The sequence below is a fragment of the Nannocystis sp. genome, from assembly GCF_016714285.1.
Classification (GTDB): Bacteria; Myxococcota_A; Polyangia; order Nannocystales; family Nannocystaceae; genus Nannocystis.
This window is the reverse complement of record NZ_JADJNN010000008.1, coordinates 230687-418025: the sequence shown is the minus strand read 5'-3', so window position 1 is coordinate 418025 and position 187339 is coordinate 230687. Positions and strand designations below refer to the sequence as shown.

Here is a 187339-nt window from a genome sequence, read left to right as displayed (position 1 = left end):
AAACCGCCGCAACACCTGTCCCCAAGGACAGCAACCCCGCCGCGACACCTGTCCCCAAGGACAGCAACCCCACCACCGCGACACCTGTCCCCAAGGACAGCAACCCCACCACCGCGACACCTGTCCCCAAGGACAGCAAGCCCGCCACCACCGCCGCGACCCCGGTCCTCAGCACCCGCAGCAGCGCGGGCGCCCAGGCCCCGGCCGACCTCTTCGAGCTCCCGCCCGCCCGCCGCATGGACGCCTACGGTCCGCGCCCCGACGGCGTCCCTCAGCTCAGCCGGGCCCAGATCGTCGAGTTCGGCCTGCAGAACCCGCTGATCCGCGCCGCCGACGCCCAGGTCGAGCAGCTCGAGGCCGTCCTGCTCAAGGCCCGCTTCGCCTGGGTCCCGGTGATCAAGACCACCACCGCGCTCGCGCCTGGCTTCCAGACCCGCTGCGACGACCTCACCCTCCCGGCCAGCGACGCGCTCGGCACAACGACGCCGATCGACTTCCAGTTCTGCCGCCCGCCCGGCGGCGTCGACATCGACACCGTCGGCGGCTACTTCAAGCAGCTCGCCGGCGCCGGCGTCACCGTCCGCTTCAACGCCGACTTCGTCGTCCCCCTCTACACCTTCGGCAAGATCAAGAACGGCAAGGCCATGGCCCGCGCCGGCGTCGCCCTGGCCCAGCTCGCCAAGGAGCGCGCCCGCCAGGAGACCATCCTCCGCGTCTATCAGGCCCACACCGCCCTCCTGCTCGCGCGCGGCAGCATCGGCATCCTGCACGAGGCCTGGTCGGTCCTGCAGGACGCAAAGCGGCAGATCGCGAAGGAGCTCGGCGAGGGCGACGACGCCGACCCCGACGAGGCCAACCCCGACCGCGACCCCGCCGACCTCATCCGCGTCGAGCTCGGCGAGCTCACCCTGCAGGAGCGCATGAACGCGGCCCGCAAGATCGAGGCCGTCGCCCTCGCGACCCTGTGGACGATCGCCGGCGAGGCCGCCCCGCCCGGCTTCGATGTCAGCGAGCGCGACCTGCTCACGGACCGCGTCGCGGGCGGCCTCAAACCGGTCGACCATTACCGTGATCTCGGTCTCAAGGCCCGCCCCGAGGCCAAGATGGCCGCCGGTCTGGTCGATCTCCGCAAGGCCGGCGAGAAGTTCGCCCGCTCGATGTTCCTCCCCGACCTCGGCGTCGTCGCCTCGGTGCAGATCGCCTTCTCGAACAAGGCCGACCGCGACATGCGCGCCCTGTATTATCAGGACCGCTTCAACTACAGCCGCCTGGTCCTCGCCCTCGCCCTCAACTGGACCCTCGACTTCCACAACCAGGCCTTCAACCTGAAGAAGGCCCGCGCCGAGCGCCGCGAGGCCGAGGCCCAGCGTGAGGCAGCGAACCTGCTGCTCGCCCTCGAGGTCGAGAAGGCCTACCGCGACCTGCTCGAAGCCGAACAAGCGGTCAAGCTCACTGCCAGCGCCATCCGCAAGGCCAAACAGCTGGTCATCGACCAACAGCTCAAGCAGACCGTCGGTGGCGGCAACTTCACCGACCTCGAGAGGGCGCTCACCCGCTGGGCCGAGTGGCGCTTCAAGCACTTCGAGTCCATCCATGCCCAGAACGTCGCGCTGGCCTCGCTCTCGCGTACCGTGGGAGTGTCGCTTCAGGACCCCGCAGGCGCGACACCACCCACTCCGTGAATCGCACTGTAACGCAAGGCGTCTGAGCGCCACTCAAAGAGGCACCAATGCTGAATTCCGCACGAAACTTCATCACCGGGCTCGCCCTCTCCTCTGTGTGCCTGCTGGGCCTGGCCCGCCCCGCCGCCGCCGCCGAGGGCGCGATGGACACCTTCAAGGCCCGCCACGGGAAGGTCGTCGAGCTGGTGAAGAAGCGTGCCGATATCGCCACGCTGCAGAAGGAAGTCGACGCGCTGCTCGACTACAAGGCGCTCGCCGAGACCTCGCTCGGCGGCCCCGCCCGCTACGCCGCCAAGTGCGAGCCGCGCTGCGCCGAGTTCGAGGCGCTGCTGACCCGCCTCATCCGCGAGAACTACCTCAAGCGCATCCGGACCGACAAGAAGTACGAATTGGCCTACGTCGGCGAGGAGACGAAGCCCCGCGGCACCCACGTCATCACCAACGTCTCGCTCAGCCGCGACGGCAAGCCCGAGGTCGTCGAAGTCGTCTACGTGATGCACCAAGTCAACGGCGTCTGGCTCACCGAGGACATCATCACCGACGGCATCAGCCTGGCGAAGAACTACAAGTTCGAGTTCAACAAGATCCTCAAGGACAAGGGCATCAACGAGCTGATCGCCCGCCTCGAGGCCAAGCTGACCGAGCTGGCCTCCAACGCGGCCGCCAAGTAGCCGGCTGCCAGCTGTGCTAGAACCCGGCAGGGTGGCAACCAGCGCAGAGAGACCACGAGACGCGACGCGAGGCCCACAGGCGCCTCGCCCGCGTCTCGCGGCAATTTCCGGGCTCCACTGCGCACCGCTCGCGCTGGCCCTCACGAATGGCCTCACGAATGGCCTCACGATCGGCCTCACGACGGCCCTCACGCTGGCCTGCAACTTCGACTCGGTCGAGGCCGAGGGTGAGTTCGGACGCCCGGTCGCTCTCGGCTCCGGCGACGCCTCGCCCCTGCCGCGCCTCGCCTACCTCCCGGAGCCCTGCCCCGGCACCCAGGGCGGCTGCAGCGAGGTCTGCCTCGGCCCGCCTGACACCTGCGACCCGGGTGCATGCATGCCGGTGCTGATCGACAGCGCCACCGCGATCACCATGCTGGCCGACGACACCACCGTCGCCGTCCCCGAGCGCACCTGCTTCGAGCTGCGCTCAGCGGCGCAGATCCTCGATCCGCAGGCCGAGGCGACCGTCCTCGGCGACTCGCTCAGCCGCTTCCGCTTCAGCAACACCCCGGTCGTCCGCCTGCCGCGCGACCCGTCGACGCTCGCCCAACCATTCAGCTGGCGCACTGGCACCGCGGGCGCACCGGCCTACGTCGGCGGCGTCATCGGCGGCAACCTGCTCCGCGAATTCGCGGTCCGCTTCGCCCACCACCGCGAGCCAGACGGCACTCGCTTCGAGGTCACCTTCTACCGCGAGTTTCCCGGCTCCGAGGCCGTGCTCGCCGACCAGGGTCGCGCCGCGATCCCGCTGCAGTTCCCCGGACTCCTGCTCGGCAAGGACATCACCGACGTGTGCCTCGCCGGCGGCCAGAGCTGCGACTACCTCAGCACCTTCGATCGCGAGCGAGTCGCCAGCGCATTGCGACCGAGCCGCATGGTCCTCGACGCCTGCGTCGCCCCGCCGCCCGCGACCGTCGAGTGGGTCCCGGATCGCGGCCGCTGTCGCCTCGCCGCTGGACCCGCGAGCGCCGCGGGCAGCTATCACTCCGCCACCGGCGCGTCGGGTACGCGCGCCGAGGAAGACCGCGGCTGCGTCGTCACCCCGGCCCCGCTCGACACCACCGACCTCGACCGCGGCCGCGAGGCCAGCCTCGTCGTCGCCACCGGCATCGCCGGCCTCGTGCTCTTCGAGGACAGCGCCCGTCGCCTGCTCAACGAGCTCAAGCTCCCGCCCTGCGCGGGCGACGGCGGCGACATCGGCAGCAGCCACCTCGGCGCACCCGCCTGCATCGACGGCACGATCGGCGCGCTCGAGCTGCCCGGCTGGCCCCCCGCTGGCAGCAAGGAGCAGCCGCTCCTGCAGGTGCGCGTCCGCAGCGTCGGCCTCGTGCCGGGCCTCGCCAGCTCGAGCGGCCCATCCGCGTGCCAGCGGCTCGAGCGGCGCCAGAAGGCGCTCAAGGCCCAGTGTGACAGCGCCGCCGCGGGCAACAGCCCGCGCCTCGGCAGCGGCAACAGCTGCGCCGACGCGGCCCTCGATACGGCCGCCGTGCTCGGCGAGGCCTTCGTGATCGACAACTCGAGCGGCAGCCCCGGGCCGAACCCCGAGCGCTGGATCACCACCGTCATCATCCCCGCCGATCACCCGATGGTCACGGCGATGCGGCGCGACACCAACCCCGAGGCCCTCCAGCCCGACGGTCTGATCGGCACCGCGCTGTTCTCCGACTCCGAGGTCGTGCTCGACTACACCGATGGCACCCCCGGCGTGCGCATCTCGTGCTACGAGCCAGACGACGGCACCTGCGTCGCGCTCCCCCGGTGCAGCGCGACCTCCGACGGCGGCGCCACCACGCCGGCGTGCTGCTTCGGCTTGCCCGAGGATCTCCTGATCTCGCTGATCAACGACAACAGCGAGTACGCCTGCTGCGCCGCGCTTTCGCCCGCCACCGCGGCCGAGCTGAACCTCCAGGCCGTGAGCCTCGGCCGCGAGCCGCCCTGCAGGGACCTGTGAGCGCGGGCGCGTGCCTTCCCCCGCTGCTTGACCGCTGCTTGACCCGCGTGGGACCGTGCGCCGATGCAGCCCCTCCGTCTCGCCCTCGGCGCGCTCACCCTCGGCCTCGCCTGCGGCGACGACGGCGGCCGCGATGACAGCGGCACCAGCAACGGCCCTGGCCCGACCACGCCGACGGGCGTCAGCGTGAGCACCAGCGACCCGCTCCCGACCACGAGCATCACCACCGGCGCCACCACCGACAGCGGCGTGAGCGAGTCACACAGCAGCGGCGGCGACGCGAGCAGCGGCGCACTCACCCTCACCGGCACCACCGGCGATCCGGGCAGCACCAGCACCACGGGTACGCCCGACAGCACCGGCGACCCCAGCACCAGCAGCACCACCGGCCCGCCCGTCGACCTGTGCAAGGTGCAGGACGACATGAACGCGATCGGCGAGTGCGACGACGAGGCCCCCGCCGACAGCTTCGAGCCCGAAGTGCAATGGAGCTGGCCGGGCGCCAACGGCGAGATCTATTCGGTGGTCACGCCGCTGGTCGCCAACCTCACGGACGACAACGCCGACGGCGCGATCGACCTCTGCGACATCCCCGACATCGTCGTCGTCGCCGCCACCGGGATCGGCGGCCCCGGCCACATCTACGTGCTCGACGGCGCCACCGGCACCGCCCACTTCCAGCTCGCCGCGCCGGTCGACTCCACCGTCACACCGGCCCTCGGCGACATCGACGGCGACGGCATCGCCGAGATCGTCAGCGCCGGCTCCGACGGCCGCCTGATCGCGTGGGAGCACGACGGCACCCAGAAGTGGCAGAGCCAGGCCCCGTGGGCCAACTCCTACATCGCCGCGCTCGGCCTCGCCGACCTCGACAACGACGGCGACATCGAGATCTTCGGCGGCAACCAGCTCTTCGATCACAACGGCGCCCTGCTGTGGACCGCCGCCGCCGCCGCGCCCAACTACTCGGCCACCGCGGCCGCCGACCTCGACGGCGACGGCGACCTCGAGGTCGTCATCGGCCACGCCGCCGTGCACCACGACGGCACCATCTACTACAACACCAACCTGCTCCCCGGCTTCCCGCAGGTCGCCAACCTCGACGGCGACCCCGAGCCCGAGGTGCTGCTCACCAACGTCAACGGCATCTCGCTGCTCGATCACACCGGCGCGATCAAGTATCAGGACAAGCGGCCGACCGGCGACCCGCCGAACGGCCTCGTCTGGTACCGCCCCGCCACCATCCAGGACTTCAACGGCGACGACATCAGCGACTACGCCGTCAGCTCGGGCAACAACTACGCCAGCTACCGCGCCGATGCCACGATCATCTGGAAGGCCACCGTCTCGGATCAGTCGGGCATCGCCGCCGGTACGGCCTTCGACTTCCTCGGCGACGGCATCGCCGAGGCGATGTACGCCGACGAGCAATTCATGTTCGTCTTCGACGGCGCCGGCACGCCGCTGCTGAAGACCCCGCGCAGCAGCGCCACCGGCACCGAGTACCCGATCGTCGCCGACGTCGACAACGACGGCTCCGCCGAGATCGTCGTCGTCTCCAACCTATACGGCGGCATGAGCTCGCCGACCGTGCAGGTCATCCGCGACAAGGGTGACCGGTGGATCCAGGCGCGTCGGATCTGGAATCAACACACCTATCACGTGACCAACGTCCGCGAGGACGGCACCATCCCGCAGTTCGAGCCGCCCTCGTGGAAGGCGCTCAACACCTTCCGCACCAACGCCCAGATCGAGTCGGGCGGGCTGTGCGAGCCGCCGATCCCCGGGTGACGACCCCCGCCTGGCCAAATTCCGTATTCCCGGGCCCGCGCGTGGCCTAACTCCGATCGCCACCCGCAACACGGCGGGTCAGACTCCGGGCCGACGGCGTATGGTTAGGCGCTGGCCATGACGACACTCCTCGCCTCCCTCCTCGCGCCCGACGGCCTCCAGGCGGCCACTCTCGGCACCTACGCCTGGGCCTTCGGTCAGGGCGTCCTGGTCGACCTCACCCCCTGCGTGTACCCGCTGATCCCGATCACCGTCGCCGTGTTCGGGGCCCAGGGCGTGTCACGCGGGCGCGCGCTGTTCCTCGCCAGCGCCTACGTGCTCGGCATGGCCTCGCTCTACACGACCCTCGGCATCGTCGTCGCGTTGACCGGCGGCCAGTTCGGGGCCTGGCTCGGCGAGCCCGTCGTGGTGCTGCCGATCGTCGGCCTCCTGCTCGCCCTCGCGGCCAGCATGTTCGGCGCCTTCGACCTCCAGCTGCCGAGCTCCCTGCAGACGCGGCTCAACTCGGTCGGCGGCGCCGGTCCGCTCGGCGCCTTCGGCATGGGCCTCGTCAGCGGCTTCATCTCGGCGCCCTGCACCGGCCCGGTGCTGCTCTCGCTGCTCGCGTACATCGCCGCGTCCTCGGCCGACGGCGGCGGCGTGTTCCACGGCGGCTCGCTCCTCTTCACCTACGCGCTCGGCATGGGCAGCCTGTTCTTCGCCGTCGCGCTCGGGGCCAGCCTGTTTCGCCCCGGCCGCTGGATGGAGTACGTCAAGAGCTTCTTCGGCATCGCCCTCGTGGTCATGGCCCTGTGGTTCGTCGCCCCGCTGTCGCCGGCGCTGCGCCGCTTCATGACCGACCCGACCTGGGGCCTCTACCTCGGCGTCGCGCTCGCCCTCGCCGGCCTGCTCGGCGGCGCGATCCACCGCAGCTTCTACGGCGGCCTCGGCGAGAAGCTCGGCAAGGGCGTCGCCGTCGCGCTCACCGTGCTGGGCGCCCAGATAGCGATCAACAACATGATCTACGTCCCGAGCGGCGCCTGGCGGACGGTCGAGGACAGCGCCGGCCTCGAGGCCGCGCTGCGCTCCGCCGAGGAGCGCCACCTCCCGGTCGTGATCGACTTCGGCGCGACCTGGTGCGCCCCCTGCCTCGAGATGGACAAGCTCACCTTCCACGACCCCAGCGTCGAGCCGCTCCTCAATGCCCGCTTCGAGCTGATCAAGATCGACGTCACCAGCGCCGACGACGGCAAGCTCGCCATGCAGCGGGCCTTCCACAGCAAGACCCTGCCGAGCGTCGTCATCTACCCGTCAGACACCCGCTGGAGCGACCACCTCGGCAAGCTGCGCGGCGGCGAGGCGATGCCGCGGCCCGCCGTGCAGCTGCAAGAGATGACCCACGCGCCGAAGTTCAAGGAGCTGATCGCCACCGTCGAGTGAGTCACGCACAGCTGCCGCAGCCCAGCCCCTCGACCTCCGAGACGCAGATATCGTCCCAGAAGTCCGTGCAGCAGAAGCTGTCCTGGGCGCACACGCAGTCGTTCACGGCTGGCTCCTCGCAGCCGGGGTCCCCGTGCGCCACGCAGCAGTTGCTCGGGCACATCGCGCAGCCGAGCGGCTCGACCATCGCCGCGCACTCGGCCGTCCACTCGCTGTCGCAGCAGCTCGGCATCGCCGCGCACACGCAGGCGGTGATGCCCGGGTCCTCGCAGCCGAGCCCGCCGCTGCCCTCACAGCAGGGCCCGACCGGCACCGGGCACATCGCGCAGCCGAGGCTGTCGACCTCACCGACGCAGATATCGTCCCACGCCGACTCGCAGCAGAACGCGTCGACCACACACACGCAGTCCTCGATCTGCGGGCTCGGGCAGCCCGGGGTCTGCTGCACCTCGCAGCACGCCTCGGGGCCCGGACCACAGCTGCCGCACATCAGGCCCTCGATCCCCGCCGCGCACTCGGCCGTCCAGACGTCCGAGCAGCACTCCGGCATCTGCTCGCACACACAGACCTCGATCGCGGGATCGCTGCAGCCGGGCACCACGCCGACCTCGCAGCACTCGCCCTTCGGCGGCGGCCCGCCGCAGTCGCCGCAGCCGAGCAGGTCGACCTTGGCCACGCAGCCCAGGCTCCAAGCGTCGGCGCAGCACTCCGGCGCCGCCGCGCACACGCATGCCTCGGCCTTCACGTCGTCGCAGCCGGGCGCGTCGCTGGCGACGCAGCAGCTGTTGCCGCCAGTGTCGCCTCCGCTCGATCCGCTGCTGCTCGCGCCGCCGCTGCTGCTGCCGCCGGTCTCGACCGTGCCCGTAGTGCCAGTGCTGGTATCGCCGCTGCTGCTGCTGGTGCTGGTGTCGCTCTCGCTGGTCGGGTCCCCGCTGGTCAGCGACGTGGTCGGCGTGACCGTGGTGGTCGGCGGCATGGTCGTGGGCGCGCCCGTCGTCGTCACGTCGTCGGTGCTGCCGCCGCTGCTCGATCCGCTCTCGGTCACCGCGAGCTCCCCGCGCCCGCAGGCCCCGATCACGAGGAAGGACAGCGCGAGGGACCAGGGACGCGGCGCGGCGGACATCCTCACCGTTATCCGCGCACTCGCCCGGCGCGGTCAACCTTCGCTGCCGCAGTAGCGCAGGGCGCAGGTCGGCACTGGCATCAGCTTGAACATCACGAAGGGCCCGCAGTTGCGCACCGAGATCGGGACCTTCCAGTTGCAGGTGTTGCCCTCCCAGTGGAAACACACGTCTCGCGCGACGATGCCGTCGGCCAGCACGGGGATCGCACCATTGAGCCAGCCCGGGGCGTGCGTCCCGCAGGCGAACTCCGGCGGCGCGACCGTCGGCATGGTCGTGCCCGCGGGGCCCGAGAAGCGCGACCACTGGCCCTCGACGGGGAGCTCGAGATCGCACTCGACCTCGTCCGTGCCGGCGCTGACGTTGCGCGAGGCCTCCTGCAGCACCGCGATGCCCTGACACTCCGGCGGCAGGGCGTCGCTGATGCAGTTGTCGCAGCCGTCGCCCGGCGTCTGGTTGCCGTCGTCGCACTGCTCCGTGCCGGCCTGCACGAAGCCGTCGCCGCAGCTCGCCGCCACGCAGCCCTGCACGCACGCGTCGGTGTCGCTGGCGTTGCCGTCGTCGCAGGCCTCGACGCCGGCGCGCACGAAGCCGTCGCCGCAGCTCGCGTTCAGACAGGTGGCCAGGCAATCGTCGGCGTTGTCGCCGTTGCCGTCGTCGCACTGCTCGCCGCCCTGGACCACGCCGTCGCCACACTCGCCGAGGGTGCAGTCGGGCTCGCAGCCGTCGCCGCCGTTCTGGTTGCCGTCGTCGCAGGCCTCGACGCCCGCGTGCACGAAGCCGTCGCCGCAGCTCGCGACTTCGCAGCTCGCCAGGCACTCGTCGCTGTTGTCCGCGTCACCGTCGTCGCAGGCCTCACCGACCCCGACCTGCCCGTCGCCGCACACCCCCGGCGTGGTGTCCGTGTCCGTGTCCGTGTCCGTCACGCTGGTCGGATCGCCGGTCGGATCGCCGGTCGGCAGGGTGTCGGTCGGGCTCGAGGTCAGGGTGAAGCTGTCGGTCAGCGTGTCGCTGAGCGACAGGTCGGTCAGCGAGTCGCTGGTGTCGATCTTCACGACGAGGCAGCCAGCGGCCCCCGCGATCGCAACCAGCCCGGCTACCAGACCAAGGACCCCACGCATGCGGCCTTCAGACTACGCGCCGCCTGCTCACCGCTCAAGGCCCGCGTGGCCGCAGGCATGGCTCAAAACACCGCCACAAGGCGACCGCGCCCGCGCCCTCAAGGCCCGCAAAACCCGCGCGAAACGACGCTCTGGGGGCCCGGGGCGACCGTTGACAGCCCCGGAGGCGGCCTCGATAACCGTGCGTGATGGCTTCCCTGCACCACCGCAACATCCTCTGTCGATCGGACCTCGCCGCGCTCGGCGGCGCGACGTGGGGCCTCGCGCTGTTCGTCGCCGTGAGCGGCTGCGGCGACTCGAGTCAGGGCAGCGCGAGCGAGGCGACCGGCGCCGCCACCGAGCCCGGCTCCGCGACAGACACGCCGCCGACCACCTCGGTCGGCGACGACACCACGGCCACCGACACCGCCGAGAGCGGCGGCGAGGCCGACGACCCCGGCCGCGTCACGATCCACCGCCTCAACCGCAACGAGTACAACAACACCGTCCGCGACCTGCTCGGCACCAGCCAGACCCCGGCCGACGCGTTCCCTGCCGACGACTTCGGCCTCGGCTTCGACAACATCGCCGACGTGCTCAGCACCTCGCCGCTGCAGGCCGAGCTGTATGAGCGCGCCGCCGACGGCCTCATCGCCGAGGCGATGGCGATCCCGATCACCGACCCGACCAAGTTCCAGATCGAGGCGGAGACCGCCCTCGCCTCGGTCGGTCAGCAGTCGGGCGACGCCTGGAACCTCTACTCCAACGGCGAGGTGTACCAGACCATCGAGCTGCCCTACGCCGGCAAGTACCTGTTTCGCGCCCGCGTCTGGGGTCAGCAGGCCGGACCCGACCTCCCCCACGTCAACCTCACCGTCGACCAGGTGCCGGTCTTCATGGTCGACACCGACGCGGTCGAGAACGCCGCCGCGATCTACGAGGTCGAGATCGAGGCCACCGCCGGCCTGCACAAGTTCGCGGTCGAGTTCACCAACGACTACTACGACGAGATGCTGATGGCCGACCGCAACCTGCTGGTCGACTGGTTCAGCGTCGAGGGCCCGCAGGACCTGGTGATGGGGGAGAACGAGCAGCGCAAGCGCATCATGATCTGCGACCCCGTGGTCGACGGCGAGGACAGCTGCGGCCGCGAGATCCTCCGCGCCTTCGCCCGTCGGGCCTGGCGCCGCCCGATCAGCGACGCCGAGGTCGAGCGCCTCTACCAGTTCATCAGCGAGGCCAAGGCCGCCGGTCAGGACTTCGAGGCCGGCCTGCGCGTCGCCCTCCAGGCGGTGCTCGTCTCGCCGCACTTCGTGTTCCGCGTCGAGCTCGACCCGACCCCGACCGACCTCACGCCGCACCCGCTCGCCGACCACGAGCTCGCCTCGCGCCTGTCCTACTTCCTGTGGAGCAGCATGCCCGACGACGAGCTGCTGCTGGCCGCCGACCAGGGCAACTTGCAGGACCCGAAGCAGGTCGAGCTGCAGGCCCGGCGCATGCTCGAGGACCCGCGGGCCGTCGCCCTCATCGACAACTTCGCCGGCCAGTGGTGGCTGATCCGCAACGTCAACCTCGCCTTCAAGGACGTCCTGCTCTACCCGCAGTGGGACGACGGCATGAAGGCCTCGATGCGCACCGAGATGCGGCTGTTCGCGGCCAGCTTCTTCGCCGGTGAGCGCAGCATGCTCGAGCTCCTGACCAGCAAGAAGACCTTCGTCGACCAGCGCCTGGCGGCCCACTACGGCCTGCAGGGCGCGTTCGGGCCCGACTTCGTCGAGGCCGATCTCGGTGAGCTGCCGTTCCAGGGCATCCTCAACAAGGCCGGCCTGATGACCGTGCTCTCGCACGCCGATCACACCTCGCCGGTCAAGCGCGGCAAGTGGGTGCTGGAGAACCTGCTGTGTCAGGTCCCGCCGCCGCCGCCGCCCGGCGTCGACACCAAGCTCGACCCGGTGGAGGGCAAGACGCAGCGCGAGATCCTCGAGGCCCACCGCGCCGACCCCAAGTGCGCCGGCTGCCACGTCGCCATGGACCCGCTCGGCTTCGGCCTCGAGCACTACGACCCGCTCGGCGCCTGGCGAGCCGACGAGAAGGGGCTGACGATCGACCCGAGCGGCACCCTCCCGGACGGCAAGCCCTTCGTCGACGGCCTCGAGATGCAGACGCTGATCAGCAGCGAGCCCGACTTCACCCGCTGCGTCGCCCGCAAGACCTTCATCTACGCGCTCGGCCGGGCGACCGCGCTGGCCGACATCCCCTACCTCGACGAGGTCGTCGCGGGCTTCGAGACCGGCGAGTACCGCTTCGCCGACCTCGTCGTCAGCCTCGTCACCTCCGACGCCTTCCGCCAGCGCCGCGGCGACCCCTCGATGTGAACCGCGCCCGCGAGCCCAGGAGAACCACCACCATGACGCGCAGCTCCACCCCTCCTCGCCGCACTCTGTCTCGCCGGGCCATGCTCGGAGGCGCCGGCGCCCTGATCGCCCTGCCCTGGCTCGAGGCGCTCGCGCCCAAAGTCGGAGGACGCGCCAGCGCAGCGCCGATGCCCTCGCCGCTGCGCGCCCTGTTCTATTACCTGCCCTGCGGCATCCACATGCCCTCGTGGACCCCGGCCAGCGAGGGCCCCGACTACGCGCTCACCAAGATCCTGGCGCCGCTGGTCGACGCCAACGCGATGGTCGACCTCAAGGGCGACGTGCTGGTCCTGAGCGGCCTGGCCAACCTGCCGGCCAAGCCGGAGGGCCCCGGCGACCACGCCGGCGGCACCTCGGCCTTCCTCACCTGCACGCACGTGCTCAAGTCCGAGGTCGACTTCGTCAACAACATCTCGATCGACCAGCTGATCGCCAACCAGATCGGCGACGCGACGCCGCACCGCTCGCTGCAGTTCGGCACCGCCAGCGGCGGCACCATGGGCAACTGCGACAGCGGCTACTCGTGCGCCTACACCAGCAACATCTCGTGGGCCGACCCGAAGACGCCGCTGCCCAAGCTGTCCGACCCGCAGGTGATCTTCGACCTGCTGTTCTCCGGCTTCGACCCCGACGCGACCGCCGAGCAGCTGGCGATCCGCCACGCCAACCGCCTCAGCGTCATCGACTACGCCAACGACCAGGTGCTCGATCTGCAGAAGAAGCTCGGCAAGACCGACCGCGACAAGTTAGAGCAGTACCTCACCGGCCTGCGCGACCTCGAGAAGCGGGTCAGCAACGAGAAGACCGAGGCCGTCTGCGAGCTGCCGGCGATGTTCTCCGGCGCCTACCAGGACCACGCGACCCACGTCGACCTCATGACCGAGCTGATGGTGCTGTCGCTGCAGTGCGACCAGACCCGCGTCATCTCCTTCATGCTCGAGAACGCCGGCAGCGGCCGCGACCACGCGTTCATCGGCGCCCCGGGGGCCCACCACGAGATCAGCCACCACCAGGACCTGCCCGAGAACTTCGCCAAGCTCGAGATCATCGACACCTGGGAGGTCGCGCAGTTCGCCAAACTGCTGCAGAAGCTCAAGGACAGCCCCGACGGCGACGGCACCCTGCTCGACAACACCGTGGTCTATCTGAGCTCGGAGATCGCGGACGGCAACGCCCACAACCACGATGACCTGCCCGTGCTGGTCGCCGGCAAGCTCGGCGGCGCGATCACGCCGGGCCGCCACCTCAAGGTCCCGGACAAGACCCCGCTCGCCAACCTCTTCATCTCGATCGCCGAGGCCTTCGAGGTGCCGACGCCGAGCTTCGGCGACGACAGCACCGGACCGCTCGCGGGCCTCAAGGTCTAGGCCCGCACCTGTCCCCAGGGACAGGCGATTGGTGCCTGTCTCCAGGGACAGGTGAGCCGTGATCGCGGGATCTGGGGCGGACCACCGCGGCGTGCTAGCCTGCGGTCGTGCTCGCCTCCCGCCACGCGCACCCGGCCCTGCACGCCCTCCTCGAGCGCCCGCCCTCGCTGCGCGGGCTGCTGCTCGGCGCCGCGTTCGCGGCCGCGGCGGGGCTCGCCCTGGCCAACCTGTGGATCCGCCACCGCCGCAGCCTGGCCCGCGACCGGGCCCACTGGGCCGCGCTCGCCAAGCGCCGCGGCTGGCACCTGGTCGAGCGCAGCGGCGGCTTCGCGGTGATCGGCGCCGTCGCGGGCGCCAGCTTCCACCTCAGCCAGGGCGCGGTCGCCCACGGCGAGATCGGGGTGTTCCTCGAGACCCGCCTGCCGCGCAGCCCATGGCTCGTCTGCGAGCTGTTCGCCCACAGCTCGCCGGTCGCCCAGACGGCCCGCCACCCCGGCCAGCGCGTCGACAGCGAGCCCGGCCTGCAGCTGTGGAGCAACCACCGCGCCCGGGCGCCGCAGCTGTGCGACGAGGCCGTGCGCAAGGCGCTGATGCAGCTGCCGCGGCCCTACCTGCTGCACCAAAACGGCATCGTCCTGCTCATCTGGCCGTGCGCCGCGCTGCCGAGCGACGCCCAGCTCGACGCGGCGCTGGCCTGCGTGTCGGCGCTGGCGCGGGCCGGCCAGGCGCTCGCTGGCTGAGCCCTGCGGCCACGGCTTCTACGACGTCTACGGAATTTGCGCCGCCTCGAAGGCGTCCCACAGCGCATTGAGCTTGCCGAAGCCCGACGCGTCGCCGAGGTCGATCGGCCCGAGTCGCACCCACACCGAATCGGTGGTGGGATCGACGACCACGAACTGACCGAAGGCGCCGATCGCCGCGAACACCTCGTCGGGCGCCGCGGGGATCAGCTTGCCGTCGCCCTCGGTGCGCAGCGGCACCGAGGGCAAGATCCAGTGGCCCGGGCGATTGAGCCACCACATGTACCCGTAGGCGCTGTTGAAGGCGGTGCTCGGCGTGATCGTGGCGCTGACCCACGCGGCGGGGACGACCTGGACGTCATCGGCCCAGGTGCCGCCGCGCAGGTAGAGGTAGCCGAAGCGCGCCAGATCGCGGCACGACGCCGAGACGCCCTGGTAGGTCAGCGCGTTGCCCTCGCCGTCCTTGCCCATGTCGGCGCTCATGTGGATCGCGTCGAACAGTCGACTCTGGGCGTAGTCCCCGAGCGGCCCGGCGGTGGCCGTCTTGAGCGCGCGCTCCAGGGTCTGGATCGCGGCGTTGTTGTACTCCCAGAAGGTGCCCACCGGCTTGTCCTGGCCGAGGTCGAGGGCGAACTGGGTCTGGTCGGGGGCGACGCCCATGGCGATGTAGTCGCTGTTGAAGCTCCACTCGCGCCCCGAGTTGTTGCTGATGAGGTTGCGGATCGTCACCGCCTCGCTGTCGCTGCCGGCCCACTCGGTGAAGCCGACCGGAGCCTCGATGTCGAGCAGGCCCTCTTCGGCGGCGATGCCGACGAGAGCGCTGGTGACCGACTTGGTGACCGAGTAGACGTTGTCCTGCTTCTTGGCCGCGTCGAAGCCGTTCCAGTACCACTCGCCGATCAAGGCGCCGCCCTGGGTGACGACCAGGCAGTTCGAGTCGCTCGACTCGGCGAGCGCGGCCATGCCGGCGAGGCCCGCGGGGTCGAAGCCGTGCGCCATCGGATCGCCGGGCTGCCAGTCGGGCTCGGGGTAGACGATGCCCGGATCACCGGTGTCGCTGGTCTCGCCGGTGTCGCCGGTGTCACTGGTGGCGAGTGAGCCGCTGCTGCTCGCGTCGCTGCCTGCGCTGCTCGTGCTGTCGTCGCTGCCGGTCGCGGCCTCGCCGGTGGTCGGTGTGACGGGCTCGCCGCTGCTGCTCTCGCCGCTGCTGCTGCTCACGTCGCCGGTGGTCGAGGCTTCCGACGACGATCCGCAGGCGCCCGCGTGGGCGAGGAGGAGGACCAGGGGGACGCGGGGAGACATCGGGGCATCGTCGCCCGTCCGCGCGACTGCGGCAACGCCTCAGCGGGCGCGGATGACCTGGTCCTCGGCGGCCTTGACCCGGCGGGTCAGGCTGGCGAGCGCGGGGTAGACCTCGGGGCCGAACACGCCGGTGCCGAGAGTCGCACGCGTGCGCACGGTCAGGCCCTCCGCGCCGACCTCGACGCTGCGGTGGTAGCTGCCCTGCGGCGTGTCGATCGTCTCGGCGCTGGGCGTGCCGGTGAACTTGGCCCCGGCGATCTGGATCGTCACCTCGGCATCGAGCAACGGCGCGTAGGGGATCGCGTAGCCGGTCTTGCGCTCGGGCAGCGCCGTGTAGCCGAGGCCGACGTTGAGCGGCACGGTCGCGGCGCGCATCAGCAGCTCGCCGCCCTGGGCCACCACGGCGCCGCGGATGCCGCCCTGGAAGATCAGGCGCAGCGGGGCGTCCAGCTGCTTCTCCTGCTCGATCTGCAGGTCCGCGAGCTCGACCGTGGCGCCGGGGAACAGCACCGACAGCTCGGCCCGCTCGAAGCCGTCGTTGATGCGGTCGCGGTCGAGGTTTCGCAGCACGTCGCGCCAGGCCGCGGCCTCCATGCCCTGCAGCTCGATGCTGCCCTCGACGCGGCCGCTGCCGTCGCGGCCGAGCTCGAGGCGGACGCGGTAGCTGCGGCGGTCGGCGAGCGCGGCCGGCCGGACCGGGAAGCGAACGGCGCCGGGCGCCGTGTCGCTCTCACTGAGCGGGATGCGAAAGCCGGCCGCGCCCGAGAGGCCGGGCACGAGGTAGCCGAGCGGCAGCACCTTGGAGCCGGTGATGACCATCGTCGGGGTCTCGCCCTCACCTGTCCAAACGGCCAGGTAGGGCGAATCGTAGGACTCGAACAGCGGGTTGCCGCCGGGCTTGATGTCGGCGCCGAAGTTGTCGCGGGCGATCCACAGCTCCGCGCGCAGGCCGGCCTCGCGCAGCATGGTCTTGAGCAGGATCATGCCGCTGCCCTTGCGCGCCGAGAGCGTGAGCGTGGCCGGCACGGTGAGCTCGCCGACCTCCTCGACGTTCTCGACGACCCAGCGGTGCAGCGCCTCCAGGCGGGCGCGCGGCGAGGTCTTGCCGGCGATCAGCTTGCGGGTCAGCTGGCGCAGCTCGAGGTTGCTGCGCTGGCCGGTGTAGATGCGCAGGCCCAGCGCCGACAGCCACGCGGCGGTGTCGACGTCGCTGTACACGCGCACGTTCGGGACCTCGAACAGGCTGTTGCGCATCTGCGGCTCGACGCCGAGGCGCGGCGAACGGTCGACGCGCCAGTGCTGCACGGTGAGCTCGCCCTGGCCAGCGCCCGCAGCGAGGCCAGCGACCGCAGCGAGACGGGTGACCACGGCCTGCGGCGCGCCGGCCCGGAGCTCGGCCTTGAGCGGCATGTCGCTCGGGTAGGCGACGATCATCTCCGAGATGTGGAACGGGGTCTCGGGCGACTGGAAGCGGAAGGTCGAGAGGTCGACGTAGCCCGGGAGCAGGCCGAGCTCCTCGCGCTCGAACATGAATTCGTACTCGACGAAGTCGCCGATCTGCAGGCCGCGCAGGCTGAGGCCGTCCTTCTCGGGGATCGACTCCGGCTCGAACACGCGGCCGTCGGCCTTGATGCTGTGCAGCGTGAGCGTGCGGGTCCCCTCGCGCGGCTCGATCTCCCCGTAGCGGTCGATCGCCTCCTTGGAGCGCAGCTCGGTGATCGTGTGGATGATGTGGCGCTGGCTGCCGTCGGGGTACACGCGGGTGACGCTGCGGTCGAGCACCAGCACCTCGCCGACGCCGGCGTGGTCGTGCTTGCCGGCGCGGTAGGCCGCGACGATCGGCAGGCCGTCGACGCGCAGCGCCTCGAGGTCGTCCGGGATGCCGATGTTCTGCGCGACCTGCCACATCGCCATGCTCTGCGGGACCCGGACCAGCGCCTCGCCGACGCTGGCGCGCGCGGCCGCGGGGTCGCCCATGCGCGCCTGGAGGTCGGCGATGGCGACGTGCATGCTGGTCGCGTAGGGGTTCAGGCCGAGGATCTTGCGCCGGTAGCCGAGGGCCTCGTCGAGCTTGTCCTCGCTGATCGCCAGCTCGGCGAGCTCGGCCATCACGTCGACGTCGTCGGGGGTGCGCTCGAGCAGCTTCTTGTAGAGCGCGCGGGCCTCGTCGCGGCGACCGCGGCGGGCGGCCAGGCGGGCGCGCGTGCCGGTGGTGCCGGGGCAGGTCTCGACCTTCGCGGAGAGCGCGTCCTCGGCCGCGACGTCGCCGCGGCGCTGGGCCACCACGCGCTGGGCCTTGAGCACCGCGCAGTGCTCCGGGTGGATCGCGGCGGCGCGGGCCAGGGCCGCGTCGGACTGGAACTCGTTGCCGCGGGCGAGGTAGGCCTGGTAGCGCAGCAGCTCGCCCGGGACGTTGCGCAGGGCCTTGTCGCCGAGCGCGGTGACGGCGTCGAGGACCTCGCTGGTCTCGCCGCGCTCGAGGCCCATCTCGAGCAGGCGGATCCTCGCGCGGGCGAGGCCCGGGTCGATCGCCAGGGCCCGCTCGATCGCCGCCCGCTGGCGCGCCGTCGAGGTGCTGCGGTCACGCGTGGGGTCGCCGGTCTCGAAGGCCGCGACCAGCAGCTCGCCCTCGGCGAAGTTCGGGCCCGCGTGGCGCAGCGCCTTGATGAAGCCCTCGGCGTCGTCGCTGTTGGCGTCGGCCATCGCGTCGGAGGCGGCCAGCAGCATGCGCAGCGGCGCGTAACTCGGGCCGGCGATCGGGCCCTGTGCATATGGGAAGAACGGCGAACGCGGGCGCACGGGCTGACCTGTGAAGGCCGGGGCCAGCGGGCCCTTCGCCTCGACGCTGGCCGGCACGGCCTGACCGCGGTGGTCGGTGGCGCGGACCAGGACCCAGACCTTCTCGCGCGGCACGGCGGTGTGGACGTCGAGGCGGTGGATGCCAGGCTGTAGTTTGAGCTCGAGGGTGTTGTCGCCGCGGGGCCAGCGGTCGCTGCGGTCGCTGCGGTGGATCGGCGCGCCGTCGAGGTAGACGCGGACCGCCTCCTGACTGCTGATGTTGAGGGTGAGCTGCTCGCCAGGGACGTCGAGGTAGCTTCGCATGCGCCGCATGCCGGCGCGCGGGGTCGGGTTCCAGGTGCGGACGACGCAGGACAGCGGCGTGAGCACGGCCTGCGGGTCGAGCTCGAACGCGGCGGGGTCGGCCGCGGCGCGGCGCAGCTCGAAGGCCTCGAGGTGGCCCTCGACCTTGCCGACCTGCCAGGCGCGCACGCAGCCCTGAGCCTCGTAGTAGGCCAGGTAGGGCTGATCGAGGCGGCGAGCGATGCTGGCGCGCTGGCTCAGCAGCGGCTGGGTGACGGCGACCGGGAGCGGCAGGCGCTCCACCTCCGCGAAGAAGCGCGTGAAGTCGAGGTCGTCGTCGGGCAGCTCGCCGTGGTTCTCGCCGATGTAGCGGGCGCCGAGCTCGGCCAGCGCGGCCCGCTCGGCGACATCGGCAGGGGCGAGGCCCGGCGCCGCGGCGGCGCCCTTGATCAGCGCGTGGGCCATGCTGCGCACGGTGACGAGGTCGAGGCGCGCGTCGGCGATGATCATGCGCGCGACCTGGGCGTAGGGGTTGCCCCGCGCGGCCAGGCGATCGAAGGTGGGGAGCGCCTTCGCGGTGGCCCGCAGGTGCAACCACTGCAGGTTGGCCAGCTCGAGCGCGGCGACGTCGTCCTGCGGCTGCTTGACGAGCTGACGCTCGAGCTCCGCGGCGCGCTGGCGGGCGGCGTCGGCGGTGAACGGCGCCTGCGTGGTCTCGGCCTTGTGCTTGCACGCCGGCAGCGAGATCGGGGCCGCGATCGCGGCGAAGGACAACATGGCCCGAAGGACAGGTGCGGACGGGAATGACATGGGTTGCCTAGCGCTCCGGACGGATCTCGAACACCTGATCGAGGCTGCCGTCGACCTGGCTGAGGAAGTCGCGCAGGGCCCGGTACTCGGCGGGCGTGAAGCGGGACTTGCGGTACTCGATGTGGGTGCTGACCTGGGCCGTGTCGCCCTTCTGCTCGACGCGCAGGCGAAAGCTCGCCAGCGGCGTGTCGATCTGCTTGTCGGCGGGGGCCTGGACGATCTTCCAGCCCCGGGGCAGCTGGTACGCGAGCTGGCTGTCCTCGATCGACGGCGCGGCCATCACGAGGTCGTGCTCGCGCTTGGCCTGACCGGCGAGCTGGCGCGTGAGGCCGGTGCGGTAGCCGAGCGCCGGGAAGCGCAGGCCGTCGCCCTGGGTCTGGGCCCAGCTCGGCACCTGCCAGCTGCTGCGCAGCTTGACCGGCAGCAGCACGTCGCCGAGCGTCGGCGCCTCGATGTCGGCGACGACCACGCCCGGGAACTGGCCGCCCCAGGCGTGGGTGAGCCGCTCCTTGCGGTTGTCGGCGCTCTGCAAGATGCTGCGCCAGCCGGCCGCGCCGGCGCCGGTGACGGTGAGCTCGTGCTGCACGCGGGCGCTGCCGTCGGCCGCGAGGGCGATGGTCTGGCGGATCGTCTGGGCGTTGTCACCGGGCTTGCTGGTCGGGATCGTGCGCAGCTCGGCGCCGGCGCCGTCGCGGACGATCAACACGGTCGCGCCCTGATCGCCGGTCGGCAGCTCCTCCGGGCCGGAGAACTCGGCGGTGCCGTCGAGGTAGAGATCGAGGCTCGGGACGTAGGTGATGGCGTGGTTGAACGCGGACAGCGAGGCCGGCGTGGCGCCGATCGTGCCCTGATCGCGGGTGCGCACCAGCACGAGGTTCGACGCGATGCCGGCCTCGGCGAGCATCACCTTGAGCAGGCTCGCCTTGTCCTTGCAGTCGCCGAAGCGGCGGTCGTAGACGTCGGTGGTGCGGTAGGGCTTGAAGCCGTGGATGCCGAACTCGAGGCCGACGTAGCGGGTGCTGGTGATCACGTGCTTGTAGAGCGCGCGCACCTTGGCTCGCTCGTCGGCGCCCTCGGGCAGGCCGAGCAGGACCTCGTTGACGGCGGCGCGGATCTTGGCGTCGACGACCAGCTGCTCCTTGACGAGGCTCCAGTACCAGCGACCGACGGCGTCCCAGTCGGCGAAGGTGCTGACGTGGAGGTACTTCGCGATCTCGGTCCACCCCGGCATGTTGCCCTCGGGGCGGATGCCCTTGCGCTCGCCGACCACCAGCTTGTAGAGCGTCGTGCCGGGCTCCTTGCCGGGGCTGGCCTCGACCGGCTGGTTGAAGAACAGCTTGCGCCCCGCCGGCGCCTCGAGGATGTACTCGCGGCGGCGCTGCGGCAGCACGTCCTCGAGGGCCGCGATCTCGCCGAAGTAGTCGTCGAACTTGTTGCGCGCCGCGGTGTCCCGGCGGACAAACGCGACCTCGAGGGTGTCACCCACGCGCAGGCCGTTGAAGGTGACCCGCTGCTGGCGCTGGTCGTAGAACATGCGGTAACCGGCGTCGGTGAGGGCGACGACGCTGGCGTCGCCGATCTCCTCGACCCCGCCCTCGGCCCGGCGCACGCGGGCGCGGCGGACCTCGACGTAGGCCTCGGCCGGGTCGAAGACGACGCCCTGCATCGCCTGCGAGCGGATGCCGCGGTCGTCGAGCACGCGGATGACGCGGTGATCGAGGCGCTCGCTGAGGCCGTTGGGGAGCACGCGCACGGCCGTGCGCGCGAGCAGGATGCCGGCGTCCTTGCCCTTCCACGCCGCCGGCGTCGCGATCGCCGCGAGCTCCTCGAGGTCGACGGGGTAGCGGGCGAGCAGGTCGTCGCGGGCGCCCTGGTCGAGGGTCGCCAGGAAGTCGCGGAGGTCGGGCTGCTGCGGGCGCAGCTCGAGCGAGCGGCGCACGCTCTGGATCGCGGCCGAGACGTCGCCCGCGCGCGCGGCGAGGCGGCCGATCTGGGCGTGGATGTCGGCGTCATGCGGGGGCCAGATCGGCGGCCCGCTGCATCGCCGCGCGGGCGGCCGCGAGGTCGCCGCGGGCCTCCTCGAAGCGGGCCAGGGCGCGGTGGCTCTCGGGCAGGCCGGGGACCAGACGCACGCGCTCGCGGGCGATCGCCACCGCCTCGTCGGCGCGGCCGAGCCGGAGCAGGCCGTCCTGCATCTCCGCGGCGACGCCGAGGTCGGTCGGCTGGGCGCCCTGCAGGGTGCCGAGGATCTGCAGCGCCTCCTCGGTGCGGCCGAGGTTCATGCGCCGCTCGGCCTGCTGACGGGCCAGGATCGCCGAGTCCGGGTAGCGCCGCTGCATGTCGCCGACCCAGGCCAGCGCGGCCAGCGGGAAGCCGTCCTCCGAGAGTCGCTCGGCCAGCGCGAGCTCGACGATGACGTCGTCGGGCGCGGTGCGGAAGGCCTCGTCGAGCAGCGCCCGCGCCCGCGACTCGAGGCCGAGGTAACGGTCGCGCAGCGAGAGCTCGACCAGGAGCGTGGCCAGCAGCGGGGCGCCGCCCTCCCGGGAGCCGGACCCTTCAGCGCGGGCGCGTTCGACGGCGCGCTGCAGGGCGACGCGGCTGTTGTTCTGGTCGGGGTCGAGGGTCGCCAGCAGGTACGCGCTGCGAGCGGTGCCCAGCGCGCTGTCGGCCTCGCGGGCGCGGTCGACGGCGCTGCGGTCCTCGCGGGCAAACGGCAAGGTCCAGCGGTAGAACTCGACCAGCGCGAGGCGGTCGGCCGGGCGCGCGCGCGGCCCCTGCCCCTTCGCCTCGAGCGCGGCCCGCAGGCTGCGCACGCCGGGGCGGCCGACGCCGACCGGGCTGCTGGCGACGCCGCCCGCACCGGGGCGGCCGACGCCGACCGGGCTGCTGGCGACGCCGCCCGCGCCGGGGCTGGCCTTTGCGACCTGTCCCTTCGGACCTGTGCTAACGGACCTGTCCTTCGCGCCAGGCGACACGGGCGTCGACTGCGGCTCGAGGGTGCTCACCAGACCGGCGAGCGGGCGGCCGTCGGGGGCGCTGAGCCGGGCGTAGAAGCCCCACATGCCGTCGTCGGTGGCCAGCTTGATGAGGATGCGGTTCCAGCCCGCGCGCAGCTCGAGCGCGTGGCTGGCCTGCAGCGGCGTCGGCGTACGGTAGGTGTCGTCGCTGCCGACCAGGACGCCGTCGTGCCAGACCTTGTAGGCGCCGCTGGTGCCGAGGTGCAGCGCGGCGCGACCAGGCCGATCGACCTTGACCCACACGGTCGCGTAGCCGACGGCCTGCTCGGGCGGGTCGAGCAGGTCGGCGAGGTTGATGAAGGCGCCGCGCGGGGCCTGCTCGTGGACGAAGCGGCGCCACACCAGCGGCTCGCCGGGCAGCTTGCCGACGAAGCTCTGACCGGCGGAGAAGGGATCGGTCTCGGGGGCGTAGACGGCTGCGTGACCGGCTCGCCCGGTGTTCTCGAAGGGGCCGACGATCTGCCAGTCGAGCACGAAGCCCTCGGCGCGGTACATCGCGGTGGCCCGCGCCTGATCGCCGCGGGCCTCCTCGAGCTGCGCGCGCAGGTAGCCGGCGTGGCTGGCGACCAGCGGCTCGCGGTGCTTGCGGGCGCCGTCGAGGAAGGCCGCCATCTCGAGGCCGGGGATCTCGCCCTGCAGCTCGACCATCGCGCCGAGCAGTGCCAGCACCGCCTCGGGACCGGGGGCGCGCAGCAGGGCCTTGCGCCGGGCGAACTCGCGGACGAAGCGGCCCGGGTGGGCGGCGTCGCGGATGCCAGGCGTCCACAGCGTCGCGGCGCCAGGCGTGGCCGCAGAAGGCGGCGCGACGCCAGAGCCCGACACGGGTGCCGACACGGGTGCCGACGCGGGCCCAGCTGCGGGCGCGGCCTCGGCTGTCCCGAAGGCCAGGAGGCTCAGGCCGAGGCCGAAGGTGGCGGTTGCACGGAGCGCCGCGCGGCGGAGCCTCGCGGCCTTACGGGGTGCAGGACGTCGCATGGACCGCCGCATGATGCTGGATCCGCGCGCGGCTTACCACGGTGATCCTCCGCGGCCGAGGGCAACGAGGCGGGTGGGCAACGAGGCCGGTGGCCCTGGGGGCGGCCATGACCGCGGCCGTGCGGATCAACGGGGCCGCGGCGGGCCCCGCGAGGCCTTGCCCTCACCCGGCGCGCGCAGCCGTCCGCTGCCGCGCGCCGCCTCCTTGAGGATGAACTCGATCTGACCGTTGACGCTGCGCAGCTCGTCGGCGGCCCAGCGCTCGAGCGCGGCGTAGAGATCCGGCTCGAGGCGCAGGAGGAAGCGCTTCTTGTCGCTCATGACGGCACCGGCGTCAGTAGAGGGTTCCGGTGTTGATCACCGGCTGGGCCTCGCGGTCGGCGACCAGCGCGACCAGGAGGTTGTTGACCATCCCGGCCTTGCGCTCCTCGTCGAGCTGAACGACGCCCGTCTCCTGCAGGCGGCGCAGCGCCATCTCCACCATGCCGACCGCGCCCTCGACGATCTGCCGGCGAGCCGCGACGATCGCCTCGGCCTGCTGGCGGCGCAGCATGGTCTGGGCGATCTCGGCGGCGTAGGCGAGGTGCGACAGCCGGGCCTCGATGATCTCGAGGCCGGCGACGTCGAGGCGGGCCTGCACCTCGGTCTTGAGCGCGGCGCTCACCTCGTCGGGGTTGCTGCGCAGCGAATCCTCGCCGTCGTGGCTGTCATAAGGGAAGCGAGTCGCGACCGCGCGGATCGCCGTCTCGCACTGCACCGCGACGAAGCCCTTGTAGTTCTCGACGTCGAGCAGCGCCCGGGCGGTATCCGTGACGCGCCAGACGATCACCGCGGCGATCTCGATCGGGTTGCCGCGGGCGTCGTTGACCTTGAGCTTCTCGCTGTTGAAGTTGTGCACCCGCAGGCTGATGGTGTGCCGCCCGGCCAGCGGGTTGGCGAAGAAGAAGCCCGCGTCGGCGACGCTGCCGGCGTAGCGGCCGAAGAACACCAGCACGCGGGCCTCGTTGGGCTGGACGACGAAGAAGCCGCCGAGGCAGATCAGCAGCAGCAGGCCGATGGCGCCGACCTGCCACAGCGGGATGAAGTCCTGCGGGCGCGGGTTGCCATGCAGCGCGGCGGCCGTGCTGACCTCGTAGACCACGCTGCCGGCGTAGGCGACGAGCCCGAAGAACAGCGCCAGCGCGAGGAAGCCGTTGAGGGTGAAGCCCCGATGTTCGCGGATCGATGCCATGAAAACCTCCTGATGGCAGGATGATATCACCGTGATAGGCGCGCAAGCCTCGTCGTCGCGGGCTCGTCAAGCGACCGCAACCACAGATCAGGGCCCGGATGCCCGCAGCCGCAGCCGCGGCCGCAGCCGCAGGTGTCTGTGCCCGTGCCGCGGAGCGCTCATTCGTGCGCCTGCACGAACGCCGGCGACGGCCACGACCGCTCGCTGTCACATGCAGCGTCGGCCAGACCAGCACGCTTGTGTGGATCGCGGCCGCGTGTCAGGCTCGCCCGATGGTACTGACATGGGGTGGATGGAATGGGGTGGTCGTGCGTGTCTCGCTCGGCCTGACAGTCGCGCAGCTCACCGCGTGCGGTGACGCCACGGGCACGACGGACACCTTCGGGATGACCGGTGGCCTCACCGACGGGACCAGCGCGGGCAGCAGCGGCACATCGCCGACCGGCCCCGGACCCACAGAGGCGAGCGGGACGGTCAGCGACTCAGCCACGGGCACGGGCTCGGCCTCCCAGGGCTCGATGAGCGAGCCCACGACGGGGCCGACCTCGGCCGGACCGACCAGCGGCCCGACCACCGACTCCGCCACCACGCTGCCCGACACCGACCCCGGCACGAGCAACGTCAGCGACACCAACAGCAGCACCGGCGGGGCCCAGAGCGACACGATGGTGTCGACCGGCAGCAGCGGCGGCGTGGTCTCCGACACCTCGGGGAGCACAGGCGGCCAGGGTTGTGCGCCCGACAAGCAATGCAACGACGAGTGCTGCGCCCCGGACCAGCTCTGCATCGAGGCGCAATGTCAAAAGGACTGCGGCGGTCCCCCACCCTGCGGCCAGCAGCAGGACTGCTGCAACGGTCAGGAGATCTGTTACCTCGGCGAATGCGTGGTGCCGGGCGACGCCTGCGACACCCAGCAATGCGCGACCAAGGTCGCCAATGACTGCGGTATCGGCAATGTCTGCGACTCCGAGCTCAAGCTCTGCCTGCCGTCGAAGGCCGACCTCAACTGCATCTACAAGCCGCCGGCCCAGACCTTCAAGCCGGTCCCCACATTCACGTGGGGCAAGCGCAAGGTCGTGGCTTGCACAATGGACAGCCAGTGCCAGACCGCCGAGTCCTGCGTCAAGAAGGTGTGTACGCCGGGCTGGCCGCACCTCGACATCGGCGTCAACGACCGACCAACGTTCAACCAATCGTCATCGACGGCCGCGGTGGTGGACCTCGATCAGGACTGCGTCCCGGAGATCATCTTCAACAGCTACACCGCCGGCCAGCCCGACACCAACGGGGTGCTCCGCATCATCCGCGGCGACAACGGCGCCAAGATCTTCACCAACACCGACACCAACTACGACACCAACAGCACCGCCAGCCCGGCGGTCGGCGACCTCGACTACGACGGTAAGCCCGAGATCCTGGTCCCAGGTGAAGGCAAGAACATCCTGGCGTTTAGCAGCACCGGTGCGCCGCTGTGGAAGTCCGACGTGTTCACGGCCGCCAACGTCAGCAGCGCCGTGGCGATCGCCAACCTCGACAACGACGGCGACGCCGAGGTCATCTACGCCGACGCGATCTTCAACTCGAAGGGCAAGAAGCTGTTCGAGGGCACACAGGGCGAGGGCAAGAACGGTCAGGGCCCGATCAGCTGCGTCGCTGACCTCGACGGCGACGGCTACCAGGAGCTCATCGCCGGTAAGACCGCGTTCGGCTTCTCGGGCAAGGTCGCGCTCAACACCTTCACCGTCAAGCAGCTGTGGAACAGCGCGGTGGTCGACGGCTTCTGCGGGGTCGCCGACTTCAACGGCGACAAGAAGCCGGAGGTGATCATCGTCGGCAGCGCCAAGATCTACGCCCTAAACCCCCTGACCGGCGCCAAGCTGGCCGAGGCGCCGATCCCCAACGGCGGCTCCGGCGGCCCGCCCAACATCGCCGACTTCGACGGCGACGGTAAGCCCGAGGTCGCGGCGGCCGGATCGAGCCAGTACATCGTCTACAAGTACGACGGCGCGGCGACCTTCACCAAGCTGTGGAGCGCCCCGACCGATGACACCTCCTCCCAGGTCACGGGCAGCTCCGTCTTCGACTTCGACGGCGACGGCCGTAACGAGGTCGTCTACAACGATGAGGTCTATCTGCGCATCTACCCCGGCGTCGAGCCCGACTGCCTCAAGAACCCCAAGGGCCCCGCGTGCGACGGCAACATGACCGACGCCGAGGTGCTGTTCCGCGACAAGAACGGCTCGCGCACCCGCACCGAATACCCAGTCATCGCCGACGTCGACGGCGATTTCAAGGCCGAGATCATCTTCCCGACCAACAACGACGGCGGCTCTGGCGTGCTCGACAGCGGCCTGGAGGTCTGGGGCGACTCACTCGATAATTGGGTCTCCACCCGGCCCGTGTGGAACCAACATACGTACCACATCACGAATGTGGGCCTTGTCGGCGAGATCCCGCTCGCCGAGCCGCCGAGCTGGGCCACGCCGGCGATGAATCCATACAACAGCTACCGCCGCAACGCCCAGGGCGCCAAGGCCTTCTGCGCCCCCGACTTGCAGGTCTACGACCTCGACGTCGACTACGTCAAATGCCCCGACCTTGCGATGAGCGTGTGGGTCGCCAATCTCGGCTGCCTCGGCGTCGGGCCGGGCGTGCCCGTGTCCTTCTACGAGCAGAACAAGGGCTACCTGGGCACCGCGTTCACCAAGGGCCCGCTGGCGGCCGGCGCCGCCGAGCAGGTCACGCTCAGCGTCCCGAACGTCACCGAGTCCGTCACCATCCACGCGGTCGTCGACGACGACGGCAAGGGCATGGGCGGCCTCAACGAATGCAAGGAGAGCAACAACGAGACCGAGCCCCTGCTGGTCTGCGTCGTCCCGAAGTGACCCGATCCCGGCCCCGCCTCACCCGCGGGGCCGATGCAACCACGACGGCCTCGCGCCACCGACGATCCCGCCGCCGCCGCCGACGACAACGACGGAGAGGACTGATCGCATGCCCGCGTGTCGAGGGCCACGGCGAGCTCGAGGCGACCCACAACCTGATCGTCCGCCCATGCCAGCGAGCGCGGCGGCCTTGTGTACGCGTCGCACGAGCGCTGGCGCGTCCGTCCTGACCTCCGGTCTCCGATTCACGGCTCGCCGTCGGCTGCTCGCTCATCGTCTCCTCAGCCCCGAGCGAGGCGCGCAGGCTCTCGAGCGCGCGCTTGAGGTACCTCGCGCGCGCTCGGCCCGGCCGACGTGAGCGCCTGCGCCTGCGAGCGGGTGGCGACGAGCGTGCGAGCTTGGTCCCTGGTTCAAGCGCTTGCTTGGGCCGATACTCGATGTCGGCGATGGTTGGATTGGTGGGGCCGCTGGACGAGACGACGCGGGTGCCGAACGGGGCGACTCATCGCGCGGCACCACGACGGCGCGTGCTGCTGACGCTGGCAGGACACCCGTCGCTGCGGCGGATCGGCGAGCGGGTCGAGCTCGTGGGGCTCGCAGGGGGCGTGGAGCTCTCGCGGCGCACGCCGGAGCTGCGGACCACAGATGGGCGGGTGACCGGGCCGCTCCTCGACCCGTACATCAGCCGCTCACCCCTGATGTTGCGGGCCAGCGAGGCGGGCGATGTGGTGATCGACCCGATGGGCGCGGGCTCTGGGGTGACCGTGGACGCCATGCAGCTGACAGGACCGTTGACCGTGACCGCCGAGCGGCTCGCTCGCGGCGTCGTGCTCGAGCTCGGCGGGCGGGTGGTGTTGCTATTGCACGCCGTTGTCGGGGGCGAAGAGCCGGCGCCGAAGTACGGCCTGGTCGGCGAGAGCGCGGGGATCCAGCAGGTGCGCCGCGAGATCACACAGGCGGCCGGACTGCCCGTGCCGGTGCTCATCCGCGGGCCCTCGGGGGCAGGCAAGGAATTGGTCGCACGGGCGCTGCACGCGGCGTCGCCTCGCGCCGCCAGGAGCTACGTGGCGATCAACCTGGCGGCCCTGAACCCCGGCACCGCGATCGCCGAGCTGTTTGGTCATGTCCGGGGTTCGTTCACGGGGGCGCTGCAGTCGAGGCCGGGCTACTTCCGCGAGGCGGACGGCGGGACGCTCTTCCTCGACGAGATCGGGGAGGCGTCGATCGAGGTGCAGGCGATGCTGCTGCGGGTGCTCGAGAGCGGCGAGGTCCAGCCGATCGGCGGGGCGCCGGCGCGGCGCGTGGACGTGCGGGTGATCGCGGCGACCGACGCGAACCTCGACGCAGCGATCGAATCTGGCGCGTTCCGACCGTCGTTGCTGCACCGCCTCGCCGGGCACGAGCTGGTGGTGCCACCGCTGCGAGACCGACTCGACGACGTGCCGCGCCTGCTCGTGCACTTCCTCGAGCACGAGCTGCGCCGCGCCGGCCAGTCCGAGCTGTTCGAGGCGATGACACGCGACTGCTCGCGGGAGCTGCCGACGGCGGTGATGACCCGGCTGCTGCGCTACGCGTGGCCAGGTAACGTGCGTCAGCTGAGCAACGTGGTGCGGCGGATGGTCGGTGCGCTGCTGGCCGGGGGCGACGTGCTCGGCGTCGTGGAGGCGCTCGCGGCCGGGACTGTCGGACGCGCACATCCGGCCGCGCCCACGTCGATGCCCACGTCGACGGGCGAGCCGGAGCCGGGGACGCAGGTCTCGGACGCGGAGCTGACGGCGGCGATGCGGGCCAACGACTGGCAGATCGCGGCGACCGCCCGGCAGCTCGGCGTCTCGCGCAACACGCTGTACGCCCGGATGAAGCGCACGGGAAAGGTCCGCAAGGCCCGCGACCTGCCACGCGACGAGCTCGCGGGGCTCTATGCCCAGCAGGGCGGCGATCTGGCGGCGATGGCGGGACTGCTCGGGGTGTCGCTGCGGGCCTTGCAGCTGCGCCTGCGTGAGCTCGAGCTGGTGCCGTGATCACGAGCGCGGCTGCTCCGTCCCCGCCGCGCCCCCCCCCCCCCCCCCCCCGCGCCCGGCCGGGCCCCGCCCCCCCCCCCCCCCCGCCTGGCGGCGCGGCTGCTTCAGTCGCTGTAGCCGCCGAGGCGGGCGCGCAGGAAGCGACGCGCCTGCTCGATGCGCTTGCGGGCGTTGGCCGGGGTGATGACCAGCCGGCGCGAGATCTCGTCGTAGCCGAGGTCGTCGACGAAGCGGAGGCAGAAGGCGGACTTGAGGCGCGGCGGAAGGGTGCCCACGGCTTCCGCCACGGCGCTGCCGAGCTGGCCGCGGAAGAACATCCGCTCGGGTGTGACGACGCCGGCGTGGACGCACGCGAGCTCCTCGCTGACGTCGTCGTCGCAGATGCACCGCGCGTGGCGCTGGGCCCCGCGCAGCCGGTCGATGCACAGGTTCTGGAGGATCCGCATGGCCCACGGCTGGAAGCGTTCGACGCTGCCGGGGCTGCGGCGCAGGAACTCGAGCGCCTTGAGGGCCCGCGGCTCACGACGTCGTCGGCGTCGGATCGGTTGCCTCGCAGCCAGCGCAGACAGCTGCGCAGGAAATAGTCGCGGTCGCGCAGCCACAGACCCCAGAACTGTTCGGCGGTCACGACAGCGGGAGAGCACGCGTGGAGTGTCACGATGGGCCGGATTTGCAAGCTGCCTGCCACGGCGGGGCGGGCCGCTGCGGGCCGCTGCGGGCCGCCAGGGGCCGCTGCGAACGGTTCACGACGGTTTGCAACCGTCCCGCCGTCACCGGCGGCGAGCGGCGGCGCGCCGCCGTTCACAGACCACGCGGGCGGGCGTCAAGCACGAGAGCGGCGACCCTTCATGAGCGCAGATGACACCGACCTTCGACTGCTGCGCCGCGACGCGGACCGACAGGCCCCCGTGCTCGCCGGCGGCCGCGATGAGGCCCACGCCCGATGGGGCGGCATCCGGTGGATCGTGGGGCTCTTGGTCATGGTCACGCCCATGGCGACACTCGCGGCCCCGCCTGCGACCGCCGAACCATCTGCCGCCACACCGACGCCCGACCGGTCGTCCACGTCATCGACCCCCCCCCTGCCGGCGACTGGCAACGCGTCCCGACTTGCGACCCCGGAGCGATGGATCACCCGGCTGCGACCGGGGCGCAACGTCGTCGAGCTCGGCGTCGGCGTCGGCGCCCTCCTCCCGAGCGCCGACCACGAGCTCTATCAGTACGACACCACGTGGCGCCGCTATGCCCCGGCCGCAACGAGCCTCGCCGTGCGCGCCGGCTTTTATCCGCTCGCGCTGCTCGGCGTCGAGGCCGAGGCCGGGCTCGCCCCGACGCGCACCGACGCCGGCGCCGCGGCCCGGATCTTCGGCGCGCGCGGACAGCTCGTCGCCCAGCTCCCGCTCTACAGCGTCGTGCCCTTCGTCCTGGTCGGCGGCGGCCTCCTCGGCACCGGCGGCGCGCTCGGCCGTGACATCGACCCCTCGCTCCACTTCGGCGGCGGCCTCAAGGTCTTCGCCACCCGCTGGATCGGCGGCAGGATCGACGCCCGCACCCACCTCGGGCTCGCCCATACCGTCGAGGCCTCCCGCACCTTTCACACCGAGGTCCTCGCCAGCCTCGTCGTCACCCTCCATCGACCCTACCTCGACACCGACCGCGACGGCGTGCCCGACCCAGGCCAGCGCGCCCGCAGCGAGGACGCGTGCCCCCGCGAGCACGGCGTCAGGAGCCTGCGCGGCTGCCCGGACGACGACCGCGACGGCATCCGCAACCTCGACGATCGCTGCCCGAAGCAGTCCGGCCTGGCCGCGCGCGACGGTTGCCCCCCCCTGGTCGACGAGGACGGCGACGGCTTCTACGACGCCGGGCAATACAACATCCCCGAGGACCGCAAGGACACCTGCCCCGACGTCGTCGGGGTCGCGGAGTACAACGGCTGCCCGGCCCCCGACTCGGACGGCGACGGCCTGCTCGACCTGATCGACAGGTGCCCAAAGGACCCCGAGACCGTCAACGGCTTCGAGGACGAGAACGGCTGCCCCGACGTGATCCCGCCCGACATCGCCGCGATCCTGGGCACCCTCCGCGGTATCACCTTCGGCTTCCTCAGCGATCGTCTGAGCGAGAGCTCCAAGCCGATCCTCGCCAGGGCCGCCGAGGTGCTCCGGCGGCACCCGCACATCAAGATCGAGATCCAGGGCCACACCGACGCGGACGGCGACCCGGCCGTCAACAAGGCGCTCTCGCTGCGCCGGGCGATGTCCGTGCGCCGCGAGCTGGTCGATCAGGGCATCGTCGAGTGCCGCCTGCGCGCGGCCGGATACGGCGGCGAGCAGCCGCTCGACGGCAGCGACGGCAACACCGCCCGCGCCGCCAATCGCCGGATCGAGTTCCGCCTGGTCGGCCTCAACGAGGATCTGATCGAGCTCGATACGAACCCGGGGCCTTCACCATGAGCGACGAAACGCGACGGGTGGCACGCATATGTCGTGGATAGAGATCGACGTCGAGCGCGACAATCAGGTGATCCGCGTGTCGGCGCGCGGCTCTCGCGGCGAGCGTATCGCCGCCTTCGACCTCGCGCCGATCAACCTCGGGCGCCTGACGGGCCTGGCGAGCGGCGTGCGGCGGGCCGTCTCCGCCAGCTCGGCGCTCCCCGAGCACGTGATCACCGGCGCCCGCGAGCTGCATGCCGCGTTCTTCCGCGACCAGCTCCGCGACCTCCTCGTGCGCCTCGGCGAGGTCGCCCGCGCGCAGGACCGCAAGCTCCTGCTGCGCCTGATGATCCGCGACCCCGAGCTGCAGCGCTTCCCGTGGGAGGTCATGTGTCGCCCGGAGACCGCCCGCGACTTCATCGGCTGCCTGCCTGAGCTGCTCGTCACCCGCGGCGTCAACTCGACCGAGCCCTACGAGAACCGCGAGATCCGCCGCGCCGTCCGTCTGCTCGCCATCTCGCCGCTCGGCGAGGAGGACAAGCTGACCAGCCTCAAGGCCGCGTTGCACGAGTCGATCGCCGAGGGCTCGCTGCAATGGCTCGACCCGATCGTCGGCGACCAGGCCGCGGGCCCGCGCCTGTTCGAGCGCCTGCGCCGCAGCGACGCGCCGCACATCATCCACTGGATCGGCCACGGCGGCACCGACGAGCGGCAAAACCCTTGCCTCTACCTCGTCGAGGATGGCGCTGGCGAGTCGGGCTTCCTGCTCGCCGAGACCCTCGCCCAGGAGCTGCGCACCAACCTCGGCGCCGAGCTGCGCCTGGTCGTGCTCGAGGCCTGCAGCGGGGCCCGGCCCGGCGCCTTCGCCAGCGCCGCCGAGATCCTCGCCCGCGACGGCGCCGACGCGGTGCTCGCCCACCTGTGGCCCGTCAAGGCCGAGGTCGCCCGCGACATCTCCACGGTCTTCTATCGCACGCTCACCGGCACCAGGGACGGCATGGGCGACGTCGCCGCCAGCCTGCAGGCGACCCGCCGCACCTTCATCGAGCGCGGCGCCGAGGTGTTCTCGCCGGTGCTCTACCTGCGCGGCCCGGACTCGCGGATCCTCGACTTCAGGAAGCGCCGCCTGGTCGCGCCGGTCGCGGGCCTCACCGGCGGGGCGCTTGGCGAGGTCGACCCCGCCCTCGGCAACCTGCTGCGTGAGCGCTTCTCGCTGGTGCTCGGGGGCAGCGGCGCCGCCATCCCCGGGCACGCGGAGCTGCTGCGGGACCTCGTCGCCGAGCTCGGCAAGGACGGAGAGAAGGACGCCGAGCGGCTCGGCCTCAGCGCCGTCGCCCAGCGCTTCTCCCTCCGCCACGGCAAGGGGAAGCTGAGCCGCCTGTTCCAGAAGACCATCGGCACCACCGTCGAGCTCGAGGCGCCGCCCTTCATCCGCGCGATCGCCAGGGCCCTGCGGCCCGGCGCGCATACCACCCTGTTGTGGCTGCCCTTCCTCGAGCAGACGATCGCCGACCTCCACCCGGGCCGCACGATCCACGTCATTCAGCCGGCGGCGCCCGGCAGCGGCGAGGCGCGCCTGATCCTGACGCGCGCCGCGGGCAAGCCCGAGTGGGAGGAGAACGACGATCCTCCGCCCGACGTCGACCTGGACCGCGACTTCATGATCTTCCGCCTCTACGGCGGCTACTCGCCCGAGACGCAGCCGGTGCTCACCACCCCGCAGCTCACCGAGGACGACCATATCCAGGGCCTCATCGATCTCCGCGACATCTTCCCGCCCGACTGGGAGTGTCAGTTCGTCGGCTGGCTGCGCGCGCACCCGATGCTCTGCGTCGGCATCTCCGTGCTCGAGTGGCGCCACCGCATGCTCCTGCGCTGGCTGCTCGACCAGCGGCCGCCCTCCCGCGTCAGCGTCGCCGTCGTCGCCCCCGAGAACAACGAGAAGGACATCTGGGACCGCGGCGCCGGCGGCCTGTTCGGCCAGGGCACCGTGCGCGCCGTGGCGATGGCCCTGCCCGACCTGACGCAGATCATCGAGGAGGTGAAGCCATGAGCAAGGCCGAGCTCCGCGTCGATCGCCGGGCGATGCGCCGCAGCGACCCCGCCGCGCTGGCCACGATCCTGGTCGGCCAGCTGATGGCGTACCGCTGCTCGACGATCTACGCCCCCACCGCCACCAAGCTCGACGCCTTCGTGGTCGAGGAGGTGCTGCCGCGCCTGCGCGAGCAGGTCGACGTCCGCAGCGTCATCGTCGATCGCTGGGACAAGAAGCAGGGCCCGACCGTCCAGCAGCTCGTCGATCACATCAACCGCCAGCTCGAGCTCGAGGCCGGCCCCCCGGACCAAAAGCCGCTCGCGGCGCTCGAGGCGGCCCTGCAACGCGCCGAGCGTCGCTCCGATCGACCGCTGCTGATCGCCCTCTACCGCCTCGAGCAGCTCCTCGACAACAAGCGCGACCCCGCCGAGGTCACCCGCTTCGTCGAGGCGCTCACGCGCATGGCCGCGATGCCGCTCGGCGGCCTGCACCTCGTGCTCGGCGTCAAGGAGGAGGACCTCGGGGCCTTCCGCGACCTCCTGCGCGGGCGCTGGCGCCTGCTGGCGAACGACATCAGGATCCGCCCCGGCGGCAAGAAATGGCTGCTCTCCTTCCCCCTCGTCGCTATCGCGTATGTCAGCACCAAGACGGCCGAGGTCGCCGTGGTCGCCACCGCCTGCGCCGGCACGGGCGCGCTCGCCGGCGCCGCCGCCAGCGTCCAGCTCTGCGACGAGAGCCCGGCGCTGACCGAATGCAAGCAGGAGAACGGCCGCCTCCGCGCCCCCGCCGGGCCCAGGGCCAGCAAGCCGCCCACCGGCGATTCGCCGCTGGCGGAGCCCACCGTCGAGCCGGCCAGCACCGGCACCCAGGACACCGCCGATCTCACGACCTCCGGCAGCACCGATGATCCGACGAACGACACCGATTCCGATTCCGATTCCGACACCGATTCCGACACCGATACCGACACCGATACCGGCACGCCGCCACCGACCCCGCTCCCCACCGTGGCCCCGCTCCCGCCGCCGCTCAAGTACTGCATCCCGGCGCCGAAGAACCCGGTCTGTGGGAAGTGCGTGCGCAAGCAGTGCGCCGTCGATCTGAAGGCCTGCGCGGTGCCCAGGTGGCGCAGCTGCGTCGTGAAGGGCCTGATCGGCCAGGACGACTGCACGCCCGAGGCGGTCGAGGCCGACTGCCGCGACCTCGCCCTGTGCGCCCTCGAATACAAGTGCCGCGCCGACTGCTTCAACAACTGAAGCCCACCGACCATGAGCAACGCCGACGCCCAGACCGACCTCCAGCTCCTGATCACCGACGCGGAGGAGCTTGTCCCCGTGCTCGAGGGCGGCCTCCCGGAGTCGACCCTGACCGACGTGCCAGCGCCCGAGAAGGGCCCGCGCGGCCGGGATTCGATGGAGCTCGCGGCCCCCGACCGCGACCCGAACGACCTCCCGGCGCAGCGCTGGGCGGTGATCGCCCCGCGCGGCGAGGACGGCGATCGCATGCTCGCGGCGATCCGGGCGCTGATCGACCACCGCCACGCGCAGCAGGGCGCTGTGCCGACGATCTACCGCGTCGACCCCGGCATGGACAGCGCCGCCGCGATCCGCTGGCGCAACGACGTCCACCGCGACGAGGATGTGCCCGAGGAGGAGCGCCCGCACTATCTGCTGATCCTCGGCGACCTCGACGGCGTCTCGCTCGAGCTGCAACACACGCTCGCCAACGGCGCCCTCGTCGGCCGCCTCCACTGCCCGACCCTCACGGGCTTTCGCAACTACGCCGAGAAGGTCGTCGCTCGCGAGCGGGCCGAGCCCGCCGACCGCGGGCGGTCGCTGTTCTACACCGTGCAGGACGGCACCTCGGCGATCCAGACCGGCTACAGCCGCCTCGTCGAGCCCTGCATGCAAATGGCGGAGGCGTGGTCGGCGGCCAGCAAGCTCGACCGCCCGGGCGTCGCCGAGATCCCGTACAGCGACTGGAGCCCCGACGAGATGCTCGCCACCGTCGGCAGCGACGTGCCCTCGGTGCTGCTCTCGCTCAGCCACGGCCTCGGCGCGCCGCGCAAGGGCTGGCGCTCCCCCGACCAGCAGCGCGCGCTCCAGGGCGCCCTCTCGCTGGGCCTCGATTCGCCGCTCACCGCCGACGCCGTCCGCGAGGCGCCCTTCCTCCCCGGCGGCGTCTGGATGTGCATCGCCTGCTTCGCGGCCGGCACGCCCGACGCCAGCGCGTTCTACCCCTGGCTCGCGCAGCTCGCCGACCACGGCGGCAGCCGCCAGCCCGCCGCCGAGGTCCTGCGCAGCCTGCCCAGGTCCGGCGACCGCCCCTTCGTCGCCGCCCTGCCGCAGGCCCTGCTCGCCAACCCGCGGGGCCCGCTCGCCGTGATCGGCCACATGGACCTCGCGTGGACCTTCAGCTTCACCGCCCCCGGCAACAACAAGAGCCGCGCCTCGCGGATGTTCTCCACCCTGCGCAGCCTGCTCGCCGGCAGCCGCGTCGGCGTCGGCCTCGACGCCCTGATGAGCGTCTATCGCGAGACCAACAACGACCTCACCGCCTCCTATCAGATCCAGCGTGACGCCCTGGTCCGCGGCCAGCCCGACCCGATCCAGCCGCAGGTCCTCGGCCGCATGTGGATGCAGCGCAACGACCTCCGCGGCTACGTGCTGCTCGGCGACCCGGCCGCGCGGCTCCCGGTCATGAGCGACCAACCTGCCCTTCAGGACAGACCCCGCCCGCCGCCGCCGACTCGCGCGCCCGAGCTGATCACCACGGCAGCAGCACCGCCCGAGACAGCACCAGCACCGCCACCACCACCCGAGTCACCACCACCACCCCCAGCACCAGCACCAACACCAGCGCCAGCGCCAGCACCGGCAGCAGCGCCACCAGCACCGACGCCGGCGCCAGCACCGGCAGCACCACCGCCGCCGCCGCCGCCACCACCACGACCCGAGGCATTCATGAGCACCACGCCCACCGCTCCACCCGACGCCGCCCCCGCGGCCCCGGCGTACATCGCCCATGCCCCGGCACCCTGGCGCCGCGCCGCTCGGGGCGATGGTCCGCCCGCGCACCCTCGAGAACCCAGAGATCGCCCTGCGCGAGCGCGCGGTGCTGGCGATGATCCGCGGCGACGAGGCCCCGCGATCGATCTCCATGCGATTCGGCCTCCCGCTCGAGGAGATATTTTACTGGCTCGATATGTACCGTGAAGCCGGACGCAAGGCGCTCGGTGGTTGATCGACGGGACATTGTCAGCGACCTCGTCGGGCCTTCGCTGGCCCGCGGGGCGCTGCTGCTCGCGGCGCTGCTCGCGGGCGAGGCCCTCGCCGACGCCCGGTCGCAGGCGTCCCAGGCGTCGCAGGCGCAGTGGCTGCTCGAGCCGCTCGACGAGCCTGTCCCGGAGGCCAGGGCCCACTATCTCATCAGCAACGAGGCCCGCCACGACCTGTTCGCCGCGGCGATCGCCGATCGCGGCGGCGCCTACCTCGGCGTCGGCGCCGACCAGAACTACACGCTCCTCGCCGTCAGCCGGGCCGAGCGCGCCTATATCATCGATCACGATCACAAGATCCTCGATCTGCACCGCGAGCTCGGCCGCCGGATCGTCGCGGCCGCGAGCCCGGAGGCGCTGCTGGGCGGCCTCCTCGATCCGACCGACCGACCCCCCGCCTCGCTCGCCGACGTCTGGCCCATGCTCGCGCAGCACCTGGGCCGCGTCGCCGCACGCCAGCACGATGGCCGCGCGAGCACCTGGCTCGGCGACCCGGCGCTGTACACATTCGTCCGCGATCGCTGGCGATATGGTGAGATCCACCTGGTGCTCGGCGACCTCGTGGGCGACACCTCCATGCCCTCGATCGCCGCCGCCGCCAGCGCCCGCAATCTGCGCTTCTCGGTCGTCTATGTCAGCAACGCCGAGGACACGCTCTCCGCGCCCGAGCGCCTCGCCGCGCGCCTGCGGGCCCTGCCACGCGCCGCCGACGCCGTGCTCCTGCGCACCGTCGGCGGCGGTGCCGAGCCCGCCGCCGCCGGCGATCTCTGGAGCTATCAGATCCAGCGCATCGGCGGACCGGGAGGAGAAGTCCGATGATTACAGGATTTATGGATCGCGATTGTATGTTGGGTCGGATGTCGCGGCGACATTGGTATGCGCTGGCCCTCGGCGCCTTGGCCCCCTCGCTGGGATGCGCGGTGCCCTGCGTCGACGACGGCTTCCTCGGAATGCAGCATGACGCAGCCTGCAAGGCGAGCACCACCGACGCGACGACTGGCTTAGCCACCACCAGCGGAGCCACCACCACCAGCGGAGCCACCACCACCAGCGGAGCCACGACCACCAGCGGAGCCACGACCACCAACGACACGACCACGAACGACGCGTCGACGGAGACCAGCGCGGGCACCACCTCGACCACCGGCGGGGGCGTCTGCGGCGACGGCGTCGTCGAGCCCGGGGAGCAATGCGACGACGGGGCGGGCAACGGCGACGACAAGGGCTGCAAGCTCGACTGCAGCCTTCAGGTGTGCGGCGACGGGGCGCTGGGCCCGGGCGAGGGCTGCGACGACGGCAACGTGCAGGACGGCGACGGCTGCGACGCGAGCTGCGTGCTCGAGAGCTGCGGTGACAACAAGCAAGACGGCGGCGAGGCCTGCGACGACGGCCAAGACGGCGATCAGGACGACGGCTGCACCGACCTCTGCACGCTCCCGATCTGCGGCGACGGCTTCACCCAGGCGAGCCTCGGCGAGACCTGCGACGACGGGGCGGACAACGGCGACGACAAGGCCTGCAAGCTCGACTGCAGCCTGCAGGTGTGCGGCGACGGGGCGCTGGGCCCGGGCGAGGGCTGCGACGACGGCAACGTGCAGAACGGCGACGGCTGCGACGCGAGCTGCGTACTCGAGAGCTGCGGCGACAACAAGGTCGACGTCGGCGAGGCGTGCGACGACGGTCAGAACGGCGACCCGGACGACGGCTGCACCGACCTGTGCACCCTGCCGGCGTGCGGCGACGGCTTCGTCCAGCCGAGCCTCGGCGAGGCCTGTGACGACGGCGTGAACAACAAGGACGACGGCGCGTGCACCCTCGCCTGCAAGGCGGCGGCGTGCGGCGACGGGCTCGTGCAGATGGGCGTGGAGGAGTGCGACGACGGCAACATGGTCCAGACCGACGCCTGCCCGAACACCTGCCAGGACGCGCAATGTGGGGACAGCTTCGTGCACGCCGGCGTCGAGGCCTGCGACGACGGCAACATGATCGACGGCGACGGCTGCCCCGCGGATTGCCTCGTCGACTTCCGCGTGGCGAACGGCGGGGGCCACACCTGCGCCCTCCTCCCCAGCGGCGTGGTGCACTGCTGGGGCCTGGGTAGCAAGGGGCAGCTCGCCATCGGCAACACCCTGACCCTGGGCGACACCGCGAACGAGCTACCGACCCCGGCCGCCACTTTCGGCGGGCTCGTCGTCGACATCGCCATCGCCAGCAGTTCGACCTGCGCCCTGCTCGCGGACGGGGCGGTCCGCTGCGCCGGCGACAACACGCAGGGCGAGCTCGGGATCAACAGTGTCGTCGTCATCGGCGACGTGATGGGTGAGTTGCCGCCGGCGAACTCCGCCGTCGGCAAGCCGGCGAAGGCGCTGTTCGGCGCGAGCGGGACCTTCTGCGTCATCACCACGGACAGCGCCCTGCGCTGCTGGGGTGACAACAGCGACGGTCAGCTCGGCCTCGGCAACACGGGCAACGTCGGGGATCAGCCCGGCGAGCTGCCCAAGTTGGATGTCCCGGTCGGCTTTGTGCCCGTGCAGGTCGCCTTCGGCAACAACTTCACCTGCGCGCGCTCGGCCGCCGGGAAGGTCCGCTGCTGGGGCCAGAACGACCAGGGGCAGCTCGGCTATGGCAACGCGATCCCGCTCGGGGACAACCCGGGCGAGCTCCCGACGGCCGACGTCAACATCGGTGGCACGGTGATCGACATCAGCTCCGGTGTTCACCACACCTGCGTCGTCCTCGACGGCGGCGCCGTGCGTTGTTGGGGACGCAGCAACAAGGGACAGCTCGGCCTCGGCAACACGGCGACGATCGGCGACGGGCCGGGCGAGATGCCGCCCTCCAGCGTCAACCTGGGTGGGCTCGCCACCCGGGTCTCCTGCGGGAACGACCACAGCTGCGCCCTGCTGGATGACGGCAAGGTCCGTTGCTGGGGCGAGAACAACGTCGGCCAGCTCGGCCTCGGCAACACGACGACGATCGGCGACGGTCCGGGCGAGATGCCCCCCGCCGACGCGAAGCTCGGCGCCGCCGCGCTCGCCATCTATGGCAGCACCGGCGCCGACACCCACTGCGCGCTGTTCGCGGGCGAGCAACTGCGCTGCTGGGGCGCCAACGTCAGCGGTCAGCTCGGCCTCGGCAACACCAACGCGATCGGGGACAACGAGCTCCCCTCGTCGGTGCCCTTCGTGCCCTACAAGTGAGCGGGGCGACGCCCCCCGGCACAGGACGATTCATCGCACATTGATGAGGTGTTTCAGTGAGATTGCGGTATCGTGATTCAATGTTGGAAGGTCTGTCGTGGCGACATTGGTGCTCGCTGGCTCTCGGGCTCGTGGCCCCCTCGCTCGCGTGCGCGGTGCCCTGCGTCGACGACGGCTTCCTCGGGATGCAGCATGACGCGGCCTGCAAGGCGAGCAGCACCGACGCGACGACGACGACGACCACGACGAGCGGAGCCACCACCAGCGCTGGCCCGACGAGCAGCGCGACGAGCGCTGGCACGATGAGCGAGACGACGAGCACGGACAGCTCGACCAGCACGAGCACGACCAGCGGCGGATCGACGACGGATAGCAGCGCCGACGGGTCGTCGACCGGCGCGGGGATCTGCGGCGACGCGGTCGTCGATCCCGGCGAAGGCTGCGATGACGGCAACCAGGTGGACGACGACGCGTGCACCAACGCGTGCTCGCTCCCCGCGTGCGGAGACGGGGTCGTACAGGCGGGAGAGCAGTGCGACGACGCGAACGCCGTCGAGGTCGACGCCTGCAATTTTGCGTGCAAGACGACGCCGATGGCGCTCGTGGCGTTATCTCTCGACGTGACGGAGACGGCCATCCAGGGCGGTCCGAACGGCTCGGATTTCGCGCAAGCGTGCGCCGAGTCGGCGGTGCTCATCGGCCTGGTCGGTCACCTCGATGATCAGGGGCGGATCGGCACGATCCAGGGGGTGTGCGCGCTGCTGGAGCTCGGCGATGACGGGCAAGAGTTCGTGCCGATGCACGGGATGGAGTCGCCTCTCCTGATGCAGGGGATGAACCAGCTCGGCGGGCCGTGGACGGCGATGTGCCCAGGTGCGTCGGCGGTGGTCGGCTTCCGCGGTCGCAAGAGCATGTGGATCGATCAATTGGTCGTGCGCTGCGCGTCGATCGCGGTCGACGTGTCCCCGCAGGGCGACTACTCGGTCGGCCTCGGGGTCGCCGAGGAGCTCGCGGTCGTCGGCACGGCGATGGGAGGGGCGATCTTCGGCGCAGAGGACTGTCCGATGGGTCAGGTCGCTGTGAAGAAGATCGGCCGCGCCGGCGACGTGATCGACGCGTTCGGGCTCGGCTGCGCGAAGCTGGCGCTGGAGCCGTGAGCCGCGGATCGGGTGGATCACAGGGCGGCGCCGACGTCGAGAGCCCTTCGTGCCCGGCAAGTGAGCGGGGCCCTGGGGCCCCGCTCGGCCGCTTGGGTCAGTCCACCTTCTGGCCGATGACGACGCCGAGAGCTGCCACCTTGCAGCCGACGTTGAGCGCGTTGCCGCCGATGATGCAGCCGACGCGGATCGTCTTGGAGAGGCCGTCCTTGGCCGCCTCCTTCGGCACCATGCCGGCAAAGCCGGCGACGCTGCCGCCGACGGTCCCGCTGAGATCGAGGGACGAGATCCAGACATCACCCGCGCTGGACTCGTCGTCGCTGGCCGTGAAGCAGACATCCATGATGCCGGAGATGAGCCCCAGGCCCTCGCTCACCCCGCCGAAGATGTTGCCGACCTTGTTGGCGGTCTTCTTGGTGGCTTCTTCCTTCGCGAAGAGGTTGATGCCGGCGGCGATGAAGCTGACCAGGCTGAGCACCCAGGAGGTCGCGTCGAAGCCGAACTTCCACCGGTCCCCGCGCTCCCAGTCGTCGTTGTCGGCGAGGTCGACGCCCATCGCCACGCCACCGTTGAACATGTTGATCCCGTCGGCGATGTACTTCACCACCAGGACGGGCATGGGAGGGTCCTTGTCGATGAGCGAGTCCCAGATGTCGACGAGCCCCCCGTACACGGTCGCTACGAGGTCGATGCTACGGGTCGAGATGTCCCACCAGGTGGGGCCACTGGGCGCATCGTCCGCGCCGAAGCTCATGGGGCCGCTGCGCAGCGCCGCGGGGCCGTCCTTGCTGCCGGTGATGGTCTTGTAGAGCACGGTGGTCGGGATCGCCGCGACGAGGCAGAAGAGCATGCCGACGGTCAGCTTGGCGCCCCCGAGCACGTGCTTCTCGACGAACTCGGTGAGGACGGGGATCTGGAGGTGGAGGTTGAGCAGGCGCTCGAAGGAGTCGATGAACGCCACGGTGAGATCGCCGACGAAGTCGACGGCGAGGTCCGTGCAGTTGGCGACGATGAGGACCAGCATCTGCGCGAGGCTGAGCCAGTCGCTGGGGTCGCCGTCGAGGAACTTGCGCGGGTCCTTGAGGGACGCCTGGAGCTTGGGGTCGTTCCACACCGCGCCGAGGCCGTCGCCGATGTGGGCGAGGCGGCCGATCGCGGAGCTGATCTGGTCCTTGATGGGATCGAAGATCGCCATGGCGTCCTCGATCATCTGCACGAAGGGCGTGTCGGGGAGCAGGGAGAGGAGGAAGTCGAGCAGGCTCGGGATCTCCGGGAACGGCGTGTTCTTGCCCTCGCTGCGAGCCTCGACGGCGCTCGCGGGGAGCTGCGCCTGGCCACCGAGGGCCACCAGCGCGAGGTTCTGGATCGTGCGGATCTTCGCCCTGATCGTCGCGAAGACGACGTTGACCCCGCCCTTGACCGTGGCGACCGAGCCCTTGGCGTCGCTGAGCATCTGATTCGCGGTGTCGAGGATGTCGCTCCAGTCGAACAGCTCGGCGAGGTAGTCGAGGACGTCGCCGAGGGTCTTGCCGATCTTCTTGAACAGGTCGACGAGGGCGACGGCGATGTCCTCGACGGTCTTGACGACCCAGTTGGCGGCGACCTTGAAGCCGCCGATCGTGGCGTTCACCGCGAAGGTGAGGCTATCGACGATCGCCGACGAGATCGGGTTGCCGAGGTTCTCCACGGTCTCCATCCCGAGCTCGACCACCTTCGTCGCCACGGCCTCGGCCGTGTCGCCGACCTCCTCAATGATCTTGCGGGTGATGCTCAGGACGGTGTCGACGAGGCCGAAGGAGACGGGCCCCTCGTCGCTGTCGATGGGCGTCACCGCGGCGATCGGCCGGCCGAGGCGGCGGACGAGCACCGCGTCCTCGGCGACCGGGATGACCTGAGTCTGGGCGCCGTCTCCGACCGGCGTGAGCAGGACGGGCGCGGGCTGGTCCTCGAGGTCACCGAAGGCGAGGCCGGCGGTGCTCTCGGCTTCAAAGGAGAAGGCCGCGGCGGCGCCGAGCATGCCGCGGAGGATCGCCACCAGCTCCTCGGCGCCGTCGGTGCAGAGCCCCCGGGCGCCGCCCTTGCTGGTGGCAGTGGCGCGGCGACCTTGCTTGACCTCCGAGACGGTCAAGGACGCGAGCGCCTCGTGCAAGACCTGATCAGGGGTGACCAGGGCCCACTCACCCTCGCTCATGCCGTCGTGGCGCACCTTGAGGATCGGCGCCGAGAGTGCGGCTGGCTGCAAGGCCAGGCGGGCGACGCCGCGGGCGTCGGTGTCGATCTCAAAGCACTTCGGGTCGGTGATCCGGTTCTCGGGGCGGACCGTGTTGCGGTAGAGCGCGACGCTGGAGCTGCTGACGACCGTGATCTTGGTGAGCGGCAGCGGCTGGCCCCTGGCGTCGAGCGCGCTGAGGTTGACGCAGAGCTGGGGCGCCTGCTTGGCGCCGGTCTGATCGGCGAGGAAGCTGGCGCGCGCCTTGATGGTCGCCTGCAGCTCCGCCGACGGGCGCTTGAACGCGAGCCCGGGGGCCTCGCGCCAGATCACCGTGCCCTTGGCCTCGGAGGGTCCGCCAGACAGGTCCGCCGCGAACGGCCAGCGCCCGACGAGGCCGGCGCCGGCGCCTTCGCGTTGCTGCCAGTTGCCCTCGATCTCGTCGCGGGTCAGGGCGCGCGACCACAGGCGCAGCTCGGCGATCGACCCGACGAAGGGGCCGACGACCGGCGCGAGGGTGCGGGCGGGCAAGGGGGCCACATCGAGGCGGCGGACGAGACGGCCGTCGGCGTAGACGCAGAGGAGGCCGTCGGCGCTGTGGGTGATCGAGACGTGGGTCCAGCGGCGCGGGGTCAGGGAGACGCCGAGATCGAGGCCGTTGTAGGTGCTGAACACGAGACCGCCGAGCGAGAGCGTGAAGCTGTCGCCGATCTTCGTCGCCAGGATCTCGATCACGGGCAGGCTCTCGACGATGATCGACGAGGCTTGATCGTTGGCGTCGCGCACGCTCGGCGCGTCGCTGACGTACTTCCATGAGTCGCCCTTGAAGCCGCCGTGCTGCCACAGCTCGGCGCGCAGACCCAGGGGGACCTTGATCGAGGAGACCTGGTCGTTGCCGATCGTCAGGCTGCTGACGTCGTGTTTGCCGACCCCGAGCGCCTGCGAGGCGCCGCCGAAGTTCTCGTGCTGGTAGACCGTGACCGCGCCGGCGCCGTGCAGGGTCAGCACCGAACAAGACGGGAGGGCCGCGTCGAGGTTGACCCATAGCTGCACGGAGTAGCCGCCGGTGCCGACCGCCGGCAGGTCCGGCAGGGTGAGGGCGCTGCCGAGGCCGGCGACCCGCGGCGGGATGACGAGCGGCGCCGAGGCGAGGGTCAGCCCGTCACGCGCGGCCGGCTGAGCGTCGGTCACGTACGCGATACACGACCCCGCGAGGCTCGCGTCGACGATCCCGCGGCGGCCCTCGACGACGATCGACGAGGCGGTGTCGTTGTCGGCGACCTGGGGGGTGTCGCGGGTGTAGCTGGTGCTCTTGCCGGTGAAATTGCCGTCCGCGTAGACGGTGACCTGGAGGCCGAGGTAGGCCGCGGGCACCGAGATCGAGGAGAGCGCGTCGTTGCCGATCCCGAGCTGATTCCAGTTGTAGCGACCAGGCAGCAGGACCACCTTGTTGCCCAGGAAATTGCGGTCCGAGCAGATGGTGACCGCGCTGTTGGGAGGCGCAGCCTGAGGCAGCAGGACCTCGTCGTCCATCCGCCAACAGGTGACGAGGCCGGGGGCCCAGGCGTGGATCCGCCGCCGGGAGGTGTCGGCGATCTCGGCGCTGGACAGGGCACGCGACCAGAAGCGGACCTCGGCCATCTGACCGTCGAGGCCGGGGCCGAGGCGCGTCGACCTCACTTCGAGCTTCGAGACCGCGACGGCGCCGACGATGGCGTCGTTGACGAAGAGCGTGAGAGCGCCGTCGTCGCCGAGCCGCAGGGCGACGCTCGTCCAGGTGTTGGCGGCGATCGCCTGGGTGCTGCTGCACTGCACGGTGCCCGACTTGTCGGCGACGGAGGCCTTGAGCACGCCCTTCGCGAGGGTCACGCGCAGCCCCAGGTTGTCCCGCGTGGCGTCGAGCAGGGTGGCCTCGCGGGCGAGGTCGCGGACGCGGACCAGCGCCTGCCAGGTGAAGGCCCGGCGCAGCCGCGGGATCACGAGGTCGACGACGCCGACACCTGCCCCGAAGTCGAGGCAGCGATCGAGGGTCGGCTGGACGGCGAAGCTCGAGGCCCCGGCCTTGAAGGCGCCGCCGACGAGCACGCCGTGGCGGCCGAAGGGCGAGCGGTCCGCGACGCCGCCGGCGCCCTCGAGGGTCCACCAGCCGACGAGGCCGGGCTCGTCGCCGCGGAGGTCACGGGCGCCGCGATCGAGGATCACGTCGAGGCCGCTGCTGCGGTTCCACAGGCGGACCTCGCCGATCGCCCCGACGAAGCCCTTGCCGCCGCCCGCCTGGGCGCCGATGGCGTTGCCGTCGCGGGCGGTCTCGCGGGGCAGCAGGGCGGCCCCCGGGACCGCGATCGCGGTGGCCCCGTGGAAGAAGGTGACGCCGCCCGGGCCGAGGGCGACGGCGACCCGGGACCACGCGCCGACCGGCAGCGCGACCTGGACTTTCACGGCGTGCGGCGCGCCCTGGGTGTCGATCCACTCAAGCGCGAGCGCATCCTTCATGAGGTACAGGACGATCTTCGCGCCCTCGCCCCCGAGCCAGACGATCGCGGCTGTCTGTTGCGCATCCGGCCGCACCCAGGCCTGGATCACCAGCCCGCGGGCGAATGAGACCGCCATCTCCGGCAGACGCACGTAAACCTGACCGCCGAGGACGGTGCCCTCGCGCTGGGTCGGATGATCTTTTGTAATGCTCTGTTCGATTCCCATGCTCCCACTCCCTTGATATCCGTGGGTGCCGCGGTCGATCGACGATCGACACGCGAGGGCCCCCGCCAACGAGAGCTCGACGGAGCCGTCGCTGGCTTGTGAACCCAGCCGGGCGGGGGCTCTCAGACGCCGGGCAACTCGCGCCAGCGGGGGTCGCTCTGCAGCGCGAGCAGGCCGGGCTCGGCGCTCACGAGGTCGGCGAAGACCTCCGGGCTGCACACCTGCGCCAGCATGTGGAGGTGCGCGAAGGCGGCTTCTGGGTGGCCGCCGGCGAGCTCCAGCGCCGCGAGGCGGGGCAAGGAGGCGCGCAGCGGGGCCCGGGTCTCGCGCGTGGCGGCGGCCTGCGTCAGGTCGATCTCGGCGAGCTCGCGGGCGGCGCGGGCCGGCTGTCCGAGCTGGGCGAAGGCGGCGACCCGGGCGACCCGCAGTTCCAGGATCGCCTCGGAGAGCGGCGCCTCGGTCGGGAGGTCCAGGCGCGGCGGGTGCTCGAGCAGGGCGTGCAGGGTGGTCGGGCGGCGCAGGTCATTGGCCAGCCGCGGCGCCCAGGCGGCCATGTACAGCGGCAGATAGCCGGGCCCGAGGGCGTCCTGCAGCAGCGGCGCGAGCTCCGGTCGCCCGCGCAGGAGTCGGATGGCGGCGCGCTGGAGGGGCGCGTCCAGTGCGTCGATGTCGATGCGCTCGCGCAGCAAGGCGACCGCCTCGCCGCCGCGACCGGCGGTGGCCAGGGCGAGCGCCCGCCACACCGGCAGCTCGGGCGGCGCTGGCTCGCCGGCGGCCTCGGCGACGGCCAGGGCCGCGAGCGCGGCCGCACCGTCGCCCGCGATGAGGTGCGCGCCGGCCTGCGCCCACGGGTCGGGCGGGGGCGCGAGCAGGGTGAGCCCGCGGGTGGTGACGCGGTGCAGCTCGACACGCGACCACGGGGCCGCGATCCCGCCGGGCTTTTGGGTGCGCTTGATGGCGAGGCAACCCGGGCGCTGCGGGTCGGCGAGCGGACGGCCTCGGGTGCCGACCACGACGTCGTCGACGGAGAGGCTCAGGCGCTGCTCGCCGAGGCTGCCGAGCTGGACCAGCTCGATCGCGAGGCGTTGGTCCGGGGTCGGCAGCGGGATGTCGGCGGCGACCTCGGCGGCGCGGAAGCTGACGACCAGGCGAGCGCCAGGGTCCGCGCTGGCGCCGTGCTCGGCGGCGGCGCGGACGACGACGTGGCGCGCCTGCTTGGCGTCGCAGCTGTCGGCGAGTTGAAAGCCGAAGCTGCCGCCGAGGCCGATCTCGGCGAGCGAGAGCTCGACGCGGACGGAGAAGTCGGGGCCGGCGACAAACGGCAGCGTCAGCACCGGGGCCCCGGCGTCGAGCTCGGCGACGAGGGTGGTGCGCAGCGGATCGTGGCGGAGGCGCAGCGGGTCGTGGGCTCGCCAGGCGGGGTCGAGCTGCCCGTCGAAGCGGAGCACCCGCTCGCTGGCCACGAGTTGCTCGTAGCGGGCGAGCTCGGCCGCGATGGCCGGGTCGGCTGGGCCGAGCGCGCGCAGCGTGCGGCGGGCGTCGTCGAAGCGACCGAGGCGCTCCCAGCTGTCGGCCGCGCGCGCGAGGTGGGCCGGGTCGTCCGCGGCCGCCGCCGCGAACAGACCGGCTGCGCGCGCGAGCAGGCCGGCGTCCGCGGCGAGCTCGCCGGCGCGGGCCAGGGTGGCCGCGCGAGGCGGGCCCTGCGGCAAGGTCGCGCCGAGCTCGGCGAAGCGCTGGCTGGCGGCGTCGAGCAGTCCCATGCCGGCGAGCTCGTCGGCGCGGGTCCACTGCGCGCGCAGGGCCGGGTCGTCGGCGACACCCGGAGGCGGCGGGGCGGCGACGGGTGGACGACCGAGGTCGAGGCCCGGGAGCGCCTGGTCACCGACGCCGAGGCTCCATACGCGATCGTCGTCGTGGGTGTCGGCGACCAGGAGCTCGTCGGCGGGGTCCTCGTCGAGCTGGGTTGCCGCCAGGGGCACGATCCCACCGATGCGCAGGGTGCCGCCGGCGGACTCGGGGCGGAAGATCGCCAGGTCGACCTCCTCGCCGCGCTGCACCTCGCCGATCAGCTCGGGCTCGCCGTCGCCGTCGAGGTCCGCGACGACGAGGTGGCGCAGCGTGGCGCCGGGCTCGAGCAGGTATTGGGCGTCCGCGATCAGCTCGCCGCCGTGGAGGCGGTAGAGATGCAGGCCGGCGGGCGGGTCCTCCGGGTGCGCCGCCGGATCGACCGTGCTGGCGACCGCGAGCCGCGGGCCGGCGCGCCCGGGCACGATCTGGAGGTCCGTGATGGTGCCGTGACGCCGGTGCACCCACGAGACCAGCGGGAACGCCGGTGCACCGGACCGCAGCACCCGCAGGCCGTGGCTGACCGGCGGACCGAGCCCGGCGACCAGCTCGTCGCGGCCATCACCGTCGAGGTCACCCGCGGCGAGGGCGAGGACCTCGGCGTCGGCGCTGAGGCCGGGCGCAGGGATGAATTTCTCCCAGCCAGACGGACCCGGGCGCAGCCCGAGGAGACGGCGGCCGTTGCGGCTGATGCCGACGTAGACCTCGCGGGCATGGTCGCCGTCGAGGTCGGCGCTGGCGACCGCGGCCGCGAAGCCCCCGGGCCATTCGGCCTCCTGGACGAAGCGGGCGCCGTCCCACACGAGCAGGCGGCGCTGCTCGCCGACGACGCGCCCGGGGCGCGGGGCGGTGTGGGGCACGACGTGGTGGAGCGTGTCGTCGAAAGTGGCAATCGCGGGCAGCCCGCGGGTGGCGCGGACCAGCTTCACCTGCGCAGTGCCGGCCAGCGACGCCCACAACATCACCGAGGTCGCGCCGTCGCCTTCGAGGTCGATCGTCTCGGCGCGGCGGGCCCGCAGGTCGCTGGCCTCGGCCTGGCCGAGCGCGGCAAACAGCGCGGCGCCGGCGGGGTCGAGGCCAGCGGCGGTAGCGACGTCGCGGCGGTGCAGCGCGACATCACGTTGCAGCCGGGCGATGCGCGGCGCCATGGACGGCATCGTCTCGAGGGTGGCGAGCACCCAGCTGAGCGACGCCCAGGCCTGGCGCTCGCGGAACACGGCGGCGAGGCCGAGCAGCAGCTCGGGCACCTGGTCGGCGTGCCTGGTCGCGGCGTACGCACTGGTGTAGGCGTCGATCGCCCCGTCGAGGTCGCCGCGCTGGCGCCGGTCCTCGGCCTGCCAGCGGCGCGCCTGGACCTCCGCCCGGGTGCCGTGATGTTCGGGCGCCGCCAGGAAGCCGGCGAACACCTGCTCGGCCTCGTCGTGGCTGCCCTCGCTCCGCAGCGCACCGAGGCGCAGGAGCGTGGCCTCGAGGCGGGCCTGCGCCCCCGACTCGCGCGCGTAGGTCCGGGCGAAGGACCACAGCGCCGAGCCGCCGAACAGCAGCGCGGCGCCGAGAGCGAGGGACACGGCGGTGAACAGCGCGGTGCGTCGGCGACGGGCCCGCGTGAGCACGGGGTCGTGGGCGAGGGCGGCGAGCAGCGGCCGCATGCCGGGCCAGCGCGCATCGGGGTCCGCCGCGAGGCCGCGGCGCAGCAGGGGCCGCAGCCAGCGCTCGCGCAGGGGCAGGCGCGGCGGGTCGTCCGGGAGGCCGCGCTCGATCGCTTGCAGGCGCAGGTCCAGCGATCCAGCCGCGAAGGGGCGGCTGCCGAGCAACGCCTCCCACAGCGCGAGGCAGAACGCGAACACGTCGGTGCGGGCGTCGGTCGCCTCGCCGCGCAGCTGCTCTGGGGCCATGTACGCGGGCGTGCCCATCACGGCGCCGGCCCCGGTCCGTACGTCGGCGGCGTGACCGGGCCTCGTCGTCGGTGAGCCCGAGGCATGGACGAGGCCGAAGTCGGCGACCCGCGCCCGACCGTCGTCGCCGACGAGCACGTTGCCGGGCTTGAAGTCGCGATGGACCAGGCCGGCCTCGTGGGCGGCCGCGAGGCCCTCGCCGGCGGCGCGGAACATGGCGAGCACGGCCCGCCAGGGCCGCGGCTCCGCGGCGAGCCAGCGGCCGAGGTCGACGCCGGCGACCAGCTCCATGGCGATGAAAATTTGGCCCGCGTGCCCGCCGATCTCGTGGACCGTGACCACGTTCGGGTGCGAGAGCCTGGCCATGGCCTGGGCCTCCCGGTGGAGGCGCTCGGCGCCGTGCCGGTCACCGGCGTCGACGTGGCCGTGCAGCAGCTTGAGCGCGACCTTGCGATCGAGCTCGGGATCGTAGGCGGCATAGACCTGGCCCATGCCGCCGGCCCCGAGCGGCTCGATGACGAGGAAGCGGCCGATCCACGCCGGCGTCAGCGGCGGGGTCGCGCCCGGGACCGCGGGCGGCGGAGCGTCGGCCGCGGTCGCGGGCGACGCTGCAGGTCCGTGGACCGTCGAGGCGTCGAGCAGCGCGACGTCGCTGGGGGCCGGCTCCGGGTTCACCTCGCGCAGCACCACGGCGCCCAAGATACACACCTGGCGCGGGCGATCGTGCTTCGTGCACCGCACGGACGAGCGCGACGTGGCGCGCGTGTCGACGTGCGGGCCCTATCGAGCCGCGGTGCTGCGCGCCGCGACCGCGCCCGAGGCGAGCACCGCCGGTGCCGCGCCGGCCTGCCACTCGACCAGCTGCAGCAGCGCCCCGCCCGCGGGGTCTTCGTGGATCACGAGGCCAGTGAAGCGCGTGACCAGCGGGGCCGCGGGGCCGCGCGCCGCGTCGAGCGACGGGTTGCGGCGGATCGTGTCGAGGAAGCCGAGCCAGGCCGCGTCGTCGTCGCTGGCGGCGGGCAGGCGCATGAGGTGGATCCACGTGCCCGTGTTGACGAACGCGAGGCCGGGCTCCTGCTTCCAGCGGGCCGAGTGGGTGTGGCCGAGCACGACCGCGTCGGCCGCGAACTTGTCCGCGAGACGGCGGGCCTCGGTCCATTCGCCGTCGTCGGGGCGGAGGTCGAAGTAGCGGTCGCCGGTGGTGCCAGTCAGGGCCCGCTGGGCCGCGGCGTACAGCTTGAGGCCGGCGCGGGCGAGCTTGAAGCGGGCCCCGTCGAGCACGTCCTCGTCGGCGAAGGTCGCGGCGCCGTCGGGGTCGACGGCCGACTCGATGGCGGCGCGCTCGTCCGCGGAGAGCCCGGCCTGGTCGAGGGCGTCGGCGATGCCGAGGTTGCCCTCGCCCTCCTCACCGTCGGCGAAGGTCATGCCCTCCCCGCTCTTACGAAACAGCTGCCACAACAACCTCGCCGTGTTGCCCTGGAAGATCAGGCGCATCGAGGTCGGATCGACGGCCAGGGCCGTGAGCACGGCGCCCTGGAAGTCGGGCTTGAGCAGATCGGCGAAGCGCATGCCGAAGCCGCGCTTGAGCGGGTTGAGCAGCGTCTTGACCAGGCGCGAGCCGGGCGGGTAACGAAACTTGGGGCCGTCGCCGGCGCTCGGGAGGTTCTTGTAGTCGAGGCGATTCCACGGGTCGTTGTGTTCGCCGTGCGCGAGCAAGATCCGGGCCCCGCCGACCGTGAGCAGCGAGGGGTTGTCGCCGCGCTCGAAGGCCAGGCGCGCGGCGACCTCGGGCGGCTGCTGCAGCGCGTCACGCAGGACCGCCTGCACCTCGGCGAGCGCGACCTCGGCGTCGTGGTTGCCGAGGCGCAGCACGACCTCGCCTCCGGCCGCGAGCACCTCGCCGAGGCCGGCCATCACCGCCGCGGTCGAGGGATTGGCGACGATCGCCCGCGCCTGGGCCGTGGCCCGCGCCGCGTCGAGCTCGAGCGGGTCCTCGTTCATGAGGAAGTCGAAGGTGTCGCCGTTGAGGATGACGCGCGCGCGCTGCCGGGCCGCGGCGGCGAGCACCGGGGGCAACACGGCGTCGCCGGCGAAGATGTCGTAGCCCGCGCCGTTGCCGAGGTGAATGTCGCTGAGGACGATCGTGATCATGATGGCTCCTTGGTTGGCGCCGCGGGATCGGCGGTGACGGCGTCGGCGGCCGGCTCGTCCTCGTCCGCGAGCGACTCGAGGGGTGGTTCTTCGGGGCTCCGGTGCCCGGCGTCGACGGCCGGATCGTCCTCGTCCGCGAGCGACTCGAGGGGTGGTTCTTCGGCGCTCAGGTGCTCGACGGCGTCGGCCTCCTCCTCCTCGAGATCGGAGGAGAAGAACTTCACGCCAGCGCCGATGACCTTGACGCGTGCGAGGCCGTAGCCGACCGGCCCGCTCTGCCCGAGCACCTCGCAGCCGAGGCTGTGGCTGGTCTGTACGCCGATCCCGGCGCTGAGCGAGCCCATCTCGAGCTGGTGCAGCGCGTCGGCGCTGCCGCTGAACTCGACCCGCGTGCCGGCGCTGCGGGTGGCGAGGAACACCACGTCGCGGCCGGTGTAGAGCTGCCACACGATCTTCCACGCGAGGTGCTTCCAGGCCTGACCGTCCGCGGTCCTGGCCCGCGACAGGCGCAGCGCCAGGGCGCCGAGGTTGCGGATCTGCGTGCGCTCGACGCGGCGACACTTGAGCACGAAGCTCTCGCTGCGCGAGAACTCGATGCCCAGCTTCGCGGCGACGTTGCCGAGCCCCTGGAACGCGGGGACGGCGGCGCCTGCGGCGAGGCGCGTCTGCTTCACGCCGCTGGACACGAGGTTCAGGCTCGACGGTTGCCCGACCTCGATCTCCAGCGTGAGCCCGAAGTCCGTGATGTTGCCGAGCTTCTGGAAGCTCGCTCCATCGCTGACGCCGTAGTCGCCGAGCTGCATCGGCGTGAGCACCGGTGGCCACACCGAGCGGCAGTCCAGCTCGTCCTTGAGGAATTTTCCGAAGCGGTCTCCGATACCCATGCTGACCTCACTCTCCGCCGACGAGCGCGCGTCGGCCGATCTCGCGGTAGCGGGCGACGAGCTGGGTGAGCGCGTCGCGGGACAGGCCGACGCGGGCCGCGGCGCTCGTCACCGCGAGGTCGGCGAGGATGCACTGGGCGACGGCCTCCTCGAGCACGACCTGCGAGGCGTCGACAGCAGCGTCGCGCGGGGTGTCGGCGACCGGCACAGCCGGTCTCGCAGCCGATGCCGCGGGCGCAGGGATCGCGAACGAATCGCTGCTCGCCGCGGCGACTGCGGCCGGTCCGGGCGCCGCGACGATCGCGGCCGGTGCCGGTGCGGGCGACGCGGGCTCGGCAACCGGGGCCGTCGTGACAGTGATCGGAGCCGGTGTCGCTGCTGGCGACGCGGGCTCGGCAGCCGCGGCCGTCGTGACGGTGATCGGAGCCGCCGTCGCTGCCGGCGACGTCGGGCCGCCCGCGGAGCCGCCGTCCGGCAGGCGCACGGCGGGGTCGCCGAGGAGCACGTACGCCGCGAGGTCCTGGCGCAGCATCCACAGGTGGCCCTGGCGGGCCGCGTCGACCTGCACGGGCTCACCCGCGGATCTCTGGCGGGCCTCCTGATCGTACAGGCTCGTCAGCTCGACGTTCGTCTGGTCGAAGAAGCGCAGCAGCTCGCGCATCGCCACGCCGACGCGGTCCCGCTTGAGGATCGAGCGGGTGATCGCCATGTAGCGCGCCGGCCGGTTGGTCGCGCCCGAGTCGAGCTCCTGGAAGCTGTAGGTCCACGCGAGGTCGATGTGGCTCATGAACCCGAGCGGGCCGTTCGGGTTGGCGAGCACCGCCTGCGCGAGCGCGGACGTGAACGGCCGGTCCCGCGGTCCTGGCAGCCCCGCGAGCACCGCCTCGGGCTTGCCACGAAATTGTCCGGCCGCGGCGAGGGCCGCCAGCCAATGCTTGTATGCGCTGCTGTTCGGCGTGCCCGCGCCATAACAGGCCAGCATGAACCACACGCCGCCGGGCATGAACGGGCGGCTGCGCAGATCATCGCCGCAGATCCGGCCCTCGCGGCCGAAGCTCATCGCGCCCTGCCGGCGGCGCTGCTCCTCCGGCGAGCTCCAGCCGCCCCGGGGCGCGCCCTCGCCGTGGCTGAGCGTGAACAGCACGCTGGCCTCCTGACCCTCCGCGCGCGCGAGCAGCTCGTCGGGCGAGGGCGTCACGGGGTCCCCGAACTCGACGATATCCTTCGCCGGATACTGCCCGGAGCGCTGGCGCCTGCGCACCACCTCGACGCCGGGGGCGACCAGGGCGCGGTGGCCGACGGCGGTGGCGGCGGTGCCGTCGTGGACGGTGAAGAACAGCGAGTCGGGCTTGTCGCGGCCCGCGGCGCTCCGCTCCCAGCGCAGCACCTTGTCGACATAGGCGGCGTAGTCCTCCTCCTTGTCGAATGCGAGGCGGCCGACATAACCATCACTGGCCTGGACCTGCTGCAGCGCGAGCGGGACCTGATCGAGGTCGCCCAGGATCAGTTGATAGCGGGGGACCTCAATGTTGAGATCGGCGCCGGTATCGAACTCCCGCTTCTTCCAGCGCATCGCCTCGTCCTGGGTCATCTGCGGCGGCGCGCGATACACCTTGATGGGCTCGCCCTGCTGCTGCGCCTGGCGATGCGCCATCAGCGGCTTGATCAGCGCGAGCAGACGGTCACCCTCGGGGCCCTGCGGGGCGATCACGCCCCAGCGCTGGACCTCGATATCATTGGGGTCGCCGCCCTCGTCCCAAAAATGACTCGCCTCGTCCGATTGTGTGGGGATCGATTGCCCGCACGCCGTCGATTCGGCGAGCCCGTCGGCCAGCACGGGCGCGTGATCGTCGGCGTGGACCATGAGGAGGTTGAGATCAGAGGCTCGGGAGGTCGTCATGACTCGGGGACTGACTCGGCCGGGTCGAGGTTGTGAACAATGACGAAGGCTAGTGCGCCCGGGCGAGCTCCTGCTCGCGCAGCACGACCAGCCCATGGCCGGGGCGCCACTCGACGAGCGCCATATGGGCCCCCTGCCCTGCGGGTCGCGGCTCGATCCACGCCGCGGTGAACCGCGCCCGTGCGGCCACGGCATGCGCGCGCGACAGGCCGACGCGGGCGACGTCCTGCCAGGACGCCATGGTCTCGCGCCACGAGGCCACGCTCGCGCTCGCCTCGGGGGTCTCGACGCGCCAGGTCCACGTGCCCGTGTCCGCGACGGTCAGGCCGTCCGCGCTGCGCCACCCCGCGATGTGGCTGTGGCCGATCACGGCGGCGCTCGCATGTCGTCGGCGCGCCAGGGCACGGAGCGCGTGCCACTCCGCCCCGGCTATCGAACGCAGGCCGTCGGCATCCGTCTCTGGGCGCCGCCCGAGGCTGTGACGAAAGAGCTTGAGGCGCGCCAGCTCGAGGGCTCCGTGGGTATCGAACGCGTCGCCGAGCGGGACCTCCGGGTCGAGGGCCAGGCCGAAGACCTCCCGCTCACGCGCGGACAGCCCCGCGGCAGCGAGGGTCTCCGCGAGGCGGAGCGCCCGCTCACAGTCGCTCCGCAGGCGGTGCCAGCCGACGTCCGCGAGCTGCCGCAGCACGAGTTTCGCCGCGGTCGGGTTGACCGCGAGCGCCGCGAGGACCGAGGCGACGTAGTCCGGGCGCAGCAGGTCCGCGAACCCGACCCCGTACTGACGACGCAGCGGATTGAGCAGCAGTTCGGCGAGCCGGCGTGCGGCCTCGTGACCGCGGCCGCCGCGGGCGACGATCAGCCGCGCAGCGCCGACGTCGAGCACGCTCGGCGTCAGAAGCCGATGCCAGGTGACATGCGCCGATTGGGCCTCGACGAGCTTGAGCGCGGCGAGCACCCGCGCCCGCGCACTCGCAGCGACCAGGTCACGATCATGCTCCCCGCCACGCACGACCAGCGCCCCTCCGGCCCGGACCACCTCGCCGAGGCGCGTCAGTAGTTCGGCGTTGACCGGGTCTTCCAGGAGCGCCTGTGTGACCCTGGCCGCGCCGTCGCGATGATCGACCTGCGCCCAGTAGTCGAAGGTGTCGCCGTTGAGAACGACCCGCAGCGGGCCGGCCCCGAGCTCCGAGAGGAGCCCGCCGAGGGCCTGTGAGCCCGCGAAGATCCCGGGGCATGGGCCACAGCCGAGGTGCAGATCGCTGAGAATGAGGGTCCGCATGCGCACGGGGCCACCCGCGAATCCCGCCTCCCGGAAGGTCGTGCTCGTGGCAGCTTCGGTCTGACGCGCAGCGGTCGGACTTGTGAGCGCGCCGCGAAGTGACGTTGCATTGGGGCACTTTTGCGTCGAACGAAATTGTCGAGAGCACCAAGCGGGGCACCGTGACCCTCACAGGCACCTTGATTGCGCAATTTCCCCTGAGCCTCAAGAGATAGCCAGGGTGCTCGCCGGCGTCAGCGCGGGATCAACCGAGGCCCGCCCCTGCACCAGCGCCGCGCTCGCCGCCCGCTGCGCCGTCCGGGCCTCCGCGGCCGTGAGCCCGTAGGCCGCGAACGCGGCGTGATCGATCGCCGCGCGGTCGGTCGGCGCCGCGGCGATCAAGGCGGCGCGCTGCGCCTCCGGGACGGCCTCCCACCGCGGGACGCGGATCCGTCGGAGGTACTGCGCCTGGAAGCGCAGGAAGCCGCCCGCCATCTTCACGCAGTACGTCGACACAAACAGCACCGCGATCGACGAGCGCAGCACCGTCGCCAGCGCCGTCATGTCCCAGGTCGACGAGGTCACGTAGTACAGGTTGTGGTGCGGGTAGAACTTGCCCTCGTCGAACACGACCATCGGCTCGCCCTTGATGTCCGGGATGAGCAGCTTCGGCGTGCCGGTGAGCTCGGCGTACACGCGGTCGATCGTGCGGTACCAGCTCGGGCTCTTCCGGGCGACGTGGCGCTTGCAAAGCACGTCCGCGTGCTCGCGGATGTACGCGCCGAAGGCCGGATAGCGGTCGAGCGAGGCCAGGCTGCCGTCCGCCTCGAACGGGTTGACGATGCCCTTGCCGCCCCAGACGATCGCGCCGTCCTGAAGGTCACGCGCCATCAGCAGCGGCAGCTTGCGCGAGTCCTCCACGGGCAGCGCCGCGTGGTCGCCGATGAACACCCGATCGGCGCCGGTCGCCACGCCGATCCCCACCTTGCAGTCGGCCTCCTCGACCTCCGGGAAGTCGCGCTCGAGCCGGCGGATCACGCGAAGCTGATCGGCGGCGTCGAGCAGCCACGGCTCGCTGCCGCGGACCGCGTGCTCCACCTCCTCGACCCGCTCGTCGAGCACGGGACCGGGTGCGCTCAGCAGGCGCGTCAGCTCGCTCAGCTCCGTCGTGACGTCTGGCCTCCGCGCGAGCCGGGTCACGCTGCCCTCGCCGCGGCGGATCACCGTGATCGCCGGGTACGCGATGACCTCCGACTGGAACGCATCGGTGCCCGCCATATCGATGTAGTGCGAGAGGTGGAAGTCGCGGGCGATCATGCCGCGTAGCGGCCCGCCGTACTTGTTCTTGAGCCAGCGGTTGGCGCAGATGAACGCGAGCCGCCCGCCGTCCCGCAGCAGCTGCAGCCCGCGCTCGAAGAACGGCACATACAGGTCCGCCCGGTCGTAGATCGTCGCGTAGCGCCGACGGTACTCCGCGAGCAAGGGCCCCGCGATCCGCTCCTGTCGCACGTAGGGCGGGTTGCCAACCACGACATCAAAGCGCCCAGTCAGCTGCGCCAGCAGGAAGTCGTCGCGCAGCAGCCAGCTGTCACACAACGCCCCCGCATCGCGTCGGCTCGCGCCCCACGTGACCAGGCGCCAGTGGAGCGCCTCGCGCGTCGCGGCGAACGACGCCGGGTGCACCTCGACCGCCCGCACCGCCTCGCGCAGCTGGAGCGCCGCGCTCGGCAGGCCCCCGAACGCCGCGAACGACGTCAGCAGGCGCTCGACCGCCGCGAGCAAGAAGTCACCCGCGCCGAACGACGGCTCGAGGATCCGCCAGGTATGCAGCGGCTGGTCGACGGTGTACCCCGCGAGATCGAGGAGGCAGGCGACCACCTCAGGCCGCGTGAACACGGCCCCGCGCTCGGTCTCTCCCTGATCGGCCAGGCTCGCCAGAGCGGCCCGCAGATCGGGAGATCGGTGGTGTTCGGTGTCGAGGTCAAGCGGCTGTCGCAAGCGGTCTCGCTGCGCGCATGGTAGCGCTTCAGCGCGCGCGTGCCGAGCCCGAGCGCCCGTGCGGAGCCGTGCCCGCCTGCCGCTCACCCGCTGCGGACGGTGAGGCTCGCGCCGACCGCGAGCACATGCAGCGGCTCCCGCGGCCAGCCGCGCCGCAGCCACTCCGCGTCCAGGCGCCTGGGCGGCTCGTCGAGCGGCTCGTCGGTCAGCTTGAAGGTGCCCCAGTGCATCGCCAGGAAGCGGCGCGCGCCGAGGTCCGCGAAGGCTTGCACCGCCTCCTCGGGGTTCATGTGCTGCTTGCTCATGAACCAGGCCGGGTCATAGGCGCCGATCGGGAGCATCGCGGCGTCGATGTTCGGATAGCGGCGCGCCGCATTGCGCCTGCTGCGGCTCGCCGCGGCCGAGGAACCTCGTCCACTCCGCGCTCGTCAGCTCGCGCCCCGCCAGCGTGCACGCGCGGCTCGTCAGCGTCGCGTCGGCGATATCCCACAGCAGCACCCCGTCGAAGCTGCTGCTGACCACCAGCCCGCTGTGCGGCGCCAGCAGCACGGACCGCTGCGCCCCCGGATCGAAGCTGCCGACCGCGGGGTTGTGGGCGACCAGCGGCGGCGCCAGCTCCTCGCCGGAGCGCAGATCCCACAGCGTCAGCGCCACCGCTGCGTTGTCGGCCTCGGCGCTGGCGAGCAGCACGTCGCCGTCCGCGGAGAAGTCGGCCGCGATGAACTCGCCGAGCGAGCGGCGCACCGTCAACGCGAGGCGCTCGCCGTCGGCGAGCTCCCACACCACCGGCGGCGCGCCGGGCACGAGCCCGGCGAGGCGTCGACCGTCGGCCGCGAACACCAGCCCGTGCACGCCATCGACCGCCAGCGGACCCGCGACCTCGGCCCCGCTGGCGACCGCGTACACCCGGACCTCGCCGCGTGCGCACGTCGCCAGGCCGATCCGCTCGCTGCAGGTCGCCACCGCGAGGCGCTCCGCCGCGTGATCGAGGGCCAGCGCCGTGATCGGCACCCCGGCCGCGATCGTGCGCGTGCGCGGCGAGGGCTCCGTCCCCACCGCTTGCTCTGCCATCAGCGTCACGCTCGTCGCCCCGAACGCCACGCCCGCCGCCACCGCGAGGCCCGCTGGATCGACCGCCAGCGCGACCCGCAGCGGCCGCTGCGGCAGCTTCCACAGCGTCTGCGCCGCGCCGCCCGCGACCGTCCACGCCGTCACCGCCCCGGCCGCATCGATCGCCACCAGCTTGCCGGCGTCGGCGAAGGCCAGGGCCATGAACTGCTCGCCCTGCCCCGCCGCCGTGACGACGGAGCTCCCGCTGGCCACGTCGAGCACGGTCACCCGGCCGCCCTCGCGCCGGTCGAAGCTCGTCGCGGCGACCCGCGCACCTGCCCGGTCGATCGCCACCCGCGGGGCCACGCCTTGAAACGCCGCGTCGCCGCCCTCGGTCATCGGCACCCGCGGCGCCGCCAGCTGCCACGGCGCCAGCCGCCGCGGGTCGAACACGTGGATCGGCGCGTCGGCCAGCGACACCACCGCGACTTGCAGCCCGTCCGCGCCGACCGCCGCGAGCGTGGCCGTCGCCCGCGTCGGCGGCGTGATCGGGCTCCCCCACGGCGTCTCTGGCTCGCCGCTCCACACCGAGATCCGCGTCTCCGTGGCGATCACCAGCTTGCCGTCCGCGAGGAACAGCGCGTCCCGGACGTTGCCGCCGCCCAGCGGGAGCGGCCGCGGTGCGCTCAGCGTCCCGCCCTCGACCGTCCACAGCGTCGCCGCCCCGCCCTCGCCCGCGGTCAGCAGCCGCGGCCGATGCGGATCGAAGCGGGCGAGGTACACCCGCCCGACATCCGCGTGACCCGGCGTCAGCACACCGCGCGCCAGCGTCGGCCCCGAGAACACGACGATCGACCCGTCCACCGCGAGCAGCCCCGCGACCGCCAGCGCGCCGTCGGGCGCCAGTGCCAGCGCCGACACCGGCAACTTGCCCGTGAGCGGCCGGATCGATCGCGCCTCGACGTCGATCACGAAGCCGCGGCTCGGCCCGTCGCTGCGACGGCGCACGACCGCGAGCGTGCGACCGTCCGCCGAGAAGCCGAGCCCCTCGAGCCACACCCGCGCGTCCGGCCGCGGCGCGTCGCCCAGCCCCGCCGGATCCGCGGGCAGCACGAAGCTCGCCGTCGGCGTCGTCGCCCCGACCTCCCACAGTTCAATCGCCTGACCCGCGACGATCGCCACGCGCTCGCGCACCGGGTCCGCCGCGAAGTCCCCGGCCCGCGTCCCCGCCGGCAGCAGCGAGGCCTGCCCGCGATCCTCGAGCCCGAGGCGCAGCACCTGCCCGCGGCGATCGAGCGCGTACAGCTGCCCGCCCGCCGCCGCGATCTGCACGAACGCCGCCGGGCCCGCCCCATCGTCACCTGGCCTTGAGGCCAGCCGCGACCGCAGCTGCGGCTGCGTCACCGCGGCGTTGAGCAGCGCCGCCTTGCGCTGCCACGGGTCCGCGAGCCGCGTCGAGGCCGCGACGGCCAGCAGCGCCGCGAGCTCGGGCTGCTGCTCGCGGTACAGCGCGACCTGGGCGATGAGCTGACGGATCAACGCCTGCTCCGCCGCGCGCTGCTCGGCCTGCGCGCGCGCGGCCGCCTCGGCGCTGGCCCTCGCCTCCTGCTCCGACTTCTCCAGCGCCGCCGCCGCGGCCCGCCGGATCAGCACGATCCCGACCGACAGCCCGGCCACGACCAGCAGCCCGACCACCGCCGCGAGCACGCGGATCGTCCGCTGATATCGCCGCGTCGCCGCCTCGCGCCGGCGGACGATCCGGCTCTGCTCGAGGAACAGCTGCTCGGTCGCCGTCCACTCCCCCGCCGCCGCGAGCAGCGCCTCGGCCTCCGCCGCCGTCGCCAGCAGCAGCGACTCCGGCCGCCCGCGGCTGTCCCACAGCGCCGCCTGCCGCGAGGTCGGCGCGAGGTTCTTCGCCATCCACGCCGCGTTGCTCGCCAGCAGCGGCGCGACGATGCGGTCGTGCGCCAGCTCGACCCACATCATCCCGCGGCGCGTCTCGCTGCGCAGCACGAGCGAGTCGATCAGCGCCGTCAGGGCCGCGTCGCCGAGCCCCTGCGTCGCCCCCGGCGTGCGCAGCACCTGCGTGCGCAGCCCCTGGACCGTCACCAGCTCGCGCTCGAGCCACAGCCGCAGGGCCCGCTCGGGCGCCCCGCTCGCGCGCGCGGCCGCCAGGACCTGCGCGTCGTAGTAGCGGGCCAGCGCCTGGTCGACGTCGCCGAGCTCGGCCAGGTCGGCGAGCCCGATGCTGCGATCGTCCGCCGGCAACGCCGCCCACAGCCCGCGACAAACCACCTGCAGTTGCACCGGCTCGACGTGCGGCCCCGGTCGCAGCTCGACGCCGCCGTCGACGATCGGCACCCGCACCTGTCGCAGGTCGTCGACCAGCCGCTCCGCCGCCGCGAGCTCGAAGGTCACCCCTGCCGCTGCAGCCGGCCCCCGCACGGCCAGCAGCGCCGCCTCGCGCCCGAGCAGCTCGAGGCGAAAGGTCGTGTGCAGCTTCTTCGGCACCGCCGCCCGGTACGGGTCGAGCCCGGCGATGAAGTCCTCGCGCATCGCCACCACCACCCACAACCGGGTGTCCCGCAGCGCCTCGCCGAGCTGGGCGAAGAACACCCGCTTCGCCGCCACCGCCGTCGGGTCGACCGTCAGCAGCTCCTCGAATTGATCGATCAACAGCACCTCGTCGGCGTCCGCCTCGGACCCCCGCGCGAGGTACGCCGCGAGCGTGCACCCTGCCAACGCGGCGAGGTCGAGCTGCCTGTCCCTCGGGACATCCTCCTCCAGGCTCATCAAGGTGCTCAGCACATAACGATTGACCCCCGCCGGCGCGTCGCTCGGCGGCGCCATCCCGACCCGCACGACCGGCCGGACCGTGAAGCCCTCGGCGTGCAGTCGCGGGACCAGCCCCGCCTGCAGCAGCGAGCTCTTGCCCGCGCCCGACGGCGAATACAGCAGCACGATGCGCTCCGCCAGCATCAGGTCGAACAGCCGCGCCACCTCGCGGTCGCGGCCGAACAGCGCCTCCCCGCTCCGCAGCGCCCGCGGACCGACGTACGGGTTTGCCGGCGAGCCTGCTGGCGACGTCGCGGTCAAGCGCCCGGCCTCCCCCCCGGCAGCCGCCCGGCGAGCTCGCGCAGGAAGTCCTCCGCGCTGCCCCAATAGATCGTGATGTCCGAGCCCTCGAAGTACTCCTCGAGGTAACGCCGCGTGCGCGCCGGGTCGATCGTCTGCGCCTCCTCCGGATCGATCTGCGCCGCCACGTGCGTGTAGCGCTTGCGCCGGCCCCCGCCGGCCCGGTTCATCAGGCTGCGAAAGAACACGCGAAACTTCCAATCGTCGATCGGAAACCCGAGGATCAGCAGCGACGAGTCGACCAGCGCCGCCCGCACCCGCGGCGGGATCACCTCGCGATCCGCGCTCACGCTGATCAAGAAGTCGAAGATATCGTTCTCCGTGATCACCAGCGAGTTCGGGGCCGAGATATGCCCGAACAGGTGATATATCGCGGGCCGCTCCACGCTCGCCGCCTCGGCGACGGCCGCGTCGGCCACCACGTCGGGGTTCCACGGGCACAGCGCGACCTGCGGTGAACGACCCGCCAGACGCAGGTGATGCGCCAGCAGCCCGTCGCTCGCCGTCGTCACATACAGCGGACACGGCAGCCGCGCGAGCACCTGGTACGGATCGAAGCTCCCCTGCGCCAGCCGCCAGTCGGCCACCCGCGCCAGCACCTCGTCGAGCGTGCCCTCGCCCGCGCCCCCCGTGAGCACCTGCGGGAATCGTGACACCACCGCGTCGCGCAGCGACCCCTCGAGCTTGTCCATCGGAAACCGCTCGTCCTGGTGGACCGCCAGGTATTGCGCCACGTGCGGCAGATCCTCGCGCCCGCCCGGCGCCATCGGGTAGCCGTACTCGTCGGCCCAGCGGTGGGCCAGCTCGCGCGACGACCCGTGCAGCGCGTCGCCGAGGGCCGGCCCGAGCACCGGCGTACAGCGCCCCTGGGCGATGCTGCGGAGCAGCGCCGGCCACTTCTCGAACTGCCCGCCCTCGCCGCCGAAGCCCGGCGTGTACCAGATCCGTCCCGAGCGCAGGCGCATGAACAGCACCGGCATCCACCAGTCGCTCCGCTCACGGACCGCCGCGCGAGCGACCGCCAGCGCCCGATCGACCTGCCCGTCCTGCAACAACTCCGCGAACAGCCGCGGCAGCAACACCGCCGCCGTCGCCACGCTCAGCGGGCCCTGCATCGCCACCACCGCCGCCACCCCGGCGCGCGCCAGCCCCGGCCCGAGCGCGGCCAGCACCGCGGGGTCCTCCCCCGCGCCCGCGCCCGCGCTCTCGCACGAGGCCAGCACGCACAGCCGCGGCCGCTGCTGCAGCTCGGCGACCCGGGCGATCAGCGTGGCCCCGGCGATCCGGGCCACCGCGCCGGCCGCGTCCTCGAGCCACACGAACGCCTCACCGCGCTGCCACGACCCGTGCGCCACCACGTACAGCACGTCGAAGCCGCTGCGCAGCGCGTCGATGATCGCCGTCGCGGTCGCCTGACCCGGCCCCGCCAGCGCCACCGTCTCGATCCCCGCCAGCACCGCCTGCGCGCGCGCCAGCTCGGCCGCGACGTCGAGCTCCGCCAGCCCGTACGCCGCCAACCCGGCCGGCGCAGCGATCACGATCAGCGCCCGCAGCGACGCCTGCGGCCGCAGCTTGACCGTCTGCCAGTCGACGCTCGCAAGGTAACGCGAGAACAAGATCCGCTCGCCCGCGCTGACCAGGGTCCCGTCCGGCGTCCGCAGCAGCTCCCAGCGCAGCCCGTGCAGCTCGGCCACGTCGACCGCGATCGCCAGGCGCACGCGCAGCGGCAGGTCCTGACTGGCGGCCGCCGCCTGGGCGCGGGCCAGCGTCTCGGCCACCTTCGGCGCCGCGAACAGGCCCGCCCCGAGCGCCCGCCCGTACGCCTCCGGCTGCGCCAGCAGCTCCTTGAGGCCCGCCAGATCCAGCGCGCAGGCCAGCCCCTCGCCCTCGCCGACCCGCACATCGGCGTCGCTGCCCGGCTGCGTGAAGCGCAGCTCGACCGCGTACGACCCCGCGTCGCGCCGCGACAGCCCGATCTCCAGCTCCGCACATTCACGCACGATCGCCAGCCGCCTCCATTGCGATCCGCAATCCGCTCATTCGGACTCCAGGATCGTGAACTCGACGCGTCGGTTCTTGGCCTTGCCAGCGGCGGTCGCCAGGTCACCGATCGGCTCCTCCTCCGCGGCGCCGCGGACCCGCAGGCGCTCGCCCGCGACGCCGTGCGCGACCAGGTAGTCGCGCACCGCCTCGGCGCGGCGCAGCGACAGCTCCGGCCGCTCCCCCGCGGCCGTGTGCCCGGAGATCTCGACCTGCATGGCCGGGTAGTCCAGCAACACGGCCACGGCCGCGTCCAGCAGCGCCTGCGACTCGCTGATCGCCGCCGAGTCGCGTTCGAAGCGTACCTTCGGGATCGTCCCCTTGTACCGCGTGACCGCCACCGGGATCTCGTCCGGGCAGCCGTCCGCGTCCTCATAGCCGTTCCGGGTCTCGGGGTTGTCCGGGCACTTGTCGTCGCCGTCGACGATCCCGTCGCCGTCGGTGTCGAGCGGCGGGCAGCCCTCCGCTGTGCTCCCCGGCGGACAGCGATCCACCGCCGGCGGCGCGGCGGCGCCAACGGGCTCGCTCGGCGGCGCGGCCGTCGTGTCTGGCGGCCGTGTCGCCTGTCCCGAAGGACAGGCGACGACAAGCCCCATCACCGCCACCGACCCGAGCCATCGAGGTGCCACGCGCCGCGAGTGTACCGGCAAAGAACGGCCGCCTCGTGATCCATGATCGCGCGCCGACGGACCGCGGCCGCACGCGCGATCGCTCGCGGCGGCCCCCCAAGCGAGTGCGAACAAATCGAGTCCGGACAAAGCGAGTCCAGACAAAGCAAGTCCGGACAAAGCGAGTCCAGACAAAGCAAGTCCGGACAAAGCGAGTCGATAAATCGGGCCCACGACGGCGCGAACACGGGTGACAGCCCGCGGCGGCGTGGCCCGCTTGACAGACCCCGCGCCCGCGCGTCACCCTCGCCGTGATGTCGGCCCGGATCTCCGCAGATTCTCCACGGCCGCGCCACCCTTCTCGGCCGCGCCACCCTTCTCGGCCGCGCCACCCTTCTCGGCCGCGCCACCCTTCTCGGCCGCGCCACCCTTTTCGGCTGCGCCATTGGGGAGGCGCCGCGTGACCGCGATCATCCTGCAGCCGATCGGCTTCGTCCGCTCGACCCGGCGCCCCCTCCTCGATGACGACTGGGACGCCGTGGTGGCCCGCATCGAGCTCGACCCGGCCCGCTTCAGCCCCGACGCCCTCGCCGGCCTCGACAGCTTCTCGCACGTCGAGGTCATCTTCCACATGGACCAGGTCGACCCGACCCGCATCGAGACCGGCGCCCGGCACCCGCGCAACAACAGCGACTGGCCCGCGGTCGGCATCTTCGCCCAGCGCGGCAAGAATCGCCCGAACCAACTCGGCCTCAGCGTCTGTCGCATCGAGCGCGTCACCGGCCTCACGCTCGAGCTCGCCGGCCTCGACGCCGTCGACGGCACACCCGTCCTCGACCTCAAGCCGTGGGTGCAGGAATTCGCGCCCCGCGGCCCGCTGCGCCAGCCCGCGTGGATGACCGAGCTGATGCGTGGATACTGGTCCGCTCCGACCGACGACGAGCCGCGCGAGTGAGCCCCAACTTCGCGGCGTCATCCCCTGCCTCCGGGCCCTGCTCCACGCCGACTCCGCATGAGCACCACCTCGCTAATCGACCCAGCCCCGGAGATATCCACAGACATGCCGACCCGCCTCCCGCTCCCAATCCTCGTACTCGCCGCCCTCGTCCTGCCCGCATCGGCCCGCGCCGACGAGGCGCCGCCCCCGGAGGACCTCGTCTGCGGCGCCAGCAAGGCCGGCGACGCCTGCGACTTCCGCGGCGGCCCCGGGACCTGCGTCGCGGACCGCTGCTCCCGCCTCGACTACTCGAAGGGCACGCCGCCCGAGGTGGTCAGCCACGACTGCCTGCGCTGTCAGGCCGGGGCCCCGCCGGCAGCACCAGCGCCGGCATCACAAACCCCGGCATCGCAGACGCCAGCGACACAAGCGCCAGACCCCGCGGCGTCTCAACCGGCAAAGACCACGAGCGGCTGCCGCGTGGCTCCCGGGACGCCCGCCGCCCCCTTCCTGCTGCTCCTCCTCACGCCCCTCCTGCGGCGCCGGCGAAGCTCGCCGTAGGACCGCCGGGCGCCGCCGGGCAGCGCGGACGCGGCCGCTCGCGCGGCCCCGATATCGACGACGTCGACGAGAAAGCCCGCCTCGATCACCTGCAACACAGCGGCCGATGGTGGTACACAAGCCGCTGCGCGCTCCGCTGCGATCATGTCCCAGGTCTTTGTCAGCCACGCGAGCGAGGATCGCGAGCGCGCCCTCGCCCTCGTCACCGCCCTGCGCGACGAGGGCCTCGACGTGTGGTGGGACGCCGACCTCCGCGCCGGCACGGCCTACGCCGGCGAGCTGCAGGCGCGGGTCGAGCGGGCCGCCTGCGTGGTCGTCCTGTGGTCGCGGCACGCGATCGACGAGCAGCGGACCTGGATCCGCTCCGAGGCCGACGAGGGCCGACGACGCGGCGTCCTGGTCCCGGTCCGCCTCGACCCCGTCGCGCCGCCCAAGCCCTACGACCAGATCCAGACCATCGACCTCATCGACTGGATCGGTGACCGCGGCGCCCCGGCCTTTCGCAAGCTCGTCGCGGACATCCGGGCCTGGCTCGCCGCCCCGCCCGCGACCACCGCGTCCGCGCCGAAGCGCAGCGGCCGGCGTGCCCTGCTGGTCGCGCTGTCCCGCGGCGCGGACGCGCCGGCGCTGCCGGCCGCGGAGCGCAACGTCCTGCGCCTCGCCGAGGCGCTCACGTGGCCCGAGTGCGAGTTCGAGGTCGTCAGCCTCGTCGACCCCGACGGCCGCCAGCTGATGCGGGCGATCGCCGACCTGCTCGCGCCGGCCAGCCACGACGACTTCGTCCTGCTGTACTTCGCCGGCCACGTCAGCTTCACCGGCTTCGGCCCCTTCCTCCCCGCCCGCAACAGCGAGCTCCCGGCCGGCGTCTCGCTCGCGCTGATCAAGCAGATGTTCCTCGACCAGACCCAGGTCGGTCACCTCTTCATCGTCCTCGACGCCTGCTACGGCGACACCGCGAAGGCCGAGGTCGAGGCCCAGCTGCGCACCCAGCTCGGGCCCGGCCCGGGCAAGGTCCTGCTGGCCACCAGCGCGGGCCCGGCGGCGCGCCCCGAGGCCTGGCAGGACGCGCACAGCCCCCTGACCGGGCTGCTGCTGCACGCGCTCAGCAACGACGCCGCCGACAGCAACCACGACGGCATCAGCACCGTCGAGGAGGTCCTGCAGGCGATCCAGGTCGCCCTCGGCGAGGGCGTCCTGCCGCTGGTCTTCAACACCAAGCCGAGCGAGATGCAGCTGCGCCGCCGCAGCGGCAGCGTGCTCGCCGACATCAAGCTCCACCCGCTGCAGCAACAGTTCGTCGACCGCATCGCCCCGGTGTTCTGGCGCGGCGAGCTCATCCCCTTCCTCGGCGACGGCATCTGGGACGGTTCGCAGCGCAACTACTACGCCATCGTCAAGCAGCTCAGCGAGCGCGCCGGCCTCGGCGCCGGCCACAACCCGACGATGGCCGCCGCCGCGGAGGCGCTGCAGTTCGAGCGCGGCCGCCCGGCCTTCCTCGTCGAGCTGCGCGAGATCCTCGGCGGACCGGCCCAGCTCGCGCCGCCGGCGGCGTTCGACATGATCCTCGACATGAAGCCGCCATGGTTCGTGATCTCCACGACCCACGACCTCGAGCTCGAGCGCGCCCTCGACGAGGCCGGGCGCCCCTACGTGCTCGTCAGCCACATCCTCCGCTCGGCCGGCGATGACATCGGCAAGGCGCTGCTCCTGCGCAGCGCGCATCACCCCCGCGGCCGGGACCCCGCGACCGCGGCCGCCGTCCGCCTGACCTCCGAGCTCGAGGCGGAGATCGACGACGACGACTGCGTCATCTACAAGCTGCTCGGCTCGCCCTTCCTCGCCGAGCACCCCGCCGTCCGCGACCGCGAGCTCGACACCGTCGTGATCACCGAGAGCGACCACATCACCTTCCTCGCCCAGCTCGAGCACCAGCACACGACGATCCCCAGCGCCTTCGCCCTGCAGCTGTACACCCGGCGCCTGCTGTTCCTCGGCTTCAACCTCGACATCTGGCACTATCGCCTGATCGGGCACGCGTTCTTCCGCCGCGAGCCGCGACTCCAGCGCGAAGCGGCCCGCGACGACGATCGCCGCAGCGGTGCGCTCGCCGTGCGCGAGCCCGCCTCGACGCTCGAGCAGCGGCTGTGGGAGCAGTTCCACGTCGACATGAGCTCGATCGAACTCCCGACCCTCGTCCGCGCCCTGCGGGCCCGGAGACCCGCGTGACCGACCCGCGCCCGCTCGGCCCGCGCCCGCTCGGCCCGCGCCCGGCCGGCCCCTACGTCGGGCTGCGCCCCTACGACGAGTCGGAGCGGGCCCTGTTCTTCGGCCGCCAGCCCGAGGGCAAGCTGGTCCGCAACACGATCCTCGCCACCTCGCTGGCGGTGATGGTCGCGCCCTCCGGCGCCGGCAAGAGCTCGCTGCTGCGGACCCTCATCGTCCCGGCGCTGCGCGAGCTCGGGGCCCTCCCGGTCTACGTCGACAGCTGGGCCGGATCGCCGCTGGCGAGCATCCAGGCCGCGCTGGTCGCGAGCCTCGGCGCCGGCGCGAGCGACCTGCCCGCCGCCGCCCGCCTCGCCGCCGCCTCGCACGCCCAGGGCCTGGTCCTCGTGCTCGACCAGTTCGAGCAGGTGTTCATCCGCCACGCCGCCGAGCTCGACGCTCTCGGCGCGGCGCTCGGGTCGCTGCTGCGCAACGACACAGCGGTGCGCGTGGTGCTGTCGCTGCGCGAGGAGTACCTCGCCAGCCTCGAGGCCCTGCGCCCGCACTTCCTGACGATCCCGCAGGCCGTCTACCGCCTGGGGCCGCTGGCCGGCAAGCAGGCCGAGGAGGCGATCCGCGAGCCCGCGCGCCTGCCTGAATTCCACGGCGAGGTCGAGCCAGGGCTGGTCGAGGCGCTGCTGCTCGACCTGCGCGGCGACGTGGTCGCCAGCGGGCTGAAGACCGACACGAGCCAGCCCGCGGGCATCTCCCTACCCTTCCTGCAGATCGTCCTCCGGCGCCTGTGGGCCGCCGTCGCCGGCGACGCCGCGCCGCGCTTGACCCTCGCGCTGTACCGCCAGCTCGGCGGCTGCGACGGCATCGTCGCCACCTTCGTGACGGACGCGACCCGCGAGCTCACCGGCCAGCTCCGCCAGGACACCGCCCGCGTGCTCGGCCTGCTCGCGCCGCGGATCGGCGTCCGCATGGCCTACCCGGTCGACGTCCTCGCGTCCCAGCTGGGGCTCCCGCGCCCACGCATCGACGCAGTGCTCGACCACCTCGACCGCGAGCGCATCGTCCACCGCCGCGACCGCGGCGAGGTCGTCGAGCTGTTCCACGACGCCTTCACCCGCGTGCTGCGCCCCTTCGTCGAGGAGGAGCTCGGCCGCGTCGCCGCAGCCGCCCGCCGCAAGCAACGCCGCCGGGTCCGCGCGGTGATCGCCGCGATCGTCCTGTCGGTGATCGCCGTGCCGATCGCCATGCTCAGCGTGCTCATCTCCCGGGATGCCGCCGAGGAGGCGACCCAGCTCGAGCTGGTGCGTTCGGCGAGCGGCTGCGATGAGCTGAACAGCGCGACCCGCAGCCTGTGGACCTGGGCCCTCGAGCTCGAGGGCCGCGGTCGCTTCGCCAGCATCCGGCGCCTGCGCGGCCAGACCACCGCCGGCCTGCTCGCCGGCCTCCGCCGCGGCCTCGTGTGGCGCGCCGTCCTCGGACCCCGCGACCCCTGCGACCCGACGCAGGCGCCCGCGAAGCCTGCCGCCCTGACGATCGTGCACCGCGGCGACGACTCCGACTCCCCGGCGATCGTCGCGCTGTGGCGCAACCTGGCGGGCAAGCACTGGCGCGAGCACCACCTCCCCGTGCCGCTCGCCGTCCTGGCCCGGCGCGACGCGAGCCTCGCGGACCACGAGCTCAAGCTCGAGATCGACGGCGGCGCGCTGTCGGTCCGCCTGACCCTCCCCTCCGGCCCGCCGCGCCCGGGCCTCGCCGTGTTCCACGACCCCGCGGCGGAGGCCCCAGCGACCGCGGATCCAGACCGCGAGCGGCGCCCCGCGGCGGAGGCCCCAGCGACCGCGGATCCAGACCGCGAGCGGCCCTCGCTGCCCTGGAAGCTCCTCCGCGAGTCCGGCTTTCTCACCGGTTCTCTCACCGGCTTTCTCACCGGCGACGATCCCACGGCGAGTCACCCGGGGCGCGCCGCGGCGTGGAGCGCCCCGCTGTGGCGTCTGCTCGCACGCCAGCACCCCGAGCTCGCCACCTATCCCGCGAGCGCCGCCGCGATCGCAACCACCGCGTTCGCCCGCGTCGCCGCCGACCCCTCGCTCTACGTCACGCCGGACTTCGTCGAGGCGATGCTCGCGCGGGTCGACCGACGCGCGCAGTGCCAGGCCAGCGAGGCCGCGCTGCGCTGGTCACCGAGCTGCCGCGACGACGCCGCTTGTCGCCCCCACGTCCGCGAGCTGCTCGCGGGTCGCCTGCGCGAGGCCTTCATCCTCGCGGCCCGCGACGGCCTCCGTGGCGAGCGCTGGCCCGCCGCGGTCGACTGGCTGCTCGCGCTCGAGGTGCCACCCGTGGACCGCGGCCGCCAGCGCGACTTCCTGGCCAGCGAGCTCGCGGCCCGGCTCGCCGAGGACGCGCCGACCCCCACCCGGCCCGACCCCGACCTGCCGGCGAATGATCACTGCGACGACCCGCCGCCGCCCGGCCACGACGAGATCGTCGACATGCTCTTCGCCGGCATCCCGACTCCGCGACCCTTCGGCGACCTCTCGGCGAGCGAGCTCCTCGCGGCCATCCATCATCCTCCGGGCCTCGAGCGGTGGCTCGCCCAACCGGTCGTGGCCCGTGACCTCCCCGCGCTCGTGCGCGCGCTGTGGTGGCGCAGCGAGCAGCCGGAGCGGGCGCGCGACCAGCTGCCCTGGCTGCTCCACAGCCTGCCCTTCTGGCACGTGTACTGCGCCGCGGCCAATGACCCACAGGCCTGCACCGCGACCGGGCTCCTCGATCTCCTGCGCGCTGACCCGGCCGGGCCGCGCCCGACCGTGAGCTGGACCGACCAGGGCATCGATGCCCTCGTCCACGACGATCCTGACGAGGCCACGGCGATCTTCCTGGCCGCGGCGAAGCGCGGCGACCTACGCCCGGACTTCATCGCCAACTACGCGGCCCCGGACACCGTCGACCAGCTGCTGCGGGCCCGCCTCGATCACGTGTGCTTCGGCGACCCGCGTCGCTTCCGCGGTGAGCACCCCGAGCGGCTCGACGATCTCTCGCGCCACTTCTCGCGCACGATGCTCGATCGCCTGGCGGACCACATCCCGCCAGACGGCTTCGACCGCGTCTGCAAGGATCTGCTGGACCTCGGCCGCGAACCCGCGACGATCCTCGGCACGCTCGCCGACCCGGGCCGCGACGCCCGCACCGGCCTGATGCTCGGCACCAACCTCCTGCGCGCCGCCCTCGAGAGCAACCAGTTCCCCGGCTACCGCGCCCAGATCCGGGGCCTCCTGAACGGCGAGCGCGGGCCCGCGAGCGCGGGCGCCGGACGCTCCGCCGCAGCCGCCGCGCCCGACGACCTGAGCATCGGCGCGTGGGACACCGCCTACGACCGCGCCCTGGACATCTGCAATGAGTTCGACAGTCGCAGCTGCACCCAGCTGATGCTCGACCTGGCGATGGACCGCCTCCCCGACGCGGCGCTCATGGCCCTCGCCGATGAGGTCGCCCGCCAGCGGATCGGCGGTCCACCCGAGCTGCTCGAGACCCTGCTCAAGAACCTGCTCAAGCCCGGCGCCTTCGAGACCTTCACCCGGACCTGCGCGCTCCCCCTCGCCCAGCTCAAGGACAAGGCCCCCAGCGCCTCCCGGCTCGCGCTCAGCTGGGCCCTCCAGCAGCCCCGCGATGTCCGGCGCAGCTGCCTGCGCGCCCTTCGGACCCAGCTGAAGGCGCCTGGCCTCGCGGGGATCAGCGCCTCCCAGCGCCGGGTGCTCACCGCCGACGCCGAGCGCATGCTCGGCTGCTACGACGAAGCCGGCGCCGCGCTCGGCCCTGACAGCGACAGGACCAGCTACGACCTCACCTTGCGCGCCTTCCTCGCGCTCCGCGTCGACCTCATCGAGGCCGCCCGGATCGCCGACGGACCGCTGCGTGTCGTTCGCGGCCAGGGCCCCGGCGCGGAGCTCCACCCGGCCTTCGCCCACCTGCTGCTCGGCGACGGCTTCGAGGGCCACGCCCGCGACTTCATCGCCGGCACCGCGACCGAGGACCGCCACTACGTCGCCATGATGCTGTGGTGGCGCCTGGTCCAGGCCGGGCGCCGCGGCGAAGCCGAGAAGCTGCTCTCCGCGCTCCTCCCCCCCGAGCAGAATAAAGGCGACCTCGACTGCGACAAGCCGCGATCGCTGGCCGACGCTGAGCTCCAGAAGGAAGGCGACCTCACGCCGTGGCGCGAGCACCTGCTGTGCAGCCTCCGCAACGACCAGCGGATCGTCTTCACCCGCCAGGACTACGCCAAGCCCCTCTACTCGCAGAGCCCGCAGACCTACGAGTTCTTCCAGTGCGAGGCCCTCTTCTTCGACGCCCTGCGCCGCTCGGCCAACAAGCACGACGGCTACGAGCAGACCCTGTGCCACGTGATCGAGGCCGGCTGTTACTACTCCTACGAGTCCGTGCTGGCCGAGCAGCTGCTCCGCCAGTCGACCCACGTCTGCCCCGCCCTGCAGGTCGACCGCTGCAACGCGAAGTGACCGCGCGGCCCATGCTCACGGCGGTGTGGCGGACGTGCTCTGCCCGCGCTGCGGCTCCGCGGCGATCCGCGACACGAACTGCTCGACGTCGTCGGCGAGGATCTGCTCCGCGTTCAGGACGAAGGCCGCGTGGGCCCGGGCGTGGCTCGGGTAGTCCGCGTAGGGCCCGCTGCGCTCGATGTACAGCCAACCCTCCCGCCGCAGCCGCTCCGCGATCGCCCGGTAGTGCCGCCAGCGATCGCCGTAACGAAAGAACGCCTCCCAGCCCGCCGCGATCGTCACCACCAGGCTGAGCCCGCCGGCGGCGATCTGCAGCGCCGCGTAGCCCTCCGCCGCCGCCAGCAGCACCGGCACCAGCGCGCTGCACACGAGGATGCTGCGCCGCGACCGGTAGTAGCGGCGCTGGCACAGGACCGCCTTGGCGTCGAGCCAGCGCACCTGGTCGAGCCAGCGCGCGCTCAGGTAATTGACCTGCGTCGCCCCCAGCTGCAGCGCCGCGATCGCGGCGAGCAGCCCCGCCTCGCCGAGCACCGGCGCCGGCGGCTTCGGCCCGGGCCACGCCTGCGCCCCGGGCTGGAGCTCCGCCTCGATCGCAGCCCGCAGCGCGGCCGCGCCGTCGCGGCTGCGCACGACGCGAAACTTGCCGGCCTGGGCCAGGCGACGCAGCCGCGGGTCCGCGCTCCGCGTGGTCAGGGCCGCGGCGACCGCGTCGGTCGTGCCGCCGCTGCCCTCGATCAAGATCACCGCGCGCCCGGCCGCCACGCTGTTCTCGAGGTCCTCGACGGTGATGTCGCCGCCGCCGGCGCACACCGTCAGCGAAGGCGCGGGCCCGGCGAGCAGCCCGACGATCTCCGACAGCCACGGCGACTCGTCGCCCCAGCGATCGCCCGGGACGAGAATCAGGTGGCTGTGCCGCGGCTCGGCCGCGACCGTGTCGTGGCCCGCGTCGCCGTCGCCGAGCGAGACGCGGCCCGCCGCCGCGACGCCGATCAGCGGGAACTGGGCCCCGGCGGCTGCGCGCGCCTCCGCGATCAGGCGCATCACCCCCACCGCCGTGCCGCCGTCGACCACGATCCCCGCCAGGGCCGCGACCGCGGGCACCAGGCCGTCGACGAACAGCGGCCGCAGCACCGCCTGGGCGGCCTCGCCCAGGCTCGCCGCCCCGCCGACCAGCGCGAGGGTCGGCGCGGGCGTGGTCACGCCGAGCTGCTGCAGCTCGCTGCCGGCCGTCCGCGCGTCCGCGAGGCGAAGCACGCGCAGGGCGCTCGGCGGATCCCCGATCACGAACGGCATCGTCGCGGCAGGGTATCACGCATGCGTGGCCGGGCATCAGCCCGGCGCGGGCCGACGATCGTCGCGGGGCCGACCGCGCCAGGCCATCGCTGGCCCGTCGTTCCACTCCCATATCGATGTGTATCACAAGTGCAAGCATTGCGTCCGCCGCGCGCGCAGGAATCCACGTCCCGCGCCACGAACGATTGAATGACGATTCGCCGCCGGGGCGTGGCAAAGTGCCGCGATGCCTGACACCGATCGCCACGGAATCTGGGAGCGCCTCCTCAGCGGCCGCCACGCCGCCCTCGTGGGCCTGCCGATGCCGGCCGCCCCCGGCGAACTGCGGCTGATCCGGGTGAGCTGCGACGTGCCACCGTCGACCCTCGGGCCCCTCCACGACGCCCGTCGCCGCCTTGAGCTCGTCCTCGGCGAGGCGCCGATCCTCGAGCAGGCCCGCGACCGGGTCCTGGGCGGCCTGCGGCGCCGCCTCCTCGGCGAGCCGCCGACGACCGAGATCGACGCCGTCCTCGTCGATCTCGGCAATCGCCTCGCCGACGGCGACCCCCGGCGATCGATCCTCGTCTTCGAGGCCGTCGAGGCCGCGGACCCGGCGACCCTCGCGATCCTCCACCAGATCATCCTTCGCCCCGGATGGATGCGCCTGCCGATCCTCCTGATGTTCCGCTCACGCGAGCCAGCGGGCGCCGCGGGCTCCCTGCTCGCCGCGCTGCTCGCGAGCGAGGGCCTCGCCGCCGTCATCCAGGCCCCGGCGGGCGAGTCGGCGACCGCGACGACCCCCACCCCCGACCCCACCTGCCTGCGCGGCCTCGGGCCCGAGCCGCTCACCACCCTGCGAGCCGGCGCGACGATCGGCACCGGCTTCGAGGTCGAGCTGTGCGCGACGCTGCTCGAGCAGCGCCCGCTGGCCGTGCTGCTGCACCTGCAGGCCGCGATCGATCACGGCGTGCCGCTCGAGGATCGCGGCGAGGGCCGGATCCACATGCCGCCCGCGATCGTCGAGGCGTTGCGCGCCGGCATCACCCCGTCGCTGGCCAACTACTGGCATCGTCGCCTCGCCGAGATCCTCGGCGGCGACCCACTCCAGACCGGCCGCGCCGATGCCGAGGCCGCGAGCGACACGCAGGCCCGCGAGGCCGCGCTGCTCAGCGCGGCCGAGTCGACCCCGACGCCAGCCACGATCACCGCCTCGACGCCAGCCACGATCACCACCGATCCAGCGCCCGCGATCACCGCCGATCCGCCGCCCACGATCACCACAGATCCGCCGCCCACGATCACCACCGATCCGCCGCCCGCGCCGCCCGCCGTCACCACGCCGCACGCCGTCACCATCGAGTTGCAGCCCGCGCCAGCCCCGGCGCCCGCGCCAGCGAGCCCAACCCCGCAGGCTCCGGTCCCGCGCGCAGAGCACCCGCACGTGCACGCCCCGCACCGCCACCGACGCAGCCCGGACGCGGCCCGAGCGGCCTCGCATCTCCACGCGATCGACGAGGCTGACGACGCCGCGGCGCGCTACATCCAGGCCGCCCGCCAGGCCGCCGACCAGGGCCTCGGCGCGCAGGGCCTCGGCCACGCCCGCCGGGCCCTGGCGATCCTCGAGCGCCTGGCCCCGACCGACGCGCGTCGACGCCTGCGGATCGCCGCGCTCATCGAGCTCGCCCGCATCCAGTGGTCCAGCCTCGGCACCGACCTCGGCACCGACGCGCACCTGACCCTCGAGACAGCTTTGATCACGGCCCGGCAAGCGCTCGCGGCCGTGGTGCCCGGCGATCCGCCCGCGCTGCAGGCCGAGGTCGCCCTGGTGATCGCCGGTGTCGGCTACGATCGCGGCGACCTGCGGGCGCTCGAGGAGGCGCTCGCCGCCCTGATGTCCGCCAGCCAGGCCCTCATGGCCGCTGGCGACGCCCGCGGCGCAGCGGCCCTCCTCAACGACCAGGCGGCGATCTACATCCGCCTCGGCGATCACGTGCGAGCGACCCACCTGCTGGTCAGCTCGCGCCAGGTCTTCGAGGCCGCCGGCGACGACGACAAGGTCGCCCTCCGCGAGCTCGCCGATACCCACCACCTGCTCGCGCGCGTGCCCCTGCACGCGCCGCTGCGCCCGGGTCGCGAGGACGACGCCCTGTCGATGGCCCTCGACCACGCGCTGGTCGCCGAGAAGCTGCTGCGCCGCCTCGGGGACGCCCGCGCGGTCGCCCGCGTGTGGGAGACCATGGGCCGCATCGAGATCGCCAAGCGTCGGCATGAGCGCGCCGGCCAGCGCCTCGCCGCCGCCCTCGAGGTCCAGCGCTCGCTCGGCGACGCGATCGGCATGGCCCGCACGACCGCCGCCCTCGCCGACCTCCTGGCCGAGACCGGCCAGATCCGCGAGTCACTCGGCGTGCTCGCCTCCTCGATCGGCCTCAACCGCGAGAAGGGCTCGCCGCTCGGCCTCGGCCTCAACCGGCGGGCGCTCCAGCGTCTGCGCCCGCGGATCACCGACACCGAGGATGCCGTCGCGCTCGCCCGCGTCGAGGCGGCGCTCGCGGCCGCCGAACAGCTGCTCGGTCGCTACCCGCTCCCCGAGGGCCAGGGCGACGGCCCTCGCTGAGCGATCGTCGCCCACCGCGAGTCCGCCGACGTCACGCGGGTGAGCCGGCGAATACCACCTACGCAGGCACCGGCGCGCCGCGGCGCGTGACGATGATATGGCTCGCGACCGCGGTCGCCTCGCCCACGGATAGCCACCGCGAGATCACGCCGACCTCCCCCGCCGGCCCGATCGCAAACACTCGTGCCGCGTCCGGCGAGGTGTCGGCCGGCTCCTCGACGATCGCCGATGTACACCCCGGCGGCGCCGGCTCCGGGTCGGCCGAGATCCGCAGCGGGCTGCCCGGCGCGGTCGACAGCTCGATCGGCCCCGCCAGCGGCCCGGCCACGAGCCGCCAGCGCCGCGGCCAGCCCTCGGTCGGCACCACCGCCCACGGGACCGGCATCGGCGCGAGGTCCCGCTCGACGAGGGCGATGCGCAGCTCGTAGGCCGTGCTCGCGTCGGCGGCCGCGTGGGTCTGGTAGCCGAGCGACCACGCGAAGGTGAGGTCGAGCTCGTAGGGGAACGCCAGCTCGTCCGGGCGCTCGAGGTGCGCCTGCAGGAAACGGCGACTGAGCTCGCGCAGGTCGAGCGACACAGCGAGCCCGTCGGCTCCCTCGGCGACCAGGAAGCCCGGCGGCAGCGCGACCTCCTTCCAGTCGAGCAGCGACACCTCGCGCGCATCGTCCATCGCCAGCTCCTGCGCCTCGCTGGCCGGCGCCCCGGTGAGCCGCCACAGCGCCGTCGAGAACACGCGCGTGATCTTGCGGCCAAACTCCGGCATGTCCTCCTCCGGCATCGCGCCGAACTCCTCGGTGAATTCCTCGTAGCTGCTGTGGTCCCCGCTGATCGCCTCGATGCAGCGGTCGAGCACGCGGGTGCGGTCGAGCGGCTTGCCGCGCATCGTCACGGTCACCGCGCCCGCGACCTCGTCGCAGTCCTTGCCCGGCGCCACGGCCCCGGCCAGCTCGACCTCGCCGGCCCAGAGACCGATCCACGGGCTGCGCCGCGGCGGCGCCATCACCGACAGGAACGGCTGCGTCCCGGTCGCCGGATCGCTGACGTACAGCTTGCCCTCGTCGAGGGTCATGGCCACGCACAGCCCGCCCGGCAGGCCCGGGATGTCGGCGCCGAGCAGCTCGTGCGGCCCGGGCTCGACGAAGGGCAGCAGGAAGCTGCCGTCGAGCGCCGTCTCGCAGACCGACTCGCTGCCGTTCGCGCAGTGCCGCAGCCGCAGCTTCGCCCGCGCGATCGGGCGGGCCGGATCGGCGGCGTGGACCAGCGTCATCGCCAGCCCCTGCAGCCGGATCGTCCGCAGCTCGGGGCACGCCGGGTGACACCACGCGCTGTTCACCGCGCCGGCCGGGGCCCCCGCGATCAGCGAGGTCAGCGCGCCGCGCCACAGGCAGCGCGTCACGCTCGCGCCGCCGTGCTTCTTGATCGTGTGCTGCAATTCAGCGACGAGCGGCAGCGACGCCGGCGCGGTGAATCGACACCACGCATAGAGTCCGCCGATCTTCGGCAGATAGACAAATGGCACCTCCACCTGATCCGCGTGGCCGGGCGAGCTGAGCACCAGCACGGCCCCCTCGAGCTCCTCGGGCCCGCCGACGAACTCGAGGCGATGCGGGATCATCACGCGATAGCCGGCGAGCTGCGCGTCCGGACACGCCCGATTGTGGGCCCGCAGCGCCGCGGCGAAGGCGTTGAGCACCCGGATCGCCGGCTTGTGGGCGGCGTTGCGCTGCTCCTCCGCGGTCTCGCGGATCAGGCGCCCGACCGCCGCGCCGCCCAGCGTCGGATCGATCCGCACCAGCAACGCAGCCACGCCGGCGACGTGGGGGATCGCCAGCGAGTTGCCGGCGTTGAGCGGCGTCGGTCCGCTCGCCACCGCCGGGCATTCGTTGTAGTGCGCCGGATCTGCGATCCCCAGCGTGGTCTGCAGCCCGCCGGGCGCCCACAGATCGACGTCGTCCTGGCCCGGATAGCAGAGGTCCGCGTTGCGCTCCCACGGGCTGCCCCACGGCGGCTCGCTGCCCGATACGACAATCACGCCCTCGTGCCCGCCGAGCAGGCCCTGCACCGCCGCCGGGACGCAGCGAGCGGCCGGCACCGGAGCATTGGCGCCGCCGAGCACGACCACCAGATCGTCGGCGAGCAGGTCGCGGATCGGCGCGAGGAAGTGCGTGCGGCACTCGTCCTCGGCCTCCTTCGCCGTCGCTCGCGCCCCGGCCTTGGCCAGGGTGACCGCGCGGATGTCCGGCCGCGGCTGCGCGGCCATCGACGCGTGCAGCTCGGCCAGCGCCGCCAGCAGCCGGGTCAGACGCGGGGTCAGGCCGAGCGCCGGGATGCTGAGCACGTCGAGCAGCTGGTCGTCGGCGAGGTACGCCGCGAGCCCGACGTCTGGACATACACCCGCGAGCCCGAGGCCGGCGCCGTGGCTCGCCGCGACCACCCCGGCCACCGCGGTGCCGTGGCCCGCGGCGTCGGTCCAGGCCGTGCCGGCGACGGCGCGGCAGCCCGCCAGATCCCGGTGCTGGATGTACACCCCGGTGTCGACCACGGCCACCGAGCAGCGCCCGCTCGCAGGGACCAGCCAGGCCCCGGGCGCGTCGATCGCCTCCATCGGCCACGACGCGTCGAATTGCGCGTCGCCCCAGGCGCCGGGCTCAGTGCGCGCCTTGTGTGGATATCCCCAGCGGACGAGCGTGGCGAGCATGATGTCCGTATCTCAGGCGCCGTCGTCGGGGAACAGCGCGACGATCGTATCGTTGCACTTGAGATAGTGCCGCTGGTGCTGCGGATCCACGATCAGCGCCGTCAACGGCGCGAGGTGCTCGCCCTGCAGCATGTAGTAGCTGCGGTGGAGCCCCTTGGGATCGGGGACGGGCATCAGGGTGGCGGTCACCGACGTCGAGCGAATCGCGATCTTGGTGCACATCTCGCGGTCCCCGAACGAATTGAGGGTGCAGGCGTTGGGGTCGAGCTGCAGGGTGCCGACCAGATTGGAGCTCCCAGCGCGACCGGTGAGCCCGAGCTTCACGCCGTGCGCGGGGGGGCCGTCCTCGCCCAAGCTCGCCGGGATAGGGAGGTAGAGCGATTCCAGGGTGAATTTCTGCGGACGCGAGAGCGTGGTCATCGAAGGATCTCCGTGGGGTCACCCTGTTCGCAACTACCGCGCCAACGCGAGCGGGCCGAGATCATGGACAACCCGTCGACCCACGGCCGCAGGCCCTGCAGCGGCGTGCAACGCTTGCAGGTGCCGCTCCGCGACGCGAGCGAACGCGCCCGCGCCCGATCGTCGCGCGCCGACTGTAGGCCGACCGCGTCGACCGGCGTTGGATGCTGGCATCATCCACCTGGGGGTCCTCTCAATGTCCGCAATGCGCCTCACTCCGCTCGTCGTCCTGCTGCTCGCCGCCTGTGCCGCGTGGGACAGCGCCACCCCTTCGTACACGCCGCCGCCGGTCGACGGCTCGACGCCCTCGCACTACGCCCCGCCGCCGCCGGTCGACCCGACCGGATCGGTGACCCCGCCGCCCGAGTCCCCCGCTGATTTCCGCGTCGCCGTCGCATCGGTGCAGCTGCACTCGGACTGCCCCGATCCCGCCCCGGCGGCCTCCGCCGACGAGCCGCCCCGGTCGAGCGAGGTGGCCGCCGGCGCCATGGCGCGTTCGGCCCAGCCGGGCGACAGCTTCCGCCAGCCCTGCACCCAATCCACCGTGCAGCTGGCCGTGAACAGCGAGTTCGCGGGCCAGTTTCGCGTCGAGGCCGTCCGCGTGCTCGACCCGACGAGCAAGCGCGTGGCCGGCAGCACGACGCTGCGCAAGCCGACGCAGTGGAAGGCCGGCGAGGGCACCTACACGCCCTGGGACGCGCGGGTGCCGGCCGGGACCGAGCTGAACATCAGCTACAAGCTCGGCGATCTCGACTTCTCGCGGGCGGGCGAGCAGGCCGGTCCGGGCTTCAACACCTTCATCGGCCCCTTCATCCTCGAGCTCGACGTCGCGATCGACGGGACCCGCAAGACCATCCGCTCCGCCGAGTTCAGCCGCGAGCCCGAGCACATGATCGTGACGTGATAGCGAACAAGTCGGCGCGGCGCCTCGCGTCGACTTGCTCGGGGCCACGATCGCGCCCGCGCGCTGCAGACCGTCCATTGTTGGACCACCCAATGTCCACCTCCCGCCACCCCGGCGGCCGGGGGCTCCGCTAAGGTGTCGCCGAGCCGGTCGCACCCAGGAGCCCTCGATGCCCAGTCCCCGCGTTTCCCTCCTTCTCGTCGCAATGCTGTGGGGCTGTGATTCCCGCGGCACGAGCACCACCCACGCGCCCATGGACCCGGCGCCTCCCGCCGCGCCGGCGAGCCCCGCACCCGCGCCAAGCCCGGCCCCCGCCGCGACCGCGACCCCGAGCGCGGTGGCCCCGATCGCGGCGACCCCGGCCCCGGCAGCGAGCACCGCCCTCGACCCCTCGCGCGGCAAGGAGATCGGGCTCGTGTTCGAGTCCTACCTGAGCCCGTTCCAGGAGGCCGGCGAGGAGACCGAGACGCCGAAGACCACGCCGAAGGTGTTCCAGTCGAGCACGCCCTCGCAGACCCGGGCCGCGCGCGAGGCCGCGGGTCACCGCGCCCACGGCAAGGTCCGCTTCACCAAGGACCTCAGCCGGGCCTACGTCGACGTGAAGATCGAGGGCATCGATCCCGCGACGATCAACATGTTCCACATCCATTGCGGCAAGCCCGGCACCCTCGGCCCGATCCTCGTCGACTTCTCGCTGACCACCGACCTCAAGGCGGACCTCGCCGACGGCACGCTCACCGTCGAGGTGCGAAACGAGCACCTCGTCGCCCTCGTCGAGCACGCCCATGGGGCCGTCGCCGCCTTCACGGCCGGCTGCATCATCCCGAGCGGCTCGTTCGGCACCACCAAGCCGCTCAAGGTCTCGACCATCGCCGGCATGCTGCAGGTCGCCCTCGAGGGCGAGCTCTACTTCAACCTCCACACCACCGGACAGACCTACTTCGGCGACATCCGCGGCCAGATCCACCCGGCCACGGAACCATAAGATCGGCCCTCGCGGCGGCCCTCGCAGTGATAGCAAGCGCGGCCGCGAGAACGGCCTCGAGAGCGACCCTCGCATCGGCGCGCACTCGCCCGCTGCGAGCCGCGGGGCACGAGCGTAGGATGCCGCGATGAAGCTGGAATTGGACCTGCTCCCGGACGACCGGGAGGCGCTCACGTCGATGTTGCGACAGAGCTTCCCAGACACCGTGGTCGACGATCACCTCCTGACCTCGATCGCGTTGACCGCTTACCTCGACGACACCAGCGAGATCCGGCTCGACTGGGACCGCTACCGCGACGCCCTCGACGCGATGGCCGCGAGCCTCGGCCTGACCTGCAGCGACGGCACCGAGGCGCCGCGCCTGCGGGTGCCGGCCGGCGATCTCGGGGGCCTGCGCTACTACCGGGCCCACGCCACCCACGACCGCGAGGCGCCCGACTACGACCCCTTCACCGGCCACCTCGGCATGGTCCGCGTGGGCCTGCCGCCGACCACGCCGCGCTCCGTCGCCACCGCGATCGGCGAGGTGTTGCCGGAGGATCACCTGCTCGCCACCGTCGCCGAGGTCCAGGCCAAGTACGGCAGCCAGATCGACGGGGTGATCGAGCGGGTCGACGTGATCACGCCGGCGCGGCTGCACGGGGCCCGCTTCGCGGCGATATCGGTGTACCTCGGCTACACCGCCGGCCACAGCGCCCCGACCTTCTACGTACTCGAGGCGGGCCTGGCGACCGGGCAATCGAAGACCCTGTACTTCGCGCCGCGGATCGACTTTCGCATCCTCAGCTATTCGGGGTACCGCCCGACCCCCTTCTCCGACTCGGACCACGTGTATACGGCGCGGCTCACCGTCGTCGGCGACAACCCGCTGCTCCTGCAGATCCACGCCCACCGCGACGCGGGCACGCGGCCGTACATCCGCATCTCCGCGCTGTTCGAGGAGACCCGCCCCGACGCGACCTGGCCGGGGCAGCACCTGGTGCGCGCGACCAAGATCGTGGCCCGGCGCGTGATCGCCGGCGTTCGGAGGGACGAGGGATGAGGGCACTATCTCTGTTCGGCTTGATCCTCGGCCTCGGCCTCGGCTGTCGCAGCGACGCCCCGGTCCGCGACCCCGCGGCCGCGAGCGCGTGCGGGCAGCGGCCCGACTACGAGAACAACTGCGTGGCCTGCACCTCGCAGCCGATCTGCGGCTGGTGCGAGCACCCGCAGGACGGCCAGCCCAACTGCCAGGCGAGCGCGACGGCCGGCGCCACTTGCCGCGACGGCCTGCGCGCGAGCACGGCCGAGTGCGCCGCGCCGCTGGCCGTCCCGCCCGGGGCCGTCGAGTAGCCGCGGCTCACGACGAATACGCCGTGAGCTCGCGGCGCCGCTGCCCGCTCATTCGTCGGCCCGAGACTCGGGCCCGTGAAACACCCACCGTCAACGCGGTCGCGCACGCGTCGAGCCGCGGCGGCTCAATCGTCGGCCCGGAACTCGGGCCCGCGAAACACCCGCCGCGGGTCGCCGCGCACGACCTGGCCCTTGGCGTCCCACTGCGCGCGCAGGCCGGCGTCGCGGCGGGCCTCGGCGCGCTCGCGCAGCAGCCACGCGAGCCGGGCGAGCGCGGCCCGGCGGTTGGCCGCCTGCGTGCGCTCCTCGCGAGCGACCACCTCGACCCCGCTCGGCAGGTGCCGCACCCGCACCGCGGTGCTGCGCTTGTTGACGTTCTGCCCGCCGGCGCCGCCGCTGCGCATCGCCGTGACCTCGAGCTCCTCGGGCCGCGGCGCGGCCAGCTCATCGCCGTCCGCGGCGTCCGGCGCAGCGATCCGCGTGACTTGCACGAACCAGTTGCGGCGCCGGTGCTCCGGGCGAAACGGACTGCGACCGACCCACAGCACGCTGCCGCACCACCCCGCGGCGAATTCATCACATGGCCCTTCGGACAGCTCGACCAGCGCCGACCGCAGCGTGCGCGGCAGCTCGCCGGCGATGCGATCGAGGCAGACCGCGCGCACGCCCGCCGCGGCCGCCGCGGCCAGCAATGCATCGAGCAGCCGCGGCACCACCCAGCTGCACTCGGGCGGCCCGTGACCGGCGCTCAGCTGAAGCCATACAGTCACGCGCAGCCGCGACTCTACCCGCGCGCGCGCGCCGGCTCAACCACCCCTGCTCGCGGCCCCCGGATCGCAGCGACCGATCACAGCAGCCACGCCTGGACCGCGTGGTAGTAGAGGGGCGCGGCGAGGATCAGGCTGTCACAGCGATCGAGCACGCCGCCCTGACCGGGCAGCACGGCGCCGCTGTCCTTCACGCCCACGTCGCGCTTGATCGCCGAGACCAGGAGGTCGCCGAGCAGGCCGACGAGCGCGAGGGCCACCCCGACGGCCGCACCGATCGGGCGTGACAACGACGTCGCCAGCGGAGCCGCCAGCGCGCCCACCACCCCCGTCATCAGCACGCCGCCCGCGAGCCCCTCCCAGGTCTTCCGCGGGCTCAGCACCGGGGCCAGCGCGTGCCGTCCCGCGAGCTTGCCCGCGACGTACTGGGCCGCGTCGCTGACCATGACGCAGATCAGCAGCAGCGCCGCCAGGCCCGCGCCGCCGGCCGCTCCGACGCTGGCGGGCAGGAGGCAGAGCCGGGCCACGTGCCCGAGGCTGAAGGCGGTGAGCACGACGCCGAGCCCGACCCGCGCCGCGCCGGCGAGCAGGCCCGCGGGGCCGTGACGCAGCGCGCGGAGCAGCGGGAGCACGACGAAGCCGCCCAGCAGCAGCACGCCGCCCTCGGCGAGCGCGACCTGCCCGGCCGCGAGCGCCGCGAAGTGCAGCGGCCCGAGCAGCAGCGCCAGCGCGACCACGTCGGGCGTGCGATCGGACGCGGGCAGGAAGCGCAGGTACTCGGCCAGCGCCCAGGTGCTGACCGCGACGAAGATCAGCACGGCGACCGCGGGCCCGAGCAGCACCGCGGCGCCGCCGATCAGCGCTGGCGGCCACCAGGAGTTGATCGCGTGGCGGACGGCGCGGCCCTCCGGCCGTCGCAGCCGCGGGTGGACGAGCGACAGCACGCTGAACACGGCGATGACGGCGTAGACCGTCAACACCAGCTGGAGGAGGCGCGGCGACCCGGTGATCGCCGCGGCGAGGATCGACGCGCTCACGGGAATGGTGGCACTCCGGGCCCGACCACGAATTCACGCGCCTCAGGCCGACAGCAGCGCCTGACGCTTCTTGCGCATCGTCTGCAGCGCGGCGGGATCGGGGCTGTCCTGCTTGTCCACGTCCTGCCAGGCGGCGGCGTGCTCCTCGAGCTCCTTGACGGCCTTCGCCGGGATCCCGAACTTCTGGGCCGCGGCCGCGACCGAGGCCCGCTCGGCGTCGGAGTAGCCGTCGACCTGGGCGGTGCGGATCGCCCGGAACAGCACGTTCCTGGCCAGCCCGCCGGGGATCGAGTTCAGCGGCTTGGGCGCGGCGATCTGCTCGAGCGTGGTGTTGCTGTAGTCGAAGGCCGCGATGGCGTCGATCACCGCCTCGGGCGTGCCGATGTCGCTGAGCTCGTCGCGCAGCCACGCCATCGTCTTCGCCGACAGCTTCTTCCCGGCGCCCGCGATCACGAGGATCGCCTTCAATCCCATGCGCACCTGACCCTCGTCGAGGCCCTGCCCGGGGATCCCGTGCAGCTTGGCGAATTCGCTGGAGAACAGCTTGGGCAACGACTTCGAATGACGACTCATGAATGGCTCCCTCTCGATGACGTACACGACGGGCCCGGGCCCATCTCTCCGGGGCCACGGATGCATGTCCGGGGCGCACCATATCTCATGCCGCGGTGCGAAGGTGCGCGGCCTCGCCGGCCTCGCGATATCCCGTGACTCCGCGACGAGCTCACGGATGCGCATGCAAATGGCCGGGATCGAGCACCACCTGTTCCCGTCCATGCCGCGCCGCGGGCTCGTGCGGGCAGCGGCCCTCGTGCGGGCGTTCTGCGCTTCCTCGACCGCATCCGGGGCGCGCTGTGCTTTCACCACGGCCCGCGTTAGACCTGTCCCATGAGCCATTCTCCGGCCAACCCCGCCAATCTATTGACGCTGATGTCGGTCGCGTCCGCGGCGCTCGGATTGTGCGCACCCCAGCTCGGGTGGAGCGCGGCCGCGACCGACGCGGCGATGGTCAGCTGCGTGGCCCTCTCGCTGCTCCTCGATCGCCTCGACGGGCCGCTCGCGCGCCGGCTCGGGACCAGCTCCGAGCTGGGCACCCTACTCTACTCGCTCGCCGACCTGCTGGCCTTCGCGGCGCTGCCCGCCGTGATGCTGGTGCGCGCCGCGGACGGCTCGCCCGCAGCGCTGGCGGTCGCGCTCGCGTATGTGCTGACGGCCGTGTGGCGGCTCGCCCGGTACGACGGGGACGAGCTCGCCGCGACGCGCTGGGGCCCGGCGTTCCGCGGCGTCCCGACGCCAGCCGCGGCGTCGGCGGTGCTCGTCGCCGTCGTCCTCGCCCCGTCGCTCGCGCCGTGGCTGGCGGCGATCGCCGCGGCGCTGATGCCCTCGCGCCTGCGCTACCCGAAGCGCGGGCCGGGGGCCTGGCCGTGGCTCGTGCTGGTCCCGATCGCGGTGGTGGTGGCGCTCGCCCGCCTCGCGGCCCCGAGCGAGCTCAGCGCCAGTAATAGTAGTACACCGGCACCAGGGCCAGAGCGACATTGACGACCATCAGCGCGGCCTGCACCGACGTCGCCTGCACCCGGGCGACGAAGCGGGCGAAGCGGTCGCTGGCGAAGTAGCCCTCGACGAACTCCTTGCTCGAGATCTGGACCAGGCCCGCGGTGATCAGGCTGTTGCCGCGAAACAGCAGCCACAGGCCCGGGTGCAGGAGAGCCAGGCAGCCCACGATCGGCGCGGCCAGCACGGCCAGGTGCATCCGCGCGATCGCGGGGCCGAACTCCCGGGTCACGAACAGCCAGTTCCACAGAGTATAGGCGACGATCCAGGGGACAAAGCCGGGGGTCTCGACCACGTAATAGGTGCCGTTCCAGCGGCCCCGGAACACCGCCACCGCGCCGGCCAGCGCCAGGCCGGTCACGAAGTTCAAGCGGTTCTTGCCCTTGCGCAGGTCGGTGAGGGTCGCCTCGAGGATATTGACCACGAGGAAGCCGAACAGGATCTTGATGAAGAGATCGCCGGGGATCACCGAGAGCACGGCGAGCACGACGAGGAGCCGCATCACGATCAGGGTCGAGAGCTTGAGCCGCTCGAAGAACACCATCCTGCACGCGACGAGCACGACCGCCGAGAGCACGATGTTGACGGGGATGTTCCCCCATATCGGGTTGAAGCCGGTCAGCGCCGCGGCGCCCGTGAAGACCGCGAGCAGGACCAGCCAGCCGACGTTGGCGGGCAGCGCCGCGAAGGCGCGGTGGACCGCGGTCTCACGCATCGGCGCATCGTAGCGAAGAACCGCGTCCCTTTGCGCTCACGGGGGCTGGATGAGGGCGCACATTCACGCGCAAACTACGATTCCAGGCGGGCACTCGGCGGCGCAGTCCGACGATATCGCCAGCGTCGAATCTCGCGGGCGCCGTGCTTGCCAGCGCCAGGCGCCCACGATATCGTCGCGGTCCTCCGCGTATCCTCATGGTCTACCCTGCCCTGCGGCCGTCGACCGTCGCGCCCTCGACGGAGGATATCGACCGATCGATCGCCGGATGTGCGCTGCTCGACGGGCTCCCGCCCGCGGCCGTCGCCGCGTTCCTGGCCCGCGTCGAATGGTGCTACGTGCCCGGGCAGACGACGATCGCCCGCAAGGGCGACGCGTGCACGCACCTACTGTGGGTCGTCGCCGGCCGGCTGCGGCTGTGGGGCGAGGTCTTGCGTGAGACCGGGCGGCGCGCGGTGGTCGAGGACGCGGGCGTGGGCGAGGTCCTCGGCGACGTCGAGCTCCAGGGCAGCGGCCGGCACAGCGGCGACGTCGAGGCGATGCGCGACAGCGAGGTCGGTGCAATCGCGGTCGGCGCATTCCTCCAATGCGCCGCGGAGCATCCCTTGCTCTGGCGCAACCTCGCGCGCTCGCTCCTGCGATATGTGCCGGGCGCTCAGGCCCCGGCGTTCGCCCCGAAGAGCGAGAATTTCGTGGTCGTCGCCGCCGGCGATGATGTGCCGCTCGCGGAGTTCGCCGAGCAGCTGCGCGCCGCGATCGGACGCCGCGATCCAGTGACCTGGCTGCCCATGTCCGAGGTCGACGCCCAGTGCGGACAGGGCGTGCTCGGCGACGACATCGACGCGTGGACGGAGACCGATCGGGGCTTCGCGCGCTGGCTCGGCGCGCAGGAGCGGAGCCACCGCTTCGTGTTCCTCGAGGCGGAGCGCGGCGGCTCGTCGTGGACCGCCCGCGCCGTCCGCAACGCCGATCACGTGCTGGTCGTGGCCCGCGCGGGCGGCGACCCGAGGCCCGGCCCGGCGGAGCAGGCGGCGATCGCCGCGATGGCCGCGTCCGGCCGCAGCGTCATGCTCGTGCTGCTCGAGGCGGACGACACCCAGGAGCCGGCCGGGACCCGCGAATGGCTGGCCTATCGCCCCACCCTCGAGTCCGTCTTCCATGTCCGCAGCTCCGAGCTCGCCCACGTCGAGCGGCTCGCCAGGCACCTCACCGGGCGGGCGATCGGGCTCGTGCTCGGCGGCGGCGGAGCCCGCGGCAGCGCCCACATCGGCGTGGTCAAGGCGCTGCGCGAGCTCGGCGTGCCGATCGACCTCAGCGGTGGGACCAGCGCGGGCGGCGGCGTCGCGTGCATGGTCGCCGCGGGCCGCGACCCGGCGCGCATGGCCCGGGACTCCGACCACGCCTTCGTCACGCTCGCGCCCTTCCAGGCCTTCGACATCCCCTACGGCTCGCTGCTGCAGCGCGACGCCGTCGATCGCCCGGCGAAGTGGCTGTTCGGCGACACCGATATCGAGGACCTCTGGCTGCCGTGGTTCGCCGTCTCGTGCGACCTCGTCACCGGCAAGATGGTCGTCCATCGCCGCGGACGCGCGTGGAAGGCGGTGCGCGCGACGACCTCCTTGCCGGCCGTGCTGCCACCGATCCACATCCGCGGCAAGGTGCTGGTCGACGGCGGCGTCGTCAACAACACGCCGGTCGCCGTGATGCGCCAGCTGAGCCGCGGGCCCTGCATCCTCGTCGACGTCGGCGGCGCGGACGAGCAGATGGTCGGCGACGATGTCCTCGACCTGCCGACCAACCTCGACATGGTGGTCGCGGGGCTGCATCCCCTGCTGTCCCGCCGCAAGACGCCGAACCTCGGCGCCGTGGTGGCCCAGACCATGTGCGTGTCGGGCATGGGCGAGGAGAACCGACGCGGCGCCGACGTCTACATCGCGCCGGCCGTCGCCGGCTACGGCGTGGTCGACTTCGCCGCACTGACCGAGCTGGTCGCGCTCGGCTACAACGCCACGATGGAGGCCTTCGAGCGCCGCGCCGACGACCCGGAGTTCCTCGCCCGCTTCGGCCTGACCTCGCTGTCGACCCCGCTGCCGCGCATGGAGGTCCCGCTGTGGGAGGGCGAGACCCGGCGACGGCGCGCCGAGCGGGCCGGACGCGTTCGCATCAGCGTCGCGCTCGCGCTGCTCGGCGCGCTCGTCGGCACGGCGCTGCCGAGCGTGGTCTTCCAGGTCCCGGTGATCGAGGGGCTGGGGGTCGGCGTGATCGCGGGGCTGATCCCGTGGCTGCACGCCTGGCTCGGGGATGCCAGGGAGCGGTCGGCATGAAGCCGCAGCGCGTCGCCTCGTGGCTGATCTTCGCGATCGGCCTCGGCCTCGGCCTGGCCGGGCTCGTGGCGACCGCGCCGGCGCGGGTCGTCGACATCGGTCGGCGCGGCCAGCTCGAGAGCGGCTGCCGCTTCGAGGCCAGCGAGGGCGGCTGGCGGGTCGCCGGGCTCTACTGGGCCGAGTCCGAGGCCGACGCGCCGACCGGCTGCGGCCGCTTCGTCGGCGCGACGCTGCGGGCGATCGACGGCGTCGCGGTCGCCGACGTCGACACCTTGCTGCGCCTCGCCTACGCGCCCCGCGATCGGCCGCACGCGGAGCGCCAGCGGTGGACCGTCGAGGGCCGGGTGAGCCCCCGCCTCGCGGCCGAGCCCGACGCGGCGATCGTGACGCTGCGCCCCCACCCGGTGGTCGCCTCGCTCGCGCGCCGCGGCGTCGAGCACGGCGCCGTGCTGGTCGCGGCGCTCGAGGCCTTCGGCGCGCTGCTGCTGACGCTCAACGTCCTGCTGGCGAGCGCGCTGCTGCTGCTCCCGCCCGCCCGCGTGACCGCGGCGCCCGCCCTCGCGGGCGCGCTGCTGGCGGCCACGCTCGGCTGCGCCTTCGACGTCGGCTTCACGCCGGCGTGGTACCAGCCGGTCGCCGCGGCCGCCCTCATCCTCGGGGTGCTCGGGCTCGCTACCGCGGCGCTGTCGCTGCCGGAGGGCAAGATCCGCGGCGCCCTCGCCATCGCCTACATCGTCGGCTGGGCCGCGTTCGTCGCGGTCGGCAACCTCCCATGGCTGCCGCTGCACGAGCACATCCCCGCCGGCGCGGCCACGATCGGGCACCTGCTGTTCGCCGGAGCCGGCCTCGTGGCGATGCGCGTGCGCGAGCGACGGAGCGCCTCGCGGCGGCGTGCCTCGGCGATCCGCTGGGTGGCGCTGGCGCTGGTGCTGCCCGCGCTCGCGCTCCTGCCCGCGGTCATCCCCTGGGTCTCGCCCTTCACCGCCGAGTTCTCCGCGTCGGTCGTGTTCCCGATCGCCACCATGGTGCTGCCGCTGTGCATCCTCTACGGGCTGTCGCCGCGCTCGCGCTTCGATCTCGTCGCCTGGGTTCGGACCGCGATGCTGGTCAACCTGCTCGCCGCGAGCTGGGCCCTGCTGCTGGCCGCGGCGCACCTGCTCGCGTCGCTGCTGCTGCCGCCGTCGCTGCGCCCGTCCTTCACGCCGGCGGTCCTGCTCGGGGTAGCAGCGGCCCTCGCTATCACGACCTACTCGCGACGCCGCGCGCTCTGGGGGCTGGTCGACATCCTGGTCTTGCCGACGCACGTGCGAGCCAGGCGCGCGGTCCCCGAGGCGGCCAGCAACCTCGTCGATTGCTGGGACCGGAGCGAGATCGACTGGTGTGTCCAGCGCGCCTTCAAGGGCGGCTTCAACGCCGCCAGCGCCCGCGTCGCGCTGCGCAGCGGCGAGGGCTGGCGCGACCTGGTGAGCCATGAGCCGCTGGAGCTCGCGCTCAGCGACGCCGAGCGCGGCGAGCTCGCGGCGGGACGCGGCGTGTCATGGTCACCCGACGAGCACGCGGACTGCACGACCGAAGTGTTGCCGCTGCACAGCCGCGGCGTGTTCCTGGGCGTCATCATCGCCGGGCCCGCCGACGTGGCCCGCTCCATCGAGTGGGATCAGGCCTTGATGCTGCAGATCGCCAGCTCGGTCGCCGAGGCCGTCTGGCGCTGCACCCGGGTCGCGGACCGCGACGCGGGCGAGCCCTCGCGCCTGTGATAGCGTCGGACCGTGCGCCGCATCGCCATCCTGGCCGCGCTGGTGGCATGCACGCCCACGCCGCCCGCCACACCACCGGTGGCGCTGATCGAAGCCACGACACCTGCACCCACGGCCCTGCCCGCCCCTGCCTCGCAGCCCGCGGACAGGCCCGCTGACAGACGCCGACGGCGTCCCCGACGCCCAGGACCGCTGCCCCGACGAGCCCGAGGACCGCGATCAATTCGAAGACGAGGACGGCTGCGTCGACCGCGACAACGACGGCGACAGCGTCCCCGACGCCCACGAGTTCAAGGCCGGCCGCTGGACCAACTGCGATCGCAAGCGCGACGGCGGCGACGAGGTCGACTGCCGCAACCTGCCCGAGGACTTCGACGGCTTCGAGGACCTCGACGGCTGCCCCGACGTCATCCGCGTCGATGCCTGCCAGATCCGCATCTCGGAGCGCCTCCGCCTCGATCGCCGCGGCCAGCTCCCGCGCGACGCCGCGAGGCTGCTCGACAGCGTCGCCCGGACCCTGCAGGCGGCGCCCGACATCCACGTCTGGGTCGACGCCCACATCGATCCGCAGCGCGACCCCGCGGTCGCGCTGCAGATCACCCAGCGCGTGGCCGAAGAGGTCGTCGAGGAGTTGCTGCGCCGCGGCGTCGCCCGCGAGCGCCTCGTGCCGCGTGGCTTCGGCGATGCGCTGCCGATCGCCAGCAGCGGCGGCCCGTCCGGACCGGCCGAGGATCGCCGGGTCGAGTTCGCGGCGCAGCCGTGCCGCATCGGCTCCACGCAACAGGCGCGTGAGTGCCTCTGATGCGGCCGGCCCCGGGCCAGCCCCGGGCATGTGAGGCGATCGGCCGGAGCCAGCTCCTGGGCGCGACCGCTGCGTCGCGGATCTCCGGCCCGCAGCGGGGCAGCGAAAACGTGGCCCTCCGGTTATCCTGCGCCCGCTCGCCATGAACCAGCCCGCCGACAAACCGATCAGCGCGCTCGAGGCCCTCGAGCGCGCGCAGTGGATCGCCTTCGCCCCGATGGTGTTCCAGGCCGCCTGCGTCCTGCGCGACCGGGGCATCCTCGCCGCGCTCGAGGCCAGCCGCGACGGCCTCAGCCTCCCGAGGCCGCCGACGCCGCGCAGCTGCCGATCTACGGCACCCGCGTCCTGCTCGAGGCCGGCCTCGGCATCGGCGTCGTCAAGGAGAGCGAGGGCCGCTACCAGCTCACCAAGATCGGCGTGTTCCTCCTGCGCGACCCGATGACCCGCGCCAACATGGACTTCACGCGCGACGTGAATTACCTCGGCATGGCGAGCCTCGGCGAGGCCGTCGCCACCGGCACGCCGGCCGGGCTCAAGGTCTTCGGCGAGTGGCGCACGGTCTACGAGGGCCTCGCCCAGCTGCCCGAGCCGATCCGCCGCTCGTGGTTCGGCTTCGATCACTTCTACTCCGACGGCGCCTTCGCCTCGACCCTGCCGCTGGTGTTTCGCCGCAAGCCGCGGCGCCTGCTCGACATCGGCGGCAACACCGGCAAGTGGGCCCGCGCCTGCCTGCGCCACGACCCCGAGGTCGAGGTCACGCTGATGGACCTCCCCGGCCAGCTGCGCAACGCCGAGGAGCTGCTGCGCGGCGCGGGCCTCCTGGATCGCGTCCGCTTCCACCCCGCCGACCTGCTCGACCCCGCGACCGTGGTGCCGCCGGGCTTCGACGCGATCTGGATGAGCCAGTTCCTCGACTGCTTCTCCGAGGCCGAGATCGTGGCGATCCTCCGCCGCTGCGCCGCGGCGATCCCCGAGCACGGCCGGATCTACATCCTCGAGGCCTTCTGGGATCAGCAGCGCTTCCGGGCCGCCAGCTTCTGCCTGCAGATGACCTCGCTCTACTTCACCGCGATCGCCAACGGCACCAGCCAGATGTACCGATCGACCACCTTCCTCGCCTGCGTCGAGGCGGCGGGCCTCGAGATCGAGGCCCAGCACCACGAGCTCGGCATGAGCCACACCTTGCTCGTGTGTAAGCCGCGGAGCTCGACCGGCTAGTACCTCGACACCGCGGCTCCGCCCGCACCGTCGATCGTGCACGGTGCTGGGACCTCGACATGGGGGTTCTTGGCGATCGGGGCGCGGACGACGTCGCACGGGCCGGTGCGGTCCGGCTGGGCGCCCGCGCAGGCTCGAGAAGCCGGATGTCCGGAAGAGGCCTCGCCCTCAAACACGGCCTGACAAACCGTCGCCGGGGTGAAATCCGGGTCTACGCCGGACTCGGTCGAGGCCTCTTCCGGCCCTCCGGCAAGCGAAGCCTCCGCCAAGGGACGGTGCGGTCGGCCTCGCCGAGCGCCGGACCGCACCGGCCCTGGGGGCGCGACATGGCTGCACGGCCAGCGTACCGCCCTCGCCGGCGACGCTGCCCAGAACGTGTGCGCACTGATAGCGTGCAGCGATGAGAACGTGTCATCGCTGCCACCGTCTCGTCCGCCGCGTGGAGGCGCGCTGCCCGATCTGCGGCGTCGAATTGCTCGACGCCCCCGCCCCGGTCGCGATCGCAGCCTTGGGCCTGGGTGTCGCCATGCTGCTCGCCTGCGGCCCCACGAAGCCGCAGACCACGGAGGGCGGCAGCAGCGGCAGCAGCAGCACCACCACCACCAGCCCCACAAGCAGCACCGAGGCCAGCGCCCCGACGATCGGAACCCCCACAAGCACCAGCAGCACGGGCCCCTGCGATACCGCGTGCTCGACCAGCGACTATCCCAGCGGCTTCATCACCGGCCACGATTTTGACAATGGGGGCACGATCAAGTGTGACGTGTACAAGCAGGACTGCGCTCCCGGCGAGAAGTGCACCGTGTGGGCCGACGATGGCGGCGGGAACTGGAACGCCACCAAATGTGTCCCTGTGACCGGTGACAAGGTCCCCGGCGACATCTGCACGGCCGAGGGCAGCGGTGTCAGCGGCATCGACAACTGCGAAGCGGGTGCGATGTGCTGGGCCGTCGACGTCAACAACATGAACATGGGCCACTGCGTCGCCTTTTGCACAGGCACCCCTGACGCCCCGATCTGCGACGGTGACCTCTCGTGTCACATCTTCGGCGACAGCGTGCTGAACCTCTGCCTACCGGTCTGCAATCCGCTGATTCAGGACTGCCCCGGCGACGAGTTGTGCCTCATCATCGACGGGAGCGTAAAGTGCGTCGAAGCCTCGGGCGACATGGGCAAGACCAACGACCCCTGCGACCTCCCCAACGCCTGCGACAAGGGCCTCGTCTGCATCGACACCGCCAGCGCCTCGAGCGCGTGCATGCAGGGCTCCCAGGGCTGCTGCCAGCCCTTCTGCGACTTGACGAGGATGGACCCCTGCCCAAACCCTGACCAAACATGTGTGCAATGGTTCGACCCGAACCCGTTTGGCTTCAAGCACGTGGGCGTCTGCGCTATCCCTTTATGACGTGATTCCAACCGCGGGCCGCGGGCCGCATGTCGTAAGGGACATGTCCATGCAGCCATGTCGCGCCCTCAGGGCCGGTGCGGTCCGGCTTTCGGCGAGGCCGACCGCACCGTCCTTGAGCGGAGGCTTCACTTGCCGGAGGGCCGAGAGGGGGGTCGACCGAGTCCGGCGTAGACCCGGATATCACCCCGGCGACGGTGTGTCAGGCCGTGTTTGAGGGCGACCCCCCTCTCGGACATCCGGCTTCTCGAGCCTCCGCGGACGCCCAGCCGGACCGCACCGGCCCGCGCGACGTCCTCCGCGCACCCGATCGTTCACAAGCGCCGCGGCACCACCTTGCGCGCCCCGACCCGATCCATGTGGTGCAGCAATCGGCACACGTGCTCCGCCACCAGGTCCGCACGCAGCGTCCACGACGCGTTGGTGTAGCCGACCGTGAACGCCAGGTTGGGCACCCCGCTCAGCATCATGCCCTTGAAGCTCATCTCGGCCGCCACATCGATCGTGCGCCCGTCGACCACCAGCTCGCTGCCGCCGAGGAACAGCAGCTCGAGCCCGGTCGCGGTCACCACCAGATCGGCCGGCAGCTCGGCGCCGGAGCCGAGGCGGATCCCCGTCTCGGTGAAGCACTCGACCGTGTCCGTGACGACATCGGCCTTGCCCTCGCGGATCGCCACGAACAGGTCGTTCTCCGGGACCAGGCACAGGCGCTGATCCCACGGGTCGTAGCGCGGGGTGAAGTCCGGATCGACGGGGTAATCCGGGCCGAGCGCGCGCTGCACCTGATCGATGAGGAAGCGCTTCATGCCCGCGGGGCGCCGCCGCGACAGCTGGTACAGCAGCGTCGCCAGGGCCACGTTCTTCCAGCGCGACAGCGCGTACGCGACGCGCTCCGGGAGCACCCGCCGCAGACCCCGGGCCACCGCGTCGGTCGCCGGCCGCGACAGCACATAGCTCGGCGAGCGCTGCAGCATGGTCACGTGCGCGGCGCGTCCGGCCATCGCCGGCACCAGCGTCACCGCGGTCGCGCCGCTGCCGATCACGACCACCCGCTGGCCGCTGTAGTCGAGGTCCTCGGGCCAGTGCTGCGGGTGGACGATGCGCCCGCGGAAGCGCTCGCGGCCCGCGAATTCCGGCGTGTGGCCGGCGTCGTAGCGGTAGTAGCCGGTGCACATCCACACGAAGCCGGCGGTGAAGCGGGCGCTGCTGCCGTCGCTGCGGGTCACCTCGATCGTCCACTCGGCGTCGACGCTCGACCACGACAGCCGCGTCACGCGGTGGCCGAAGCGCACCTGCGTGTCGACGTCGTACTTGCGGGCCGTGGCCTGCACATAGGCGCGGATCGCCGGGCCGTCGGCCAGCGCCTTGTCCCCCTTCCACGGCTCGAACGCGTAGCCGAAGGTGTACATGTCCGAGTCGGAGCGGATCCCCGGGTAACGAAACAGGTCCCAGGTGCCGCCGATCGCCTCGCGGCCCTCGAGCAGCACGAAGGACTTGCCCGGGCACGAGCGCCTCAGATGGCACGCCGCGCCGACCCCCGAGAGCCCGGCCCCCACGATCACGACATCGAAGCGCTCGCTCATGGGGTGGAGGCTCGCGGAGCGCGTCGGCAATGTCAACGCGATCCGCGGCCCCGGCAAAGACGCACAGCTCGGGCGCACAGCTCGAGGCCACGGCTCAGGTTACGGCTCAGGCCAGCGCCTTGCGCGAGCTCGCGGCCGCGAGGGCGTCGCGCTCGGCCAGCATCTGCGCGTGGCGCTGCTCGTAGCGGGCCCGCAGCTCCCGCGCCAGCACGCGCGAGTCGAGGCTTTGGCCCGCGGTCGTGATCACCGGGAAGAACTCGACCGTGTAGCGCCCGCCGCGGGCCGGCACGTCGTACCAGGCCTGGTGCTTCATCAGCATCGGCGGCACCACCGAGATGAAGGCCGGGACGATCGGCACGCCGGCGCGGATCGCCGCCTCGATCGCGCCGCGACGGAAGCGGCGCAGCGATCGCTCGTGCGAGCGCGAGGCCTCCGGGAACACCAGCAGCGGATGACCCGAGCGCAGGTGCTCGACCATCCGCAGCAGCACCGGGCTGCGGTCCTCGCCGGACTCGCCGTCACTCGCCTCGGGCAGCGCCCGGTCGTCGGCGCCGGGGATATAGCCCATCAGCCGCAGCGCCCGCATGTAGCCGATGAAGCTGCGGTACGAGAGCAGCAGCAGGCGCTGGCGCCGGGCCTGACGCCGCTCCGGCGAGCCAGGCCAGTGGACCACGATCGGCAGCAGCAGGCGACCCAGCACCGAGGCGGTGAAGAAGAACGCCGCGAAGGCCGACGCGGACAGCAGGATGCGGAGGAACTTCGGCACGGGGCACGGGCGCTGGCGGAGCTCTCGCGCTCAGGATGCCGCGCCTGCGCTCGCCAGCTCGGACTCGACGAGGCCGACGATGTCGTCGACCGTGCGGATCTTGCGGGCGACCTCGGGGTCGATGCGTCGCCCGGTGATCTCGTGCAGCTCGACGAACATGTCGACCGCGTCGATGCTGTCGAGGTCGAGGTCCTCGTAGAGCCGAGATTCGGGGTGAATGTCGGCGGGGTCGAGCTCGAAGGTCTTGACCAGGATGCCGACCACCCGCTGAGAAATTTCCGCGCGCGTCATTTTTGGGTACGGAATGGTAACGAGGGCGCGAGGCGACGTCCAGCGCGCCAGGAGGGAGATTGGCCGGGCGCTGCGCAGAGCGCGAACGCACACCTTTGCGCGGGCAAACGCGGCGACCTTGCGTATCCTTGGCCCGCGCCGACGAGGCCCGCGGCGCGAGGACTTGCGGCATGCACAGCGAGCGAGCACCCGAACACTTCGATGTCGTGATCGGCGGCGGCGGCCTGGCCGGGCAGGCCCTGGCGCGCCAGCTGCGGCGTGAGCTGCCCGAGGCGCGGGTCGCCGTGATCGAGCGTCAGGCCCGACCGCTGCCGGCGGCGGCGCACAAGGTCGGCGAGTCCTCGGTCGAGCTGTCCTCCAACTACTTCAGCGTCGTGCTCGGCCTCGACACGTACCTGCGCACGCACCACTACCTCAAGAACGGCCTGCGCTTCTATCCCGGCGGCGGGCACACGCTGCCGCTCGAGCAGCGCACCGAGATCGGCCCGCCCGAGCTGGCCAAGGTGCCGTCGTTCCAGCTCGACCGCGGCCGCCTCGAGGGCGACCTGCGGGCCATGAACGTCGCCGACGGCGTCACCCTGCTCGAGGGCCACAGCGTCAAGGACGTCACCCTCGCCAGCGACGGCGCCGACGACCACCTCGTCCACATCGAGGCCCACGACGGCACGACCCGCACCCTGCGCGCGGGCTGGTTCGTCGACGCCACCGGCCGCCGCGCGCTGCTCAAGACCAAGCTCGGGCTCAAGACCCCGAGCGGCCACCTCGCCAACGCGTCGTGGTGGCGGGTCAAGGGCCGGGTCGACGTCGCCGACCTCGTGCCCGCGAGCGAGGCCTGGTGGCACAACCGCGACCGCGAGCACAACCGCTGGTACTCGACCGTGCACTTCATGGGGACGGGTTACTGGCTGTGGTACATCCCGCTCGCCCCGGGCCCCGGCGGCGAGGCCCACACCTCGATCGGCATCGTCGTCCACGACGAGTTTCACCCCTTCGACACGATCCGAACTTTCGAGCGCTCGCTGGCCTGGGTCGCCAAGCACGAGCCGCTGTGCCACGCCCAGATCAAGGACCTGCCGGCCGAGGACTTCCTGTGCCTCAAGCACTACAGCCACGGCAGCACGCGCTGCTTCTCGGCCGACCGCTGGTCGCTGATCGGCGACGCCGGCGTGTTCGCCGACCCCTTCTACTCGCCGGGCTCCGACTTCATCGCCGTCGCCAACTCGTTCACCACGGAGCTGCTCAAGGCCCGCCTGCGCGGCGGCGACACCACCGAGATGGCCGAGATGGCGGACCGCTTCGATCGCTTCTACCGCAAGATGTTCGCCGCCACGATCGAGATCTACCGCGACTCGGGGCCGGTCCTCGGCAACCCGCGGGTGATGGCTGCGAAGGTGTACTGGGACGACTTCACCTACTGGTCCTTCCTCTGCCAGTACTTCTTTCGCCGCATCTACAAGCTGCCCGCGGCCGAGCACGGCCGCTTCGAGGCGCTGGCCGACCAGTTCGGCGCGCTGCAGCGGCGGGCCCAGCTGCTGCTCTCGCAGTGGGCCCGGCGCGCCGTCCCGGGTGAAGCGGACCTGCCCCGCCCGGTGCACGTGAAGGTGCCGACGATCCCCTCGATCCTCGCCAACCTCCACCTCGACCTCGCCCGCGAGATGAGCCCCGACGAGGTCCATGCGTTCATGCAGGAGAAGCTCGCGTGGACCGAGGAGGTGCTCGACGAGCTGGTCCTGCGGGCGCTGGCCGCCCTCGGGCCCGCGCAGGGCGCCGACCTGGCCGCGGCCGTCGGCCTGGCCGAATGGCCGCGCCGCCCGTCGCCCGAGCGCCTGGCCGCGCAGGTGGCCGAGGGCGGCCAGCGCCGCCGCAGCCTGTCACCGATCGCCCGCGACATGGACCGCAGCCTCGGCCGCATGGAGCTGCACCCGCAGGCGACCCCGCTGCCGGGCCTCGTCGAGCTCGCCTTCTCCGCGCCCGCGCGCGCGGTCGCCAGCCCGACACCGGCGATCTGAACGACCCCCGTGTCGAGGCGCGGGCTACAGGCCGCCCTTGATCGCTACGCCGAGGCCGGTGATGCACATCTCGTTGAGCGTACCCTCGCCCAGGACCACGTCGACCGGCTCCTTGCCGCCGACCTCGGCGAGCATCTCCTGGACCCCGGGGTTGTCGAGGGTGTTGTCGTAGGTGCAACGGACCCGCACCGTGTCGCCGGAGCGGACGCGGAAGCCGCTCTCGATCGGCGTGTCGTAGGCATAGGAGCGCTGCCAGTTGAAGTCCCACTTCGGCGTCTGCAGCAGGCAGGTCGCGTCGCCGGTGTCGCGGTCCTCGATCCACACCTTGAGGTCGACGCCGACCTTATGCATGTGGTTGAGCGCGGCCCACAGGCGCACGTCGACGAGGTCGGGGAAGTCCTTGCCGTTGAAGCTGACCTTCCACGAGTACTCCTCGACGTGGTCCTTCTCGCCGGCGGGGATCATCAGCGGGCCGTCGAGCGAGGTGCCGACGCCGGGGTCGCCGACGAGCACGAACAGCGACGACCACGCCGGGGCCGTGTCCTTCCAGCGCAGCGCCAGCCCGGTCTTCGAGTCCTTCTGCGCCGCCGCGGCAGCGTGGTAGTGCACGTTCATGATCAGGCGCGTGCCGGGCGGCAGCTCGGTGCCCACGTCGGCCGGCGGCTCGATCGGCATGCCGCCCGGGACCCAGCCAGCGACCAACTGCGCCCCGGCGACGCCGCCCGGTCCGCCGCCGCAGTCCATCTTGACGCCGCCCGGCCACTTCGCCGAGTCGCCCTTGGTGTCGACGTAGATCAGCACGTGATGCACGATCGAGCGGTTGCCCGCGATGACCTGGATGCCGTCGAGGTACACGGTGCCGGCGTTGCCGGGGTCGATGCTCAGGCAGTTGAAGTAGTCGCGGACCTGGCCCGCTGCCGGCACCGTCAGCTCCGACTGCATCAACGCCGTCTTGTTCGCGCCCACCAGGTCGAGCGAGGGCGCGTCGGGGATCGGCGCGGCCAGCTTGGGGTCGCCCTCCGGCGCGCCGTTGGCCGACCACTCGCTGATCAGCGCCTTGAGATCGTCGCTCAGGCGGGCGTCGTGCTTGAACGCGAAGGGCGGCGTGCACTCGTCGGTCTCGAGGGCGTGCCACGGCGGCATGATGCCCATCTCGACGTCGGCCGCCATCGCCGGCGCCCACGGCTTCACGCCCTCGTAGCTCGCCATGCTAAACGGCGCAATGCCGCCGTCGTAGTGACAGCTGCCGCAGTGCTCGGCCACCAACGGCGCGATGTCCTCGTGCCAGTTGGGCCGACTCGCCGGCTCGCCGGTGTCGCCGCTGGTCGGCGTCGGTCCGCTCGTGGGCGAGCTCGAGTTGCCTTCGGTGGCCGCGGTCGAGCCGGTCAGGGTCTCGTCGCTGCCGTCGTCGCCGCAGGCGGGCAGGAGGAGCGCGAGGCAGAGCAGAGGACACAGGTGGGCGCGCGTCATGGGCTCCGCTCAGCAAGTCCTGCGCCAGCCCGCCGAGGCCGCTGCGGGCCGAATTCGCGGGATCCGGGCCTGACCATGGACTCGAGTCCATGGCCGGCGGTCCACGTGGGGCTCAAGGTCCGCGTCGCAGATGGACCAGGTACTGGTAGGGCAGCAGATCGCGGTCGGTGCGGACGTGCGTGAAGCCGAGCGCGACGAGGCGAGCGACCACCACCTCGTCGGCGATCCGCATCGCCGCGGGCGGCCCGGGGGCGTCGTCCGGCGCGTCCTTCTTGAAGTCGACGATGACCAGGGCGCCGTCCGGGCGCAGGCGCTCGCGCAGCGCGGCGAAGAAGCGGTCCGGATCGTCGACGTGATGGTAGGTGTCGACCATGATCGCGGCGTCGACCACCACCGGTAGCCGCGGATCGGCCGGCTCGCCGCGCACTGCCACGAGGTTGCCGAGGCCCTCGCGGGTCGCTCGCTCACCGAGGTAGCGGACCATGTCGGGCTCGAGGTCCTCGGCGTAGACGCGGCCGCGTGGGACGGCCCGGGCCAGGCGCACGGCGAAGTAGCCGGTGCCCGCCCCGAGGTCGGCGACCGTCGCGTCCGGGGCCAGCGCGAGGGCGGCGACGACCGCCTCAGGATGCTGCCAGGCGTCGCGCGCCGGGTTGTCGAACTGGGCCGCCCACTGCTCGGCGTTGTCGAAGCGGTGGTGCTTGTGGTGCCCACGGGCCCGGTGATCGGTCGCCGGCGCGGCCGGGGCCCCCACACCCTCGGCGGGCTTACTCGCGCAGGCGAGCAACAGCGAGACCCCAGCGAGCGACGTTCGCGGCAAGCGTGACAGGACGGGCATCACAGGCTCCGCAGGCGCTGCGGGACCTCGGCGCCCTGGTCGGCGAGCCGGCGCAGGAAGTCGGCCACGTGCGGCGTGCTCCTGAACTCCGTGGTGCCGTCCTCGGCCTTGGCGGCGACGAACAGCGGGCGGTACTCGATCGTGCCGTCCGCGCGGGTGTTCGGCTCGACGATCTCGATCACCTGCATCGACTCGAGGCTGACCCCGCTGTTGAGGCGGACCACCAGGTCGATCGCGTGCGCCAGCGACAGGGTCAGGCCCTGGGCCGCACCGCCGGAGACGGTGCCGAGGGCGGCCAGCCGCGACAGCGCGTGCGCCGTGTTGATGCCCCACAGCGAGACCACCGCGCCGCGGCTCGCCCCGGCCAGCGCGTCGATCACCGCGGCCGCGTCGCTGTGGCCGCACTGCTGCGAGATGAGCAGATCGAGGCCGCCGCGCAGCAGCACGTTGAGCACGTGCTGGAGGTCGATCTTGTCCCCGACCTCGGTGAGGCGACGGACCTGCACCCAACCCTTGCGGTTGCCGAGGCGGCCCGAGTCCGAGATGCAGGCGACGCGCAGCGAGTCGGGGATCTCGCCGATCAGCGCGCGGGTGAAGCGGTCGAGGTTGACCCCGCCCGAGGCGCACACCAGCACGCGTCGACAGGCCCGCAGCACCAGCACCAGCAGCTCGCGCATGTCCGGGCTCAGCACGCCCTCCTGGACCAGCGCGGTCAGGTTGTTGGCGTCGGTGCGCATGCGCCGGAGGCTCAGCACCAGCTGCCGCGCCGGGTGCGGCGGGATCAGGGCGTAGAGGTAGAAGCCGTGGTCGATCGTCCCCTCGAGCACGTGCGAGCCCTCGGCGAGCAGGCCGCGCTTGCGGGTCATCCGCTGGATCACGCGCATGAGGGCGCCGTCGCTGGTGAAGCGCAGCTCGAGGCGGTCCGGCACGCCGCCGTCGCGGATCACGTGCAGCGGTCCGGTGCCGACCACCTGGATCTCGCGCACGCTGTCGTCGCGCATGAGGTCGCCGAGCGGGCCCCACTCGAGCGCCTCGCGGAGCACCCGCTCGCGGAACGGGCCGATGTCGACGGTGGCCTCGATCTGCTGCGAGTCGCGCAGGTCGGCGAGCACGCCGTCGACCATCTCGATGACCTCCTTGCGCTCGTCGTCGCTGATGTCGTTGGCCTGCAGCGGGTCGAGCCGCGGCACCGCCTTGAGCAAGGTCTGGTGGATCTGCGCGGCCAGGCCGTCGAGGTAGCTGCTCTCGATCCCCGCCGCGGCGACGCGCTGCGCCGAGGTCACGAGGCCGGTGTCGTCGGCCGTGAGCTCGCCCGGGCGCGCGCCCGGCGAGGTCCCGCCGCGCCGCTTCTCACCCTCGCGACTGGCGACCGCGAGGACCGCGTCATCGCCCTCGAGCATGAGGATGTAGTCACCCACGTAGACCCGGTCGGTGCGCCGCACGGTCCGCGGCGCGGCCACCTTGCGCCCGTTGAGGTAGGTCCCGTTGGTGCTCTCGAGGTCGACGACGTCGACGCGCGAATCGACCTTGACGAACTGCAGGTGGTGCTTCGACACGTTGACCCGGTCGAGCACGAGGTCGTTGTCATCCTCGCGGCCGATCGAGAAGCTGTCGCCCTTGAAGGAGAAACGCTGGGTTTGGCCGCCCTTCTCATGGACTACTACGGTCAGCACACGCCAGGAGTACCCCGAAGGGGCGAGCCGACTCAAGGCTGCTCGCCGCCGCGGGATGCGCGCAGGCGGCCCCATGCCGAATACAGCGCCTGGCCCCGCGAGCTTTAGAACTCGTCGATGCGATCGAGCGCGTCGTCCAGCGCGTCGACCTCGCTGCGTGAGGGCTTGCCAGCCGCGCCAGGGCCACCGGGGGCCGGCAGGTCGGTGCTCAGGGCCCCGCTGGCCCCGACGACGGCCCCCACGGACCCGACGGCCGCCCGCGCGCGGGTCTGACGGACCCAGCGGCGACCGACCAGGACCAGGCCGACGATCGCTATCAGGGCCAGAAGCGCAGTGCCGTAGATGATCTCCGGGCGGCCGATGTAGCCGCGGATGTCGGGGAAGCGCTCCGCCAGGGCCGCCTCGATCTCCACGCGCGACTTGCCTTGCTGGGCCTGCTCGAGGATGTGGCTCTCGAGCTTGCGCGCCTGCGGCGAGGGGCAGGTGGCGATCGTCCGTCCCGGGCAGTAGGGCGACATGAGGTCGTGCGAGAGCTCGGTCGCCAGCGCCTCGGCCTGCGCCGGGTCACTCCCCTTCGCTGGGCCCTGTACTGGGCCCTTCCCCGCAGCAGACGCGGAGCTGACGGATTCGCTGGCCGGAGCCATCGGATCAGTCGTCGCCCATATTGAGCTTCTTGGCCCCGCCGCTGCCCTTGCCGACGTACTTGATCTTGGCCTTGCCCGTGTTCTTCGGCGGGTTCAGGGCCGCAGCGCAGAACTTGTCGTGCTTCTCCTTGACCTTGGGGTCGGTCAAGTCGTCCTTCGGCAGCTCCTCCTGGCTGATGTTCTTCAGGTACTTGATGATCTTGTTCTCGACGATGGTCCAGTGCGCGTCCGCGGTGGCGATCGCGACCTTGTCGTTGTTGTTGTAGGCGTCGGGCCAGCCGTTCATCACCAGCTCGTGCGCCTCGAGGAAGTGCCCGATGAGCTTGGACTTCTCGAGGATGCGCGGCTCCGTGGCCAGGAGCCGCTGCTGCCAGGTGTTCACCATCGGGATGAAGATCTGCTTGAAGACGATCCACTGCTCCTCGAGCGGAGTGCCGGGCTCCGCCCCGAGCACCTTGTCGCCCTCGCTCTTCATCTTCTCGCGGAAGCAGTCGAGCTCCTTCCAGTAGTTGAGCATCTTGGTGAGGTTGGCCTTGTCGAACTTGTAGAGGTGCTTCTCGCCCTCCGGGTCCTTGCGGTCCCAGGCCTTGAACTCCGCGTCGGTCGGCGGCGGCAGGCCCTCCGGGCGCGGCTTGGGGTTCGGCTTGTAGCCGGCCTTCGCCAGGGCCTCGGCCTCGGGGTCCCCCGCCATCTTCTCGGCGAGAGACTTCGAATCTCCGCCGCCACAGGCCGAGAGCCCGGGAAGGAGCAGCGCGAGCGCCAGAACGCCGAGAGCAGAGCGCAAACCACCGATCATGTCGTGTGTCCTGTCGTCCAGAGGAGCCCGACTTTAGCCGGGCCACGCCGCGCGTGTAAAGCAATGCCGCCGCGGCTCGCGGTCGGTGACCGGTGGGTGGGGCGCAGGCGGGCCCGTGGCTGGACCATGCGGGGCCATAACAGGCCATGACAGGCCATGACAGGCCATGACAGGCCATGACAGGCCATGCGGGCCGCGGGCCCGACCCCCCCGGCCTGAACGCGCCTCGGGGCCGAAGATCTGCCCCGCACTCGCCGCCGAGGACCGTCGCTCCGCAGCGCCACGCCGCACCGGGATTGCCCACGCCGCGCGGCGGCAGGTATGAAGGAGCAGACCACGGAGGTCACCCGCATGCCAGGTCGCAGCCCCGCCAAGTCCACCACCACCGCCGCCAAGTCGGCGGCGACCCAGCCCGCCCCGCCCACGGCGAACCCAGCCAGTCCTTCGGGACAGGAACCAAAGGCCAGCCCGCACCTCGGCGATCTGGCGCCCGCCTTCAGCCTCCCCGGCGACGACGGCCGCGAGCACTCGCTGGCCGCCCTGCGCGGCAAGCGAGTGGTGCTCTACTTCTATCCGCGCGACAGCACCCCCGGCTGCACCGTGGAAGCCTGCGACTTTCGCGACCGCCAGGCGGCCTTCACGAAGGCTGGCGTGACGGTGCTCGGGGTCAGCGGCGACGACCTCAAGTCCCACGCCCGCTTCCGCGACAAGCAGGGCCTCGGCTTCCCGCTGCTCTCGGACCTCGACCACGCGGTGGCCCGCAGCTACGGGGCCTACGGCGAGAAGCTGATGTACGGCCGCAAGCTCGAGGGGATCGTTCGCAGCACCTTCCTGATCGGCGCCGATGGCCGCATCGAGGCGCTGTGGCGGCCGGTACGGGTGCCTGGCCACGCCGAGGCCGTGCTGCTCGCGGCCACTGCGCGCTGACGCCCACCACACTACGTGGCGCGGGGCGGGCGGAGCCTCCGGCCCGCCCCGTGGCCGGCCGAATTTTGGTTACCCTGCCCCGCGTGTCCGTCGCTAGCGACCCGGGCCTCGCGCCCCGCACCCTGGTCCTGACCGCCGACGATGCGCTACGGGCCGCCTTCGCCAAGTTGCTGCAGGCCCGCGGCTATCGCCTCGAGTTCGCCGCGACGCTGCCGTCGACGCCGTGCTACGGCCTGCGCCTCGCCGTCGTCGACGATCGCTGCCTCGTCGATGAGCGCGCGCTGCGGGCCGTGTTCACCGACCCGGACACGCTCATCCTCGCGGTGACCGCCGACGAGGGCCGCGCGGCCGCGCTGCTGGCCGGCGGCGCGATGGACTTCCTGCTGCGCCCGTTCAGCCCGGCCGGCCTGTCCGCGCGGCTCGAGGCGGTCGAGCGCACGCTGGCCCTGCTCGGGCGCCGACACGCCGCCGAGGCCGAAGCCCGCGAGAGCCACCGCACCCTCGCCACCCTGATCAGCAACCTGCCGGGCATCGTGTTCCGCTGCCTCAACGACCGCGAGTGGCCGCTGGAGTTCATGAGCGCCGGCTGCCTGGAGATCACCGGGTACAGCGCCGAGTCCTTCGTCTCGGGCCCGATCAGCTACGCGTCGATCATTCACCCCGACGATCGCGAGGCGGTGTGGGACGCGGTCCAACAGGGCGTCGCCGAGCGCCGACCCTACCGCACCACCTACCGCGTGCGCACCGCCCGGGGCGAGGACCGCTGGCTGTGGGAGCAGGGCCAGGGCGTGTACGACCCCGCGGGCGGGCTGATCGCTATCGAGGGCTTCATCAACGACATCACCGCGCTGCGCCGGGCGCAGCTCGAGATCGAGGAGCGCGAGGTGCTGCTGGAGACGCTGCTCGCCGTCACCACCAGCGCCTACGTGCTGTGCGACGAGCTCGGCCAGATCGTGTACGTCAACCTCGCCGCGCAGACCTGGCTCAAGGCCCCGGATGTGCGCTTGATCGGGGCGGTCTTCGCCGAGGTCCTGGCCGACCAGCCGAGCGAGCTGCGCGAGGCGATCGCCCGCGGACGCGACGCCCTCTTCACCGTCGAGCGGCCGGGCAGCGAGTTCGAGGCCTACCACCTCGTGCAGCGCGGCGTGCAGATGGGCGGCCGCCCGCACACCGCCTACACCGTCAAGCAGCTGACCCACGAGCTCGCCCGCCAGGAGGTCGAGGTGTGGAAGAAGGTGCTCCGCCTCATCGCCCACGAGATCGGCAACACCCTCGCGCCGATCACCTCGCTGCTGCACTCGGCCCGCCTGATCAACGCCGCCGAGGCGCGCGACGCCCGGCTCGACCGCATCATCGACACCATCGAGGAGCGGGCCAAGCACCTCGGCGAGTTCCTCCGCGGCTACACTCAATTCGCCCGCCTGCCCCAGCCGCGGATCGAGGCGCTCAAGTGGCGCAGCCTGTTCGACCGCCTCATCGACTTCGTGCGCTTCGAGCTGATCGCCAGCCCGACCGACCTCAACGCGATGGCCCACATCGACCGCTCGCAGATCGAGCAGGCGCTGATCAACCTGCTCAAGAACGCGGTCGAGGCCGGCGGCACCGACAGCGGCGTGGCCGTGCGCCTGGCCCGGGCGGAGGGCGGCTACGACGTGCAGGTGCTCGACCGCGGACCGGGCATCCCGCCCGCGCTGATGTCGAAGGTGCTGCTGCCCTTCTACTCGACCAAGCGCACCGGCTCGGGCCTCGGCCTCGCGCTGTGCCGCGAGATCGTCGAGGCCCACGGCGGCAGCCTGCGCATCGAGGCGCGCGAGGGCGGCGGCACGATCGTGACCTGCTGGCTCCCCGATCCGCCGACCGCGTGATCACGCGGGCTCCCGCGCTGCCTGACCGAAAGGACAGCTCCGGACGAAGGCGCCCACGGCCGCGCGGCCGGGCGCGATACCCTGTCCTCGCGGACAGGTGCCCGTGCGACGCGCCATACGCGGCGCTTGTCCGCGGCGCGAGCGGCCGTTAGCGTGGAGCCCATGGTGGTGGGTGGGGTGCGGCGGTGGGCCGCGCAAGCGATCTTCATGGTGGCGACGACGGGGTGCCTGTCACCGCCGCCGATCGTCGATGGCAGCAGCGGCGACGGCGGGGCGGCCAGCACCGGCGAGCCCGCCGAGAGCACGAGCAGCGACGACGGCCCGATCATGACCAGCACGGTCGGCTCCGTCAGCTCGAGCAGCTCCGGCGGGCCACCGCCGAGCTGCGACGACGGCGAGCAGAACCAGGGCGAGAGCGACGTCGACTGCGGCGGCCCCTGCGACGCCTGTCCCGTGGGACATGGCTGCAAAGACAGCAAGGACTGCGCCAGCATGGCCTGCGCGCAGGGCCTGTGTGTGGTCCCGGCCTGCCTCGACGACAGCGCCTGCGAGTCACTCGACGGGCTCTGTACGGCCGGCAGCTGCGACCTGCAGAGCTTCGAGTGCGTCGCGGCGCCGGCGAACGAAGGCAAGGCCTGCGACGACGGCTCGCTGTGCAGCCTGAGCTCGAGCTGCCAGGCCGGCGCCTGCGCCCCGCTCGAGCAGGTCGACTGCTCCGGCTTCGACTCGGCGTGCACGCTCGGCCAGTGCGACCCGAACAGCGGCGCCTGCCTGGCCGCCGACCTGAAAGACGGCAGCGACTGCGACGACGGCGACAGCTGCACCGTGGTGTCGACCTGCAAGGCCGGCAGCTGCACGACCAGCGAGGCGGGCGCGCTGTTCTTCGAGGACTTCACGGCGCCGGCCCCCGGCTGGGAGCAGGACAAGCTGTGGGACTTCGCCAAGGCCCAGGCCTCGCCGGCTGGGGTCGGCGGCGCTGACCCGGCCGACGATCACTCGCCGGGCGCCGACGGCATGCTCGCCGGCACCGCGGTCGGTGGCCTCGACGCCGACGACGGCCACGACGTCGCATGCATCAGCTCGCCGCCGATCGACACCAGCAAGGTCAAGGGCTCGCTGTGGGTCAGCTTCTGGCGTCACCTCCACGCGCCCGCCCTGCCCAAGGTGATCCACACGATCGACGTGTGGAACGGCGCGAGCTGGAAGAACCTCGAGACCGGCTACGACCAGCTGAGCGACGACGCCGACTGGACCTTCGTGAAGTTCGACGCGAGCGGCAATCAGGCCAAGAACTTCCGCGTGCGCGTGTGCGTCGAGCGCGTCGCGGGCGCGCCGGACTTCGCCGGCTGGAGCGTCGACGACCTCACGGTCGCGTCCGTGGCCTGCACGCCCTGACCGCCTCGGATCACTTGCCGGGCGCTTCGGTGGGCAAGAAGACCGGTCCGTCCGGCTTCTTGACGCCGGGGATGAGCCCGCTCTGGCCCTCGCCCTGCCCCTCCTGTGTGACCTCGACCGGGCCCTCGACCCCGCGATCGGTGGCCTTCGCCGTGACCGGGGGCTTCGCCTCGCCGGCAGGCATCGTCTCGCCGGCAGGCTTCGTCTCGCCCGGCTGCGCCTCGCCGGCAGGACTCGCGGGACGCGGCGGGCGGGTCTTCGGCACCGAGATCGGGACACCCGTCGGTGTGGCGCTGCTGAGACGAGCGAGCGCCGCCTGAGCCTCGGCGTGCCCCGGATCGAGGGTCAGCACGTCGCGGTAGCGGCTCTGGGCCGCCGCCCGGTCGTCCGCGTCCTCGAGACGTTCGGCGTCCAGCATCGCCTCCGCCACATCGAGGCGCCTGCGGGCCGTGTCGGCGCGGGGGCGCAGGCTCGAGCCAGCGGCGATCCTCGGGTCGAGCTCGCCGAGCCCCGAGCGAGCGCGCTCGAGCTTGCCAGTGTTGATGTCGAGCTCGACCTGCTCGAGGCCCGCGACGAGCCGACGCTCGTCGATCTGCGGGGTCGGGCGTGCGGCGGGCTGGGCCGCCCCGCGGTTGAGGAGATATCCGGCGAGCCCGAGCAAGCCGAGCAGCACCACCACGGCGAGGCCGATCCACAGCTTGCCGCCCTCGTCGGGCGGGCTCGTCAGCAACGGCGAGGCGACCGGTACGGGCGCAGCGGGCCGCACCTGGACCCGCACGCGTGACCGGCCGCGACTCGCGGTCCCGGCCGCGCCGGTCCCCGCGCCAGTCCCCGCGCCGGTCCCCGCGACCAACGCTGCCGGGGCGGCCGCCCTCCGGGCCTCGGCGACCTTCCTCGGCTCGGTGGTCGCGGCGTCACGCAGCGACTGCACCGGCCGGGTCAGCCGCCCGCTCAGGTCCTCGGGCCCCGCATCGACGCCCTCGGGCAGCACCGCGTAGGACGACGACGGCGACGCCGCGCCGCCCTCCGCGACGGGCAGGTGGAACAGCTCGCCGGGCACGCAGTCGACCAGCTGCTTGACCAACGCGTTGGCGTCGGCGGGGCGGTCGGCGACGGACTTGGCGAGGCAGCGATGGATCAGCGCGATGAGCCCGGCCGGCACGTCGTGACCGGCGGGCAGCACGTCGCCGAGCCGCGGCGGGGGCTCGTGCACGTGCTTGTACAGCAGCGCCGCGTTGTTATCGGCGGCGAAGGGCAGGCGCCCGGCGAGCAGCGCGTAGAAGGTGATGCCGATCGCGTACACGTCGACGCGGGCGTCGAGCGGCTCGCCCCGGATCTGCTCCGGCGAGAGATAGTTGGCGGTGCCGACGATCTGCTCCGAGGTGATGTCGCGCTCGCCCTCGATCAGCTTGGCCATGCCAAAGTCGAGGATCTTGACGAAGTTGCCGCGGCCCTGGCGGACGCACAGCATGATGTTCGTCGGCTTGAGGTCGCGATGCATGAGCCCGAGGCTGTGCGCGTAGCCGACGGCCTTGAGGATCTGCGCCGCGATCGGCACGAAGTCGGCGAGCAGCAGCGGGCCCTTCCGCGCCGCGTAGGCGCTGAGCAGCTCGCCCTGCAGGTACTCCATCACGAGGTAGGCCGAGCCGTTGGCGTGGCCGTAGTCGACCATCTCGACGATGTTCGGGTGTTGCACGCCGCGCAGGCGCTGCGCCTCGCGATCGAAGCGAGCGCTGGCCTCGCTGTCGCCGACGAGGTTGGCCGCCAGCACCTTGACCACGACGGCCACGTTGCTGACCGACTGGCGCGCGAGGTAGACGAGACCGACCCCACCGCGCGCGATCAGGCGGACGATCGTGTAGCGGCCGCCGATCGTCTGCCCCGGCTGGGGATCGACGCGCGCGGGGCCGCTGCGGCGCACCTTCGGGCTTCGGGACTCCACGGGCCGCGAGCTTAGCGCAGGCCACGGGCGCTTGTCTTCGGTCAAGGCACGAGGTCGCGCAACCCCGCTCCCTCCCCGTCCCCAGGACTCCCCTGGCCGCCCCTGGCCTCCCCTGGCCGCCGGGACGCTAAAGGTCCATCCAGGTGCCGGTGACCGCAGGAGGCGGATCGAGCACGTAGACCCGCATGGGCGTGAGCACCGGGACCGTGGGCATGCCCATCTTCGGCGTCAGGCCCCAGCCGATCACGTTGGTCCGCACCTCGCCGGTCGCAAGGTCGAAGGTCAGCTCGCCGCTGACGCCCTTGAGGTCGACGGTCTTCTTGCTGACGAGGGCGTTGTGGGCCTTCTTGATGAAGAGCAGGTCCGTGCCGTCAACGTCGTCGAAGCTGACCTTGGTCCCCATCGCGTCGACCAGCTTGCCCATGTTGCCGGCGATCGCGGGGCCGGTGACCGGCTCGCCCGCCGGGATCGCGGCCATAGCGAAGATCGTGACCATGGTCGCGTCGTAGCCGAGCGACGAGGCCGTGATCGCGTCGCTGTCGTTGAAGCGGATCTTGTAGCGGATGTTGAAGGCGGCGAAGTTCTGCGGGTCGAGCACGTCCGGCGCGACCCCCTCGACGTAGGGCATCAGCAGCGCCTTGATGCCGTCCGGCGCGCTGTTGACGATGTCCTCCATGCTGGGGACGGCGCCGTGGGTGACGATGAAGCGCGGCTGGGTCGGCGGCGGGTTCTCGGCGCCCCACGCGAGCATGGTGCCGAGCACGAGGTTGATCGCCTCGCTGGTGCCCGCGATCAGCACATGATCGGGGTGCAAGCCCTTGTCGCCCCACGCGTCGGCGAGGATCGCCGCGTAGTCGGCCATGATCTGGTCCGGCGGCTTGCTGACGGGATCGGGGTACTCGAAGCTCTTGAACTTGGCCCCGAGCTTGGGGTTCAAGACCTTGGTGACGTCGCTGATGATGCCCTTGCCGTAGGCGTCGGCCTTGCCGAGCATGGCCACCCGGGTGGCGGCCAGCGCGAGCACGCGGTCCGCCAGCGCGTTCGACTGGTACACGTCGCTCGAGATCGGCCGCCACACGAGGTCATTGTCGGCGAGGTTGGTGATCTGCTTGCTGGTGGCCGAGGGGGTGATCAGGAAGGTGCTCGCGGGGATCGTGACCTTGGTAGCGACCTCGATGACCTGCTCGCTGAACACCGGGCCGACGATCGCCGGGACCTTGAGCGCGCCGGTGAGGTGCTCGGCGGCGGCGAGCGCCTTTTCGGCGCTGCCGGCGTCGTCGCAGGCCAGCCAGGCGATGCGCTTGCCGCCCGGGAGGTCGGTGGTGCGGTTGTAGTCCTCGATCGCCAGCTGCACCGCGTTCTGCAGCGGCACGGTGATCGCGTCGAAGGGCGGGCTCGCGGGGATGATGCTGGCCAGCAGCACGACCTTGTCGTGCGAGCCCTGGCTCGGCCACACCAGCACCTGACACTCTTCGCTGAGCGCGTCGACGCAGAGCGTCTCGACGCACAGGAAATTGTCGCCGAGCGCCGCCTCGCACTCGCTGTTGAGCGTGCAGGCGACCACGCCGGTGTCGCTGCTGCTGCCCTCGCCGGTGCTGCTGCCGCTGGTGCTGTCTCCGGTCGTGGTGGCGCTCACCTGGCCGGTGCTGCTCTCGGCGCTGGTGGTCGGGGCCCCGGTGGTCGCGGTCGTCGGCGACTCGGTGGTCGGGGTGACGGAGGTCGCGGTCGTGCTGTCGTCGCCGCTCGGCGCGACGCAATGGCCCTGGTCGCAGGTCCACTGCTCACCCATCTTGGTGAGGCAGTCGCCGTCGTTGCGGCACTCGTCGAAGCTGACGGCGAGCGAGCAGGCGCCCAGCGCTGCGCCGACGACGGCGCCAGCGACGCCGAGCAGGAGAGCGGGGCCGAGAGCGAGGCCGCTGGGGCGCGAGGCGAGGGTCATGACGGGCTCCTGAAAGACTTAAGCTGGTTCGACTAAAAGCGCAGGCTCCAGCTGAGGCCCGCGTGCGTGCGGCCGACGCTGGGGAGGATGGCGCTGCGCGCCGCGGCGCGCGGCTTGCGGGCGACCACTGCGAGGGCGATGCCGGTGACGAGCAGCACCGCGCCGGTGAACAGGGTCACGTCCGAGATGACGGCGAAGGTCTCGCCCTGGTGGGCGAGCGACTTGCGGTCCTCGACCACGTGCGAGTCGTTGAGCTCGCCCTTCTTGGCCAGCGTGAGCCCACCGAAGATGCCGCCGACGATCATCGAGATGCCACCGACGCCGATCAGCGCGTAGCCGCCGAGCCGCATCGTCTTCTTCGGATCGGGATCGTCGGTGCTGCGACGGCCCGGCTCCCCCGGGGGCGGCGTGGCGGCGGCCGGCTGCGGCGCGGACTGGCTCCCTGCCGGCGTCTCGGTCTCATTGAGGATCGCCTTGAGCACCCGCAGGCGTTGGACCGCGAGCTCGCGCGAGCCGATCTCGACGCCCGGCTCCTTGACGAAGCGCTGGTAGTAGTCGACGGCGCTGCGGATGTCGCCCTTCTCCTCGTACACGCGACCGATGTTGAAGAGGTAGTTGGGGTTCGGATCGAGGGCGTAGGCCTGCTCGAACAGACGCACGGCGGCGTCGTAGTCCTTGGCCTTGAAGCGATCGATCGCCTGAGCGCTGAGTTCGGCGGCGCCTGGTGTGGTCGTGGTGGTCGGTCGCGGTCGCGGCGGGTGCCGGCGTGGCCGCGGTCACGGAACCCGACCCGGTGGCGCCCGCAGGGCTGGCCGCGAGGACATGTCCCGAAGGACCGGTGGTGAGGAACAGGGCGGAGAGCGTCAGCAGGGCGACGGCCCGACGTGCGCGAACATGATGGGTAGGCGTCACTTATTTGGTCCCTCCAGCGGGCTGGCCGACTGGGAGAAAGACCCCGCCGTCGTCCTTCTTGGCGACGGGCAGGAAGGGATCCTCCTCGGCCGGCTTCTCGGGCTCCGGCGGCAGCTCGGGCTCGACGCCTGTCTCGACCGACGCGGGCTCGCCGGGCTTCCCGGGCTTCCCGGGCCCACGCTTGCCGGTCGGCTTGCTCGCGGGGCTCGTGCTCACCGGCGTGGTCCCCGGCTTCGACGCCGGCGTCTCGCGCAGGCGGGCCACCGCGGCGCGGGCGTCGACGTGGCCAGGGTCAATCGCCAGGATGTCCTGGTAAGCGCCGAGAGCTGCGGCGTTCTTGCCCTCCTTCTCGAGCCGCTGGGCGGCCGCGAAAGTGGTGGCCACGGCGATCCGGTCGCGCTGGCGGGCGGCGCGGGCCTTGAGCTCGGGGTTGGCGTCGAGCTCACGGGAGGCGGCATCGAGCTTGCCGCGCGCCGTGTCGAACTCGCCGGAGAGGATGTCAGCGTCGACCTGGTCGAGCACCTCGCTCGCGCGAGCCCGGTCGCTCGCGCTCGCGGCTGCGGCGATCCCTGCGACGGTGGGCGCCGGCGGCTGCTCCCCGGGACCGCCGAGCACGTACACCGCCGCGAGCAGGCCGCCGGCCAGCAGCGCCGCGGTGGCGCCGATCACCAGGCCCCAGTTGCCGCGCGGGCTCGCCACGCTGGCGGCCTCGAGGGTGATGATCGTGCTGACCGGATCGGGGCCCGCGACGTGGGCACTGGCGGCGCGGGCGGGCACGCTCGGCGGGCGCAGGCGATTGTTCGTGGGCGGACGCAGGCCGCGGTGGGTGGTCGGTCGTAGCCCTCGCTGGGTCGCGGGCTGCCCAGTGGCAAGTGATGTGGCAACGGAGCTGCCCTGCGAGGCGGCGCGCGAGAGGTTCGCGTTCGAGACCTCGCTCTGCAGCGCGTCGGGGTTGGGGACGCCGGTCAGCGAGCTCGACGAGATCACCGCACCAGTCGCGCTGTCGGCCAGCGGCAGGTGGAACATCGAGGCCTGCACGCAGTCGATGAGCGCCTCGACCATCGCGTCGGCGTCGGCCGGGCGCTCGTCGGGGTCCTTCGCCAGGCACTGCATGATCAGCTCGATGAGGCCGGCGGGGACATCGTGCCCGGGCGGCAGGACCTCTGCGAGCGGGCGCGGGGGGTCGTTGACGTGGCGGTATAGGATCGCGGCGTTGTTGTCGGCGTCGAAGGGCATGCGCCCGCCGAGCAGGCCATAGAACAGGACGCCGAGCGAGTAGACATCGACGCGGGCGTCGACGGCCTCGCCCTTGATCTGCTCTGGTGAGAGGAAGTTGGCGGTGCCGACGATCTGCTCGCTGGTGATGTCCTGCTCCCCGGCGATCAGCTTGGCCATGCCGAAGTCGAGGATCTTGACGACGTTGGCCCGGCCCTTGCGGACGCACAGCATGATGTTGCTGGGCTTGATGTCGCGGTGCATCAGGCCGCGCGAGTGGGCGTAGCCGAGGCCCTTCAGGATCTGCGCGGCGATCGGGACGAACTCCTCGACGCTGAGGCGGCCGCCCTTGCGTGCGAGGTAGTCGCCGAGCAGCTCGCCGACCAGGTACTCCATCGCCAGAAAGGCCACGCCGTTCTCGTGGCCGCACTCGTAGAGGCTGACGATGTTGGCGTGCTGCACCGCGCCGAGGCGCTGGCCCTCGCGTTCGAAGCGGGCGACGGCCTCGGTGTTGTCGATCCAGTTGGGCGCGAGGACCTTGACGACGACCTCGCGGTCTGGGTCACGCTGCTGCGCGAGGTAGACGAGGCCAACCCCGCCACGCGCGAGCAGGCGGCGGATCGTGTAGCGACCCCCCACGGTCGCGCCGATCAATGGGTCGACGGCGGAGGACCCCTCGCTCGTGGCCGGTGCACGTGCACCTTGTCGACGTGTGTTCATGAGTCGTCGCGCCCGCGACGACTCGTGCACGGGGCACGGCCCTCGAGGCTCCGACGATGGTAACGGTCCACGTCGCCGATGTCTCTCTCTGATTGCCCGGTGTGCTGGCGTGGCAGCCACCCGCCGGGTCGAAGAACATCGTTCAGGCCGGGCCAGCGGCGCCCGCCGCAGACTTCTGCGAGACCCAAAGCACGAAGCCCCCGCGGTGAGTACCGGCGGGGGCTGCGTGTGTACAAGAGGCCTGGGCCGGAATTGAACCGGCGTATAGAGCTTTTGCAGAGCTCTGCCTTACCACTTGGCTACCAGGCCGGAAGCGGGGGGAGCCTTACTAACAAAGATCGAAGCGCCGGGCAAGGGGCATCGCTCCCTGTCCGGCGCGCTTCGAGCTGACTCGGTGATCGGCTGGCGATCGGCTGGCGATCGGCTGGCGATCGATCACAGGCCGTCGAGCGGATCGTCGACGTTCTTCTTGACCACGACTCCGCCCTTGGACTTCTCGGGCTTGGTGTCGCCGTCGCCGGAGGGCTTGCCGGTCTGGCCGCGCTTCTTGGTCTGCTTGTTGGCGTTCTCGGCGATCTGGGCGTCGAGGGCGGCCTTCTCGGCCAACAGGCGCTGCTTCTCGGCCGCGTCGGTGACGTTGTTGAGCTTGGCGTCGAGGGCCTGTTTCTCGGTCTCGAGGCGGTTCTGCTCGTCCTTCAGGCCCTTGAGCTCGGCCATCAGGGCCTCCATCGCCGCCTTCTGCTCGGCGTCCTTCTTGGCCTGCGCCACCTTCTCCAGGCGGTCCTGCTCCTCCTGCTTGTTGGTGTAGTCGATGAACTGCCACACGCCGACGCCGAGGCCGAGGACCAGCACACCGAGGACGGCGTAGAGCCACACGGGCTTGGCCTTCTTCTCGGCGAGCTTGACCTGCGCGTCGAGGCGCATCTGCTCTTCTTTCAGGCGGGCCTCTTGCTCAGCGCGGGCGCGGAGGTCGGCCTCCTGGAGGCGCAGGCGCTCCTCCCGGTCGCGGGCCTCCTTCTCCGCCGCGAGCTTGGCGAGGCGATCGGCTTCAGCCTTGGCGATGCGCTCCGCCTCCTCGCGGGCGCGACGTTCGGCCTCCTCGCGGGCGCGCCGCTCGGACTCCTCCTTGGCCTTGCGCTGGCTCTCGATGTCGGCCACTCGGTTGGCCTCGAGGTTCTTGAGCTCGCTGAGGGCGATGAGGGCTGAGTTCTCGGTGTTGGACATGGCGACGATTACTCCTGGGCTTGGCGAACTGCGGTCAACGCGTCGCGGCCGATGAAGGCTTGCAGGAAATCGCTGACAGATCCTGCACAGACCACCCTGCCGGAAAATGTAGGCGCTGCCTAGCCCCGAAATGCCCGGGCGATCAGCTCCCGCGGGGCCCGGCAGGTCCGGCGACCCAGCGACGGGGGGTCGGCGGTGGGCGCTTAACGGCCGGAGCCGCCTCACGGGCGGCTCCGAACACCACAGCGATAGTTGTGGTGTTGCTCAGAACGAGACCGACACCACGGTGCCGATCTGCTCCTTCTGGACCTTCTTGAAGGTGGCCTTCTTGAGCTCGGCGGCGACGCAGCTGCCGAGCGCCGCGTTGCCCGCGTCGTCCTCGGCCGCGGCGCTGATGACCGTGCCCGCAGGACCCGAGATCGAGAGCTTGATCTTCACCTTCTCGCCGCCCTTCGCGTGCTTCTTGCAGTTGCTCTCGGCCGAGCCCTTGGGACCGGCGACGCCGGCCTTGATGTCGGCGAGCTCGAGCTTCTCCGGCATGTTGGCGTCCGGCGGGGGCTTGGTCTTCTCGCCGCCACCGCCGCCACCCTTCTTGCACTTCGAGGGATCGAGGATGCACTCGACCGACGGAGTCTCGTCTTCCTTCGGCTTGGGCTCGGCCTTGACGGGCGGCGTGTCACCGGTGGCCGCCGGCTTGTCCCCATCGCCCTTCTTGTCGCCGGGCTTGCTCGTGCCCTTCTTGTCGCCGGGCTTGCTCGTGCCCTTCTTGTCGCCGGGCTTCGCGGTCGTCGTGCCCTTCTCGTCGCCCGCTGGCTCGCCAGCGGCGTCGGCCTCGGCCTCGTCGGCCTCCTCGTCCTTCTTCTTCTTGGCCTTGTCGTCGTCGTCGTCGTCCTTCTTGTCGGGCTGGACCGGCGGAGCGACGATGCGTTCGACGATCTTCTCCTGCGGCTGCGGCGGCGGGCGTGTGACGACATAAGCCGCCAGACCGCCGAGGCCGAGCACAAGGATGCCGATCAGGATGTAGAGCGGAGTCTGGTTCTGGCGCTGCGGCTCCGGAGCGCTGGCCGCGTCGGCAGCGACTGGCGGCGCCGCGGTGAGCAGCGGGGCCGCTGCGAGGCCGCCGAAGCCGGTGCCGCCGAAGCTCGGCAACATCGAGTCGTCGCGATCGTCGTCGCCACCGCCACCACCACCGCCACCACCGCCACCACCGAGCATCGCGCCCATCGAGCGGATGTCGATGAGACCCGAGCCCTCACTGTTGCCGCTGGCCGAGGGCGAGTGGCTACCACCGCCACCGCCACCGCCACCGCCACCACCACCGCCACCACCGCCGCCACCGAACGAACTGGGGGCCGCGCCGCCGCCCGCCGAACCCTTGCTGCCCATCGCCATCGACGACAGGCTGTCGAGCGAGAAGAGGACCGAGTTCTCGTTGCGGGCCGAGGTCAGCTGGCTGACACGCGGCGAGTCGCCCTTGCTCGCGGAGCTGGCCGCTGGCGAGACGCTGGCTGCCGCGGCGACGCTGGCCGCCGCCGGCGCGGCGCGGGCGGGCTCGGGGCTGCCGGCGAAGGCGCTGGGGCTGGCGCCACCGCGGTTGTTGTCGCGGTGGCTGCTGCTGTAGTCGTCGTCCCCGCCACCCGCGAAGGGATCGGGGGCCGCGGCCGGCGCTGCACTGGACGCCCCGCGATCGGCCAGGTCGCTGAAGGCAGCGACATCACCGAGCGGGAGCCAGTCCTCGAAGCCTTCCTGCCAGACCGAGGTCTCGCGATCGATCTCGCCGGCAGCGTGCTTCTCACGGACTTCCTGCTCCGTCAGCGGACCGACCGTCTCGCCACCGATCGCAAGGTGCCAGCCGGGCTCATCCGACGGCGCCTCGCTCTCGGCTGCGTCGCCACCCCCCGCCTTGTCGCGGACGATGATCACGTTGCTGCACTTCTTGCAGCGGATCTTGAAGGTCTTGCCACGGACCTTGTCGTCCGCAATCGAGTATTTGGCTCCGCACTTATCGCATTCGATCTTCATGAGCGTGATTCCTGGGAGTCGCTCGCCAGAGCGCGACGGCGCCCTGCAGAACCGACTGTGTCCGCGGGGTCGCCAGTATAGGAAATCGGGTAGGTAGGTACAACAACGGACACGGTTGCCGATCTTCTTCGTTTTCGCGGGCGCTGGGGGCGTCCCCGATGGCAGCCGGACGCGTCCCGTACCTGCACAGATCGTCGGCGCCGCGATGGTTCACCCGCATGATGCGCGGGTTTGCCCCAGCGTTCCGTGGGCAGGCCACGGGCGCTGGACGGGGGTGGGTCACCCGAACGCGGCCCGGGTAAGAATGGTCTGGGCCCGATCGGGGCCGACGGAGACGAGGGTGATCGGGACGCCGACGGTGGCCTCGATCGCGTCGAGGTAGGCGCGGGCTGGCGACGGGAGATCTTCCAGGCGCCGCGCGACCGCGATCCGTTCGCGCAGCTGCGGGTCGCCCCAACCCGGGACCGGCTCGTACTCGGCGACCACGTCCTCGAGCAAGACCTCGCCCGGCTCGGCCCCGTCGGCGTAGCGGCGACACACCTGCACGCTCGGCAGCGCGGCGAGGACGTCGAGCTTGGTGACGCACAGGCCGGTGAGGCCGTTGAGGCGGGCCGCGTGGCGCAGGGCCGGGAGGTCGAGCCAGCCGCAGTCGCGTGGGCGGCCGGTGGTGGCCCCGTACTCATCACCGGCGCTGCGCAGCAGCTCGCCGAGCGGGCCGCGCTCGCAGGTGGGGAACGGGCCGGCGCCGACGCGCGTGGTGTAGGCCTTCGTGATGCCCCAGACGGCGTCGACGCGGGTCGGGCCGATGCCGAGTCCGGCGCAGGCGCCCCCGGCGAGGGTGGTCGACGAGGTCACGTAGGGATAGGTGCCGTGGTCGAGGTCCAGCAGGGCCCCCTGGGCGCCCTCGCAGAGCACGCGTTGACCGGCGCGCACGGCCGCCTCGACGAGCGCACCGACGTCGCAGACTTTGCCGCGGAGCCACGCGGCCCAGCCTTCGGCGGCGCGGACGATGGCGTCGACGTCGATCGCGGCGACGCCGTGGCGCTGCAGCTCGAAGTCGACGTGCTGCTTGTTCTGCTCGAGACGCACGCGCAGGCGCGAGGGATCGAGGAGGTCGCGCACGCGAACGCCGCGGCGCGCCGCCTTGGCCTCGTAGGCCGGACCGATGCCGCGGCGCGTGGTGCCGATGCGGCCGGCGCCGCCGCTGGCCTGGTCCTCGCGCAGGCCGTCGAGCTGGCGGTGGAACGGGAGGATCACGTGGGCGTCGAGCGAGACGCGGAGCTCGTCGCCGAGCAACATGCCAGCGCGCTGTAACTCGGCGACCTCGGACTGAAACACATCCATGTCGATGACCATGCCGGCCCCGAGCACGCAGGCGGTGCCCGGGTAGGCGCAGCCCGAGGGCACGAGATGGGTGACGATCTTGCGGGCGCCGAGAACCAGCGTGTGACCGGCGTTGTTGCCCCCGGCGTAGCGCGCGACCACCTGCGCCTGACTGGCGAGGACGTCGACCACCTTGCCCTTGCCTTCGTCGCCCCACTGGGCGCCCACCACGATCAGCGTCGTCATGCTTCGCTCTCCCCGGCCGTCCAGGTGTCGGCCTGTCCTCGCAGCCAGGTCGTGACCCGGCCGCTCGCGTCGAGATGGATCATACGCTCGGCCTCGCCGGCGGCGATCCGGGCCGCGCTCAGCGAGAGGCCGACCTGCACCCACGCGCGGCCGCTGCCACGCAGGCTGCGAGCGCGGGCGTTGGCCGCGTCGCGCGAGGCCTCGAGCTCGGCGACGATCACGGTGCCACCACAGCGCGGCTCGGGTGGCGCGCCGGCGTGCTCGAGCGCGGCCTCGAGGGCCTCGAGCTCGACCGCGAAGCCGGCCCCACCAGCGTAGCGTCCGCCGCACACCAACGGCGTGGCGACCCCGGGGGCCCACGCGCGCAGGCGCAGGCCGGTGTAGTAGTCGTGGCCACGGACCTCGCCGAGATCGACGACCAGGCGGGCGGCGAGCTCGGGGTCGTCGCGGCGACAGCGATCGATCACCGACTCGAGCCGAGCCAGCGCCTGGTCGAGCCACGGGAACGCGGCTCGGATGTCCGAAGGGACATGTCCGAGGATCTCCGGGCCGCCGAACAGCTCGCACAGGAGGCCGAGCGCGCGGCGGGCCTCGGGGCGCAGCGGCAGCTCGGCGGCGAAGCGGGCGACCCCGTCGGCGTCCTTGCGCGCGAGCAGGCCGTGCAGCGCCTCGGTGTCGCAGCCGGGTGGGAGCCGCTCGAACACAGCGCGGGCGATGCTCACGTCTGCGAGCTCGAGCTGGGGCCGCGGCAGACCGGCGGCGCGCAGCGCCTCGGCGCACAGCAGCACGAGCTCGGCGTCGGCCGCGGGGCTGTCGTCGCCGAGCAATTCGGCGCCGACCTGGCTGTGCTCGAGCTGGCCGCGGCTGGGCTCGCCGAGGCGCACGACCTCGGCGCTGTAGGCCAGGCGCATCGCCTCGCCGGCCGCGAGGCGATCGCCGAGGCGCAGCGCGCTGAGCCGGGCGATCTGCGGCGTGATGTCGGAGCGCAGGGTGACGAGCTCGCCGGTGCCGGCCTCGATGAAGCGGACGCAGCGCTGCCGGTCGCGCTCGGCGAGCCAGCGCCCGAACACCTCGAAGTACTCGATCGCGGGCGTGACCACGGGGTCGTAGCCCCAGCGGTCGAGCACCGCGAGCAGCGACGCGGTCAGGCGCCGGCGCCGACGGGCCGCGGGCGGCAGCAGGTCCCTCGCGCCGCGCGGCAGGGCCAGCGCGTCGGCGCTCATGTCAGGTCGTCCCGGAGGTCGTGAAACACGAGGCCAGTCGGGATCTTCGGATAGAAGAAGGTGCTCTTCTGCGGCATGACCTCGCCGCTGTCGCAGACGGCGCGCACGTCGGCGACGGGGGTCGGGTTCATGAAGCACACGAGCTGCACGTCGCTGGCGTCGGGGCGCTGTCCGGCGGCCACGGCGAGCGCCTCGTCGGTCGACTTGTAGTAGCGCAGGTTGGTGTTCTGCGACTGCGCCTCGCGGGTGATGCCGAGGCCGCGCTCGAGCACCAGCTCGTGCAGCAGGGCGACGTCGAGGCGCTGCAGCGCGGGGTGGAGGTGCCCGAGGCCGGCGGCCTGCGGATCGAAGTCGGCGCGCAGGCGCAGCAGGTGCATCCGATCGGCGCCAGGAACCGCGAGGCCGAAGGCCGCGCCGCCGCTCGCTGCGGCGGCCAGCGTCGCGCGGAGCTCGTTGCCCGCCGCGGGCAACGGCTGCTCGTCGATGTCGAAGAAGGGCCGCAGCGCCGCGAGCGTGGCCGCTAGGTCGAAGTCGGCGACGCCGTGGACGAGCCGGTGGGTGGGCAGCACGACCAGACCGGGGTCGTCGAGGTTGCTGAGGTAGATGAGGCCCCAGCGCGCCGCCTCGCCGCGGCCCTGCTCCTCGAGCTCGTCGCGGAAGCTGCACATCGTCTCGTAGCGGTGGTGGCCATCGGCGATGTAGATCGATCGATCGGCGAGGATCTGCGTGAGGGCTGCGGTGGCCGCCGGATCGGCGACGCGGTAGAGCGTGTGGTGGGCGCCGTCGAAGTCGGCGTCGAGCACCGGCTCCCCGAGCTCGCCGACGGCCTTCTCCCAGCTGCGATCGGGATCCGAGAACATGCCGAACACCAGCTCGAGGTGGGCCATGCACGCGCGCATGAGCTTGAGGCGGTCGGCCTTGGGACCCGCGAGCGTGCGCTCGTGGGGTAGCACCGGGCCGGCGCCGAAGCGGGTCAGCTCGACCAGACCGATGAAGCCCTTGCGCGTGAACTGCTGGCCCTCGCTGGTGAATGTCTGGTGATAGACATAGAAGCCGGGGGCGTCGTCGTGCACGAGCGCGTCGGCCTTGAGCGCGGCGAATTGCCGGGCCCCCTCGACGTACTTGGCGTCGCCCTCGCCGGTCGGGAGGATCACGTGGATGCAGTTGTGCGGCGAGCGGGCGGCGATGCGGGCGCGACCCGCCGCATCGACGACGTCGTAGGGTGGCGCGAGTAGGAGGCCCGCATCACTGGAGACGCGGCGGAGGTCGTAGCGGAGACCACGGACAGGGCGGACGCGTGCCATCGCCCGCCCTCATACCATGCCCGTGGCCGGACCGGTCAAGCGAGGGCGAGGGCGCGGGCGCCGATGTCTCGCCGATGTTGCCCGCCGACCACCTCGATCAACGCGCAGCCCTCATAGGCGCGGGCGATGGCGGCGCGCAGGTCGGGGCCGCGGGCGCAGACCCCGATGACACGCCCGCCTGCCGTGACCCAACCCTCATCCGCGCTGTGACGCGTACCGGCGTGAAATACCTTGAGGTCGGGGAGCGCAGCGGCGGCCGCGAGCCCCCGGATCGCCGCACCGCTGACGGTCTTGCCGGGATAGCCAGCGGCCGCGATCACCACGGTGGCGGCGGGCATGCCTGGCAGCACGCCGCCAGCGGCCAGATCGCCGCGGGCGGCCGCGTGCAGGTGCGGCACGATCGGCGCCTGCAGGCCGAACAGCACCGGCTGGATCTCCGGGTCGCCGAAGCGGCAGTTGTACTCGATGACCCTGGCGCGGCCCTGCTCGATCATCAGGCCGATGAACAGCGCGCCGACGAAGGGGCGGCCCTCGGCGCGCAGGCCCGCGAGGGTCGGCGCGATCACCTCGAGCTCGACCTGGGCGAGCACGCCGGCGTCGCACACCGGGGCCGGGCTGTAGGCCCCCATGCCGCCGGTGTTCGGGCCGTGGTCGCCGTCGCGCAGGCGCTTGTGATCCTGCGCGGGCGGCAGGCACAGCCAGCGCTCGCCGTCGCTGATCACGAACAGCGAGGCCTCCTCACCCTGGAGCCGCTCCTCCAGCACCACCGTGTCCCCGGCCGCGCCGAACACCTGGCCTTCGAGACATGAACGAAGGGCCAGCTCGGCCTCGGCGAAGCTCTCGGCCACGGTGACGCCCTTGCCCGCTGCCAGGCCGCTGGCCTTGACCACCGGCGGCCCAGCGAAGCTGGCCAGCGCCTCCAGGCCGGCGCCGAGCGAGTCGACGCGGACGTAGCGCGCCGTGGGGATGTGATGGCGGGCCATGAAGGCCTTGGCCACCGCCTTGCTGCCCTCGAGCTCGGCGGCCGCGGCGGAGGGGCCGAACACCGCGAGGCCGGCGGCGCGGAGCCGGTCGGCGAGGCCGTCGACCAGCGGCTGCTCCGGGCCGACGATCACGAGTGCGGGCGCGATGCGGTGGCACAGCGCGACTGCGGCGGCGTGATCGCTGAGCGCGAGCGGGTGGCAGGTGGCGTCGCTGGCGATGCCGTCCGAGCCGGGCGCGACGTGGACCTCGTGGCCCTCGCTCACGCAGCGCCAGGCCAGCGCGTGCTCGCGTCCGCCGCCGCCGAAGATCACGATTCGCATGGGCTCTCGCTCCTGTCTCGATGTACCTGTCCCGAAGGACCTGTGGGAAGCGACATGTCCCGACGGACCTGTGCGCTAATGGCGGAAGTGTCGCTGGCCGGTGAAGACCATGGCCAGGCCGTGCTCGTCGGCGGCCGCGATCACCTCGTCGTCGCGCACGGAGCCGCCGGGCTGGACGATCGCGGTGACGCCGGCGGCCGCGGCCGCGTCGACGCCGTCGCGGAACGGGAAGAAGGCGTCGGAGCCGAGGCAGGCGCCGCGGGCCCGCTCACCGGCGCGGGCGCTGGCCTGGCGCGAGGCCTCGACGCGCGAGGTCTGGCCGCCGCCGACGCCGACCGTGACGCCGTCCTTGCACAGCACGATCGCGTTGGAGCGGACCCACTTGCCGACGATCTGGGCCAGCTCGAGGTCGAGGAGCTCGGCGGCCGTGGGCGCGCGGCGGGTGACCACGCGGGCCCCGGCCGCGTGCACGCCGATCACGTCCTCGCGCTGGGCCAGGAGCCCGCCGGCGATCGATCGCAGGCGCAGCGGCGGGCTCGTGGCGCTGCCGAGCGGCAGCTCGATCAGGCGGAGGTTCTTCTTGGTCGAGAGCAACACGCGGGCCTCGGCGGTAACGCCGGGGGCGATGACAACCTCGAGGAAGGTCTCGACGAGCTGGGCTGCGGCCGCGGCGTCGACCGGCTGCGAGAGCGCGACGATCCCCCCGAAGGCGCTCTCGGGGTCGGCCTCACGGGCCCGGCGATAGACCTCGGCGATCGGCTGTCCGGGCCGACCCAGCGCCGCGCCGCAGGGCGAGACGTGCTTGATCACCGCGGCTGCGGGCCCGAGCGGGGCGAGGTCGCGGACCAGGCCGAGCGCCGCGTCAGCGTCGAGGAGGTTGTTGTAGCTGAGGGCCTTGCCCTGGTGAACGATCGCCCGATCGAGGCCAGGCGCCTCCCCTGCCCCGCCCGCGACCGCGTAGAAGCGGGCTGGCTGGTGCGGGTTCTCGCCGTAGCGCAGCTCGCCCTGGGCCTCGCCGCTGAGCAGCAGCGCGTCCGGGAGGGCGTCGTCCGCGGCTCCGCCGGCGTCGTCGAAGCGCGCGAGGTAGCCGGCGATCGCAACGTCGTAGGCAGCGGTGTGGGCGAAGGCCTTGCGCGCGAGGCGGCGGCGCAGCGCCTCGGGCAGGCCGCAGGCGTGCGCGCGCAGGGCCTCACCGAGCGAGACGTAGTCGTCCGGGTCGACGACGACGGCGACGCGCTGCCAGTTCTTCGCGGCGGCGCGGACCATCGTGGGACCGCCGACGTCGATGTTCTCGACCGCCTCATCGAAGCCGCAGTCGCGGCGGGCGATGACGCTGCGAAACGGGTAGAGGTTGACGACCACGAGGTCGATCGGGGCGATGCCGTGCAGCCGCAATTCGGCCTCGTGGGCCGGCGTGGGCAGGGCCAGGATGCCGCCGTGGATCTTCGGGTGCAGGGTCTTGACCCGACCGTCGAGGATCTCGGGCGCGCCGGTGTACTCGCTGACCTTGACGACCTCGACGCCGAGCTGCGCGAGCGCGGCGTGAGTGCCACCGGTCGAGAGCACCTCGACGTGACAGTCGATGAGGATCTGCGCCAGGACGTCGAGCTTCGACTTGTCGCTGACGCTGACGAGGGCGCGGCGGATCGGCGGGAGGAGGTTCACTTCGGCCAGGGTCCTACGACGGCCGCCGCGGCTCGGTCAACGCGGCCGCGCCCACAGGCGTGTGCGGCCGCTCGCGCTCACCAGCTCGTCACTCGCTGGCCAGGTAGCCGAGCATCTCCTCGCCGCCCTCCTCCTTGAGCTTGAGCAGGCCGCGGACCTCGACCTGGCGGATGCGCTCGCGGGTGAGGTTCAGGATCTCGCCGACCTCCTCGAGGGTGATCCCGCCGGTCTGGGCGACGTCGAGGGCACACGAGTGCTGCAGCTCCCAGACCTCGAGGTCGGGGAAGTTGATCTTGATGCTGCCCGTGGCCGGGTTCACGTCGATGTAGAGGTGGTACTTGCAGCTGACGTAGGGACAGGGCCGGGCCACGTTGGCGCACTCGTTGCGGCTCTTCGGGCGCCAGTAGCTGCGCTCCGGGTAGAGCAGCGCGCCGATGCGGAGCTCCTCCTTGGTGAGCCGCTTCATGGCGATGGTCTTGGCGCGGGCGCGACGGACGATCGGGCGCGGGTCGCTGCCCGCGTCGTCGTCGTCGGCCGCGATGGCCTCGATCACGGGGCCGTCGTCGACGGACTCCTCGCTGTCGTGGTCGGTCTCCGCCTCGTCGAGGTCGTGGTCGTGGTCGTCGGTGGTCCCTGTGGTCTTGAGCATGATGATCCTGAGCGGGGCCCTGGCCGGCCCCGGTGAAACGTGATTGCGCAGAAGTGAACGGATGCGATGTCCCGAGGGACAGCTACAGAAGTGGTAACGGCAACGGCTACAGAAGTTCGGTGGGGCTGGCAGCCCCGCCGCCGCGCGGGCGGACGGCGGCGCTGGTGGACACGAGCAGCTTCTCGAGGCGGTAGACCCCGCTCAGCAGCTCGTCAGCGGCGGTCTTGATCGATCGCAGCTCGCTGTAGAGCTGGTCGCGGCGGGGCGAGGGCGCCTCGCCCTCGAGCTTCGACTCGAACTGGGACACGAGCTCCTCGATCGCCACGTCGAGGGTCTCGATGCTGTCCTTGAAGGTGAGGAACTTGGCCTGGATCTCCTCGATCGTGTAGCGCTCGCCCATCAGCTTCTTGATGGTGTTGATGCGGCGGACGGCGCGGACCGGGTACACGCCGTGCGAGCCGAGGTGCTTGCCCTTCTGCCCGACTCGGCGTGAGCGCGGCACCAGGCCGAGTTGCACGTAGCGGCGCAGGTTGGCCTCGCTGAACTTCACGCCCTGCTCCTCGAACACCGCGACGAGCTGCTGCGAGCTCAGGCCGTCGGGGCTCTGCGCCTCGATGGCGCGGATCTGGCTTTCGGTCAGGGCGTGGACCATGGGCGTGGTGAAGGTCGCGGGCGCGGGCTGGAGAGCGGCGGGAGAGGCCTCTCGGCGAAGGGCCGTGAGAGCGGTGCGGTGGATGGATCCGAGCTTGCTAGTTCTCTTGGTACGATCAACGTCGCGGGTAGGTCGGCAATGTATTCTACTGAGTAGATCTGAGGAAGCATTTTCCAGCGAGGCTTTCAAGTTTTGGCGGCTCGCATGCTGCTACCTCGTTCAGTGAGACCTGCTCAGATCTTCAGATCCGGGTGCTCGTGGCGACGACCTCGCAGACGCGATCGCTGCGGCGCTACGGCCCGAAGAAACCGCGTGTGAAGCAATGAGCTGAACACCGAGACAGGACCGACACACCGAGGCCGCGGATCATGCCTGGGCCGACCTGTCCCTCGGGTCATCCACAAGGACTGCACAGCTTGTCCACAAGGCCAGATGTGCCACCAACGGGCTCATTCGGGCGATCTGACCGAGTTCTGGCGATCGATGCTCCGTGACCGCTGTGATCGTTTCACGCGATCGACGAGCCGATCGCGGACAGAGCGGGAGATCTCGTGACAGCGAGATCTCCAGCTGTCACAAGGGCCCTCGCAGATCTCTCCGGGTCACCTGGGCGCGATCGCCCGGCCGCCGCTCAGCCTGCGTCTGGCGCCGACGGGACCATCGCCAGACGCCACTGGACGGGGTCGTAGGTCTCGGGGCCGTCGTACTTGTACTTCTTCTTCTCGTGCTGCCAGATCGGGCCGCGGTCGACGCAGCCGTGGAAGCGGTCGCCCCGCGAGCAGTAGATCCGGACGTGGAAGTGGTCGTCGTGCGGCGGGGCGTCCGCGGGGCTGTACATCACGGTGCGGGCGTACTCGATGAGCCAGCCCGGCTTCTTCTGCCGGGTCGCATAGGCGAGCAGGCGATCCTCGAGGCCCTGCGAGACGAAGATCCACTGCACGCGGATCTCCGGGTCGCCGAGCAGCGCCTCGACCAGCTGCCAGTTGCGCGAGGTGTCGAAGCGGCGACCCTCCCAGCCGAGCTCGTTGTAGGTCGCGTTGCGGCGCACGTAGGGCTTGCCGTCGGCGTCGTAGCGGATCATGTCGTGGTGTGGGGCGTCGATCGGGTGGCCCTGCGCGTCGACGCTGTAGAAGTGCAGGTCGACGTCGCGGCCGGACTGGTGGCTGCCGTGCCACACCGACTTGCCGCCGCGCTGCGGGCCGAAGTCAGCGACGCCGAGCAGACCACGCTTGGCCCGACCGCCGACCTTCTTGGCCGCGCGCTGGACAGCGCCGACCAGCTCGTCGACGCCGTACTGGAAACCGCGCTCCTCCCAGCGCGGCGGCACGACGAAGCCGGGGCCCGTGAGCGGCAGCTTCGCGGGCTTGCGCATGCGGCCGCGGCTGGTCGTGCCGGTCGAGATGCTGGTGCCGTCGGTCCACAAGTTGGGCCCCGCGCAGGCGGCCATCGACGCCAACATCAGCGTCGCCAGCCAGCCTGCACGCGCCCGGACCATGCGCCTACCTTAGTGGATCCGGCGGCGCTGTCCAAAGATCGGCGCGTGCGGACGAGGCCGGCCCTGCGGCCCGAAAAACGACCCAGGGCCGGGCCCCGCGATGGTCGCGGGATCCGGCCCTGGCTCTCGGGTCAGGTGGGCCTAGTTCTTCTCTTCGAACTCGGCGTCGATGACGTCGCCCTGGGCGCCCTTGGTCTTGTCGCCGCCGCCCGCACCCGGGCCCGCGTCGCCGGGGCCGCCCGGCTGCTGCGCGCCCTCACCGGCGTTGCCGTAGGCGGCCTGGGCCAGCTTGTGCGAGGCCTTGGTCAGCTTCTCCTTGGCGGCGTTGATGCGGTCGGTGTCCTTGGACTCGAGCACATCCTTGGCGTCCTTGAGGGCGGCCTCGACCTCGACCTTGGGCTCGGCCGGCAGCTTGTCGCCGTTCTCGCTGATGAGCTTCTCCGTCTGGATGATCAAGGCCTCGAGGCTGTTGCGCGACTCGACCGCCTCGCGGCGCTTCTTGTCCTCGGCTTCGAACTTGGCGGCCTGGTTGACCATCTCCTGGATCTGCTGCTCGTTGAGGCCGGAGTTGGCGGTGATCGTGATCTTCGACTCCTTGCCGGTGGCCTTGTCCTTCGCCGAGACGTGGACGATGCCGTTGGCGTCGATGTCGAAGGTGACCTCGATCTGCGGCACGCCGCGCGGCGCGGCCGGGATGCCGCCGAGGCTGAAGCGACCGAGGGTACGGTTGTCACCGGCCATCGAGCGCTCGCCCTGGCACACATGGACCTCGACCGAGGGCTGATTGTCGGCCGCGGTGGTGAAGGTCTCCGACTTGCGGGTCGGGATGGTGGTGTTTCGCGGGATGAGCACGGTCATCACGCCGCCGAGAGTCTCGATGCCGAGGCTCAGCGGGGTCACGTCGACGAGCACGATGTCGGTCACGTCGCCAGCGAGCACGCCCGCCTGGACCGCTGCGCCGAGGCCGACGACCTCATCGGGGTTGACGGTGCGGTTCGGCTCCTTGCCGCCGAAGAACTCCTTGACGGCCTTCTGGACCATCGGGATGCGGGTCGAGCCGCCGACCAGCAGGATCTCGTCGATCTCCGAGACCGACTTCTTGGCGTCCGCGAGGGCCTTCTTGAGCGGGTCGATGGAGCGCTTGACGAGGTCCTCGACCATGCCCTCGAACTTGGCGCGCGAGAGCTTGATCTGCATGTGCTTCGGCCCGGTGGCGTCGGCGGTGAGGAAGGGCAGATTGATCTCGGTCTCCGGGGCGGCCGACAGCTCGATCTTCGCCTTCTCGGCGGCGTCCTTGAGGCGCTGCAGGACCAGCTTGTCGCCGCCGACGTCGAGGCCGGTGTCCTTCTTGAACTCCTGGATCAGCCACTTGACGATGCGGTCGTCGAAGTCATCGCCGCCGAGGTGGGTGTCGCCGTTGGTCGAGATGACCTCGACCACGTTCTCCGCGACCTCGAGGATCGAGATGTCGAAGGTGCCGCCGCCGAGGTCGTAGACCGCGATGACCTGCTCCTTGGCGGTGCCGGCCTTACCCTTGCCGAAGCCGTACGCGAGCGCAGCGGCGGTCGGCTCGTTGACGATGCGCTTGACCTCGAGGCCAGCGATGCGGCCGGCGTCCTTCGTGGCCTGGCGCTGCGCGTCGTTGAAGTACGCCGGGACGGTAATGACCGCCTCCGTGACGGGCTCGTTGAGGTAGTCCTCGGCGGCCTTCTTCAGCTTCATCAGCACGCGGGCGCTGACCTCCGGCGGCGGGTACATCTTGCCGCGAATGCTGATCTGGGCGTCCCCGTTGGGCGCACGGACCACCTTGTAGGGCACGCGGGCGACTTCGGCCTTGAGGTCATCGAAGGGCATGCCCATGAAGCGTTTGACCGAAAACACGGTGTTCTCGGGGTTCGTGATCGCCTGGCGCCGAGCCTGCTGACCGACGAGTACGTTGCCGTTCTGCTCAAAGGCGACGACCGATGGTGTGGTGCGTCCGCCCTCCTCGTTGGCGATGACTTTCGGCTCGTTGCCCTCCATCACGCACACGACTGAGTTCGTGGTTCCGAGGTCGATTCCAATGATCTTTCCCATGAGTTTGTGTTCGTTCCTTTCGAGTTCGGGCGGCAAGATAAGCCGGGAGGTCGCCCTGTCAACGCCGCTCCGGACGGCTCATTTGGGGTCGGAGGGCATTAGAACGGGCGTCCGCTCACGACCACGGTGAGGCTCACCCGCGGCCCCGATGGTGCCGCGGGCTGACATTGGCTGACCACGGACCAGCCCTGGACTAGACGGCGGTGGGTGGGGTCGCGTCCGCGGGGGGCGCCACGTCCTCTTGCGGCCTCACCGGGGGGATGCTGCGGTCGAAGACGTACTCGGAGGCCTCGTCGACGTTCTTCACGTAGCAGATTTCCATCTCCTGCCGGATCTCCTCCGGCACGTCGACGACGTCCTTCTTGTTGCGCTCGGGCAGGACGATGCGCTTGATGCCCGCGCGGTGGGCCGCGAGCATCTTCTCCTTGATGCCGCCGACCGGCAGCACGAGGCCGCGGAGCGTGATCTCACCGGTCATGGCGACGTCGGGGCGGACGCAGGTGCCGGTGAGCAGCGAGGTGATCGCCGAGAACATCGCCACGCCCGCGGAGGGGCCGTCCTTGGGGATGCCACCGGCCGGCACGTGGACGTGGATGTCGTTCTGCTCGATGACCGACTTCTCGATGCCGAGCGCCTTGAGGTGGCTCTTGACGTAGCTCATCGCCGCCTGGGCCGACTCCTTCATGACGTCGCCGAGCTGGCCGGTGAGCATGAGTCCGCCCTTGCCGGGCATCTGGGTGGCCTCGATGAACATGATCTCGCCGCCGACGGGGGTCCACGCGAGACCGGTTGCGACGCCAGGTTCGGCGGTGCGCTCGGCGACCTCGGGCAAGAACTTCTGCGGACCGAGGTAGTCCGGGACGTCGTTCTTGTCGACCGTGACCTCGTCGGTGATCTCGCCCTCGACGACCTTCACGGCGATGCCGCGGATGATCGAGCTGATCTCGCGCTCGAGGTTCCGGACGCCGGCCTCGTGGGTGTAGCTGTCGATGAGCTCGAGCAGGGCGTCGTCGGTGAAGGTGATCTTGACGGCCTGGGTGTCGCTCTTGTCGAGGCCGTGCTCGCTGATCTGCTTGGGCAGCAGGAAGCGGCGGGCGATCGCCAGCGACTCCTGCCGGGTGTAGCCGGGCAGGCGCAGGATCTCGAGGCGATCCTTCAGGGCCGGCGGGATCGGGTCGAGGTAGTTGGCGGTGGCGATGAACATCACCTTGGAGAGGTCGAAGGGGACCTCGAGGTAATGATCACTGAAGGACCAGTTCTGCTCCGGGTCGAGCACTTCGAGCAGCGCCGATCCGGGGTCGCCGCGGAAGTCGTGGCCGAGCTTGTCGATCTCGTCGAGCACGATCACGGGGTTGTTGGTGCCGGCCCGCTTGAGGGCCTGGACGATGCGGCCTGGCAGCGAGCCGACGTAGGTGCGCCGGTGGCCGCGGATCTCGGCCTCGTCGCGCACGCCGCCGAGGCTGATGCGGACGAACTTGCGGCCGATCGCGCGGGCGATGCTCTTGCCGAGCGAGGTCTTGCCGACGCCGGGAGGGCCGAGCAGGCACAGGATCGGGCCCTTCTTGCTGGCGTTCAGCTTGAGCACCGCCATGTACTCGAGGATGCGCTTCTTGACCTTCTCGAGGTCGTAGTGGTCCTCGTTGAGCACGTCGCGGACGACGCCGATGTCGAGCAGGTCCTGGGTGGTGATCGACCACGGGAGGTCGGTGAGCCACTCGAGGTAGGTCCGCGTGACGGTGTACTCGGCGCTGCTCGGCTGCATCGACTTGAGGCGGTCGAGCTGCTTGCGGGCGACCTTCTCGGCCTCCTCGGGCATCTTCGCCTCGGCGATCTTCTTCGAGAACTCCTCGGCGTCGCCGCTCTCGTCGTCCATCTCGCCGAGCTCGCCCTTGATGGCCTTGAGCTGCTGGCGGAGCACGTACTCGCGCTGCGAGTGGCCCATCTCCTCCTGGACCTGCGAGTTGATGCGCTCGCGGACCTTCAAGATCTCGAGCTGACGGGTCAGCAGCATCAGCACCTTGCGCAGGCGCTCGCGCACGTTGTTGGCGGCGAGCACCTCCTGCTTCTCGCCGGCCTCGATGTCGAGGTTGCTGATCACGAGGTCGGCGACCTGGCTCGGGTCGCTGACGCTGTCGAGCAGCGCGGCGGCCTCGCGCGGGAGCTCGGGCACCAGAGCGATCAGGCGCTTGGCCGTCTCCTTGATGCTCTGGACCAACGCGGCGGCCTCGACGTCGTCGGCGTCCTGGTCGGGCAGCTCGACCGCGCGGGCGCGCAGGAACGGGTCCGTCGAGACGATCTTCTCGATCTCGATGCGCATCACCCCCTGCAAGATGACGCTGTAGTTGTCCTTCGCTAACTTGATGACCTTGAGGATCCGTGCCGCGCAGCCGACCGTATGCAGGTCCTGTTCGGTGGGCTCCTCGACCCGGGCCTCGCGCTGGGTCACGATGCCGATGATCGGCCGCTCGTTGGCGATGGCCTCTTCGATTAGCTTGACCGACTTCGGCCGACCGACGTCGATCGGAATGATCGAACCGGGGAACAGCACCGAGTTGCGCAGGGGCAGCAGCGAGACGACCTCGGGCAGCTCCGGGGGGTCTTCTCGCTTGCCAGCAGCGGGCGGAGTTGGGGTGTTTTCGGTCACAGAAGTGGCGGAACCCTAACATCCGTCACCGGGCTGTCAACCTGGCGTGGAGGTGCCGTCCTGCACGTCCGGGCAGGCGGATCCGGCGCGTGTCATGACCGGTGTACACTCGCCGCGCGTGCGTCCGCTGCTGATCACCGTACAATCCGGGCCCGACAAGGGGCGACAGATCTCGCTCGGCGCGGAGCCCCTGACGATCGGGCGCGGCGCGGGCGAGCGCCTGCAGCTCAGCGACGGGGCAGTGTCGCGCCATCACCTCAGTGTGCAGGCCGAGGCCACGGGCCTGCGCGTGCTCGAGATCCCCGGCGTGAACCCGGTGTGGACCCTCGAGGCCGGACAGCGGGTGGCGTTGAAGCCGGGCCAGCTGCTCGCGCCGGGGGCCGCGCTGACGGTCGGCAACAGCACGCTGGTGATCGCCACCAGCCGCCCCGCGAGCGAGACCACGAGCCCGCCGCAGGCGCCGACGCGGGCGGTCGAGCTCGACGCGACCGGAGTCCTCAGCGCGACGCCCGGGGCGAGTCGACTGGCCGCGCTGGCGGCTCTCGGTGACAAGCTGGCCCGCTGCGGCTCGCTGCCGGCGGTGCTGCGGGCCGCGACTTCATGGGCCGTCGATGCGCTGCCGGCCGCCCGCGCCTTGCTGCTGAGCCCGGACGGCAGCGACATCCTGAGCGCCGCGAGCACGGGTCCTCTGCCCGACCTGGCCCTGTCCCCTGCCCTGCTGGCGCGGGTGCTCCGGGAGCGCCGCGGCGTGTTGCTGCACGACGTGCTCGCCGAGCCCGACCTCGCGGACCGTCGATCGGTGCAGATGCGCGGGATCCTCGGGGCGATGGCGGCTCCGGTCGAGAGCCTGATCTTCTACGTCGAGTGGGGCCCGCGGGAGGCGCTGCGCTGCACCTACGACGACGAGGCACTGCGCCTGTTGGTCTGCGCGGCGCAGCTGATCGGGGCGATCGGCGACAGCGCGCGCGAGCGCCAGCAGCTGAGCGCCGCGGTCCGCCACGGGCCGGCCGCCGCGCACGGCGAGATGATCGGCCACTCCCCGGCGATCCAGCGCCTCCAGGTTTTCCTCGAGCGGGTCGCCAGCACCACTTCGAGCGTGCTCCTGCTCGGCGAGAGCGGCACGGGTAAGGAGCTCGCGGCCGGGATGGTCCACGGCCTGTCCCCGCGCGCGAGCCGGCCCTTCGTCGCCATCAACTGCGCCGCGATCGCCGAGTCGCTCCTCGAGAGCGAGCTGTTCGGCCACGAGAAGGGCGCCTTCACGGGAGCGGTGAGCCAGCACGACGGGGTGTTCGCCCGCGCCAGCACGGGCACCTTGTTCATGGACGAGGTCGGCGAGCTCAGCCCAGGAGCACAGGCTCGCATGCTGCGGGTGCTCGAGAACCGGACCCTCACCCGCGTCGGCGGCACCCGGGAGATCACGGTCGACGTCCGCCTGGTCGCCGCGACCCACCGCGACCTGCGGCAGCTCGTCAGCGAGGGCCGCTTCCGCGAGGACCTGCTGTACCGCCTGAGCGTGATCCAGACGCAGCTGCCGCCGCTGCGGGAGCGTCGGGACGACATCCCCCTGCTCGCGCAGCACTTCCTGCGAACGATCGGCGAGCGGGTCGCCCGGCGCGTCGAGCAGATCGCCCCGGCGGCGCTCGAGGTGCTCTGTCGCTACCGCTGGCCGGGCAACGTCCGCGAGCTGCGCAACGTCATCGAGCGGGCGCTGGTCCTCGGCGACGGGCCGGTGCTCGAGCAGGACGACCTGCCGCCCGAGCTGCTGCACGCCGCTCCCCTGGGTCCGACGCTGACCGACGCCAACGCCGTGGTGCGGCCGCTCGCGGAGCTCGAGCGTGAGGCGATCGTCGCGGCGCTGTCGGCCACCGGCGGCAACAAGGCCCGTGCCGCGGCCCTCCTCGGCATTGATCGCACCACGCTCTATCGCAAGCTCAAGGACTACGGCATCGGCTGATATCTTCGTTGCATTGGCAGCAAGCAATGCTTCGTAAGTAATGAGCTTTTCGCCTGATCAAACGCCCGCCGTCCAGCTCAGTTCGGGCGCCCTCGGATCGGCCGCGGACGGTCAGCCATGATTGCCGCGCAACGCCACCATCGCCGGGGGCGAACACGGCCGCATGCGAAACTGCGCCCCCCTCCCCCTCGTCCTGCTGCTCGCGTGCGTCCCCTTCGAGCCGCCAGGCAGTGAACCCACGACCAGCGTCGCGGCCACCGAGTCCGGCTCATCCGCCGCGTCCGGTACGACCAGCTGGCAGTTGCCCGCGCGCGAGCGCGACAAGACCCCGAGCTCGACCTCGACGAGTACAACGACCACGACCAGCGGCCCGCCCCCCGCGACCAGCGACGGTGGGGCCTCGAGCGACACCGGCACCGGCCCCCCGCTCGACCTGAGCGCCCTGCAGATCGCCGAGCTGCACCCCGACCCGAACGGCAAGGACGGCGGCCCGGACAGCCCCGAATTCCTCGAGATCGCGCACGTCGGTGAGCTGCCGATCGATCTGACGGGCCTCGAGATCGACGCACGCGCCTGGCCGACGCTCAGCGCCGACGCGCTCGGCCTCGCCGGCCAGGTGCTGCTGCCGGGTGAGCGCCTGCTCGTGCTGCGCTTCGCCGCCGCGGCCGATGTGCCCGATCCGCCGGTGGCCGCGATCGACAACGGTGTGCGGGTCGCCTTCGCGTCGAGCGAGGGCCTGCGCAACGCCGACGGCGGGGTCCTCCTGCACGTCGGCGACATCATGGGTGACGCGTTGATCCACGGCGCAGCTCAGCCGGCCCCGTGGGACGCCCGTGGCCTGTGGCTCGGCGCCCCGGCGGCTGCGCCCGGGCCGGGGGAGTCGCTGTGCCGCGGCTCCGCGATCGATCACGACGACGCCAGCGACTGGTCGGCCTGCCCGCCCAGCCCCGGCACCGCCACGGAGCTCGAGGCCGGCACGACCGGCGACGACAGCGGGACCACCGGCGAGGCGCTGCCCGCCGAGGTGGCGATCGTCGAGGTGCTCAGCAACCCGCCGGGTCCAGGCAACCTCGAGAAGCACGCCGAGTTCGTCGAGATCGAGAACCTCGGCCCGGGCACCGTGGACCTGGCCACGTGGACCATCGCCGACGATCTCTCGGACGCGCCGACCGGCGCCGATCCGCTGCTGTTTCTGGCCGGCGACGGCGGTTGCCAGCCGAGCACCTGCCTCGCCCCGGGCCAGCGGGCGATCATCGTCGGCAACCTGTACACTGGCCCGACGGGCGGCGGTCTCGTGCTCGTCACCGATGACACCACGATCGCCAACGCGGGCCTCGCGGTGCATGAGCCGGTGGCGCTGCGCGACGGCTCGAAGCTCCTCCGATCGACCTACCGGGCCGGGCCCGAGCCTCTTGTCCCGCCTGACCCGGCCGCGCAGGAGGAGGCGCTGGTCCGCAGTGATCCGGCCGCACCGGACGAGCCGGGAACCTGGAGCTTCGCGGCCCCGACGCCAGGCCAGTGAGGCTTACTCGAGGTCGTAGAACGGCCGACGGCCTCGCGCCGGGCGGCGATGGAAGTTGTCGTGGTCCTCCACTTCACGCATCAGTTCGATCTCCTCTTTGCCAAGATCATCAAGATCTTGCAGCGCCTCGCGCTTGAACTCCTCGAAGCTTGTGAACGCGGTCCGGAAGTAGCTCATGTCTGGCTTCGTAAGCCATGTCCGTACATGTAGGCAAATAAACTACGCGTCGTCTCGAGGCCTGCGCGAAACAAGCAGCGCGGGCCGGCGGATGGTAAGGAGTGGGCCGCGTGTCGACCGACCCCGCAGCGAAGGTAGCCCGCCCTGACCCGAGCACGTCACGCGGCGCGCGGGTGGTGGCGATCAGCAACCAGAAGGGCGGCGAGGGCAAGACGACCACCGCGGTCAACCTCGCGGCCAGCCTCGCGGCGGCGGAGAAGCGGGTGCTGCTGGTCGACCTCGACCCGCAGGGCAACGCCAGCTCGGCGGTGGGTCAGAGCCGCGGCCACATCAAGGCCGGCAGCTACGAGCTGCTGCTCGGCGGGGCCTCGCTGCTCTCGGTGGTGCAGCCGACCGAGCTGCCCACGCTGCAGGTCGTGCCGGCCTCGGAGGACCTCGCTGGCGCGGAGATCGAGCTGGTCAGCGTGCTGAGCCGCGAGACCGTGCTGGCGCGGGCGTTCAAGAAGGCGGCGCCGCTGCCCTGGGACTACATCATCCTCGACTGCCCGCCCTCGCTCGGCCTGCTCACCCTCAACGCCCTGGTCGCCGCCGACTCGGTGCTGATCCCGATGCAGGCCAAGTACTTCTCGCTCGAGGGCCTGGGCGCGTTGACTGGCACGATCGGCATGATCAAGGATTCACTGAACCCGCGGCTGCAGGTCGAGGGCATCGTCTTCTGCATGCTCGACAAGCGCACCAACCTGGCCCAGCAGGTGGTCGCGGAGGTCAAGCGCCACTTCGCCGAACACGTGTTCGAGACCGTGATCCCCCCCAACGTGCGCCTCAGCGAGAGCCCGAGCCACGGCAAGCCCGTGCTGCTCTACGACATCGAGAGCAAGGGCGCCAAGGCCTACCTCGAGCTCGCGCAAGAGCTGCTGGCGCGCCAGGAAGCGAGGCAAAAGCCGTGAACCTGCCCAAGCGTCCCGTCCTCGGCCGCGGCCTCGGAGCCCTGATCCCGCAGCGCCCCAGCGAACCCGCCCAGAGCCCCGAGGCGGGCGGGTCGACGCTGCGGAGCCTGCCGATCGAGAGCCTGGTCCCCAACCGCGATCAGCCGCGCAAGCACTTCGAGGCCGCGCTGCTCCGCGAGCTGGCCGACAGCATCAAGATCCACGGGATCTTGCAGCCGATCGTCGTCACCCCGCACAACGATCCGCCGGGCAGCTTCATGATCGTCGCTGGCGAGCGACGCTGGCGCTCGGCCCAGCTGGCCGGGCTGCACGACGTCCCGGTGGTCGTACGCGACACCCCCGAGAGCGATCGCCTCGAGCTCGCGGTGCTGGAGAACCTGCAGCGCCTCGACCTCAGCCCAATCGAGGAGGCCGCCGCCTATCGCCAGCTGATGGACGTCCGCGAGTACACCCAGGAGCAGCTCGCCGAGCGCCTGGGCAAAGACCGCAGCACCATCGCCAACGCGCTGCGCCTGCTCAAGCTGCCGCCGAAGGTCCAGGGCTTCGTGCAGGAGGGCCGCCTCAGCATGGGCCACGCGCGGGCCCTGCTCGCGCTCGAGAACCCGGCCGACATGATCGAGCTGGCGCTCGAGGCGATCCAGCGCGGCTACACGGTGCGGGCGATCGAGCGGGCGGTGAAGCTGCGCCTGCACCCGCCGCCCGAGCCCGCCGAGCCGAGTGAGTCCGAGCGCGCGCGCGTGCTCATCGTCCGCGACCTCGAGGAGCGGCTGCGCCGCGGCCTCGGCGTCAAGGTGGCGGTCAAGACGGACGCGAAGAAGCAGGGCAGCGGCACGATCGAGGTGCCCTACGCCAGCCTCGACGAGCTCGACCGCCTGCTCGCCACCTTGCTGCCCGGCGACGCGCGCGACGAGGGTTAGGGGCCTGTCCTTCGGGACAGGCTCAGAGCCCCGCGAGCGCGTTCGCTGGCCAAGGGCCTGTCCCTCGGGACAGGCTCAGACCCCGGCGAGTGCCGCGGCGAAGCGATCGCTGGCGCCGTCGGCGTGGTCGAGGAACACCGACGGTTCGGCGAGCTCGAGCTCGAGCACGCGCGGCTGGCCGTCGTCATCGGGGACCAGGTCGACGCGGGCGTACAGCAGCTTGCGGCGCCCCGGCACGGCCGCGAGCGCGGCGGCGGCGAGGGCCAGCTCGGACGCACTGACAGTGGTCGGCCCGATCTCCTCGGCCGCGTAGAGGCCCTCGACCATGCGCAGTCCGGGCACCAGGATCGCGGCCTTGCGGACCGCGTGGCTGAATTCGCCGGCGAAGAACACCAGCGCCGTCTCGCCGTGGCGCTCGATCGCCGCGAGGTAGGGCTGGATCAGCGCGACGTGCCCCGCGGCGTGCAGGCGGGCCACGTGCGCCGTCGCGGCCGCATGCTCGTGCGCCGCGAAGCGGGCCGCCCCGACCGATCCGGCCCCCACCGAGGGCTTGACCACGAAGTCGCCAGCCGGGAGCTCCGGCGACTTTCCGGGCACGCACCAGCGCGTCGGCACGACGGCCACCCCGGCCGCGGCGAGGTCGGCGAGGTAGCGCTTGTCCGTGTTCCAGCGCAGCACGGCCAGCGGGTTGTGCAGCGGCGCGGCCGTGGCGGCGCGTCCGGCCCAGGCGAGGAAGCTCCCGCGCCGCGCCGCGTAGTCCCAGGTCGATCGCACGACGATCCGCGTGAAGCGGTGCCAGTCGATCTCGGGGTCGTCCCACACGGCGACCTCGTGGGCCACCCCGCGGCGGGTCAAGGCGGCCATGAGCGGGGGCAGGTCGGCGTCCAGCGAGCGCGCGGCCCGGGCAGTGACGAGGGCGACGGTCATCGGGAGGCCAGGAAAAACCAACCACGGCGCGCCCGTCAAGGCTCCCGCGCGAGGTTGTCGGCGAACGCGGCGGCCGCCTCGGCGGAAAACCAACCACGGCGCGCCCGTCAGGGCTCCCGCGCCGCTATCCTCGTCCGGTGGCGTACCGGACCTGGCTGCGACGCGGGGCCCTCACTCTGGGTCTGTGGGCAGGGCTGCACCTGATCGCCGTGAGCACGGACGGCTGTACCGATCGCGGCGCGCCCGCGGATCTCGCGGTCGTGCTCGGCAACCACGTCAGCGCCGCGGGCGAGCCCTCGCGTCGCTTGGAGCTGCGCCTCGACGCCGCGCTCGCGCTGCACCGCGCCGGCCTGGTCCCGCAGATCGTCGTCAGCGGCGGCCAGGATCCGGGCAGCCCGCCCGAGCCCGAGGTCATGAAGCGCTACCTCGTCGAGCACGGCGTGCCGGCGGCGGCCGTGATCGAGGATCGCGGCGGCATCAACACCTACGAGACGGCCCGCTTCGTCGCCGCCCACATGCGCGCGCACGGCCTCCGCTCGGTCGTCGCGGTCAGCCAGTACTACCACCTCACGCGCACCAAGCTGGCGCTGCGGCGCTTCGGCGTCGAGCAGGTTTACGGCGCCCATGCGCCGCTCGAGCTCGAGCTGCGCGAGCCCTGGTCGCTGCTGCGCGAGCTCGCCGGGTACTACCGCTATCTCGTGCGCCGCTATCCCGACGCGTCGTGATCGGCCCCGTGATATCGTCCGGCGCCCCGTGCCTCGCCCTCGCCTGCTGTGGTGGCCGACCCCGGCGATCGTGCTCGGCGCCTGCCTGTCCTCGGGGACAGATCCAGGCGCTGCGCCGGTGCCCGCAGCGTCCGCGCAGGTCGCAGCGCCGGCGCGTCCCGCAGCGCAGCCCGTGGCCCCGGACCCCGCGCTGCTGGCCCTGCGCGCCGAGCACCCGCAGCTCCTCAACCTCGACCCCGCCCGCGACCGCGACGGCTGGTTCACGATGGCCCGCCTGCTCGCCGACAAGGACAGCCTCGGCAAGCACTATCGCCGCGTCGACTACGAGCCGCCGGCCTTCTCGCGCGCGCTGGTCGTGACCGTGCGGCCCGGCGTCGGCCAGCCGCGCTACTTCCACTACAGCCTCGGCGACACCGCCTTCGAGGTCCCGCGGCATTACTTTCATCCGGCCTCGACGGTGAAGCTGGCGACCTCGGTGGGCGCCCTGTGGACGCTCGGGGCGCTCGGGCTCACGGGCGACGCCGAGATCGAGTTCAGCGACGCCGAGGGCCTGCAGAGCGGCCAGGTCGCCGACATGGTCCACGAGGCGCTGATGCACAGCTCGAACAAGGACTACAACCGCCTGGTCCGGATCGCCGGCTTCGACGCGCTCAATCAGGAGTACCTCTCGCCGCGCTGGGGTCTGCCGGAGATGGCGATCCAGGCCCGCTACGGTAACCGCGACGGCCCCACCCTGCGCAGCTCGCCGCCGATGCGCTACCGCGAGGGCGAGCTGCAAGGCGAGCTGCCGGCGCGCGAGGCCAGCGGCCGTCATGCAAGCTGCAAGGGCAACTGCGCGACCCTCTTCGAGCTCCACGATGTTCAGCGGCGGGTGATGCTGCACGAGGAGCTGCCGGCCGATCAGCGCTTCCCGATCTCCCTCACGGACGTCGAGCGCATGCGGGCGACCATGAAGATCACGCGCAAGCGGCTCGGGCGGGTCCCCGACGAGGCCTTCGGCGCGCCCGTCGAGGTGTTCAACAACGTCGGCCGGATCCCCCGCGTCGCGCTGCTGGAGAACGCCACCCTGGTCGAACGCGGCGGCCCGCGACGCCTGTTCATGGTCGCCTCCGTGGCCTTCCCCGGGGCGCTTGGCGACACCGATCGCCTGGTCGTCCCGCGCCTGCGCGCGCTGGTGCGGCCGACCCTCGATCTCGCGCTGCAGGCCGCGCCGCAGGGCCCCGGCCTGCAGCACGACGCTGGCCCGCGTCCGGGCCTGCGCGTCGCCCAGCACGCGCAGGATCCGGGCCGCCTGCTGGTCGAGGTCGAGGCCGACGCCGAGGCCCGCGTGTGGCTCGACCGACGCCCCTTCACGCCCGCGCTCGGCCGCGCCTTCACCATCACGGGCGTCGCACCGGGCGAGCACGTGATCGTCGTCGAGCTCGGCCCGGTCGCCGCGCCGACGGCCTACCGCGCGTCGCTGGTCACCGTGGCCCGCGTCGCCACCAGCATGCAGGCCGCCGCGCCCTTGCGGTAGCCGACGTGGAACGGCAGGCGATCGATCTTTCCCGCAGTGCGGTAGGCCTCGATCAGCGTCTCCTGGTCGCTGCCGTCGAACAGCAGGTTGACCTGCTTGAAGCTGCCGTGGAGCTTGACCGAGAAGCGGCCGCGCAGCGCGTCGTAGGCGACGCCGGTCTCGTCCTGCACGATCGTCGGCGCGCGGCTCAGCAGCAGCCTGGTCAGCACCGTGAAGTTGTTGTCCTGCGGCAGGTGCGACGCGGCCTTGAGGATCACCCGCGCGTCGCTGAGGCCGGTGACCAGCGTCAGCGCCGGCGTCTCGGGCTTGAGCGTGTTGTTCGACAGGCCGACGCGAAGGTACTCGAGCAGCACCGGCTGCCCGTCGGCGCGCCGGCGCAGGCGCAGGCGCACCGAGTCCCAGGTCGCGGCGCGGGTGCGGTCGCCGGGGTGCAACGTCAGCGTCCCGTCGTCGGCCAGCGCGACCGGATCGACGCCCAGCAGCTCGAAGCCCTCGCGCGCGGCGAACACCATCAGCGCGCCGGTGATGCCGCGGATCGCCGCGTCGTTGCCGGTCTCCGCGTTCATCTCGGCGGTGACGAAGAAGCCGCGCCGGAGGAATGCGCTGAGCAGGCGCTCGTAGCCGGCGAGCAGCTCGCCGAGCGCCTCGCGCCCTTGCGCTGCGGGATCCGGCGGCGGCCCGCCGCGCTGCATCGCGATCAACACGTAGCGCGCCGCCAGCGGGTACATGCGGTGCGCGGTCGGGAAGTCGGCGCCGGCGAACGGGTAGAACACGGTCTCACCCGGGGTCTGGACCAGCGCCTCGGCGGCCCACGCCTGCATCGGCTCGCCGACCTTCTCCGCGAAGCGGGCGAAGGCGCGGTCGATCCGCGGGGCGTAGGCCGGACGGGCCCGCGTCGCCCGCTCATCGGCGCCGTCGGCAAAGCCCGCCAGGAGCCGCGCCGTGCGGTCCTCGGGCGAGCTGTCCGCAAGGACAGGTGCAACACCTGTCGCAGACGACATGTCCCCCGGGACAGCCTTTCCCGCTGCCCCCCCACCGCTCGCCAGCCACGCCGCGAGCGCAGTCACCATCACCACTGTCGACACGAGCACCTCCAGCGTATCGGATCGACGCGCCGGCTGGGAGCACTTCATCCCGCGCGATCGCGGCTCAGGGTCGACGATCGATCTCGCGCTCGCCGTCCTTGTCGGCGAACCAGTCCGACTCGAGGCGGCGGTGCAGCGACGACGCGTACAGGCAGTCGCGCAGGCCGTTGGTCTGGTAGGTGAGGCGGCTGTGATCGATGCGGGTGCGGATGAAGACAGCGCGCCCCTTCGTGATCTCGGCCCGCGAGAGCTGGCCCTCGCGCTCCTCGTGCAGCACCTCGATGCCGCGCTGCCGCAGCGACTTGATGAGCGCCAGGCTGTTGCTGCGCGGCTTGCCGCCGGCGTAGTACGAGACGAGCTTGTGGCGCGAGCGGGCGGCGCTCTGGCTGCGCCGCTCGAGCACCCAGTCGAGGTAGGCCGCGACCTCGCCGTAGAGCGCGTCGAACAGGTAGACCTCGTTGACATCGAAGCCGCCGTGCTTGAGGCAGCGGGCCGTGACGCCGAAGCCGCCCGAGTGGGCCGAGACACAGACCGCGCCGATTCGGGCCGCCGCGGGCACATGGGCGGCCGCGAGCGCCTTGCTCACCTCGGCCCGCTGCAGCGTGGTCCGGACCTCGGAGAGGAAGCGGCCGAGCCCGCCCGGGCGATCGAGCTTGCCGCCGCTCGAGTCGATCGCCCGCACCGGCCCCTGCGGCATCACCAGGATCGCGTTCTGCCGGCTGTCGTCGAGCTGCTCGCGCAGCTGGTGCTTCTTCATCGCCTCGGCCGCGGTGGTCTTGTGCCCGTGGAAGTGCACCACCGTGTCGACGCGGCGATCGTCGAGCACCCGGAAGTGCGAGGGCACGAACACCAGGGTGGTCGCGTCGCGCCAGCGCGAGCCGGGGGCCGGGAACATCGAGTGCTGCAGGTTCAGCGTCAGGGTCGTCCCGCGCTTGCCGTGCTCGATGTCCTGGACCACCGGCACCGCCTTGCTCGCCAGCGGCTTCGCCTTGTCCTTGGCCTTGGCCGCGGCCGCCCCGGCCGTGCCGCACAGCGACCACGCGGCCGCCCCAACCAGGCCGCCGAGCAGCGCCCGGCGCGACACATCTCCGGCGTCCGGCATCCCGTCGCAGCGATAACACGGCCCCGGGCCCGGATCCAACAACGGATCCACCTGCCCGCGATCGCAGGCCCATGGCGCAAGTCATCCAAGTGCGCACTCCTGCACCTGCCCCAGATCAATGCAGCTGCCGTGGGTGCACCGGAATGATACACATGGCGACGATGGACACCCCGAGCCGACGCCCGCGCGGCCGCGCCCCGAGCCCCGCGCGGGTCGACCGCGACAGCGTGCTGATCGCGGTCGCCGAGCTGGTCCGCCGCGAGGTCGACCTCGACGCGCTGCTGCGCCAGGTGATCGACACCGTGACGCGGGCCATGGAGGCCGAGCGCGGCACCTTCTACCTGGTCGACCGGGCCCGCGGCGAGCTGTTCAGCAAGGTCGCCCACCTGCCCGAGCTGCGCGAGATCCGGCTCGCGCTCGGGCAAGGCGTGGCCGGCTACGTCGCCCGCACCGGCGAGGCGGTCAACCTGCCGAGCTCCGCCGCCGACCCGCGCTTCCACGGCGCCGTCGATCGCAGCACCGGCTACGCCACGCGCTCGATGCTGTGCGTGCCGGTGTCCGACCGCGGCGGCGACATCCTCGGCGTGCTGCAGCTGCTCAACAAGCGCGGCGCAGCCTTCAGCGCCGACGACGAGGCCCTGCTGCGCGCGCTCGCCAGCCAGGTGGCGATGATCCTCGAGAGCACCAGCCTCTACCCGCAGCTGCGCGCGCCCTCCCCCGCCCCGCTGAGCTACCGCTTCAACGGCATCGTCGGGGTCGGCGAGCGCATGCGCCGGGTCTACGACCTGGTCGGCAAGGCCGCGGCGACCGACGCCACCGTGCTCATCACCGGCGAGACCGGCACCGGCAAGGGCCTCATCGCCCGCGCGATCCACTTCAACAGCAAGCGCGCCGGCCAGCCCTTCGTCGCCGTCGACTGCGCCTCGCTGCCGGCCACCCTCATCGAGAATGAGCTCTTCGGCCACGAGCGCGGCGCCTACACCGGGGCCGACCAGCGCGCGCTCGGCAAGTTCGAGGCGGCCAGCGGCGGCACCGTGTTCCTCGACGAGATCGGCGAGGTCCCGCTGCCGCTGCAGAGCAAGCTGCTGCGCGTGATCCAGGACCGCGAGTTCGAGCGGGTCGGCGGTCGCCGCGGGGTCAAGGTCGACGTGCGCATCGTCGCCGCCACCAACCGCAACCTCGAGGACATGGTCGCCCGCCAGCGCTTCCGCGAGGACCTCTATTACCGCCTGCGGGTGCTCACCTTGACGATGCCGGCGCTGCGCGAGCGCGGGCCGGCGGACCTCGAGCAGCTGGCGACGCACTTCCTCAGCGTGTTCGCGCAGCGCCACGGCAAGGGCCCGCTGCGCTGCAGCCCGGCCGCGCTGGCCCGCCTGCACGCGCACGCCTGGCCGGGCAACATCCGCGAGCTCGAGAATTGCATCGAGGGCGCCGTGATCCTGTGCAACAGCGACATCGTCGACCTCCCTGACCTCTCGCTCCCCGCCGAGACCGGCCCGGCCCCGCCGACCCGCGGGCGCGCGGCCGGCAAGCCCCCGGTCGAGCTCGGCAAGCTGCGCTGGGACGAGATGGAGCGGCTCTACATCGAGGCCGTGCTGGCCACCCACGCCGGCAACCGCAGCGCCGCGGCCCGGGCGATGGGCATCGGCCGCACCACCCTGCTGCGCAAGATCCAGCAGCTCAAGATCCCGGGCTGACCCATCTTGATACAGGTGCTCCGTTTCGGTGCACCGCCCGCAGCCACGGCCGCAGGGCCGCCTTGGCGCCGCCGCGACGCCGCTGGCCGATCGCCGGCCCGAGCCGCTGGCACGCCGCGTGCTGTGGAGGGGGCATGAGCAAGCCCACCGCACCCGCACCCGCCAACGCCAACGCCAACATCAACGACCTCGCCTGGCGCGCCGGCAAGCCCGCCGAGGACCCCGAGAAGATGAAGCGCTGGGGCTTCGTGACCGCGATGCCGTCGGAGTACCTGATCCACATGCGCCGCGGGAAGATCCGTCGGCGCAGCACCGGCCAGGGCGCGAGCTGCTTCAAGTGGCCGTGGGACTCGGTGGCGATCATCCCGACCACCATCAACCGCCTGCAGTTCACCGCCGACCAGGTGACGCTCGAGAAGGTCGGCGTGCAGATCACTGGCCTCGCGGTCTACCGCATCGTCGAGCCCGAGCTCACCTTCCGCATGCTCAACTTCTCGTACTCGGAGCGCGCCTCGGAGAAGCTCGGCGAGATCCTGCAGGAGATGTTCGTCGGCGCGACCCGCCGCCTGGTCGCCAACCTCTCGATCGAGGACACGATGACGCGGCGCAAGGAGGCGATCGCCCACGAGCTGCTCGTCGAGCTGGCGCCGGTGGTCGAGGGTCGCGGCCGCGGCGACGACAGCACCGCGACCGGCTGGGGCGTGGTGATCGACACCGTCGAGGTCCAGAACGTGCGCGTCCTCAGCGAGACCGTGTTCAGCGAGATGCAGGCCCGCTTCCGGGCCGAGCTGGCGATGCGCGCCCGCCAGGCCGAGCTGGAGAGCGCCCGCGACATCGCCACCCGCGAGGCCGAGGCGACGCGTCAGATCGCGGAGGCAAAGCTGGCCGGCGAGACCGCGACCCGCGAGCTGCGGGCCCAGTCCGAGAGCCACGCGACCCAGATCGAGCTCACCGAGCAGGCCAAGCGCGACCAGCTGCAGGCCCGCGTCAGCGAGGAGAGCGGCCAGCGCGAGCAGGCACGGGCGCTCGCCGAGCTGCAAGCCCAGGCCGAGCTCGCCAGCCAGAAGGCCGCCCGCGACCAGGCGCGTCAGCTCGCCGACCTGCGCGCCCGCACCGAGCTAGAGGCCGAGAAGGCGCAGCAGGCCGAAGCCGCCCGCCTCGCCCAGCTGGCCCGCGAGCGCAAGCTCAGCGAGGCCGAGCGCCAGCTGATCGAGGCGCGGCACCTGAGCGCCGCCCGCGAGGCCGAGCTGGCCGCCACGCTCGCAGCCCACAAGGCGCGCAGCGCCGCCGAGCTGCGGGAGTTCGAGAGCAGCGCCGCCGCCAAGCTGCAGCAGCGCGAGCTCGACATGAAGCGGCTCGCGCACGAGGTGCAGGCCGCGGCGCTGCGGGCCACCAAGGAGATCGAGAACCTGGTCTCCGACGACCGCATCCGCCTCGCGCTGGTCGACACCGGCCTGCCCGCGGTCGCGGCGGCCTTCGCCCAGAAGTTCGGCGAGGTCAAGTTCACCTCGTTCGGCGGCGACGGGGACCCGTCGACGATGATCGGCAAGGGCATCGCCCAGGTGATGACCCTGGTGAAGGACCTCGGCGCCGAGCTGCTGCCCGCGCGCCGCGCCGCCGAGCCGCCGACGCCATGACACCATGACACCATGACGCCGTGACGCCGTGACGCCGGGGCCCGCAGCTAGCCCTGGCGCACGCCGACGACCTCTTCGACGGGCACGCCCTCGTACCACGGCAGGCCGGCCTCCTCGCTGTGCTGGATCTCCGAGATGACCTGCGCGCCGAACAGGATGATGAGCGCCGCGAACTCGAGCGTGAGCAGGACGATGATCACCGTGGCCAGCGAGCCGTAGACCGTGTTCACCAGCGAGATCTTGGCGAAGTAGACCATCAGGAAGCGGCGCAGGATGTCCCACAGGATCGCCGCCGCGAGCCCGCCGGCCAGGGCCCGCTTGAACGAGACCTCGGAGATCGGCAGCACGTGATAGATCGAGGTGAACAGGACCACCAGCGTCAGGAAGCCGGTGAGCTTGAGCATCAGCGCCGGCATGGCCCCGAGCGAGACGATGCGGCCGAACAGGTGCAGATCGGTCTCCGAGACGGCCTCGACGAAGCCGACCACGACGGTCAACACGAACAGCCCGACGCCGAGGACCAGGATCCAGATGTACGGGATGAGCAACGACATCCACACGCCGCGCACGCGCCGGGCCTTGGTCCGCGCGAACACGATGGCCAGCGCGCCCTCGAGGATCTTGAACGCCCACGAGCTGAAGAACAGCAGCACGAGGATGCCGACCCCGCCGATAATGTCGGCGTTGTCGATCAGCGCGCCGACCTGGTCGGTGATGCTCTGCGCCTGCGACGGGATGAGCAGCGCCAGCTCGGTGGAGATGATGTCGAGCAGCTGCTGGCGATCGAGCAGGCGGGTCAGGACCACCAGCAGCACCGTCAGCAGCGGCACGATCGACAGCATCACGTTGTAGGCGATCCCGCCGGCCAGCAGCAGCGCGTGGTTCTTGCTCAGATGCGACAGCACCCGCAGCGTGAAGCGGAGCAGCCGCATGGTGTTCATCGGCAGGCGCCGCCAGCCATGCACCGCCCGCACCGGCGCCGGGCTTTGCAGCGAGGTCGCGGAGCTCGCCGGCGTCGCGCTCGTGGCCAGGATCGTCTCGGGGATCGGCGCGGGCGTCGGCGCAGGGTTCGCGGAGTCGGTCATGCGGGCAGGGCGGCGCAACAATACGCCGTTTCGGCCGCGCCGGCGGCGCTGTGGCGCAGGCGCGGACGCACACACGATCCGCTATGCTGCGCCGCCCTGCCCGCCTGCCGCCGATGAATTACCGCCACCACTACCATGCCGGCGGCGCCGCCGACCTGCTCAAGCACCTCGTGCTGGTCCACCTCGTGCGCCGCCTGCAGGACAAGCCGACGCCGCTCTGTTACCTCGACACCCACGCGGGCGCCGGCAGCTACCAGCTCGCCCACGAGATGTCCCAAAGGACAGGTGAGTACGCGCGCGGCGTCGCGCGGCTGTGGGGGGCGCAGGGCTTGCCGGGGCCGCTCGCCGACCTCCTGCGCCTGATCGAGGCCTGCAACCCAGACGGCGCGCTGCGCGTGTACCCGGGCTCGCCGCGGGTGGTCCGCGCCCTGCTGCGCCCAGGCGACCGCATGATCGCGTGCGAGCTGCACATGAAGGACGTCGAGACCCTGCACGACGAGTTTCGCGGCGACCCGCAGGTCGCCGTCCACCGGCGCGACGGCTACGAGGGCATCAAGGCCTTCCTGCCGCCGAAGGAGCGCCGCGGCCTGGTGCTCATTGACCCGCCCTTCGAGCGGCCGGACGAGTTCGCCGCGGCGCTGGCCGGGCTGCACACGGCGCACGCGCGCTGGCCGACCGGCTGCCTCGCGCTGTGGTACCCGATCAAGGGCCCGGTCGCCCGCGGCAAGCTGCACGCGGCGCTCATGCACGGGGTGATCCGCCGGGTCCTCGCGCTCGAGCTCTACACCCGCCTCGACGACGCCGACGGCCTCGGCGGCTCCGGCATGATCGTCGTCAATCCGCCGTGGCGCAGCGACGTGGTCCTGCGCGCCGCGCTGCCGGCCCTCGCCGCGCGCGTCGCCGACGACGACCTCGATCCCGCGGCGTCGACCCGCACCCGCGTCGAGTGGATCGTCGGCGAGTGAGCGCGCTCGCCCGAGCCCCGAATCGGTTGACCTGGCCTTCGGGACAGCCGCGTCAGAGCTGGAGGATCAGCTGGCGCAGCGCCTCGCCGGGGTTCGCCGCCTCCATCAAGTAGCTGCCGATCAGGATCGCGTCGACCCCGGCGTCGCGCAGGCGGATCGCGTCGTCGACCGAGTGCACCCCGCTCTCGGCCACGTAGGTGAAGCTGTCCGGCACCAGCTTGCGCAGGCGCGCGGCCCGACCCACGTCGATCTCGACGCCGTCGAGGTCGCGGGCGTTGACCGCGATCAGGCGGGCGCCGGCCGCCATCGCCCGATCGAGCTCGTGCTCGTCGCGGGTCTCGACCAGCGCCTGCATGTCGAGCTGGCGGGTGAATTCCAGCAGCGCCCGCAGCTGCGGCGGCGGCAGGGCGGCGACGATGAGCAGCACACAATCCGCGCCGACCCGCTTGGCCTCGACGATCTGGGTCTTCTCGAGGATGAAGTCCTTGCACAGCAGCGGCAGCGTGACGGTCTGTCGGACCGCGCGCAGGTCGTCGAAGCTGCCGCCGTAGTGGCGGTCGGTCACGATGCTCATGCAGGTCGCGCCGCCGGCCGCGTAGAGCGTGCCGATGTGCCGCGGATCAGCGTCCTCGCGCAGCCAGCCGGCGCTCGGCGAGGCGCGCTTGAACTCGGCGATGATCGCCGGACGCGGGCCCTCGCGCAGCGCCGCCGTGAAGTCGCGTGGACGCGGCAGGCGGGCCCCGAGCTCGAGCAGGTCGCGGTCGGAGAGCGCCGCGGATCGCGTGGCCCGGGCGCCCGCCAGCTCGGCGCGCTTGGCCGCGAGGATCTTGTCGAGGAAGCTACCGCCCGTGCCCGTCATGGTGCCCGAGTATGCCGCAAACGCTCATCGTGCCGCCACAGGCTGCTCGAGGAAGTTCTCCAGCAGCGCGTGGCCGTGCTCGCTGAGCACCGACTCCGGGTGGAACTGGACCCCGAACAGCGGGCGGCTCGCGTGACGCACGCCCATCAGCTCGCCCTGGTCGGTCCGCGCGACCGGCCGCAGGCAGGCCGGGAGGGTCGCCTCGAGCGCCACCAGCGAGTGGTAGCGGGTCGCCATGAACGGCGAGGGCAGGCCCGCGAACACCCCGCTCCCGTCGTGGAAGATCGGCGACAGCTTGCCGTGCATGATCCGCCCCGCGCGCTCGACCGTCGCGCCGTGCACCTCGCACAGGGTCTGGTGGCCGAGGCACACGCCGAGCAGCGGGATCGCGGGGGCGGCTGGATCCGCCAGCAAGCGGCACAGCGCCTGACACACGCCGCTGTCCTGCGGGCGACCTGGCCCCGGGGACAGCAACACGTGGCTCGGGCGATCGGCCAGCACCTGGGCCGCGTCGACCGCGTCGTTTCGGTACACGTCGACCACCGCGCCGAGCTGCAGCAGGTACTGCACGATGTTGAAGGTGAACGAGTCGTAGTTGTCGATCACCAGCACGCGGCGGGCCGTCGCCGGTGGGCCGACCACCGGGCGCAGGCGCAGCCCGGAAGCCGCGAGCAGCGGGGGATCCGCGTCAGCCATCGCCGGCAGGATACACCGCAGACCGCGGCGCTGGCCAAGCAGCGCCCGCATGTGTACGCAACGAACAGGGCGCCGCGTCGCCGCAGCGACCGGCGCCCGGCGTGCGCGCTGGCTCAGCCGCCGCGGGCTTCGCGACGGAGGCGGCGGATCTCGCGGGTGACCCCACGGATGCGCTCGCGCAGGGCGCTGCGGGTCTCGCCGGCCAGGCGCGAAGCGCCCTGCGGCGGGTCGTCGACCACCACGACACTGCCGAGCGTGTAGCTGCCCTGCGCGGTCGAGGCCGCCTCGAGCCGCACCGTGCCGGACGCGAAGCTGGTGCCCGCGGCGTTCTTCCACTCGTAGGCGACGACCAGCTCGTCCTCGTCCCACGAGGTCACGGTCTGCGTCACGGTGTAGCCGCTCTCGGCCTTGACGCGCATGTCGATGCCGGCGACCTGGTCGACCAGCTCGTCGGTCCCGTTCAGGGCGGTCTGCGACCACACGCGCTCCTGGTACGCGTCGGGGGTGGCGATCGGCGTGACCCTGCCGCTGCTGCCGCGCGGGACGGTGGTGGTGCTGGCCGAGGTCTTGGCCACGCTCACGCCGCTGGCGAGCTCGGCGCCCTCGCCCGTGAAGCTCAGGGTGATCGCGCCGATCGCCACGCTGCCCGCCGCGCCGGCGATGCTGAACGACATCTGATACTCGGTCGCCTCCGTCCCGGTCCCGCTCGAGTCCTCGAGCAGGTTGACCGTCGTGACATTGCCGGGCGTCGTGAAGTTCGCGTTCATCGTGAGGTTCAGGTTCGCGATGACGTTGGTGGCGGAGTAGCTGGACTGGAGGACGACGATTCGCTTGTTCTTGGGTGTGGGCATGAAATTCCCTCGCTGGTTGGTCGGCCGGCGCCCCCTGGTTTACATGCACACGCAATCGCCGCGCAATCGCCAACAGCCGGCCTTTTGCGCGCATTCCGGTGTCGCGCACAAGTGCACGCATAGGATCGAGGCCGTGGCGATCGCCGCGGCCACCACCTCAGGGCGCTCGCTTGAGCTGTCCCTTGAGCCAGGTGTTGATGCGCTGAACGCTGTCCGCGTCGGCGGCATCGCTGTAGTCGCTACGGGCCTGGATCGCCAGCGCGTGCGCGCGATCGCGGTCGACGGGCGCGACCGCCCGCGCGAGGGCGAAGCGCAGCTCCCCGATGTCGACCGGGACCACGTCCTTGCGCGTGCGGATCGCCAGGGCCCGCTCGAGCAGCTCGCGGCCCTCGGCGTACCTACCGAGCTCCACCAGCACGCCGCCGAGGCCAAACAGCGGATAGGCGACCTCAGCGTGGTCCGGCCCGTGCACCCGCTCGCTGCGGGCCAGCGCGTCGCGGTAGGGCGTCAGGGCCCGCTCATACTCTTTGCGCAGCTGGTAGACCGCGCCGAGGTTGTAGAGGATGTCGGCGAGGTCGGCGTCGCTGCCCCCGGCCTTGGTCGCGACCGCCAGCGCCTGCTCGTACTGCGCGGCCGCCCCGTCGTAGTCCTCCATCTGCTGCAGCAGGGTGCCGAGGTTCATGTGCGTCGAGCCGGTGATCGGGTGATCGTCGCCGAGCACCAGGCGATGGATCTTCAAGGCCCGCTCGAAGCGCTCGCGGGCCCGCTCGTACTGGCCGCCGTTCAGCTCGATGATCGCCATGTTGCTGAGGATCGCGGCGACGTCGGGGTGGTCGGGGCTGAGGTGAGCCTCGCAGATCGCCAGGGCCCGGCCGAAGTCCGCCAGCGCGGCCGCCGACTCGCCGCGCTGGTCGTGCACCGTGCCGCGCGCGTTGAGGATCGAGACCAGGCCGGTGCCGCCGTCGCCGGGGAGCGCCTCGGCCTCGCTGAGCGCGAGGCTCAGGAGGTCGCGCGCCTCGGCCGTCTGCCCGCGCTGCGCGAGCACCATGCCGAGCCGCTCGCGCAGCCGGACCCGCTCGTGCGGCGTGGCCCCGACCCGGTCGAGCAGCGCCTCGGCGTGCCGCAGCGTGCGCTCCGCCTCGGCGTGCTGCTGCGAGAGCACGCCGAGGACCACGCCGAGCTCGCCGTCGGCCGTGAGGCGCAGCTCGTCGGCCCCGACCCGCTCGGCGATCAGCCCCGCCTCGGTGAAGCTCTGCTCGGCGACGCCGATCCGGCCCTGGTTCTTGGCGACCCGCCCGAGCACCGTGAGCGCCTGGACCTCGACCCGCGCGAGCCCCTCGCTGCGGGCGACCGCCAGCGCCTCGCCGGCCAGGCGCTCGGCGTTGTCGTACTGCACGGCGAGCCGCGCCGCCTCGGCCTGCGCCAGCTTCACCTCGGCCGCCGCGATGATCGGCTTCTTCTGCTCCGACGGCGCGTCGCCGCGGGTCAGCCGCTCGCGGTCCTCACACTCGGCCAGCTCGGGCAGCGCGTCGACCGACTGCACGGCGTGCAGCACCACGTCCTTGTCGGCGACGCGCAGCACCGCCACCATCGCCGACAGGCTGCGCAGCTTGCGGTCGAGGCAGGCGATCCTCCGCTCGAGCAGATCGGCCGACTGCTCGTGGTGGACATGGGTCGCCTCGCAGGCCTCGCGGCGCATGCCCGACCACTCCTGCGACCAGCGATCGAGGCCCGCGAGGCTGCTCTCCAGCACCTTCGGCGCGTAAGGCTGCTCGGTCGCCAGGAAGGCGGCGCGGATGTCGTCGCGGGCCGCGTCGTTGTAGACCTCGACCATGTGGCGATCGGCGCCCTCGCAGGGCGGGGCCCCGCCGAACACCTGGGCGCCGGCCAGCGCCAGCACGCCCGCCACGCCGCCGGCCAAGAGCGCCACCGCGACCCGCCGACGTCGCCGCAGCTCCGGGTCGGCGCGCAGCGCCCCGATGAGCTCGTCCATGCTGGCGAAGCGCTGGTCCGGGTCGACCGAGAGCCCGCGCAGGATCGCCTTGCGCACGCGGACTGGCACGTCGCTGCGGCCGACCATCGCGTCGACCTTGCCGCCGAGCACGCTGAGGCTCAGCTGCACGTAGTTCTTGGCCGGGAAAGGATGGCTGCCGAACAGCGCCTCGTACAGCGCGATGCAGAAGGCGAACTGATCGGTGCGCGCGTCGACCCGCGCCGCGATGTGCTGCTCCGGCGCCATGTAGGCCGGCGTCCCCACCAGCGCGCCCGTCCGGGTCAAGCGCACCGACGAGAGCCCGGGGATCGCCGTCTCGAGCTGCGATGCGTGCAGGCGCGGGCGCTCGCCGCCCGTGCCCGCTGCGGCCGCCGCCGCCGCGATCACCAGCGCCTTGTTGCCCGGCCGCCCCTCGGAGCGCCGCGTCAGCTGCCCGGCCTCGGCCCGCTGCGTGTCGGCCAGGTCGTTGCTGCGAGCGAAGCCCGGGACGGCGCCGCGGTCGGTCGACGCGAACGCCAGCACCGCGCCCTCGCCCGGCTTCTCGGCGCCCGGCTCGGGCGTCGCCGCGGCCGGGACCGCGTTGGCCTGCTCGACCGGCGCGCCGACCAGGCTGCGGGCCGCCGGATCTTGCGAGCGCTCGATCGCCTGGTCGACCGACATCAGGTCGGGGCCATCGGCGCCGCGGGCGATGCCGAAGTCGACGACACGCACGCGGCCGTCGTCGCCGACCAGCACATTGTCGGGCTTGAAGTCGCGGTGAATGAGCCCCGCCGCGTGCGCCCCTGCGAGGCCCTGCCCGGCCTCGATGAAGACCTTGAGGGTCTCGTCGACGCTGCGCGGGCGCTGCTTGAGCCAGCGCGTCAGGCTCACCCCGTCGACCAGCTCCATCGTCAGGTACACGACCTCGCCGAGCGCGTTGGCGTCGTGCACCGCGACGACGTTGGGGTGCGAGAGCTTGGCCAGCGCCTGGGCCTCGCGCAGCAGGCGAGTGGCGACGTCGCTGGCCTGCGCCCCCGGCCGCGCGTGCATCACCTTGAGCGCGACCCGGCGATCGAGGCGCGGGTCATACGCCGTGTAGACCACGCCCATCGCCCCGGCGCCGATGCGGTCGAGGATCATGTAGCGATCGATCGTCGCCCCGCGCTCAAACCTGAGCGCCTCGGCGGCCACCTCGTCGCCGTCGCCCTCGCCCTCGCCCTCGTCGCTGTCGCTGAGGGTGCTGCCGCGCAAGGAGTCCTCGGCGGCCGGGCCCGAGTCGGCGCCGTCGAAGGTCGGCCCGGCCCGGTGGGCGCCGCGCAACGTCCCCGATCCCCCCACGGGGCGATGGTATCAACATCGCCGCCGCAGCGCCTCGCCGACGGCCCAGGGCCGCGAGCGCGAGCGCGCCTCCGCAACACCCCTTCGCCGTCCGGACTCGTACGGATCGCGGGGGTCGTGTGGCCCCAACGCGGACGCCATCGCTGACGATCGTGCCAGCGATCGTCGGCAGCACGAAGCGCCGCGCTCGAATTGACTTCCCGGCCCCCCCGGCCTGATAAAGCCCGCGATGATCGCACGCACCGAGCCCGACCTGCACGAGGTGGACCCCGAGATCGAAGCCCTCATGCGCAAGGAGGACGCCCGTCAGCGCGACAGCCTGCGCCTCATCGCCAGCGAGAACTACGCCTCGCGGGCCGTGCTCACCGCGACCGCCGGCAGCCTCACCAACAAGTACGCCGAGGGCTACCCGGGCAAGCGCTACTACGAGGGCATGGACTTCATCGACCCGATCGAGTCCATCGCCATCGCCCGCGCGCGCCAGCTCTTCGCGGCCGAGCACGCCAACGTGCAGCCCTACTCGGGCTCGCCGGCGAACCTCGCCGCTCTGCTCGCGCTGTGCCAGCCGGGCGACACGATCATGGGCCTGTCCCTGCCCGCCGGCGGCCACCTCACCCACGGCTGGAAGGTCAGCGCCACCGGCATTTACTACAAGGCGGTGCAGTACGGCGTCCGTCGCGACGACAACCGGATCGACATGGACGAGGTCCGCAGCCTCGCCCGCGAGCACCGTCCCAAGCTCATCTGGGTCGGCCACTCGGCCTACCCGCGCGTGCTCGACTTCCCGGCCTTCGCCGCGATCGCCCAGGAGGTCGGCGCCTACCTGGCCGCGGACATCGCCCACATCGCCGGCCTCGTCGCCGGCGGCGCTCACCCGAGCCCGGTCCCGCACGCCGACGTGGTCACGACCACCACCCACAAGACCCTCCGCGGCCCGCGTGGCGGCCTCATCCTGTGCAAGGCGGCCCACGCCGCGGCGATCGACAAGGCCGTGTTCCCCGGCCTGCAGGGCGGCCCGCACAACCACGTCACCGCGGCCAAGGCGGTCGCCTTCAAGGAGGCGCTCGCCCCGTCGTTCACCACCTACGCGCACCAGATCGTCGCCAACGCCCGCGCCCTCGCCGAGGTCCTGATCGGCCGCGGCTTCCGCCTCGTCACCGGCGGCACCGACAATCACCTGATGCTCGTCGACCTCAGCCCCCGCGAGCTCAGCGGCCGCAAGATCGCCCACGTGCTCAACGGCTGCGGCATCGAGCTCAACGCCAACTCGATCCCCTTCGATCCCCGCAAGCCCTTCGATCCCTCGGGGCTGCGCGTCGGCCTCGCGGCGATCACCTCACGCGGCCTCGTCACCGAACACATGGGCACGGTGGGCGAGCTGATCGCGGACGCGATCGAGGTCGCGGCGGCGGGCGGCGATCCAGCGCGCTGCGCCGCGATCCGCGGGCGCGTCGCCGAGTTCCTCGCGCCCTTCGCGGCGCCCGGGCTCTGACCCTCCCCTCCGCTCGGACTCACGTCACAGCGGCCGCCACAGCGGCCGTCAAGTGGCCGTCAAGTGGCCGTCACAGCGGCATCTTGTCGCCGGTGTCGCACATGAACAGCCCCGTCTCCGCGCCGACGCCGGCGTTCCACGGGGTCTCATAGAAGTCGAGCACGCCCTCGACCTTCCAATAGTAGGCGTTGGAGCACTTCACACAATTCTTGGCCCCGGGCGCCCCGGGGACCCCCTTGTCGGTGACCCAGAACTTGTCGCCAGCGGCCTTCCACTGCGGACAATCCGTGCTGTTGAGCGGCTTGTCCATACAGGTCATGTTCTCGACGGCCGGGTAGATGCCGAGGATCTTCATGTAGTTCAGATCGCTCTTGGCACTGCCGCCGCCGAGCGGCACCAGCAGCGTCGAATTGGCGATCATCACGGCGGCAGCGACGTGCTCCGGCGAGCGTGGGACCAGCAGCTGCATGCCGTACTCCTTGCACTTGGCCTCGGCTTGCGCGGCGTTGTAGTTGACCATCCCTGGCAGCGCGACCTTCAGGAATGTGTAGCCGCCGCCGTCCGCGTCCATATCGCAGAGCACCTTGAGCTTGGCGTCGAGCGGCTTGATGAAGTAAAGGCCGTCTTGCAGCATCAGGTCGTCCGGACGGGCGTCGCGGATCTGCTTGCAGCTCTTCGCGTACTCGCAGGTGGACGCGATGCAGCCGGTCTTGGGGTCGGTCTGGTCGCAGGCCTCGTAGTCGTCCTGAACTTCGCCGTCGCCGCAGTGGGGCGCGAGCGCCTTGCAGTCGACCGCGCAGCCGCCGTAGGCGCCGTCGTTGAGCCCGTCGTCGCAGGCCTCGACGTCCTTCTGCACGAGGCCGTCGCCGCAGGTGGCGAGGTGACAGTCGGCGGTGCAGCCGGCGTCGTTGGCGTTATCGATCCCGAAGTCGCACTCCTCCGGCGCCTGGACGACGCCGTCGCCGCAGCTCGCGGGGGTGTCGCTCGTGCTGCCGCTGCCGCTGCTGCCCTCGGCCGCGCTCGACTCGCTCGACTCGGAGCCCGAGCCCGCGCTGGTGTCCCAGTCCTCGGTCGTCGTCATGATCTCGTCGAAGGTCGACGACCCGCTCGCGCCGCTGGTCGACAGCACACCGCCCGTGTCGCTGCTGAGGTTCACATCGGTGCTCGTGTCGCCACCGTTGGGCGACAGGCAGGCGCCCAACAACATGGCCAGCGTGGCCAGCATCGGCGCGGTGATCGAACGAAGGACCTCGGGGGTGGCTTGCGGCTTCGACATGCGACATGTCGAGAGAACAATCTTTGGCGCGAAATTGCAACAACCCTGGCCAGGGCGCATCAACATCACATTCGGTAAGTTCCGTAATGCGGATTACGTATCAATCTTGTTGTGTCTCCGGGTCTGGCAATATCGTGGGTGCTCGGGGCTGCAGACGGGAGCTCTCCAGCATCGCCTGAAACGGGTTATCGCGGCGCCACACGTCGCCCGCGAGCACGCTGATGAGGCCGCGGCGCAGCGCCGGGTCGGGCTCGGCGGCGAAGAACAGGTGGTGCACCATCCGCGTGTGATAGAAGCGGCGGATGAGCTGTTCGAACGCGTCGTAGGCTGGTTGCATGTGCGACGACCACGGCGCCATCAGCTCGGGCGCCGCCTCGTCGGCAGCGCTGAGCGCCGGGAGCAGCAGGTCGACGGCCCGCTCGGCACCGAGCATCGCCAGCGACACGCCGGACGAGAACACCGGATCGAGGAACGCGGCCGCGTCGCCGATGCAGGCCCAGCGCGGGCCGTGCGGGCGCAGGTTCTTGTACGACCAGTTGGCGATCGTCCGCGTCGGGCCGCGCCGCGCCCCGGCGCACAGGCGCTGGATCAGCGGCGACGCGGCGAGCGCGGCCTCCAGCGCCTCCTCGTCGAGCTTGCCGCGCCACTTCACGAGGCCGACGCTCAGGCGGCCGCCGACCAGCGGGATGATCCAGTGCCAGCCGTCGGGCACCAGCAGCACCTTGATGTTGCCCTGGGCCCCGATCTCGTCGATCGCGGCCGCTGACAGGCCCTCGAAGTGGGTGAACACGGCGGCGCGACCGAGCTCGCGGATCGGCGCGACCGTCCGGGCCCGGCGGGCGAACCACGCGTCCTGACCGGTCGCGTCGAACACGAAGCGGGCGCGGTAGCTGGCCCGCTCGCTGCGCACCGCCACCGCCTCGGCGCCGAGCTCGATCGCCGTGACCGCCTCGCCGAAGTGGATCTCCGCGCCGCGGGCGATCGCCTGGCGGGCCAGGAGGTCGTCGAACAGCGCGCGCTCGACCTGCCACGCGTGCGAGGGCGTGCCGGGCATCGCGTCGGCGAAGCTGAAGAACGCGAAGTCGCCGGTGCGCTCGTCCCAAAATTCGGCGCCCTGCTTGAACTTGTAGGCGCTGGCGTCGATCGTGAGGCCGAGGCGCTCGAACAGCGGCAGGTCGATCGGCAGCAGCGACTCGCCGATGTGGAAGCGCGGGAAGCTCTCGCGCTCGAGCACCAGCACCCGGCGCCCGGCCTGGGCCAGCAGGTTGGCGGCGGTCGAGCCCGCGGGCCCGCTGCCGACGATGATCACCTCGTATGCGTCGTCGTTCATGCCATCCCGCCGTTGATCCCGATCGTCTGCCCGGTGATGTAGCCGGCCGCGTCGCTGCACAAAAATGCCACCAGCGCCGCGACCTCGTGCGGTTGACCGAGCCGCTGCGCGGGGATCCGCGGCATCACGTGCTCGAGCGGGACGTCCTTGATCATGTCCGTCTCGATCAGACCGGGAGCGACCGCGTTGACGGTGATGCCGCGCCGGGCCAGCTCCAGCGCCAGCGACTTGGTCGCGCCGAGGATCCCGGCCTTGGCCGCCGCGTAGGCGACCTGGCCGCGGTTGCCGATCAGCGCCGACACCGAGCTCATGTTGACGATGCGGCCCCACTTGCGCCGCACCATCGGCATGACCGCCGGCCGGGTGACGTTGTAGAAGCCGTCGAGGGTGGTGCGCAACACCAGGTGCCAGTCGTCGGGCTCGAGCGCCGGCAAGGGGTTGTCGCGCGCGACCCCGGCGTTGTTGACGACGATCCCGAGCGGCGCCGCGTCGGCGAGGATCTCCGCCATCGCGGCCGCGCTGGCCGCCGCGTCGGCGACGTCGAAGGGGCACAGCGTGGCCTGCCCGCCGGCGCTCCGGATCTTCTCGGCGACCGCCTCCGCGGCCGCGTGCCCGCTGCGGTAGTTGATCAGGACGGGGTGTCCGGCGGCGGCGAGCGCCTCTGCGATCGCCGCGCCGATGCCACGGCTCGCGCCGGTGACGAGTGCTCTCGGTCTCATGTTGATTGCGCTTCCTCGGGTCCGCCGGGCGCGGTCCATGATGCAGCGGATGCAGCGGATGCAGCGGATGCAGCGGATGCAGCGGATCCAGCGGATCCAGCGGATCCAGCGGATCCAGCGGATCCAGCGGATCCAGCGGATCCAGCGGAGCCAGCGGCCGTCGCTACGCCCGCGGCCGCTGGCTCGCCCCGCACCACCTGCAGCGCGCCCTCGGCGAGCGCGCGGCCCTCGGCCGTGACCACGCTGCACGCGAACTCGGCCGCCGCCTCGAGGTCGACGACCTGGCGGGCCCGCACCCGCAGGGACGTGCCGACCGGCACCGCCGGCGCGTGCAGGCGCAGCTCGCGGCAGCCCGTCAGCAGGCCGACGCGCACCGGCTCGCCGCGCGCGTGGCCCTGCAGTCCGTGCATCGCCGCGACCGCCTGCGCCATCACCTCCAGCAGCCCGGCCGCCGGCATGCGCCCGGCCTCGACCAGCAGCCAGTCGGCGCGCACGGTGGTGACGCACTCGAGCGAGACGCCGTCCCAGGCCGTGACCGCGTCGAGCAGCAGCATCGGCGGCCGCTGGGGCACCAGCTCCTGCACGGGCGGGAACTCGCTCACGCGGCCGCCTCCGGGCCCTTCGCGCCGTCGCGGGCGTCGAGCTCGATGCACCAGCCGCCCGCGGGCAGGTGCGGCTCGAGCGACAGGCACGCGGCGCCCGGCTGCAGCGCCAGCTCGCACAGCGCCAGCGCCAGCGCGCAGGGGTTGCCGAGCAGCGCGGCCGGCAGCCTTGGCACAGCCGGGTCGCCGCGGCTCGCCTGTACCAGGCGACAGGTCCGCGAGGACATGTCCCCCGGGACAGCCCCAACATCCGTGGCGCCCGCGGCAGCGAGCGCGAAGGCGGCGGCCAGCGGCGCGTAGCTGCGGCCGGCGGCCAGCGGCTCGGGCAGCGTCTCCTCGGCGATCACCAGCACGGTCGGCCCCTGCCCCGCCGCGATCAGCCCGGCGCACTCGATCAGCCCCATCGCCAGGGTCGAGCGCCCGGCGGTGAGGGCCGCGTTGCCGCGCCGGTTCTGGGTCGCGATCGACACGTAGCCGGCGGCCGTGTTGTGCACGCTGTTGTGGAACTTGGTCGGCGACAGCGGCGCGGCCGGGTCCTGCAGCGCGGCCAGGAGATCGAGCGTGGTCCGGATCTCGCCGTAGACCGATCCGTAGATCGTCGTCACCTCGGCGCGATCGAAGCCGGCGCTGGCGATCGCCTGGGCCGCGACCTCGGCGGCCATGCGGGTCAGCAGGCTGGTCCGGCGGCGCAGCATCGGCGGCAGCAGCTCGGCCCGCGGGGCGTCGGCGCCCAGCGCAGACGGGGCGCTCGGAGCAGCCTCGTTGGACCTGTCCCCACGGACATGTCGCTGCGACCAGCTGAGCGCGTCGGGGTAGCCCGGGGTCCACAGCCCGAGCCCGCGCAGCGACAGCCCGAGCCCACGCTCCGGCCCACGCTCTGCTGAGGAGATGCCACCACCGTCGCTCATGCCGGCGCCCCCACGAGCACGCTGACGTTCGAGCCGCCGAAGGCGAAGGAGTTGCTGATCGCCGCGCGCGTGATCAAGGCTTCGAACTGGGTCGTGACCCGGACCGCGATCTCCGGGTCCGGCGGGGCCGCTCCGACGCTCTCCGGCACGAAGCCGTGGGCGATCGCCAGCGCCGTGAACGCGACCTCGGTGGCGCCCGCCGCCCCGAGCTGATGCCCCGTGTAGCCCTTGGTCGCTACCACCCGCATGCCCGGCCCGAACAGCGCAGCGATCGCCGCCCCCTCGGCGCTGTCGTTCTGGCGCGTGCCAGTGCCGTGGGCGTTGACGTGGTCGACATCGCCGGGCGACAGCCCCGCGCCAGCCAGCGCCCGCTCCATCGCCAGGCGCGCGCCGAGCCCCTCCGGGTGCGGGCTGGTCATGTGAAACGCGTCGGAGCTCTCGCCGACCGCCAGCAGGCGGGCCGGGCCCTCGCCCTCGCGCTCGAGCAGGCACAGCGCCGCGCCCTCGCCGATGTTGATGCCGGCCCGCAGCGCCGAGAACGGCCGACACGGGGCCGCCGACAGCACCTCGAGGCCGGCGAAGCCGCGCAGCGTCAGCTGGCACAGGCTGTCGACCCCGCCGACCAGCGCCGCGTCGCACACCCCGAGGTGAATGAGCCGCTGCGCCGCCGCGAACACCTTGGCCGACGACGAGCACGCGGTCGACAGCATGTACGCCGGCCCCGCGAGCCCGGCCAGCCCGCACACCACCGGCAGCACCGCGTCGAGCGCGTGCGAGGTCTCCACCGAGTACCAGTCCGGCAGCACGCCGTGCGCCTGGTGATGCGCGTAGGCCAGCTCGCTCGCGCCGATGCCCCCGGTGCTGGTGCCGAGGATCACCGCGATCCGACGCGCGCCCCAGCGGCCCTTGGCGCGCTCGATCGGCCCGGCCAGCTCGGCCAGCGCGAGTGCGGCGATGCGGGCCTGCCGGGTGTCGTAGGCGGCGAACTCGGCCGGCAGCGGCGGCAAGGGCCCCGGCATCGCCCCGACCGTCGCCGCGCCCGCGAGCCCGATCTCCGGCGGACAGGGCCCGAGCCCGGAGCGACCCGCGCGCAGCCCCGCCAGCACTTCCGCGGTGGTCATGCCCATGCCGTTGCACAGGCTGAGCGCGGTGATCGGGACGGGCCGCATGCGGGCCGCGAGCATAACAGCGCGGCCTCGCAGGGGGAACCCCGGGGCCGCGACAACCCTACTGCTTGTACTTCTGGACCAGCACCGCGATCGTCACGATCACCGCGATCACCGCCAGCACCGCCAGCACGATCTTCACCACGCTCCACGGCCGCTCGCCCGAGACCTGCCCGCTGCGGGCGTTGACGGTGAAGCGGTAGGCCTTCTCCTTGTAGCGAAAGCTCGAGATCCACAGCGGCAGCAGCAGGTGCTTGAAGCGGACATCGGCGTGATGGATGTTGAGGTTGCCGATCCGCTGATCGTCGCCGCCGATGTCCGACTCGACCGCGCTGCGGATCTTCGGGACCATGCGCGCCTCGGCGGCGACGAAGCCCTCCTCCAGCCCGATCTTGTAGCGCTCGGCGACGAAGCCGCTGAGGTAGCCGGCGTCGAAGGCCCGCAGCTCCGGCAGGTCCCACGGCTCCAGCCCCTCGAGCAGCTTGCGCGGCAGGGTCTGCGAGCCGCACACCAGCACGTCGTCGAAGCTCACGTGCACGGTGCCCGAGGTCGGGTACCAGCGGGTGTGGCGGACCTGGCGGGTCTGCGTCTCGCCCTTGCTGTCGCGGTAGGTCTCGCTGACGTAGTAGTACTCGCCGCGCTCGCCGGTGTAGCGGGTGGTGGTGTTCGAATCGTACGACCAGTACGGCATGTACACGCCGTCCATGCCGTGCTGATTGGCCAGCGTCTTGAGGTCGTTCGGCGCGAACCACAGGCCGCCGACCCACTTCTGATAGCGGTCCTTGGCCGCGCGCGCGTCGAGCTTGAACGGCAGCAGGCTCTCGGGCGTGAAGATCTCGCCGAGCTCCTGGATCGCCATCACCACCGGCGAGCCGCAGAAGGGGCAGCGCGCGGCCTGACCGGCGACCACCGTCTGCGCGCCGCAGCCCTCGCACTGCACGTTGTGGCCGCCCTCGACGAGCGCGGCGCTCGGCTGGCGGCGCGCGCGAGCGATGCCCTCGTGGAAGTCGTGCTCGCTGATCACCCCGCCCGCGCCGCCGGGCAGCGCCTGGGTGTGCCCACAATGCGGGCAGCGCATGCTGTCGCTGCCCGGCTTGAACTCCAGCGACGATCCGCACTGGCCGCAGGGGAACACCTGCTTGCGGGTCGTCGGCGCCGCGGGGTCGTGGGGGTCGTCGACCGGCATCGCCCGCGAGGATACGTCAGAGCGCCGCGCCCGACGAGTCCGCCCCGCCCGAGCCCGACGAGCCCGCCCCGCCCGGGTCCGAGTCCTCGCTCGAGCGAACGCCCGACCCAGACGCCCCGGCCCCACCGAAGCCACCCCCGAACCGCCGCCACCGGGACCACCTGGCTGGCGACGCCCGACCAGATAGCGCCCCGACTGACCGAGCGGGCGCAGCCGGGCCAGCAGCGGCTCGACCTCGGCCGACAACGTGGTGTTGGCCAGCGAGGCCGTCGCGCTGAACAGCGCGAAGGACACGTAGTCGTAGAGCATCTCGCGCACGAAGGTCTCGACCTCGGAGGCGGGGCGGAGGCCCGCGCTGTTGACCACGAGCGCGGGCGCGCCGAAGCCCCCGTGCTCGAAGGGCCCGGCGCCGCGCAGCAGCGCCTCGTAGTCGCCGCGGGAGAAGGCGATGAGGTTGTTGCGCAGCGCCGTGCCGCGCCCGCCCGCGTCGGCGGCCTGGTGGATCGCCCGCAGACCGGCGTTGGCCAGCTCGACGACCTCACCGATCCCGCCGCGCAGCTTCGGCGGATGGATCGCCACCAGCTGGGCCTGGCTCAGGTGAAACAGCTGCTTGGTCACCTCGAACTCGCCGAGCCCGGTGCCGCGGCCGATGTCGCCGACGCTGCTGATGCCGTCGATCGCGTCCCACACCACCGCCTGCTCGCTGGCCACCGCCGAGCGCGGCGCCAGGCGCAGCGGCACGTACTCCGCCGACGGGATCCAGGGCCGAAGATGCCGGATCTCGTCGATTCGCGTGAGGTGATTCATCAGCAGCGCGGTCGCGCTGACGACCTGCCGCGAGGCCAGGCGCGCCTCGTCGAAGCCGTCGAGGAAGCAGTACGCGCCGTCGGCCGCGGCGAGCACCGCGAACACCACCTCCTCGACCTGGCGCGCCAGATACTTGTAGATGACATCCTGCGAGACCAGGCCGAGCTCGACCGCGGCCATGCCGAACAGGTCGCCCTTGCGGGCCCGCTCGAGCACCGGGAGGATCTGCTCCTCGCTGAGCACCCCGTACTTGTAGAGGAGCATGCCGATGCGCTCGTCCTCCGCGTTGGTCTGCACGCCGACGATGTTGCCGTGCTCGAAGAACACGCTGCGCGTGACCTCGCCATCCATCACCACCAGCTCGCCGCGCGTGCCGATGTGCCCGAGCACCGCGAGCACGTCGGCCATGTCGCCGCTGGCCGTGATCTCACCGGCCATCCGCACGATCGGACCGTCCTCGAGGTCGCGCCGACCGTCGTTGCCGGTGAAGCGCAGCAACACCACGTGGCCCGGCGTGGGCAGCATCCGATAGGCCCCCTCGCGCTGGCCCATCCGGGCCGTCGCCACCTCGCCGAGCGGGTGCGCGACGCCGTTGTGGTCGATCCACACCATCTCATCCTGCGGTTGCTTCATGGTCGCCAGGCCAGCATATCAGCTTGTCACTCTGCCATCACCACCAGCATGTACTCGCCGGACGCGCCCTTCGGCACGTTGCCGGCGTAGCTGTCGACCACCACGTGGTAGGTCCCGGACGGCAGCGGTCCGGCGATCTCCTTGTCGTTGCGCTGCAGGCAGGTCTCCGGCGCGGCGTCCTTGAGCACCTGCACGTCGACGTCGACCATGCCGCGGTCGAAGACCATGACCCGAAGATTGATGTCGTCGGGCGCCTCGAAGCGATACACGCGCTCGGGACCGCTCTCGTCCTTGGCGCCGTCGCACGCGCCCATGTAGCTGTCGAAGCTGTCGCTCGGGCTGTCGGCGGTGCTGCGCAGATCGACGAAGGGCAGCGACGGGATCAGGTACGGCTTCTCCGGCGTGCCCGCGCCCGCGAGCCCCGGGCTGGCAGGGTCGAGCTCGGCGACCGCGTCCACCACCACCTGCTTCACGCGGTCGAGCGCCCGCAGGTCCTCGAGGTTGCGCACGTTGTAGCCGTACATCAGCGCCGACTCCGAGAAGTGGCACGGGCGATCGAGGTTCGCCGACACGAACACGGTCAGGCCGCCGCCGTCGGTCGCGCCGAGGTTCGGCAGCGGCGCCAGCTCGCGGTTCAGGTCGACCAGCGGGATCTGGCGGCCCTGCGCGACCGCGCGGATCACCGCGTTGTAGCGCGGCACATAAGCGTCCTTGAGCCCGAGGTCCTGGCGCTGCGGGATCGTCGACATGATCGGCACGACCCCGTTGATCAGCAGCGCGTCGACGGCCCCGAGCAGGTTATCGGCGAAGGTGTAGAGCTCGGCCGGCTGGTCCTTCTCGAGGTCGTGACTTCCGACCAGCAGGTGAGCGAAGCGCGGCTTGATCGCCTCGACCTCGGCGTTGATCGGCGTCGGCGCGCCCGCCACGAGCCCGGTCGAGGTGACCCCGACGGTCGCCGCCAGGCTCACGCGATCGAAGTCCGTCACGCCCATGCCGAGGTCGACCGAGCGGAAGTGGGTCAGCGCCGGCATCAGCTCGACCGGCAGGTCCTTGATCGCCGCGTCGCTCTGGAAGCACTGCATGTAGTCGGCGTTGGCCGTGCTCGTGCCGCCGATCTTGGCGAACACCGCGGCGTTCTTGTCGACCCCGGCCGGCGCCATCGCTATCTCGCGCAGGTGATCGGCCACGTAGGCGCTGATCGGCGAGTGCGTGCGGTCGGTCGGGTAGAGCTCGGGGTGGGGCTCGTCGGCGCCGGTGGTGGTCGCGTCACCGCTGCTGCCCCCCGTCTCGTCGCCGGTGTCGCCGGTGCCCGTCGACACGTCGCCGGTGCTCGTGCCCGGATCGCCGGTGGTCGTGTCGCCCGGGCCCGTCGGCACATCGCCGCTCGCGCTCGTGCTCGCAGCCTGACCGCCGCTCCCGCTCGTCTGCTCCGCCGCCGTCTCGTCGCCCAGGCCGGCCCCGCCGGCGCAGGCCGGCGCGCAGGCGAGGAGCAGCGCGAGCGAGCGACCCACGCGCCCTGTCGTCCCGCAAACCATGGGCCCACCCTACACGATCACCGGCGCCCTCGCGGGGCCAGGACGGGCGCAGGCCCGCGCGCTCCTGGAACGCCTCGGAGCGCGCCCACGCCACGGCCCGCGGGCGGACGCCGCGTGGCATACTCGCGGCCGTGTCACGCCCATCCGTCTCGTCGTCGCTGTGTGGCCTCGCCGCCCTGACCCTCGCGCTGTCGGCCTGCAAGTCGGGCAGCGGTGTGGGTGGCAGCGACGACCCGGCGCTCGCGGCCATCCAGGCCCGGATCCCGCCGCTGCCCGCCGCCGATCTCGGCGCCGCGCCGGGCTTCCTCGCCGGCGGCCTCGTCTACATCGGCCTGCGCCCGGGCAAGGCGCAGCGGTGGCTGCAGGCGCTCCCGCTCGGCCCCGACGTCGTCCGCGACCTCGCCCGCGCCGGCAACGAACTCGGCTTCGACCCGCGCGTCGACGACGTCGCCGCCCGCCTCGGCCTCGACCCCGACGCCGTGATCACCGCCACCCTGATGCGCCCGCTCGGCGACGCGGCCGGTGTGCGGGCCCTGCTGCAACGCGGCACCAACCTCCCGCCCGACCCCTTCCCCGGCATCACGCCCTCCGACGTCGGCCCCGGCCCCCGCGACTACGATCGCATGCAGCCGCCGCCGATCACCCCGCCGCAGATCGAGCCCCTGCCGAGCCCGATCTTTCAACAACCACCGCCGCCCCCCCCGCCGCTGATCACCAAGCCGACGGCGGATCAGGGCGAGCTGGCCCGCCGCGCCGGCGCTCTCGGCACGCACTCGCGGGTCCACGTGCCCGTGAAGGACCTCGGCCTGATGCTCGCGCCGCTGCGCCGCCTCGCCGGCAAGAACCGCTCCCCCGAGACCGACAGCCTGTGCGGCCAGCTCGGCCCGAGTGAGCTGTGCACCGGCGGAAGCCGCGAGCTCCTGCTCATCCGCGCCGCCGACGGCGCTGTCGCGATCGACTTCTTCACCTTCGAGGCCGGCACCGGCGCCGCCTTCGACCCCGAGCGCCTGGCCGTGGTCCAGCAGGCCCTGTCCGCGCCGATCGCCTCGCTCGCCCCGCTCAGCACCCTGCGCGGCGACTTCGTCGTCTACGCCGACGCCGACGCCTTGCCGCCGGTCCAGGAGGTCATGTCGGTCGCCGAGGCCGTGGGCCGCCAGCGCTGGTACACCGAGGGCGTGCAGTCCTCGCTCGCCGAGGCCGCGGCGCTCAGCAGTCTGCGCGAGACCCGACGCCTGTTCTCCGGCGCCCGCCTCGAGGTCGTCGTCGACGGCGACACCCTGCAGGCCACCTTCCAGTGGGAGCCGCGCGACGACGCGGCCCGCGAGACGCTGACCCGCCTGCTCACGCGCAGCCCCGCCGCCGCCAGCGTGCCGACGATCTCCGGCCTGTGCGACGGCAGCCTCGCCTGCCTGCGCACCGCCGGCTTCCCGGCGCTGTCGGGCTTCGACGAGCTGGCCGCCGGCCTCTACGCCAAGCCCGAGCGCGAGCTCATGGACACGATCAACCGCGCCGACGAGTGGGGCGCGCTGGTCCTCTTCCTCGAGACCTGGCCCAACTTCTTCGGCGCCGCCCAGCGCTGGCCCAAGCAGCAGGGCGGCCGCATGGAGACCGTCATGCTCGGCCAGGCGCTCGAGGCCGTCGGCCGCATCGAGGGCCTCGGCGGCAGCCTGCGCAGCCTCCACATCCAGCGCGGCAACCCGAGCGGCGACTTCATCGGCTACATGCGCCTGCAAGGTCAGGACCTCGCGCTGCTGCGCTCGCTGATGGGCCTCGGCGGGGTCCGCTTCTCGCCGGTCACGCTGCCGCAGATCACCGGCAAGGTCGAACAGGCCCAGATCCCCGACGCCGAGGTCCCCGCCTCGCTCTACCTCATGACCGACCCCGGCACCGTCCGCGCCGGCGATCGCGACATCGAGGCCGGCTGGGCCATGGTCGCCGACAGCAACGACCGCCTATCGTGGATGCTCGGGCTGGAGCGCAGCGCCGCGGTGCTGCCCGCCTTCTACCTCGAGCTCCCCGATCTCTGGCAGCTGTTCGCGACCATCGACGACGCCCAGCGCGAGCTGAACTTCGCCCAGGGCTGGCTCACCGGTCGCTCCGCCCGGCTCGCCGCCGACATCGTCGACGGCCGCCTGCGCCTCGAATTCCAGCTCGCCCGCAGCACCCCGAAGCCCGCGCCCTGATCGCATCGCCGTGATCTGCGATCCGCCACTTGCGCGCGAGCACGCCGCAGATCATCCTCGCCGCCTGTGAGCGCCCCAGCCGACATGGACGTCGACGCGGATGTTCGAGCCCTCGATCACGGCCTCGATCACGGCCTCGATCATGGCCTCGATCATGGCCTCGATCATGATCACGGCTTCGACCTCGAGGCCGCCCTGCGCCAGCTCGGCCTCGAGAGCTTCCGCCCCGGCCAGCGCGAGGCGATCACCACCCTCCTGAACGCCGGCCGCCTGCTGCTGATCGCCCCGACCGGCGGCGGCAAGAGCCTCAGCTTTCAGCTCCCGGCGCTGCTGCTGCCGGGCACCACCGTGGTGCTCTCGCCGCTGATCGCCCTGATGGCCGACCAGGTCCAGGCCCTGCAAGCCCGCGGCGTCGCGGCGACCTTCCTCGCCAGCACCCTGCCCGGCCACGAGATCAGCGCCCGCCTCTCCGGCCTCGCCCGCGGCCAGTACAAGCTGATCTACGCCGCCCCCGAGCGCCTCGGCTCGCCCGCCTTCCGCGAGATCCTGCGCAAGATCCACGTCCCCCTGCTCGCCATCGACGAGGCCCACTGCATCAGCGAGTGGGGCCACGACTTCCGCCCCGAGTACCTGCAGATCGGCGAGCTGGTGCGCGAGCACGCCCACGCCCGCGTGCTCGCCTGCACCGCCACCGCCACGCCGATCGTCCGCGACGAGATCCTCGCCCGCCTCGGCCTCCACAGCGACACCCCGCAGCTGATCCAGGGCTTCGCCCGCCCCAACCTCGCCCTCCAGGTCCGCGAGGACGACGACCGCCGCAGCCGCGACCACGCCGTCGATCAATTGCTCGCGCAAGCACTCGGCCGCGGCCCCAGCAAGACCCTCAGCCGCAGCCTCGTCTCTGGAACGGCGATCGTCTACGCCCCGACCCGCAAGTCCGCCGAGCAGGAGCAGGCCCGCCTGGCCGGCCAGGGCTGGCGCTGCAAGGCCTACCACGCCGGCCTCGAGCCCCAGGTCCGCGAGCGGGCGCAGGAGCAGTTCATGCTCAGCCAGCTCGACGTCGTCGTCGCCACCAACGCCTTCGGCATGGGCATCGATCGCGCCGACGTGCGCGCCGTGATCCACCTGGCCCCGCCGAGCTCGCTCGAGGCCTACTACCAGGAGGTCGGCCGCGCCGGTCGCGACGGCGCCGACGCCCACGCCCTCATGCTCATCGCCCCCGGCGACATGCCGCTGCGCCGGCGCCTCATCGAGCGCGGCAGCGAGGACAGCCCGCCCCAGCCCGCCGTCGTCGAGCACAAGTGGAACCTCTTCCTCGAGCTCATGCGCTGGGCCGAGGGCGGCTCGTGCCGCCACGACGCGATCCTCCGCTACTTCGGCGACGAGGGCGAGGCGCTCGGCGGCTGCGGCCGCTGCGACGTCTGTCTCGACCTGGCCCGCGGGACAGCCGACCCCGCGACCGTCACCCTCATCGTCCGCAAGGCCCTCAGCGCGGTCGCCCGCGTGCACCGCCGCTTCGGCCTCGCCGCGGCCGCCAACCTCCTCGCCGGCCGCGCCGACGACCGCCTCGAGCGCTCCGGCCTGATCCACACCCCCACCTTCGCCAGCCTCAAGGAGTACGACCCCGCCTGGCTCATGCGCCTGCTCCGGCGCTGCATCGTCGCCGGCTGGGTCGAGTTCTCCGGCGACGACAAACCCCTCGCGGTCCTCACCGAGGCCGGCCGCCGCGTGATGAAGGGCGAGGCCCCGGCCCGCCTCCTGCTCCCCGCGCTCAGCGTCACCCGCATGCTGCCCCACACGAGCGGCAAGTCGATGCCCAGGCCCACCCGCGGCCCGGCCGAGACCAGCGATGAGGTGGCCCTCGACGCCGCCGGCCTGGCCCTGTTCCAGCGCCTCCGCGGCCGCCGCATGGAGCTCGCCGGCCGCGACGGCGTGCCGCCCTACGTCGTCGCCAGCGACCGCAGCCTGCGCGACCTCGCGCTGCTGCGCCCGAGCTCGCGTGAACAGCTGCTCCTGGCCCACGGGATCGGCCCGGCCAAGGCCGAGAAGTACGGCGCCGATCTGCTGGCGGTGATCGCCGAACACAGCGGCGCCACCCACGGCGGTGCCGCCCGGTGACCTGCTCGGTCTACCTGCTGCGCTGCGCCGACGGCAGCCGCCACGACAGGCCCGCCCGGTGACTTACTCGGTCTACGTCCTGCGCTGCGCCGACGGCAGCCTCTACACCGGGATCGCCCGCGACCTCGCGGCCCGCATCGCCCTGCACAACCGCGGCGCCGGGGCCAAGTACACCCGCGGCCGCGGCCCGCTCGTGCTCGTCTGGAAGCGCGGCCGCCAGGCGCCACGTGCCGCCCGTCAGCTCGAGCGGGCGATCAAGGCCCTCCCCCGCTGCGACAAGGAGCGCCTGATCGCCGGCGACCTGGCCCTGTGGCGCCGCCTCCGACGCGCCGCGATCACCCCGCCAGCATCGATCGCACAGGCCACCCCAAGCAGGGCCCGTCGTGTTACAAGCAACCCTCCGCGTCCATGAGCCTCGAAGTCGTCTACAGCCGGATCCTGCTCGTCAGACACGGACACTACGAGCGCATCGGCGACCAGGGCGACACCGTGTGGGGCCTGACCGCCCTCGGCCGCCGCCAGGCCGCCCGCACCGGCCGCCGCCTGGTCCAGCTCATCGAGGCCGCGCAGGGCAAGTTCGAGGGCCTGTTCGCCAGCCCCTGGCCGCGCGCCCTGCAGACGGCCGAGATCGCGGCGCACGAGCTGAACATCGACCGCATCAAGGTGAAGCCGTACCTGCACGAGGTCCTGCCCCTCCTCGACGCCGACAAGATCGCCGAGTTCGGCGCCCACCCCGGCCTGCCCTTCACCACCGCGGAGGAGCGCGCCGTCACCGTCCGCCAGATCGAACGCGTCCGCGAGCGCTTCTTTCGCACGCCCAAGCAGACCAGCTTCTGCGTCATCTTCACCCACGGCAACCTGATCCGCTACCTCGTCACGAGCACCCTGCGCCTCCCCTACGAGGCCTGGAGCCGCTTCGACTGCTGCCACTGCGGCATCACCGAGCTGCGCGTCTACCCCGAGGGCTTCGAGGCCCTGATCAGTTACAACGACACCGGCCACCTGCCGGCCGGGCTGATCACGACGGCCTGATCTGCCTCTTCTGGCCTGTTGTCGCACCCGGCCCCCCCCCCCCCGCCCCGCCCCCCCCCGCCCCCCCCCCCCCGGCCCCCGGCCCCGCCCGGGCCCCGCGCCCCCCCCGGCCCCCGCCCCGGGCGCCCCCCGCGCCCCCCCCTCCCCCCCCCGGCCCCCCCCCCGCCCCCCCCCCGCCCCCGCCGCGGGCCGGGCCCCCCCCGGCCCCCCCCCGGGCGGCGCCGGCCCGCGCCGCCCCCCCCCCCGGGGGCCCCCCCCGCCGCCCCCCCGGCCCCCCCCCCGGGGGCCCCCCCGGGGGCCCCCCCCCCCCCCCCCCGGGGCCCCGCCCCCGGGGGGCCCCCGCCCCCGCCCCCCCCCCCCCCGGGGCCCCCGCGCCCCCCCCCCCCCCCCCCCGGGGGGCCCCCCCGGGGCCCCCCCCCCGCCCCCCCGGGGCGCCCCCCCCGGGGCCCCCCCCCGCCCCCCCCGGCGGCCCCCCGCCGGGGCCCCCCCCCCCCCCCCCCCCGCGCCCCCCCCCCCCCCGGCCCGGGCGCCCGGGGCCCCCTCCCCCCCCCCCCCCCCCGCGGCCCCCCCCCCGCGCCGCCCCCCCCCGCCGCGGCCCCCCCCCCCCCCCCCCCCGGGGGCGGCCCCCCCCCCCCCGGGGGGCCGGGGGGGCCCGCCCCGCCCGGCCGGGGCCCCCCCCCCCCCCGGCGCCCCTGCGGCGGCCCCCTGAGGGCGGCAGCTTCCCCCCCCCCCGGACCTCCGGCTTCTCGAGCCTGCCGGGCGCCCCCCAACTCGTATCGGGCCACCTCCAGGCCCGGCCCCGCCGCCCAGGCTCAGCGCCGGCTAGCGAAGCCGATCGCGCCGTGATCCGCCTGCAGCCGGCGGATCAAGTGGGCCTGGCCCTCGGCGTGGTAGCTGCTGCGCACCAGCGGCCCGCTCTCGACGTGGGCGATGCCGCGGCCGAGGGCGTACTGCTTGAGCTCCGCGAACTCGTCCGGGTGGACGTAGCGCGCCACCTCGAGGTGCTTCTTGCTCGGCTGAAGATACTGGCCGAGCGTGAGGATCGTGAGGCCGAGCTCGCCGAGCTGATCGATGACCTCGCCGAGCTCCTCGCGGGTCTCGCCGAGGCCGAGCATGAGCCCGGTCTTGACCAGCGCGCCGCGCTCGCGGGCGTGGCGCAGCACCGCGTAGGACCGGTCGTAGCGGGCCTGGACGCGGACCTCGCGGCTGAGGCGGGGGACCGTCTCGAGGTTGTGGGCGAACACGTCGGGGTTCGCCGCGAGCACGCTGTCGACGTCGGCCAGAGCGCCCTTGAAGTCGGGGACCAGCACCTCGATCGTCATGTTCGGGGCGGCCTCGTGGCAGGCGTGCAGGGTCGCGGCCCAGATGCTGGCGCCGCCGTCGCTGAGGTCGTCGCGGTCGACCGAGGTGATGACGGTGTGGTTGAGCTCGAGCGCGGCGAGCATGGTGGCGACGCGCGCCGGCTCGCCCTCGTCGACCGGCAGCGGGCGCCCGGTGGCCACGTCGCAGAAGCGGCACGATCGGGTGCAGATGTCGCCGAGGATCATGATCGTCAGCGCGCGGTGGTTCCAGCACTCGCCGATGTTGGGGCAGCTCGCGCTCTGACACACGGTGTGCAGGCCGAGCTCCTTGACCATGCGGCGCAGGGCCTGATAGCCGTCGCCGCCGGGCATCGGCACGCGCAGCCACTCGGGGTGGCGCCGCCGCGGGGTCGCGGGCTCGGCGGAGGGAGCAGCGTCGGCGGAGACGACCGGCAGGTGGACAGCCACGGGCAACACATAGCACGGTGTCCCGAGCTGCGGCGACCACGTGACCTGTCCCTCCGGACAGGTCTACAGATCGAGGTCAGCGCGCGGATCCTCGTCGGCCTGGAGCTGCTCCAACGCGGCGAGCAGGGCGGCGTCGCCGGGCGGCGGCAGGCGCAGGTCGAGGGTGACGAGCAGGTCGCCGGGCTCCTGGCCGGCCGGGGCGATGCCCTTGCCCTTGAGGCGCAGGGTCTGGCCGTTCTGGCTGCCGGGCTTGAGCTTCAAGGTGACCGTGCCGCCGGGGGTCGGGACGTCGATGGGGCCGCCGCGGTAGGCCTCGAGGGCGGTGACGGGGAGGCTGAGGAGAAGGTGCTGGCCGTCGCGCTTGAGGCGAGGGTGCGGCGCGACCTTGACGGTGAGGAGGATGTCGCCGTTCGGGTCGCCCTGCCCGCCCTGCCCGCGCATGCGCAGCTTGCCGCCGTCGGCGATGCCGGGCGGGACCTTGACGTCGAGGGTGCGGCCGTTGCCGGACTCGGACTCGATGCGCAGGGGCACGACCTTGCCGCGCAGCATGTCCATGAAGTCGATCGTGATCTCGCCCTCGATGTCGTGGCCGCGGCGGCTCACCGGTCCACGCGCACGCCCGCCGCCAGCGCCAGCGCCAGCGCCGAAGGGATCGACGACGCGACCGCCGCCGAACAGCTGCGAGAGCAGGTCGTCGAAGGAGGTGCCGCGGGCGTCGCCCATGTTGGAGAACATGCTCTCGTCGAAGCCGCCGCCGCCACCACCCGGGAAGCCGCCAGCGCCGCGCGGGCGCCGACCACCGCCGCCGCCGCGGGTCGCGTTCTTGTAGGCGCGGGCGCGCTCGACGTCGAAGCCCTGGGTCAGGCTCATGTCGCCGAACTCGTCATAGTTCTTGCGCTTGTCGGCGTCGCTCAGCACCTCGTAGGCCGACGAGACCTCCTTGAAGCGGTCCTCGGCCTGCTTGTCGCCCGGGTTCTTGTCCGGGTGAAACTGCTGCGTGAGCTTGCGATACGAGCGCTTGATCTCGGAAGCGTCCGCCGTCTTGGCGACGCCGAGGGTGGAGTAGAGGTCCTTCACGGCGGGCCAGTGTTAGCCCGCGGCCGCGTCTCGGCAAGGGGGGTCGTGGTGGTGGCGTCCACCCGAGATCCGTGGGAAAACCCGGCCCCGCCCATGTCCTGCACCGATCCCGCCATCCTCGCCCCGCGACCGCACCCGTACGCGGAATTCCTCGGCAAGGTCGCCAAGCCCGGTCGTTACATCGGCGGCGAGGAGCAGCAGCGGGTCAAGGCCGAGGCGGGGCTGGTGTGCCGCTTCGTGCTGGCCTTCCCCGACCTCTACGAGGTCGGCATGAGCCACCTCGGCACGCGGATCTTGTACAACCTGATCAACAACGCGGACGACCTCGCGTGCGAGCGGGCGTTCAGCCCATGGATCGACCTCGAGGCGGAGCTGCGGACGCGTGGGCTGCCGCTGGTCAGCCTCGAGACCTCGACCCCGCTGCGCGACTTCGACGTGGTCGGCGTGAGCCTGCAGTACGAGCTCTGTTACACCAACGTGCTGCTGAACCTCGACCTCGGCGGCATCCCGCTGCGGGCCGCGGACCGCGGCGAGCGCGACCCAATCGTGATCGCCGGCGGGCCGACGGCGACCCACCCGGAGCCGCTGACGCCCTTCGTCGACCTGTGCTTGGTCGGTGAGGCCGAGGAGGTGCTGCCAGGGCTGCTGCGGACGATCGGGACGATGCGCCGGGCCGGGGCGACGCGCGCGGAGATCCTCGCGGCGACCGCGAAGGTGCCCGGGATCTACGTGCCGAGCTTCTACTTCGTCGAGCGCGACCCCCGGTCGGAGCTGCTGGTGGTCGCCGGCCGCACGCCCGCGGGGATCGCCGCGGGGGCGCCCGAGCGGGTCACGCGGGTGTGGGTCCGCGATCTCGACGAGTACCCGTTCCCGACCGAGTTCCCGGTGCCCTACGCCGAGGCGATCTTCGACCGCGCGGCGGTGGAGATCACCCGCGGCTGCACCGAGGGCTGCCGCTTCTGCCAGGCCGGCATCATCTACCGCCCGGTCCGCGAGCGCGACCCGAAGGCGATCGTCGAGGCGGTGCTCAAGGGGATCGACGCGGCCGGCTTCGGCGAGACCAGCCTGACCGCGCTGAGCACCGCCGACGTGTCGTGCATCGATCCGCTGATCAAGGAGCTGGTGCCCGAGCTCAAGCGCCGCAAGGTCAAGCTCGGGGTCGCCAGCCTGCGCGCGTACGGGCTCAACGACTCGCTGCTCGACGAGATCAAGAGCGTCGGCATCAACGGCCTGACCTTCGCGCCCGAGGCCGGGACCCAGCGCATGCGCGACGTGATCAACAAGAACGTCAGCGACGAGGACATCCTCGACTCGGCGCGGCGGATCTTCGAGCGGGGCTACGACCGCATCAAGATGTACTTCATCATGGGCCTGCCGACCGAGACCGAGGCCGACGTGGTCGGTATCGCCGAGACCGGCCGGCGCGTGCGCGAGGTCGCCAAGCAGCTGGGGCTGCACGCGCGCATGCCGGTGGTGACGGTGTCGGTCTCGCAGCACGTGCCCAAGCCGCACACGCCGTTCCAGTGGGCGGCGATGGAGGGCCTGCAGGACCTCTACGGCAAGGTCAAGCTGCTGCGCGAGCTGGCCAAGCGCTACCGCCTCGAGCTGAAGACGCACAATCAACAGGAGAGCTGGCTCGAGTGTCTGTTCGCCCGCGGCGACCGCGACATGGCCGAGGTGCTCGAGCGGGCCTACAAGGCCGGGGCCCGCTTCGAGGGCTGGCGCGAGTGCTTCTCGTTCGAGCGCTGGCTGCAGGCGCTGGCCGACGCGGGGGTCGACCCGAACCGCTACACACGGACCATCCCGGTCGACGCGCGCCTGCCGTGGGACCACATCGAGATCGGCCTCGAGTCGGGCTTCCTCGCCGAGGAGTACCGCAAGGCGCTCAAGAGCCGGGTGTCGCCGCCGTGCGGCAAGCCGTTCGGGGCCAAGGTGCACGCGACCACCACCGAGGCTGCCGAGGCCGACGCCCGCCGCCTGGTCTGTTATGACTGCGGCATCGCCTGCGACATGTCCGAGATGCGCCAGGAGCGGCTGGTCGCGCTGCGCGGGCTCGGCGAGCTCAAGGACCAGCGTCACGGGCGTGAGCGGCTCGAGGCCGAGGACGCCGCCACGCGGGCGAGCCCGGCGGATCTGGTGCCGGTGGAGCGCCTGCGCGGGCGCCTGAACCCGAGCCAGCACGCCGACGACAGCGCGTTCAAGGCGGCCGCCGAGTCGCCGTTTTGCCGGGTCCGCCTGTTCTTCAGCAAGTCGGGGCCGATGTGCTTCATGGGCCACCTCGACCTCCTGCGGGTGATCCCGCGGATGCTGCGGCGGGCCGGGATCGAGGTCGCGTTCTCCCGCGGCTTCACGCCGATGCCACGCATGTCCTTCGGGCCAGCTCTGGCGCTGGGCGTGGCGGCGCGCGAGGAGGTGGTCGAGCTCGACCTGCTGCTGCCGGGCGCGCGCGAGGACATGGCCGGGCTGTGGAGCGACGCGCAGCGGGCCGACGAGGCCGCCGCGCTGCAGGAGCGGCTGGCGGCCGTGGCTCCGCCGGGCCTGGCGATCGTCGGCCTGCGGATCGTCGCGCCGGGCGAGCGGCGGATCGGCGAGCTGATCGCGGGCGCCGACTACTCGGTCACGCTCGCCGCGGACGAGGCGGCCACCGTCGCCGCGGCGCTGCCGGGTCGCATGGCGGGGCCGCTGTGGATCGAGCGCGCGCCCAAGCAGAGCCGCAAGCGCCTGCCCGCGGGCCAGGTCGCGGCCGGCGAGGCGATCGACGTGCGCCCGCGGATCGTCGCCGCCGAGGTCGACCTCGCGGCCGGCCTGCTGCGCTTCCGTCTCGACCTGTCCCAGGAGCCAGGTGAGGAGGGTCAGGGCAAGGGCGTTCGCCCGCGCGAGGTGGTGTTGGCGCTGTGCGGGGCGCCGGTCGCGGACCATCGCGTCTGCCGCGATCGCCTGCTCGCCCGCAGCGAGGGCGCGTACGTCGGCCTGCGCGAGCTGGCGCCGGTGTTCAACGCGATGGGCGAACGCTGGCGCCGCGAGGCGCTGGGCCCGGACGCGGTCGACGCGGCCGCGACCGCGGCCAGCAGCGAGGCCTGAGCGGCCTCGTCGCGCAGTCCTTCGCCAGGCACTCCTCAGGTCACCCGTGGCACATCCACGCGGGCCGGGTGGGCACTCGCCGCCGCCACAAATTCGACAGCGCGACTGGCTTTGCTAGGGATGCGGCGTGAGGCTGCACCGCGCGCTGTTGCTGCTGACCGTCGCGCTCGCCGACGGCGCCTGCGAGGCGTCGCCGCCGGCGACGGAGGCGTGCGAGGAGTTGCCCGAGGAGGGCAGCCTGTGCCCGCAGGACGGCGAGGTCTGTGCGCCCGAGCGCGACAGCTGCGGGCTGTACCACGGGCTGCGCTGCGAGGCCGGCGTGTGGGCCAGCTTCGAGGTCGGGACCGGACGATGCAGCGTCGACACCGACGCCCGGACGACCGACGGCGAGACGACCGGCGGGCCGTGAGGCGGCACATGCGGCCCGCGTCCGGCAGGCGTCCGCGACAGCTGTCCCCGCGGACAGCTAACAGCGCACGTCGGCGTCGATGCGGCGCGCCCCCTCGAGCAGGAGCTCGCCAGTGCTGAGCCCGATCTCGTCGACTTGCGCGACCGGCCGGGCGACGAACTCGAAGCGGCCGCTGTCCCAGCGCAGCAGCTCGTAGACGGCGGCCGCGCGGTGCAGCGGCTGACGTCCGGCGAGGTGGGCGCCGTGGACCCGACCCGCGACGATGTACAGGCAAGCCTCGCGCGGCGGATCGCGGCGCAGCAGGGTCAGGACACCGGTCTTGTGCTCGAGCTCCAGCATCGTCAGCAGCGCCGGGAGGCCGACCTGCTCGAGGGTCCCGGCGATGCCGAGGCGACCAGGCTCCGGGGCGGGCCGGGCCGAGACCTCGCGCAGATGTTGCTGGACGGCGCCGACGATGCGCGCCTGCCGACGCAGCGAGCCCTGCACGCGCGCGCCGAGCTCCGCGGCCCGCAGCGGCTTGCGCACGAAGTCGTCGCCGCCGAGCTGGAAGCCGCGCAGGCGATCCTCGTGGGTGTCGCCGCGGGTGAGGAAGATGAACGGGATCAGGGCCAGACGCGGCCGGCTGCGCACGTGCTTGGCGAGGGCCCAGCCGTCGACGCCGGGCAGATCGACGCTGGCGACGATGAGGTCGGGCACCTGCTCGATCGCCAGCCGCAGCCCGGCGTCGGCGTCGCGGGCGATGAGCACGACGCAGCCGCTGCCCTCGAGCGCCCGCACGAGCTCGCAGAGGGCGTCGGCGTCGTCATCGACCGCGAGGATCCGCGGGGCTTCAAGGGCGGCAGACATGGTGTGGGCCGCCCCCACAGCAAGCGCCGCGCCAACCCGATCCTGGGCCAGATGCCACCATTAGTAACTTCGTTTCGTGGCTCTCTGGGCCGCCTCACGGGCCTGGCGACGAGCGCGCCCCTGGTGCATGATGCGGCGCCTATGGCCAAGCCGCTCGAATACAACGCGACGCTGGTGGAGCGTGAGGACCTCACATCCGCGCTGGGTGTGTTTCGCATCCGTCCCGACGAGGCCCTGCCGGGCACCGGCTCGTGGTTCGTGCCCGGACAGTACATGGTCCTCGGGCTCAACAACGAGGTGAAGGTCGAGCTCGGCGGGGTGCGCCGCCCGATGTCGATCGCGTCGGCGCCGGAGCGCCGCGACCTGGTCGAGTTCTACATCCGCTACGTCGAGCGGCCCGAGTCGGACAACCCCTTCACGCACCTGCTGTGGACCCGCAAGGCCGGCGACCGCATGTACGTGCGCGTGCACCCGACCGGCAAGTTCACGGTGCCCGACACCGTCGGCATCGACGACCGCAGGATCAAGGTGTGCGTGGCCGCGGGCACCGGACTTGCGCCGTTCCTGTCGATGGTGCGCAGCGAGGTCAACCAGGACCCGCGGCGCTCGCTGGCCGACTACGTGATCATCCACGGCGCCAGCTACAGCGCCGACCTCGGCTACCGCGACGAGCTCGAGGCGCTGGTCCGCAACCACGGCCTGCACTACCTGCCGACCGTCAGCCGACCCCAGCAGGACCCGAACTGGCGCGGCCACAGCGGCCGCGCCGAGAGCTTCTTCGGGCCCGGGCGCATCGACGGCCTCGAGGACCTGCTCGGGCTGCCGCGCGGGGGCTTCCTGCCGAGCGCGGTGCAGATCCTGATCTGCGGCTTGCAGGGGACGATCGGCCAGTGCATCGAGTCGCTGGTGCCCCGCGGCTTCGTGCCCGACAACCGCAAGATCCGCCGCGCCCTCGAGATCGCCGATGACCTGAAGCCGACGATCTTCTACGAGGCCTACGACACCATCCCGCCGATCGACCTCGAGGACGCGCCGCGCGTGGCCGGGCTCAAGGCGGCGTTCCACGCGGCCCACTCGGCGACTCGTAGCGCGCTGTGAGGCGCGGGGACTCGTGCCTGTCCTTTCGGACAGGCCCAGGGCGTGCCCGCCCTGCGAGCGCCTGCACCTGTCCGAAGGGACAGGCCGACCGCCTCACTGCGGGTTCACGCCCATCAGCGTGAGCAGCGGCTTGAGCACGCCGCCGATGCCCTCGGCGACGATCGAGGCGACGGCGATGGTGGTGAGGGTGACGTCCTTCCACTTGAGCCAGCCGCCGAGGACGACCCACATCACGAAGCCGCCGAGGAAGAAGGAGATGCCGAGCGAGGGCGCGAGCACCAGGCCGAGGCCGATGCCGATCGAGTGCGGCAGCCAGCGCTCGATCGGCTTGATGCACTCGATCAGGGTGTAGGCGACACCGACCGCGCCGCCGATGAGCAGGGCGTCCCACACGCCGTCGGGCAGCGGGCGCGAGCCGTCGAAGATCTGGGCGCTGGCGGCCCACATCTTGGCGACCGGCGCGGGGTGGCCCTCGCCCTGGAGGACCAGCGGCTTGGCGGCGTGGATCTGCTGGAACACGAAGGCGGCGACGATCGAGCAGGGCAGCACGGTGAGGCACTGGGCCCAGAACTGGTAGCGCGAGGGCACCTTGAACCAGCGGCCGTAGGCCATGTCGCCGGTGAGCAGGCCAGCCTGGGCGCCCGAGCCGGCGACGAAGCCGGCGCCGGTGAGGTTCATGGCGATGCTCTTGCCGCCGAAGGCCGAGGTGACGCCCTGCAGCAGGATGCCCATCACGCGCGCGGGGTTGAAGGCGGTCTGGGCGGCGGCGCGCGTGGCGATGATGTTCTGGATCAGGCCGCCGATCGCGATGAGCACGAACACGAGGATGATCGAGAGGTCGAACAGCTGGTTGAGGACGACCGTGGCGGTGGCGAAGGCGAGGACGGCGAGGACGCCGAGGGTGCGGCCGGACATCACGGGGTCGTCGTCGTCGGTCTTCTCGCCGAGCGCGAGCATCGACTGGAACGCGCCGACAAAGCTGCGCCAGTTGAGGCCGATGCTGACCAGGCCCGAGGCGACGAGGAAGCCGAGGCCGGGCCAGAAGTAGCGGTGCGGGGCCTCGGGCTCGGGCAGGTGCGGGGCCATGACCATGAGGGCGATCGCGCCGACCAGGAAGCCGACGCAGGTGCGCAGGCCCATGAGGTAGGAGCCGCCGATCGCGAAGGGCGACCAGGCGATCGCGCCGCCGTAGGCCGCGAGCCCGCCGAGCGCCGTCTCGACCGGGAAGAAGCCGTACCCGCCGTCCTTGTTGCCGATGACCCAGACGATGAGCGCGAGGCCGGCGGCCAGCAGGATCTTCGGCTGGCGCGGGTCGCCCTCCTCGACGAGGGCGCGGATGACGCCGGCGACCGCCTTCGATCCGGGCCACGGCAGGTTCTCGCGGAGGATCAGGAGCTGGCGCAGCGGGATCACCATGATCAGGCCCACCAGGCTCGAGACGATCGAGAAGGCGGCCATCTCGAACAGGCTGTAGGGCTCGCCGGTCATGGCCTTGGCGGCGAAGAAGTTGGAGATGAAGCCGAGGCTTCCGCCGGCCGAGCCCATCGTCGAGACGATGACCATCTCGGTGACGGTGATCGGGAGCTTCGAGACGAAGAAGATCGCGAAGAAGAACAGCGCGGCGATCGTCGGGCCCTCCTCGATGACGCCGAAGGAGAGCGTGAGGTACGAGTTCATGCCGCACAGCAGCATCGCCAGGATGAAGCCGGCGATCAGGGCGCGCGGCGTGATGGTCTGCGGGGCGCTCTCGGTCACGCGGGCACGGTAGCAGGGGCGGACCCGGGGCGGTCAACCGCGGAGCACGATCACGGGCCCGACGCGGGGCGGTCCGGACACGATCCGGGCCGGGCGGTCCCGATCCCCCCCCCCCCCCCCCCCCGGGCCGCGGCCAGCTCGCTGCAGATCGGCCGGTACGGCAGGTCGCCGAGGTGGCGCTGCCACTCGTCCGGCGCGAGCTCGCGGGCGGCGAGCTCACAGGCGCTGCGCTGCAGCTGCGCGAGGCGGAGGTCCCACAGCTCGACGCTGAGGTCCGAGCGGGTGAGCACGTGATCGCGGCCGGCCGCGAGGACGCGGAAGAAGGGGCCGTCGCGGATCACCTGCGGGGCGCCGATCGGCTGCAGGGTCACGGCGTCGAGCAGCTGCAGGCCGGAACCGGGGCAGTCGGGGCGGTCGCCGCACTGGCCCGCGGCGGCGATGAAGCTGCCGTCCTTGCCGTGGGCCAGGCTGCCGCCCCAGGCGGCGTCGCTGCGCTGGACGGCGAGCGGACGGAGCTCCGGGAGGCTCCAGCGGACCAGAGTCCCGCCGGCGCTGACGACGAGGGCGCGGCCGTCGGGGCTGGTGTCGAAGTCGTCGATCTGGCCCGCGAGGGCCGGGAGGGGGCTGCTCGGGCGGCCGATCGGGATGGGTCGGGTCCCATCGCCACAGCCGCCACTCGACGCAGGTAAAGGTGCTGCGCAGGCAGGTGCTGGTGAGGATGTGGCCGTCGCTGCTCCACTCGGGCCACGAGATGCCGGCGTCGGAGAAGGGGCCGTCCGGGAGCCGCTGGCGGCCGAGGACGGCGCCGCTGCTGGCGTCCCACGCGACGATCTGGTTGCTGCTATCGTCCTGACCGGCGACGGCGAGGCGACCGTCGGCGAGCTCCCCGATCGCGGCGCGCGTGACAGCGATCGGCGCGGGCGTGTCGAACTGGCGGGCGCGGGTCTCGAGGTCGTACGCGACGGCCCGGCCCTCGCCCGTGACGATCACGGCGCGCCGCCCATCGCGGGTGACGCGGAGGTCGGCGGCGTTGAGCTCCCACGGGATGGTGTCGACGCGACGCAGGGGATCGAGGGTCCAGCGCGAGAGGCCCGTGGCGTGCGCCGTGATCAGGCGATCGTCGGCGAGGAAGACGGCCGCGGCGGTGTCCGGGTCGACGGTCGCGGGCGGGCGGACGTCGTGGCGGAGCAGGCGGTCGAAGGCGGCGACGATGACGGTCTCGCCGCTGGCCTCGTAGACGATCGCCTCGGGGCGCACGGCGCCGAGCGAGCTGCGCAGCCGCAGCTCGGCGCTGCGGCCGTCCCAGACCAGCAGCTCGATGCTGCGACACTCACCCTCACAGACGCTGGCGGCGATGTCGAAGCCAGTGGGATGGAGGGCGATCGCGGTGTAGTTGGCCGGCGTGCGATCGACGGGCCGGTGGATGCTGGCGGTGTCCATGTCGACCAGCTGCGGCGGGCCGAGGAGGCCGTCCGCGGGGTCGCTGGACGGCGGGAGGACGGCGAACACGGCCCGCCCCGGCCAGCTCGCAACTCTCGCGATCGGGAGCTCGAGGGCGGCGATCTCGTGGCCGTCGGCGAGGTCGTGGCGGACGATGCCCGTACGGGCGACGGCGAAGGCGGCGTCGGCGGTGACGACCAGGCCGCCCAGATCGGGGCGACCGGCGACCCGCCACAGCTCGCGCCCGTCGGCGACCTTGAAGGCGATGAGCTCACCGCGATCGCTGCCGACGACGAGGGTGGCGCCGTCGGGCGAGAGGGCCGCGGCGACGCCGGTGTCGGCGGGCGCGAAGGGTCGCCCGATCTCGCGGACAACAGCGCCGTCCTTGCGAGCGCGGAGGGCCACGTTGGACTCGCTGCCGAGCGCGGCGAACAGCGGCCCGGCAGCGGCGAATGCGAGGACCGAGACCGGGTCGCGCTGCAGCGCCGTGGCGACGCGGCCACGGCCGTACTTGCGCAGACCGAGCGCGCCGAAGTGGACGTACGCGGCGCCGTCCTGCGGGTCGACGGCGAGGCCGTAGGCGCCCTCGTTGTCGCTGTCGAGCAGACCGCGAAAGCGCGGCCAGCGGGCGGCGAGGCCGAGCAGAGGGCCGCGCGCCTCGACCGCCGGGGCGCGCGCGCTGGCCTCGACCGCGAGCAGGGCCGCGAGCTCGTAGTCGACGAGCGGGAGGGTCTGGGCCTGGGCCGCGAGCTGGCGCGAGAGGGCGAGCTGGCGCGCGGCCTCGGCCTGGGCCCGGGCGCTGTCCGCCTCGCTGCGCTCGCGCTCGGCCTTGCCGCGCATGTCCTCGGCCCGGGCGGCGCTGTGGCGGGCCCGGACCGCGGCGACGCTGGCTGCCACCAGGCCAGCGCAGGCGAGCACGGCGAGCCCGGCGATGAAGCGGACGCTGCGGCGCTCGCGTTGACGACGACGGCGCAGCTGCTGGCAGGCGGCGAGGAAGGCCAGCTCGGCGGGCGTACGCGGGCCTGGCTCGGCGGCGGCGCGGTCGAGCAGCGCGGGCTCGGCGAGCAGCAGCGACTCGGGTCGGGCCTGCCTGTCCCAAAGTTCAGCCTGGCGCTCGAGCGGCCCGAGGTGGGCCTCGGCGTGGCGAGCGTTGCTGGCGAGCAGCGGCGCGACCAGGCGGTCGTGGGCCAGCTCGTACCAGGTCATGCCGCGGCGCTCGTCGGCGCGGACCAGGTGGGCGTCGACCAGCGCCGCGAGGGCCCGGTTGTCGAGGCCCTCGCTGGTCCCGGCGCCGCGCAGCACCTGGGTCCGCAGGCCGCGATCGGTGACGAGGTGGCGGGCGAGCCAGGCCCGCAGCAGGCGCTCGGGGGTGGCGCAGGCGCGGGCGACGGCGGCGAGCACGTCGTCGCAGAAGCCGGAGAGCGCGTGGTCGACGTCGCCGATCGCGGCGAGGTCGGCGGGCAGGATCTCGGCTGTCCCTGGGGACAGCCGCGACCACAGCGTGCGGCAGGTGACCTGCAGCTGCACCGGCTCGACGCTCGGGCCCGGCTCGACGCGCACGCCGCCGTCGGGGGTCTCGACCCGGATCTGGCGCAGGTCGTCGATCAGCTTGCTGGCGGCCGACTCGGCGAAGCGCACCCCGCGGGCCGCGGCCGGGCCCTGGATCGCGGCGAGGGCGGCGGCCGGGCCGAGCAGATCGAGGCGGTAGCTGGTGCGCAGGCGGGTCGGGATGGCGCCGCGGTAGGGGTCGAGCGCGGCGAGCCAGTCCTCGCGCAGCGCCAGCACGGCGTAGCGATCGGCGCGGCGCAGGGCGACCCCGAGCTCGCGCATGAAGGCCAGCTTGGCCGCGCGCCCGCCGGGGTCGATCGTCAGCAGCTCCTCGAATTGATCGAGGATCAGGACCTCGGGCTCGTCGCCCTCGCGTCGACGATCGAGGTAGTCGACCAGGCGCAGCTGGGCCAGCGTGGCGAGCGGGGTCTGCCTGTCCTTTGGGACATCCTCCTCGAGGCCGAGCAGCACGCTGAGGGTGAAGCGGTCGGCGCAGGTCAGCGGCGGCGGCAGCCCGACCCGCGCGACCGGCCGCGGCACCAGGCCCTCGGCGCGCAGGCGCGGGATCAGGCCGGCGTGCAGCAGGGAGCTCTTGCCCGCGCCCGAGGGGGCGTAGAGCAGGACGATGCGCTCGGCGATCACGAGGTCGACGAGGTCGGCGAGCTCGCGGTCGCGTCCGAACAGCCGCTCCCCGGCCGCGAAGGCGCGCGGGCCGACGTAGGGGTTCTCGTGCATGCCCAGCCCGGCATTGTATCCGCGGGGCCGCGGCTTGTGGACACAGCGAAGCTGCGCGCGGACGCGAGGGCTGGCGCGCCGGGGCGCGCCGGGTGCATAACCACCGACCATGACCGAGCCGACGTCAAGGATCGCCAGCCTCGCCGACTACAGCCTCCTCGGACGCACCGGACTGCGGGTCAGCCCGCTGTGCCTGGGGACCATGACCTTCGGGACAGAGTGGGGCTGGGGCGCGCCCGAGGCGACCTCGCGGGCGATCCTCGCGGCCTATCTCGAGGCGGGCGGCAACTTCGTCGACACCGCCGACGGCTACACCAACGGCAGCAGCGAGACGATCATCGGCACCC

125 protein-coding genes, 1 tRNA gene and 2 pseudogenes (1 of these 128 only partly in view) are annotated in these 187339 nt (G+C 72.2%); 54 read left to right on the top strand and 74 right to left on the bottom strand.

Annotated features, from left to right (window positions below; all coding sequences use genetic code 11):
• The 5 genes from IPJ59_RS16725 to IPJ59_RS16705 all read left to right on the top strand — a co-directional run.
• Positions 1 to 1682: TolC family protein (locus IPJ59_RS16725; RefSeq protein WP_293272460.1), on the top strand; the 1682-nt coding region annotated here is incomplete at its 5' end.
• A 47-nt stretch (positions 1683 to 1729) separates the two neighbouring features.
• Positions 1730 to 2353 carry an MlaC/ttg2D family ABC transporter substrate-binding protein gene (locus tag IPJ59_RS16720; protein ID WP_293272459.1) on the top strand — a complete coding sequence of 208 codons (624 nt, stop codon included), beginning with the start codon at positions 1730 to 1732 and terminating at the stop codon, positions 2351 to 2353.
• A gap of 31 nt (positions 2354 to 2384) precedes the next feature.
• Entirely contained in the window at positions 2385 to 4346 is a 1962-nt protein-coding gene (locus IPJ59_RS16715) for a hypothetical protein (protein WP_293252492.1), read from the top strand.
• Positions 4347 to 4409: 63 nt separating this feature from the next.
• Positions 4410 to 6137 carry an FG-GAP-like repeat-containing protein gene (locus tag IPJ59_RS16710; protein ID WP_293252489.1) on the top strand — a complete coding sequence of 576 codons (1728 nt, stop codon included), beginning with the start codon at positions 4410 to 4412 and terminating at the stop codon, positions 6135 to 6137.
• 117 nt (positions 6138 to 6254) lie between these two features.
• Positions 6255 to 7556, top strand: a complete 1302-nt coding sequence (locus IPJ59_RS16705; protein ID WP_293272458.1) for a protein-disulfide reductase DsbD family protein — start codon at positions 6255 to 6257, stop codon at positions 7554 to 7556.
• Position 7557: 1 nt separating this feature from the next.
• Here the strand turns inward: IPJ59_RS16705 and IPJ59_RS16700 are convergent, their stop codons facing one another.
• Together IPJ59_RS16700 and IPJ59_RS16695 are read right to left on the bottom strand one after the other, a co-directional pair.
• A complete protein-coding gene (locus IPJ59_RS16700; RefSeq protein WP_293252483.1) occupies positions 7558 to 8679 on the bottom strand; it encodes a hypothetical protein in 1122 nt (373 codons plus the stop codon).
• Between the two features lie 33 nt (positions 8680 to 8712).
• On the bottom strand, positions 8713 to 9798 hold the full coding sequence (locus tag IPJ59_RS16695) for a DUF4215 domain-containing protein (protein WP_293272457.1): 1086 nt from the start codon (positions 9796 to 9798) through the stop codon (positions 8713 to 8715).
• Between the two features lie 188 nt (positions 9799 to 9986).
• Here IPJ59_RS16695 and IPJ59_RS16690 point away from each other — a divergent pair, with 188 nt between their 5' ends.
• The 3 genes from IPJ59_RS16690 (at position 9987) to IPJ59_RS16680 (ending at position 14298) form a co-directional block, all read left to right on the top strand.
• The gene (locus tag IPJ59_RS16690) at positions 9987 to 12152 is read left to right on the top strand and encodes a DUF1592 domain-containing protein (protein ID WP_293272456.1); all 2166 of its coding nucleotides are present in this window, start codon (positions 9987 to 9989) and stop codon (positions 12150 to 12152) included.
• 80 nt (positions 12153 to 12232) lie between these two features.
• Positions 12233 to 13558 (top strand): DUF1552 domain-containing protein, encoded by a 1326-nt coding sequence (locus IPJ59_RS16685; protein WP_293272455.1) that lies wholly within the window; start codon positions 12233 to 12235, stop codon positions 13556 to 13558.
• A gap of 107 nt (positions 13559 to 13665) precedes the next feature.
• Positions 13666 to 14298, top strand: coding sequence for a hypothetical protein (locus IPJ59_RS16680; RefSeq protein ID WP_293252473.1), 633 nt, complete (start codon positions 13666 to 13668; stop codon positions 14296 to 14298).
• A 27-nt stretch (positions 14299 to 14325) separates the two neighbouring features.
• Here the strand turns inward: IPJ59_RS16680 and IPJ59_RS16675 are convergent, their stop codons facing one another.
• The 6 genes from IPJ59_RS16675 to IPJ59_RS16650 all read right to left on the bottom strand — a co-directional run bounded on the left by IPJ59_RS16675 (position 14326) and on the right by IPJ59_RS16650 (position 24714).
• Positions 14326 to 15600 (bottom strand): serine hydrolase domain-containing protein, encoded by a 1275-nt coding sequence (locus IPJ59_RS16675; RefSeq protein ID WP_293272454.1) that lies wholly within the window; start codon positions 15598 to 15600, stop codon positions 14326 to 14328.
• A gap of 39 nt (positions 15601 to 15639) precedes the next feature.
• The gene (locus IPJ59_RS16670) at positions 15640 to 19458 is read right to left on the bottom strand and encodes a tetratricopeptide repeat protein (protein WP_293272453.1); all 3819 of its coding nucleotides are present in this window, start codon (positions 19456 to 19458) and stop codon (positions 15640 to 15642) included.
• A gap of 40 nt (positions 19459 to 19498) precedes the next feature.
• Positions 19499 to 21430, bottom strand: a complete 1932-nt coding sequence (locus IPJ59_RS16665; protein WP_293272452.1) for a DUF3857 domain-containing protein — start codon at positions 21428 to 21430, stop codon at positions 19499 to 19501.
• Between the two features lie 70 nt (positions 21431 to 21500).
• Positions 21501 to 23342, bottom strand: a complete 1842-nt coding sequence (locus tag IPJ59_RS16660) for a tetratricopeptide repeat protein (protein ID WP_293272451.1) — start codon at positions 23340 to 23342, stop codon at positions 21501 to 21503.
• 267 nt (positions 23343 to 23609) lie between these two features.
• The gene (locus IPJ59_RS16655) at positions 23610 to 23804 is read right to left on the bottom strand and encodes a type II toxin-antitoxin system antitoxin (RefSeq protein ID WP_293252465.1); all 195 of its coding nucleotides are present in this window, start codon (positions 23802 to 23804) and stop codon (positions 23610 to 23612) included.
• Between the two features lie 13 nt (positions 23805 to 23817).
• The gene (locus IPJ59_RS16650) at positions 23818 to 24714 is read right to left on the bottom strand and encodes an SPFH domain-containing protein (protein ID WP_293252463.1); all 897 of its coding nucleotides are present in this window, start codon (positions 24712 to 24714) and stop codon (positions 23818 to 23820) included.
• 308 nt (positions 24715 to 25022) lie between these two features.
• Here IPJ59_RS16650 and IPJ59_RS16645 point away from each other — a divergent pair, with 308 nt between their 5' ends.
• A complete protein-coding gene (locus IPJ59_RS16645) occupies positions 25023 to 27599 on the top strand; it encodes an FG-GAP repeat domain-containing protein (RefSeq protein ID WP_293272450.1) in 2577 nt (858 codons plus the stop codon).
• Between the two features lie 527 nt (positions 27600 to 28126).
• Positions 28127 to 29620: a sigma 54-interacting transcriptional regulator gene (locus IPJ59_RS16640; protein ID WP_293272449.1), complete on the top strand. Its 1494-nt coding sequence runs from the start codon at positions 28127 to 28129 to the stop codon at positions 29618 to 29620.
• 104 nt (positions 29621 to 29724) lie between these two features.
• On the opposite strand, the gene IPJ59_RS16635 is transcribed toward IPJ59_RS16640, so the two are convergent.
• Positions 29725 to 30222, bottom strand: coding sequence for an RNA polymerase sigma factor (locus IPJ59_RS16635; protein WP_293272448.1), 498 nt, complete (start codon positions 30220 to 30222; stop codon positions 29725 to 29727).
• 390 nt (positions 30223 to 30612) lie between these two features.
• Here IPJ59_RS16635 and IPJ59_RS16630 point away from each other — a divergent pair, with 390 nt between their 5' ends.
• The 7 genes from IPJ59_RS16630 (at position 30613) to IPJ59_RS16600 (ending at position 41724) form a co-directional block, all read left to right on the top strand.
• Entirely contained in the window at positions 30613 to 32076 is a 1464-nt protein-coding gene (locus IPJ59_RS16630; RefSeq protein WP_293272447.1) for an OmpA family protein, read from the top strand.
• A gap of 28 nt (positions 32077 to 32104) precedes the next feature.
• Positions 32105 to 34108, top strand: a complete 2004-nt coding sequence (locus IPJ59_RS16625) for a CHAT domain-containing protein (protein WP_293252453.1) — start codon at positions 32105 to 32107, stop codon at positions 34106 to 34108.
• A complete protein-coding gene (locus tag IPJ59_RS16620) occupies positions 34105 to 35346 on the top strand; it encodes a hypothetical protein (RefSeq protein ID WP_293272446.1) in 1242 nt (413 codons plus the stop codon). The genes IPJ59_RS16625 and IPJ59_RS16620 overlap by 4 nt, the downstream gene beginning before the upstream one ends.
• Positions 35347 to 35358: 12 nt before the next feature.
• The gene (locus IPJ59_RS16615) at positions 35359 to 37305 is read left to right on the top strand and encodes a hypothetical protein (RefSeq protein WP_293272445.1); all 1947 of its coding nucleotides are present in this window, start codon (positions 35359 to 35361) and stop codon (positions 37303 to 37305) included.
• Between the two features lie 20 nt (positions 37306 to 37325).
• Positions 37326 to 38186 (top strand): LIC_10091 family protein, encoded by an 861-nt coding sequence (locus IPJ59_RS16610; protein ID WP_293272444.1) that lies wholly within the window; start codon positions 37326 to 37328, stop codon positions 38184 to 38186.
• Between the two features lie 101 nt (positions 38187 to 38287).
• Positions 38288 to 40567 carry an RCC1 domain-containing protein gene (locus IPJ59_RS16605; RefSeq protein ID WP_293272443.1) on the top strand — a complete coding sequence of 760 codons (2280 nt, stop codon included), beginning with the start codon at positions 38288 to 38290 and terminating at the stop codon, positions 40565 to 40567.
• A gap of 131 nt (positions 40568 to 40698) precedes the next feature.
• Entirely contained in the window at positions 40699 to 41724 is a 1026-nt protein-coding gene (locus IPJ59_RS16600) for a DUF4215 domain-containing protein (protein WP_293272442.1), read from the top strand.
• Between the two features lie 97 nt (positions 41725 to 41821).
• Here IPJ59_RS16600 and IPJ59_RS16595 read toward each other — a convergent pair whose 3' ends face one another.
• From IPJ59_RS16595 to IPJ59_RS16545, 11 genes and pseudogenes are all read right to left on the bottom strand, one after another.
• The gene (locus IPJ59_RS16595) at positions 41822 to 46633 is read right to left on the bottom strand and encodes a LamG-like jellyroll fold domain-containing protein (RefSeq protein ID WP_293272441.1); all 4812 of its coding nucleotides are present in this window, start codon (positions 46631 to 46633) and stop codon (positions 41822 to 41824) included.
• Positions 46634 to 46755: 122 nt separating this feature from the next.
• On the bottom strand, positions 46756 to 51063 hold the full coding sequence (locus IPJ59_RS16590) for a serine/threonine-protein kinase (RefSeq protein ID WP_293272440.1): 4308 nt from the start codon (positions 51061 to 51063) through the stop codon (positions 46756 to 46758).
• Between the two features lie 90 nt (positions 51064 to 51153).
• Complete coding sequence (locus IPJ59_RS16585) at positions 51154 to 52524, bottom strand: metallophosphoesterase family protein (protein ID WP_293272439.1); 1371 nt, start codon at positions 52522 to 52524, stop codon at positions 51154 to 51156.
• Positions 52521 to 53408 carry a hypothetical protein gene (locus IPJ59_RS16580; RefSeq protein WP_293272438.1) on the bottom strand — a complete coding sequence of 296 codons (888 nt, stop codon included), beginning with the start codon at positions 53406 to 53408 and terminating at the stop codon, positions 52521 to 52523. The genes IPJ59_RS16585 and IPJ59_RS16580 overlap by 4 nt, the downstream gene beginning before the upstream one ends.
• Before the next feature lie 7 nt (positions 53409 to 53415).
• Positions 53416 to 55308, bottom strand: a complete 1893-nt coding sequence (locus IPJ59_RS16575) for a helix-turn-helix domain-containing protein (RefSeq protein ID WP_293272437.1) — start codon at positions 55306 to 55308, stop codon at positions 53416 to 53418.
• Between the two features lie 49 nt (positions 55309 to 55357).
• The gene (locus tag IPJ59_RS16570) at positions 55358 to 56587 is read right to left on the bottom strand and encodes a metallophosphoesterase family protein (protein ID WP_293272436.1); all 1230 of its coding nucleotides are present in this window, start codon (positions 56585 to 56587) and stop codon (positions 55358 to 55360) included.
• Positions 56588 to 56791: 204 nt separating this feature from the next.
• Positions 56792 to 58564, bottom strand: a complete 1773-nt coding sequence (locus IPJ59_RS16565; protein WP_293272435.1) for an Eco57I restriction-modification methylase domain-containing protein — start codon at positions 58562 to 58564, stop codon at positions 56792 to 56794.
• Positions 58565 to 58647: 83 nt separating this feature from the next.
• Positions 58648 to 58932 (bottom strand): annotated as a pseudogene (locus tag IPJ59_RS16560) (MBL fold metallo-hydrolase); the annotation flags it as partial.
• Positions 58883 to 62710 carry an nSTAND1 domain-containing NTPase gene (locus tag IPJ59_RS16555; protein ID WP_293272434.1) on the bottom strand — a complete coding sequence of 1276 codons (3828 nt, stop codon included), beginning with the start codon at positions 62708 to 62710 and terminating at the stop codon, positions 58883 to 58885. The pseudogene IPJ59_RS16560 and the gene IPJ59_RS16555, both read right to left, overlap by 50 nt.
• Positions 62707 to 64749, bottom strand: coding sequence for a CHAT domain-containing protein (locus IPJ59_RS16550; RefSeq protein WP_293252425.1), 2043 nt, complete (start codon positions 64747 to 64749; stop codon positions 62707 to 62709). The genes IPJ59_RS16555 and IPJ59_RS16550 overlap by 4 nt, the downstream gene beginning before the upstream one ends.
• Before the next feature lie 36 nt (positions 64750 to 64785).
• Positions 64786 to 65418, bottom strand: a complete 633-nt coding sequence (locus IPJ59_RS16545) for an OmpA family protein (protein ID WP_293252423.1) — start codon at positions 65416 to 65418, stop codon at positions 64786 to 64788.
• A 439-nt stretch (positions 65419 to 65857) separates the two neighbouring features.
• Here IPJ59_RS16545 and IPJ59_RS16540 point away from each other — a divergent pair, with 439 nt between their 5' ends.
• From IPJ59_RS16540 to IPJ59_RS16525, 4 genes are all read left to right on the top strand, one after another.
• Positions 65858 to 66352, top strand: coding sequence for an SAM-dependent methyltransferase (locus tag IPJ59_RS16540; RefSeq protein WP_293252421.1), 495 nt, complete (start codon positions 65858 to 65860; stop codon positions 66350 to 66352).
• A 105-nt stretch (positions 66353 to 66457) separates the two neighbouring features.
• Positions 66458 to 66895: an MYXO-CTERM sorting domain-containing protein gene (locus IPJ59_RS16535; RefSeq protein ID WP_293252419.1), complete on the top strand. Its 438-nt coding sequence runs from the start codon at positions 66458 to 66460 to the stop codon at positions 66893 to 66895.
• Between the two features lie 144 nt (positions 66896 to 67039).
• Positions 67040 to 69121, top strand: a complete 2082-nt coding sequence (locus tag IPJ59_RS16530) for a TIR domain-containing protein (protein ID WP_293272433.1) — start codon at positions 67040 to 67042, stop codon at positions 69119 to 69121.
• Positions 69118 to 73623 carry an nSTAND1 domain-containing NTPase gene (locus IPJ59_RS16525; protein ID WP_293272432.1) on the top strand — a complete coding sequence of 1502 codons (4506 nt, stop codon included), beginning with the start codon at positions 69118 to 69120 and terminating at the stop codon, positions 73621 to 73623. Before IPJ59_RS16530 ends, IPJ59_RS16525 begins: the two co-directional genes overlap by 4 nt.
• A 15-nt stretch (positions 73624 to 73638) precedes the next feature.
• Here IPJ59_RS16525 and IPJ59_RS16520 read toward each other — a convergent pair whose 3' ends face one another.
• Positions 73639 to 74916, bottom strand: a complete 1278-nt coding sequence (locus IPJ59_RS16520) for a DUF4231 domain-containing protein (protein ID WP_293252413.1) — start codon at positions 74914 to 74916, stop codon at positions 73639 to 73641.
• Positions 74917 to 75142: 226 nt separating this feature from the next.
• On the opposite strand from IPJ59_RS16520, the gene IPJ59_RS16515 reads away from it, so the two are divergent.
• The gene (locus IPJ59_RS16515; protein ID WP_293272431.1) at positions 75143 to 77509 is read left to right on the top strand and encodes a hypothetical protein; all 2367 of its coding nucleotides are present in this window, start codon (positions 75143 to 75145) and stop codon (positions 77507 to 77509) included.
• Between the two features lie 58 nt (positions 77510 to 77567).
• Here IPJ59_RS16515 and IPJ59_RS16510 read toward each other — a convergent pair whose 3' ends face one another.
• Complete coding sequence (locus IPJ59_RS16510) at positions 77568 to 80207, bottom strand: S8 family serine peptidase (protein ID WP_293252409.1); 2640 nt, start codon at positions 80205 to 80207, stop codon at positions 77568 to 77570.
• A gap of 12 nt (positions 80208 to 80219) precedes the next feature.
• Positions 80220 to 80627 carry a hypothetical protein gene (locus tag IPJ59_RS16505; RefSeq protein WP_293252407.1) on the bottom strand — a complete coding sequence of 136 codons (408 nt, stop codon included), beginning with the start codon at positions 80625 to 80627 and terminating at the stop codon, positions 80220 to 80222.
• 244 nt (positions 80628 to 80871) lie between these two features.
• Here IPJ59_RS16505 and IPJ59_RS16500 point away from each other — a divergent pair, with 244 nt between their 5' ends.
• The 4 genes from IPJ59_RS16500 to IPJ59_RS16485 all read left to right on the top strand — a co-directional run bounded on the left by IPJ59_RS16500 (position 80872) and on the right by IPJ59_RS16485 (position 83887).
• Complete coding sequence (locus IPJ59_RS16500) at positions 80872 to 81570, top strand: hypothetical protein (protein WP_293272430.1); 699 nt, start codon at positions 80872 to 80874, stop codon at positions 81568 to 81570.
• Positions 81571 to 81823: 253 nt separating this feature from the next.
• The gene (locus tag IPJ59_RS16495) at positions 81824 to 82555 is read left to right on the top strand and encodes a CHRD domain-containing protein (RefSeq protein WP_293272429.1); all 732 of its coding nucleotides are present in this window, start codon (positions 81824 to 81826) and stop codon (positions 82553 to 82555) included.
• Between the two features lie 127 nt (positions 82556 to 82682).
• On the top strand, positions 82683 to 83597 hold the full coding sequence (locus IPJ59_RS16490; RefSeq protein ID WP_293252401.1) for a hypothetical protein: 915 nt from the start codon (positions 82683 to 82685) through the stop codon (positions 83595 to 83597).
• Positions 83594 to 83887, top strand: coding sequence for a hypothetical protein (locus IPJ59_RS16485; protein ID WP_293272428.1), 294 nt, complete (start codon positions 83594 to 83596; stop codon positions 83885 to 83887). The genes IPJ59_RS16490 and IPJ59_RS16485 overlap by 4 nt, the downstream gene beginning before the upstream one ends.
• A 125-nt stretch (positions 83888 to 84012) precedes the next feature.
• On the opposite strand, the gene prfH is transcribed toward IPJ59_RS16485, so the two are convergent.
• From prfH to IPJ59_RS16470, 3 genes are all read right to left on the bottom strand, one after another.
• Positions 84013 to 84657: a peptide chain release factor H gene (gene prfH / locus IPJ59_RS16480; RefSeq protein ID WP_293272427.1), complete on the bottom strand. Its 645-nt coding sequence runs from the start codon at positions 84655 to 84657 to the stop codon at positions 84013 to 84015.
• Between the two features lie 77 nt (positions 84658 to 84734).
• On the bottom strand, positions 84735 to 85691 hold the full coding sequence (locus IPJ59_RS16475; RefSeq protein ID WP_293252395.1) for a phosphatidate cytidylyltransferase: 957 nt from the start codon (positions 85689 to 85691) through the stop codon (positions 84735 to 84737).
• Between the two features lie 42 nt (positions 85692 to 85733).
• A complete protein-coding gene (locus IPJ59_RS16470; protein ID WP_293252393.1) occupies positions 85734 to 86264 on the bottom strand; it encodes a hypothetical protein in 531 nt (176 codons plus the stop codon).
• Between the two features lie 315 nt (positions 86265 to 86579).
• Here IPJ59_RS16470 and IPJ59_RS16465 point away from each other — a divergent pair, with 315 nt between their 5' ends.
• Positions 86580 to 87230: a CDP-alcohol phosphatidyltransferase family protein gene (locus tag IPJ59_RS16465; protein WP_293272426.1), complete on the top strand. Its 651-nt coding sequence runs from the start codon at positions 86580 to 86582 to the stop codon at positions 87228 to 87230.
• Here the strand turns inward: IPJ59_RS16465 and IPJ59_RS16460 are convergent.
• Positions 87181 to 87960 (bottom strand): hypothetical protein, encoded by a 780-nt coding sequence (locus tag IPJ59_RS16460; protein WP_293252389.1) that lies wholly within the window; start codon positions 87958 to 87960, stop codon positions 87181 to 87183. The genes IPJ59_RS16465 and IPJ59_RS16460 overlap by 50 nt on opposite strands.
• A gap of 197 nt (positions 87961 to 88157) precedes the next feature.
• On the opposite strand from IPJ59_RS16460, the gene IPJ59_RS16455 reads away from it, so the two are divergent.
• From IPJ59_RS16455 to IPJ59_RS16435, 5 genes and pseudogenes are all read left to right on the top strand, one after another.
• Positions 88158 to 90284 carry a patatin-like phospholipase family protein gene (locus tag IPJ59_RS16455; protein ID WP_293252387.1) on the top strand — a complete coding sequence of 709 codons (2127 nt, stop codon included), beginning with the start codon at positions 88158 to 88160 and terminating at the stop codon, positions 90282 to 90284.
• Positions 90281 to 92041: a hypothetical protein gene (locus IPJ59_RS16450; protein WP_293272425.1), complete on the top strand. Its 1761-nt coding sequence runs from the start codon at positions 90281 to 90283 to the stop codon at positions 92039 to 92041. Before IPJ59_RS16455 ends, IPJ59_RS16450 begins: the two co-directional genes overlap by 4 nt.
• Positions 92042 to 92144: 103 nt before the next feature.
• Positions 92145 to 92843: an OmpA family protein gene (locus IPJ59_RS37845; protein WP_366524611.1), complete on the top strand. Its 699-nt coding sequence runs from the start codon at positions 92145 to 92147 to the stop codon at positions 92841 to 92843.
• 142 nt (positions 92844 to 92985) lie between these two features.
• A pseudogene (locus tag IPJ59_RS16440) lies at positions 92986 to 94061 on the top strand (methyltransferase).
• 400 nt (positions 94062 to 94461) lie between these two features.
• Entirely contained in the window at positions 94462 to 95466 is a 1005-nt protein-coding gene (locus tag IPJ59_RS16435) for a ribulose phosphate epimerase (protein WP_293272423.1), read from the top strand.
• A gap of 314 nt (positions 95467 to 95780) precedes the next feature.
• Here IPJ59_RS16435 and IPJ59_RS16430 read toward each other — a convergent pair whose 3' ends face one another.
• From IPJ59_RS16430 to IPJ59_RS16420, 3 genes are all read right to left on the bottom strand, one after another.
• Positions 95781 to 97049, bottom strand: a complete 1269-nt coding sequence (locus tag IPJ59_RS16430) for a flavin-containing monooxygenase (protein ID WP_293272422.1) — start codon at positions 97047 to 97049, stop codon at positions 95781 to 95783.
• Between the two features lie 106 nt (positions 97050 to 97155).
• On the bottom strand, positions 97156 to 97815 hold the full coding sequence (locus tag IPJ59_RS16425; RefSeq protein ID WP_293272421.1) for a lysophospholipid acyltransferase family protein: 660 nt from the start codon (positions 97813 to 97815) through the stop codon (positions 97156 to 97158).
• 30 nt (positions 97816 to 97845) lie between these two features.
• Entirely contained in the window at positions 97846 to 98106 is a 261-nt protein-coding gene (locus IPJ59_RS16420) for an acyl carrier protein (RefSeq protein WP_293252371.1), read from the bottom strand.
• 128 nt (positions 98107 to 98234) lie between these two features.
• Here IPJ59_RS16420 and IPJ59_RS16415 point away from each other — a divergent pair, with 128 nt between their 5' ends.
• Positions 98235 to 100115 carry an NAD(P)/FAD-dependent oxidoreductase gene (locus tag IPJ59_RS16415; RefSeq protein ID WP_293272420.1) on the top strand — a complete coding sequence of 627 codons (1881 nt, stop codon included), beginning with the start codon at positions 98235 to 98237 and terminating at the stop codon, positions 100113 to 100115.
• Positions 100116 to 100139: 24 nt separating this feature from the next.
• Here IPJ59_RS16415 and IPJ59_RS16410 read toward each other — a convergent pair whose 3' ends face one another.
• The 5 genes from IPJ59_RS16410 to IPJ59_RS16390 form a co-directional block, all read right to left on the bottom strand.
• A complete protein-coding gene (locus tag IPJ59_RS16410) occupies positions 100140 to 101585 on the bottom strand; it encodes a hypothetical protein (protein ID WP_293272419.1) in 1446 nt (481 codons plus the stop codon).
• Positions 101586 to 101697: 112 nt separating this feature from the next.
• On the bottom strand, positions 101698 to 102420 hold the full coding sequence (locus IPJ59_RS16405; protein ID WP_293252365.1) for a class I SAM-dependent methyltransferase: 723 nt from the start codon (positions 102418 to 102420) through the stop codon (positions 101698 to 101700).
• Positions 102420 to 104093 carry an FHA domain-containing protein gene (locus IPJ59_RS16400; RefSeq protein ID WP_293252363.1) on the bottom strand — a complete coding sequence of 558 codons (1674 nt, stop codon included), beginning with the start codon at positions 104091 to 104093 and terminating at the stop codon, positions 102420 to 102422. The genes IPJ59_RS16405 and IPJ59_RS16400 overlap by 1 nt, the downstream gene beginning before the upstream one ends.
• A gap of 104 nt (positions 104094 to 104197) precedes the next feature.
• The gene (locus IPJ59_RS16395; RefSeq protein WP_293252361.1) at positions 104198 to 104737 is read right to left on the bottom strand and encodes a cytochrome c-type biogenesis protein; all 540 of its coding nucleotides are present in this window, start codon (positions 104735 to 104737) and stop codon (positions 104198 to 104200) included.
• Between the two features lie 4 nt (positions 104738 to 104741).
• Entirely contained in the window at positions 104742 to 105521 is a 780-nt protein-coding gene (locus tag IPJ59_RS16390) for a hypothetical protein (RefSeq protein WP_293252359.1), read from the bottom strand.
• Between the two features lie 333 nt (positions 105522 to 105854).
• Here IPJ59_RS16390 and bcp point away from each other — a divergent pair, with 333 nt between their 5' ends.
• The 3 genes from bcp to IPJ59_RS16375 all read left to right on the top strand — a co-directional run bounded on the left by bcp (position 105855) and on the right by IPJ59_RS16375 (position 109720).
• Entirely contained in the window at positions 105855 to 106460 is a 606-nt protein-coding gene (gene bcp, locus IPJ59_RS16385) for a thioredoxin-dependent thiol peroxidase (protein ID WP_293252357.1), read from the top strand.
• An 83-nt stretch (positions 106461 to 106543) separates the two neighbouring features.
• On the top strand, positions 106544 to 108325 hold the full coding sequence (locus tag IPJ59_RS16380) for an ATP-binding protein (protein WP_293272418.1): 1782 nt from the start codon (positions 106544 to 106546) through the stop codon (positions 108323 to 108325).
• 162 nt (positions 108326 to 108487) lie between these two features.
• Positions 108488 to 109720 carry a hypothetical protein gene (locus IPJ59_RS16375; RefSeq protein ID WP_293252353.1) on the top strand — a complete coding sequence of 411 codons (1233 nt, stop codon included), beginning with the start codon at positions 108488 to 108490 and terminating at the stop codon, positions 109718 to 109720.
• Between the two features lie 10 nt (positions 109721 to 109730).
• On the opposite strand, the gene IPJ59_RS16370 is transcribed toward IPJ59_RS16375, so the two are convergent.
• From IPJ59_RS16370 to lon, 17 genes are all read right to left on the bottom strand, one after another.
• Positions 109731 to 111662: a serine/threonine-protein kinase gene (locus tag IPJ59_RS16370; RefSeq protein ID WP_293272417.1), complete on the bottom strand. Its 1932-nt coding sequence runs from the start codon at positions 111660 to 111662 to the stop codon at positions 109731 to 109733.
• 127 nt (positions 111663 to 111789) lie between these two features.
• On the bottom strand, positions 111790 to 113601 hold the full coding sequence (locus tag IPJ59_RS16365; RefSeq protein ID WP_293272416.1) for an ABC transporter substrate-binding protein: 1812 nt from the start codon (positions 113599 to 113601) through the stop codon (positions 111790 to 111792).
• Between the two features lie 32 nt (positions 113602 to 113633).
• A complete protein-coding gene (locus IPJ59_RS16360) occupies positions 113634 to 114296 on the bottom strand; it encodes a tetratricopeptide repeat protein (protein WP_293272464.1) in 663 nt (220 codons plus the stop codon).
• Between the two features lie 217 nt (positions 114297 to 114513).
• Complete coding sequence (locus IPJ59_RS16355; protein ID WP_293272415.1) at positions 114514 to 116367, bottom strand: serine/threonine-protein kinase; 1854 nt, start codon at positions 116365 to 116367, stop codon at positions 114514 to 114516.
• Positions 116368 to 116685: 318 nt separating this feature from the next.
• A tRNA-Cys gene (locus IPJ59_RS16350) sits at positions 116686 to 116757 on the bottom strand.
• Between the two features lie 126 nt (positions 116758 to 116883).
• Positions 116884 to 117672: a hypothetical protein gene (locus IPJ59_RS16345; RefSeq protein ID WP_293272414.1), complete on the bottom strand. Its 789-nt coding sequence runs from the start codon at positions 117670 to 117672 to the stop codon at positions 116884 to 116886.
• Between the two features lie 264 nt (positions 117673 to 117936).
• The gene (locus tag IPJ59_RS16340) at positions 117937 to 119694 is read right to left on the bottom strand and encodes a GYF domain-containing protein (protein WP_293272413.1); all 1758 of its coding nucleotides are present in this window, start codon (positions 119692 to 119694) and stop codon (positions 117937 to 117939) included.
• Positions 119695 to 119973: 279 nt separating this feature from the next.
• Entirely contained in the window at positions 119974 to 121263 is a 1290-nt protein-coding gene (locus tag IPJ59_RS16335) for an adenylosuccinate synthase (RefSeq protein ID WP_293252339.1), read from the bottom strand.
• A complete protein-coding gene (locus tag IPJ59_RS16330) occupies positions 121260 to 122486 on the bottom strand; it encodes an ATP phosphoribosyltransferase regulatory subunit (RefSeq protein WP_293272412.1) in 1227 nt (408 codons plus the stop codon). Before IPJ59_RS16330 ends, IPJ59_RS16335 begins: the two co-directional genes overlap by 4 nt.
• The gene (locus IPJ59_RS16325; RefSeq protein ID WP_293252335.1) at positions 122483 to 123790 is read right to left on the bottom strand and encodes a DUF1015 domain-containing protein; all 1308 of its coding nucleotides are present in this window, start codon (positions 123788 to 123790) and stop codon (positions 122483 to 122485) included. The genes IPJ59_RS16330 and IPJ59_RS16325 overlap by 4 nt, the downstream gene beginning before the upstream one ends.
• A gap of 35 nt (positions 123791 to 123825) precedes the next feature.
• Complete coding sequence (purD, locus tag IPJ59_RS16320; protein ID WP_293272411.1) at positions 123826 to 125094, bottom strand: phosphoribosylamine--glycine ligase; 1269 nt, start codon at positions 125092 to 125094, stop codon at positions 123826 to 123828.
• Positions 125095 to 125169: 75 nt separating this feature from the next.
• Positions 125170 to 126759, bottom strand: a complete 1590-nt coding sequence (gene purH, locus IPJ59_RS16315; RefSeq protein WP_293272410.1) for a bifunctional phosphoribosylaminoimidazolecarboxamide formyltransferase/IMP cyclohydrolase — start codon at positions 126757 to 126759, stop codon at positions 125170 to 125172.
• A gap of 88 nt (positions 126760 to 126847) precedes the next feature.
• Complete coding sequence (locus IPJ59_RS38705) at positions 126848 to 127408, bottom strand: sigma factor-like helix-turn-helix DNA-binding protein (RefSeq protein ID WP_293252331.1); 561 nt, start codon at positions 127406 to 127408, stop codon at positions 126848 to 126850.
• A 106-nt stretch (positions 127409 to 127514) separates the two neighbouring features.
• Positions 127515 to 128060 (bottom strand): MerR family transcriptional regulator, encoded by a 546-nt coding sequence (locus IPJ59_RS16305; RefSeq protein ID WP_293252329.1) that lies wholly within the window; start codon positions 128058 to 128060, stop codon positions 127515 to 127517.
• Positions 128061 to 128691: 631 nt separating this feature from the next.
• Positions 128692 to 129555: a penicillin-insensitive murein endopeptidase gene (locus IPJ59_RS16300; protein WP_293252327.1), complete on the bottom strand. Its 864-nt coding sequence runs from the start codon at positions 129553 to 129555 to the stop codon at positions 128692 to 128694.
• 141 nt (positions 129556 to 129696) lie between these two features.
• Positions 129697 to 131631: a molecular chaperone DnaK gene (gene dnaK / locus IPJ59_RS16295; RefSeq protein ID WP_293272409.1), complete on the bottom strand. Its 1935-nt coding sequence runs from the start codon at positions 131629 to 131631 to the stop codon at positions 129697 to 129699.
• 193 nt (positions 131632 to 131824) lie between these two features.
• Entirely contained in the window at positions 131825 to 134275 is a 2451-nt protein-coding gene (lon, locus tag IPJ59_RS16290) for an endopeptidase La (protein ID WP_293272408.1), read from the bottom strand.
• 118 nt (positions 134276 to 134393) lie between these two features.
• On the opposite strand from lon, the gene IPJ59_RS16285 reads away from it, so the two are divergent.
• Positions 134394 to 136229 carry a sigma 54-interacting transcriptional regulator gene (locus IPJ59_RS16285; RefSeq protein ID WP_293272407.1) on the top strand — a complete coding sequence of 612 codons (1836 nt, stop codon included), beginning with the start codon at positions 134394 to 134396 and terminating at the stop codon, positions 136227 to 136229.
• A gap of 163 nt (positions 136230 to 136392) precedes the next feature.
• Positions 136393 to 137751, top strand: a complete 1359-nt coding sequence (locus IPJ59_RS16280) for a hypothetical protein (protein WP_293272406.1) — start codon at positions 136393 to 136395, stop codon at positions 137749 to 137751.
• A 3-nt stretch (positions 137752 to 137754) separates the two neighbouring features.
• Here the strand turns inward: IPJ59_RS16280 and IPJ59_RS16275 are convergent, their stop codons facing one another.
• Positions 137755 to 137928: a hypothetical protein gene (locus IPJ59_RS16275; protein WP_293252318.1), complete on the bottom strand. Its 174-nt coding sequence runs from the start codon at positions 137926 to 137928 to the stop codon at positions 137755 to 137757.
• 110 nt (positions 137929 to 138038) lie between these two features.
• On the opposite strand from IPJ59_RS16275, the gene IPJ59_RS16270 reads away from it, so the two are divergent.
• Positions 138039 to 138875 (top strand): ParA family protein, encoded by an 837-nt coding sequence (locus tag IPJ59_RS16270; protein WP_293272405.1) that lies wholly within the window; start codon positions 138039 to 138041, stop codon positions 138873 to 138875.
• Positions 138872 to 139792 (top strand): ParB/RepB/Spo0J family partition protein, encoded by a 921-nt coding sequence (locus tag IPJ59_RS16265; protein ID WP_293272404.1) that lies wholly within the window; start codon positions 138872 to 138874, stop codon positions 139790 to 139792. The genes IPJ59_RS16270 and IPJ59_RS16265 overlap by 4 nt, the downstream gene beginning before the upstream one ends.
• Positions 139793 to 139867: 75 nt before the next feature.
• Here the strand turns inward: IPJ59_RS16265 and IPJ59_RS16260 are convergent, their stop codons facing one another.
• The gene (locus IPJ59_RS16260) at positions 139868 to 140719 is read right to left on the bottom strand and encodes an ATP-grasp domain-containing protein (RefSeq protein WP_293252315.1); all 852 of its coding nucleotides are present in this window, start codon (positions 140717 to 140719) and stop codon (positions 139868 to 139870) included.
• Positions 140720 to 140856: 137 nt separating this feature from the next.
• On the opposite strand from IPJ59_RS16260, the gene IPJ59_RS16255 reads away from it, so the two are divergent.
• Both IPJ59_RS16255 and IPJ59_RS16250 read left to right on the top strand, forming a co-directional pair.
• Positions 140857 to 141444 carry a YdcF family protein gene (locus tag IPJ59_RS16255; RefSeq protein ID WP_293272403.1) on the top strand — a complete coding sequence of 196 codons (588 nt, stop codon included), beginning with the start codon at positions 140857 to 140859 and terminating at the stop codon, positions 141442 to 141444.
• A 28-nt stretch (positions 141445 to 141472) separates the two neighbouring features.
• Positions 141473 to 142960: a hypothetical protein gene (locus IPJ59_RS16250; protein WP_293272402.1), complete on the top strand. Its 1488-nt coding sequence runs from the start codon at positions 141473 to 141475 to the stop codon at positions 142958 to 142960.
• Here IPJ59_RS16250 and IPJ59_RS16245 read toward each other — a convergent pair.
• Positions 142891 to 143961 (bottom strand): hypothetical protein, encoded by a 1071-nt coding sequence (locus tag IPJ59_RS16245; RefSeq protein WP_293272401.1) that lies wholly within the window; start codon positions 143959 to 143961, stop codon positions 142891 to 142893. The two genes, IPJ59_RS16250 and IPJ59_RS16245, sit on opposite strands and share 70 nt — an antisense overlap.
• A 148-nt stretch (positions 143962 to 144109) precedes the next feature.
• Positions 144110 to 145147 (bottom strand): hypothetical protein, encoded by a 1038-nt coding sequence (locus IPJ59_RS16240; RefSeq protein ID WP_293272400.1) that lies wholly within the window; start codon positions 145145 to 145147, stop codon positions 144110 to 144112.
• A 161-nt stretch (positions 145148 to 145308) separates the two neighbouring features.
• Between IPJ59_RS16240 and IPJ59_RS16235 the strand changes: the two genes are divergently transcribed.
• Both IPJ59_RS16235 and IPJ59_RS16230 read left to right on the top strand, forming a co-directional pair.
• Entirely contained in the window at positions 145309 to 146844 is a 1536-nt protein-coding gene (locus IPJ59_RS16235) for a sigma-54-dependent Fis family transcriptional regulator (protein WP_293272399.1), read from the top strand.
• 134 nt (positions 146845 to 146978) lie between these two features.
• Positions 146979 to 148481 carry an SPFH domain-containing protein gene (locus IPJ59_RS16230; RefSeq protein ID WP_293272398.1) on the top strand — a complete coding sequence of 501 codons (1503 nt, stop codon included), beginning with the start codon at positions 146979 to 146981 and terminating at the stop codon, positions 148479 to 148481.
• Positions 148482 to 148528: 47 nt separating this feature from the next.
• On the opposite strand, the gene IPJ59_RS16225 is transcribed toward IPJ59_RS16230, so the two are convergent.
• On the bottom strand, positions 148529 to 149566 hold the full coding sequence (locus tag IPJ59_RS16225; RefSeq protein WP_293252301.1) for a YihY/virulence factor BrkB family protein: 1038 nt from the start codon (positions 149564 to 149566) through the stop codon (positions 148529 to 148531).
• Between the two features lie 83 nt (positions 149567 to 149649).
• Here IPJ59_RS16225 and IPJ59_RS16220 point away from each other — a divergent pair, with 83 nt between their 5' ends.
• Complete coding sequence (locus tag IPJ59_RS16220) at positions 149650 to 150531, top strand: 23S rRNA (adenine(2030)-N(6))-methyltransferase RlmJ (protein WP_293252299.1); 882 nt, start codon at positions 149650 to 149652, stop codon at positions 150529 to 150531.
• Positions 150532 to 150583: 52 nt separating this feature from the next.
• Here the strand turns inward: IPJ59_RS16220 and IPJ59_RS16215 are convergent, their stop codons facing one another.
• The 4 genes from IPJ59_RS16215 to IPJ59_RS16200 all read right to left on the bottom strand — a co-directional run bounded on the left by IPJ59_RS16215 (position 150584) and on the right by IPJ59_RS16200 (position 156247).
• The gene (locus tag IPJ59_RS16215) at positions 150584 to 151390 is read right to left on the bottom strand and encodes an indole-3-glycerol phosphate synthase TrpC (RefSeq protein ID WP_293252297.1); all 807 of its coding nucleotides are present in this window, start codon (positions 151388 to 151390) and stop codon (positions 150584 to 150586) included.
• A gap of 24 nt (positions 151391 to 151414) precedes the next feature.
• Positions 151415 to 152086 carry an anthranilate synthase component II gene (locus IPJ59_RS16210; protein ID WP_293272397.1) on the bottom strand — a complete coding sequence of 224 codons (672 nt, stop codon included), beginning with the start codon at positions 152084 to 152086 and terminating at the stop codon, positions 151415 to 151417.
• 113 nt (positions 152087 to 152199) lie between these two features.
• Complete coding sequence (locus tag IPJ59_RS16205) at positions 152200 to 152937, bottom strand: hypothetical protein (RefSeq protein ID WP_293272396.1); 738 nt, start codon at positions 152935 to 152937, stop codon at positions 152200 to 152202.
• A 157-nt stretch (positions 152938 to 153094) separates the two neighbouring features.
• A complete protein-coding gene (locus tag IPJ59_RS16200; RefSeq protein WP_293272395.1) occupies positions 153095 to 156247 on the bottom strand; it encodes a serine/threonine-protein kinase in 3153 nt (1050 codons plus the stop codon).
• Positions 156248 to 156476: 229 nt separating this feature from the next.
• Here IPJ59_RS16200 and IPJ59_RS16195 point away from each other — a divergent pair, with 229 nt between their 5' ends.
• Positions 156477 to 157739: a serine hydroxymethyltransferase gene (locus tag IPJ59_RS16195; protein WP_293272394.1), complete on the top strand. Its 1263-nt coding sequence runs from the start codon at positions 156477 to 156479 to the stop codon at positions 157737 to 157739.
• Between the two features lie 70 nt (positions 157740 to 157809).
• On the opposite strand, the gene IPJ59_RS16190 is transcribed toward IPJ59_RS16195, so the two are convergent.
• The 8 genes from IPJ59_RS16190 to IPJ59_RS16155 all read right to left on the bottom strand — a co-directional run bounded on the left by IPJ59_RS16190 (position 157810) and on the right by IPJ59_RS16155 (position 167877).
• Positions 157810 to 159015 (bottom strand): fibrinogen-like YCDxxxxGGGW domain-containing protein, encoded by a 1206-nt coding sequence (locus tag IPJ59_RS16190; protein ID WP_293272393.1) that lies wholly within the window; start codon positions 159013 to 159015, stop codon positions 157810 to 157812.
• Between the two features lie 100 nt (positions 159016 to 159115).
• Positions 159116 to 160345 (bottom strand): NAD(P)/FAD-dependent oxidoreductase, encoded by a 1230-nt coding sequence (locus tag IPJ59_RS16185; RefSeq protein WP_293252285.1) that lies wholly within the window; start codon positions 160343 to 160345, stop codon positions 159116 to 159118.
• The gene (gene fabG, locus IPJ59_RS16180; RefSeq protein WP_293272392.1) at positions 160342 to 161064 is read right to left on the bottom strand and encodes a 3-oxoacyl-ACP reductase FabG; all 723 of its coding nucleotides are present in this window, start codon (positions 161062 to 161064) and stop codon (positions 160342 to 160344) included. The genes IPJ59_RS16185 and fabG overlap by 4 nt, the downstream gene beginning before the upstream one ends.
• Positions 161061 to 161666, bottom strand: coding sequence for a hotdog family protein (locus IPJ59_RS16175; RefSeq protein ID WP_293272391.1), 606 nt, complete (start codon positions 161664 to 161666; stop codon positions 161061 to 161063). The genes fabG and IPJ59_RS16175 overlap by 4 nt, the downstream gene beginning before the upstream one ends.
• Entirely contained in the window at positions 161663 to 162574 is a 912-nt protein-coding gene (locus IPJ59_RS16170; RefSeq protein WP_293252279.1) for a beta-ketoacyl synthase chain length factor, read from the bottom strand. Before IPJ59_RS16170 ends, IPJ59_RS16175 begins: the two co-directional genes overlap by 4 nt.
• Positions 162571 to 163743 carry a beta-ketoacyl-ACP synthase gene (locus IPJ59_RS16165; protein WP_293272390.1) on the bottom strand — a complete coding sequence of 391 codons (1173 nt, stop codon included), beginning with the start codon at positions 163741 to 163743 and terminating at the stop codon, positions 162571 to 162573. The genes IPJ59_RS16170 and IPJ59_RS16165 overlap by 4 nt, the downstream gene beginning before the upstream one ends.
• Before the next feature lie 58 nt (positions 163744 to 163801).
• Positions 163802 to 166366 carry a DUF4388 domain-containing protein gene (locus IPJ59_RS16160; RefSeq protein ID WP_293272389.1) on the bottom strand — a complete coding sequence of 855 codons (2565 nt, stop codon included), beginning with the start codon at positions 166364 to 166366 and terminating at the stop codon, positions 163802 to 163804.
• Between the two features lie 26 nt (positions 166367 to 166392).
• Positions 166393 to 167877, bottom strand: coding sequence for an SGNH/GDSL hydrolase family protein (locus IPJ59_RS16155; protein WP_293272388.1), 1485 nt, complete (start codon positions 167875 to 167877; stop codon positions 166393 to 166395).
• Between the two features lie 155 nt (positions 167878 to 168032).
• Here IPJ59_RS16155 and IPJ59_RS16150 point away from each other — a divergent pair, with 155 nt between their 5' ends.
• The 4 genes from IPJ59_RS16150 (at position 168033) to IPJ59_RS16135 (ending at position 173234) form a co-directional block, all read left to right on the top strand.
• Complete coding sequence (locus IPJ59_RS16150; protein ID WP_293272387.1) at positions 168033 to 170084, top strand: hypothetical protein; 2052 nt, start codon at positions 168033 to 168035, stop codon at positions 170082 to 170084.
• 66 nt (positions 170085 to 170150) lie between these two features.
• Positions 170151 to 172202 carry a RecQ family ATP-dependent DNA helicase gene (locus tag IPJ59_RS16145; RefSeq protein WP_293272386.1) on the top strand — a complete coding sequence of 684 codons (2052 nt, stop codon included), beginning with the start codon at positions 170151 to 170153 and terminating at the stop codon, positions 172200 to 172202.
• A 58-nt stretch (positions 172203 to 172260) separates the two neighbouring features.
• Positions 172261 to 172614: a GIY-YIG nuclease family protein gene (locus IPJ59_RS16140; protein WP_293272385.1), complete on the top strand. Its 354-nt coding sequence runs from the start codon at positions 172261 to 172263 to the stop codon at positions 172612 to 172614.
• Positions 172611 to 173234, top strand: a complete 624-nt coding sequence (locus tag IPJ59_RS16135; RefSeq protein WP_293252263.1) for a histidine phosphatase family protein — start codon at positions 172611 to 172613, stop codon at positions 173232 to 173234. The genes IPJ59_RS16140 and IPJ59_RS16135 overlap by 4 nt, the downstream gene beginning before the upstream one ends.
• Before the next feature lie 812 nt (positions 173235 to 174046).
• On the opposite strand, the gene lipA is transcribed toward IPJ59_RS16135, so the two are convergent.
• Together lipA and IPJ59_RS16125 are read right to left on the bottom strand one after the other, a co-directional pair.
• The gene (gene lipA, locus IPJ59_RS16130) at positions 174047 to 175003 is read right to left on the bottom strand and encodes a lipoyl synthase (RefSeq protein ID WP_293252261.1); all 957 of its coding nucleotides are present in this window, start codon (positions 175001 to 175003) and stop codon (positions 174047 to 174049) included.
• A 63-nt stretch (positions 175004 to 175066) separates the two neighbouring features.
• A complete protein-coding gene (locus IPJ59_RS16125; RefSeq protein WP_293272384.1) occupies positions 175067 to 176080 on the bottom strand; it encodes a DnaJ C-terminal domain-containing protein in 1014 nt (337 codons plus the stop codon).
• Positions 176081 to 176173: 93 nt separating this feature from the next.
• Here IPJ59_RS16125 and IPJ59_RS16120 point away from each other — a divergent pair, with 93 nt between their 5' ends.
• Complete coding sequence (locus IPJ59_RS16120) at positions 176174 to 179161, top strand: TIGR03960 family B12-binding radical SAM protein (protein ID WP_293272383.1); 2988 nt, start codon at positions 176174 to 176176, stop codon at positions 179159 to 179161.
• A 127-nt stretch (positions 179162 to 179288) separates the two neighbouring features.
• Complete coding sequence (locus IPJ59_RS16115) at positions 179289 to 179570, top strand: hypothetical protein (protein WP_293252255.1); 282 nt, start codon at positions 179289 to 179291, stop codon at positions 179568 to 179570.
• Positions 179571 to 179627: 57 nt separating this feature from the next.
• On the opposite strand, the gene IPJ59_RS16110 is transcribed toward IPJ59_RS16115, so the two are convergent.
• Positions 179628 to 180416 (bottom strand): DUF4388 domain-containing protein, encoded by a 789-nt coding sequence (locus IPJ59_RS16110; protein ID WP_293272382.1) that lies wholly within the window; start codon positions 180414 to 180416, stop codon positions 179628 to 179630.
• Positions 180417 to 180557: 141 nt separating this feature from the next.
• On the opposite strand from IPJ59_RS16110, the gene IPJ59_RS16105 reads away from it, so the two are divergent.
• A complete protein-coding gene (locus IPJ59_RS16105) occupies positions 180558 to 181514 on the top strand; it encodes a ferredoxin reductase domain-containing protein (protein WP_293252251.1) in 957 nt (318 codons plus the stop codon).
• A gap of 93 nt (positions 181515 to 181607) precedes the next feature.
• On the opposite strand, the gene IPJ59_RS16100 is transcribed toward IPJ59_RS16105, so the two are convergent.
• The gene (locus IPJ59_RS16100) at positions 181608 to 183269 is read right to left on the bottom strand and encodes an OPT/YSL family transporter (RefSeq protein ID WP_293272381.1); all 1662 of its coding nucleotides are present in this window, start codon (positions 183267 to 183269) and stop codon (positions 181608 to 181610) included.
• A 216-nt stretch (positions 183270 to 183485) separates the two neighbouring features.
• Positions 183486 to 186992: an NACHT and WD repeat domain-containing protein gene (locus IPJ59_RS16095; protein ID WP_293272380.1), complete on the bottom strand. Its 3507-nt coding sequence runs from the start codon at positions 186990 to 186992 to the stop codon at positions 183486 to 183488.
• Positions 186993 to 187101: 109 nt separating this feature from the next.
• On the opposite strand from IPJ59_RS16095, the gene IPJ59_RS16090 reads away from it, so the two are divergent.
• Positions 187102 to 187339: the 5' end (the start) of an aldo/keto reductase gene (locus tag IPJ59_RS16090; protein ID WP_293272379.1), read on the top strand. The gene runs 485 nt beyond the window's last position; the window shows 238 of its 723 coding nt (coding positions 1-238); the start codon lies at positions 187102 to 187104; the stop codon falls past the right edge of the window.

Bases quoted from the DNA above. Each gene is read 5' to 3' on its own strand.
- IPJ59_RS16570 (WP_293272436.1), bottom strand. From the start codon at position 56,587: ATGCGGACCCTCATTCTCAGCGATCTGCACCTCGGCTGTGGCCCATGC.
- IPJ59_RS16580 (WP_293272438.1), bottom strand. From the start codon at position 53,408: ATGGGTATCGGAGACCGCTTCGGAAAATTCCTCAAGGACGAGCTGGAC.
- IPJ59_RS16630 (WP_293272447.1), top strand. From the start codon at position 30,613: ATGGCGACACTCGCGGCCCCGCCTGCGACCGCCGAACCATCTGCCGCC.
- IPJ59_RS16170 (WP_293252279.1), bottom strand. From the start codon at position 162,574: ATGAGCGACGGTGGTGGCATCTCCTCAGCAGAGCGTGGGCCGGAGCGT.
- IPJ59_RS16195 (WP_293272394.1), top strand. From the start codon at position 156,477: ATGATCGCACGCACCGAGCCCGACCTGCACGAGGTGGACCCCGAGATC.
- IPJ59_RS16305 (WP_293252329.1), bottom strand. From the start codon at position 128,060: ATGGTCCACGCCCTGACCGAAAGCCAGATCCGCGCCATCGAGGCGCAG.
- IPJ59_RS16705 (WP_293272458.1), top strand. From the start codon at position 6,255: ATGACGACACTCCTCGCCTCCCTCCTCGCGCCCGACGGCCTCCAGGCG.
- IPJ59_RS16210 (WP_293272397.1), bottom strand. From the start codon at position 152,086: ATGGCTGACGCGGATCCCCCGCTGCTCGCGGCTTCCGGGCTGCGCCTG.
- IPJ59_RS16105 (WP_293252251.1), top strand. From the start codon at position 180,558: ATGGCCAAGCCGCTCGAATACAACGCGACGCTGGTGGAGCGTGAGGAC.
- IPJ59_RS16700 (WP_293252483.1), bottom strand. From the start codon at position 8,679: ATGTCCGCCGCGCCGCGTCCCTGGTCCCTCGCGCTGTCCTTCCTCGTG.
- IPJ59_RS16110 (WP_293272382.1), bottom strand. From the start codon at position 180,416: ATGTCTGCCGCCCTTGAAGCCCCGCGGATCCTCGCGGTCGATGACGAC.
- IPJ59_RS16135 (WP_293252263.1), top strand. From the start codon at position 172,611: ATGAGCCTCGAAGTCGTCTACAGCCGGATCCTGCTCGTCAGACACGGA.
- IPJ59_RS16325 (WP_293252335.1), bottom strand. From the start codon at position 123,790: ATGGCACGCGTCCGCCCTGTCCGTGGTCTCCGCTACGACCTCCGCCGC.
- IPJ59_RS16165 (WP_293272390.1), bottom strand. From the start codon at position 163,743: ATGCGGCCCGTCCCGATCACCGCGCTCAGCCTGTGCAACGGCATGGGC.
- IPJ59_RS16515 (WP_293272431.1), top strand. From the start codon at position 75,143: ATGCCTGACACCGATCGCCACGGAATCTGGGAGCGCCTCCTCAGCGGC.
- IPJ59_RS16695 (WP_293272457.1), bottom strand. From the start codon at position 9,798: ATGCGTGGGGTCCTTGGTCTGGTAGCCGGGCTGGTTGCGATCGCGGGG.
- IPJ59_RS16240 (WP_293272400.1), bottom strand. From the start codon at position 145,147: ATGCCGGACGCCGGAGATGTGTCGCGCCGGGCGCTGCTCGGCGGCCTG.
- IPJ59_RS16450 (WP_293272425.1), top strand. From the start codon at position 90,281: ATGAAGCCGCAGCGCGTCGCCTCGTGGCTGATCTTCGCGATCGGCCTC.
- IPJ59_RS16330 (WP_293272412.1), bottom strand. From the start codon at position 122,486: ATGAGCGCCGACGCGCTGGCCCTGCCGCGCGGCGCGAGGGACCTGCTG.
- IPJ59_RS16185 (WP_293252285.1), bottom strand. From the start codon at position 160,345: ATGAACGACGACGCATACGAGGTGATCATCGTCGGCAGCGGGCCCGCG.
- IPJ59_RS16220 (WP_293252299.1), top strand. From the start codon at position 149,650: ATGCTGCGCCGCCCTGCCCGCCTGCCGCCGATGAATTACCGCCACCAC.
- IPJ59_RS16225 (WP_293252301.1), bottom strand. From the start codon at position 149,566: ATGACCGACTCCGCGAACCCTGCGCCGACGCCCGCGCCGATCCCCGAG.
- IPJ59_RS16595 (WP_293272441.1), bottom strand. From the start codon at position 46,633: ATGGGAATCGAACAGAGCATTACAAAAGATCATCCGACCCAGCGCGAG.
- IPJ59_RS16300 (WP_293252327.1), bottom strand. From the start codon at position 129,555: ATGGTCCGGGCGCGTGCAGGCTGGCTGGCGACGCTGATGTTGGCGTCG.
- IPJ59_RS16485 (WP_293272428.1), top strand. From the start codon at position 83,594: ATGAGGGCACTATCTCTGTTCGGCTTGATCCTCGGCCTCGGCCTCGGC.
- IPJ59_RS16685 (WP_293272455.1), top strand. From the start codon at position 12,233: ATGCTCGGAGGCGCCGGCGCCCTGATCGCCCTGCCCTGGCTCGAGGCG.
- IPJ59_RS16710 (WP_293252489.1), top strand. From the start codon at position 4,410: ATGCAGCCCCTCCGTCTCGCCCTCGGCGCGCTCACCCTCGGCCTCGCC.
- IPJ59_RS16430 (WP_293272422.1), bottom strand. From the start codon at position 97,049: ATGAGCGAGCGCTTCGATGTCGTGATCGTGGGGGCCGGGCTCTCGGGG.
- IPJ59_RS38705 (WP_293252331.1), bottom strand. From the start codon at position 127,408: ATGCTCAAGACCACAGGGACCACCGACGACCACGACCACGACCTCGAC.
- IPJ59_RS16340 (WP_293272413.1), bottom strand. From the start codon at position 119,694: ATGAAGATCGAATGCGATAAGTGCGGAGCCAAATACTCGATTGCGGAC.
- IPJ59_RS16205 (WP_293272396.1), bottom strand. From the start codon at position 152,937: ATGCCCACACCCAAGAACAAGCGAATCGTCGTCCTCCAGTCCAGCTAC.
- IPJ59_RS16455 (WP_293252387.1), top strand. From the start codon at position 88,158: ATGGTCTACCCTGCCCTGCGGCCGTCGACCGTCGCGCCCTCGACGGAG.
- IPJ59_RS16405 (WP_293252365.1), bottom strand. From the start codon at position 102,420: ATGCCCGTCCTGTCACGCTTGCCGCGAACGTCGCTCGCTGGGGTCTCG.
- IPJ59_RS16650 (WP_293252463.1), bottom strand. From the start codon at position 24,714: ATGGCATCGATCCGCGAACATCGGGGCTTCACCCTCAACGGCTTCCTC.
- IPJ59_RS16190 (WP_293272393.1), bottom strand. From the start codon at position 159,015: ATGTCGAAGCCGCAAGCCACCCCCGAGGTCCTTCGTTCGATCACCGCG.
- IPJ59_RS16280 (WP_293272406.1), top strand. From the start codon at position 136,393: ATGCGAAACTGCGCCCCCCTCCCCCTCGTCCTGCTGCTCGCGTGCGTC.
- purD (WP_293272411.1), bottom strand. From the start codon at position 125,094: ATGCGAATCGTGATCTTCGGCGGCGGCGGACGCGAGCACGCGCTGGCC.
- IPJ59_RS16460 (WP_293252389.1), bottom strand. From the start codon at position 87,960: ATGCGTGAGACCGCGGTCCACCGCGCCTTCGCGGCGCTGCCCGCCAAC.
- IPJ59_RS16470 (WP_293252393.1), bottom strand. From the start codon at position 86,264: ATGAGTCGTCATTCGAAGTCGTTGCCCAAGCTGTTCTCCAGCGAATTC.
- IPJ59_RS16530 (WP_293272433.1), top strand. From the start codon at position 67,040: ATGTCCCAGGTCTTTGTCAGCCACGCGAGCGAGGATCGCGAGCGCGCC.
- IPJ59_RS16670 (WP_293272453.1), bottom strand. From the start codon at position 19,458: ATGTTGTCCTTCGCCGCGATCGCGGCCCCGATCTCGCTGCCGGCGTGC.
- IPJ59_RS16215 (WP_293252297.1), bottom strand. From the start codon at position 151,390: ATGACGGGCACGGGCGGTAGCTTCCTCGACAAGATCCTCGCGGCCAAG.
- IPJ59_RS16615 (WP_293272445.1), top strand. From the start codon at position 35,359: ATGAGCAACGCCGACGCCCAGACCGACCTCCAGCTCCTGATCACCGAC.
- IPJ59_RS16120 (WP_293272383.1), top strand. From the start codon at position 176,174: ATGTCCTGCACCGATCCCGCCATCCTCGCCCCGCGACCGCACCCGTAC.
- IPJ59_RS16625 (WP_293252453.1), top strand. From the start codon at position 32,105: ATGTCGTGGATAGAGATCGACGTCGAGCGCGACAATCAGGTGATCCGC.
- IPJ59_RS16365 (WP_293272416.1), bottom strand. From the start codon at position 113,601: ATGACCCTCGCCTCGCGCCCCAGCGGCCTCGCTCTCGGCCCCGCTCTC.
- IPJ59_RS16535 (WP_293252419.1), top strand. From the start codon at position 66,458: ATGCCGACCCGCCTCCCGCTCCCAATCCTCGTACTCGCCGCCCTCGTC.
- IPJ59_RS16510 (WP_293252409.1), bottom strand. From the start codon at position 80,207: ATGCTCGCCACGCTCGTCCGCTGGGGATATCCACACAAGGCGCGCACT.
- IPJ59_RS16230 (WP_293272398.1), top strand. From the start codon at position 146,979: ATGAGCAAGCCCACCGCACCCGCACCCGCCAACGCCAACGCCAACATC.
- IPJ59_RS16095 (WP_293272380.1), bottom strand. From the start codon at position 186,992: ATGCACGAGAACCCCTACGTCGGCCCGCGCGCCTTCGCGGCCGGGGAG.
- IPJ59_RS16720 (WP_293272459.1), top strand. From the start codon at position 1,730: ATGCTGAATTCCGCACGAAACTTCATCACCGGGCTCGCCCTCTCCTCT.
- IPJ59_RS16495 (WP_293272429.1), top strand. From the start codon at position 81,824: ATGGACCCGGCGCCTCCCGCCGCGCCGGCGAGCCCCGCACCCGCGCCA.
- IPJ59_RS16505 (WP_293252407.1), bottom strand. From the start codon at position 80,627: ATGACCACGCTCTCGCGTCCGCAGAAATTCACCCTGGAATCGCTCTAC.
- IPJ59_RS16410 (WP_293272419.1), bottom strand. From the start codon at position 101,585: ATGACGCGCGCCCACCTGTGTCCTCTGCTCTGCCTCGCGCTCCTCCTG.
- IPJ59_RS16655 (WP_293252465.1), bottom strand. From the start codon at position 23,804: ATGAGCGACAAGAAGCGCTTCCTCCTGCGCCTCGAGCCGGATCTCTAC.
- IPJ59_RS16465 (WP_293272426.1), top strand. From the start codon at position 86,580: ATGAGCCATTCTCCGGCCAACCCCGCCAATCTATTGACGCTGATGTCG.
- IPJ59_RS16375 (WP_293252353.1), top strand. From the start codon at position 108,488: ATGGTGGTGGGTGGGGTGCGGCGGTGGGCCGCGCAAGCGATCTTCATG.
- IPJ59_RS16345 (WP_293272414.1), bottom strand. From the start codon at position 117,672: ATGTCCAACACCGAGAACTCAGCCCTCATCGCCCTCAGCGAGCTCAAG.
- bcp (WP_293252357.1), top strand. From the start codon at position 105,855: ATGAAGGAGCAGACCACGGAGGTCACCCGCATGCCAGGTCGCAGCCCC.
- IPJ59_RS16520 (WP_293252413.1), bottom strand. From the start codon at position 74,916: ATGCCGTTCGTGATCGGGGATCCGCCGAGCGCCCTGCGCGTGCTTCGC.
- dnaK (WP_293272409.1), bottom strand. From the start codon at position 131,631: ATGGGAAAGATCATTGGAATCGACCTCGGAACCACGAACTCAGTCGTG.
- IPJ59_RS16690 (WP_293272456.1), top strand. From the start codon at position 9,987: ATGGCTTCCCTGCACCACCGCAACATCCTCTGTCGATCGGACCTCGCC.
- IPJ59_RS16245 (WP_293272401.1), bottom strand. From the start codon at position 143,961: ATGTCGTCTGCGACAGGTGTTGCACCTGTCCTTGCGGACAGCTCGCCC.
- IPJ59_RS16420 (WP_293252371.1), bottom strand. From the start codon at position 98,106: ATGACGCGCGCGGAAATTTCTCAGCGGGTGGTCGGCATCCTGGTCAAG.
- IPJ59_RS16490 (WP_293252401.1), top strand. From the start codon at position 82,683: ATGAAGCTGGAATTGGACCTGCTCCCGGACGACCGGGAGGCGCTCACG.
- IPJ59_RS16675 (WP_293272454.1), bottom strand. From the start codon at position 15,600: ATGTCTCCCCGCGTCCCCCTGGTCCTCCTCCTCGCCCACGCGGGCGCC.
- fabG (WP_293272392.1), bottom strand. From the start codon at position 161,064: ATGAGACCGAGAGCACTCGTCACCGGCGCGAGCCGTGGCATCGGCGCG.
- IPJ59_RS16395 (WP_293252361.1), bottom strand. From the start codon at position 104,737: ATGGCTCCGGCCAGCGAATCCGTCAGCTCCGCGTCTGCTGCGGGGAAG.
- IPJ59_RS16160 (WP_293272389.1), bottom strand. From the start codon at position 166,366: ATGAAGCAACCGCAGGATGAGATGGTGTGGATCGACCACAACGGCGTC.
- IPJ59_RS16235 (WP_293272399.1), top strand. From the start codon at position 145,309: ATGGACACCCCGAGCCGACGCCCGCGCGGCCGCGCCCCGAGCCCCGCG.
- IPJ59_RS16275 (WP_293252318.1), bottom strand. From the start codon at position 137,928: ATGAGCTACTTCCGGACCGCGTTCACAAGCTTCGAGGAGTTCAAGCGC.
- IPJ59_RS16620 (WP_293272446.1), top strand. From the start codon at position 34,105: ATGAGCAAGGCCGAGCTCCGCGTCGATCGCCGGGCGATGCGCCGCAGC.
- IPJ59_RS16335 (WP_293252339.1), bottom strand. From the start codon at position 121,263: ATGACGACGCTGATCGTGGTGGGCGCCCAGTGGGGCGACGAAGGCAAG.
- IPJ59_RS16435 (WP_293272423.1), top strand. From the start codon at position 94,462: ATGAGAACGTGTCATCGCTGCCACCGTCTCGTCCGCCGCGTGGAGGCG.
- IPJ59_RS16260 (WP_293252315.1), bottom strand. From the start codon at position 140,719: ATGACCGTCGCCCTCGTCACTGCCCGGGCCGCGCGCTCGCTGGACGCC.
- IPJ59_RS16585 (WP_293272439.1), bottom strand. From the start codon at position 52,524: ATGATCACGATCGTCCTCAGCGACATTCACCTCGGCAACGGCGCGGGC.
- IPJ59_RS16575 (WP_293272437.1), bottom strand. From the start codon at position 55,308: ATGACGACCTCCCGAGCCTCTGATCTCAACCTCCTCATGGTCCACGCC.
- IPJ59_RS16500 (WP_293272430.1), top strand. From the start codon at position 80,872: ATGCGCCTCACTCCGCTCGTCGTCCTGCTGCTCGCCGCCTGTGCCGCG.